The organism is Micromonospora cabrerizensis (assembly GCF_022230955.1).
Classification (GTDB): domain Bacteria; phylum Actinomycetota; class Actinomycetes; order Mycobacteriales; family Micromonosporaceae; genus Micromonospora; species Micromonospora cabrerizensis.
The window spans coordinates 1-163,053 of the sequence record NZ_JAKKFI010000046.1 but is presented as its reverse complement, the minus strand read 5'-3'; the positions used below and the strand labels follow the sequence as shown (position 1 = coordinate 163,053).

147 protein-coding genes and 3 pseudogenes are annotated in these 163,053 nt (G+C 70.6%); 94 read left to right on the top strand and 56 right to left on the bottom strand.

The annotated features are described in order from the left end of the window. Window positions 1–374, top strand: a 374-nt coding sequence (locus LADH09A_RS06670; RefSeq protein ID WP_238643976.1) for a hypothetical protein, incomplete at its 5' end; no start/stop codon positions are given. 160 nt (window positions 375–534) lie between these two features. Next, window positions 535–1,075: pseudogene (locus LADH09A_RS32040) on the top strand (transposase). A gap of 95 nt (window positions 1,076–1,170) precedes the next feature. Here LADH09A_RS32040 and LADH09A_RS06660 read toward each other — a convergent pair. Then, window positions 1,171–1,959: an SGNH/GDSL hydrolase family protein gene (locus tag LADH09A_RS06660; RefSeq protein WP_238643974.1), complete on the bottom strand. Its 789-nt coding sequence runs from the start codon at window positions 1,957–1,959 to the stop codon at window positions 1,171–1,173. Between the two features lie 53 nt (window positions 1,960–2,012). Between LADH09A_RS06660 and LADH09A_RS06655 the strand changes: the two genes are divergently transcribed. The 3 genes and pseudogenes from LADH09A_RS06655 to LADH09A_RS06645 all read left to right on the top strand — a co-directional run. Beyond that, entirely contained in the window at window positions 2,013–2,654 is a 642-nt protein-coding gene (locus tag LADH09A_RS06655) for a TetR/AcrR family transcriptional regulator (protein ID WP_238643972.1), read from the top strand. 36 nt (window positions 2,655–2,690) lie between these two features. Beyond that, a pseudogene (locus tag LADH09A_RS06650) lies at window positions 2,691–2,783 on the top strand (DNA polymerase beta superfamily protein); the annotation flags it as partial. A 35-nt stretch (window positions 2,784–2,818) separates the two neighbouring features. Then, a pseudogene (locus tag LADH09A_RS06645) lies at window positions 2,819–3,009 on the top strand (DNA polymerase beta superfamily protein); the annotation flags it as partial. 273 nt (window positions 3,010–3,282) lie between these two features. Here the strand turns inward: LADH09A_RS06645 and LADH09A_RS06640 are convergent. The 4 genes from LADH09A_RS06640 to LADH09A_RS06625 form a co-directional block, all read right to left on the bottom strand. Then, window positions 3,283–4,626, bottom strand: a complete 1,344-nt coding sequence (locus LADH09A_RS06640) for a M1 family metallopeptidase (RefSeq protein WP_238643968.1) — start codon at window positions 4,624–4,626, stop codon at window positions 3,283–3,285. Next, a complete protein-coding gene (locus LADH09A_RS06635; protein ID WP_238643983.1) occupies window positions 4,623–8,516 on the bottom strand; it encodes a Pls/PosA family non-ribosomal peptide synthetase in 3,894 nt (1,297 codons plus the stop codon). Before LADH09A_RS06635 ends, LADH09A_RS06640 begins: the two co-directional genes overlap by 4 nt. Window positions 8,517–8,745: 229 nt before the next feature. Further along, entirely contained in the window at window positions 8,746–8,997 is a 252-nt protein-coding gene (locus LADH09A_RS06630) for a three-helix bundle dimerization domain-containing protein (protein WP_238643967.1), read from the bottom strand. 319 nt (window positions 8,998–9,316) lie between these two features. Continuing rightward, complete coding sequence (locus LADH09A_RS06625) at window positions 9,317–10,360, bottom strand: NAD(+)/NADH kinase (protein WP_238643965.1); 1,044 nt, start codon at window positions 10,358–10,360, stop codon at window positions 9,317–9,319. A gap of 200 nt (window positions 10,361–10,560) precedes the next feature. Here LADH09A_RS06625 and LADH09A_RS06620 point away from each other — a divergent pair, with 200 nt between their 5' ends. After that, window positions 10,561–11,460: an aldo/keto reductase gene (locus LADH09A_RS06620; protein WP_238643964.1), complete on the top strand. Its 900-nt coding sequence runs from the start codon at window positions 10,561–10,563 to the stop codon at window positions 11,458–11,460. Between the two features lie 407 nt (window positions 11,461–11,867). Here the strand turns inward: LADH09A_RS06620 and LADH09A_RS06615 are convergent, their stop codons facing one another. Further along, a complete protein-coding gene (locus tag LADH09A_RS06615; protein ID WP_238643963.1) occupies window positions 11,868–12,668 on the bottom strand; it encodes a helix-turn-helix transcriptional regulator in 801 nt (266 codons plus the stop codon). Here LADH09A_RS06615 and LADH09A_RS06610 point away from each other — a divergent pair. Together LADH09A_RS06610 and LADH09A_RS06605 are read left to right on the top strand one after the other, a co-directional pair. Next, entirely contained in the window at window positions 12,667–13,230 is a 564-nt protein-coding gene (locus LADH09A_RS06610; RefSeq protein ID WP_238643962.1) for a VOC family protein, read from the top strand. The genes LADH09A_RS06615 and LADH09A_RS06610 overlap by 2 nt on opposite strands. Before the next feature lie 135 nt (window positions 13,231–13,365). Next, window positions 13,366–16,062, top strand: coding sequence for an AAA family ATPase (locus LADH09A_RS06605; RefSeq protein WP_238643960.1), 2,697 nt, complete (start codon window positions 13,366–13,368; stop codon window positions 16,060–16,062). Between the two features lie 62 nt (window positions 16,063–16,124). Here LADH09A_RS06605 and LADH09A_RS06600 read toward each other — a convergent pair whose 3' ends face one another. Next, the gene (locus tag LADH09A_RS06600; protein WP_308194484.1) at window positions 16,125–16,655 is read right to left on the bottom strand and encodes an SRPBCC family protein; all 531 of its coding nucleotides are present in this window, start codon (window positions 16,653–16,655) and stop codon (window positions 16,125–16,127) included. Window positions 16,656–16,768: 113 nt separating this feature from the next. Then, complete coding sequence (locus LADH09A_RS06595; protein WP_238643957.1) at window positions 16,769–17,254, bottom strand: SRPBCC family protein; 486 nt, start codon at window positions 17,252–17,254, stop codon at window positions 16,769–16,771. 800 nt (window positions 17,255–18,054) lie between these two features. Here LADH09A_RS06595 and LADH09A_RS06590 point away from each other — a divergent pair. The 5 genes from LADH09A_RS06590 to LADH09A_RS06570 all read left to right on the top strand — a co-directional run bounded on the left by LADH09A_RS06590 (window position 18,055) and on the right by LADH09A_RS06570 (window position 22,899). Then, window positions 18,055–18,624, top strand: a complete 570-nt coding sequence (locus LADH09A_RS06590; protein WP_238643955.1) for a TetR/AcrR family transcriptional regulator — start codon at window positions 18,055–18,057, stop codon at window positions 18,622–18,624. Between the two features lie 84 nt (window positions 18,625–18,708). Continuing rightward, complete coding sequence (locus LADH09A_RS06585; protein WP_238643953.1) at window positions 18,709–19,884, top strand: GDSL-type esterase/lipase family protein; 1,176 nt, start codon at window positions 18,709–18,711, stop codon at window positions 19,882–19,884. Between the two features lie 435 nt (window positions 19,885–20,319). After that, on the top strand, window positions 20,320–20,880 hold the full coding sequence (locus tag LADH09A_RS06580) for a hypothetical protein (RefSeq protein ID WP_238643951.1): 561 nt from the start codon (window positions 20,320–20,322) through the stop codon (window positions 20,878–20,880). Window position 20,881: 1 nt separating this feature from the next. Beyond that, complete coding sequence (locus LADH09A_RS06575; RefSeq protein ID WP_238643950.1) at window positions 20,882–22,303, top strand: dihydrolipoyl dehydrogenase family protein; 1,422 nt, start codon at window positions 20,882–20,884, stop codon at window positions 22,301–22,303. Between the two features lie 290 nt (window positions 22,304–22,593). After that, window positions 22,594–22,899, top strand: a complete 306-nt coding sequence (locus LADH09A_RS06570) for a hypothetical protein (RefSeq protein WP_238643948.1) — start codon at window positions 22,594–22,596, stop codon at window positions 22,897–22,899. Between the two features lie 119 nt (window positions 22,900–23,018). On the opposite strand, the gene LADH09A_RS06565 is transcribed toward LADH09A_RS06570, so the two are convergent. Further along, complete coding sequence (locus LADH09A_RS06565) at window positions 23,019–23,255, bottom strand: hypothetical protein (RefSeq protein WP_238643946.1); 237 nt, start codon at window positions 23,253–23,255, stop codon at window positions 23,019–23,021. A 114-nt stretch (window positions 23,256–23,369) separates the two neighbouring features. Between LADH09A_RS06565 and LADH09A_RS06560 the strand changes: the two genes are divergently transcribed. The 14 genes from LADH09A_RS06560 to LADH09A_RS06495 all read left to right on the top strand — a co-directional run bounded on the left by LADH09A_RS06560 (window position 23,370) and on the right by LADH09A_RS06495 (window position 36,265). Further along, window positions 23,370–24,245, top strand: coding sequence for an alpha/beta fold hydrolase (locus LADH09A_RS06560; RefSeq protein ID WP_238643944.1), 876 nt, complete (start codon window positions 23,370–23,372; stop codon window positions 24,243–24,245). A 437-nt stretch (window positions 24,246–24,682) separates the two neighbouring features. Next, the gene (locus LADH09A_RS06555) at window positions 24,683–24,907 is read left to right on the top strand and encodes a hypothetical protein (RefSeq protein ID WP_238643942.1); all 225 of its coding nucleotides are present in this window, start codon (window positions 24,683–24,685) and stop codon (window positions 24,905–24,907) included. Further along, complete coding sequence (locus LADH09A_RS06550) at window positions 24,904–25,395, top strand: SRPBCC family protein (RefSeq protein WP_238643940.1); 492 nt, start codon at window positions 24,904–24,906, stop codon at window positions 25,393–25,395. The genes LADH09A_RS06555 and LADH09A_RS06550 overlap by 4 nt, the downstream gene beginning before the upstream one ends. A gap of 492 nt (window positions 25,396–25,887) precedes the next feature. Further along, window positions 25,888–27,153 (top strand): beta-ketoacyl-[acyl-carrier-protein] synthase family protein, encoded by a 1,266-nt coding sequence (locus tag LADH09A_RS06545; protein ID WP_238643938.1) that lies wholly within the window; start codon window positions 25,888–25,890, stop codon window positions 27,151–27,153. Beyond that, a complete protein-coding gene (locus LADH09A_RS06540; RefSeq protein ID WP_238643936.1) occupies window positions 27,150–28,394 on the top strand; it encodes a ketosynthase chain-length factor in 1,245 nt (414 codons plus the stop codon). The genes LADH09A_RS06545 and LADH09A_RS06540 overlap by 4 nt, the downstream gene beginning before the upstream one ends. Window positions 28,395–28,431: 37 nt before the next feature. Next, complete coding sequence (locus LADH09A_RS06535; RefSeq protein ID WP_238643934.1) at window positions 28,432–28,686, top strand: acyl carrier protein; 255 nt, start codon at window positions 28,432–28,434, stop codon at window positions 28,684–28,686. A gap of 66 nt (window positions 28,687–28,752) precedes the next feature. After that, a complete protein-coding gene (locus LADH09A_RS06530) occupies window positions 28,753–29,727 on the top strand; it encodes an aromatase/cyclase (RefSeq protein WP_238643932.1) in 975 nt (324 codons plus the stop codon). Then, on the top strand, window positions 29,724–30,662 hold the full coding sequence (locus LADH09A_RS06525; protein WP_238643930.1) for an MBL fold metallo-hydrolase: 939 nt from the start codon (window positions 29,724–29,726) through the stop codon (window positions 30,660–30,662). The genes LADH09A_RS06530 and LADH09A_RS06525 overlap by 4 nt, the downstream gene beginning before the upstream one ends. Before the next feature lie 539 nt (window positions 30,663–31,201). Beyond that, window positions 31,202–31,966 carry an AfsR/SARP family transcriptional regulator gene (locus LADH09A_RS06520; RefSeq protein ID WP_238643928.1) on the top strand — a complete coding sequence of 255 codons (765 nt, stop codon included), beginning with the start codon at window positions 31,202–31,204 and terminating at the stop codon, window positions 31,964–31,966. Window positions 31,967–32,079: 113 nt separating this feature from the next. Continuing rightward, window positions 32,080–33,213: an acyl-CoA dehydrogenase family protein gene (locus tag LADH09A_RS06515; protein ID WP_308194482.1), complete on the top strand. Its 1,134-nt coding sequence runs from the start codon at window positions 32,080–32,082 to the stop codon at window positions 33,211–33,213. A 29-nt stretch (window positions 33,214–33,242) separates the two neighbouring features. Next, window positions 33,243–33,599, top strand: coding sequence for an antibiotic biosynthesis monooxygenase family protein (locus LADH09A_RS06510; RefSeq protein WP_238643926.1), 357 nt, complete (start codon window positions 33,243–33,245; stop codon window positions 33,597–33,599). A gap of 117 nt (window positions 33,600–33,716) precedes the next feature. Continuing rightward, window positions 33,717–34,391: a hypothetical protein gene (locus LADH09A_RS06505; protein ID WP_238643925.1), complete on the top strand. Its 675-nt coding sequence runs from the start codon at window positions 33,717–33,719 to the stop codon at window positions 34,389–34,391. A gap of 87 nt (window positions 34,392–34,478) precedes the next feature. Next, window positions 34,479–35,207, top strand: coding sequence for an SDR family NAD(P)-dependent oxidoreductase (locus LADH09A_RS06500; protein ID WP_238643924.1), 729 nt, complete (start codon window positions 34,479–34,481; stop codon window positions 35,205–35,207). A gap of 20 nt (window positions 35,208–35,227) precedes the next feature. Further along, window positions 35,228–36,265: an LLM class flavin-dependent oxidoreductase gene (locus LADH09A_RS06495; RefSeq protein ID WP_238643923.1), complete on the top strand. Its 1,038-nt coding sequence runs from the start codon at window positions 35,228–35,230 to the stop codon at window positions 36,263–36,265. A gap of 91 nt (window positions 36,266–36,356) precedes the next feature. On the opposite strand, the gene LADH09A_RS06490 is transcribed toward LADH09A_RS06495, so the two are convergent. Further along, the gene (locus tag LADH09A_RS06490) at window positions 36,357–36,890 is read right to left on the bottom strand and encodes a flavin reductase family protein (RefSeq protein ID WP_238643922.1); all 534 of its coding nucleotides are present in this window, start codon (window positions 36,888–36,890) and stop codon (window positions 36,357–36,359) included. A 181-nt stretch (window positions 36,891–37,071) separates the two neighbouring features. On the opposite strand from LADH09A_RS06490, the gene LADH09A_RS06485 reads away from it, so the two are divergent. Both LADH09A_RS06485 and LADH09A_RS06480 read left to right on the top strand, forming a co-directional pair. After that, entirely contained in the window at window positions 37,072–38,811 is a 1,740-nt protein-coding gene (locus LADH09A_RS06485; protein WP_238643920.1) for an acetyl-CoA carboxylase carboxyltransferase subunit alpha, read from the top strand. Between the two features lie 46 nt (window positions 38,812–38,857). Continuing rightward, window positions 38,858–40,225 (top strand): acetyl-CoA carboxylase biotin carboxylase subunit, encoded by a 1,368-nt coding sequence (locus LADH09A_RS06480; protein ID WP_238643918.1) that lies wholly within the window; start codon window positions 38,858–38,860, stop codon window positions 40,223–40,225. A 96-nt stretch (window positions 40,226–40,321) separates the two neighbouring features. On the opposite strand, the gene LADH09A_RS06475 is transcribed toward LADH09A_RS06480, so the two are convergent. Next, the gene (locus tag LADH09A_RS06475; RefSeq protein WP_238643917.1) at window positions 40,322–40,750 is read right to left on the bottom strand and encodes a nuclear transport factor 2 family protein; all 429 of its coding nucleotides are present in this window, start codon (window positions 40,748–40,750) and stop codon (window positions 40,322–40,324) included. Window positions 40,751–40,991: 241 nt separating this feature from the next. Here LADH09A_RS06475 and LADH09A_RS06470 point away from each other — a divergent pair, with 241 nt between their 5' ends. Together LADH09A_RS06470 and LADH09A_RS06465 are read left to right on the top strand one after the other, a co-directional pair. Next, window positions 40,992–41,774 (top strand): 3-oxoacyl-ACP reductase, encoded by a 783-nt coding sequence (locus LADH09A_RS06470; RefSeq protein ID WP_238643916.1) that lies wholly within the window; start codon window positions 40,992–40,994, stop codon window positions 41,772–41,774. Window positions 41,775–41,817: 43 nt separating this feature from the next. Beyond that, window positions 41,818–42,330: an acetyl-CoA carboxylase biotin carboxyl carrier protein gene (locus tag LADH09A_RS06465; protein WP_238643914.1), complete on the top strand. Its 513-nt coding sequence runs from the start codon at window positions 41,818–41,820 to the stop codon at window positions 42,328–42,330. Window positions 42,331–42,388: 58 nt separating this feature from the next. On the opposite strand, the gene LADH09A_RS06460 is transcribed toward LADH09A_RS06465, so the two are convergent. The 3 genes from LADH09A_RS06460 to LADH09A_RS06450 form a co-directional block, all read right to left on the bottom strand. Further along, window positions 42,389–43,021 carry a DsbA family oxidoreductase gene (locus LADH09A_RS06460; RefSeq protein WP_238643912.1) on the bottom strand — a complete coding sequence of 211 codons (633 nt, stop codon included), beginning with the start codon at window positions 43,019–43,021 and terminating at the stop codon, window positions 42,389–42,391. A gap of 25 nt (window positions 43,022–43,046) precedes the next feature. Next, window positions 43,047–43,472: a DUF6069 family protein gene (locus LADH09A_RS06455; RefSeq protein WP_238643910.1), complete on the bottom strand. Its 426-nt coding sequence runs from the start codon at window positions 43,470–43,472 to the stop codon at window positions 43,047–43,049. 68 nt (window positions 43,473–43,540) lie between these two features. Continuing rightward, complete coding sequence (locus tag LADH09A_RS06450; protein WP_274529100.1) at window positions 43,541–44,056, bottom strand: MarR family winged helix-turn-helix transcriptional regulator; 516 nt, start codon at window positions 44,054–44,056, stop codon at window positions 43,541–43,543. A 120-nt stretch (window positions 44,057–44,176) separates the two neighbouring features. On the opposite strand from LADH09A_RS06450, the gene LADH09A_RS06445 reads away from it, so the two are divergent. Beyond that, a complete protein-coding gene (locus tag LADH09A_RS06445) occupies window positions 44,177–45,931 on the top strand; it encodes an MFS transporter (protein ID WP_238643908.1) in 1,755 nt (584 codons plus the stop codon). A gap of 74 nt (window positions 45,932–46,005) precedes the next feature. Next, window positions 46,006–46,920 carry an NADP-dependent oxidoreductase gene (locus LADH09A_RS06440; protein ID WP_238643906.1) on the top strand — a complete coding sequence of 305 codons (915 nt, stop codon included), beginning with the start codon at window positions 46,006–46,008 and terminating at the stop codon, window positions 46,918–46,920. 61 nt (window positions 46,921–46,981) lie between these two features. Here LADH09A_RS06440 and LADH09A_RS06435 read toward each other — a convergent pair whose 3' ends face one another. The 3 genes from LADH09A_RS06435 to LADH09A_RS06425 all read right to left on the bottom strand — a co-directional run bounded on the left by LADH09A_RS06435 (window position 46,982) and on the right by LADH09A_RS06425 (window position 51,134). Next, entirely contained in the window at window positions 46,982–49,573 is a 2,592-nt protein-coding gene (locus tag LADH09A_RS06435; RefSeq protein WP_238643904.1) for a bifunctional FO biosynthesis protein CofGH, read from the bottom strand. 2 nt (window positions 49,574–49,575) lie between these two features. Then, on the bottom strand, window positions 49,576–50,628 hold the full coding sequence (locus tag LADH09A_RS06430) for a transaldolase family protein (protein ID WP_238643902.1): 1,053 nt from the start codon (window positions 50,626–50,628) through the stop codon (window positions 49,576–49,578). 80 nt (window positions 50,629–50,708) lie between these two features. Then, window positions 50,709–51,134 carry a PPOX class F420-dependent oxidoreductase gene (locus LADH09A_RS06425; RefSeq protein ID WP_238643900.1) on the bottom strand — a complete coding sequence of 142 codons (426 nt, stop codon included), beginning with the start codon at window positions 51,132–51,134 and terminating at the stop codon, window positions 50,709–50,711. 256 nt (window positions 51,135–51,390) lie between these two features. On the opposite strand from LADH09A_RS06425, the gene LADH09A_RS06420 reads away from it, so the two are divergent. Both LADH09A_RS06420 and LADH09A_RS06415 read left to right on the top strand, forming a co-directional pair. Continuing rightward, window positions 51,391–52,302, top strand: a complete 912-nt coding sequence (locus LADH09A_RS06420) for an NmrA/HSCARG family protein (protein WP_238643899.1) — start codon at window positions 51,391–51,393, stop codon at window positions 52,300–52,302. A 29-nt stretch (window positions 52,303–52,331) separates the two neighbouring features. Continuing rightward, on the top strand, window positions 52,332–53,174 hold the full coding sequence (locus tag LADH09A_RS06415; protein ID WP_238643896.1) for a DUF6081 family protein: 843 nt from the start codon (window positions 52,332–52,334) through the stop codon (window positions 53,172–53,174). Window positions 53,175–53,247: 73 nt separating this feature from the next. On the opposite strand, the gene cofC is transcribed toward LADH09A_RS06415, so the two are convergent. Beyond that, window positions 53,248–53,880: a 2-phospho-L-lactate guanylyltransferase gene (gene cofC, locus LADH09A_RS06410; RefSeq protein ID WP_238643895.1), complete on the bottom strand. Its 633-nt coding sequence runs from the start codon at window positions 53,878–53,880 to the stop codon at window positions 53,248–53,250. Continuing rightward, window positions 53,877–54,881, bottom strand: coding sequence for a glucose-6-phosphate dehydrogenase (coenzyme-F420) (gene fgd / locus LADH09A_RS06405; RefSeq protein ID WP_238643893.1), 1,005 nt, complete (start codon window positions 54,879–54,881; stop codon window positions 53,877–53,879). Before fgd ends, cofC begins: the two co-directional genes overlap by 4 nt. Window positions 54,882–55,019: 138 nt before the next feature. On the opposite strand from fgd, the gene LADH09A_RS06400 reads away from it, so the two are divergent. Then, window positions 55,020–55,694, top strand: coding sequence for a nucleotidyltransferase domain-containing protein (locus tag LADH09A_RS06400; RefSeq protein WP_238643892.1), 675 nt, complete (start codon window positions 55,020–55,022; stop codon window positions 55,692–55,694). Further along, the gene (locus LADH09A_RS06395) at window positions 55,691–56,470 is read left to right on the top strand and encodes a nucleotidyltransferase domain-containing protein (RefSeq protein WP_238643890.1); all 780 of its coding nucleotides are present in this window, start codon (window positions 55,691–55,693) and stop codon (window positions 56,468–56,470) included. Before LADH09A_RS06400 ends, LADH09A_RS06395 begins: the two co-directional genes overlap by 4 nt. Before the next feature lie 808 nt (window positions 56,471–57,278). Here LADH09A_RS06395 and LADH09A_RS06390 read toward each other — a convergent pair. The 5 genes from LADH09A_RS06390 to LADH09A_RS06370 all read right to left on the bottom strand — a co-directional run bounded on the left by LADH09A_RS06390 (window position 57,279) and on the right by LADH09A_RS06370 (window position 63,031). Beyond that, window positions 57,279–57,668 (bottom strand): hypothetical protein, encoded by a 390-nt coding sequence (locus LADH09A_RS06390; RefSeq protein WP_238643888.1) that lies wholly within the window; start codon window positions 57,666–57,668, stop codon window positions 57,279–57,281. A 113-nt stretch (window positions 57,669–57,781) separates the two neighbouring features. Next, a complete protein-coding gene (locus LADH09A_RS06385) occupies window positions 57,782–58,723 on the bottom strand; it encodes an AEC family transporter (protein ID WP_238643887.1) in 942 nt (313 codons plus the stop codon). A 423-nt stretch (window positions 58,724–59,146) separates the two neighbouring features. After that, a complete protein-coding gene (locus tag LADH09A_RS06380; RefSeq protein ID WP_238643886.1) occupies window positions 59,147–60,628 on the bottom strand; it encodes an endo-1,4-beta-xylanase in 1,482 nt (493 codons plus the stop codon). Between the two features lie 805 nt (window positions 60,629–61,433). Beyond that, window positions 61,434–61,598, bottom strand: a complete 165-nt coding sequence (locus LADH09A_RS06375; RefSeq protein WP_238643885.1) for a hypothetical protein — start codon at window positions 61,596–61,598, stop codon at window positions 61,434–61,436. A gap of 14 nt (window positions 61,599–61,612) precedes the next feature. After that, entirely contained in the window at window positions 61,613–63,031 is a 1,419-nt protein-coding gene (locus tag LADH09A_RS06370) for a serine hydrolase domain-containing protein (RefSeq protein ID WP_238643884.1), read from the bottom strand. 120 nt (window positions 63,032–63,151) lie between these two features. Here LADH09A_RS06370 and LADH09A_RS06365 point away from each other — a divergent pair, with 120 nt between their 5' ends. Both LADH09A_RS06365 and LADH09A_RS06360 read left to right on the top strand, forming a co-directional pair. Beyond that, the gene (locus tag LADH09A_RS06365; RefSeq protein ID WP_238643883.1) at window positions 63,152–63,475 is read left to right on the top strand and encodes a PadR family transcriptional regulator; all 324 of its coding nucleotides are present in this window, start codon (window positions 63,152–63,154) and stop codon (window positions 63,473–63,475) included. 222 nt (window positions 63,476–63,697) lie between these two features. Next, window positions 63,698–64,006: a PspC domain-containing protein gene (locus tag LADH09A_RS06360; RefSeq protein WP_238643881.1), complete on the top strand. Its 309-nt coding sequence runs from the start codon at window positions 63,698–63,700 to the stop codon at window positions 64,004–64,006. Window positions 64,007–64,120: 114 nt separating this feature from the next. Here the strand turns inward: LADH09A_RS06360 and LADH09A_RS06355 are convergent, their stop codons facing one another. After that, entirely contained in the window at window positions 64,121–64,738 is a 618-nt protein-coding gene (locus tag LADH09A_RS06355; RefSeq protein ID WP_372492235.1) for a TetR/AcrR family transcriptional regulator, read from the bottom strand. Window positions 64,739–64,850: 112 nt separating this feature from the next. Between LADH09A_RS06355 and LADH09A_RS06350 the strand changes: the two genes are divergently transcribed. Next, window positions 64,851–65,870 (top strand): aldo/keto reductase, encoded by a 1,020-nt coding sequence (locus LADH09A_RS06350; protein ID WP_238643879.1) that lies wholly within the window; start codon window positions 64,851–64,853, stop codon window positions 65,868–65,870. A 203-nt stretch (window positions 65,871–66,073) separates the two neighbouring features. Here LADH09A_RS06350 and LADH09A_RS06345 read toward each other — a convergent pair whose 3' ends face one another. From LADH09A_RS06345 to LADH09A_RS06330, 4 genes are read right to left on the bottom strand one after another with little or no spacing between them, the layout of a single operon-like run. Next, entirely contained in the window at window positions 66,074–66,730 is a 657-nt protein-coding gene (locus tag LADH09A_RS06345; RefSeq protein ID WP_238643877.1) for a response regulator, read from the bottom strand. Beyond that, window positions 66,727–67,881 carry a sensor histidine kinase gene (locus LADH09A_RS06340; RefSeq protein ID WP_238643875.1) on the bottom strand — a complete coding sequence of 385 codons (1,155 nt, stop codon included), beginning with the start codon at window positions 67,879–67,881 and terminating at the stop codon, window positions 66,727–66,729. The genes LADH09A_RS06345 and LADH09A_RS06340 overlap by 4 nt, the downstream gene beginning before the upstream one ends. Window positions 67,882–67,895: 14 nt before the next feature. Then, entirely contained in the window at window positions 67,896–68,645 is a 750-nt protein-coding gene (locus LADH09A_RS06335) for an ABC transporter permease (protein WP_238643874.1), read from the bottom strand. Then, window positions 68,642–69,538 (bottom strand): ABC transporter ATP-binding protein, encoded by an 897-nt coding sequence (locus LADH09A_RS06330; protein ID WP_238643872.1) that lies wholly within the window; start codon window positions 69,536–69,538, stop codon window positions 68,642–68,644. The genes LADH09A_RS06335 and LADH09A_RS06330 overlap by 4 nt, the downstream gene beginning before the upstream one ends. 193 nt (window positions 69,539–69,731) lie before the next feature. Between LADH09A_RS06330 and LADH09A_RS06325 the strand changes: the two genes are divergently transcribed. Continuing rightward, window positions 69,732–69,905 carry a hypothetical protein gene (locus LADH09A_RS06325; RefSeq protein WP_238643870.1) on the top strand — a complete coding sequence of 58 codons (174 nt, stop codon included), beginning with the start codon at window positions 69,732–69,734 and terminating at the stop codon, window positions 69,903–69,905. 80 nt (window positions 69,906–69,985) lie between these two features. Here LADH09A_RS06325 and LADH09A_RS31850 read toward each other — a convergent pair whose 3' ends face one another. After that, complete coding sequence (locus LADH09A_RS31850; RefSeq protein WP_238643868.1) at window positions 69,986–73,084, bottom strand: hypothetical protein; 3,099 nt, start codon at window positions 73,082–73,084, stop codon at window positions 69,986–69,988. A gap of 142 nt (window positions 73,085–73,226) precedes the next feature. Here LADH09A_RS31850 and LADH09A_RS06315 point away from each other — a divergent pair, with 142 nt between their 5' ends. Together LADH09A_RS06315 and LADH09A_RS06310 are read left to right on the top strand one after the other, a co-directional pair. After that, on the top strand, window positions 73,227–74,474 hold the full coding sequence (locus tag LADH09A_RS06315; protein ID WP_238643866.1) for a hypothetical protein: 1,248 nt from the start codon (window positions 73,227–73,229) through the stop codon (window positions 74,472–74,474). A gap of 490 nt (window positions 74,475–74,964) precedes the next feature. Further along, window positions 74,965–78,150 (top strand): penicillin acylase family protein, encoded by a 3,186-nt coding sequence (locus LADH09A_RS06310; protein ID WP_238643864.1) that lies wholly within the window; start codon window positions 74,965–74,967, stop codon window positions 78,148–78,150. A 105-nt stretch (window positions 78,151–78,255) separates the two neighbouring features. Here LADH09A_RS06310 and LADH09A_RS06305 read toward each other — a convergent pair whose 3' ends face one another. The 3 genes from LADH09A_RS06305 to LADH09A_RS06295 form a co-directional block, all read right to left on the bottom strand. Then, the gene (locus LADH09A_RS06305) at window positions 78,256–79,422 is read right to left on the bottom strand and encodes an acyltransferase family protein (protein ID WP_238643862.1); all 1,167 of its coding nucleotides are present in this window, start codon (window positions 79,420–79,422) and stop codon (window positions 78,256–78,258) included. Between the two features lie 235 nt (window positions 79,423–79,657). Continuing rightward, complete coding sequence (locus LADH09A_RS06300; protein WP_238643859.1) at window positions 79,658–80,362, bottom strand: WD40 repeat domain-containing protein; 705 nt, start codon at window positions 80,360–80,362, stop codon at window positions 79,658–79,660. 641 nt (window positions 80,363–81,003) lie between these two features. Further along, complete coding sequence (locus LADH09A_RS06295) at window positions 81,004–81,456, bottom strand: hypothetical protein (RefSeq protein WP_238643858.1); 453 nt, start codon at window positions 81,454–81,456, stop codon at window positions 81,004–81,006. Window positions 81,457–81,530: 74 nt separating this feature from the next. On the opposite strand from LADH09A_RS06295, the gene LADH09A_RS06290 reads away from it, so the two are divergent. The 5 genes from LADH09A_RS06290 to LADH09A_RS06270 all read left to right on the top strand — a co-directional run bounded on the left by LADH09A_RS06290 (window position 81,531) and on the right by LADH09A_RS06270 (window position 85,248). Next, window positions 81,531–82,262, top strand: coding sequence for a class I SAM-dependent methyltransferase (locus LADH09A_RS06290; RefSeq protein ID WP_238643857.1), 732 nt, complete (start codon window positions 81,531–81,533; stop codon window positions 82,260–82,262). Window positions 82,263–82,678: 416 nt separating this feature from the next. After that, on the top strand, window positions 82,679–82,906 hold the full coding sequence (locus LADH09A_RS06285; RefSeq protein WP_238643856.1) for a hypothetical protein: 228 nt from the start codon (window positions 82,679–82,681) through the stop codon (window positions 82,904–82,906). Between the two features lie 121 nt (window positions 82,907–83,027). Then, on the top strand, window positions 83,028–83,546 hold the full coding sequence (locus LADH09A_RS06280) for a SigE family RNA polymerase sigma factor (RefSeq protein WP_238643854.1): 519 nt from the start codon (window positions 83,028–83,030) through the stop codon (window positions 83,544–83,546). Continuing rightward, on the top strand, window positions 83,546–84,043 hold the full coding sequence (locus LADH09A_RS06275) for a hypothetical protein (protein WP_238643853.1): 498 nt from the start codon (window positions 83,546–83,548) through the stop codon (window positions 84,041–84,043). Before LADH09A_RS06280 ends, LADH09A_RS06275 begins: the two co-directional genes overlap by 1 nt. 338 nt (window positions 84,044–84,381) lie before the next feature. Next, window positions 84,382–85,248, top strand: coding sequence for an alpha/beta fold hydrolase (locus tag LADH09A_RS06270; protein WP_238643852.1), 867 nt, complete (start codon window positions 84,382–84,384; stop codon window positions 85,246–85,248). A 91-nt stretch (window positions 85,249–85,339) separates the two neighbouring features. Here LADH09A_RS06270 and LADH09A_RS06265 read toward each other — a convergent pair whose 3' ends face one another. Next, window positions 85,340–86,146: an alpha/beta fold hydrolase gene (locus LADH09A_RS06265; RefSeq protein WP_238643851.1), complete on the bottom strand. Its 807-nt coding sequence runs from the start codon at window positions 86,144–86,146 to the stop codon at window positions 85,340–85,342. 54 nt (window positions 86,147–86,200) lie between these two features. Beyond that, window positions 86,201–87,034, bottom strand: a complete 834-nt coding sequence (locus LADH09A_RS06260) for an alpha/beta fold hydrolase (RefSeq protein ID WP_238643849.1) — start codon at window positions 87,032–87,034, stop codon at window positions 86,201–86,203. Between the two features lie 35 nt (window positions 87,035–87,069). Between LADH09A_RS06260 and LADH09A_RS06255 the strand changes: the two genes are divergently transcribed. Continuing rightward, complete coding sequence (locus LADH09A_RS06255; RefSeq protein ID WP_238643848.1) at window positions 87,070–90,117, top strand: AfsR/SARP family transcriptional regulator; 3,048 nt, start codon at window positions 87,070–87,072, stop codon at window positions 90,115–90,117. Between the two features lie 53 nt (window positions 90,118–90,170). After that, window positions 90,171–90,698 carry a response regulator transcription factor gene (locus LADH09A_RS06250; RefSeq protein ID WP_238643846.1) on the top strand — a complete coding sequence of 176 codons (528 nt, stop codon included), beginning with the start codon at window positions 90,171–90,173 and terminating at the stop codon, window positions 90,696–90,698. 28 nt (window positions 90,699–90,726) lie between these two features. On the opposite strand, the gene galE is transcribed toward LADH09A_RS06250, so the two are convergent. Further along, a complete protein-coding gene (gene galE, locus LADH09A_RS06245) occupies window positions 90,727–91,794 on the bottom strand; it encodes a UDP-glucose 4-epimerase GalE (RefSeq protein ID WP_238643844.1) in 1,068 nt (355 codons plus the stop codon). 153 nt (window positions 91,795–91,947) lie between these two features. On the opposite strand from galE, the gene LADH09A_RS06240 reads away from it, so the two are divergent. From LADH09A_RS06240 to LADH09A_RS06185, 12 genes are all read left to right on the top strand, one after another. Continuing rightward, window positions 91,948–93,126, top strand: coding sequence for an inositol-3-phosphate synthase (locus tag LADH09A_RS06240; RefSeq protein WP_238643843.1), 1,179 nt, complete (start codon window positions 91,948–91,950; stop codon window positions 93,124–93,126). Next, complete coding sequence (locus LADH09A_RS06235) at window positions 93,123–94,049, top strand: HD domain-containing protein (RefSeq protein ID WP_238643842.1); 927 nt, start codon at window positions 93,123–93,125, stop codon at window positions 94,047–94,049. The genes LADH09A_RS06240 and LADH09A_RS06235 overlap by 4 nt, the downstream gene beginning before the upstream one ends. Beyond that, the gene (locus LADH09A_RS06230; RefSeq protein WP_238643841.1) at window positions 94,046–95,194 is read left to right on the top strand and encodes a class I SAM-dependent methyltransferase; all 1,149 of its coding nucleotides are present in this window, start codon (window positions 94,046–94,048) and stop codon (window positions 95,192–95,194) included. The genes LADH09A_RS06235 and LADH09A_RS06230 overlap by 4 nt, the downstream gene beginning before the upstream one ends. Window positions 95,195–95,197: 3 nt before the next feature. Next, window positions 95,198–96,184 carry a Gfo/Idh/MocA family protein gene (locus LADH09A_RS06225; protein ID WP_238643840.1) on the top strand — a complete coding sequence of 329 codons (987 nt, stop codon included), beginning with the start codon at window positions 95,198–95,200 and terminating at the stop codon, window positions 96,182–96,184. A 2-nt stretch (window positions 96,185–96,186) separates the two neighbouring features. Next, entirely contained in the window at window positions 96,187–97,014 is an 828-nt protein-coding gene (locus LADH09A_RS06220; protein ID WP_238643838.1) for an MBL fold metallo-hydrolase, read from the top strand. Further along, window positions 97,011–98,495 carry a YcaO-like family protein gene (locus LADH09A_RS06215; RefSeq protein WP_238643836.1) on the top strand — a complete coding sequence of 495 codons (1,485 nt, stop codon included), beginning with the start codon at window positions 97,011–97,013 and terminating at the stop codon, window positions 98,493–98,495. Before LADH09A_RS06220 ends, LADH09A_RS06215 begins: the two co-directional genes overlap by 4 nt. Beyond that, entirely contained in the window at window positions 98,492–99,361 is an 870-nt protein-coding gene (locus tag LADH09A_RS06210) for a sugar phosphate isomerase/epimerase family protein (protein ID WP_238643834.1), read from the top strand. The genes LADH09A_RS06215 and LADH09A_RS06210 overlap by 4 nt, the downstream gene beginning before the upstream one ends. Continuing rightward, entirely contained in the window at window positions 99,358–100,599 is a 1,242-nt protein-coding gene (locus LADH09A_RS06205) for a glycosyltransferase family 4 protein (protein ID WP_238643833.1), read from the top strand. Before LADH09A_RS06210 ends, LADH09A_RS06205 begins: the two co-directional genes overlap by 4 nt. Continuing rightward, complete coding sequence (locus LADH09A_RS06200; protein WP_238643831.1) at window positions 100,596–101,435, top strand: PIG-L deacetylase family protein; 840 nt, start codon at window positions 100,596–100,598, stop codon at window positions 101,433–101,435. Before LADH09A_RS06205 ends, LADH09A_RS06200 begins: the two co-directional genes overlap by 4 nt. A gap of 52 nt (window positions 101,436–101,487) precedes the next feature. After that, complete coding sequence (locus LADH09A_RS06195) at window positions 101,488–102,780, top strand: MFS transporter (protein WP_238643829.1); 1,293 nt, start codon at window positions 101,488–101,490, stop codon at window positions 102,778–102,780. Window positions 102,781–102,927: 147 nt separating this feature from the next. Continuing rightward, complete coding sequence (locus LADH09A_RS06190; protein ID WP_238643827.1) at window positions 102,928–103,590, top strand: DsbA family protein; 663 nt, start codon at window positions 102,928–102,930, stop codon at window positions 103,588–103,590. Beyond that, window positions 103,587–104,225: a vitamin K epoxide reductase family protein gene (locus LADH09A_RS06185; RefSeq protein WP_238643824.1), complete on the top strand. Its 639-nt coding sequence runs from the start codon at window positions 103,587–103,589 to the stop codon at window positions 104,223–104,225. The genes LADH09A_RS06190 and LADH09A_RS06185 overlap by 4 nt, the downstream gene beginning before the upstream one ends. A gap of 74 nt (window positions 104,226–104,299) precedes the next feature. On the opposite strand, the gene LADH09A_RS06180 is transcribed toward LADH09A_RS06185, so the two are convergent. The 3 genes from LADH09A_RS06180 to LADH09A_RS06170 all read right to left on the bottom strand — a co-directional run bounded on the left by LADH09A_RS06180 (window position 104,300) and on the right by LADH09A_RS06170 (window position 106,475). Beyond that, on the bottom strand, window positions 104,300–105,016 hold the full coding sequence (locus LADH09A_RS06180; RefSeq protein WP_238643822.1) for a cation efflux transmembrane domain-containing protein: 717 nt from the start codon (window positions 105,014–105,016) through the stop codon (window positions 104,300–104,302). Further along, a complete protein-coding gene (locus tag LADH09A_RS06175; RefSeq protein ID WP_238643978.1) occupies window positions 105,016–105,360 on the bottom strand; it encodes an ArsR/SmtB family transcription factor in 345 nt (114 codons plus the stop codon). Before LADH09A_RS06175 ends, LADH09A_RS06180 begins: the two co-directional genes overlap by 1 nt. Before the next feature lie 146 nt (window positions 105,361–105,506). Continuing rightward, entirely contained in the window at window positions 105,507–106,475 is a 969-nt protein-coding gene (locus LADH09A_RS06170) for a DUF4394 domain-containing protein (protein WP_238643820.1), read from the bottom strand. A gap of 366 nt (window positions 106,476–106,841) precedes the next feature. Here LADH09A_RS06170 and LADH09A_RS06165 point away from each other — a divergent pair, with 366 nt between their 5' ends. From LADH09A_RS06165 to LADH09A_RS06140, 6 genes are all read left to right on the top strand, one after another. Continuing rightward, window positions 106,842–107,480 (top strand): fasciclin domain-containing protein, encoded by a 639-nt coding sequence (locus LADH09A_RS06165; RefSeq protein ID WP_238643819.1) that lies wholly within the window; start codon window positions 106,842–106,844, stop codon window positions 107,478–107,480. 2 nt (window positions 107,481–107,482) lie between these two features. Beyond that, window positions 107,483–109,063, top strand: coding sequence for a molybdopterin-dependent oxidoreductase (locus tag LADH09A_RS06160; RefSeq protein ID WP_372492234.1), 1,581 nt, complete (start codon window positions 107,483–107,485; stop codon window positions 109,061–109,063). A gap of 205 nt (window positions 109,064–109,268) precedes the next feature. Next, window positions 109,269–110,159 (top strand): hypothetical protein, encoded by an 891-nt coding sequence (locus LADH09A_RS06155; protein WP_238643818.1) that lies wholly within the window; start codon window positions 109,269–109,271, stop codon window positions 110,157–110,159. Then, window positions 110,152–110,652, top strand: coding sequence for a SigE family RNA polymerase sigma factor (locus LADH09A_RS06150; protein ID WP_238643817.1), 501 nt, complete (start codon window positions 110,152–110,154; stop codon window positions 110,650–110,652). The genes LADH09A_RS06155 and LADH09A_RS06150 overlap by 8 nt, the downstream gene beginning before the upstream one ends. 229 nt (window positions 110,653–110,881) lie before the next feature. Next, on the top strand, window positions 110,882–111,493 hold the full coding sequence (locus LADH09A_RS06145; RefSeq protein WP_238643816.1) for a hypothetical protein: 612 nt from the start codon (window positions 110,882–110,884) through the stop codon (window positions 111,491–111,493). Beyond that, window positions 111,486–112,409, top strand: coding sequence for a serine hydrolase (locus LADH09A_RS06140; RefSeq protein WP_238643815.1), 924 nt, complete (start codon window positions 111,486–111,488; stop codon window positions 112,407–112,409). The genes LADH09A_RS06145 and LADH09A_RS06140 overlap by 8 nt, the downstream gene beginning before the upstream one ends. 67 nt (window positions 112,410–112,476) lie before the next feature. Here the strand turns inward: LADH09A_RS06140 and LADH09A_RS06135 are convergent, their stop codons facing one another. Continuing rightward, window positions 112,477–113,682 (bottom strand): esterase-like activity of phytase family protein, encoded by a 1,206-nt coding sequence (locus tag LADH09A_RS06135; protein ID WP_238643814.1) that lies wholly within the window; start codon window positions 113,680–113,682, stop codon window positions 112,477–112,479. Window positions 113,683–113,982: 300 nt separating this feature from the next. Here LADH09A_RS06135 and LADH09A_RS06130 point away from each other — a divergent pair, with 300 nt between their 5' ends. Further along, entirely contained in the window at window positions 113,983–116,265 is a 2,283-nt protein-coding gene (locus tag LADH09A_RS06130; protein WP_238643812.1) for a hypothetical protein, read from the top strand. Here the strand turns inward: LADH09A_RS06130 and LADH09A_RS06125 are convergent. From LADH09A_RS06125 to LADH09A_RS06105, 5 genes are all read right to left on the bottom strand, one after another. After that, window positions 116,229–117,044 (bottom strand): NAD-dependent epimerase/dehydratase family protein, encoded by an 816-nt coding sequence (locus LADH09A_RS06125; protein WP_238643810.1) that lies wholly within the window; start codon window positions 117,042–117,044, stop codon window positions 116,229–116,231. The genes LADH09A_RS06130 and LADH09A_RS06125 overlap by 37 nt on opposite strands. 15 nt (window positions 117,045–117,059) lie before the next feature. Further along, window positions 117,060–117,464 (bottom strand): cupin domain-containing protein, encoded by a 405-nt coding sequence (locus tag LADH09A_RS06120; RefSeq protein WP_238643808.1) that lies wholly within the window; start codon window positions 117,462–117,464, stop codon window positions 117,060–117,062. Next, a complete protein-coding gene (pdxR, locus tag LADH09A_RS06115) occupies window positions 117,452–118,903 on the bottom strand; it encodes a MocR-like pyridoxine biosynthesis transcription factor PdxR (RefSeq protein WP_238643807.1) in 1,452 nt (483 codons plus the stop codon). Before pdxR ends, LADH09A_RS06120 begins: the two co-directional genes overlap by 13 nt. A 134-nt stretch (window positions 118,904–119,037) precedes the next feature. Continuing rightward, window positions 119,038–119,922 (bottom strand): RNA polymerase sigma-70 factor, encoded by an 885-nt coding sequence (locus LADH09A_RS06110; RefSeq protein WP_238643805.1) that lies wholly within the window; start codon window positions 119,920–119,922, stop codon window positions 119,038–119,040. A gap of 115 nt (window positions 119,923–120,037) precedes the next feature. Beyond that, window positions 120,038–120,472, bottom strand: coding sequence for a hypothetical protein (locus LADH09A_RS06105; RefSeq protein ID WP_238643803.1), 435 nt, complete (start codon window positions 120,470–120,472; stop codon window positions 120,038–120,040). A gap of 316 nt (window positions 120,473–120,788) precedes the next feature. Here LADH09A_RS06105 and LADH09A_RS06100 point away from each other — a divergent pair, with 316 nt between their 5' ends. The 3 genes from LADH09A_RS06100 to LADH09A_RS06090 all read left to right on the top strand — a co-directional run bounded on the left by LADH09A_RS06100 (window position 120,789) and on the right by LADH09A_RS06090 (window position 122,731). Then, complete coding sequence (locus tag LADH09A_RS06100; RefSeq protein ID WP_238643801.1) at window positions 120,789–121,316, top strand: copper resistance CopC family protein; 528 nt, start codon at window positions 120,789–120,791, stop codon at window positions 121,314–121,316. Window positions 121,317–121,469: 153 nt separating this feature from the next. Beyond that, a complete protein-coding gene (locus LADH09A_RS06095) occupies window positions 121,470–122,234 on the top strand; it encodes an SDR family oxidoreductase (RefSeq protein ID WP_238643799.1) in 765 nt (254 codons plus the stop codon). Between the two features lie 65 nt (window positions 122,235–122,299). Then, window positions 122,300–122,731 carry a hypothetical protein gene (locus LADH09A_RS06090; RefSeq protein WP_238643797.1) on the top strand — a complete coding sequence of 144 codons (432 nt, stop codon included), beginning with the start codon at window positions 122,300–122,302 and terminating at the stop codon, window positions 122,729–122,731. Between the two features lie 95 nt (window positions 122,732–122,826). Here LADH09A_RS06090 and LADH09A_RS06085 read toward each other — a convergent pair whose 3' ends face one another. After that, a complete protein-coding gene (locus LADH09A_RS06085) occupies window positions 122,827–123,357 on the bottom strand; it encodes a GNAT family N-acetyltransferase (protein WP_238643796.1) in 531 nt (176 codons plus the stop codon). A 410-nt stretch (window positions 123,358–123,767) separates the two neighbouring features. Here LADH09A_RS06085 and LADH09A_RS06080 point away from each other — a divergent pair, with 410 nt between their 5' ends. The 3 genes from LADH09A_RS06080 to LADH09A_RS06070 all read left to right on the top strand — a co-directional run bounded on the left by LADH09A_RS06080 (window position 123,768) and on the right by LADH09A_RS06070 (window position 125,848). Further along, the gene (locus tag LADH09A_RS06080) at window positions 123,768–124,583 is read left to right on the top strand and encodes a SigB/SigF/SigG family RNA polymerase sigma factor (protein ID WP_238643794.1); all 816 of its coding nucleotides are present in this window, start codon (window positions 123,768–123,770) and stop codon (window positions 124,581–124,583) included. A gap of 364 nt (window positions 124,584–124,947) precedes the next feature. Then, the gene (locus LADH09A_RS06075) at window positions 124,948–125,385 is read left to right on the top strand and encodes an ATP-binding protein (RefSeq protein WP_238643792.1); all 438 of its coding nucleotides are present in this window, start codon (window positions 124,948–124,950) and stop codon (window positions 125,383–125,385) included. 31 nt (window positions 125,386–125,416) lie between these two features. Continuing rightward, a complete protein-coding gene (locus LADH09A_RS06070) occupies window positions 125,417–125,848 on the top strand; it encodes a peptidase associated/transthyretin-like domain-containing protein (RefSeq protein ID WP_238643790.1) in 432 nt (143 codons plus the stop codon). A 165-nt stretch (window positions 125,849–126,013) separates the two neighbouring features. On the opposite strand, the gene LADH09A_RS06065 is transcribed toward LADH09A_RS06070, so the two are convergent. From LADH09A_RS06065 to LADH09A_RS06055, 3 genes are all read right to left on the bottom strand, one after another. Continuing rightward, window positions 126,014–127,354, bottom strand: a complete 1,341-nt coding sequence (locus LADH09A_RS06065) for a carbohydrate-binding protein (protein ID WP_238643788.1) — start codon at window positions 127,352–127,354, stop codon at window positions 126,014–126,016. A 183-nt stretch (window positions 127,355–127,537) separates the two neighbouring features. Then, complete coding sequence (locus tag LADH09A_RS06060) at window positions 127,538–128,119, bottom strand: lytic polysaccharide monooxygenase auxiliary activity family 9 protein (RefSeq protein ID WP_238643786.1); 582 nt, start codon at window positions 128,117–128,119, stop codon at window positions 127,538–127,540. 328 nt (window positions 128,120–128,447) lie between these two features. Beyond that, the gene (locus LADH09A_RS06055) at window positions 128,448–129,026 is read right to left on the bottom strand and encodes a hypothetical protein (RefSeq protein ID WP_238643784.1); all 579 of its coding nucleotides are present in this window, start codon (window positions 129,024–129,026) and stop codon (window positions 128,448–128,450) included. 523 nt (window positions 129,027–129,549) lie between these two features. Between LADH09A_RS06055 and LADH09A_RS06050 the strand changes: the two genes are divergently transcribed. The 4 genes from LADH09A_RS06050 (at window position 129,550) to LADH09A_RS06035 (ending at window position 134,050) form a co-directional block, all read left to right on the top strand. Continuing rightward, entirely contained in the window at window positions 129,550–130,923 is a 1,374-nt protein-coding gene (locus LADH09A_RS06050; protein ID WP_238643782.1) for a glycoside hydrolase family 6 protein, read from the top strand. Between the two features lie 81 nt (window positions 130,924–131,004). Next, a complete protein-coding gene (locus LADH09A_RS06045; protein ID WP_238643780.1) occupies window positions 131,005–131,535 on the top strand; it encodes a VOC family protein in 531 nt (176 codons plus the stop codon). Window positions 131,536–131,616: 81 nt separating this feature from the next. Then, the gene (locus tag LADH09A_RS06040; RefSeq protein ID WP_238643779.1) at window positions 131,617–132,378 is read left to right on the top strand and encodes a cyclase family protein; all 762 of its coding nucleotides are present in this window, start codon (window positions 131,617–131,619) and stop codon (window positions 132,376–132,378) included. Between the two features lie 13 nt (window positions 132,379–132,391). Then, window positions 132,392–134,050, top strand: coding sequence for a thiamine pyrophosphate-binding protein (locus LADH09A_RS06035; RefSeq protein WP_238643778.1), 1,659 nt, complete (start codon window positions 132,392–132,394; stop codon window positions 134,048–134,050). Between the two features lie 55 nt (window positions 134,051–134,105). Here the strand turns inward: LADH09A_RS06035 and LADH09A_RS06030 are convergent, their stop codons facing one another. From LADH09A_RS06030 to LADH09A_RS06020, 3 genes are all read right to left on the bottom strand, one after another. Continuing rightward, the gene (locus LADH09A_RS06030; protein ID WP_238643777.1) at window positions 134,106–134,669 is read right to left on the bottom strand and encodes a dihydrofolate reductase family protein; all 564 of its coding nucleotides are present in this window, start codon (window positions 134,667–134,669) and stop codon (window positions 134,106–134,108) included. Beyond that, a complete protein-coding gene (locus tag LADH09A_RS06025; protein WP_238643776.1) occupies window positions 134,657–135,127 on the bottom strand; it encodes an NUDIX domain-containing protein in 471 nt (156 codons plus the stop codon). The genes LADH09A_RS06030 and LADH09A_RS06025 overlap by 13 nt, the downstream gene beginning before the upstream one ends. 87 nt (window positions 135,128–135,214) lie before the next feature. Continuing rightward, window positions 135,215–136,480: a prolyl oligopeptidase family serine peptidase gene (locus tag LADH09A_RS06020; RefSeq protein ID WP_238643775.1), complete on the bottom strand. Its 1,266-nt coding sequence runs from the start codon at window positions 136,478–136,480 to the stop codon at window positions 135,215–135,217. A gap of 773 nt (window positions 136,481–137,253) precedes the next feature. Between LADH09A_RS06020 and LADH09A_RS06015 the strand changes: the two genes are divergently transcribed. The 7 genes from LADH09A_RS06015 to LADH09A_RS05985 all read left to right on the top strand — a co-directional run bounded on the left by LADH09A_RS06015 (window position 137,254) and on the right by LADH09A_RS05985 (window position 151,308). Continuing rightward, window positions 137,254–140,130, top strand: a complete 2,877-nt coding sequence (locus tag LADH09A_RS06015; RefSeq protein ID WP_274529096.1) for an ATP-binding protein — start codon at window positions 137,254–137,256, stop codon at window positions 140,128–140,130. A 151-nt stretch (window positions 140,131–140,281) separates the two neighbouring features. Then, window positions 140,282–141,301 carry a hypothetical protein gene (locus LADH09A_RS06010; RefSeq protein WP_238643773.1) on the top strand — a complete coding sequence of 340 codons (1,020 nt, stop codon included), beginning with the start codon at window positions 140,282–140,284 and terminating at the stop codon, window positions 141,299–141,301. Window positions 141,302–141,443: 142 nt separating this feature from the next. Further along, a complete protein-coding gene (locus tag LADH09A_RS06005; RefSeq protein WP_238643772.1) occupies window positions 141,444–143,720 on the top strand; it encodes a TOMM precursor leader peptide-binding protein in 2,277 nt (758 codons plus the stop codon). A gap of 81 nt (window positions 143,721–143,801) precedes the next feature. Continuing rightward, complete coding sequence (locus tag LADH09A_RS31845; protein ID WP_238643771.1) at window positions 143,802–145,265, top strand: SagB/ThcOx family dehydrogenase; 1,464 nt, start codon at window positions 143,802–143,804, stop codon at window positions 145,263–145,265. After that, window positions 145,262–146,071 (top strand): HlyD family efflux transporter periplasmic adaptor subunit, encoded by an 810-nt coding sequence (locus LADH09A_RS05995; protein WP_238643770.1) that lies wholly within the window; start codon window positions 145,262–145,264, stop codon window positions 146,069–146,071. The genes LADH09A_RS31845 and LADH09A_RS05995 overlap by 4 nt, the downstream gene beginning before the upstream one ends. Continuing rightward, window positions 146,068–148,251, top strand: coding sequence for an NHLP family bacteriocin export ABC transporter peptidase/permease/ATPase subunit (locus tag LADH09A_RS05990; protein WP_238643769.1), 2,184 nt, complete (start codon window positions 146,068–146,070; stop codon window positions 148,249–148,251). Before LADH09A_RS05995 ends, LADH09A_RS05990 begins: the two co-directional genes overlap by 4 nt. 24 nt (window positions 148,252–148,275) lie before the next feature. After that, a complete protein-coding gene (locus LADH09A_RS05985) occupies window positions 148,276–151,308 on the top strand; it encodes an ATP-binding cassette domain-containing protein (protein WP_238643767.1) in 3,033 nt (1,010 codons plus the stop codon). Between the two features lie 8 nt (window positions 151,309–151,316). Here the strand turns inward: LADH09A_RS05985 and LADH09A_RS05980 are convergent, their stop codons facing one another. After that, window positions 151,317–152,093 carry a MerR family transcriptional regulator gene (locus tag LADH09A_RS05980; protein ID WP_238643765.1) on the bottom strand — a complete coding sequence of 259 codons (777 nt, stop codon included), beginning with the start codon at window positions 152,091–152,093 and terminating at the stop codon, window positions 151,317–151,319. A 323-nt stretch (window positions 152,094–152,416) separates the two neighbouring features. Between LADH09A_RS05980 and LADH09A_RS05975 the strand changes: the two genes are divergently transcribed. The 6 genes from LADH09A_RS05975 (at window position 152,417) to LADH09A_RS05950 (ending at window position 159,230) form a co-directional block, all read left to right on the top strand. Continuing rightward, complete coding sequence (locus LADH09A_RS05975; protein WP_238643763.1) at window positions 152,417–152,779, top strand: hypothetical protein; 363 nt, start codon at window positions 152,417–152,419, stop codon at window positions 152,777–152,779. Window positions 152,780–152,925: 146 nt separating this feature from the next. Further along, the gene (locus LADH09A_RS05970; protein WP_238643761.1) at window positions 152,926–153,300 is read left to right on the top strand and encodes a class IIb bacteriocin, lactobin A/cerein 7B family; all 375 of its coding nucleotides are present in this window, start codon (window positions 152,926–152,928) and stop codon (window positions 153,298–153,300) included. Window positions 153,301–153,327: 27 nt separating this feature from the next. Then, entirely contained in the window at window positions 153,328–154,494 is a 1,167-nt protein-coding gene (locus LADH09A_RS05965) for a YcaO-like family protein (RefSeq protein WP_238643759.1), read from the top strand. Then, complete coding sequence (locus LADH09A_RS05960; protein ID WP_238643757.1) at window positions 154,487–155,884, top strand: TfuA-like protein; 1,398 nt, start codon at window positions 154,487–154,489, stop codon at window positions 155,882–155,884. Before LADH09A_RS05965 ends, LADH09A_RS05960 begins: the two co-directional genes overlap by 8 nt. Window positions 155,885–155,895: 11 nt before the next feature. Continuing rightward, complete coding sequence (locus LADH09A_RS05955; RefSeq protein WP_238643755.1) at window positions 155,896–158,028, top strand: B12-binding domain-containing radical SAM protein; 2,133 nt, start codon at window positions 155,896–155,898, stop codon at window positions 158,026–158,028. Window positions 158,029–158,354: 326 nt separating this feature from the next. Continuing rightward, window positions 158,355–159,230, top strand: coding sequence for an endonuclease/exonuclease/phosphatase family protein (locus LADH09A_RS05950; RefSeq protein ID WP_238643753.1), 876 nt, complete (start codon window positions 158,355–158,357; stop codon window positions 159,228–159,230). Window positions 159,231–159,321: 91 nt separating this feature from the next. Here LADH09A_RS05950 and LADH09A_RS05945 read toward each other — a convergent pair whose 3' ends face one another. Continuing rightward, window positions 159,322–159,528, bottom strand: coding sequence for a DUF3224 domain-containing protein (locus LADH09A_RS05945; protein ID WP_238643752.1), 207 nt, complete (start codon window positions 159,526–159,528; stop codon window positions 159,322–159,324). Between the two features lie 267 nt (window positions 159,529–159,795). Between LADH09A_RS05945 and LADH09A_RS05940 the strand changes: the two genes are divergently transcribed. Continuing rightward, complete coding sequence (locus LADH09A_RS05940; protein WP_238643749.1) at window positions 159,796–160,710, top strand: phosphotransferase; 915 nt, start codon at window positions 159,796–159,798, stop codon at window positions 160,708–160,710. A gap of 122 nt (window positions 160,711–160,832) precedes the next feature. Here the strand turns inward: LADH09A_RS05940 and LADH09A_RS32035 are convergent, their stop codons facing one another. Then, complete coding sequence (locus LADH09A_RS32035) at window positions 160,833–161,426, bottom strand: DUF998 domain-containing protein (protein ID WP_372492232.1); 594 nt, start codon at window positions 161,424–161,426, stop codon at window positions 160,833–160,835. Beyond that, window positions 161,377–161,859, bottom strand: a complete 483-nt coding sequence (locus tag LADH09A_RS05935; protein WP_238643747.1) for a hypothetical protein — start codon at window positions 161,857–161,859, stop codon at window positions 161,377–161,379. The genes LADH09A_RS32035 and LADH09A_RS05935 overlap by 50 nt, the downstream gene beginning before the upstream one ends. Before the next feature lie 259 nt (window positions 161,860–162,118). On the opposite strand from LADH09A_RS05935, the gene LADH09A_RS05930 reads away from it, so the two are divergent. Then, window positions 162,119–163,053 (top strand): AbfB domain-containing protein (locus LADH09A_RS05930; RefSeq protein WP_238643745.1); only part of this gene is annotated, 935 nt, incomplete at its 3' end.

The window sequence follows — 163,053 nt, the reverse complement described above, 5'->3', positions numbered from 1 at the left end:
AGGGCGCACTCTTCATCGTCACGCAGGCACCCGATGGCACCATGTGGCCCGTCTACCGCACCGCAACCGCCGGCATCGGCGGGTTCAACCTCACAGAGCCGCAGGACCGGATCGTCGCCTTCGACCACGAGCAGACCGGCAACCTGGACCACCTAGCCCTCTACCGGCCGGGGAAGGGCGTCATGTTTATTGTCCAACACAAACCCGACGACACCTTCGCGGCCGTGTTTCAGGCACGTCAGGGCGTGGCGGGATTTGACCTGAGGAACCCCGACGACCAGGTGATTAGTTACGACATGGATCACGAGGGAGGCCCGGACCAGCTGCTCATGTACCGACCCGGCGCCGGCAACGTCGTTATCGCCGGCCCGTAAACCCTTCGTCACTGTTGGGGAAGCCCGGGAGAGCCGGGCTTCCCAGCCTAATACTTCAACGTCACTTGGCTTTGGCGCTGGCGTGGCGTGGGCATGGAGACGGCCACCGCGTTGATCATTGACGGTTTGTGAAGATAACCGAAGGTCGTGCGGTGGCCGCGTGCCACCGCAGGCGATGCAGCGGTTGCTGCGTACGGCGGTATGGGACGCCGACGCCGCCCGCGACGACGTTCGGGCGTGGCTGATCGAGCAGTTCGGCCATCCCGACGCCGTGCTGGTCACCGACGAGACCGGGTTCTTGGAGGAGGGCGTGTGCTCGGTCCGGGGTGCAGCGGCAGTACACCGGCACTGCCGGTCGGGTGGAGAACAGCCAGGTCGGGGTGTTCCTGGCCTACGTCTCACCTGCGGGGCGGGCGATGAACGACCGCCGTCTCCACCTGCCCGAGACGACCTGGTGCGACCGACCCGAGCGTCTCACCGCAGCCGGCGTCCCAAACGGTGTCGGGTCCGCCACGAAGCCGGCCCTGGGCGAGGACGGCCCGGCGCGACGACGGGTGGTGGCGGTGTTGCGCGTCGGCGCTGACGGTGCTCAAGACGTCGGGGCGCCGGCCACCGGATCCGCATGCGCCGCAGGCGACCGGGAGTCCGGGTTGGGGGAGGGGAGCGGGTTGGGAGCAGCGGGGTGCCGTGAGCGGCCTTGAACCGCGTCCAACGGCATCGAACGGCGAACAACTGCACCCACCCCATCCTGCGGCTCCGCATTGCCGCAGGTCAGAGTCGGCGCGGTGTCCTTGAACTACACCCAACGGCTGGCTTCCTCCGCGGTCGCGTCGTACGTGTGGCCGTCCTGCTGGTGGGCACCATCCGATTCCGCGGCCATCGGCAGGACCGCCTCGAGGATCGTGGCCGTCTGTGCAGCCAGCGTTCGGCCCCACACGCGGTATCCAGCTGGACCGGGATGGAAGCGGTCCGAGGCGTAGAAGTCGTCTCGTTCGACGGGCAGGTGCCCGACCGGCAAGTGGAACACGCTCTTGTCCCGTCGAGCCACGCCGGTGAGTTGCCGGTCCAGCCGGCGCGCGTGCGTCCCAAGCAGCAGCCGCACTGGCGCGGGCAGGGCGGGAAAGCGGTGCACGGGGGGCAGCCCCGCCAAAAGCACAGGGATCGGGGCACCGACCCGACGCCTAATCACCGCCACCAAAAGCTCGACATCGCTCCGAAACCGGCGGGGCCGCCGCAGCCGGACCGCATCGTTGACCCCCACCACCACAAGGACCACCTGCGGGCTCCATCGCGTGTGTGGATCTGTAATGCCGTCCATCAGGTCTGTTCGGATCGTTCTGGCCGTCGCTCCCGATCGTGCCACGACCCGCCAGGACAGGTGCCGCCCAGTCAATGCGGCGAGCGCAGCCGCAGTCTGACCGGCCAAGGCCGTCTGATGGTCGGCAGCACCGACCCCGGCCGCCGCGGAGTCGCCGAGCACAGCCAGCCGAAGGGGCTCTCCGCCGCCGGCCACCGTTCCCCAGTCGTCTCCCTGCGCTTCGGCAAGTCGCGGGATCCGTGCCCGGATCCGAGCCGCACCGAACATGCCGCCCTCCCCTCATAACGCTGTTATGCCAATAACACCGTTATGATGAACTCGTGTCAAGAGCGAGTACTGATCAGCGGCAGGAACTCGTCGAAGTCGCTGCTCGGCTGCTGACCGAGCAGGGACCCCGGTCGCTGTCCGCGCGGGCACTGGCACGCGAGACAGGCACGTCCACGATGGCCATCTACACGTACTTTGACGGCATGCCCGGCCTGGTGAGGGCCGTCATCCGGGAAGGCTTTTCCCGGCTGGCCGACCGGTTGGCGACGGTGAAGGCCAGCGACGATCCCGTCGCTGACAGCTTCCAGTTGGCAATCGCGTACCGGCGATCCGCGCACTTGGCGCCTCACCTGTACGCCGTGATGTTCGGCGGTTCAAGCATCGCAGGGTTCCAGTTGTCAGAAGAAGACCGACAACTCGGTCTCTACACGCTGCGCGTAGCCCGGGATGCCGTCACCCGATGCATCCAGACGGGCCGGTTCCGTCCCGCCGACCCCTGGTCCATCACCCAACACACGTGGTGCCAGCTCCACGGGCTGGTCAGCCTCGAACTTGCCGGCTTCCTCACGTCAGCCCGCCCACTTGACGACGAGTTCTGCGGGTACCTGCGGGACCTTGCGGTTGGTGCCGGCGACACACTCGAGCAAGCCCAGGCATCGATGGCGCTAGCCCTGGACAGGGTGAACAACACCTGACGGCAGCTTGTCGAGCGGCATGCGGTTCTCGCCGTTGTGGTCGGGTCGCGGGCGTACGGACTCCATGACCTGGCCTCCGACTACGACCGGCGTGGTGTGTACGTGGCGCCCACGCGGGCGTTCTCTCATTCTGGCCGCCGTGGGCCGCCGAGGTAGTCTGCGCCCTGCCCGTCCGCTGCTGTTCGCCGCCGTCGGCGGTGCGCATCTGTACGGATTCGCCTCCATCGACTCCGATGTGGATCTGCGGGCCGTGCACCTGGTAGCGGCTGAGGAGGTTGTCGGGTTGCGCACCGGTCCGCAGTCGTTGCAGCACATGGGCGTGCGCGACGGTGTCGAGTTGAACGTGGTCAGCCACGCCCGCGGGCCTGGTACCCGGGTGTAGAGCGGGCGCTTGGGGAGTGACGGTGAACCGGCGTTGGCAGCGGGCAACGCTCTTCCGGCGATTCCGATATCCGGCGTCGCCAGTAGACATCACCCGGGCGATCCGGGCCGCAGTCCCGGTCGGCGCGGTGCTCGACGGTGAGCTCGCCCAGTCGCAGCGGCGGGTCACCGCAGGGCGGTCGATGACTGTCGATTCGAGGTGCCGGGACCGGCACTCGGTTTCGGGAAGCGGTCGCGTCCGGGTTGGTCAGCGAGGTGGTGGAGGCAGCGTCGGGCTGTCGAGCCAGGCGGCGAATAGGCCGTCCAAGGGCTCCCGGGCGAAGCGCTGGGCATGCAGACGGAACTGCTCGGTCGTCACCGTCGCGTGTGGGTGCTCGGCAACCCAGGCCCGCAGGAGCGTGAAGAACGACTCGTCGCCGATCCTCTTCCGCAGGGCGTGCACCGTCAGCGCGCCACGCTTGTAGACCAGCGGGTCGAACATCCGGTCGACGCCGGGATCTGCGACGACGACGTGGCGCGGGCGAGCCGCGACCCACGAGTACCACTGCGCGGCCAGGGCGTCTGTTGGCAGGTCGCCGCAGACGCCGGACCACAGCCACTCGGCGTAGGTGGCGAAGCCCTCGTTGAGCCAGATGTGCCGCCAGTCCGCCACCGTGAGGCTGTTGCCGAACCACTGGTGGGCCAGTTCGTGCACGATCAGTCGCTCGTGCGTGCGCCGCCCGTCGACGTGGTTCCGCCCGAAGACCGCCATGCCCTGCGCTTCGACCGGATCATCGAGGTCGTCGTCGGCGACCACGACGACGTACTCCCGGAAGGGGTACGGCCCGAAGAGTCGCTGTAGCGCCGACATGATCTGGCCATGCCGGCCGAAGTCGTGAGCGGCGTTCCGGCGCAGCGCGGGCGGGACCGCCGCGCGCTGCGCCACCTCACCGACAGCCAGATCAACCATCTCGTAGCGTCCGATCTGCACGCTCATCAGGTACGGCGAGGTGGGCTCGCGGCGCTCGTACACCCAGGTCGTGCTGCCCGCACCCCGCTGACGGAGTACGGGATCGCCGGTCACCAGGACGGTGTACGGGGAGGGGGTTGTGACTGCCACCCGGAAGGTGGCCTTGGCACCGGGTTGGTCATCGCACGGGAACCACGACGGCGACCCGTTCGGCTGGCTGGCCACGAGCACCCCGTCGGTGAGTTCCTCCCACCCGAGCTCGCCCCACCGCCCGGAGATGGGCATCGGCTTTCCCGCGTACCGGATCTCCACCCGGAAGGTGTCCCCGGCGCGGATCGGCCGCTCCGGTTTGATCTGCAGCTTGTCCGGCCGGTGCAGGTACTTCGCCGGGCGCCCGTCCACTCGGACGTCCTGAACGCGCAGCCGACCGAGATCGAGAGTGAACCGAGAGAGTGACTGCGAAGCCACAGAAGTGATGTCCGCCCGGCCAGCGAGCCGGTTCGACACGACCCGGTAGTCGAGGTCGAGGTCGTAGTGCCGCACCCGGTAGCCGCCGTTGCCGTGCTCGGGCAGGTAGGAGTCGCCGGAGCGACTGGCGCCGGGCGTTGCGCCGGCCGACGCCGACGCCGCCTTCCGATTCATGCCGACCGTGCCGCTGGCGCCGACCAGGTGGTGATCGGATTGCCCAACCACCGGCTGTCACACGGCACGGCGTCGCCGCGGGTCACCAGTGAACCGGGCCCGACGGTGGTCCGCGCCCCGATGCTCGCGCCCGGCAGGATGATGCCGTGTGGGCCCAGCGCGGCTCCCGCGCCCAGTGTCACCTGGTCCATGCTCATCACACGATCATGGAACAGGTGGGTCTGCACCACACAACCGCGGTTCACCGTCGCGCCATCGCCGAGGTGCACCAGGTCGTACTCCGGTAGCCAGTAGGTTTCCAGCCAGACGCCCCGGCCGATCTTCGCACCGAGCGTGCGCAGCCACGCGGTCAGCAGCGGCGTACCGGTCGCGAAACGGACCAGCCATGGCGCGGCGAGGACCTCGACGAACGTGTCCGCGAGCTCGTTGCGCCACACGAAGGAGGTCCACAGCGCGCGCTCGGCGACCCGGAAGCGCCCGACCAGCAGCCACTTCGCGGCCGTCGCGATGGCGGCGGCGACGACCGCCGCACCCAGCAGCACCGGTCCGGCGGCGAGAGCGGCCGCCCACCACCCGGCGGCCTGCCAGACGAGCGCGAGTACGGCCAGGACGCCGATCGCCAGGGCGCCGGCGCACATCACCGGGACGATCCGGCACAGCTCGATCGCTGCGCGGGCCAACCTCAGCCGGACCGGTGGGTCGAAGGTGCGGCTGGTGTCGGCGACTTCCGCGGTCCGGCGCAGCGGCATCGGCGGCGCGCCGAGCCAGGAGGAACCCTTCTTCGCCTTGAACGGGGCTGACGACAACACCCCGACCAGGCCCCGCTTCGGCACCGAACGTCCGGGCGCAGCCATTCCCGAGTTGCCGAGGAACGCCTGCTTACCGATGCGGGCCGGAGCGACGCGCAGCCACCCGTGACTGAGCTCGTAGGTCGCGACCATGGTGTCGTCGGCCAGGAAGGCCCCGTCGGCGACCGTGGTCATCGCCGGCAGCGCGAGCACAGTGGATGCCTCCACCCCGCGCCCCACCTTGGCGCCCAGCAGCCGCAACCACACCGGTGTGAAAAGGCTGGCGTAGAGCGGGAACAGCCCCACCCGGGCCATCCCCATCAGCCGCTCGGTCGTCCAGACCTGCCACGCCACCCGCCCCTGCACCGGGTGGTACCCGGCGAGCAGGCCGATGCTGAGTGCCCGGACGGCCCCGAGCACCAGTAGCGCATAGCCCACCACGTAGACGACGGTCGCCACCGCGACGGTGGCCAGCACAGCGCCGACCGTTGGTCGGGTGGCGAGCGTCCAGCCGAGCAGGGCGAGCGCCGGCAGGGCGGCCACGACCGGAACCAGCCCCAGCAACTGGGCGGTCGACCCGTACGCGAGCGGCCAGAGGCGTGCGCCCGCCCGCGATCGAGGGGGACGCTGCCCAGGCCACCCGTCCGAATCCTTGGCAACTGCGGCTGCGGCGGGTGAGCCGGCCCAGTGTTGGTTGGCCGGTACGGCGCCGACCACCGTCGAGCCCGCAGCGACACGGGCGCCCTTGCCGACCCGAGCACCCGGCATCAGGGTGCTGCGGGAGCCGACCCGGGCGTCGGCACCGACGCGGACTCTGCCGATGCGGACGACGTCGCCGTCGATCCAGTAACCGGACAGATCGACCTCCGGCTCGATCGCCGCGCCGCGGCCGAGCTTCAGCAGGCCGGTCACCGGCGGCGCGGCGTGCAGGTCGACGTCGGCCCCGATCTGCGCGCCGAGAGCCCGGGCGTAGGTGATCATCCATGATGCTCCGGCGACACTGGTGGCACCGGTCAACTCGGCGAGGCGTTCGGCGGCCCACAGCCTCAGGTGCACGCCGCCACCGCGCGGGTAGCTGCCGGGGCGCACCCCGCGCAGCAGCAGTCGGGCTCCTCCGGCGGCCAGGGCGATCCGGCCGAGCGGGCTGAACAGCAGAAGCCAGCCCAGTGCCACCCACCACCAGGACACGACCGGTGCCCAGGGTGCCGGGGTGAGCAGGGCGAAGACGTTGCCGAGGGCAGCCAGGACGGTCAGCCAGCGCAGCCCGACCAGCGCCAGCATCGGCACCATCATCGCCGCCTGGAACAGCCCGGCGCGCCTCGGCGTCGGCCGGACCTCCAGGCGTGTCGCCGCCGTGGTGTCGAGCGCGTCGAGCACGGCGGCGAGCCGCGACACTTTCGGGTGGAGGTAGATGTCGGCCACCGAGACGCGCGGGTGCCGGCGCCGAATCCATGCCACCAGTTGCGCCGCGTTCAGGCTGCTGCCGCCGTGGGCGAAGAAGTCCGCGTCCGCCTCGGTGGGGCGTACGCCCAGGATCTCCGCCCAACCGCCGGCGAGCCATTCCTCCGTCGCGGTCAGCTCACCCGCGGTCTCCTGCGGGGTGGCCAGCGGCCAGGGCAGCGCGGCCCGATCCACCTTGCCGGACGTCCGAGTCGGCAGCGCATCCACCACCGCCAGCAGCGGCACGAGCGCGGCCGGTAGCTGCTCACGAATGCGCAGCGCTGCCGTCGCCGCATCGAACGTGACGCCGTCGTGCGGAACCACGTACCCCACCAACAGCTGATTGCCCGCGGCGGTGCGCTGCACCGCCGCCGCGGCACCGGCGATGTCGGGCAGCGACTGCAGCGCGGCGTCGATCTCACCCAACTCGATCCGACGTCCGCCCAGTTTCACCTGCTCGTCACCGCGCCCGACGAACAGGAGCCCTTCGGGCTCCGCCCGGACGATGTCACCGCTGCGGTACGCCCGTTGCCAGCCGAGTGCGGGCAGCGCCGCGAACTTCTCGGCGTCCTTACTCGGATCCAGGTAGCGGGCGAGACCCACCCCGCCGATGACCAGCTCGCCGGTCTCACCCATCGCCACCGGCGCGCCGGAGCCGTCGACCACGGCGAGATCCCAGCCGGCCAGCGGTAGCCCGATGCGCACCGGACCCTCGCCGGTCATCCGCGCGGCGCACGCGACCACCGTCGCCTCGGTCGGCCCGTACGTGTTCCAGACCTCGCGACCCTCGACGGCCAAGCGCTGCGCGAGCTCCGGCGGGCAGGCCTCCCCACCGAAGATCAGCAGCCGGACCTCCTCCAACGCCTCGACGGGCCACAGCGCAGCCAGCGTCGGCACCGTCGACACCACTGAGATGCGCTGCTCGGCCAACCACGGCCCGAGGTCGACACCGCTGCGGACCAGCGACCGCGCGGCCGGCACCAGACATGCGCCGTGCCGCCACGCCAACCACATTTCCTCACAGGACGCGTCGAACGCCACCGACAGCCCGGCCAGGACCCGATCCCGCGGGCCGATCGCCTCGCTCGCCTCGTCGGCGAGGAACAACCCCGCCTCGGCGTCCACGAATGCCGCCGCCGCGCCGTGGCTGACCGCCACCCCCTTCGGGGTGCCCGTCGACCCGGAGGTGAAGATGATCCAGGCGTCGTCGTCCGGGCCGGGCCGACCCGTCCGACCCGCGGGGGTACGACGTAGCGACACCGCCAACCCGTCACCGAGGACCGCAACGACCCCCGCCTCGGCGAAAACGAGCTCGGCGCGTTCCTCGGGGTCGTCCGCGTCGACCGGCACGTAGGCCGCGCCCGCCGCGAGAACGCCGAGGATTGCCAAATACAACTCGGCTGTACCGGAGGAGATCCGGACACCCACACGGTCGCCGACACCGATGCTGTGCTCGGAGAGCGACCTTCGGACGGCCTCGACCTCATCGGCCAGGTCGCGGTACGTCAGTATGGTGGCACCGCTGTCGAGCGCACCTGCGTCGGCGTGCGCGCGCACGGAGTCGTCGAGAATGTCGACCAGCGTGCGGCGGGCAGGGGCCGAGGCGGATCGGAACACCGCCGGGATCGTCGGTGCGGCAGCTGACGGCGGTAGCGCGACCATCTTGGGTTCACTCGTCACGGGCACCCGGCGTTCACCATTTTCGTCTTGCGGATCGGCGTCAACCAGGCGCGCGGCATGCGGATCGCCCTGGGCAGCCCTCAACGCTACGTCGCACCCGGCCGTAAGCGACGGTCAAGCAGCGGCATCGTGTCCACCACCACAGCGACCCCTCGCGGGAACGTCGAACGGCCTGCGAAACGCCACCCGCCGATCGCACTCGTGCCTGTGCTCAGGCCTTGTCGCCACGGATGTGAACGGTTCCACCGGCGCTGTGCAGTTCTTCCGTCACCTGCTTCTCGGTCAGGGCGACCAGATGTGAGTCGATGCTTGCCCTGTCCTTGAGGCGCTGGTGCGTTTCGTGCACGAGGACGGAGATCTCGCTCTCGTCAGCATCCGGGAATCGTTGTTTCAGCGTCTCGACCTGGCGTTGCAGGGCGATCTCCGGGTCGACGAGACCGCTACTGGCTGAGGGTTCGGTCATCACACACCTCGCACGTCGTCTTCAGTGTCTGCGCGGGTAGTGCCCCGGACATCCGCTCGGCATTCCGTCGTTTGCGCAAAGTTCACCTGCGGGAGCAGGCTCCCTCGCTCCGTCGGCGGGACGTTCAAGAGGTGCCAGTTCCCTTGACGCTTGGGCGGCCCATGATCATCATCGTGGTCCTCACGCTAACGCTGTTCGGCGCGACAACGTGGACGGCGCTGCGGCAACCGCTCGCCCGTAGCCCCGGCGTTCCACCACCGCCTCACCGGAGCGCTACTAGTGCGTTAGGAGCCTTCGTATCCTGCGCCCCACGGTCTTTCTATCTCGGTAGGTGCAGGTGTTGCAGATCCTCTGGCACCGGTAGATCCGGCCGGTAGACCAGCAGCGGGGGTTGGCTGTCGGTGTCGGCGCGGGCGGCAGGCGCGTCGGCCAGCGAGAACTGGTCCCGGAGGCGGCCGAAGAAGTCGTCGACGTCGGCGACGATGAGCTTCGCGCGGCGTCGGGCGGGGTAGACGGAGACCCAGTCGCCGGGGTCGAGAATGCCGTGTACGCGCCCGTCGACGACGACGGTGACCTGACCCGATCGCGGGAGCACCTGTACACCCACGGGTTCGTCCGGGGCGGTGACCATGCTGCGGTTGAACGCCATGTGCGGGGCGACCGGCGTGAATACGAGGGCGTTGAGCCGCGGCGAGAGGACCGGTCCGCCTGCGGCGAAAGAGTACGCGGTGGAGCCGGTCGGTGAGGCGACCATGACGCCGTCGGCGGAGTAGGTGGCGAACAGCCGCCCGGACAGGTACACGGCCACGCTGGTCTGCCGGTCTCGGCCGAGTTTTTCGAACACGACGTCGTTGAGGGCGCTCAGGCCCAACGGGACTCCCCAACCCACCTGGTCAGGCGCGCCCGGCCGGGGTAGGGGCGGGACGGGATCAGGGCCGCGGCCGTAGCGCAGCAGGGTCTGAAGCTCCGGTGGGACCTGCAGCGGTCGCGACGCCCGCAGGGTGAGCAGCATGCGCTCCTGGATGGGTGCGCGGCCGGTCAGGGCGGCGCCGAGCACCTTCGGCAGGTCCGCCGCGGCGAACGGAGTGAGGAAACCGACCCGGCCGGCCTTCACACCGAGAACGGGTGCGTCGGCCTCGACGGCGACGGCCAATCCGCGCAGAAGAGTGCCGTCGCCGCCGATCGTGACGACGAGCTGCGGTCGCTGCGCCATGCCGGCCAGCACGTCGACGGGGCTCTGCTCGTCCTGCCAGACATTCAGGGCCTGCGACGCCGCGCCGTGCTCGGCGCAGATCCGCGACACCATGTCCGCCGTCTCGGCGGCCTGCGGCCTGGTCGGGTGTACGACGACAGCAACGAGCATCCGAACCTCCCACGCCCTCTCGGCTATCGACTCATCTGACGATGAACACTGCGGCATTACTCTACGTACAGGTTCCACGAAAGGCGCGAGGCGCCGATCATCACCGGCGCCGCTTTCTGGTTCCTTGGTCGAGCTGGCGGGGACCGGGCACCGCTAATGGACTGGACCTCAATTGCGGTTGAGGTTTTAGGGTGTGGGTCATGCCAGGTGCCGAGATGGGAACGCGTCTATCCATGGGTCGCGATACTTTCGGCCGTCAGGGATTCGGCGCGATGAGGTTGCGCGATGGAACCGCCGACGGCACCGACCGTGACCCGGTGGCGGTGGTCCACGCCGCCCTCGATGCGGGCGTCACGATGGTGGACACCGCAGATGCCTACCAGAATGAAGAGCTGGTCGGCCGGGCAATCCGAGGGCGCCGTGATGAGGTGCTGCTGGCCAGCAAGTTCGGGTTGGTATGGCGAGGTGAGCTGGCCGGCGGCTTCGATGTACGGGCTGACCGGTCGTACGTGCGGCAGGCGAGCGAGGCGAGCCTGCGACGGCTCGGTGTCGACGTGATCGACCTCTACTATCTGCACCATCGCAGTGACAGGGTTCCGATCGAGGAAACCGTCGAAGCCATGGCCGAGCTGGTCGACCAGGGGAAGGTTCGCGCCCTTGGCCTGTCCAACGTGACGGCGGACGACCTACGCCGCGCACACGCCGTTCACCCGATCGCGGCGCTCCAGGAGCAGTGGTCACTGGTGCAGCGCGACATCGAGCATGAGCTGCTGCCCACCGTGGCCGACCTCGGAGTGGTCGTCGTGGCCCACTCCCCAAACGGTCATGGACTCCTCCACCAGCCTCCGAGCACAGCCGACGAGCAAACAGCGAGCGGCCTACGCGCCGCACTGGGCGAGATCGCCAGTGGACACGACACTACGAGCGGGCAGGTCGCACTGGCCTGGGTGCACCACCGGCAGCAGGTACACGGCGTGCCGGTCATCCCGATCCCGGGGACCACCAGCGTCCGCCACCTGCGTTCCAACGTCGCCGCAGCCGACCTGAGCCTGTCCGACGACGACCTGCGCCGGCTCGATACCCTCCGAGCTGCGTCGTGACCCGCACACCGTGTCCGGTTACGGATCGTCTTTCGGGACGGGTCGGACGGGCTTCATGGTCGACATCGCCAGGCTCCCAACTCCCCGGTGACCGAGCCGCGCTGTCGCCCACGCTGCCCCGGACTGAATGAGGATGCAGTCCGAAGGTCGGCATCGAGCATCTGGTCCTACCGCTGGTCGTGGGCGCAGGCAGGCGACGAGCCGTCACGCTCGGTGTTCGGTGCCCCGAGGCGCGACGCCCGGAACTGCCGATGTGCGGTTGCTCGATCAAGCACTGGAAGGCGCGCCGGGCAGCCCGGCCGCCCTCTCGGGATCCACATGCGGCGGGGGTCAACGCGCACGCGGTGACGGGCGAGTTCGGACGCCGCCTATTGCCTGAGCGGCCTCGAGGTCCGGATCCGGTCTCGTCAACCCAGTCGATCCAGCTTCTCGCGAGCGGTGGTGTCGGACCGAGGCGTGAGGACCACGAGGCGCAGGTCGGTGTTCTGGGTGGTCAGGACGTTGGCGTCCAGCGGGATCGCGCCCACGTCCGGGTGTACGGCGGTCTTGTGCGCGCTCTCGTGATGGGCCACCGCGCGGAGGGCCCAGAGGTGGCAGAACCTGTCGTTCCCGGCCATGCGCGAGATCAGTGCCGCCACGTCGGGATCGTTTGGATAGCGGGCGCTGGTCGCGCGCAGGTCGGCCACCAACGACTGCTCGAAGTAGGCGCGCTCGGTGTCGGTCTGGCGGACTCGGGGGTTTCGGGATTCGAACTGGACGATCAAGGCGTTGCGCTCGTCGGCGGTGGCGCCGGCGGGATCGCCGAAGACGGCTGCGAACAGCCGGTTCCAGTGCAGCAGCCGCCACACGGCGTCGTAGACGGCCACCGGGGTGTCGTCGAGGTGGTCGATGACACGGTGCAGGCTGCTGGGGATCAGGTGGGGTATCCGGTCCGGGGCCGCGGCGAAGCCGGCAAGGCGCATCAGGTGCGCCTCCTCGTCGTCGGAGAGTCGTAGCGCGCGGGCCAGGGAGGTGCCCACCTGCGCCGATGGTGTGGCGGCCCGGCCCTGTTCGAGGCGTGCCACGTATTCGGGGGAAATGCCGGCCAGTGCTGCCAGCTCACCGCGCCGTAGCCCGGCGACGCGGCGAGGTGATGCGTTCGTGAGACCGACCGTGGCCGGGTCCGTGCGATCCCGCCAGGCCCGCAGCGCGGCTCCGAGGTCATTCATGAACCCCATGATCCGCCATCGCTGGGTGGTACCAGTGGTACGCGGAAGATCTGTGTCTTCCACAGTGGTGGCTCGTCCCTTCAGGATGGGGATCATGAGCAGAGTGACCAGGATGCATCACATCGGAGTGCCGGTCAGCGATTTGGCGCGGTCGGTGAGGTGGTACGAGGACGTCCTCGGCATCGCGCCGAACGGCGTGACGATCGCGGCGACGAACCCGGCGATCGGTGCGGTTGTCGAGGTCGAGGAAGCGTCGATGCGGGCGTCGTTCGCGCTGGCCGGTGACAACGTCCTTCTGGAACTCATCCAGTACGACAGCCCGCAGCCGAGGCCCTTCACCGGGCGCAACTGTGATGTTGGGGTGATGCACCTGTGTTTTGAGGTCGACGACCTCGACGCGGCGCACCGCGACCTGGTGGAGCGGGGCGTGCACGTCAACGCCGACCCGGTCGTGCTCCAGGACGGCGATGGCGTCGAAGCGGGGACGCTGGCCGGGACGAAGATCCTCTATCTCCGTGACCCCGACGGCATCCAGCTGGAACTGTTCGAGTTGCCCTCGTAGGAGCGCCGATTCCGAACCCGGCGGCCGACCCGATCGGTGCACTGTTGCGGATACCATCGGTCGGGCCGCTACCGACACCGCCGTGGGCACCACACCGACCCCCACCACCACTCGTCCGGCGACATGCAGAAGTCGATGACAGACAACACATCCGGAACTTTCGTCGCTCGTGAGGCGGAGCTGGGCGAGATTGCCTCGGCGACGGCAGCCGCGGCGCGGGGCCGTGGCGGGGCGATGCTCGTTCTCGGTGACGCGGGGATCGGCAAGTCGACGCTCATCGGTGCGGCCGCTTCGTGGCTCGACGGATGGCAGGTGCTGCGGGTCGGTGGTGTCGAGTTCGAGAGCGAACTGCCCTACTCCGCCCTGCACCAGTTGTGCGCGCCCGTGCTCGAGCACCGCGCTGGGCTCCCCGTACCGCAGCGGAGCGCGCTCGACGCGCTGTTCGGGCTGCGGGCCGGTGTCACGCCGACCCCGATGCTGGTCGGGCTGGCCGTCCTGGGCCTGCTGAGTGCCGTAGGCCGGCGCAGGCCGGTGTTCTGCGCGGTCGACGACGTGCAGTGGATCGACGCCGGCTCGCGGCAGGTACTGGCCTTCGTCGCGGCACGCGTGGCCGTGGAGCGGGTCGCCATGGTGTTCGCTGCCCGCGACGCCGCCTCGGTGTCGGAGCTCGGTCGCCTACCCGCCCTCACTCTCACCGGGCTCTCCGATTCGGAAGCCCTCACCCTGCTGCGGTATCGGGCACCCTTCGGCCACGAGGCAGCGATCGTGCAACGGATCCTCGCCGAAGCAGCCGGCAACCCTCTTGCCCTGGTGGAGTTCGCCCGCGACGCCGGACCGTTCGGGCTACCCGGAAACGCCGGGCACCGCGCCGTGGAGCACCGGTTCGTGAGTCGGTTCCTGCGGCTGCCGGCGCCCACGCGCTCGGTTCTGGCGCTGGCCGCGGCGGAGCCGACAGGTGACCTCGTTCTGCTGCGGCGTGCGATGGCGTTCCAGGGGCTGGACGCCGCGGACCTGACCGCGGCCGAGGACAGCGGCCTGCTGGTGACCGGGCCCCGGGTGCACTTCCGGCATCCGTTGGCGCGTTCCGCGGTGTACCGGTCGACCGGCGCCGGGGCGCGCCGGCGGGCACACGCGGCGCTCGCCGCCGGTACGGACGCCGACGTCGATCCCGACCGTCGCGTCTGGCACCGGGCGAACGCGATCACCGGCCCGGATGAGGAGACCGCGGCCGAGCTGGAGCGTTCGGCCGGGCGGGCACAGCGTCGCGGCGGATTCGCGGCCGTGGCCGCGTTTCTCGAGCGCGCGGCCCGACTGACGCCCGGTCGGTCGCGCCAGGCCCGCCGGTTGTTGGCCGCGGCCCGGGCGCGGATGAGTTCGGGGGAACCTTCTGCCGCCCGGGGGTTGGTGGACGAGGCCGAGCGTCTCCAGCCGGATCCCGTCGACCGCCGCGCCGCGCGACTGCTACGCGCGACGATCGACTATCACGTGGCGCGCAGTATCCCGGCGACGATCGCGCTCATCGAGGCGGCCGACGGCATGGGGCCCGATGAGGTCCGCGAGACCTACCTGGAGGCGTTCGCGTCGCTGATGTTCAGCGTCGACGAACCGGGGAGGTTGCGGCGGCTGGCCCTGCACATCGGGGAACGGGTGCCCCAGCGTCAGCCGCCACGCCCGGTCGACCTGCTGCTGCAGGCGTTGGTCGAGCAGCACCTCCGCCCGGTGGACTTGGCGATGCCCCTGATGCGCCGCACGGTCGAAGCGTTCCGGAACCACGCCCGCACGTCCGAGGCGGATCCGTGGTGGATGGAACGCGCCTGCGTGCTGAGCGTCGACCTCGGTGACAGCGACGCCATGGAGGAGATCGCCGACCGTCAGGTGGAACTCGCCCGGGCACAGGGCGCCTACGCGATCCTTCCCCATGCGTTGCGCTTCCAGGCGGCAGCCCGGACGATCGTGGGCCGCTTCGCCGACGCGCAGGTCTGCATCATCGAGGCGCGTGCGGTCGATGAGGCCGCCGGGACGTCCAACCTCGTCGGGTCCGACCTGATGCTTGCCGCATGGAGCGGGGACGTCGACCGGTTCCGCGAGATCCGGGAGAAGCTGCGCGGCTGGGTGGGGGTGAATTTCACCGCGCTGCACTACGCGGAGAGCGTGCTGTGCAACGGCAGCGGCGATCATGAGGCCGCGCTCGACGCGTTGCTGCTCGTACGGGACCAGCACCGGCGCGGCGCGTACGCGGTCACCGGCTTCCACCATGAGCTGGTTGAAGCCGCCGCGTACGTCGGACGTCCCGAAGAAGCCAAGGAATCAGCTGACTGGATCGGGGATGTCGCACGGGTCAACCCGAACGCGTGGACGACGGGCGCGCATCTGCTGGCGTGTGCGCTGCTCGACCCGGGGCTCGGCGCGCAGGACCACTACCGTGCGGCGATCGGCCATTTCGCCGGGAGCAGGATGCGGGTCCACTACGCGCGTGCCCGACTGCTCTACGGACATTGGCTGCGACGGGTCGGCCGCCGCGCCGAGGCGCGGGTGGAACTGCGCGCCGCGTACGAACTGCTCTCCACCATCGGCGCGCGCGGGTTCGCCGGCCGCGCCGCCCGCGAACTGGATGCCATCGGCGAGCCGACCCTGACCGACGACGCCGATCCGCTCGCGGGGCTGACCGCCCGCGAACTACTCGTCGCCCGCAAGGTCGCCTCCGGCGCAGGCACCAAGGAGGTCGCCGCGCTGCTGTTCGTCAGCCCGCGAACGATCGACGCCCACCTGCGCAACCTCTACCGCAAACTGGGCATCACCTCACGCCGGCAGCTACGAGAACTCCTCCACTGACGGAGCCGGCCGACCGAACAATGAAGGGGCCCCGCCGGTACCAGACCGGCGGGGCCGCCGGCTCACGTCAGCGCCGGGCGTCGGGCTCGATCACACTCCCGTTCGGCACGCGTCTTCAGCTCCGTCAGCCACGTCTCCAGGCCCGCCGCGAGAGCCTCGGTGGAGAAACCGACGTCCTGCTCCACCTGGTCACCGCGCCACGTCTCCTCGGTACGCACGAGAACCCGACCGTCGATCTCGGTGAACGTCCAGACGTGAACCCCCTCGTCGATGCGCAGCCCCGCACCGACCGCCGGGCCGGTCCATCGAAGGCACTTCCGGTGCTGAAGCTGCCGGACGGTGGACGTGACGACGAGGGTGGTGGCGGGATTCAGCGCGGTCTCGGGGACCGGTGTCGTCCATCGGAACGATGAACCGGGACGCAGTGGGCCACGATCGAGCCGCTTGCTGGAGGAAACCGGCTTCTGCCACGACGGCCAACGTTCCACGTCGGTCTGCAGGTGCCAGACGGTCCGTAGCGGAGCGTCGATCGTCGTCTCCGTCCGATAGCGAATCCTCGCCGCGGTGTCGACAGTCCGTCCCGCACATCGCACCGTCGCGTGGTCGGAGCCGACATCGGGCCTGACCTCGGCCCGAGCCGGCGCACCTGCGGCGCCCACGAGGCCGGCCACGACCACTGCCGCCGCAGCGGCGAACACGCGACTCCTCACGAGGTGGTCACCGCCTCGGCGGTGCCCTTGAGTCGTTCCAGCCACCTGGCGAGGGTGGTGTCGAGGCCCTCCTGGAACGGCGCGGGGTCGGCATCGACAGGCGGGCCGGCGAAGGACTCCTCGGTCGACACCTCCACACCGTCGCCGGCCGGCGTGAGCGCCCAGACGTGGACGCCGAGGACCCCGTCCGGTCCGTCACCGTATCCCCGCCACACGAGGCGTTCCCGCGGTCGTACCTGAACGATCGTCGACTCGATCTCCATGCCCGCGGCCGACCAGCGGAACACGGAGCCCGGCGCGAGCGGACCGGGTGTTTCCACGCGTGCGTACGGGATTTCCGGCAGCCAGGTCGTCCATGCGTCGATGTCCGTGAGGATCCGCCACACAGTGTCCGGCGACGCGGTCACCGTGACGCTGTGGCGGCTGACCACCGGGGCCGACACGTCAATACCGGCCTCGTCGGTGTCCGTAATGTTCTCCATCGTGAAGCCTCTCTGCGGTCACTGACCATCGGAACGCCGGGCCTGAGCGAGCCGCTAGATCCACACCCGGCAGAAGCGATCGTGCCAAGACGGCAACCGCTACACATCGGCAAGAACTACCTAGTTCGCCCGCAGCAATGTCAGGTGATCGCGCGCCGACACCCTGCTGTGGCTGGGCCACCAACAACCGGCTTGCAGGCACGGCGGGGGCTGGCGGCCGGCATGACGCCGGCCGCCACCCCGTGTGCACATGTCCATCACCGGCGCAGGATCGCTCGGGCTGGCACGACGACCGCGACCAGAACCAGTCCGACGGCGGCGACCGCGAGGGACCCCCACGCCAGCGGGGGAACGTAGGGCCCCGACCAGGCGTAGTGCGCCCAGCTCACCGGCGGCGGTCGAGGACAGTCATCACCAGGGTGTTGAGAGCGGCGATGGCGCCTGACGAAGTGCTACTAGCCAGGCCGCCTGTGACGGTGTCCCTGCGATGCGTCGGCGGTGGCTTGTAGCTCGCCGCCGCTGCGCGGGGTGGCGGCGGCGACCACCCAACCGCGGCGGGTGAGTTCGCTGACCAGCACGAGCCCGAGCGCCGGGAAGCGCCCGCACGAGGTCGTCGACCTCACCTGGTGATCACCTGACCCTGCGGCGCCGCCGGATCGAACGTCCGCCACTGCTCACCGACGGCCAGGCGCACGCCTTCCAGATCTCTCGTTCGGTCCGTTGCTCCCGAGCTGCGGGGCTGGTTTGCCTATACCTATTAGGCAGGAGCATAGTAGGTGTAGGCAGTTAGGAGGAGGGTGATGGAAAGACCAGGGCTGACGCCGGAGCGTCTGACCCGAGCGGGGGCGGAACTGGCCGATGAGGCCGGCTTCGACGCGGTCACCATCTCGGCGCTCGCCCGGCGGTTCGACGTCAAGGTCCCGAGCTTGTACTCGCATCTGAGGAACTCGCAGGACCTCAGGATCCGCATCGCGCTGTTCGCGCTCGAGGAACTCGCCGATCGCGTCGCCGACGCCGTCGCTGGTCGTGCCGGCAGGGACGCCCTGGCCGCTTTCGCTGACGCGTACCGCGAGTACGCCAGGGAGCACCCGGGCCGGTATGCGGCCGCCCGGCTCCGGCTCGATCCGGAAACGGCGGCCGCCAGCGCTGGTGTCCGGCACGCCCAGATGGCCCGGGCGATCCTGCGGGGCTACGACTTGGACGAGCCGGCCGCGACACATGCGGTCCGAATGCTGGGCAGCGTCTTCCACGGCTACGTCAGTTTGGAACTGGCCGGTGGTTTCGAACACAGCGCCCCCGCTGCCCAGGAATCCTGGGACTGGATCGTGGATTCGCTCGACTCGTTGTTACGCAACCGCAGCACTACCTGACCCGGGCAACGGCCGCACCGCCGCAAGCGGTTCGCTACGCGGCGCGCCGATGAATACCGAGATTCGGTCGAAAGGCTTGAGGCAATGACCACCGAACACCAATGGACCACCCCGGTCACAGCGGACCTCCTGCGCGGCTTTGTCGACGTGGAGGCGACGGCGCGCGGTCTGCTGCCGCATCGGCTGACCACCCAGGCGCGCCGGCAGATCCCCGACGACCAACTGGCCATGGCCGAGGCCCAGCCCTCCGGTGTCCGGCTGGCGTTCCGTACTCGGGCGACCACGATCGAACTGGACACGCTACCCACCAAACGGGTCTACCAAGGCTTCCCACCACCGGCGGACGGCGTCTACGACCTGCTGGTCAACGGCCGCCTGGCCGCGCAGGCCTCGGTGCCCGAGGGCAACGTCCGGACCGTTGCCGACATGTTCACCCAAACCTCGGTGCTGACCGAGGGGCCGGCCGGCACCGCCCGCTTCGCGGATCTGCCGGCGGGTGAGAAGGACATCGAGATCTGGCTTCCGCATACGGAGATCACCGAACTGATCGCGCTGCGCACCGACGCGCCCGTTGAGCAGGCCCCGCCCAGCGGGCGCAGGACGTGGCTGCACCACGGCAGTTCCATCAGTCACGGCTCGAACGCCGCTCATCCCAGCGCCATCTGGCCGGCCCTGGCCGCGGCTGAGGGCGGTGTGGAGTTGGTCAACATGGGGTTCGGCGGGAGCGCGCTGCTCGACCCGTTCACCGCCCGCGCGATGCGGGACATCCCGGCGGACCTGATCAGTGTCAAGATCGGCATCAACATCGTCAACAGCGATGTGATGCGTCTGCGCGCCTTCGCTCCCGCGGTCCACGGTTTCCTCGACACTGTCCGCGAGGGGCACCCGACCACACCTCTGCTGGTCGTGTCCGCCATCCTGTGCCCGGTCCAGGAGGACACGCCCGGCCCCCTCGTCCCGGACTTCGAGGGCGGGACCCTGCGGTTCAAGGCCACGGGCGATCCGGCCGAGCGCAGCGCTGGGCGGCTGACGCTCAACGTCATCCGTGATCAACTCGCCCGGATCGTCGAACAGCGCACGGCCGACGACCCGAACCTGCACTACCTCGACGGACGGGACCTGTACGGCGAGGCGGACTACGCCGAACTCCCGCTACCCGACGAGGTCCACCCCGACCCTGCTGCACATCGCCGCATCGCCGAGAACTTCGCGCGGCTCGCGTTCGGCGACGGTGGCCCCTTCGCCACCAGGACCGGCTGACCGTGTGGGGTGCGCCGAGCAGCGACGGCCACATGCCGGTGCTGCTCGGCGCAGTCCGTGCCGCGTTGTTCCGTTCGTTCTCCTGGACCTGCGCCATCAGCGTGTGAGCGGCGTGGTGGTGATGACCGTGTCGACCGCGCCGCGATCCATTTCATGAGCGCCCCCAGGCTCGACAGCACCAGTCGATGGCGAGGGGTGGGAAGCGACGCCGGGGCAGGTTGATCGCACCGACCCTCGCCGCCGGCGCAGGGGGCGAGGGCGCGTTGTGGTGCGGCGATCAAGTCGGTCTGCTGGTCGCCAGCGGGGGCGTTGTGTGCAGCAGTCGAGCTGTCGGAGTCGATAGAACGTTCGGTCTTGACGATGCGGATTGCACCTGTCATGCTTTACAAGACAGAACGATCGGTCTCTCTAGCCCCTCCGCTGAAAGGGTCACCCGTGACCACCATTGCTGCTCTGCCCGGTATTTCCCAGACGGCTTCCGCGCTGCGGCGGCTGTACTTCGTCCGCTTCGCGTTCGCCATCGTCTGGGCTGGTGTGGCGATCGCGACCGCCAAGGAGATCGGCCCGCTCACGGTGGCGCTGTTCGTGCTCTACCCGTTGTTCGACGTGGGCGCCGCCATCTACGACCTCCGTTCGTCGCGGGCCACGGGCTCGCCGACCCTGCTGTACGTGAACATCGCGGTCAGCCTGGTCACGGCGGTCGGCGTGGGTGTCGCCGGGGCGTCCGGTGTTCCCGCTGTCCTGCGGGTGTGGGGCGCTTGGGCGGTCGTGGCTGGTCTGGTCCAGTTGATCGTGGCTGTCACTCGTCGGAAGATGGGTGGCCAGTGGCCGATGATCATCAGTGGCGGCATCTCGGTCCTGGCCGGTGGGTCCTTCATCGCCGGTGCTTCCGCGGCCAACCCGTCGCTGACCAACGCGGCTGGCTACGCCATCCCCGGTGCCATCTTCTTCCTCATCGCCGCAATCCGTCTCGGCCGCGTCGCGAAGGGCAACTGACATGACCCCCATCGAGTACGACGTCATCGTGATCGGTGCCGGTCCGGTCGGGGAGAACGTCGCCGACCGGGTCGTGCAGGGCGGCCTGACCGCCGCGATTGTCGAGCGGGAACTGGTCGGCGGGGAATGCTCGTACTGGGCCTGTATGCCGACCAAGGCGTTGCTGCGCAGCGCGTCGGCGTTGCGGGCTGCCCGCCACCTGCCGGGCGCGCGGGAGGCGGTGACGGGAGACCTGGACGTCGCGGCGGTGCTCGCGCGGCGGGACTCCTTCGCGTCGCACTGGAAGGACGACGGGCAGGTGTCCTGGCTCGAGTCGGCGGGCATCGCGCTGCATCGCGGTCAGGGGCGGATCCGTTCGGTCCGGGTCGTCGAGGTGACCGGCGTCGACGGCGTCACGGTCACGCTGACCGCGCGGCACGCGGTGGTCGTGGCGACCGGAAGCAGCGCTCTGCTGCCGGACATCCCAGGCTTGCGGGAGGCGACGCCGTGGTCCAGCCGCGAGGCCGCTTCGGCCACCTCGGCTCCCCACCGGCTTGCGATCATCGGTGGTGGCGTGGTGGCGGCCGAGATGGCGACCGCGTTCGCCGCTCTGGGATCGTCGGTGACGGTGCTGGCCCGTGACGGTGTGCTGTCGTCGGCGGAGCCGTTCGCGGGGGAGTTGGTCACGGAGTCGTTGCGCGAGGCCGGTGTGTCGGTACGCCTGGGCGCGGAGGCCGTCTCCGTTAGCCGCGACGACAGCGCAACTGTTCACATCGGTACGGCTGACGGCCAGCAGGTGGAAGCCGACGAGGTGCTGGTGGCGGTCGGTCGGACCCCGAACACCCAGGACATCGGGCTGGAGAGCATTGGGCTGGCGCCGGGTGCCTGGCTGGCGGTCGACGACACGTTGCGAGTCGTCGGCGGCGGGGAGTGGTTGTACGCCGCCGGCGATGTGAACCGGCGGGTGCTGCTGACCCATCAGGGCAAGTACCAGGCGCGAGCGGTGGGCGACGTGATCGTGGCCCGGGCGAAGGGTGAGAAGGTCGAGGACGGCCAGTGGGGCCGCCACGCGGTGACGGCCGATGAGCGCGCGGTGCCTCAGGTGATCTTCACCGACCCGGAGATCGCGTCGGTCGGGCTGACAGCGGCCGCGGCCGAGGCGGCTGGGCTACGGATCCGGGTGGTGGACTACGACCTGGGCTCCGTCGCCGGATCGTCCCTGCACGCCGATGGCTACAAGGGACACGCCCGCATGGTCGTCGACGAGGACCGAAAGGTGGTCATCGGCTTCACCCTCGCCGGCCCGGACGTTGCGGAACTCATCCATGCCGCCACGATCGCCATCGTCGGCGAGGTCCCGCTGGACCGGCTGTGGCACGCGGTTCCGGCCTATCCGACCGTCAGTGAGGTGTGGCTGCGGCTGTTGGAGACCTACGGCCGCTGACGTGAACCGAGCGCTCGTCCCAGCGCTGTTCGCGCCGGGACGAGACTCGCCGCCCACTACCGTGCACTGGGGACGAACCCCGTTGCCGATCGGGCGTGGTGCCTATTGGTGGACCCGAGGTCCTCGCAGCGATCTGTTCCCGCTCCGGGAGGCGAGCAGCCACTGAGCTGGCTCCCGCATAGCCGCCGTCACTGGCAAGACAGAACGTTCGCTATGTCCAATTCAGGTCCGCGACGTTAATTTTCTCCGGAAATAGATCAAATATTCTTTCCACTTCAAGGGAGAGTTCCTTGCCCACCAAGATCACTATCGTCATCGATAACCCTGCGAGCCCCGACGACTTCGAGCGGGCCTACGCGGACGTGAAGGCTGCCGCAGCGAAGTTCCCGAAGCTGCGGCGACTCGAGTCAGCGAAAGTGTGGCCGAAGGAGGATGGCACCGCTACCCCCGCGTACCGGACGCTCGACCTCTACTTCGACAGCTACGAGGACGCCTCCGCAGCGGTCGCGACCACCGTTGCCGCTGATATCTTCGGCACCCTCGTGGGGACGCAGGTCACGTTCAAGGGGCTGTTCTCGGACATCGAGCAGGCTTAAGGATTACAAGCTCCCGGGCGTAGGCAGAAACGACGCCCACGCCCGGGGTTCCTTTTGCTTCAGCGGGCGGGTTCAGGCCCAGAATCGCCAGGTTGTTGAACCGTCGGGTTGCCGCAACCTCAGCTGATCAGCGGAATGCGCGCGGCAGTGCCGCTGCCGGCGAGTCCCGCGGGCTGGCGGGTGCCGGCGGTGAGGCCGACGTCGGCGGGTCGGACCTGCTCGAGCGCCGTCGGGAGGAAGGCGAGAAACAACTTTCGTTGAATACGATCAGCTTCCCCCGGGGTGGCGTACCCGGCTCTGCACTCGAAGCCGAACGTCGACACTGCTGGCCAGGACGCCGTGGCAGGCGCGCCCATGCGTGCTCCCGCCAGATGTGAGCGGGCCAAGGCCCGGCCAGGGCACGATGGGCATGGTTGCTGTTCGACAGGCGGCGATCGACCCCTCGCCGTCCGCGGTGAAAGGAGGACGCGATGCAGGCGATCCAGAAGGTCCGCCACCGACAGGCCGACATCAACGGCCTGGAGGTGTTCTTCCGTGAGGCCGGGCGGATCGGGCAGCCCACCGTACTGCTGCTGCACGGCTTCCCGAGTTCGTCGCACACCTTCCGCGAGGTCATGCCCACACTGGCCGACGTCGCACACGTGATCGCACCCGATCTTCCCGGCTTCGGCATGTCCTCGTCACCGAGCATCGACGAGTACGACTACACCTTCGAGAACCTCTCGTGGGCGATCGAGCACCTACTCGACCAGCTCGGGGTCGAGCGCTTCTTCGTCTACCTGCACGACTTCGGAGCACCGGTGGGTTACCACCTAGCCACCCGAGCCCCGAATCGCATCCGCGGCCTTATCGTGCAGAGCGGCAACGCGCACGAGGAGGGCCTCGGTGAGCAGTGGGACGACGCAAAGGCGTACTGGGCCGACCCGACCGAGCGCCAGCGCGCCAAACTGCCGGACTGGTTGACCTTCTCCGGGACCCGCGACCAGTACCTCGCCGGCCTACCCGAGGGCGTGCGCACCCTGCAGCCACCAGAATCGTGGCACCTCGACTGGGAGCGCATGCAACGACCCGGCAACATCGACGCCCAGTTCGCGCTGTTCAACGACTACGCCAACCACGTCGCCCGCTTCGATGAGCTGGCCGACTACCACGGCGCGCACCAGCCACCAGCGCTTGTGCTCTGGGGACGGCACGACGCGTTCTTCGACGTCAAGGAGGTCCTTGCCTACCACCGCGCTCTCGATCGGATGGACGCGCACCTCTACGACGGCGGACACTTCCTGTTGGAGACACACGCGGCCGAATGCGCCGAACTCATGCGAACGTTCGTGCTCGACAACGCCTGAGCTGCCGCCACACCCTAAGCAGACCGACGGCTGTCGCGACAGACTCGCCCTGGCGAAACCGTCAAGGGCGGGGGAGGACCCAGGCGGGCAGCATGGCCTGTGCAGGCGTCAGCGTCGCCCTTACGGATCGTGACTCGCCTGCCCGGATCGCGGCTCGCGCCCGGGCACGTCCGCCTGGTCGGCGGCCTGTCCGCGCCGCTGGCTGACGTCGTCGCCCGGCCGACGTCATCCTCGACACCGCCGACTCGCTCCCGGTGGAAGTGATCACGGTCCACGACAACACCGACGACCGGCTGATCGCGCCCCAGGAGTGACCCCAAGTCGAGCCCCGCCGTCTGCGCGGACGAGCTGGGCAGATGCGGAGGTGTTCGGCAGATCAGCGAGTTCCTGCTGGTCGTGTGCCCGAGTGGTGAGGGGGGCCCTACGGTGCCGGTGGTGTGGGCTGGGACCTGCGTCTCCTCACACCGGCCCGGTTCCTGACCGACGGCGAGGCCCTCGATCACGAGGAGTTCCCGACCTCGCCCGTGGGCCGCGAGTTCGCCAGGCGTAGCGCTGTGGCCTGGGGCGAAGCTAACCTGGCTGCCGGCGGCGATCCGGATCACGTGGCGGCCGCGGTCGAGGCCAGCACCGCGTTCCACGTCCCCGGAGGAAGCCAGCGATGAAGTACACCACCTCGATCGAGATAGACCTGCCCCGCGAGAAGGTGGTCCAGCTGATCTCCGACCCGGCGCAGATGCCAAAGTGGCTGCGGGGCCTGGTGCTGCACGAGCCGATGAACGGAGTGCACGGCCAGGTCGGGACCACCTCGCGAGTCGTGTTCCAGACGGGGAAGCAGAGGATGGAAGCCACCGAGACCATCACCCGCGTGGATCCCGCAGACCTGCACGCCATCCCGAGCTCGGTCGTCGTGCACTACGACCGCGAGATCGTCGGCGAGGGCATGTGGCAGGCCCAACGCGACCGGATCATCGAAGCCGGGCCGAACACGACTCTGTGGGAGAGCGAGAGTGAGTTCCGGTTCGACGGGCTCCTGATGCGGCTGGTGGCGCTGCTCATGCCTGGCTCGTTCCGCAGACAGTCGCGGCAACACATGCAGGACTTCAAAGCGTTCGTTGAACAGGGAACGGACGTGCGCCAAGGGCCGAACTGACCTGTCACCGGCAGCGACAGGAACCCCAACGACGATGGGCCGGTTCTTAAAGCCCCCTTCATGCGTTCAGACGCGTCTGCCTACCTGAATACGCTGACCACGGCTGATGCGACGAAGCGGAAAGGCGACCGGCCCGGCGGTATTCGGTTGCCCGCGCCCCATTCGCCAGATCGTCGGCCGGGGTGGGGAGGATCATCGACGGTCCTGCCCGGTACCGGTGTCTCACATAGAGCTCGTGGTTGCGGAGGTTGCTGGCCGCGCCAGCGCCACACCGGCTGCACGACGGCTGGACCGCGGACCCACCAATCTTCGAGTGCGGTTCGAGCGCCGTTGCGGAGGCTGACCACGTCGCCGGGCGGCAACCCCCGGCGGCCGTCGTCCGTGCACGTCCGGCGAAGGGAACGCACCGGTGATGCATCGCCCAGTCAGTCCGCCGACTCCAGGTCCAGCCGCCCCGCCCCGGGCCGGCCGGATCACCTCGGGAGCCCGCTCGTGAGCCGCCGGGTGGTCATCACCGGTATCGGCGTCCGTGCTCCCGGCGGACGCGGCACCAAGGAGTTCTGGGACCTGCTCTGCTCGGGTCGTTCGGCGACCCGCACGATCTCGTTCTTCGACGCCTCCCCGTTCCGGTCCCGAGTCGCCGGTGAGTGCGACTTCGACGCGGAGCTGGAGGGGCTCAGTCCCCGCCAGATCCGTCGGATGGACCGGGCCACCCAGTTCGCCGTGGTCTGCGCGCGGGAGGCGGTGGAGAACAGCGGCCTCGACCTGGCGGTGACCGACCCGCACCGGATCGGGGTGAGCCTGGGCAGCGCCGTTGCCGCCGCGACCAGCCTGGAACGGGAGTACCTGGTGCTCTCCGACAGCGGGCGCCGGTGGTTGGTCGACCGGGAGTATCTGTCGCCGCACATGTTCGATTACCTCATCCCCAGTGTGATGCCGGCGGAGGTGGCCTGGACGGTCGGCGCCGAGGGCCCGGTCACCATGGTCTCGGACGGCTGCACCTCCGGCCTCGACGCGGTCAGCTACGCCAGTGACCTGATCCGTGAGGGCACCCTCGACGTGGCGCTCACCGGTGCGTCCGACACACCGATCACCCCAATCGTGGTGTCCTGCTTCGACGCGATCAAGGCCACCACGACGCTCAACGACGAGCCCGAGCGGGCGTCCCGGCCGTTCGACGGCACCCGCAACGGGTTCGTCCTCGCCGAGGGGGCGGCGATGTTCGTGCTGGAGGAGTACGAGCACGCCCGGCGTCGTGGCGCGCACGTCTACGCCGAGATCACCGGCTACGCCACCCGCTGCAACGCGTACCACATGACCGGTCTGAAGCGGGACGGACGGGAGATGGCCGAGGCGATCCGGGCCGCGCTGGACGAATCCCGGTTGGACCCGACGGCGGTGGACTACGTCAACGCCCACGGCTCCGGCACCCTGCAGAACGACCGGCACGAGACCGCGGCGTTCAAGCGCAGCCTCGGCGATCACGCGTACCGGGTGCCGGTCAGCTCGATCAAGTCCATGGTGGGCCACTCGCTCGGGGCTATCGGCTCGATCGAGATCGCCGCCTGCGCGCTGGCGATCGAGCACGGCGTGGTGCCACCCACCGCCAACCTGCGGACCCCCGACCCGGAGTGCGACCTCGACTATGTCCCGCTCACCGCGCGGGAGCAGCGACTGGACACCGTGCTCAGCGTCGGCAGCGGGTTCGGCGGCTTCCAGAGCGCGATGGTGCTGAGGTCGGCGGGGGCGACGGTATGAGTGAGCCCGTCTACGTCACCGGCATCGGGGTGGTCGCCCCGAACGGGCTCGGCGTCAAGGAGTTCTGGTCCGGCACGCTGGAGGGCCGCAGCGGCATCGCGCCGCTCACCCGGTTCGACTCCACCGGCTATCCGGCGCGCCTCGCCGGGCAGATCCTCGACTTCGACGCGGCCGAGCACCTGCCGAACCGGCTGCTGCCGCAGACCGACGTGTCCACCCGGCTGGCCATCACCGCGGCCGACTGGGCGCTGCGCGACGCGGCTGTCGACCAGGCTGCGATGTCCGACTACGACATGGGCGTGATCACGTCGAACGCCTCGGGCGGTTTCCAGTTCACCCATGGGGAGTTCCGCAAGCTGTGGTCCCAGGGGCCGCAGTTCGTCAGTGTCTACGAGTCGTTCGCCTGGTTCTACGCGGTCAACACCGGCCAGATCTCCATCCGGCACGGGATGCGCGGGCCGGGCGCGGTGCTGGTCGCCGAGCAGGCGGGTGGCCTGGATGCCCTCGGTCACGCCCGACGTACCGCCCGGCGTGGCACAGCCCTGGTGGTCAGTGGGGGCGTCGACTCCTCCTTCGACCCGTGGGGCTGGCTGTCACACCTGTCCAGCGGGCGGGTCAGCGCGGTGCCCGACCCGGACCGGGCGTACCTGCCGTTCGACACCGCGGCCAGCGGCTACCTGCCGGGGGAAGGCGGCGCCATCCTCGTCGTCGAGCGCGCCGACGCCGTCGCCCGGCGGCAGGCGCCGCAGGTGTACGGCGAGATCGCCGGATACGCCGCCACCTTCGACCCGCCCGAAGGCAGTGATCGGCCGCCCGGGTTGCGGCGGGCTGTGGAACTCGCGCTCGGTGACGCCCGTCTTCGGCCAGAGGACGTGGACGTGGTGTTCGCCGACGCGGCGGGGCTGCCCGAGTTGGACCGGGCCGAGGCCGACGCGATCCGGGAGATCTTCGGTCCGGGTCGGGTCCCGGTCACCGCGCCGAAGACGCTGACCGGTCGGCTCTACTCCGGCGGTGGCCCGTTGGACGTCGTCGCGGCCCTGCTGTCGATTCGGGACGGGGTGATTCCACCGACCTGGAACACGACGGACGTGTCGGACGACCACGGCATCGACCTGGTGCTCGGGGAGCCCCGCAACCGTCCGGTCTCCGTCGCACTGGTCCTGGCGCGGGGCCGCTGGGGTTTCAACGCGGCGATGGTCCTGCGGGGGATCGCCGGCGGAGCGGACTCCGTCCGCGTCTGATCTGCACGTGCACGACGTGACCTTTGAGGAGAGAACCATGTCCGTCATGACCCTCGACGACCTGCGCCGGATTCTGGTCGAGTGCGCTGGCGAGGACGACTCGACCGCCGTAGCGGGCGACATCGCCGATGTCTCCTTCGAAGAACTCGGCTACGACTCGCTCGCCCTGATGGAGACGACCGCGCGGATCGAGCAGCGGTTCGGGGTGCGCCTCCCGGACGACGAGGTCCTGGGGTTGACGACGCCCGGTGCCGTGCTCGACGCGGTGAACAAGGCCGCAGCCGGCGTCTGAGCTGCCGCGTGGGCCGGCCGGCGGCCGGCCCACGCACCCCACCGATCGAACGGGAGTTGCCCAGCCATGAGCGGTCCGAAGCCGTACACCACCGAGCACAGCTCCGTCGTCCCCGGCCCTCCCGACCTCGTCTACGAACTGGTGGCCGCCGTCCGTCGCTGGCCCGCGGTGTTCGGGCCGACCGTGCACGTCGAGCACCTCGGCCACCAGGGGCGCCAGGAGCGGTTCCAGATCTGGGCGCTGGTCAACGGGGAGGTGAAGACATGGACATCGCGCCGGGTGCTGGAGCCCGACGCTGGCCGGATCCGGTTCGAGCAGGAACGCAGTCAGCCACCGGTGGCGTCGATGGGCGGTGAGTGGCTGTTCCGGTCGCTGCCCGGCGAGCGGACCGAGGTGGTGCTGCGGCACCACTTCACCGCGGTCGACGACGATCCCGCGGCGGTCGCCTGGGTCCGGGAGGCCCTGCACCGCAACAGTCCCGCGGAGCTCGGGGCGCTGGCCCGCATCGCCGAACTGGGCGAGCCGCTCGAGGACCTGGTGTTCTCGTTCGAGGACACCGTCGAGATCCCGGGCGCTGTGGCCGACGTCTACGAGTTCATCGATCGGGCGGACCGCTGGGCGGAGCGGTTGCCGCACGTGCGGCGCGTCGCGCTGATCGAGGAGGTGCCGGGCATCCAGACCCTGGAGATGGAGACGGTCACTGCGGAGGGGGCCACGCACACCACCCGCTCGGTCCGGGTGTGTCAGGCGCTGGAGCTGATCGCCTACAAGCAGCTCGTACCTCCGACGTTGCTGCTCGGGCACAGTGGCACCTGGTCGTTCACCGACCGGGCCGGCGACGCCGTCGTGACCGCCCGCCACACCGTGGCGATGAACCCGGGCGCGGTGACCGAGACGCTCGGCGCCGGGAGCAGCCTGGCCGACGCCAGGGCGTACGTCCGGTCGGCGCTGGGCGGCAACAGCCGCGCCACGCTTGCCCGGGCCGGCGAGTTCGCCGCCGCCCGCAGGGCAGGGCGAACGACCGAGGCCTCCGCCCGGTGAGCGCCTCCTCCCGGACGGCCCGCCCACCAGCGTCGACGGTCCGGCTGGTGGAGGTCGCCGACGGCGTCCACGCCTTCACCCAGCCCAACGGCGGGTGGTGTCTCAACAACGCGGGGATCCTGGTGGGTGGCGACGGGGTGCTGGTGGTGGACACGGTGGCCACCGAGGCGCGGGCGGTGCGACTGCGGGAAGCGGTCGACCGGCTCGGCGCTGGCCCTGGCCGCATCCTGGTCAACACCCACCACCACGGGGACCACACGTTCGGCAATTTCGCCTTCGGCCCCACCGCGACGATCGTCGCCCATGAGCAGGCCCGGACGGAGATGGCGGCGACCGGTATGGCCCTGACCGGCCTCTGGCCGGACGTGGCGTGGGGCGACGTCCGGGTCGTCCTGCCTCAGCTCACGTTCCGCGACGCCGTCACCGTGCACCAGGGCGACCGGCGGGTGGAACTCATCCACGTCGGTCCGGCGCACACCACGAACGATGTCGTCGCCTGGCTGCCCGAGGAGCGGGTGCTGTTCGCGGGTGACGTGGTGCTGGCCGGCTGTACGCCGTTCAACCTGATGGGATCGATCGAGGGTGCGCTCCGGGCGGTGGCGCGGTTGCGCCGGCTCGATCCGGTGACGGTGGTATGCGGGCACGGCCCGGTCACCGGGCCGGAGGTGTTCGACCGAACCGAGGCGTACCTGCGGTGGATCGGGGAGGTGGCGGCCGCCGGGTTCGCCGCCGGGCTGACTCCGCTCGAGGTGGCCCGGGACAGCGATCTGGGTGAGTTCGCCGACCTGCTCGACGCCGAGCGGATGGTGGGTAACCTCCACCGGGCGTACGACGAACTTCGCGGTGGAGAAATCGGTCGTCCACTGGATATCTCATCCGTTTTCGCGGAAATGGTGGATTTCAACGGGGGGTCGCTCCCGGACTGCTGGGCCTGATCAGACGCACCGGGTTGGCGGTGGGAACGCGCTGTCGTTTCCACCGCCATCGCCGCATTCCGCGCATGGCGATTTTGCTGCGGTGGGGAATGTTTCGCATCGATGAATTCTCGCGCACAAGGAATAACGCGGCACCTGGCTCTGGGCGAAAGCGTTTGCGACTTCTGTCGGATAGTGCGACGCGTCGACGGACATGGACCTTTGGGTAGGCATTTTCGCAGCTCATCGCGGCTTTGCCGCGAGAGTGGCCCAGGTCACTGTCCCCGCCTGAGGTGGGTGGCCGAGTATGCTCGGCCTGGATTGCAATTCGTGTCCGGCGACCAACGGAATGTCCATAGTCCGATAGTCCGTCGTCATTGTGTGGAGCGGTTGATACAACTGCTCTCGGGGGGCACGACGTCGTGCGCCTGGCGACCGGCCCAGGCGTGACAGTGTCCGGCATGAACCGTCGGTGAATAACAGTCAGTACGGGGGGAACAGTGCGTTTCAAGCTGCTCGGTCCACTGGAAATCGTCGCGGACAGCGGAAGGGCCTGCACATTGAGCACGCCAAAGGTGTGCCAGGTCCTGGCCCTGCTGCTCATCCGACCCAACGAAATCGTCAGCGTGAGTTCGCTCGTCGAGGAGTTGTGGGCGGACGCCCCACCTCGGAGCGCGGTCACCACGCTGCAGACGTACGTCTACCACGCGCGCCGCATCTTCGCCCGGCAGGAGTTGGTGCCTCAGGGCCGCACGCTGCTCGTCACCCGACCGCCGGGTTACCTTATCGACGTCGCCGAGGACGAGGTCGACGCAGCGGTCTTCGTCCGGCTCACGAAGCAGGGACGGAGCCTGCTCGACGAGGGCCGGCTGGAGGAGGCGTCCCGGGTGCTGCGCGAGGCGATCGACCTGTGGGGCGGTGCCGCGCTGGCGAACGTCACCGCCGGCACGGTCCTGCGAGGTCAGATCACCCACCTCGAAGAATTCAAGATCAGGGCCATCGAGCTGCGGATGGAGGCCGAGCAGCGGCTCGGGCGCTACCGCGAGCTGATCCCGGAGCTGCGCGCGTTGGTCAGCGCGTACCCGCTCAACGAGTGGTTCCACGCCCAGCTCATCACGGCACTGAACCGCTCCGGTCGGCGGGCCGAGGCGTTGCAGGCGTACCACGACCTGCGGCGCATCCTCGACGAGGAACTCGGGGTCCTGCCCACGCCGGAGATCCAGCAGATGCAGTTCGAGCTGCTCAACGTCGGGCAGTTGCCCACACCCGGACGGCGCCCCGGTGGGCCGCTCGGTGCCCGGTCCCACGTCCGCGTCGCCTCGTGACCTGGCACGCACCTCGTCGGCCCTCGGGCCGAGCTGACGTCGAGTTCTTCTCGAGCACCTCCTGAGAACGTGACCGGCAATGACAGCCGTGCGTGGCCCGAGGAGGCACAGAGGTGCGCGAACAGATGTCCAACCAGACCGGTCTGCTGGAGGCTGCCGGCCAGGTCGCCGATCTGGCCGGCAAGCGTGCCGGCGAGGCGGAAGCCGATCGGCAACTGCATCCCGAGGTGGTCCGGGCCGTCATCGAGGCGGGCTTCGCCCGTCACTTCGTACCGTCGCGGTGGGGCGGCAACGCGGGGACCTTCACCGAGGTGACCCGCGGTGTCGCGGTGATCGGCGAGAGCTGCGCCTCCACCGCCTGGTACGCGTCGCTGACCGCGAGTCTCGGCCGGATGGCGGCCTACCTGCCCGCCCCCGGCCAGGAGGAGCTGTGGCGGGACGGTCCGGATCCACTGATCGTCGGCGCTCTGATGCCACTCGGCGAGGCCAGGAGGGTGCCCGGGGGTTGGCGGCTGAGCGGGCGGTGGCCGTTCGTCAGCGCGGTGCAGTATTCCGAGTGGGCACTAATCTGTGCCATGGCGGAGACCGACGAATCGCCCGAGGCCCGGTTCTTCGCCGTGCCCCGCTCCGCGTACACCACTGTGGACACGTGGTTCAACCTGGGAATGCGGGCGACGGGGAGCAACACCCTCGTGCTGGACGGCGTCGTCGTGCCGGCCGAGCGGTCCTTCACCCGCGAGGCGGTGGCACGGGGGCGGGCCGTCGACGCGGACGCGCCCTGCCACCGGGTGCCACTCAAGGCCGCCAACGGCCTGGCGTTCGCGGTGCCGGTGCTGGGCGCGGCCGAGGGCGCCCTGAAGCTCTGGACGTCGTGGATCGCCGAGAAACTGCGGACCAGCGTGGCCAACGGCATCAGCGGCGGCCCGACGTATGACGGCACCCTGGCCCGCAGCGCCGGTGAGATCGACGCCGCCCGGCTGCTGCTCGACCGGGTCGCCGCGGTGGCCGATGGCGGCGCGGTCACCGCGCTGGAGACAGCCCGCAACAGCCGCGACTGCGCGCTCGCCGTCGACCTGCTGGTCTCGGCCGTGGATCGACTCTTCCGCGGCGCCGGCACCCGGGCTCAGGCCGACGGTAACGGCCTCCAGCGGGCCTGGCGTGACGTCAACGCCGCCGCCAGCCATGTCGTGCTCCAGTTCGAACCCGCCGCTGCGGCGTACGCCGCACAGACCCTGCGCCGCGACTGATTCCGCAAACCCGTCCGAGGAGGGACGCCATGGTCGACACCGACCGGCCCGAGGCCGGCTTCATCGCCATCGTCACGCTGCGTACCGACGGCCCCGAGACCCAGCGCCAGTTGCTCGACCTGCTGGCCCGCGACGTCGAGGAATGGGTCCGACACTGCCCCGGGTTCATCTCGGCCAACTACCACTTCAGCATCGACGGCACCCGCTTCGTCAACTACGCCCAGTGGACCAGCGAGGAGGCGTACCGCGAGTCCTTCAAGAGCAACCCGCGCGCCGGGGCGCTGCGCCAGACGCTGACCGGCATGACGGGGGTGCAAGGGCCGGAGATGGTCGCCTACACCCTGCGGCGCAGCATCCCCGCCGCCGAGGTCACCAACCGGACCTGACCCCGAGAGTCCAGTGTGGATGCGGTGTCGAGTGAGGCTCGATCCGCGGTTGGCACGGTTCACCTGCCGCCCGACGGACCACGCCGGTCCCGTCGGGGGCACCACTAGGAAAGGACGATGATGACCACTGGTATGACCTGGACCGGTCGCCTGCTCGCCACCGCGACGCTCGCCGTCGTGGGACTTGCGGTGCCCGCCACGGCGGGCGCCGCCACCGGCCGGAGTGCGACGGGCACGGCCACGACCACGCCCCTCGTCACCACCGCGACTCCGGTCAACTACAGCTGCTACGTCACCTACCCCGGCGGCTCGACGAACGTGCCGTTCGCTCTGACCTTCACCTCGACCGCACCGGAGCGGGTCGGCGCGTACCGGCCGTTCAGCGTGACCCTCGACCCGCAGCAGTGGACGCCAGACCCGACGTTCAACCAGGACGTCCGCAACGTCACGGTCAAGTACCGGCTGCCGGCGAACGCCTGGTACCTCTGGCACCAGCTCTCCGGTGGGCTCAACCTCGGATCGACCCCGCCGCAGGTGAAGGTCGACTCCGTGGCCCGGACGCTGACCCTGACCGTGGCCGGGCCGCTGCTTGCCAGCGTGCCGTTCGATCTGCCCACCGTCACGGTCTACCTGCTGTCCGGCCCGAGCGGGGTGGCCCAGACCGCCACCGGTGGCACGAGCCTGACCGACCCGTCCTGGAGCTGGGTGCGCACCGACCTGGAGGGCGTGCAGCGACCCTTCGACTGCAACCCGGCCGCGCCGGTGGTGTTCAGCAGCACCACCGTCGGCTGACCTCACAGCGATGGTCCGCGGCGCGGGTGCCGGTGGTGATCCGGCGCCCGCGCCGCGGCCGGTCAGGGATAGCGAAGGGAGCACGACATGACAGACAAGCGTGTCGCGGTGGTGACCGGGTCGTCCTCCGGCATCGGCGCGGCGGTCGCCCGCCGGCTGGCCGCCGAGGGAATTCGGGTGGTGGTCAACTCGGTCCGGTCGCGGGAGGCGGGCGAGGAGCTCGCCGCCGCGCTGCCGGAGGCCCGGTACGTCGCCGCCGACGTCGCCGACCCGGTCCAGGCCGCCCGCCTGATCGAGACGGCGGTCGAGACGTACGGCCGGCTGGACATTCTGGTCAACAACGCGGGACGGACCCGCTTCATCCCGCACCAGGACCTGGCCGCGGTGACGCCGGAGGTCTGGCGGGAGATCCTCGACCTCAACCTCGTCGGCACCTGGCAGACGACGGTGGCGGCGATGCCGCACCTGAGCGCCTCTGGTGCCGGGTGCGTCGTCAACATCTCGTCGGTGGCCGGCAGCCGGCCCGCCGGCAGTTCAATCCCGTATGCGGTCAGCAAGGCCGCCGTGGAACACCTCACCCGCCTGTTGGCGAACGTCTCCGGACCGCAGGTCCGGGTGAACGCCGTCGCCCCGGGCCTGATCGAGACGCCATGGACGGCGTCCTTCACCGAGATCGCGGAGAAGGTGCGGCAGAGCACCCCGCTGCGTCGCGTCGGTGTCCCGGGGGACGTCGCCGAGGCGGTCGCCGGCGTTATCGCCGCGACCTACATGACCGGGCAGGTCGTGCTGGTGGACGGCGGAGCCCACCTCATCTGAGACGCCGTAAGGAGACGCCGATGAAGCTGGCCGTGAATCTGGTCTACCAGGACGCGGCGGTGCTCGCCCAGGCCGCCGAGGAACTGGGCTACACGATCGCCCTCGCACCCGAGGGGTACCGCTCCGACGCCGCGAGCGTGCTGGGCCTGGTGGCGGGGCGCACCGAGCGGATCGGGCTGGCGTCGGGGGTGATGCAGATCCCCGCCCGTACGCCGGGCCTGGCGGCGCTGACCGCCGCGACCCTCGACGCCATCAGCGGCGGCCGTTTCCGGCTGGGCCTCGGGGTGTCCAACCCGGAAGTCTCCGACGGGTGGTACGGGGTCCCGTTCGACCATCCTCTGCAACGCACCCGCGAGTACGTGGAGATCGTCCGCGCGGCGCTGCGCGGCGGGCCGGTGCGGTACGACGGGCGGCACTTCCGCCTGCCCCGGGACGGGGCCGGGAGCGCCCCGCTGCACGTTTTGACCGAGCCGGTGCGCGCGGACCTGCCGATCTACCTCGCTGCGGTCGGTCCGCGCAATCTGCGGCTGGCCGGTGAGATCGCCGACGGGTGGGTCGGTGTCTTCACCACACCCGAGCTGACCGCCCGGGCGGTCGCGCAGTTACGTGACGGGCGGGCGCGTGTCGGTCGCACCCTGGACGGCTTCGAGACGATGCCCTGCCTGCCGACGGCCATCATGGACGACACCACCGCGGCGGTCGACCTGGTCCGTGGGCAGTACGCGTACCTGCTCGGCATCGGCGACCCGGACCGGAACTTCTACGTCTCGCTGGCCCGGCAGATGGGGTTCGACGGTGCCGTGGAGAAGGTCCACGAGCTGGTCCGTAGCGGTGATCGCGCCGGGGCGGCCGCCGCGGTGCCGTTCGACTTCGTCTGCGCGACGGCGCTGGTCGGTCCGGTGGACCGGGTGGCCGCACGGATGCGGGAGTACGCGGAGGCGGGGGTGACCACGCTCGGGGTGATGGTGTCGGCCGCGGCGACCGACACCGACGGTCGGCTGGCGCTGCTTCGGCTGGCCGCCCAGGCACTGCGGCTCTCCGGCGTGGGCGAGGACTGACAGCCCACGACGAAGGGGGGCCGGGCCTGCGGGCCGGGCCCCCTTTCGGTGGCGAGTGTTCGGGCGACCGGTGCCGGCCGGTGCCGCCCGATCAGCCGGGCGGCACCGGGCCGACCGCACCGAAGGCGCGGTCGACGTAGAGCGCCGGGCTCCGGTTCTCCGCCATCCGCGCCGAGTGCACCAGACCGACCAGGATGACGTGGTCGCCGGCGTCGTGTTGCTGGTGCAGGTCGCACTCGATCACCGCCACCGCGCCGTCGACCACGGTCAGCCCGTTGGTGGTCCGGACGAACCGGCCCTGGGCGAACTTGTCCTCGCGCTTGCTGGCGAAGCGGCGGGCCAGCTCGGTGTGGTGTGCCTGCAGGATGCTGACCGCGAACTGCTTGCAACCCTCGAAGACCGGGAACGAACGGGCCGTCCGGGACAGGCAGACGAGGATCATGGGCGGCTCCAGCGAAACGGAACAGAACGAGTTCGCGGTGAAGCCGTACGGGGTGTCCTCGGGGCCCTGGGTCGTCACGATCGTGACACCGGTGGGGAAGGACGCCATCGCGGCTCGGAAGGCGTCGGGGTCCAGTGGTTCCCGACGGGTGTCATCCAGCTCGGACGGATCCGCTGAGATCATCTCGTTCCTCTGCTTCCGGTCGGTGGCGTCGAACGTCCCGACCTCACGCTGGCTGTCGATGCTCGAGCCCGGGTCGAGTCGGGCTGGGGTGCGCCGGCACCAGCGAACCTCGGTCGCCGCTCGAGCGGTCCCGGGCAGATTGCTCCTCGCCAGCGAATAGCCCGCCGGGGGGAGTGGACCGATGACGCAGATCGTGGACCGGGTCGTGGACGAGCCGGCGTGGGTGCTCTGCCCCGGTTGCACCACCCCGGTGTACGGCAAGCGGTGGCTGCGCAACCTCAGCGTCTGCCCCGAGTGCGGCCGGTACACCGCGCTGACCGCGGTCGAGCGGTTGACGCAGCTCGTCGACGGCGGCCGCTACGAGCGGCTCGACCTGGTGGCGCGCAGCGAGGACCCGTTGCAGTTCGTCGACACCGTGCCGTATCCGGCGCGCCTGGCGGAGGCCCGGGCCCGGACCGGCCTGGACGAGGCGGTGCTCTGCGCGCGCGGGGCCGTCGAGGGCGTCCCGGTGGTCCTGGCGGTGATGGACTTCCACTTCATGGGCGGCAGCCTGGGCAGCGCGGTGGGCGAGCTGATCACACTGGCCGCGGAGGTCGCGCTGGCCGGTCGTACGCCATTGGTCATCGTCTCCGCCTCCGGCGGCGCCCGGATGCAGGAGGGCGTGCTCTCGCTCATGCAGATGGCGAAGACCGCCGCCGCGCTGGCGCAGCTCGACGAGGCGGGACTGCTCACGGTCTCCCTGATCACCGACCCCACCTTCGGCGGTGTCGCGGCGTCCTTCGCCACACTCTGCGACGTCATCCTGGCCGAGCCCGGCGCTCGGCTCGGTTTCGCCGGTCGGCGGGTCATCGAGCAGACCATCCGGCAGCAGTTGCCGGCCGAGTTCCAGACCGCGGAGTTCCTGCTCGACCGTGGTGTCGTCGACCGGATCGTGCCCCGGCCCCGGCTCCGCGCCGAACTCGGCCGGCTGCTGCGCGCCGCCACCACCGGCACCGACCCGGCCACCGGTGAGGGCCCGTCCTCCGGCGACGGCCGGCCCGACCCGGGCACCGACGTGCTGGTGCGCGACCTTGGCCGGCTGCCCGAGGTCGACCCGTGGGAGCAGGTCCGCCGGGCCCGCGACCTGACCCGTCCGACCACGCTCGACTACCTCGCGACGGCCTTCGTCGACTTTCAGGAGCTGCACGGGGACCGGATCTCCGGCGACTGTCCCTCGGTGGTCGGCGGAACGGCGATGCTCGACGGGCGTCCGGTCGTGGTGATCGGCCAGCAGAAGGGCCACACCGCGGCAGAGCTGTCGCAGCGCAACTTCGGCATGCCGATGCCATCCGGCTACCGCAAGGCTGCCCGGCTGATGCGGCTGGCCGAGAAACTTCGGCTGCCGGTGGTGACGCTGGTCGACACGCCCGGCGCCTACCCCGGTGCGGACGCCGAGGAGCAGGGCCAGGCCGTGGCCATCGCCGAGAATCTGCGGCTGATGGCCACGCTGACCGTGCCGGTGGTCACCGTGATCATCGGGGAGGGGGGCAGCGGAGGCGCGCTGGCGTTGGCGGTCGCCAACCGGGTGCTGGCCTTCACCTCCGCCGTCTACTCGGTGATCTCGCCGGAAGGCTGCGCGGCGATCCTCTGGAAGGACCCGGCAGCCGCGCCCCGCGCGGCCGCGGCGCTGCGTGTCGGCGCACGGGACCTGCTTCGGCTGGGCGTCGTGGACGCGGTGATGGTCGAACCGGACGGCGGCACCGGGGCCGACCCGCTGGCCGCCGCGGAAGCCCTGCGCCGGGCCCTGGCCGGCAGTCTGCGTGAGCTGCGGGAGCTGACCGGGCCGCAGCTGCGGGCCGACCGCAGGGCCCGGTTCCGCCAGTACGGCTCGGCGCTGACCGTCGAGTCCGAGCTGCGCACCATGAGCCAGCCACGCCGGTGAACACCTTGCGCGTACGCCGTCCGCGCCCCGCCGTCGAAGGAGAGTCGTGTTCCGTACGATCCTGATCGCCAACCGGGGCGAGATCGCGCTCCGGGTTGCCCGCGCCTGCCGGGAGATGGGCATTCGCACGGTCGCCGTGCACTCGACGCAGGACCGCGACTCGGCGGTCGTGCGGTACGCGGACGAGGCGGTGCAGATCGGTCCGCCGCCACCCCGGCAGAGCTACCTCTGCGCCGCCGCGATCCTGGAGGCGGCCCGCCGCACCGGCGCGGACGCCATCCACCCCGGGTACGGCTTCCTTTCCGAGGATCCCGACTTCGCGGAGGCGTGCGCCATGGAAGGGATCGTCCTGATCGGTCCGCCCTCGGCGGTGATGGCGAAACTGGGGGACAAGGGCTCCGCGCGGGCAATCATGGCCGCCGCCGGCCTGCCACTGCTGCCGGGCAGCCTCGACCCGCTCGGGCCCGAGGCCGCCCACCAGCTCGCCGACGAGATCGGCTACCCGGTGATCATCAAGGCTGTCGCCGGAGGTGGGGGGCGCGGGATGCAGGTGGTGTCCCGTTCCGAGGACTTCCCGGACGCCCACCGTGGGACGCGGGCCACGGCCCAGATGCTCTTCGGTGACGGCCGGGTGTACGTGGAGAAGTACCTGCGTAGCGCCCGGCACGTCGAGATCCAGGTGCTCTGCGATGCGTACGGCGCCGCGATCCACCTCGGCGAGCGCGACTGCAGCGTGCAGCGCCGGCACCAGAAGCTCGTCGAGGAAACCCCGTCGCCGCGGATGCCGGAGGGCCTCGCCGAGCGGATGGGCGCCGCAGCCGTCGCGGGCGCGTCGGAGGTCGGGTACGTCGGCGCGGGCACCTTCGAGTTCCTGGTCGACCCGGATGGCCGGTACTACTTCATGGAGGTCAACTGCCGGATCCAGGTGGAGCATCCGGTCACCGAGATGGTCACCGGTGTGGACCTGGTGCAGGAACAGCTCCGGGTGGCGGCCGGCGAGCGACTGACCCTGACCCAGCGGGACGTCCAGCCCCGCGGCGTGGCGATCGAGTGCCGGCTCAACGCGGAGGACCCGGACGCCGGATTCGCACCGACCCCCGGGCTGATCGAGGAGTTCGTCGTGCCCGCCGGGCCGTTCGTCCGGGTGGACACTCACGTGTACGCCGGCTACGTCGTGCCGCCGAACTACGACTCGCTGTTGGCCAAGCTGATCGTCTGGGCGCCGGACCGGGACCGGGCCATCGCCCGGATGCTGCGTGCGCTTGACGAGTGCCGGGTGACCGGCCCCCGGATGAGCACCACCCGCGACTTCCTCCGGGAGGTCGTCGACCATCCGACCTTTCGGGCGGCGGAGCACAACACCGCCCTCGTCGACGACCTCTTCGCCGCCGGGCGGGTGACGGCCGACCGGTAGACCCGGGTACTCGGCGCGGTGTCTGTCCGACAGCCCCTCGAACGGAACGCGGCGCGGCAGGGGTGGACCCTGCCGCGCCGGAGGCCGATGCACAGGTCACGGCACGAGGTCGTGGTCCACCTTCCGGGACCGGGTGAGCAGCGCGCCGTGCTCCCGGACCAGGACGTCGTGGACCACGCAGCTGGGTGCGATGGTCACGTTGCGGCCGGGTCGGGTGGTGACCACCAGGGCGTAGTAGGTGGCCGCGATGGCGCCGTCGTCGAGCGGGTCCAGTTTCAGCATGTTGAACCAGTGCCGACGGACCACCGGGTCGTCGGCGAAGCGCTGGTGGAACCGGTTCAGTTCGGCGACGATGCCGGCCCGGGTACGGGCCGGTGGCTGCTGCGGGGTGTGGGTGAACTCGCCGTCCTCGGTGAACGTCGCCGCGTACTCCTCGAACGCGCCGCCGTCGAGCAGGTGCATCTGTCGTGCGTAGAAGTGCTGGACCTCGACGTACAGGTCGGTGAGGGACTCGGTACCGATCATCGCGCTCCTCAGGGAAAAGACTGGGCGGCCGGTCCAGGTCGCCCTCCGGGCCACCGGTGCAGACGCCGCCGTGGCCCTGCCGACCACTTCGTCCACCGTGCCCCGCCGGCCTCGAACTGGCCTCGAGAACGCGGCGAGCGCCCCTGGTCGGGGGAGTGTTCCAGACCGGTTCGACGCGGCCTCGAGCCCGCTGCGCCACCGTCACAGTGTCCTGTCGTACGAGATGGTCAGTGGAGGAACCGTGGAGGGTAACCAGCCGGTCGCGATCGTGACCGGGGCGACCAGTGGCATCGGTCTGTCGATCACCAGGCGGTTGGCCGCCGGCGGACACCGTGTCTTCATCTGCTCCCGTCACGACGAGGAGCTGTCGGCGACGATCAAGGCGCTCCGCGACGAGGGCTTCGAGGTGGACGGCCAGAGCTGTGACGTCTCGGTGCCGGACGACATCCGCCGGTTCGTCACGGCGGCCGTGGCCCGCTACGGGCCGGTCGACGTGTTGGTCAACAACGCCGGCCGCAGCGGCGGAGGGGCCACCGCCGAGATCACCGACGAACTCTGGTTCGACGTGATCAACACCAATCTGAACAGTGTCTTCCTGATGACCAAGGAGGCGCTCAAGGTTGGGGGCATGCTCGAGAGGGGGCGTGGTCGAATCATCAACATCGCCTCCACCGGCGGTAAGCAGGGCGTGGTGCACGCGGCGCCGTACTCGGCCTCGAAGCACGGCGTGGTCGGCCTCACCAAGGCGCTCGGCCTGGAGCTGGCCCGCGCCGGCATCACGGTGAACGCGGTCTGCCCGGGCTTTGTGGAGACGCCGATGGCCGAGCGGGTGAGGGCGCACTACGCGGACATCTGGGGAGTCTCCGAAGAGGAGACCCATGATCGGATCACCGCCCGAGTCCCGCTCGGCCGCTACGTCCAGCCCGACGAGGTCGCCGCGATGGTCGACTACCTGGTCGGCGACAGCGCCGCGGCGGTCACGGCCCAGGCGCTCAACGTCTGCGGCGGCCTGGGTAACTACTGACCGCCGTGGTTCCTCGATCCCCCGCCGAGCAGGAAGGCTGGCAATGAGCCCAGACACCGCCGCCGCAGGCAACGGCACCGATCGGACGTCGCCCGAACTCCCGGCTGCCCTGGACGCCGTACGGCGCAACGCCCTGCAATTTCTTGCCGACCTGCCTCGGCAGCCCTCCGCGCTGCGGATCCGGGCCGGTGAGCTGACGCTGGAGGCGGAGTGGTCGACGGCCGAGCCGGCCGTCGCTGCGGCACGGCCGACTCCCGTCGAGTCGGTGGCCGCCACGACGGCGGCCGGGGCCGTCGCGGACTCCGGGCAGCACTTCGTCCGTGCCCCCACGGTCGGTGTGTTCTACCAGGCCCCGGAGCCCGGGGCGAAGCCGTTCGTCACCGAGGGCGACATCGTCTCGCCCGGCGAGCAGGTGGGCATCGTCGAGGCGATGAAATTGATGATCCCGGTCAACGCGGACGTGCACGGCACGGTGGTGGCGCTGCTGTGCGAGGACGGTGCCGGCGTCGAGTACGACGAACGCCTGATTGCCCTGGCACCACTCGACGCCGGGTGAGCAGGTTCCGCGGAGCGGGGCCAGCCGGATTCTCGTTGTCCGGCCGGCCCCGCCGCCGTCAGGACGGGGTCGCAGAAACCTTCGCCCGGCGGAACAGCGCCAGATACTCCTCAACGTCGACCGCTCCGGCGACGTGCTGCCGGCGCTCGACCAACACGGTCGGCACGGCGGCCACCCCTTCGGTGCGGGCCTCCGCGTGCACCTCGGCGGCGTACCGGTCGCTGTCGAGGACCTGCCGGGCCGTCGCTGCGTCGAGCCCGACCTCGTCGGCGAGCCCGACGAGCACCTCACGGTCGGCGACGTTGACGTTCTCGGTGAGGTGGGCGCGGAAGAGGCGCTCGGTCATCTCGTCGCGCCGTCCGTGCGCGCCAGCGAAGTGGGTCAGCCGGTGCGCGTCGAACGAGCTGACCGGGCGGACGGTGTCGAGGTTGAGCTCCAGCCCCTCCTGGGCGCCCAGGCTGCGGATCCAGCCGAAGAGCTTGGTCACCTCGGTCTCGGTCCGGCCCCGCCAGCGCACCATTCCCTCGCCGAGCGTGATGTCCGGCGTCCGGACGTGGCCGGGCCGCAGTTCGTAGCTGCGCCAGGTGATCCCGACCCGGGGGTCGCCCAGCTGGGCCAGTGCCTTCTCCAACCGCCGCTTTCCGATGTAGCACCAGGGGCACATGATGTCGGACCAGACCTCGACGAGCATCCTCGTCCTCCTCTCCCTCGGCCCGTCAGACCGGCCGAGCCGCGGTCCGGCGCAGGCCGAGGATGAGCACGGCAGCCAGTGCGGTGTGCATGAGCACGATGATCACCCGGTCCATCACCCGAAAGCCGGGCAGGTAGGGCAACGTCGCCAGGTAGAGCAGGACGGCTGCCACCGTCCAGATGGTCAAGGCCTTGGGGGTGAAGCGCTCCAGCACCGTCAGGAAGGCCAGGCCGGCGAAGCAGGCGATGGTGGCTGCCCCGACCATCTCGCCGAACTCCATCGGACGCGAGACGCTCGAGCCGGGGGTTTCCGGCACCCGCAGCTCGTAACCGCCGACGGTGACGAAGAGGAGGTAGACGAGGGCGGCGGCGAGGACCGCCGAGACGGTGAGGAGGGCCCGGACGCCGAGGCGACCGAGAGCCGGGCGGACGTCTTCCGTGGTCGTGGCCATGTTCTGCTCCCTTTGCTGTCGTTGAGGACGACGGCTCCGGCGGCGCGCCCCAGTCGGGACGTCGTGGGTCAGCCCTCGCCGGGGCCGTCGGTGGCCGGTGCGTCCGGGACGTTCCAGGACAGCTCCAGCTCGTTGATGTACCTGACGTGCTCGGCCTGGAACTCCCGGCCGGAGGTGATGAAGCCTTCGATGAGCTCGAGTTCGTCGGTGGAGTACTTCTCGAAGTTGCGGAGCGACCACTGCACCACCGGCCCGTACAACTGGGTGCTGATGTGGTCGGCCAGCCCGGTGAGGCGGACGACCACCCGCCGCCGGTCGGTCGGGTCCTTGACCCGCTCGACCAGCCCGCGTTCGGTGAGCCGGTCGACCACTGTGGTCAGCGCGTTGGGGCTGATCCCGCACGCCTGGGCCAACGCGGTCGCGGTCATCGGTCCTTCGCTCAGTGCGTCCAGGCAACGCCCGTCGGTGCGGTTGATGCCGATCTTGTGGAAGGCGGTGTCGTCGAGCAGATCGGTCTGCAGACGGGCAGCTCGCCACGCGCGCATCAGGCCGAAGACCACCTCGTCCCGCGTTCGTCTTGACATGATTACTCCGACTCCAGAATACTTCGCTTTTAGAAGGTATCGAGTTTCGAACTTTTTGGCTACTGTTTCCCGGCCGACGGCGGACCGGCGGCTCGGATCCACCCTCACGGACGGGGCGACATGACCGACAACGTGGTCCTCGCGCCGCAGCCGACGACGGCCGGCGGAGCCTACCGGTGGCGGTGGCTGGCCTTCGCCGTGGTCCTGCTGGCCTCGATCATGAACCTGCTCGACACCCTGGTCACCAACATCGCCGCCCCGTCGATCCGCGCCGACCTGGGCGGTGGCCCGGCGCTGATCCAGTGGCTCGGTGCCGGCTACACGCTGGCCCTGGCGGCCGGCCTGATCACCGGCGGTCGCCTCGGCGACCTCTACGGGCGCAAACCGGTGTTCCTGGTCGGTGCGGTCGGTTTCACGATGGCCTCTCTGCTCTGCGCCGTCGCCGCGTCGCCGGGAATGCTCATCGGTTCCCGGGTGGCCCAGGGCCTCTTCGGTGCGGTGATGCTCCCGCAGGGGCTCGGCGTGATCCGCTCGGTCTTCCCGCCCCGCGAGTTGGCCACCGCGTTCGGTGTCTTCGGCCCGGCCATGGGTCTCGCCTCGGTCGCCGGTCCCGTGCTGGCCGGCGGCCTGATCGGCGCGGACCTGTGGGGCACCGGCTGGCGGATGATCTTCCTGATCAATCTGCCGCTCGGGCTGTTCGCCGTCGTGGCGGGAGCCCGCTTCCTGCCCGGCGGCCGGGAGTCCGCCGCCCGCCGCCTCGACCTGCCCGGCGCGGTGCTGGCCGCAGTCGCCGCCCTGCTGCTGGTCTATCCCGTGGTGCAGGGGCGTGAGCTCGGCTGGCCGGCCTGGATCTTCCTGCTCATCGCGCTGGCACTGGTGCTCTTCGTTGGCTTCGCCCGGTTCGAGGCCGGCGTCCAGCGACGCGGCGGCGACCCGCTCATCGTGCCCACCCTCTTCGGCAACCGTGCCTTCACCGGTGGCCTGGCGACCGGGCTGGCCATCTTCACCTCCATGGTGGGCTTCGCCCTGGTGTTCGCCGTCTTCCTCCAGGCCGGTCTCGGCTTCTCACCGCTCAAGGCCGGGCTCACCGTCCTGCCCCAGGCGCTGGGGAGCCTGGTCGGCTTCGCGGCCGCGGCGGTCGGGCTGACCCAACGGATGGGACGCCGGTCGCTGCAACTGGGCACCGTGCTGATGATCTGCGGAGTGCTCGGGGTTTTCATGGTGCTCCGTGTCGAGGGCGCAGACGTGTCACCGTGGCACTTCGCGCCCGTGCTGCTGATCTACGGCGCCGGCCTGGGTCTGTTCCTCTCCCCGTTCTTCGACATCGTGCTGGCCGGAGTGCGCCCCGCCGAGTACGGCTCGGCATCGGGGACGTTGAATGCCATGCAACAGCTCGGCGGCGCCATCGGCGCGGCGGTGCTGGGCACGGTGTTCTTCAGCCTGCTCGGCGGTCAGGTCACGCAGGCCGTCGACGCCGACGCGGCCGGCCTCAGGTCCCGGCTGGCAGCCGTCGGCGTGGCCGCACCCGAGCAGCAACGCATCGTCGACGGGCTGCGCGCCTGCGCCCGAGAAAGCGCCGACGCAACCCACCCCGAAGCCGCTCCCGCCGCCTGCCGCCGGCTCGGTGAGGACGTCGCCCGGGCCGCCGACGCGTCCACCGACGGTGCCAGGGTGACCGCGGTCGTCGGCGAGGCCGGGCGGGACGCCACGCACGGCGGCTTCGCTGCCGCACTGCGCGCCACCATCTGGGCCGCCGTCGGGCTGCTGGCCACTGCGTTCGCGCTGACCTTCCTGCTTCCGCCGTACGCGCGGCGGCAGCAGCCAGCCTGGGCGGGTGACGGCCCGGCCGGGCAGGAGACGAAATCCGCGAGTTGACTGGCGGCCCTGCGCGACCCTCGATAGATGTCCACCGTCGACACCGGCGCCCGACGCCGGCGGAAGGAAACCAGATGGCCAAGATCGTGGTGTTCAACGAGTACGGCGGCCCGGAGGTGCTCCACCTCATCGACGTGCCGGATCCGGTGGCCGGGCCCGGGCAGGTGCGGATCCGGGTGAAGGCCGCCGGGGTGCAGCCGTTCGACTGCGCGACCCGACGCGGCGACTTCGCCGCGTACAACCCGCTGACCTTCCCGGTCCGGCTCGGCAACGAGGTCGCCGGCGTCGTGGACCAGGTCGGTGAGGGCGTCAGCGGCTTCGCCGACGGCGACGAGGTGATCGCCTACCTGACCATGGAGGGGTACGCCGACACCGTCGTGGTCCCCGCCGACCAGGTGGGTCACAAGCCCGCGAAGATGTCGTGGGCCGAGGCGGGGGTGCTGACCGCCTCCGGCCAGACCGCGTACACCGCTCTGGACGAGTTGCGTGTCGGGCCTGATGACACGCTGCTGATCCACGCCGCCGCCGGTGGCGTGGGCTCGTTCGCGGTGCAGCTCGCGCAGGCCCGTGGCGCCCAGGTGATCGGCACCGCCAGCGAGCGCAACCACGACTACCTGCGCTCGCTCGGAGCGACCCCGGTCACCTACGGGCCGGGGCTCGCCGACCGGGTCCGGGCGGCGGCGCCGGAGGGGGTGGACGCGGTGCTCGACGCGGTCGGCGGCGAAGCGCTCGACGTCTCCGTCGAGCTGCTCGGCAGCACGGAGCGGATCGTCACGATCGCGGACTGGGCGCGATCGGCCCAGTTGGGCATCCGTCGCGTGGGCACCGAGCGGTCGGTGCAGAAGCTCGATGACCTGACCCGCCTGTACTCCGAGGGCAAGCTGGTCATCGAGGTCGCCAGCACCGTGCCGCTCGGGCAGGCCGCCGAGGCGCACCGCCAGGTCGAGACCGGCCACGTGCGGGGCAAGGTGGCACTGATCGCCGACTGACCAGTCGCCGTCACGACGCAGCTCCGGGCGGTCGCCGCCCGGAGCTGCGTCGTACCCGTGCTCAGTGGTGCCCGATCACCGGCAGGAAGGCCCGCTCGGGTGTCGCCGGTCCTGCCGCCGCCCGCCGCTCGGCGGGCACCTCGCCGTAGAGCGTGGTCCGCTGCCGGACCGGACGGCCCAGCGGCGCGCAGATCTCCCGCAACTGCGCGACGCTCTTCGCGGAGCCGTGCGGGCTGCCCGCCATGCGGCTGATCGTCTCCTCCATCAGCGTGCCGCCCACGTCGTTCACACCCCCGGACAGCATCAGGCGGCTGCCGTCCACACCGAGCTTGACCCAGCTCGCCTGGATGTTGCGGATCCGGCCGTGCAGCAGGACGCGGGCCATCGCGTGCACCGCCCGGTTGTCCCGCTCCGTCGGGCCCGGGTGGGCGATGCCGGCCAGGTACACCGGCGCGTTGGTGTGCACGAACGGCAGCGGGACGAACTCCGTGAAGCCGTTCGTCTGGTCCTGGAGGCGGGCGATGAGCCGCAGGTGGGCGACCCAGTGCGCAGGATTGTCGACGTGCCCGTACATCATCGTGGCGGTGGTCGGGATGCCGAGCCCGTGCGCGGTGGTGACCACCTGCACCCAGGTCGCCGCCGGCAGCTTGCCCCGGGTCAGGATCCACCGCACGTCGTCGTCCAGGATCTCGGCAGCCGTGCCGGGCAGCGAGTCCACCCCGGCCGAGCGGGCCGCCGTGAGCCAGTCCTCGATGGACATGCCGGTGCGGGCGGCGCCGTTGACCACCTCCATCGGCGAGTACGCGTGCAGGTGCAGCCCGGGCGCCCGCCGCTTCACCTCGGCGGCCAGGTCGAAGTACGCGGTGCCCGGCAGGTCGGGATGGATACCGCCCTGCATACAGATCTCGGTGGCGCCCGCCTGCCAGGCCTCGACCGCCCGGTCACCGACCTGGGCCACCGACAACGTGTACGCGTCCGCGTCGCTGCGCCGCTGGGCGAAGGCGCAGAACCGGCATCCGGTGTAGCAGACGTTGGTGAAGTTGATGTTGCGGTTCACCACGTAGGTCACCTCGCCGCCGACTGCCTCGGCGCGCAGTGCGTCCGCCAGCGCGCAGAGCTGCTCCAAACCCGGCCCCTCGGCGGTCATCAGCGTCAACGCATCCCGCTCACCGAGCCCCGCCGGGTCCCGCTCGGCGCGCCGCAGCGCGGCCGCCACGTCGCTGTCGAGCCGGCCTCCGGCCGGCGCAGTGGTCGCCCTCGCCTGCTCCCGCAACGCGTCCCAGTCGCCGTACACCTCCGAGAAGTCGGAGCGACGTCGGTCCTCGGCCGGTCGGCGGTCGACGTCGAGGTGCAGCTCCGTCCGCCCACTCGCGCGCCAGCCGTCCGCTGGTTCCTGCCAGGCGATCCCGGTCGGCCGGCGGCCCGGCACCGCCAGCCCGGTCTCCGGGTCGGCGAGCGCCCGGACGTGCGGCAGGACGCGTGGGTCGAGCCAGGAACCGCCGCGGCGGATGTACTCCGGCTGGACCGCCAGCCGCTCGTGCAGCGTGAAACCCGCCTGCTCGGTCCACCGTGCCAGCTCGTCCAACGCAGGCCAGGCGCGTTCCGGGTTCACGTGGTCGGCCGTCACCGGGGAGACGCCGCCCCAGTCGTCGACACCGGCCCGCAGCATCAACCCGTGCTGCTCACCGACCAGGTTCGGCGGTGCCTGGATCCGGGCCGACGGCCCGAGCACGAGCCGGGCCACGGCGATCGTCGCGGCCAGCTCCGTCAGCTCGGCGTCCGGCACGTCCCGCATCGCGGTGTCCGGCTTGGCGCGGAAGTTCTGCACGATCGTCTCCTGGATGCCCCGGTAGGCCCGGGCCACCCGACGGATCGCGAAGAGTGACTCGGCCCGCTCGGCCCGGGTCTCCCCGATGCCGATCAGCACGCCGGTGGTGAACGGCACCGCCGACCGGCCGGCATCTTCCAGCACCCGCAGCCGGACGGCCGGCTCCTTGTCCGGTGAGCCGTGGTGCGGCCCGCCCGGGTCGCTCCACAGCCGGGTCGCCGTGGTCTCCAGCATCATCCCCATCGAGACCGACACCGGTTTGAGTCGCTGGAAATCGGACCAGGACAGCACTCCCGGGTTGAGGTGCGGCAGCAGGCCGGTCTCCTCCAACACCCGGATCGACATCGCCCGTAGGTAGGCCAGCGTGTCCGGGTAACCGTGCGCGTCCAGCCACTCGCGTGCGGCTGGCCAGCGCGACTCCGGCCTGTCGCCGAGGGTGAACAGGGCCTCCTTGCACCCGGCGCGGGCGCCCGCCGCCGCGATGTCGAGCACCTCAGCCGGGCTCAGGTACGCGTCCGGCAGTAGGTGCGGGACCGTCGCGAACGTGCAGTAGTGGCAGCGGTCCCGACACAGCCGGGTGAGCGGTATGAAGACCTTCGGTGAGTACGTGACCGTGCCAGGTCGGCCCGCCGCGGCGAGGCCCTGGTCGCGTACCCGGCCGGCCACGCCGATCAGCTCCTCCAGATCCTCGCCACGGGCGGCCAGCAGCACCGCCGCCTCGCCGACGTCGAGGCTGACCCCGTCCCGGGCCCGACGCAGGGCCCGGCGCAGTGCCGAACGGGCCGGGACAACCTCTTCCGGCGCGGCCGTACGTCGACCGGCCATCCTCAGCCGACCGGCTGACGCTGGGCCGCGGCGACCGTGTCGCGCAACCGTAGCCAGGCGGTGGTGGCCCGGGCGTTCGCCTTCTCGCGCAGCACCCGGTGCACGTCGTCGTGGTCGATGCCGATCGAGGTCAGCCGCTCCACCGCGCCGTGGGCGTCCTCGTAGGAGCCGTGCACGGTGTCGCCGCGCACCTCGCTCTGCTCCACCACCGCGGCGAAGGTGGCTGCCGTCAGGACGGTCAGCACGCCGGGGGCCACCAACTCGTCGACATACCGGGTCTCCAGGTAGTAGGGGTCGCGGACCTGCGTCGACGTCCAGGCCAGCCGTGGCCGAGGGCTGCCCAGGGCGGTCAGGTCGGTCCAGCCGCGGACGCGCAGGGCGTTTTCGAACGCGGCGAACGCCATCCGTGCGCCGGCCAGGGCCGCGGTGCCACGCAGTCGGGCCGAGCCGTCCGTGCCGATTGCCCAGAGCCGCTTGTCAACCTCGGTGTCCACGTCGGCCACCGGCACCGAGACGATCGCGGGCGGAAAGCCCTCCGCGGCCGTCAGCCCCTCCCGTACGGCGTCGAGCACGCTTCGCACCTGCGCCGGGGCGTACACCTGGGTCACGTTCACCCCGATCCCCTCGGCCAGCAGGGCGGTCACCGCCGTGGGCGCGGCGGCCGTGGCCGGGACGGCGAGCAACAGGTTCGGCCGGTCCACCAGCTCGGTGATCCGCCGTGCCTCGGCCACGGTGCCGTCGGGATCGTCGGCCAGCCGGGGGTCGATCTCCAGGCTCACCAGGCCGTCGCGGCCGCCCGAGGCGTCGTACCTCGGTCGCAGTGCGTCCGCGGCCCGCTGAGCCACCCCTGCGGCGGCCCCCCGCACGGCGTCGTCGACGTCGCCGTCCGCCCCGGCGAGCCCGGCGCCACCCTGCGGGCCGGTGAGCTCGGCGAGCAGCGCGGCGACGCCGATGGCGAGGCCGGACACCAGTGGATGACCGGGGCCGGCGGTCGCCGGATCGTCGCGCCAGATGGTCACGCCCGCTTCCGCGAGCTGACGAAGGTTCTCGGTCACAGCTGTCGTCTCCTTGTACGTCCGCACGCCCGGTCCACCGGGCGCGACGTGGGTGGCCGGGTACGGTCTCGTCGCCGCGGTCAGTGCGTCGCGCCAGCGGGGGTGACGTTCCGTCGCACCATCGCGAGTTGCTCCGGGTCCAGACCCCAGGTGAAGAGGCGCTGCGGGCGGATGCGGATCAGCTCGGGAGAGAGGAACTCCAGCTCCGGCGGGACCGGCTGGTCGATGAGCGCCTCCGCGTGGCCGCGGATCTCGATGCCCCGCACCCGCCACGGCCGCCGCGACACCACGTCGTCGATGACGAAGGACGCCTTGCCGTTCGCGGCCACGTTCTTGAACTTCTGGGTGGTGGCCATCGCGCGTCCACCGATGTCGATGCAGTCCGCCTCGGCGTTGTACCAGTAGACGACCGGGTTGTTCTGGATGCTGCCGTTCGGCTGGATCGTGGCCAGCCGGCCGAGTCGCTGCGACTTCAGGTACTCGAGCTCGTCCGCGGTGAAGATCACGTCATCCTGCCCCTCGTCGGCATCTCGCCCCGCGCTGTCACACCGGGGCCCCGACGTGTGGTCACGCCGGGGGCCCTGATCGTCCGAGCGAGGGCTCGCTCCGGACTGGAAGCGGGCTCGAGACTGACTCGAATCCGGCCTCGACTGGCTCTCGAACCCGGCTCTATCCCGGTCGGTGAGCCTTCGGCGGCAGGGTGCGGCGCCGGCGGTGGCCGGGAGGTCCGCGCGGATCGCGACGAGGTACGAGGAGGCGGCCGTGTCATCACGCGCAGACCGGTGGGTGCTGGTCTTCGGCGCAACCGGGAAGCAGGGCGGTGGGACCGCCCGGCACCTGCTGCGCCGGGGCTGGCCGGTGCACGCGTTCGTCCGGGACCCAGAGCGACCCGCGGCCCGGGAGCTGCGGGCCCTGGGCGCGACGCTGGTCGTCGGCGACCTGGACGACATCGGGTCGATCCGTGCCGCCATGACCGGGGCGTACGGGGTGTTCAGCGTGCAGACGCCGCTGAGTCAGGGCGGTGTGCCTGCGGAGGAGCGGCACGGCGTCAACATCGCCGACGTGGCCGGAGAGATCGGGGTGGGGCACTTCGTGCACAGCTCGGTCGGCGGGGCCGAACGCCCGGAGGGGGTGTTCTGGCGCGAGGCGAAACTGCGCATCGAGGAGCGGATCCGCAAGCACGATCTGCCCGCGACCTTCCTGCGCCCCACCTACTTCATGGACAACTTCGGTCAGTACCCGCCGCTGCTGGAGGACGGCGGGCTGGTGTACCGGCGTGGCCTTGCCCCCGGCAAACCGTTGCAGATGATCGCCTCCGGCGACATCGGGTTCTTCGCCGCGGCGGCGTTCGACGACCCGTCCACCATCGGGGCGAAGGTCGAGCTGGCCGGGGACGAGCTGACCGGTGACCAGATCGCCGAAGCGTTCCAGCGCCACACCGGGCTGCCCACCCGGTTCGAGCCGGTGCCGATGGCGGAGCTGCGACGGCAGAGCGAGTGGCAGGCGACCGCGTACGGCTGGCTGAACCGGATCGGCTACCGGGCGGACATCCCCGCGCTGCGCCGGCAGTTCCCCGAACTGCTCACCCTCACCGGTTGGCTGGCGCGGACCGGCTGGGCGGTGAGCTCCGCACACAGTGCGCCCCCGTCCGCCGGCGTGCCGCGCAACAACTGAACTGACGGTTCCCCTTTCTGGAGGTGGCAGTGAGCATCGAATCCGAGGCATCGACCCGAGTGGCCCCGACCGGAGAGGTGCTGCGGGACGACTTCTCGGGCCCGCTCTCGGTCGGCGATGAGACGGCGCGTTGGCGGCTGCGCCCGGTGCCCGGCTTCCCGGCGGGGGACGGCGTGCCGCGGACCGGCCCCGACGGCCTGACGGTCGCCCCCACCGGCACCGACCCGGCGACCGGGCATCCCGCGTTCGCGGAACCGCCGCAGCCGCTGTCGGAGACCGACCACCTGCGCTGGGCGCTGATGGCGAACCGGGACACCTCCGACGGTCTCCCCGGGTTCGCCGTGCCCGCCGGCCGCTTCACCGTCCGCGCCGAGCTGTCCGTCGAGGCGTACGGCCTGGACCGGCACACGTACGGCGACGCGGTCACCGACCCGCACCGGGACCTGCGGCTGGGGGCGGCGGCGCTGATCTGCATGGACCGCGAGACGGGCATGGTCTTCGATTTCATCGTCACCGACCGCTGTGTCTTCGCCGTCTACGAGCGGCTCGCCTTCCCGCCGCACGGCTACGCCGGGTTCTCCTACGCGGTGCCGGTGCTCGACCGGCAGCCCGCCGACGTGCACGCGCTGACCCTCACCTACGACGCGGACCGGCGTACCGCGTGCTGGCACGTGGGGGACGCCGAGGTGCTGCGGGTCAACCGCATCGGCCACCGGGCGCTCGACGCCCGGTACGCGATGCGGGACAACGGCCGACCGGAGGAGTCCGCCGCTCCCCGCCAGCTCACCGTGGGCCTGGCGCTCTTCGCCGACCGTCTCTGGGGTCAGGGGGTCCGCCTGGACGTCCGCCGCGTGACGGCCCACCGGGACTGACCGGGCACCAACAGCACGACCGCGGCAGCCGGCGGTGTCCGGTTGCCGCGGTCGCCGTGGTTCAACTGCCCGGTCAGACCCGAAGCCACGGGCTCCCGGCGCAGGCGTGACCGGTCGCCGCCAGCAACCCGGTCGAGGCCCGGCCGACGCCCAGCCGCACGGCTTCCCGGAGATCCGCCACGGTGTCCACGTCCCGGCGCAGACCGGGCAGCGCAAGTCGGCGGGTGAGATCGGCCATCCCCGCGGTGACGTGCCGCAGGTGCGAGTCCGGCCCGTACGCCGGCCGCAGCCAACACCCGCGACGCGCGGTCAGCAGAGTGGTGCCCGACCCGGGGGTGTCTGCCAGCACGGCCGTGTCCAGCTTCGCCGCAGCGGCCAGCGCCGCCGCCAGCTCGGCGGGGCGGGCCGCCGGGAGGTCGCCGGAGAGCACCGCGACCGGGCCGTCGAACTGGGCGGCGGCGTGCGCCACGGCAGCCGACAGGCCGCCGCCCGGGTCCGGCAGCACCGGTACGCCGTAACGGTCTGCGGCCGACTGCTCGCTCACCAGGTACACCCGCGACAGCGGGGCGGCGGCGGTCAGCACGTCGACGACCATCGCCTCCGCGACCGCCCGACGCAGCGCCGGGGGGAGGGCGAGCCGGCTCTTGGCCCGGTCCAGTCGCTTCAGCGGCACCAGGACGGTCCAGGGACGTTCGGTCGCGGTCACACCCGCGCGTCGGCCTGGAGCAGGGGCAGCACCTTCGTGCTGTAGAGGCTGAGGAACTGCGCCTGGTCCGGCCCGGGAGCGTGGAAAACCAGGTGCCGGAAACCCAGGTCGAGATACTCCTGGACGCGGGCCGCGTGCTCGAGTGGGTCCGACGAGACGATCCACCGGCTCGCGGCCCGGCTCAGCGGCAGCGCCGCCGCCCGGCGCTGCATCTCGACCGGGTCGTCCACGCCGGTCTTCTCCTCGGCGGTGAGCGCCAGCGCGGCCCAGTGGGCGGTGTCACGCAGTGCCCGATCCGGGTCCGGGTCGAACGACACCTTCAGCTCGATCGTCAGGTCGATGTCGTCTGCCGCTCGGCCGACCTGGCCGGCGCCCTCCCGCACGGCGGGGAGCAGCGTTTCCGCGTACAGCTCGTGGCCCTTGCCGCTGGTGCAGATGAAGCCGTCCCCCTCGCGGCCGGCGAGCCGCGCGGCCACCGGCCCGGCGCCGGCGATGTAGAGCGGCACCGGACGGGCCGGGCGGTCGTAGACGGTGGCCCGGTCGGTGCGGTACCACCGCCCGCCGAAGGTCACCCGGTCCTCCGTCCACAGTCGGCGGATCAGCTGGACAGCCTCGGTCAGCCTGGCCAGCCGTTCCGCCGGCGTCGGCCAAGTGGTGCCCAGAGGCGCCTCGTTGAGCGACTCACCGGAGCCGACACCCAGCACCACCCGGCCGGGAGCGAGGCAACCCAGCGTGGCGAAGGCCTGCGCGACAACAGCCGGGTGATAGCGGAACGTCGGGGTCAGCACGCTCGTGCCCACCACCACCGTGCGGGTACGCGCGAGCAGGGCACCCAGCCACGGCAGCGCGGCCGGCGCGTGCCCGTCGTCGTGCCGCCACGGTTGGAGATGGTCGCTGACGAAGACCGAGTCGAAGCCGCACTCCTCGGCGAGCACCGCGTACTCGAGCAGCTCTTGTGGGCCGAACTGCTCGGCGGAGGCCTTGTAGCCGAACCTGACCATCTGCCACCCCTGTTCTTCGTCGGTGCCTCGACGATCGGGGCAGCGGTTAGCGGACGCCTCGAATCCGGGTCGAGCCGGCCTACCTGACACGCGAAAAGGGTGGCGCGTGCGGGACGGTGATTGGGTAGCGTCCCGGGCGTGATCGAGCTTGTCGAGCGGCATACGGCTCTCGCCGTGGTGGTCGGGTCGCGGGCGTACGGGTTGCATGACCTGGCCTCGGACTACGACCGGCGTGGTGTGTTCGTGGCGCCCACGCGGGCGTTCTGGCACCTCGACAAGCCGCCCACTCACCTCGACGGTCCGGCGGTGGAGCAGTTCTCCTGGGAGTTCGAACGCTTCTGTTTCCTGGCCCTGCAGGGCAACCCGACAGTCCTGGAGGTGCTCTGGTCCCCGCTGGTTGAGACGATCACCATCGACGGGGAGTGGTTGCTGGCGGCACGGCAGGCGTTCCTGTCGAGGCGGGTGGCGGAGACCTACGGCAACTACGCCCGGGATCAGCTCAACCGAGTGGCGGCCCGCCGCGAGCGCACCGGCGAAACGAATCACAAGCAGGCCATGCACATGATCCGGCTGCTGATCGCCGGAGCGCATGTGCTGCGGACCGGGGAGGTGCTGGTCGACGTTCGTCACCTGCGTGACCGGCTGCTCGCGGTGCGGCGCGGCGAGTTGCCCTGGGACGAGGTCGCCGCCTGGGCGGCGGACCTGCTGGTTGAACTCGCCGACGCGACCGCCACCACCACGTTGCCTGACCAACCCGATCGGGTTGAGGTGGATGGGCTGCTCACGGCTGTACGGGAAAGGAACCTGTCGTGACCACCGAGGTGCCGCCGTGGGCCGCCGAGGCAGCGTGCGCCCTGCCCCGTCCGCTGCTGTTCGCCACCGTCAGCGGTGCGCATCTGTACGGATTCGCGTCCGTCGACTCCGATCTGGATCTGCGGGCCGTGCACCTGCTCTCGCCCGAGGAGGTCGTCGGGTTGCGCACCGGTCCGCAGACGTTGCAGCACATGGGCGTGCGCGACGACGTCGAGTTGGACGTGGTCAGCCATGATCTGCTGAAGTTCGTCAAGCTGCTGAACAGCCGCAACGGGTATGTTCTGGAGCAGCTGTTGTCACCGCTGGTGGTGGTGACCACCGCGGTGCACGCCGACCTCATCTCCTTGGCCCCGAGGCTGGTCACCCGTCACCATGCGCACCACTACCTCGGATTCGCGGCCACCCAGGAGAAGTTGTACGCCAAGACCGGGCAGCTCAAGCCTGCTCTGTACACGCTGCGGGTCCTGCTCACCGGGATCCACCTGATGCGGACCGGCCGCGTAGAGACGAACCTTGCCGTGCTCGGAACGAGGTTGTCGTACGTACCGGGTCTCATTGCCGCCAAACGGGAGGCCGAGCATGGCCCGCTCCCCGCGGGCGTTACAGGGCGGCTCGCCACCGACGTGTCGCGGCTGCGCGCGGAGCTGGAGACGGCCCGGGACATCTCGGTGCTGCCCGAGCGCGTAGACCCGGCAGCCGTGGACGCCCTACACGACCTGGTGGTGCGCACCCGAATGCGCGGGCTCCCCAACCAGCGTCGTGAGTCAGCGGGCTGAGGTCCGCCGCAGGTCCGTCAACACGGCAGGCAGGCGCCGCGAGGGCGAACGACGCGTGGTCGATGCCGCGCTGCCCGGGACCGCTTCGACGTGCGCAGGCCCGACCCTCAGTGCTCGACACCGAGACAAAATGCGTGGCCTGGCCAGCCTGTCCCGCCCTACCTTGACAACTGGACCTTTCTTTTCCGACCCTCTCACGAGAGGACTTCACCCCGCGTGACGCCGCCTGCTCTGTAGACCTGACACCTTCCCCGCATCGGTCGCCGACGTCGCCGTCGGCTCTTCTCCCATGCCTTCCGTCAGGTCTTCAGAGGGATCATGTCTACGCGTCCTCAAATCGTTGTGTCCCCGACCCTTCGGCGCACGTGCCTTTCCCTGCTCGGGTTCCGGTGCGTCCACTGCCATCCCCGCCTCGCCAGCACCGGTGACGGCAGGTTCCGCGTCAGTGCCAACGGCAAAATCCTCGACATCCTGCCCCCGGTCACCCACGTCTCCCGCAACCCCACCCGCAGAATCGCAGCTCAAGATCGCGTCCCGGTCCGGTACCTGGATCCGCTCCTGGAACGCTGCTCCGGCAACTCCTCCCGTAGCGGGCCCGAGCTGGGGAGAAAGGCACGGTGGCCGTGCCCCGGACTGCATCACGCGGCGGTCCGCGCGCGGTCGCTGATGACCGGGCGCGAACGAGGATCAGGGCCGGCCCGATACCGGCGACGAAAGTAAAGCAGCTTCGCGATTCTGGGCACTCTCATCGTCCGGTCACGCTGCCCGTGGTCGGGGGCCGGCCCTCTCACGATGGCCGGCCCCCGCGTCACGCCGCCGCTCGGCTCATCGCGGCACCAGCTATCCCGTTCAGTGTGGTCAGGTCGGCCGCCCCCAGGTATGAGTCCGACATCATGACCACCACCACGTAGTGGCCGACCGCGGCGGCGACGTAGCCGACGTAGCGGTCGCCTTCGTCGTAGGTGCCGAGGAACAGCACCGTGTCCGGCCCGAGGTGGTCCTCGGCGACCGGGTCGAAGCCCTCCTCGTCGCCGCCCGCCCCGCACCGGGCGAGCTGCGCCTTCAGCTCGGTGATGTATGCCTGTGCCCCATCGCCGCGGTACCGGGCGACAGTTCGAGAACGCCCCCGACGAGACGACGTCCACCAGTACGCGGGCGCCGTTCGAGCCCCGTGGGCCGCGGTCCCTCCCGTGGTCACGGGCGTCCGAGGGTTGGAACGGCTCACCCAAGGAAGCCGGCTGCTGAGGCCTGGCCGCCAGTGCCATGGTCGGCGTGACTCACCATGATTGCTGGACGGGTCAGCTGACGGACCTACCCGAGCAGCGCCACCGCCGCGGCCAGGGTGGCCAGCGACAGTGTCGTGGTCACCACCACCGCCCGGTTGGCCACCGCCTCGCCGACGCCGTACTCCTGGGCGAAGATGAACGCGTTCTGCGCTGTCGGCAGGCCTGCGCACACCACCACGGCCAGCAACTGCGGCGCGGATAGGTGCAAGGCCAGCCCGGCCGCGTACGCGATGACCGGCTGTGCGACGAGCTTCAGCGCGGTGATCCCGGCCAACTCGGCCAACCCGGCCAACCCGGCCAGCGCGGCCGGCTCGGCCCGCGACGGCGCCGTGTGGTGCATTGACGCGCCGAGCGCGACCAGGGCGGCCGGCACCGCGGCGCCCGACAGCAGGGTGAGCGACGCGCCGACCGTCGACGGCAGATGCATTCCGGCAGCCGAGCACGCGACACCCAGCAGCGACGCCAGGATCACCGGGTTGCGTACCGGCAGGGAGGCGATACGGCGGACCCGTACCCGCCCGGCCGGGTCGCTGTGCCGGTCCAGGGCGACCAGGATCACGGGCGTCACCACCAGCACCTGCAGCAGCACCACCTCCGCCAGGAACGACACGTTGCCGAGAACCTGCGTTGCGATCGGGATGCCGAGGTTCGCCGAGTTCACGTACCCGGCGGCCATGCCCCAGATCGGCCGCTCGTCGGGCTCGCGACCGAACAGCCGGCTCGCGCCGACCCACCCGAACCCGACGACCGCGGCCGTGCTCACCCCGAAGGCGAGCAGCGAGCGGTCGGCGAACCCGGAGAGCGGCATCCGGGACAGGGCTAGGAACAGGGCGGACGGCATCGCAAGATGGAACACGAACCGGCCGAGCACCGCCGCCGCCGCCTCGCCCAGCAGGCCCCAACGGCAGGCCGCGTAGCCGGCCGCGGTAAGGATCCAGATCGGTGCGAACGCCGACACCAAGCTCATACCGGCGTCACCGGCGGGCGGGCCTCTCGCCGGCTCAGGGACTGGCGGGCGTCCCGGGCGGACGAGTCGAGAAACGCGGCGACAATCTCCACCTGGGAGAGGATGTCATCGACCCGCAAAGGGTGAGCCCAGGCGTAGGGGTTGCGGGTGCGCTGCCGGATGTGTTGACCGCCGGTGCCCCGTCCGCGCCCTTGCAGGATCGCTTGGGCATGATTCGAGTGTCGCAATGACCGGCCGCGTGGTTACGGTCGACGACACCGACGGAGTCCAGGATGCGGTCCTGCTTGCCGGCCACGGGGGCGGGCCCGGCGTGACGCCGAGCCCGCCCGTTGCAGTCCGGCCTGTCTCAGGTGTTCTGGATCTCGCCCTGCGGCTGGTCCATCGGCACACCCTCGAACAGGTTCTGCGTGGAGTCGGCCGTGATCAACGTGCGAGGGCAGCGAGCCGGAACTGTTGGTTGGTCTGTCCGTGGCAGTCGTAGAGCTGGATCTGAGCTCCGTTGGTGGTGCTCCAAGCGTCCAGGCATCGTCCGGACTGAACGTTGCTGATGGTGCCGTTGGAGTTGACGTTCCACTGTTGGTTGGTCTGGCTGTGGCAGCTGTAGATCTGCACTGCCGCGCCGTTGCCGGCGCCTGCCGCGTCGAGGCACATGTTGCCGTACACCTGGAGTTGTTTGGTTGAGGTGTAGGTCCATGCCTGGTTGGTCTGCTTGTTGCAGCCGTAGAGCTGGACCCGGGTGCCGTTGGTGGTCGAGGCGTTGGGTACGTCGACGCAGCGGCCGGACTGGGTGCCGACGATCTCGCTGGCGGAGCCGGGTGGGACGGTGGGGGTGGGCCCCGGAGTGGTGGGCGTGGGGGTGGGCCCGGGGCCGGCGCTGTTCAGTGCCTCGAGGGTGGCGGTGTAGGCGGCCTTCTTGTTGCCGTTGCACTCGAAGAGCAGCGGGGTGCCGCTGGAGCGCCACGAGTCGCAGTCGCGTACTCCCCACACGGTGATTCCGTTACAGCGAGCCACGGCCAGGCAGTCGTTGACCACGTTGCGGTAGGTGTTGGCCTGCGTCGTGCCGGAGCCTTCGATGTCCAGCTCGGTGATCTGCACGTCCACGCCGAGGGCGGCGAAGCTGGACAGCGTGGTGCGGTAGTTGCTGTTGTACGCCGAGTTCGCGTTGAAGTGGGACTGGAACCCGACGCAGTCGATCGGCACCCCGCGCTGCTTGAAGTCGCGCACCATGTTGTACACGGCCTGCGTCTTGGCCCAGGTCCAGTTGTCGGTGTTGTAGTCGTTGTAGCAGAGCTTCGCGTTCGGGTCCGCTGCGTCGGCGGCGCGGAACGCCGCCTCGATCCAGTCGTTGCCGGTGCGCTGCAGGTTCGAGTTACGGCGTGCGCCGCTGTTGCCGTCCTCGAATGCCTCGTTGACCACATCCCACGAGTGGATTTTGCCTCGGTAGTTGGTGGCCACCCGGGTGACGTGGTTGAGCATGGCGTTGCGCAGGGCGGTGCCCTCCATGCTCTGCATCCAGCCCGGCTGCTGGGAGTGCCAGGCCAGGGTGTGGCCGCGGACCTTCCATCCACGGGAGGTGGCGTGGTTGACGATCCGGTCCGCGTTGCTGAAGGTGAAGTTGTTCTGCTGCGGCTCGGTCGCGTCGATCTTCATTTCGTTCTCGGGGGTGATGCTGTTGAACTCGCGGTTCAGGATCGTCGTGTAGGCGTTGTCGCTGAGCTTGTTCGCGGCTACGGCGGCACCGAAGTATCGGCCGGACTGGGTTGCGGCGGCGCCGAGGGTTGTCTCGGCGGCCTGGGCCAGATTGGGCAGCAGCGACACGGCCAGGGCCAGAATTATCGCGGCTGTTCCGGAAATAGTTAGTGCTCGCAGTCGGGTGCGCCCGGTGGGACGGGTCCGGAAATCCATGCCGGTCCTCCAGTGGTGGGGTAGGTGGAGCTCTGTCGCTGCTCAAGGGGGAAGCCCCGCTCGGATGGCGGCGGCCACGATGCTGAGTCGGCCCGAACGGGCCGGACTCACCTCAGGCGCCCGTGTGCAGACGAGTCGTCTCGGGCTACCTGATCAGCGGATGCGGGGTTGCGGTGAGTGGGTCCGGTCGCCCGCCGGTAAGCGGTGGCGAGCGCTGGGGTCTGCAGGTGGTGGACGTGGTCACCTGTTGGGTGGGTGGGCTGGCGTCACCTGTGGCGCCTCCGGTGGGGAAGTGATCATGTTAACGTTCACAGCCATCGATGGCTCTCAGGCTGGCAGAAAATTCCAGGATTTTCAACCGGTAGTTTCGGACGTGTTACGGATCAGGGCGGCAGGTGTGCGCGTCCCTTCGGCCGGACAGAATCACACCCTTGGTCTCCCGGAGCGACCGGCGCTGTCGGGCTGTGACCCCGATCAGGGCGAACCATCCAAGGTTGGTGGCAGACCGCACCTCGGCCTTTCATCCAGTGAAAGCTCAGTCCTCGCCGCAGACACCTCACGGATGAGTTGGCCCCCGGGGGTGCGTCCAGGAGGGTGTCGCGTAACCACGTGGTACGTGGCGGCCTGCGGCAGCGAGGTCGGGCGGGCACTGCTCGCCCGTACGGTGCTCGGTGAGCCGGTGGTGCTGTAGGGCACCGGTGCCGGGAAGCCGCTGGCACTCGCCGCTGGCAGGCGACGCCAGAGCGGCCCGCGACCTGCTCATCGACGTGACCGACAAGCTGCCGCCGCGTGCGATGGTTTCCGCTCAGGCGAGCGGATGAGGCTCGTTGGTCAGGGCCGCCAGAGCGGCGGCAACCTCCCGAAGGCTCACGCGAACATCCGTAGTGGTGGTGCCGACCCGGCAGGAGGCCTGGCGCGATCTCGCTTCTTGCTGCGAGACCTCTTCGGCGGGCTCGAAGATGTCGACCATGGTGCTTCCGGTCGTCAGTCGGGGCGTCCGCTCATGCCGAGATCGCTGCGTCCGTGAGGTCCGCCGGCCTGCCAGCCGGCGGGGTTGATGCCGCCGGGCAGTGGTGCGGCAGGGTCGTAGGGCTGCCGGGTGAAGACGAAGGTGCCAAGATCGAGGTGGCTGACGGCGTCAGCCCCGTCGCGTTGCACGCGCAACCGTTCGCCGGCGAAGTAGCCGTTGATCCCCTCCCAGTCGCCGTCGTCGGTGGGGCGTAGCCGGGTGCCGCGCCCGCCGGACAGCGGGGCCAACTCCAGGAAGCCATCAGCCTGCGGGCGCAGCACATAAGGCGCCGGCCCCCAGTACCACGGGCCGGCGAGATCCAGTAGCTGTGCGTCAACTGAGGGCAGCGGTCGCCATGGCGCAGGGATCCGCGGCTCCCGCTCGGCGACCGTCTGCAACAGATCAGCGGCGAGAGCACCGGCGGACAGGCCGGCGGTCACGTTACCCATGACGACCGCGCCCAGAGCGTCGTCGGGGCTGACCCACACGGTCGCGACAAAGCCCGGCATCGAGCCGGTGTGCCCGGCCAACAGTCGGCCGTCGCGGCGTAGCAGCTGCATGCCGAGCCCGTAGCCGCTGTCCCATTCCGTCGTCTCCGGCGGGCTCGCCGGGCTGCGCATCTGCGCGACGGTGTCCGGATGCAACACCCGGTCGTCGCCGTCGATGAGGAACGCGGCGAACCTGGCCAAGTCCGTCGCGGTCGACCACAGTTGCCCGGCAGGCGCCATCAGACCGGTGTCCACGGCGGGCTCCGCGAGGAGCACATCGGCCCAGGGATGCACCGCCCAGCCCGTGGCATGCGGTGCGATCGGCAGCAGGGTGGTGCGGGTCATCGCGAGCGGCTCCAGCACCTCGCGCCGTAGCACCTCGCCCCACGCCTGGCCCCGAACCCGTTGCACCAGCGCGCCGAGCAGCGCATAGCCGGGGCTGGAGTAGTGGTGGCGCTGTCCGGCCGGATGCACCTGCGGATCGCTGCCCAGCACGTCGGCCAGGTCGGGTCGCAGCGTGCCGGGGGTTCGTTCCCACCACGGGCCGGGCGCATCAGCGATCAGCCCGGCGGTGTGCGCCAGCAGCGCACCGACCGTGGCCTGGCCCGCCGCCGTGCCGGGCAGGTGCTCGGCCAGCGGGTCGCTGAGCGCGAGCCGCCCCTCGTCGCGTAGGCGCAGCACCAGCACCGCCAGGAAGGTCTTGGTGATCGAGCCGATCCGGTATTGGAGGTTGCCATCCGGCACCCTGCCGTCCACCGTTCCCCACCCGTCCATCCACACAGGATGGCCATCACGCACCACGGCAGCGACGACCGAAGGCGCCCGACCCGCCACCTGACCGGTGGCCAACCGGTGGACCAGCGCGCGTCGGGTTTCGGGTAGCAGCGGCGTCGGGATCGGCGACATGCGGGCAAACCTACCGGGCGGCCAGCGCTGTCCCTCAACGATTTCACGCGCTGAGAAGGCGCGGTGTCCGTGAGGGCGGCCACTTGTGAAAGGTACCTTGCCGTGGCAAGGTAGCGCCCCATGCAGACCGATCCAAAGCTCGTTGCCTTGCGGCGCGGCCTGCTCGAACCACTCGTCCTGGCTGCCGTCGAATCCCAGCAGCGGTACGCGGCGGAGATCCTCGCCGCGCTGCGGGAGGCAGGCTTCCCTGCCCAGGAGGGCGCGCTGTATCCGCTGCTGAGCAAACTCCGCCGAGACGGGCTTGTGCACCACGAGTGGCGTGAGTCGCCGTCAGGACCGCCCCGGAAGTACTTCTCCCTCACGGATGCCGGCAGAGGCCAGCTCGCCGCGTTCCGCGGGTACTGGGACGAACTGACCCACGTGATCGAGACGATCGGACGATGACCCGTGACTGAGCCCGAATCCATCCGCCTCACCGGGCATGCCGCGGCCTTCTCGGCCACCCGCGAAGCTCGCGAGGCCCTGCGGCAATATCTCGATGATGCGCGACGCGCGTTGCGCTCCGACCCGGACGCTGACGAAATCGTCCGAGATCTCGAGTCCGCGGTCGGCGACCGGTTGAGTGCCCTCACGGGCTCGGGCGACGAATCGCTGTCCGGTGCCCAGATGGCAGGGATCCTGGCTGAGTTCGGCCCGGTGAGTTCGGCACGCCCCTCGCCGTCTCCCGCCGAGAAGCCGTCGCGTGGCCGGTTCTGGTGCAGGATCAACGAGGGCAAATGGTTCGCCGGCGTCTGCCTCGGCATCGCGGCGTACGGCGGGTTCCGCGTCGACTGGGTACGAACCGTCGTGCTGCTGCTGACCATGCTCACCGGTGGACTGCTCGCCGTGGCGTACCTTGTCCTGCTGCTCGTCCTGCCCGTCGTCCCGACGGTCAGCGACTATGAGCGCCAACGGGACGCGCCGCGATACGCCTGAACCGAAAGCGCACCGGAACGAGGGACTCTCAAGATCGGTCGGTGCTCGGCGCCCCGGTGTGAGCCCGGTTTGGAGGACGCAGGTTGGGAGCGGTGGGACCTCTCGGCTGAACACCTAGCGGACGCGAAGCCCGGCCACGAGGAGGTCAACCAGGCGTCGTGCGTCGTAACGGGGGTCGTTGCCCGCGCCGATGCAGAGATTGCCGACGCCGCGCAGCAGCCCGTAGGCGTCCAGGTCGGGGCGGATCTCGTCGGCGGCGACGGCGGCGTCGAGGAGTTGGTCGCAGACCGGGACGAGTCGGTCGAGGAAGTAGGCGTGCAGGGTCTGGAAGGCGGCGTCGTCGGACTGTAGGGCAGCGGCGAGACCGTGCTTGGTGACCAGGAAGTCGACGAACAGGTCGATCCACTGCGCCAGGGCGGCGTGCGGTGTGTCGCTGTCGGCCAGGAGGGCCGGTCCCGCCTCGGCGCAGGCCTCGATCTGGTGCCGGTAGACGGCGACGATGAGGTCGGCCCGGCTGGGGAAGTGGCGATAGATCGTGCCCACCCCGACGCCCGCCCGTACGGCGATGTCCCGCACGGGGACGTCGACGCCGGAGGTGACGAACGCCGCGGCGGCAGCGTCGAGCAGGGCCTTCTCGTTGCGCCGTGCGTCGGCCCGCTTGCGCGGGACCGGTTGCTCCGAGCCGCTGTCGATGTCGGCCACGTCGGTTACCTCCGTCACCCCGCTTGGCATCCGGAACGACGTTCCGTATGTTGGTAATCGGAACGGCGTTCCGCTTCATCAGCATACGGAACGGACGGGCTGCCACCAAACCCTGGACCGTTCGACGCGAAGGAGAACAGTCATGCAGTACCGCACCTTGGGCCGCACTGGTGTGCAGGTCAGCACCCTCGTACTCGGCGCGATGAACTTCGGCAAGATCGGCAACACCACCCAGGAGGGCGCCACCGCGATCGTCGACGCAGCGCTCGCGGCGGGGATCAATCTCATCGACACCGCCGACGCCTACAGCGGCGGCCAGTCCGAGGAGATGGTCGGCAAGGCCATCGCCGGACGCCGCGACGACGTCGTTCTGGCCACCAAGGCGACCCTGCCGATGGGCGACGAACGCAACCAGCGGGGCGGCTCGCGCCGCTGGCTGGTCACCGCGCTGGAGAACAGCCTGCGCCGCCTCGGCGTCGACCACGTCGACCTCTACCAGATGCACCGGTGGGATCCGACGACCAGCGACGACGAGACGCTGTCGGCGCTGACGGACCTGCAGCGCGCGGGCAAGATCCGCTACTTCGGCTCCTCGACCTTCCCCGCCTACCGCATCGCGCAGGCGCAGTGGGCCGCCCGCGAGGGACGTCTGAGCCGCTACGTGACCGAGCAGCCGAACTACTCGATCCTGCAGCGTGGCATCGAGGCCCACGTGTTGCCCGCGACCCAGGAGTACGGCATGGGCGTGCTCGCCTGGAGCCCGCTGGCATCGGGCTGGCTGTCCGGCGCGATCCGTGCCGGCCAGGAGATCAGCACGAACCGCTCGGGCTTCATGCGGCAACGCTTCGACGTCAGCATCCCCGCCAACCGCGCCAAGCTCGACGCCGTCGAGCAGCTCGTCACCGTCGCCGACGAGGCTGGCCTCAGCATCATCCAGCTCGCGCTCGGCTTCGCCACCGCGCACCCGGGCGTGACCAGCGCGATCATCGGCCCCCGCACGATGGACCACCTCCGCTCGCAGCTCGCCGCCGCGGACACGGTGCTCTCGGCCGACGTGCTGGACGCGATCGACGCGATCGTGGCTCCCGGCGTCGACCTCGCCGCCCACGAGAAGAACGACACCCCGCCCGCTCTGCTTGAGCCGGCGCTGCGCCGCCGCTGATCAGTCGGCACGTCAGTGACCAGGCGGCAGACGGACGCACGCCTGCGCGTCCGGCTGCCGCCTGACCCGCCGGGTTGTCCTTCGCGCTGACGGGCAGAGCCGGCTTCACCCGTACCGCGCCCACACGGGCCTGAGCACCAAGACCATCGCCACCGTTCTGCCGTGCGCACGGGAGGAGGATGAGCGAGGCGCTGGCGCACCTCTCACGCACGGGGTTCGACCAGGCCGTTGTCGTACGCGAAGATGACCGCCTGGATGCGGTCTCGCGCTCCGATCTTGGCCAGGACGCGTCCGACATGCTTCTTCACGGTTGATTCGGTGAGGGTGAAGCGTTCGGCGATCTCGGTGTTGGTGGCGCCCTGGCCGATCGCTTCGAGGACCTCTCGCTCTCGCTCGCTGAGCGTGGTCAGGCGAGGGTCCGCACGCGTGGTCGGCGCCGACTCCTGCAGGTAGGCGTCCATCAGCTTGCGGGTCAGGCTGGGGGCCACCACCGAGTCTCCGCTCGCGACGGCGCGGATGCCGGCGATCAGCTCCTCGGGGCGGGCGTCCTTGAGGAGGAAGCCGCTCGCTCCGGCTCGCAGGCCGGCATACACGTATTCGTCCAGATCGAAGGTGGTCAGGATCAGCACCCGGGTGCGTGAACCGGCGGCGGTGATGCGGCGGGTGGCCTCGATGCCGTCCATGCCAGGCATGCGTACGTCCATCAGCACCACGTCGGGGCGGGTCTGCTCGACCATCCGGACCGCCTCGGCACCGGCGGAGGCCTCGCCCACCACGCTCATGCCGGGGGTGCCGTCGAGCAGCATCCGGAAGCCCATGCGTTGCAACTGCTGGTCGTCGACGATCAGCACGGTGGTCATGAGGGCTCCCTGAGGACTACGTCGACGAGCCAGCCTCTGTCGCTCGGGCCGGCGGTCACCACTCCGCCGTACATGGCGGCGCGTTCCCGCATGCCGAGCAGGCCGTGGCTCGGGGCAGCCGGTCTGCCACGGCCGTTGTCGACCACCCGTACCCGTACCTCTCCGTCGGAGGCAGCGAGATTGACGTCCGCGGCCGCGCCGCGCCCGGCGTGCTTGAGGGTGTTGGTGAGCGCTTCCTGCACGATGCGGTAGACCGCGAGCTGCACGCCTCGGCCGAGGGTGTGCAGCTCGCCCGAGGTGGAGTAGGTGACCGGCAGCCCGGCCGCCCGCACGCTCGGCAACAGCCGGTCGAGGTCGTCGATGCCGGGCTGCGGACTCAGCTGCGGATCGGCGTCCTCCTCGCGCAGCACGCCCAGCACCCGGCGAAGTTCGGTCAGCGCCTGCCGGGCGGTGTCACCGATCAACCGGAGCGGTTCGGCGGTCTGCTCGGCCCGCGAGGTCGCGAGCGCGGCACCGCCGTCGGCCAGGCCCACGATCACCGAGACGTGATGGCCGACGATGTCGTGCATCTCGCGGGCCACTCGGGCCCGCTCCTCGGCGACGGCGAGGCGGGCCCGCTGGTCCCGCTCGACCTCCAGGCGGGCGGCGCGGTCCTCGAGGGCGATGAGGTACGCCCGGCGGGTGCGCACGGCGACGCCGGACGCGACCGCAGCCCCCGACGTGCCGAGAACCAGGAACAGCGTGATGATGCGGTTCTCCGTCACCGGGTTGATCAGGTAGATCTCGGCGACCAGCAGCGCGAGGGTGATCCCGGTGGCCCAGGCCAGCGCCCGCCACGAACCGCGGGAGGCCACCCCGAACAGCATCACGAGCAGGATCACCCCGGCGCCGACGCCGACGTCCAGCAGTCCCTCGATCAACTCGATGAGGGCGGTGACCAGGAACGCCGGAAACGGGTACCGCCGCCGCCAGTACAGCGGCGGCAGCAGGACCAGGGTCGCGATGGTCGCCGACAGGGGTTTCTCGATGATGTTCGGAATGCTGAAGAGCACGATCGGGACGGCTAGCAGGGTGTCCATGACCCACGGGTGGCCCCGTTCGAACGCCCGCAACCGTGCCTGCCGGTCCACGAGCCAACCCTGCGTGCTCATCGCCCGAGTCTCCCTTACGCGTCGGTCTTCTTGAGCCGATAGGCGGCGGCGGCGAGCGTCACGACCACATACCCGGCGAAGACCGCGAGACCAGCCCATGGCGCCAGGGTCCCGTCCGCCTGGGTCAGCGCCATCACGGCGCTGCCGGCGTTGCTGGGCAGGTACGGGGTGATGGCCTCGGAGATCGAGTCCGGCAGCAGCGCGGCCAGACCGGGCACGATCAGCAGCAGGCCGGCCAGGATCGCGATGGCTCCGGCGCTGGAGCGCACGAGGACGCCGAGCGCGACGCCGAGCACCGCGACCAGGCCGAGATAGAGGCCGGCGCCCAGCAGGGCCCGCAGCACGCCGTCGTCGCCGAGGCCCAGCCCGGTGACCTTGTCGTTGAGCACGGCTGACCCCGCTGCGAAGGCGGCGAAGGCACCGGCGGTCATCGTGACGAAGGCGGCCGACCCGGCCACGAGGCTCTTCGACCACAGCACCGGCAACCGGCGCGGCACCGCGGCGAGGGTCGCCCGGATCATGCCGGTGGTGTATTCGCTGGCGCCCAGCAGCGCGCCCAGCACGCCGACGGACAGGGCGGCCAGGGACGTGCCGGACAGGGCCAGGTCGATCGAGGTCATGCCGTCGCCCGAGAAGGAAGCCGAGGCGATCATGCCGAAGGCGACCAGGAGGAAGACGGAGATTGCGGTCGTGATCCAGGTGGAGCGCAGTGAGGAGAACTTGGTCCATTCGGCGGCGGCGACGCCACCGGGAGTGATGTTCATCGGGAGGCCTCGTATTCGACAGCGTGGCGGGTCAGGTCCATGAACGCCTCTTCGAGCGAGGCGTTCTGCGGGGTGAGTTCGAACAGTGGGATGCCGCGAGCAGCCGCGGCCAGCCCGATCTTGCGGGCGGAGGTGCCGGCGACGAGCAGTTCCTCGGCGCCGGTCGAGGTGACCGTGACGCCCGGGCCGGCAATCGTCGTGCGCAGGGCGTCAGGCGCGGGAGTGACGACCCGGACGCCTTCGGCGGTCACGAAGTCGGCCACGGTGGTGTCGGCCAGCAGTTTGCCCCGGCCGATGATGACCAGGTGGTCCGCGATCAGCGAGACTTCGCTCATCAGGTGCGAGGACAGCATCACGGTGCGGCCCTCGGCGGCCAGGCCGGTGAGCAGGTTGCGCACCCAGAGGACACCCTCCGGGTCGAGGCCGTTGACCGGCTCGTCGAGCATCACCACGGCCGGGTCGCCGAGCAACGTGGCGGCGATGCCGAGCCGCTGACCCATGCCGAGGGAGAATGCGCCGACCCGCTTGTGGGCGACGTCCGAGAGGCCGACCAGGCCGAGCACCTCGTCGACGCGCGAGCGTGAGATGCCGTGCGTGCGAGCCAAGGCGAGAAGGTGGCTGACCGCCGTGCGGCCGGGGTGCGCGGCCTTCGCCTCGAGCAACGCGCCGATCTCGCGCAACGGTGCCTTCGACGACGCGTACGGCTTGCCGTTGACCAGCACGTCGCCGGAGGTCGGTGCGTCGAGACCGACGATCATCCGCATGGTCGTCGACTTGCCGGCACCGTTCGGGCCGAGGAAGCCGGTGACCTGCCCGGGCTTCGCGGTGAACGACAGGTGGTCGACGACCGTCTTCGCGCCGTACCGCTTGGTTACTTCGCGTACCTGAATCATGCTCACCACGCTAGGTTCGCGCCAGGCCGGGATCGTGGTACCGCAGTCGGCACTTTCCGGGCGCCGCTGGTACCCAGGTACCACCGGCAACCCCTCAGCCGGGCGGCCCGTGGGGCGGTCCTCTCGCTCACCGGACGGGAAGCCGCGCACCAGCCGACGAGCGGTAGTCCGGAAGACGACGGATACTCGCCTGATGACTGGACCCGATCTCGACCCGGAACAGTATCCGCCCATCGACCCGCGCGAACCGGTGCCGGACGACGCGGGCGTCCTGCTGCCCGACACGCCGGACGAACTGCCAGAAGCCCCGGCCGAACCGATGCCGGACGACGGTGGCAACGCCGGTGGCGTGCGCGAGCCGGCATAGACCACTGCCTGAACGAGCGTGACACCAGCCTGACCGCCGATGTCGGCGTCGTTGGCGCCGCGTCGGTGGGGGTTGGGCGGTCAGGCGGATTGCCGGCGGCGGCCGAGTGACAGGAGCAGGCCGGCGGCGGCCACGGCGATTCCTGCGGCGGCGGTGTATGCGGGGAGTTGGGCGGGCACGCCGAGGTGGACGGTGATGCCGAGGATGCGGGACAACCCCCAGGGCAGCAGCGCGAGCTGGTCGTTCCACACCGTCAGCGCGCGTTCCAGACCCACTGCCGCGACCAGGGCGGACAGCACGCCGAGGGGCACACCCGCGGCGGTGAGGGTCAGCCCGACGGCGCTTCGGCGGCGCAGGCCATACCGGTCCCGCAGAACCACGGCGACGGCCACGAACAGCCAGCAGAACGCCGCGAACCCGACGGTGACGTACGCCGCGCGCAGATTCGGCGCAGTCCAGAAGGCGAACCAGTAACCGCCCGGGCCCCGCCCGGCGAGCGCCACCAGCAGCAGCACGCTGCGCAGCAGCGCGACGCCGCCGACCACGGCCCACAGGTGGAACGGATCCCGGCGACCGACGACGAGGCGTACGACGAGGGCGAACAACGCCCACCCACCGAGGGTGACCAGCAGGTGCGCCGGCGCGGCGAACCAGGTCAACACGAGCCGGCTCGCCACCAGCACCAGGGCCGGGACCAGCCACACCAACACCCGGTCCGCCCGCGACACGGGTGTCGGCAGCGCGGCGACCCGCCACGGCCGGATCGCGCCGAGGAGCAACCCGCGCGCGGCGGCTGCGCCGGACCCGCGCCCAAACAAGCCGAGCAGCACCAACAGCAGGATCGACCCGAGCATCGCACGGGCCGCCCAGGCCATCGCCGGGTCCCGGTCGGCGCGCTGTGCCCCGAGGTCGGCGGCGGTGAAGTTGTACGCGGGCAGGTCCAGGTCGGCGCCGTAGCGCTGCCGGTGCGCGTCGCGCGCGTCGTGGTACGCCGCTGCGGCCAGCCGCCAGTCGTGGCGGGCGGCCGGGGCACCCGTGTCCAGCCACTGCGCGTGCCGCAGCACCATTGCCCGGTACGCGCTCAGCGTCTCGAACAGGTCGACCTGGTAGTCGAGAGTCGCGATGAAGCGCCCGCGTAGTTCGGCGTCCCGCCAGGTCGCCGGTTCGGTCGCGGCGACCAGGTCGCGCATGTGCCGGGCCAGCACGACGGCCTGCGTGCCCTCCTCGATCGCCTCGTCAACCTGGTCGCCGGCCACCGCGTAGATGCTGTCCAGCGCCGCGGAGTCGCCGGTCAGGATGTCCCACTCGAAGATCCACATCATGGGCGGTGGTTCCAGCCCGAGCGCCCGCACCGACCGGTCGGCGTACGGGCCGATGTAGAGGCCTCTGGTGACCGCCTGGCGGGACAGCGCCATGGCCTGCCCGATCGCGGCGACGGTGGCCGGGTCGCCGGAGAACGTGCGGTACGCCCAGTCCGCCGTGACCTGCGCCGGGTCAGCGTTCGGGTCCCAGGCCAGGCGGCCGACGGCGTACGTGTTGAGGTCGTAGAGCTGCCAGAACCCCGCGCGCAGGTACAGCGACATGGGCCCGGCGCGCAACGGCCCGCCGTCCTGGGTCCAGTTCCAGACACCCTCGACGTTCGGGTTGGCGGCAAGGAACGCGTGCAGCGCCTGGCGGTGCAGCGGGCCGAGGTCGTTGGGCAGCGAGCCGAACGCCTCGAACTCGCGCCGGGCCTGGAACTCCACGATGCGGCGGTGTCCGCCGCCCAGCAGGGTGGTGTTCAGCGGTAGGTGGCTGTAGAAGTCGCCCAGGGTGTACTTGGTGGACACGATCAGATGCGGATCGTCGAGCCCGCCGAGGACCTGCGCGTACGACACCGGGTTGGTGTGCAGGTCGCCGACGGCGCCCACGCCCACCGTCCACGTGCGGAAGATGATGTCCTTCCCGGCCGAGCCCGCGGTCTCCAGCAGCGCCCGCAGCATCGCGCGCACGGACGCTTCCGTGGTGACCGCGAGCCGTGACGAGTAGTCCCAACCGGTCCCGGCGTACACCTCGCCGCCCTCGCCGACGCGGACCATCAGGCCGTCGACGAACGGCATCGTCTCGAACAGCTCGGCCAGACCAGCCTGGTAGACGGCCCACAGCTGAGGATCGGCCGCGTCGAGGCCGCCGACCGTCCGTGTCAGGTATGCCTCCAGCGGAGGCGACACCGCGAGCATGTCGGTCAGCAGGAAGACCCGCACGCCCATGGCCTCGGCGTACCGGAAGACGGGGTCGAACGCCGCGGCCATCGCCCGTGCGCGCTCGACGTGCGGGTCGCCGGGCGGGTAGACCGCGCGCCCCTCGCCGACCTTCGCGAACGTGACGTACTCCAGGAAGCCGGGCACGACGATTCCGTTGAACCCCTGCGCCACCGAGTGGTCGACGAACTGCCGAAACTGCGCGTCGATGCGGGCCACCGCGCCAGCGTCCACCCACGGGGCGTGAGGCAGCACCGCCGACCCGACCACGTCGGTGTTCAGTCCATAGTCGTCACCGGCGGCGAAGACGGCCGGGTCGGGCTCGCGCCCCACCGAACCCGCGTCGGTCAGCCGCAGGCCGAGCCGGGGGATGACCACCCGACCCGCGTCCGCCGCCGGGAGCGCCTCGGCGCCGGAGCGGATCCGGTCGGCCAGCCGGTACATCCCGGCTGCCACGCCCGCGACGTCACCGCCCTGGACGGCCAGCTCGGCGCCGCGTACGTCGAGCCGGTACGACTCGGGCGTCCCGCTGAGGGTGGCCAGCACGCCTGCCCGCAGCGTGCTCACCGCCGACAGGTCCGTGGCCGCGACGCGCGCCGTGCCGGTGCCCGGCGCGGTCGTCGCGGACCTGGCCGGTGTCGACGCGGCCGGAACGAGCACCGGCCGGGGCAGGCCGCGGAAGACGACCGCGTCGGCGACGGCGGCCGCGGCCTTCCGGACGCGCGGCTCGTCGGGCACGATGAGGGACGCCAGCGGCGGGACCGGTGCGGGCGTCCGCGCCGGCGCGGCGGCAGCGTCCTCGCGCGGCACGGCGGCGGGGGTGTGGCTCAGCCCCAACGTGTCGCCGACCCCCCAGGCCGTGGCCGCGCCGAGCGCCAACAGGACCGCCGCGGCGACGAGCAGCGGGTACGGCCTGCGGATCTGGGCAACGTGAGCCACGCTCGCATGGTAGTGGCCTCACCGGCCCCCGTCCTCGACCTGCGGAGAGTGTGCGACCGCGCACCCATGTGCTTCAATGCCGTTACCGAATAGTTGATCGAGGCCTCGGCACCTGGGGCTCGCAGGACAACGAGGAGCGTGCATGAGACGACGGATAGCCGCACTGCTGGCGGCAAGCGCCCTCGGCCTGGGGCTGACCCCAGGGCCCGTCCACGCGGCACCCCCCGCGAGCGTCAGCGCAGGCGGGAGCATCGTCGCTCCGCCGCGGTTCGACTTCGCGGCCGCCCGCGCCGCCGCGGACCCGGAAACCCAGGCACGCATCGCCGCCATCGCCGCGCTGCTGCCGGAGAACTGGCAGGCCATGCTCGCCGACAAGCGGGAGAGGATGGGCCTGAAACCGTCCCTCACGCAGGAGCTGGTCGCGGACGCGATCGACCCGTCGCTCTACCAGTGCCAGGACACCCAGTTCACCACGTACACGCAGGGCCTGATCGAAGGCGTCGACCTCGACACCCTGCTGGTCCTGCTCATCTTTGGCGTCCTGGACTACCCGGCCTACGACGCGCTCATCTACGGCCAGCCCAACAACGAGGCGGACTACGGCCTGCCCGCCGGCCACAAGGGCATGTTGAAGCGGACCTTCAAGGACGCGCAGCAGTTCTGGGACGTCAACCTGTTCGACGTCAAGTTGATGGCCATGCAGAACGACATGCTGCAGGACCCTGCGCGCGTCGCTCGCATGGTCTCCTTCATCTGGGGCCTGGGCGAGGATGAGGCGGCAGCCACCGCCGCGGAGATCATGGCGATCATCAACTCCGTTCCCGCGCTCGACGCAGGGCGCAACCCGATCTTCACCCTGAACGCCTTTGCCTTCACCGCCGAGGGTGAGACCGACCCGCCGCTGAGTGACGTCCCGGACAAGGTCGTCTTCGGCGAGGGCATGCTCACCGCGATCGACGCACTCGGTCTGGGAACAGCCGGCGCGCGTGCGATCCTCGCCCACGAGATGGCCCACCACGTCCAGTTCGAACAGGGCCTGTTCGACAGCCCGCTGACCGGCGCCGAGGCGACCCGCCGCACCGAACTGATGGCCGACGGCTTCGGCACCTACTTCGTCACCCACCCGCGCGGGCTCAACTTCACCGGCGTCCAGATCCACCAGGCGCAACAGACCTTCTACGAGGTCGGCGACTGCTATTTCGACGACCCCAGCCACCACGGCACCCCGAACCAGCGCCTGCGGGCCTCGGTCTGGGGCGCCCAGATCGCCCAGCAGGCCACGGGCACCCGGCCCATCCTGCCGTCGATGAATCTCTTCAACCGATTCGAGCGTAAGCTCCCGGCGCTGATCAAGCCTGACGCGCGCCCGCAACCGGCCGGCCGCCTCTGACCCGTCGTACCCCGGCGGGCCGTCGGAATCCGGACGGCCCACCGGGGTACGGGCCGGGCACCCACCAGGTGTCGCCTCGTATGGGCTTGGGCGATGATCCGGTGATCACAGCTGCCGTATCTCCACTCCGTGCAGCGGGCCCTCGCAGGCACGGCATCGTGAGCAGTCGCCCCCGAAGCCGTGCCGCCCCTGTCCCTCCGTGACCACCAACCGATCGCGCCCACGTGCCAGCCGCGGAGGTCCACGCGCAGATCTACCGCTGATGGTGCCCAGTGCGTCCCGCACCGTTCCGGAAGGCGGTGAAACGTCGGCATTGGCGCGTGGTGAACGACGGGTATCCCGGAGAGGGATCCTGCGTCGATCATTGCCCGGAGATAGATATGAGTCACTCTCATCTCCTGGTGGAACGCCCGGGCACCGAGGGGGAGACGTCGGCACCGGAAGCCGGGCGTGACCGAACGGCCCGACTCCGCGTCCCCGGAGGATCGCCATGCCCCGTCCTGCTCTCCGGCACCGGCTCGCGGCATTCACTGCCGCCGTCCTGACCGCGAGCGTCCTGACGGTGACCCCGCCGTCACCGGCGCTGGCCGCCAGCACGTACGCCGCCAACGACTACTGCCTCGGCCAGTGTGCCGACATCCTGCCCCCGGGGCAGAACGGCAACGCCACGCTGGTCGACATCCTGGCGCACCAGGCGCTCGGCACCCGCCCGGCGCACTCCAGTGACCAGCTCGACGAGTACGCGAACCTGGTCTACAACTACGCCGGGCTGACCGACGAGCAGATCGCCCACTTCTACAATGACGCCTCGTTCGGCGTCCCGGCCGCCCAGGTCGAGAGCACCGTCTCGCCGCGCGCAGACGTCACCATCGTGCGGGACAAGGCCACCGGCGTCCCGCACGTCACCGGGACCACCCGCGCCGGCACCATGTTCGGCGCCGGCTACGCCGGGGCCCAGGACCGGCTCTGGGTGATGGACCTGCTCCGCCATGCCGGTCGCGGCACGCTCACCTCGTTCGCCGGCGGCGCGCCCGGCAACCGGGAGCTGGAGCAGAGCATCTGGGCCAACTCGCCCTACTCGGAGGTGGACCTGCAGGCCCAGGTGGACGCTCTGCGACTCAAGGGCGCCCGGGGCCAGCAGCTCTACACCGACGTGGTCGACTACATCTCCGGCATCAACGCCTACATCGACAAGTCGATCGCCGACGACAACTACCCGGGCGAGTACGTGCTCGCGGGCGCCGGCAAGCCGACGCACTTCACCATGACCGACCTCATCGCCACCGCCGGTGTCGTCGGCGGGCTCTTCGGCGGGGGCGGCGGCAGCGAGATCCAGTCCGCGCTGGTCCGGGTGGCCGCCCGGGCGAAGTACGGCGTCACCGAGGGCGACCGCGTGTGGACGGCGTTCCGCTCGCAGAACGACCCGGAGACCGTGCTCACCCTGCACGACGGGCAGAGCTTCCCGTACGGGGCGACCCCGCCCGGCGCGACCAGCGCGGTGCTCCCCGACGCCGGCTCGGTTGTCGCCGAACCCCTCGCCTACGACGCCACCGGCGGGGCCGCCGCCCGCACCGGCGCCAGCACCGCCACCCCGGGGCTGCTCGGCGGCCTGGCCAACCTGCGCGCGCACGGCATGTCCAACGCGGTCGTGGTCTCCGGGCGGCACACCACCACCGGCAACCCGGTCGCCGTGTTCGGGCCGCAGACCGGCTACTTCGCGCCGCAGCTGCTGATGCTCCAGGAGCTGCAGGGGCCGGGCATCAGCGGTCGTGGCGCCGCGTTCGCCGGGCTCAACCTCTACGTGCTGCTCGGCCGGGGCCAGGACTACGCCTGGAGCGCGACCTCCGCCGCACAGGACCTCACCGACACGTACGCGGTGCCGCTGTGCACCACCGACGGCAGCGCCCCGACCCTGCGCACCAACCGCTACCTCTACCACGGGCAGTGCCTCGCCATGGAGGCGCTGGAGCAACGCAACTCCTGGTCCCCGACGCTGGCCGACTCCACCCCGGCCGGCTCGTACACACTGCGCGCGCTGCGCACCAGGTACGGGTTGGTGGCCCACCGGGGCCTGGTGAACGGGCAGCCGACCGCGTTCACCAAACTGCGCTCGACCTACCGGCACGAGGCTGACTCGGCGATCGGCTTCCAGGCTTTCAACGACCCGTCGGCGATGGGCAGCGCGGCGGCCTTCCAGGCGTCCGCGGCCGACGTCGGGTACGCGTTCAACTGGTTCTACGTCAACTCGACCGAGGCGGCGTACTTCAACTCCGGCGCGAACCCGGTCCGTCCGGCCACCGCCGACCCGAACCTGCCCACGAAGGCCGAACCGGCGTACGAGTGGGCCGGCTGGAACCCGGACACCAACGACGCCACCTACATCCCGCCGTCGGCGCATCCCCAGTCGGTGAACCAGGACTACTACGTCAGCTGGAACAACAAGCAGGCACTGGACTTCGGCGCGGCGGACGGCAACTTCAGCTTCGGCTCCGTACACCGGGCTCAGCTGCTCGACGGCCCGGTGCGCGCCGCGATCGCCCAGCGCAAGCTGGGCCGCGCCGACGTCGTCAAGATCATGGCGGATGCGGCGGTGACCGACCTGCGCGGCCAGCAGGTTCTCGGCGACCTGCTGCGGGTGCTGGACAGCACGCCGGTCACGGATCCGGCGCTGGCCGACGCGGTGGGCAAGCTGCGCGCCTGGCAGCAGGCCGGGGTCCGCCGGGTGGAGACGTCCCCCGGCTCCAAGGTCTACCAGCACGCCGACGCCATCCGGATCTTCGACGCCTGGTGGCCGCTGCTGGCCTCGGCGCAGTTCCGCCCCGGCCTCGGACCGGACCTCTACGCCGCGCTGGTCGACGCGATCGAGGTGAACGAGGCGCCGTCGGGCGGCCAGAACGGGGGACGCGACGGCGCCGCGAGCTGGGCGTTGCAGGGGCAGGCGCACAAGGGCTCGTCGTTCCAGTACGGCTGGTGGGGCTACGTCGACAAGGACCTGCGCACCGTGCTCGGCGACCCGGTGGCCGGTGGGTTGGGCCGTGCGTACTGCGGCAACGGCAACCTCGGCGCGTGCCGACAGGCGCTGCTCGACGCGCTCGGCCAGGCCGCCGCGGTGCCGGCCAGCACTGTCTACCCCGGAGACAAGTCCTGCGGGGCCGGCGACCAGTGGTGCGCCGACTCGATCGCCCACTCCGGGCTCGGCGGCATCACCCACCCGGTGATCGCCTGGCAGAACCGCCCCACCTACCAGCAGGTGGTCTCGTTCCCGGCGCGCCGGGGTGACGACGTCACCAACCTGGCGCAGGGCCGCCCGGCCACCGCGTCGAGCACCCAGTTCCTGACCGGCCACACCCCGGACAAGGCGGTCGACGGCAACGTCGGCAGCCGGTGGGCCAGCAGCTACAAGGACAACCAGTGGCTCCGGGTCGACCTCGGCGCGACCCGCACGGTCAGTCGGGCGGTGCTGCGCTGGGAGGCCGCGTACGGCACCTCGTACCGGATCGAGGCCTCCGGCGACGGCACCTCCTGGACGCCGGTGTTCGCCACCACCACCGGCAACGGCGGCGTCGACAACGTCACCTTCGCCCCGGTCGCCGCCCGCTACGTGCGGGTGTACGGGGTCAAGCGGGCCACCTCGTACGGTTTCTCGCTCTACGAGGTCGAGCTGTACGGAAAGTGACCGTGCCCGGAGGGGGCGGCGGGAACGCCCGCCGACCCCTCCGGGGCTCGCGCAGTGTCAGGGGCCGGCAGGTGCGGCCTCGGCGATTCACCACCCACCGAGGCTCTACGGTACGAGCACCGGAGCAGGCTTCGTGGTCGTCTCCTTGATCCGCATTCGGCGGTTGAGGAACCGCTGTGCCGGACGCTCCCAGAGGAAATGGCATCCGGCCGCGACGACGGCGATTACGGCGATCAGCAGCACCATCTTGACGGAGTAGGAGAGCAGGCTTTCCTGCGCCCACGACTCCGCTCCGAACACATGCATCAGCGGACGGTGCACCAGATAGAAGGCGAACGAGACCTCGCCAAGAAGTACGACGAGTCGAGTACTGAGAAAGTGGCTGAGCGCAGACTTCGGATAGTAGCTGAGGCCGAGGAAGAGCAGCACCGCCGGGAGCATCCACAGCGCGTCATAGCTGGCGTAGTAGCGGGTGCGCCCGGGCCAGGCCATCAGCAACAGGGTCGTGGCGAGGGGGAGCCACGTCAACAACGGCGACAGCACTCGGTCCCAACTGCCCGCCGTGGGTCGGTGTCGCATGGCCTGGCGCAGTAGCAGTGCCGCCACCATGCCGAGTGTGAAGTCTCCCAGCCGGGTGACCGGCGTGCGGTAGAGCCACCGGTGCGCACTGAATGGGTTCGTGGCGGGCAGCCCGTTGCGGAAGCCGTGGAAGAGCGCCGCGAGCGTGAAGGCCCCGACGATCACCACCACTGCCACGGCAAGGAGCGCCTTGACGTTGGTGGAAATCGGGCGCAGTGCCAGTACCAGCAACGGAAAACACGCGTACAGGAAGAACTCGACGCCGATCGACCAGCCGGGCGCGTTGATGCCGTAGGCCACGACCAGTGATGGATGCCAGGACTGCAGGGCGAGGACCTGGATGAGGAACCGGCTTGCGTTGGAGGCGCCGTCCACCGCCAGCCAAACGACGACGAGAACCAGCAGGTAGAGCGGGTAGACCCGGGCCAGGCGACTGACCAGATAGTTCCAGGTGCTGTGCAGCGTGGGCCGAGTGGCGCCGTCGAAGTAGCTCAGAGCGATCACAAACCCGGACAGCAGAAAGAAGAAAGTAACACCGTTGCTGCCCGCTCCCATGATCCGTCGAATCGGATCGGGCAGCGACTCGTGCTGTGCCGAGTGATGAAAGAACACAGCGAGTGCAGCGAACCAGCGCAATCCTGTCAGCGCGGGAATGTGCAGTCGGCTCGTGGCGGCCGCAGGTGTCGACGTCATTCATTCCTCCAGTTCAGCGCCAGGGTATAGCACGATGAACTGGCGCGTGCTCCCGGAGGGCCACGCGGAAATAGCACCGGAGGGACATTTAATTGTATTGGAAGTTTCTCCAGGTGTTCATCCATTCGATCCTTCGGTTTTGCGGTATTCATGGCTACGTGAGCGACCGCTCGTCAATTGCGTACGCCCGAATGCCGATCGGCCGGATAGTGCCCACCGACGCCGCCGCGTCGCGTTAAGCGAGCCTGTTCATGGAAGCCCGGATCTTCAGCCACGACGGGTCTCTCGTCGACGTGTCGGTGACCGTCTCCAACTCGCCGGGCTGCCAGGTCTGGGTGCCGTCGGTGAGATCAAGCTGGTCCATGTCGATGACCGACGCCTCGGAGGTGCCGGCAAGGAACTCGGTGACCGCGGCAGTTGATGCCCGGGCCGGGGCGGCCTGTCCCCTCGACAGCACCAGAAGAGTGCCGTCGCCGCCGGCAACGACCAGTTCGCCCGTGGCGGTGGAAGCCAGGGCGGTCACCGCCGATCCGGGCAGCACCTCGTACTCGGTCACCTGTTCTCCGTCGACCTTGATCTCGATGACGGCACCATCTGGCGTACCGATGCAGAGAACACCGGAAGATGGTCCGAAGGCGAGGTTGTGGCGCGACCAGGCGTTCATGCTGTCCAGCCATTCCTGCGGGTATGGATATCCCGGGCTGGGGTCTCCGAGTGTCAGGCCGAGAACGCGGCGCAGCGAAGGGAACTCGAACACCTCGACCGAGTTGTCGTACGCGTTGCCCCGTACCGCGAGATGCCGCCCGTCCGGGCTGAAGACTGGTGTTTCGTAGCAGTCGCAGTCGAGGATCAACGCCCGCCGCATCGGCCGCAGCACCGGTTCGGTGTCTCGGGAGAAGAGCACCAGCGTGGCGCCCTGATCGCTCTGGAGGGTGGCCAAGAGGCCACCGCCCGGATACAGCGCGACTCCGGTGTCCCAGGGCGGGCCGATGGTGGTTGCGCCGGAGATGAGGTCGAGCGTGATGGACGACTCCCAGCCGTCCTCTCCGCCCAGGCGACAACCAGAGCCTCCGGCCGTCCGGACTGAATGCCACCTCCCGTGCGTGCTCGGTCGGTGGAACCTCATCGATCGTGGTGATGCCCGAAGGGGTCCAGCGGGTCGTGGTGTTGCTGTCCGCCACCACCAATTGCGGCTCGCCCGGATGCCAGGCGGCAGAGGGTGTCCGCTGCCACCGGTCATCGCCGCTGGGGCTGTAGACGGCCGATTCCGCACCTACGCAGCCGATCTCACGCAGCTGCCCGACCGCGTACTCCCAGATCCGGATCGCCGGGCGATCGGCGTCCCAACCGGCTATCAACGGCAGCATGGGATGGCAGAGCAACCGCTCGCGCGTGGCTCCGGAGCGCATCGTCGCCAGGGTCTGCACCGGCACACCGTACCGGTGACAGGAGCGCACGGACGGGCACGGCGAAGCGGCGGCGGTGACCGCGGGCCCGATTCGTACGACCTTGCGGCAGAGCTGCGCAGCCAGACCGGCGCACTCGAAGGGCCGCTGATGGGGACAGGTGTTGGCGGGCAGGTCAGTCGAACCAGTTAAACAGCAGGTCACCGAGCCGAGCCGGACGGTAGTAGGTGACATCCCGGCGTTCTTCGTCGGTCAGCAGCCGGAGGAATCGATCCTCGATCGGTTGTTCCAGCTCGGCTGCGGTGGCGACCCGCAACCCCGCTCGGCGATAGATCTCCCCGCCGGGGACGTCGGCGAACAACAGAGTGGGTAGATGAGGATCTCGCTGTCGAGCCGCGGCGACCAGGGCGGCCGCAGAGTTGAGAAGGACGTACAACGGCGTGCCGTCAGTGAGTCGCACGGCGATGCGGTAGTAGTTCCGGCCGACTGTTGGTTCCTCGGCCGACGTGGTGACCGCACCACCGGTTCCTCTGATGCTCCCGTACACCGAGGCCAGCCACGTGGCACACGCCGTCGGGTCAAGCCGCGGCGTGGTCACTCCGGCTCGCAGCAGATCCACGGTGGGCACGCACGGCATCATCCTGCTTCGCAGCCGTATCGGCGAGGGTTCGCCCTGAAAGCTGGTCCTGGGAGAATGGTGGTGTGTTCGACCAACGCGCCAGTTTCGAGTTGCTGGGCAGTGACGCCTTGGAGCAGTCCGCGGTGGTGGCGAACTGCGCCATGAACCGCGAGCAGCAACTGTCCGGGGTCAACAGCTACACCCGGGAGCTGGGGTTCAACCCTCTTGACGTTCTTGCCGCCGACGCTGTTGGCGCCGGCCGGGCCGAGCCCCTGGCCGCCGCTGGCTGGTTGGATCTGTGCTGTGGCACTGGTCGAGCGCTGATCCAAGCTGCGGGGGAGCTGCGCCTGGCCGGGTTGACCGAGCGGACAGTCCTCGTCGGGGTGGACCTGGTTGACGCCTTTGATCCCGTACCGGCACCACCGCCGAACCTGAAGCTGGTTTGCGCCTCCGTGGCCACGTGGACACCAAAGCGGACGTTCGATCTGATCACCTGTCTGCACGGACTGCACTACGTCGGCGACAAGCTCGCCGTCCTGATCCGTGCGGCTGGCTGGCTGACTCCCACCGGCCGGCTTGTGGCCGACCTGGACCTGTCCAGCATTCGCTTTCTTGACGGGCGACCCGCGGGGCAGCGCCTCACCGCCCGACTCCGCGCCGCCGGGTTCACCTACGACTCCCGCCGCCGCCGGATCAGCTGCACCGGCCGCCGTGACGCCCGCCTCCCGTACCGCTACCTCGGCGCCGACGACCGCGCTGGCGCCAACTACACCGGACAACCCGCCGTGCATTCCTACTACGTCGAAGACCACTGACCGCGCCGACCGCGTCCGCACATGCGCAAGACGGGCTGAACCCTCGGGCGGGCAGCATCCGCGCCGACGCGCTGGACCTCGCCCACCGGATCACGTCAGGAAGTCGGCCCGAGCGGGATCACCGAAAGAGTTCGAAAATCTTTTGGTCGACGGCAACCTCCGGGCGGTGGATCGCATGTACCCGGATGTAAGCGACGATCGCCACGATCCCTAGGGGCCCGGAAATGCCTGCACGTCCTCTCCTGCCGCTGTCCCTCGCCACCGTCCTTCTCGGACTGTCCGCCTGTGGGTCCACGGCGGCGTCTGGTCCGAGCCCAACCGCGTCTGCTCCGACGTCGGCTGCTGCGGCCGATGGCGTCGTCATTGCCTCGCCCGCGGCGCCGGCCTCGGCGGCGACCAGCCCCGAGTGCCCCTCGGTGAAGGCTCTTCAGGCGCTGGTCGAGCTGCCGAAGGGCTGGACCTTCGGCAGTGTCCAGTGCGTCAAGGACTGGGCGGCGGCCGATCCGCAGGGCCCGACTGCCGGTGACGGCGTCTACCTGTTCCACTTCACGGCCGGCGCGGGTTGGAAGTACTACGGCGAGGGCAGCGGGTATGACTGCAAGGACCTCGGCCTCATCGAACCGGCGCCGTTCTGCATCTCCTGACCGGGGTGACCGCGGTCGCCTGCGGTGACGCACACGGGCTATGGTGCGCCACAGTCGACGGGTCGCACCGACGCCGCCGCTGCCCAGAAGACTTTGCGGCACGTGGAAGGACGAGCGGGGCATGGCGGACGCCATAGACGATCTTTTCTGTGAGTTCGTCCGGACCCGTTCGCCTGCGTTGCTACGGACGGCGTTCCTGCTGACCGGTGACCGGCACCTCGCCGAGGACCTGGTGCAGGATGCGCTGGCCCGTACCCACCGGGGCCGGCGCCGGCTGGATGATCCCGGGCACTTCGAGGCGTACACCCGCACGGCCATGTACCACCAGCATGTGAGCTGGTGGCGGCGCCGCAAGGTAGCCGAGTCCCTGCCCGGGGAGCTGGCCGACGTGGCTCAACCCGGCAGTGACCATGCTCGCCGTACCGATCTCAAGCTTGCCCTGCACCAGGCTCTCGCCCAACTCACCCAGCGGCAACGGGCCGTGCTGGTGGTGCGGTTCTTCGAGGACCGCAGCGAAGCCGAGGCCGCGGATCTTCTGCAGTGTTCGGTCGGCACGATCAAGAGTCAGACCAGCAAGGCATTGGCCCGTATGCGGGAGATAGCGCCCGAGCTGCTCTCGGCCGTGATGGAGGAGGCCTGATGACCGACAACCTCGGGCCGCTGCGTCAGGCCATGTCCGATCTGAGCGAGCACGGCGGCACCGCGGACATGTACGAGCGCGCCCTGCGTAGGTCGCGGCAGTCACAACGGCGGACGGCGCTCATCACCGGTGCCGCGGCCGTGGCGGTGGTGGTCACCACCGGCGGTACGCTCGCCGTCGCCGCCCGCCACCGGCCCGACCCTCCGACGCCACCTGCGTCCACGCCCACCAGTGTCAAGAACCAGAGTCTCACCTGTCCGTCGACGCAGACCCTCGGGACCCTGGTCGAGCTGCCGGCGGGCTGGTCTTTCGCTTCCCGCGAAGTGGAGTGCGTCGAGACCTGGGCGGCGGCCGACGTGCAGCGTCCGGACGCCGGCGGCGTCATCTACCTGTTCCATTACACGGCCGGCACGGGCTGGCGATTCCAGGAGCAGGGCACCGGATGGGACTGCGGGGACCTCGGCCTGACCGAGCCGGCGTCGTTCTGCACCTCCTGACCGCCTGCCGGGGAGATCCCCGTCCCGACCGCCTGCCGGGGAGATCCCTGGCTGGGGTCGGGCGCACCTGCTGGCACGGCGCAGCCCGTTTGGCGGCTTGTCCTCCAGCAAGATGAAACCTGAGCGATTCTCCGCTTCTGTCCTGGATTGCCGCTGTCCGTCAGTACGGTGAGGTTCGGGCGATCCTGCACGTCGTGGCGGCCTCGAAGCCCGGCCACTGTCGGTGCACGCGCCGCTCCGCGGTGCTTCCGACCGGTTGCGGCTTCGTCGGGGCCGCGTTGGCAGTCAGGCGCATCCGCCCGCGTTCGGAAATTACTGACCAACGAGGGGGAAGAGACATGCTCGGTATCTCGCTACGTCGGCCGAAGACCATCGCCGCAATGCTCGTCGCCGCAACGCTGGTGACGGTGCTCGGCTCAGCCGCCCCAAGCGTGTACGCGGACGGCGGTGCGCGACCAACCCCGGACGAGGGGCATCGCACCAAGCCAACAATCGTCCTGGTACATGGCGCCTGGGCTGACGGATCGAGCTGGAGTGGGGAGGTTCGCAGACTCCAGGCACGCGGTTTCGAGGTCCAGGTTGCGCCGCAGCCCAACCGGGGGCCGTCGATCGACAGCGGCTACCTGAAGGACTTCCTGTCCACCATCGAAGGTCCCATCGTGCTCGCGGCCCACTCGTACGGCGGCTTCGTGGTGAGCGACGCCGCGACCGGCAACAGCAACGTCAAGGCACTCGTGTTCGTCGACGCCTTCGCCCCGGACAAGGGGGAGACCGTGGAAGAGCTCACCGCCGGCTCCGGCTCGGTGCTTGAGCCGGCCCTGACCGACCCCACGAGCGTCTTCAAGCTCGTGCCATTCCCGGGTGCTCCGGAAGGTGCGGTCGACGCGTACGTCCTGCCGAAGATCTTCATCAACGGCTTCGCCAACGGTCTGCCTCGGCGGCAGGCGGAGGTGCTCGCCGTGTCCCAGAGCGCCCTGGCCACGAACGCCCTGGGGGAGCCGGCCACGGAGCCGGCGTGGAAGACGATCCCGGTCTGGGCCGTGATCGGCACCGAGGACCGGGTCATCCCGCCGGCCCGCCAGGAAGAGATGATGAAGCGCGCGGGGGCCGACATCACCCGGATCGACGCCGGTCACCTGGGCCTGATCTCGAATCCCGGTGAGGTCACCGAGGTCATCCTGGAGGCGGCCCGGACGACAGCCTGACGCTCCAGCGACCCCGGCAGCAGCTGTGGCCGTACGGCAAGAAAGGCCGGCCGTGGCATCGCGAGGAGCGATGCCACGGCCTGCTGTCGTGTCAGTCGGTCGCCTTGGCAGCGGCCTCGATCTGGTTGGTGACCGCACCCGCGTCAGTGACCATGGACAGGTGGGGGGCGTTGATCTCGACGATGTGTGCCTTGGCCCGCTTGGACATGGCGACCTGCTGAGCGGCAGGGATGACGGCGTCCTGCTTGCCGACCACCGACCACGAGGGGATGGTGCCCCAGGCCGGCTCGCCGGACTCCTCGACCAGGGCGTTGAAGGACAGCGGACGCTGCCGGGCGGCCAGCACCGCCACGTCCTTGGCGGGAATGCTCTTGTCGGCGAACGCCTTGCCGAAGACCGACGGCTTCACGTAGAGGTTGACGTTGTGCGGGTCGTCACCGGGGATGGCGACCTGGTCGAAGACGGTGGACGTTTCGGCCGCGAAGACCGAGCCCGGCACGGCCGAGGTCAGCGACAGCACGGTGTCGTGCTGGTCCGGGATGTACGCGTCGACGTACACCAGGGCCTTGACCTGCTCGTCGCCCAGAGCGGCGTTGGTGATGACCATGCCGCCGTACGAGTGCCCGACGAGGACGATCGGTCCGGTGATGGTGTCCAGGTACGCGCGAAGACTCGCGGCGTCCTTCTCCACGCCCGTCAGCTGGTTCGGCGGCGTGACCACCCGGTAGCCGTCGTGCTGGAGCTTGGCCGCCACCTTGTCCCAGCTGGACCCGTCCGCCCACGCGCCGTGCACGAGCACGACGGTCGGTTTGACCGGTGCGGGGCGCGAATGCTGGGCCGTCGAGGCCTGCGCGGTGCCGATGCCGGCACCACCCAGGGTGAGGGCACCGATAACCACGCCTACCGAAATGAGGCGCCGCCGGAAAGACAATTTCACCGTGTTTCCTTTCACTTACTTCTGCAGAAAGTCGAGCAGGGCGGCGTTGACCTGATCGCTGTGGGTCCAGGCAATGGCGTGCGGCCCGCCCTCGATGACGAGAAACCGCGAATCCCCGATGAAGGCGGACAGCCGCTGGCCGGTCACCCCGATGGGTAGGACCCGGTCCTGGTCGCCCTGAATCACGAGGACCGGCACGTCAATCTTGGACAGGTCGTCACGAAAGTCGGTGAGCCAGGTCGGGATACAGGCCACTGCGGCGAGGGGAGCCCCGGCCAGGGCCACGTCCAGGCTTGCCTGGAACGCCTCGTCGCTGACCAGCGAGCCGCCGTAGACGTCGAGGTTGTAGAAGTTCTCCAGGAACTGCTTGAGCCACGCGTTCCGGTCCGCCCGCGCAGCCTGGATGAACCCGTCGAACAACGACTGCGGTGCGCCTTCGGGGTTGTCGTCCGTCTTCAGGAGGAACGGCGGGATCGGCGACATCAGGACGGCTTTCGCGACCCGCTCGGTGCCGTGCCGACCCAGGTACCGGGCAACGTCGCCGGTTCCCATCGAGTGACCCACGAGGATGGCGTCGCGTACGTCGAGTGTCGTGAGCAGCACGTTCACGTCGTCGGCGAACGTGTCGTAGTCGTATCCACCGGCGGGCTGGCTGGAACTGCCCCAACCCCGCCGGTCGTACGTGATGACGCGGTACCCGGCTGCGAGCAGTGCGGAGACCTGCTTCTCCCAGGCCTGCCCGCTCAGCGGATAGCCGTGACTGAGTACCACTGGCGTACCGGTGCCGTGATCCTCGTAATAGATCTCGATCGGGTTGGCTCCCTCTGAGCCAACGGTGACATGGGGCATTCGCACTCCTTGGGCTTGCGTTCCGCGCTGGAACCTTGCCGAAGGTACGTATCTGGCACCGTTTCGCGAATCACCCGAACCACGTAGTCCCCGTTTTCGGCAACCGACTCGACGGACAACGAGAAGTGGGCGATGTGGGGGACCGGGGGCACACCGCAGGCTGGGGCGAAAAGCGAAATCGCTGCCCTTTAATCTCTAGGATGTCAATCGTGACGACGCCCGACCGCAGGCCCCCGGACGCGCCTCAGTCCCACTGCGAGTTCAAGGTCTTCGGCGGTCTCGGCTGCCGGCGGGACGGCTCGGACGTCGATCTCGGGCCGGTGCGCCAGCGGATCATCCTGGCCAAACTCCTCGCCGCCGGGGGTGATGCGGTCAGCCTCGACAACATCATCGACAGCCTGTGGGACGACCAACCGCCGGCCAGCGCCGCCAACCAGATCCACCGGCACGTCGGCAACCTCCGGCGGATTCTGGAACCGGACCTGGACGTCCGCGAAACCGGTCGCTACCTCCTGCCGGCCGGTACGGGCTACCGGCTGGTCCTTGCGACCGAGGCCTCCGATCTGGCCATGTACCGCGAGTTGGTGCGGCGGGCCCGCGAGGCGCTCGACGGCGGGGATGTCGTGGCCGGCGTACGGGCGTATCTGACCGCTCTGGAACTTGGCCGCAGCCCTGCGTTCACCGACCTCCCGGCCGGTGCGCGGAGGTCGCCGGAGTTCGTCGCCATCGAACGGGAGCGCGTCGCGGTGGCGCTCGCGGCCAGCGAGGCGGCGCTCGACCACGGCATGGCCGACACCGTGTTGACCCCACTTCTGAGCGTGGCCGCCGCGGTGCCGCTGGACGAGGCGCTACAGGCGTGCCTGATGCGCGCGTACGTGGCCACCGGTCACCGGGCGGAAGGGGTGCGGGTCTTCGAGCGGACGCGTCAACGTCTCGCCGAGGACCTGGGGGTGGACCCGGGCCCGGAACTGCGGGAGGCGTATCGGGAACTGCTCGCCAGCGGCTGGACGCTGCAGGAGGAACTGCGCCCGCCGGAGGCTCCGCGGCCCGCGCAGCTGCCGCCGCAGGTCGCGGGCTTCGTCCGCCGAAACGACGTGGCCGCGGTGCTCGACGATCAACTGTCCGACGCATTCAGCGACGCGACCATCGTGATCACGGTGCTCGGCGGCATGGGTGGCATCGGCAAGACCGCGCTCGCCGTGCACTGGGCCCACCAGATCGTCAGCGAGTTCCCCGATGGCCAGTTGTTCCTGAACCTGAGGGGTCTCGATCCGGACGGACGCGCGATGTCATCGGAGGAGGCGCTCGCCACGTTGCTCGCGTCACTGGGCGAGCCGGCGGTCTCGTCACCGCAGGAGACCGTCGACGCGCAGGCCGCTCGTTACCGCAGTCGCCTCTTTGGTCGACGCCTCCTGATCCTGCTGGACAACGCCCGCGACTCCGATCAGGTCCGCCCGCTACTGCCAGCCTCCCGGGGCTGTCTGGTCATCGTGACGAGCCGCAACCGCATGACGAGCCTGGTCACCCGGGAGGGCGCACGTTACCTGCAGGTCGACCGGCTGACCGCGGCCGAGTCCCGCCAGCTTCTGATCAACCGTCTCGGCGCCCGTCGCGCCACCGCGAACCCGGACGCGTTGGACAACGTCATCACGCTCTGCGCCGGGCTGCCGCTCGCGCTGGCGATTGTCGCGGCCCGCGTGGCCCTCAATCCGGCCCTGCCACTGAGCGCGGCCGTCAGCGACGTCTCGGCACCGTCCGCCAGACTCGACGCGTTGTCCAGCGCGGACTCGTCCGACGATGTCCGGTCGGTGTTCTCGTGGTCCTACCGGGCCCTGGATCCAGCGACGGCGCGGGTGTTTCGTGCCCTCGCTGTCCATCCGGGCCCGGGGATCTCGCTGGAGTCGGCGGCCAGCGTCGTCGGAGTCGGTCGTGCGCAGGCGCGCGCACTGCTCATGGAACTGGTGACCGCGAATCTGCTCGACGAGTCGCAGCCAGAGCGGTATGTGCTGCACGACCTGTTGCGGGCCTACGCCGGTGAGCTGCTCGACGAGGATCCAGAACGACCGGAGTACGAGCGGCGTCTGATCACGCATTACCTGCACTCGGCCCGCGCCGCGTACGCGAGGCACCACCGGCAGCCAGTCGGTGCCGTCAGCGAACCGCCGTCGGGTGTGACGCCGGAATCCTTCGACAGCGTGCCACGGGCTGCCGCCTGGTATGCGCGGGAACGGGCCGCGCTGTGGGCGACGATCGATCTGGCCCTCGCTCATGGCCTGGGGCGCGACGCGGCGGCCATGGTGCTCGCCGCGTCGGCGCCGGGCAGCAACTCCATACCTGCGGGCCGGACACCGACCGTACTCGCGATCCTCGACATGGTCAGCGTGCTCGGCGAGCCGCTGACGGAGGCCGAACTTCTCCGTACCGTCGGTGAGGTCTTCGCCCCGCTGCCACAGGCCGACGACCATCTGCGTCGGGCCCTGTCCATCTTCGAAGGGGCCGGAGACCTCGCCGGGCAAGCCGACGTCCTGCGAAACCTCGCCGTGCTGTCGTTGTCGCGTGGCGACCACGACGCCGCCAACGCGTACGGCGAACGCTCGGTGGGTCTCGCCCGACAGACGGGGCACCAGGAACTGCTCGCCGTCTCGCTGCTGACACTCACAAGAGCGCTCCTGGGGTCCGGTCGGTTCGACACTGGCACGCGGTTCGCGGACGAAGGGCTGGCCATTGCCGTGGCGCAGCACCTCGATCACCTGAAGATCTACTACGCGCAGCTCATCGCGGACTCCTCCTGGAGACATGGCCGGCTCGAACGAGCGGTGCAGTTGTCGGAGTGGGGATTGGCGGAAGGCGTCTCCGAGTCGAACGGCCCCCGGTGCGCCGCCGCGGCGATCCTCGCGCGGGCCGCATTCGATCTGGGCGACCTGGTGCGGGCGGAGCGGGGGTGCCAGCAGTTCGAGCACCTGATCGCGGACAACGGCTTCCGGGAGCTCGTCGAGTTCTCCGGCATCGAGGAGGCCGAGACATACCGGACCATGGTCGCATATGTCCGGGCCCGGCTGAGCCTGATGAGGGGCGCGTCGTAGGCGGGTAGGGCGAGCACTCAGTCTGCACTCGTCGTGCACTGCGGTGCGATCGGATGGTCGGCGAGACCCCGACCCCTCGCCCGAGGAGCACCATGCACTGCGCCGTAGCCGAGCCCGCCCGAGCCCTTCCCCGTGCGGTACTGACCCCACGGCAGGAACAGATCGCCCTGCTGGTGGCGGCAGGCTCCACCAACGTCGAGGTCGCGACGCGCCTGGTCATCAGCACCCATACCGTCAAACACCACCTCCGCGGGGTGTTCCACCGGCTGGGCGTCGCATCCCGCCGCGAACTGCGCAAGACGCTGGCCCACCACGACACGTCCAGCCACGTCGCCCAGAGCTGCTGCCTGACCGGCCAGGAGCGCGACATCGCGCGCCTGGTGTCCAACGGTGCGTCCAACCGTGAGGTGGCGGCACAACTGTTCATCAGCCCGAGCACGGTGGACTACCACCTCCGCAAGATCTTCCGCAAGCTCGACATCACCTCACGCCGGGAGCTGGCGAGACGAGACGCACCTGCCGCGCCTGACCGCGAAGGAGCCCAGACGGATCGGCTGCCTGTCGAGGGCACGGCGGCTTGACCGTTGCACACGACACCGTCGCGTCGGGTCAGCCGGCCAGTTGCCGACGGCGTGCCGCCAGGTCCGCCAGCACCTGACCACGCCGGTCGTGCCAGGCCAGGGAGTCGGTGATCCCGGCGGACAGGTCGCGCTGCGCTCTCCAGCCCAGCACCTCCCAGGCCCGCCGGCTACGGGTGAAACCGCCGGCGGTGTCTCCGGGGCGCCGGGGTGCCTCGCGCACCAGAACCGGACGGTCCACCACCGCGTTGAACGCCGCGACCAGTTCCAACACCGTCGTGCCGGTGCCACTGCCCAGGTTGAGGGCGGTGTGCGGAGCATTGCCGACGGCGAAGATGTCGTCGAACCGGTCCAACGCCCGAAGGTGGGCGTCGGCCAGGTCCCAGACGTGGACGTAGTCACGCAGCCCCGAACCGTCGCGGGTGGGCCAGTCCAGACCGTTCACCGAGAACGGCACACCGGTCTGGTGCGCCTGCATCAACCGGCCCAGAGCGTGCGAGGGCGTGGCGACCTGGAGCCCGGTGCGCAGCGCCGGGTCCGCGCCGATCGGGTTGAAGTAGCGCAGGGACAGCACCCTCAACGGGCTACTGGCCGCGATGTCGGCCAGCATCCGTTCCACCACCAGCTTCGTCTGCGCGTACGGGCTGGTGGCGTGCAGCGGCGACACCTCGTCGACGCCGAGATCCGCGTCCGGCCGGTAGATGGCCGCGGACGAGCTGAAGATCATCCGGTGTACGCCGTGCGCGAGCAGTCGGTCGACGAACTCCAGGGTGGCGGAGACGTTCGCCCGGTAGTAGTCCACCGGCCGGGCCACCGAGTCCGGCACCGCGATGAGGGCCGCGCAGTGGACGACCGCGTCGATGTCCGGATGTCGCGTCAGCAGCCGGTCCACCCCGTCCGCGTCCGCGATGTCGCCGAGGTGGAAGGACCGGCCCCGGCAGAACTCTCGACGACCGGTGACCAGGCTGTCCAGCACCACCGGTGTGTGGCCCGCGTCGATCAGGGCGGACGCGACGGTACTCCCGATGAATCCTGCCCCACCCGCGATCAGCACCTTCACGAGCAGACCCCCCCGCCGGGACCCGGCAACGCGCCGCATCCACTGCATTCTTTGCACAGTGCAGGGCCCCTGACCTGGGAAATTGACCGATCGGCGCGCCGTGGGGGCGTCGACGAAGACCGATGACTGATCGGCGCCTGGCCGGGTAGGCGGCGGCTCGGGTCGGACGTGCGGGTCGAATCAGGAGGCAGCATGACGGGGGAGCGCATCGGGGTCGCGGTGGTCGGACTGGGTGGAGCGGTCGCGACCACGGCGATAGCTGGGGTGGAGTTGTTGCGGTTGGGCATGACGGACATGTCGGGACTACCCCTGGCGCACCGCACCGACCTGGTGCCGTACGAGTCGATGGTCTTCGGGGGTTGGGACCTGGCTCCGGACGACCTGGCCAAGGCGGCACACCTGCACCGGGTGGTGGAGCCAGCCCACCTGGACACTGTCGCGGGGCCGCTGGGGCAGATCCAGCCCTGGCCGGCCGTGGCGGACCCGGCGTACTGCCGCAACGCCACCGGGGCGAACGTGGTGCCGATCGGGCCGCTGCGCGAGCGGGTGTCGCACCTGCGCGACGACCTGGGCCGGTTCAGGTCGGCGCAGGACGTCCAGCGGGTGGTGGTGGTCAACCTGGCCTCCACCGAGGGCCGACCGGATCCGGCGTCGCCGGTGCTGCAGAGCCTCGACGGGTTCGAGGCGGGGCTGGACGCCGACGATCCCGCCATCACCCCCGGTCTGCTCTACGCGTACGCGGCGATCCAGGAGGGCTGCCCCTACGTCAACTTCACGCCCAGTCTGGGCGCCGACGTGCCCGCGCTGTTGGAGTTGGCCGTGCGGGAGGGCGTGCCGGTCGCCGGCAAGGACGGCAAGACCGGTCAGACGCTGATCAAGACGGTGCTCGCTCCGGCGTTCCGGTCCCGGGCGCTGGCCGTGGAGGGCTGGTACTCGACGAACATCCTGGGCAACCGGGACGGGCAGATCCTCGACGACCCGTCGTCGTTGGCCAGCAAGCTGGACACCAAGGGTTCGGTGCTCAACCAGATCCTCGGCTACGACGTGGACGACCACGTGGTCCGGATCGACTACTACCGGCCGCGCGGTGACGCCAAGGAAGCCTGGGACAACATCGACCTGATCGGCTTCCTCGGGCAGCGGATGCAGCTCAAGGTGAACTTCCTCTGCCGGGACTCGATCCTCGCCGCACCACTGGTGCTGGACCTGGCGCGACTCATGGCGGAGGCCGCCCGCCGCGGTGAGAGCGGCGCGCAGGAGCAACTCGGCTATTTCTTCAAGGCGCCGATGACCCGGGACGGCCTGACCCCCGAACACGCGCTGCACACGCAGGAGCGGACACTGCTGGACTGGCTGGACGCGACGGCATGACCACCGCGCTGGCGGCTCCGCCGGTCGACCGACTGGCCGCCGTGACACCCACGCTGCGCCAGATCGGCGACCTCAAACGGGTCCGGGTGGCCCACGCCGAGGGCTCGGTGGCCGAACGGGCGTTCTCCCGAGCGTGGGCGGCCATCGTCGGCGGGGCCGACCCGGCGGTCGTCGCCGACCGTGAGTGCGCCGCCGCGCTGGCGGGAGCCCGCCTCGGTGGGATGGACGCGGCCACCCTCACCGCCTGCGGACTGGCGGACACCGAGGTGGAAAACGTCCTGGCCCGCGCTGTCGACGAACTTGTCGGCTCGCTGCACCCCGACACCGGACGCCGATTGCGAGCGGCCCTGCCCCACCTGGTTGCCCAAGCCCTGCCCGACGCGCCGGTCCCGTCGTTCGTGACGGCCCTGCGCCGACAGCCGCGCGCCGGCGCCACCGCCGCGGGACAGCCACGCCTGGTGGTCGAGCCAGCCGAGAACCACGCCGAGCACTGCTGGGCCGTCGCCGTGTACGGTGCGCTGCTCGCCGACGACACCGGCGCCGACCCGGCGCAGGCGTTCCTGCTCGGCCTGGCCCACCACCTGCACAACGCCCGGCTACCCGACGCGGGCTTCGCCGGTGAACTGCTGCTCGGCGCGTACCTGGAGCCGATGACCGACCGGCTCACCGAGTGGGAGTTGGCCGAGCTGCCGGAGCACCTGGCCGCCCGGGTCAGCGCGGTGCTGGCGTTCCGGGTGGACGCCGACACACCACTGGGACGGACCTTCCACAGCGCCGACGTGCTGGACCGGGTGCTCCAGGTGCACCATCACGCCCGCGCCGCCGCGTTCACCGTCGAACAGGCCCTGGTGGACCTGGCGCTCGTGCACGACGGCCCGGTGGTGGACTACCAGCGGGCCGTACTGCGGGCGGCCGGGCTGTGACCGCCGTCCGGGCGGTGCCCACCACCACGGCGACCGGGTGGTGTGGCCCCGACGGCACACCCCTGCACGCCGACACGTCGTGCACCCTCACCGACGGAGTGCGCCGTTGGCCGGTGGTGGAGACCATTCCCTGGCTGCGTCCGGACCGCGACGACCTGCGGGAGCAGGCGGTGGCCGCGCTCGACGCGGGTGAACCGGACCAGGCCGCGGTCACGCTGCTGGCCGACTCCGACGACTGGTGGGACGGCCCGGTCCCGCCGGCGGACCACCTCCGCGCGGCGCTGGGTGCCAGCAGCCTGCGCGACGCGGTGGAGCTGCTCGGGCTCGGCCGGGTCGGGGTCTACTTCCTGCACCGCTGGTCCGACCCGAGCTGGTTGGCGGCCCTGGCGCTCACCGCCGCACATCCGCCCAACGGTCGGCCCGTGGTCGACCTGGCCTGTGGGGCCGGTCACCTGCTGCGACATTTGGTCCTGCACGGCCACCGCGATCTGACCGGCGTCGACGTGGTCTTCGCCAAGCTCTGGCTGGCCCGCCGGTTCGTGCTGCCGCCCGACGCGCCGGTGGCGCTGGTGTGCGCCGACCTGACCGCGGCCTGGCCGCTGCCACCCCCGGCGGCGCCCCGCCACGTGGCCTGTCACGACGCCCTCTACTTCCTGCCGGACAAGGCGGCCGTGGTTGCTGCCGCGCTCGCCTGCGCCGGGCCCGACGGGGCGGTGCTCCTCGGTCACCTGCACAACGCACAGCACCCCGCCGGCACCACCGGGCTGCCGCTGCCCCCCGACAGCTGGACGGCCCTGCTGCCGGGCGCCGACGCGTACGCCGAGGAAGAGCTGACAGCGGCGACGGCGGCCGGGCGGCTGCCCGCTCCGGCCGACCCCGCCACGCTGATCGGCACCGAGGCTGTCGGCCTGGCCCGGGACGCGGGCGACGCACCGGCCGACGCCGCCCTGCTGCGGCCCGCGCCGGCGAGCCCGCTGCGACCCAACCCGCTCTACACCGACGGGGTCCGTCGCTGGCCCGACCCGCGATGGGCAGCCGAGTACGGCGACCGGGCCGCCGCGTACCTGCCCGAGCGTTGGCCGACGGACCCGGGCCCGGACGCGGTGCGACGTCGCCTCCTGCTCGACCTGCCCGAGCGGTGGTGAGTGATGGAACCGGTCGGGTGGGGTGTGGTCGGCTGCGGCTGGGTCGCCCGTGACCACGTCGCCCCGGCGATCCGCGCGGCCGGACACCGCCTCGTCGCCGCCTGCGACCCGGACCTGGCCGCCGCCCGTGGGCTCGACCCGGATCGGGTGGCCACGACCGACCTGCACGAGCTGCTCGACCACCCGAAGGTCGAGGCGGTGCACGTCGCGACCCCCAACCACACCCACGCCGACGTGGTGGCGGCGGTGGCCAAGGCAGGGCTGCCGGTGCTGTGTGAGAAGCCCCTGGCGGCGACCGTGCCCGACGCCCGTCGACTGGTCGACGCGGCCGGTGGCGCCCTCGCCGGGGCCGCCTTCGACCAGCGGTTCCACCCCGCCCACCAGCGAATCGCCGAGATGGTCGCCGCCGGTGACCTGGGTACGGTGACCGCGATCCGGATCGTCTACGGCTGTTGGCTGCCCGAGCGGTGGAGCCCCGACGGCCGACCGCACGACAACTGGCGGATCGACCCGGCCCGCTCCGGCGGCGGGGCCCTGGTGGATCTGGCCCCGCACGGCGTCGACCTGGTCGGTGTGCTGCTCGGCGACGACCTGGTCGAGCTGACCGTGCGGACCCATCGGCGGGTGCATCCCTACCCGGTGGACGACGGTGCGCTGTTGGCCGGCGTGACCGGCGGCGGCGTGTTGGTCCAGGCGCACGTGTCGTTCAACACCGCCGACCCGCTCCCTCGACGCCGACTGGAGGTGGTCGGCACCGGCGCGCAACTCGTCGCCGTGGACACCCTGGGTCAGAGCGCCGGCGGCATCCTGACCCGTCTCGACGCCGCAACCGGCACCGCCACCGAGGTGCCGTTCGACGTCGACACAACCCCGTTCACCGGTCAGGCGCGCGCCTTCTCCGCCGCCGTACGCGAAGGCGGTTGGCCCTGGCCCCTGGACCGGGACCTGCGCCTGCACGATTTGCTGCAGACCGCCGCGGAGAGGAGCTGACCGTGCCCCTCCGCCTGTACGCCTGCGCGAACTGCGGTCACTGGCAACGCTGGTTCGCGTCCCCGCCGTCCTGCCCGGTCTGCACCGACGTGCGCAACGCGCTGCCCGAGGACGGCTGGCAGTTCACCTCCGCCGACGAGGTGGCGGTCGGACGACAGGCACGCTCGGCCGTGGTCGCGCCCGGCGTGACCGGTTACTGGTGCGAGCCGCAGCTCGGGCTCGGCACCACCGGCTGGGTGATCGAGACCGACGCCGGTCTGGTCGGTTGGGAGGCGGCCGGCTGGTATCCCGCCGACGCCATCGCCGACCTGCGCGCCCGCGGTGGTCTGGTCGCGCTCGGGGCCAGCCACGTGCACGGGTACGGCGCTCTGTGGCAGCTTCAGGACGAACTCGCCCCGCCGGTGCTCGCGATCGGTGTCGACGATCTCGCCTGGACCAAGGCGTTCCAGGTGACCTGGCCCACCGACGATCGACATCTGCTCGCACCCGGCCTGGTGATCCACCGCAGTGGCGGCCACTTCCCCGGCCACAACGTGCTGCACGACGAGCAGCGCGGAATCCTCTTCGTCGGTGACCTGATCAAGGTGGAGCTGGCCGGCGAGACACCGGTCGGCCTCTCCTGCCACAAGGCGTTCCACGCCCAGATCCCGCTCTCCCACGCCGAGGTGAGACAGGCCCGCGACCTGGTCGAGACGCTCGACTTCGACGCGGTGGCCACACCCTTCGAGTACGCGGCACCGGTCTCGCGCCGGCAGGTGCTCGCCCTGTTCGACCGGCAGCTGCGGGGGCAGCCGACGGCCGGACCCATACCGATCGAGGAGCTGACGTGACCCGAGCCGCCGAACCGCGTACCCCCACCATCTCGGCGACGTCGGTCGCCGACCGGCTCGCCGACGCCCTGCCAGCCGGCGAGGTCGGTGACTTCGACATCTCCGGGCTGGACCGGCTCGGTCTGCCGGTGGTCTCCGCCGACCACCTCGGCGACGGCTGGCCCCGGGCCGCCGCCATGGGTTACGGCGCCACCGCCGAGCAGGCGCGCACCGGCGCGTACGGCGAGCTGGCGGAGGCCCTGCTGCTGCACGGACAGCTACGGGCCATGGTTCCTCGGCGGGCCTCGTACGCGCAGCTTCGTACCGAGATGGGCGCCGGTGGCGTGGTGGACCCACGGTCCCTGGTGCTGCCCGCCGGCACCACCGTCGACGACGACCAGCCCCGCTCCTGGCTGCCCACCGTGCGGTGGCGTACCGGCGAGACGGTGCTGGTGCCCGCGGAGTTCTGCGGTTCCGCGAGCGAGGACCTGCCCTGGCAGGACCCGGCCGAGCAGCTCGTCACGGTGATCACCAACGGGTCGGGCGCCGGCGACACCGTCGAACGGGCCGTCGCGCACGGCCTCCTGGAACTGCTGCAACGCGACGGCAACACCACCGCCTTCCGGGCCATGGACGCCGGCGTGGTGATCGACCTCGACGAGGTCCGGGACCCGGTGACCCGAGCCACCCTGGACCGGCTGCGGGCCGCCCACATCGACGTCGTCCCGAAGCTCGCCTCCACCGCCTTCGGGCTGGTCGACGTGCACGTCGTCGGCATCGACCGGGAGCCGGAGACCCCGCCGCTGGCGGTCACCGCCTGTGGGGAGGCCGCACACCCGGACCGGGAGACCGCACTGCGCAAGGCGCTGCTGGAGTACGTCTCCTCCCGCTCCCGCAAGGTCTTCTCCCATGGGCCGTTGGAAGAGCTGCGGCGGTTCACGCCCGAGGCGTACTGGCGGCGGGAGTTCGCCCGCCCGGCCGAAGCACAGGAGACCCGAGCGTTGACCGCGATGCGCGAGTGGACGCACCTCGACGGCGGGCAACTGCGTGCGCTGCTGGAACCCGTGGTGCTGGCCCAGCGCACCACCGTGCCCTTCAGCACGTTGCCCACCGTCGCGCCGGGAAGCCTCGACGACCCGAGCGCACTGCTGGCCGACCTGCTGCACCGGCTCGCCGAGTTCGACGTGCTGGTCGTCGTCGCGCCCGGCGACGGGGCGGTGGCGGTCAAGGTGATCGTGCCCGGCCTGGAGGCGGAAACCATGTCGTACGGGCGGATCGCGGCGCGCGGGGTCGAGCGCCTGATGGAGAGGGACTCGCCGCTGGTCGGGCTCGGGGCACCCCCGCACGGCGGTGCCGCGCCGGTGGTCCTCGACCCGGCCGGGCGGGAGCGACTGGGCAACGACGCCTGGCTCGACCTGAGCCTGGTCGCCCGGACGATCGGCCCGCTCTATCCGCTCTACCGCGAGCCGAGCCGGCACGTCGTCGCCCGGAGTGGGACATGAGCCTGCGATACGCGTACAACACCAACGGGATGACCTCGCACCGGCTCGACGACGCGCTCACCCTGCTGGCCGACTGCGGCTACGACGGCGTCGCGCTCACCCTCGACGTGGCCCACCACGACCCGTACGCGCCCGACCTCTCCGGGCGCACCCGCCGGCTGGCCCGTCGTCTCGACACGCTCGGCCTCGCCAGCGTGGTGGAGACCGGCGCGCGGTTCCTGCTCGACCCGCGGCGCAAGCACCATCCCACCCTGGTCTCACCGGCCGAGGACGACCGGACGCGGCGGCGTGACTTCCTCCGTCTCTGCGTGGACGTCGCGGTCGAACTGGGCAGCGAGGCGGTGTCGTTCTGGGCCGGCGTACCGGAGCCCGGCACCGACCGGGACCGCAGTTGGCACTGGCTCGCCGACGGCGTCCGCGACGTCGTCGAGTACGCCGGCCGGCACAGCATGACGTGCGCCCTCGAGCCGGAGCCGGGAATGCTGGTGGACGACTGCGACGACTGGGCCCGACTCGCGGCCGAGGTCCCCGGCCTCACGCTGGCCCTGGACACCGGTCACTGCCTCGTGTCCGGCCGGTACGACCCCGCCGCCGCGGTCCGTGCCTTCGCGACCAGTCTGGGCGCCTGCGCCATCGAGGACATGCCCCGCGGCCGGCACGAGCACCGCGCCCCCGGCGAGGGCGATCTGGACTTCCCCGCGGTGCTCGGCGCGCTGACCGAGGCAGGCTATCCCGGTCTGGTCAGCCTCGAACTCTCCCGGGACGCCCATCGGGCCGACACCCTGGTGCCTGCCGCACTGGCCGCGCTGCGCCACGCCGAGCAGCAGCCCCGCACATCCGCCGAGCTGAAGGTCGGTGTCCGATGAGGATCTGCTTCGTGTCGCGCCGTTACTGGCCGGCGGTCTCCGGGATGAGCGCGTACGCCGAGAACCTGCTGCGGCACCTGGTCCGCGCCGGTCACGAGCCCACCCTGGTGTCCCAGTACCGGGGCGACCCCGCGGGCCGCGCCGTGTACGGCGGCGGCCCACCACCGTCGGACCGGGTGCCGGCCGGCGTCGAGGTGCACGCTCTGGAGGCGCACGGGGAACAGGCGGTGGGCCGGGGTGAGCCGGCGGATTTCGAGGCGGACGTCGCGGAGATGACCGACACGGTGCTGCGGCTGCACGCTCGCCGGCCCTTCGACGTGCTGCACGCGCAGTACGCGTACCCCAACGGGCTGGCGGTGCTGCGTGCGGCACGGGCGGCCGGGCTACCCGCCGTCGTCTCGGTGCAGGGCGGCGACGGGCACTGGGTCGGCACCTGCTGTGCCACCCACCGTGACCTGGTGCGGGCGGTCTTCGCGCACGCGCCGGCACTGCTGATCGGGTCACCGTCGTTCGCCGCCGAGGTCAGCCAACGGCACGAGCTCGATCCGACCCGCTTCACCGTCGTGCCCGGCGCCACCGACAGCGAACGTTTCGTGCCGGTCACGTCCCCCGGTCGGGTCTCCGACCCGGCAGTGCTGCTCTACCACGGCCGGGTCGACGCGCGGAAGGGCGTGCTCGACCTGCTCGACGCGGTCGCCAAGCTCCGCGCGGAGACGGTGCCGGTGCGTCTGCTGCTCTCGGGCATCGGCCCCGACGTGAGCGCCGTCGAGACCCGGATCACCGAGCTGGGTCTCGCCGACACCGTCGAGATGCTCGGCGCGGTGCCCTACGAGCGGGCTCACGAGGTGTACGCGCGGGGGGAGATCTTCGTCAGCCCCACCTACGCGGAGGGCTTCTCCAACACCATCCTGGAGGCGATGGCCAGCGGTCTGCCGGTCGTCTCCACCGACGTGGTCGGCGTCCGCGACTGTGTGCGCCCGGAGGAGAACGGTCTGCTGGTGCCGGCCGGTGATCCGGCGGCTCTGGCGGGCGCCGTCCGTCGCCTGCTCGACGACCCTGCGCTGCGCCGTCGGCTCGCCGGGCAGGCCCGCAGTGACGTCGAGCAGCAGTGGAGCTGGCCGGTGATCGCTGACCGGATCACCGCCGTCTACGACGGCCTGGCCGCATCCGTACCGGAGATCCCTGACCCGCCGGTCGACCCGACCTGTCGCTTCCGCGCGGCACCGCACCTGCTGTGAGCGCGGGTTCGCGCGTCCCGCAGCGTCCCGGGGTCGCGGTGGCGGTCAGCCCGCACCTGGACGACGCGGTGTTCTCCGTCGGCGGCACCCTCGCGGCGCTGGCCGCGACGGGTTGGACGGTACGAGTGGTCACCTGCTTCACCGCCAGCGTGCCAGCGCTGTCACCGTTCGCCCTGGCCTGCCAGCTCGACAAGGGGATCGCGGCCGACGTCGATTACATGGCGCTGCGCCGGGCGGAGGACGAAGCAGCGTGTGCGGTGCTCGGGGCACAGCCGGTGCACCTGCCACTGCCTGAGGCGCCACACCGCGGTTATCCCGACCCGGCCGCGCTCTTCGCCGGTGTCCGAGGTGACGACCGGGTGGCGGCGGCCCTCGTATCAGCGCTGCGTCCACACCTGGCGGACGCCGACGTGGTCCTCGCGCCACAGGCCCTCGGTGACCACGCCGACCATCGCATCGTCACCGAGACGGTCGCCGCGCTCAGGCCGGACGGCCTGTGGTGGCGGGACGTGCCGTACGTCAGCCGCCAACCAGCTGCGGCACCGTGGCGCGGCGTGCCCGACGGTGTCGAGGCGGGCGCCGACATCGGCGATCATCTGGCCGGGAAGGTGGCGGCCGCCGGCAGCTATCACAGCCAACTCGGGTTCCAGTTCGGTCGGATCGGGGTGGGTCCGCTGCTGCGTAATCTTGCCGCCGAGGAGGCTGCCAGGCTGGGCCTGCCGGGCGCGGTCGAGGCGTTGCACGGAAGGGTGGACCGTCTCCGGTTGGTCGGCGCGGTGTCACCGCGGGTCCGCGGGATGGACGTGGTCACGTCATCGGCTGTGGAGCGCGAGTAGCTGAAGGACCGTCATGCTCAGGGCACCGGCGGGGGTGCGGATAATCTGCGGCATGTCTGCTGGAGTGGATCGTGTCGACGATGCTGCCGACGCGGGGCAGGTGACTCCCGCCGCCGGTCGAACCCCGGTGGCGGCGAGCACTGGTCAGGCATGGCGGCTGGTTGTCGGGTTCGGTGTGGTGAGCCTGGCCGCGGACATGGTGTACGAGGGTGCCCGCTCCATCTACGGGCCGCTGCTGGCCTCGTTGGGCGCGTCGGCTGTCGTCGTCGGCCTGGTCACGGGCGCTGGGGAGGCGGCGGCGTTGCTGCTGCGTCTGGTGTCCGGGCCACTGGCGGACCGGACCCGCCGGTACTGGACCTTGACGATCGTGGGGTACGGGCTGACCGCGGTCTGCGTACCGCTGCTGGCGGTGACTCCGATTCTGGGCGGTGCCGGCCTGGCGGTCGCCGCGGTGCTGATTCTCGCCGAGCGGCTCGGTAAGGCCATCCGCAGTCCGGCCAAGTCGGCTCTGCTCGCGGACGCCGCAGGCCGGGTCGGAATGGGCCGCGGGCTGGGCGTGCACAAGGCCCTCGACCAGATCGGCGCGTTCGCCGGTCCGCTGCTGGTCGCTGCGGTCGTGGCGACGACAGCCGGGGCACTCTGGCCGGGGCTGGCGGTGCTGACCGTGCCGGCCGTGGTGGCGATGCTCCTGCTGACCACGCTTCGGGTACGGGCCCGGACCGCTCCGGCAGAGCAGGACACCAGCACACGGTCAGGGGCCGCGGCGAAGGCCGGCCGGCAACCGCTGCCGGGCAGGTTCCACTGGTTCGCCGCGGCGATGGCGGTGTGCACCGCGGGTCTAGTGACCTTCGGGCTGATCGGGTTCCATCTGGTACGCGAGGACGTGGTCGCGACCGCGGCGGTGCCGCTGATGTACGCGGCGGCGATGGCCGCCGGTGCGCTCGCCGCACTGGTGACCGGGGTGCTCTACGACCGGGTCGGTCCGTGGGTTCTGGTGGCGCTGCCCGCCATGGTTGCCGTCGTACCGCCGCTGGCGTTTGGTGGCGGCCTGTCGGCGGCGGTGTGCGGGGTCGTGATCTGGGGCGCTGCTGTCGGGCTGCAGGACTCCACCGTCAAGGCCATGGTCGCCGATCTCGTGCCACGGGAGCGGCGGGCCACCGCGTACGGCATCTTCGCCGCTGTGCAGGGTGTCGGAGCCCTGGCGGGTGGTGCCGGGGCGGGGCTGCTCTACGACCGGTCGGTGCCGAGCCTGATCGTCGCCGTGGTGCTTGCCCAGGCCGTTGCCCTGCTCATGCTTGTCGGCGTGCTGAGCCGAACACGCCAGCACCGACGCGACCCCGCCTGAGTCCCGGCCAGGGACTGCTCGTGCGCCAGTCTCAGGAAACTGACAGCAAGTCGGTACAGCCGTCTCTGTATCGTCCGGATGGGACTGCGCCGCCGGTGCGGGGGCGGGCTGATCACGATGTTCACGCGGCGGACGAGGGACGGCACAATGACGAGGAACACGCGCCTGACCTTGGCGTTGATCGCAGTGGTGGTGCTCGTGGTCGGCGGCCTGCTGGCCGTCAACCGTCCCGACCACCCGCCCGCCGCTACCACCGACACGGGCGCGATCGAGTCGACGGTGCTGGTGCGCGAGGACAGCCACCGACTGTCCACCGCAGCGGACGGCAAGGTGACTCTGGTCGAGTTCCTCGACTTCGAGTGCGAGTCCTGTGCCGCGGCGTACCCGGCGGTCAAGCAGATCCTGGCCACCTATCAGGACCGCATCACCGTCGTGGTCAGGTATTTCCCGATCCCGAGCCACCCGAACGCGGATCTGGCCGCCCGGGCCGCTCAGGCCGCCGCCAACCAGGGCCGTTTCCCCGACATGTACGTCCAGCTGTTCGAGAACCAGACCCGCTGGGGTCACCAGGAGCAGCCACAGACGGAGCTGTTCCTCGGCTACGCCCGCGCCCTCGGCCTGGACCTGCCGCGCTTCCAGCGCGACCTCGACGACCCCGCCACCGCCACCCGGGTCGCCAAGGACAAGGCCGACGGCGTGGCGGCCGGTGTGCAGGGCACCCCGACGTTCTTCCTCAACGGCCGGCGACTGACCGACCTGCGCGGCCAGGACGACCTTGTCGCCGCCATCGACGCCGCGCTGGCCGGATGAGCGTCACCACCGTCGAACCGGCCGCCGACCCGACCTCACCCGAGCAGGGGTTGCCGGCCCGGATCACCGCCTGGATCTGCGCCGTCGGTGGGGTTGTCGGGTTGGTCGCCGCCGCGGTTCTCCTCGTCGAGAAAATCAACCTGCTCGCCGATCCCGACTACGTGCCGAGCTGCAGCATCAACCCCATCCTGTCCTGCGGCTCGGTCATGACCACACCCCAGGCCGAGGCGTTCGGGATTCCCAATCCCCTGATCGGCGTCGCGGGGTTCGCCGTGGTCACCACGATCGGCGTCGTCCTGCTGGCCGGGGTGCGCCTGCCCGGCTGGTTCTGGCTGGGGCTACAGGCCGGCGCGGCGTTCGGCGTGGTCTTCGTGCACTGGTTGATCTATCAGAGCCTCTACGTCATCGGCGCGCTGTGCCCGTACTGCATGCTGGTCTGGGCCGTCACCATCCCGATCTTCCTCTACGTCACCCTGCGCACCCTGCGCGAGCACGAGGCCGTGCTTCCCGGGCCGGTGCGGCGGGTCACCGCCGCTGCTGTCAGCTACCACAGCCTCATCCTCACCGCCTGGTACGCGGTCATCCTGATCGCGATCCTGAACCGCTTCTGGGATTACTGGATCACGCTGGTCTAGCGTGTCCGCTGCTTCCGGCTTTCCGCAGGGAAGGTGCGGTGAGTCGAAGGATGCTCCCGCGCCCGTAGGACCCCTCAGCGGTTGTCGGTGGTGCAGCACCCGTCGGTGCATTCGCTGGTGTCGCCGCCTGCGTCGGGGGAGCGCAGGGCGGCACCGGGGGCGCAGCAGGTGTCGCCCCGCCAGGCTTCGCGGCCTTCCATCACCGCGACCGCGGCGATGACCAACGCGGCGGCGGGGTCGGCCCACCACCAGCCGAACAGCGAGTTGACCGCGAGCCCGACCAGCAGCACCGCCGAGAGGTACGTGCACAGCAGAGTCTGCTTGGAGTCTGCGACGGCCGACGCCGACCCGAGTTCGCGTCCCGCGCGGCGTTGCGCGGCCGACAGGACCGGCATCACCGCCAGGGACACCGCGGCCAGACCCAGACCGATCGTGGAGTGCTCCGCGCGGTCCGCGCCGACGAGCGCGCGCACCGACTCGACGGACACGTACGCGGCCAGAGCGAAGAACGACAGCGCGATGACCCGCAGCGCGGCGCGCTCGCGGCGTTCGTGGTCGGTGCCGGAGAACTGCCAGGCGACGGCGGCGGCGGAGGCCACCTCGATGACGGAGTCGAGCCCGAACCCGATCAGCGCGGTCGAGGAGGCCATCCTCCCGGCGCTGATGGCAACGACCGCCTCGATCACGTTGTAGGTGATCGTCGCGGCGACGAACAGGCGTACCCGCCGGATCAGGACCGAGCGACGGGCCGCTGACGGGCCAACCGATGTCAGCGGAAGCGGCGCGTTCATCAGCAGCACCCCTCGGCCTCGGCGGCCGGGCAGGCGGCCGGGTCGACGGCCAGGGCCAGGCCGAGCAGGTCCCCGAGGGCGTGCGCGAGGCGGGCATCAGCCAGTTCGTAGCGGCTACGCCGGCCCTCCGGCACCGCGACGACGAGGCCGCAGCCGCGCAGGCACGCCAGGTGGTTGGACAGGTTCTGCCGGCTCGTGCCCAGCAGGTCGGCGAGGTCGGCCGGGTAGCCGGGCCCCTCGCGCAGAGCGAGCAGGAGCCGGGCGCGGACCGGGTCGGACAGGGCGTGACCGAAGCGGGCCAGGACCTGTCCGTGCGTCAGAGTCTCCACGAGCGCACGGTACATCATCGGCTGAATAAACAGCGTACTGAACTATTTGGTCACGAGTGCGGCGAGGCGATGTCAGGCGCACACGGCTGTGGGCGCAGCGGCAGGCAGGCGGGATAGGTCCCCGCCTGCCTGCCGCTGTCTGTGTGCGCTCTGCCCGAGGATCAGTGCTGCTCGAGCGGCAGCGCGAGGTCGACGACGGTGTGGTCGCCGAAGGTGCCCTGCTTGTCGGCGTTCCCGGTCAGCATGTCGATCTGGTAGAGGTTGCTGTGGTGGTTGACCTGCAGGACGGCGTAGCCCTTGTTGTAGACGGCCTTGTCGTCGCGGATGCTGCTGTAGATGTCGAAGCCGGCCCAGTCTCCGGCGTCGACGCCGAGCTTGCCGGTGGCGGCCAGTTGTCCGGAGTTGGCCGGGGACTGCACCGCGACCTGGTCGAGGTTGGTGTCGATGTCGAACAGGGTGGTGGCGGTGTCGGCATCGAGGTCGTTGTTGGTGTACGCCGCGCCGGTCACTCCCTTGGCGACGTCCGTGGACGGCGGGTAGGTGAGGTTGCCGTCCTCGACGGTGACGTCGTCGTTGAGGTTGTGGCGCAGGTTCTGGCCCTGGTCGCTGATGACGCGCAGCCGGTCGGCGGCGGGGTTGAAGTCGACGCCGAAGTAGTCGCCCTTGAGTGCGACGCTGAGCTGGCTGACCTCGGTGGCCTTCGCGTCACGGGTGGAGATCAGATAGATGCCGCCCTCGTCGCCGACGCCGTAGAGCCGGTCGTTCTGCACCCGGTAGTCGATGCCGACGAGCTTCTCGTCGTCCTCCAGCCGCACCCGCCCGATGGTGCAGGCGTCCCACGGCTTGTCGACGTCGAACTTGATCAGCTTCTGGTCGTCGGTCAAACCGACAGCCTTGAGACCCTCGCGCCCTCCTTTCCTGTCGTACTTCGACCGGTCGTCGCCGTTGTCGTCCCTCGAGGAGTGGCGGCTCTTGTCGTAGCCGGCGTAGGAGTGGCACGAGTTGTCGCGGTCGTGCCGTCCGTCGTTGCCCGACCCGCCGTCGGCGAACGCCGGGGTGGCGAACGCGCCGGCCCCGAGGGCCACGGACAGACCAGCGACCAGCAGGTTCCTGTTGAGCGGATACTTCATGGCGAGCACCTCTCTGACGCGGATGGACCGAAAGGCTCCGATCGGTCCCAACAACATGAAAGCAGCTCGCTTAGACCTTCCGAGTGGCAATGAGTGATGTTGGGCCCGTTCGGCTGAAGAGTGCCCTGAGCAGGAGAAACATCCGAGGGTTCGGTGCGGCGGGCCAACTCCGTGGCAGGCGACCACGCGGCCAGAGGTGCGCGTACCAGTCGCCGCCGACCTGAGCCTGCTCCGAGGAGCAACGTCTTCTCACCCGGCGTCGATTGGCTGCCTCACAAGACTCTCCGATCTTGTACCCATCCATGTGCCTGTCGGGCTCGAATGCCTCGTGTCAGCAACACGGAGTACAAGATTTGAGGAGCTCGTATGAAGCGGCACCTGTTTGCCACGGTCGGCGTCATCGCCGTGCTGGCGTCGTCCGCCTGTGGCGGCACCGACACCGAGGGCACCGCCAGCGGTGCGAGCGCCACGCCGAGCACGTCGGCCAGCGCGCCGATGGCATCGACGTCGCCGTCGACGATGATGTCGGGTCAGTTCGGCTCAGGATGTGCGGCGGTGCCGACGGATGCGGCCAACCCGGGAAGTTTCGAGGCGATGGCGAAGGTGCCGGTGGCCACCGCCGCGTCCGGCAACCCGCTGTTGTCGACGCTGGTGACGGCGGTGAAGAAGGCCAACCTGGTGGATTCGCTCAACGGCGCGCAGGGCGTGACGGTGTTCGCGCCGACCAACGACGCGTTCGCCAAGATTCCGAAGGCCGACCTGGACAAGGTCCTGGCCGACGACGCCACGCTGCAGAAGATCCTGACCTACCACGTGGTGTCGACCCAGTTGTCCCCGGACACCCTGGTCGGGACCCACAAGACGATGCAGGGCGAGGACGTCACGGTGGCCGGTAGTGGGACCTCGTTCACCGTCAACGGCACCTCGATGGTGGTCTGCGGGAACGTCTCGACGGCCAACGCCACCGTGTACATCGTTGACACCGTTCTGATGCCCAAGAGCTGATGGTGTCCACCGACATCGAACCCCGGCCGGCGATCCGCCGGCCGGGGCCCTCCCGCAGGACCGCCGCTGCCCGCGGCCTGGTCGTCGGTGTGCTGAGCGCCGGGGTTGCCCTCGGCGTGGCGCACCTCGTCGCGGCTCTTGTCAATCCGGCGGCCGATCCGGTGCTGGCGGTCGGCAGCACCGCGATCGATCTGGCACCGCAACCGGTCAAGGCGTTCGCCATCCGTACCTTCGGCGCCAACGACAAGATCGCCCTCCTCACCGGCGTCTACGCCCTGCTGGCACTGGCCGCGGTCCTGCTCGGCGCGGCGGCGCTACGACGACGCCGCTACGGTCTGGCCGGCCTCGCCGCGTTCGCCTCCCTCGGTGTTGCCGCCGTCCTGTCCCGCCCGACCGCGACGCCGGTGGACGTCCTCCCGGTGCTGGCGGGCGTGGGAATCGGGATGGCCGCGATGCTGGTGTTGGTGCCTGCCGCTCGGACGGTCGTGGTCGCTGGTCGGGGTCGGCCACGGCTGCTCAACCGCCGCCAGTTTCTGGCGACGGCGGCGGGGACAGCGCTCACCGCCGGCGCCACGGCAACCATCGGCCAGGCTCTCGGTCGCCGCAGCGCGGTGGGCGCCCGTTCCCGCACCAGCGTTCGCCTACCGCAGCCAGCGCAACCCGTGCCACCGCTACCCGGTGGCGTCTCCGCTGGCGTAGACGGGGTCTCGGCATTTCTCACCCCCAACCGGGACTTCTACCGGGTCGACACCGCCCTGACCGTCCCGCAGGTCGACGTGGCAACCTGGCGGCTGACCCTGGACGGAGCGGTCGACCGGCCCCGCACCTGGACATTCGACGACCTCCTCGCCCGCGGCCTCGTGGAGCGTCACATCACCCTCAACTGTGTTTCCAACGAGGTCGGCGGTCCCTACATCGGCACCGCCCGCTGGGCCGGGATCCCCCTGGCACCGCTGCTCCGCGAGGCGGGCATCCACGCCGGGCAGAACCAGCTCGTCAGCCGTGCCGTGGAGGGCATGACCATCGGCACCCCGCTCGAGGCGATCCTCGACGGCCGCGACGCGCTCCTGGCCGTGGCCATGAACGGCGAACCCCTGCCCCTGGAACACGGCTTCCCCGTCCGCATGCTCGTCCCCGGCCTCTACGGCTACGTCGGCGCCTGCAAATGGCTCACCTCCATGAAGGTGACCACCTTCGACGCGTTCGATCCCTACTGGGTGCAACGCGGGTGGGCCGCCGAAGCACCCGTCAAGACCGCATCCCGCATCGACACCCCGAAACCCTTCGCCCAACGGCGCGCCGGACCCGTGATGATCGCCGGCGTCGCCTGGGCGCAACGTCGCGGGATCACTGCCGTCGAGGTGCAGATCGACGACGGGCCGTGGCGACAGACCCGCCTCGCCGACGGCCCGTCACCAGACCTGTGGCGGCAGTGGACCTACCGCTGGGACGCCACCCCCGGCAGCCACACCCTGCGCGTACGTGCCACCGACGCCACCGGTGCCACCCAGACCGACCAACGGGCGGCGCCCTTCCCCGACGGCGCGACCGGCTGGCACAGCACCACCGTCACCATCACCTGACCTGGTGCCCATGGTTCGGCAGCGAGCGCCGCAAGCCCCGGGGACCGGCGTCGAGGTGGGCGCGGATGATGGCAAGAGGGCTGCCGGTGCACGGACGGTGGCTGAGAATTCGTGCCCGGAAGGCGGTAACCAAATCGGCTGGCCAACCCGTCAGGTCAGGTGACGGATCGCCACCGCGGGCGGTCGGCCGAGGAGGGCACGGAACATGGGTGATGTTCAGGGACGTTTCCGGGACGACCTGGCCCAACATCCCGCCCCGCCGCTGGGTGATCTGATCCAGGAGTCGATGGCCCAGGGCCGTCGACTGCGGCGCCAGCGCCGCCTGACGCAGTTCGGCGCCAGCGGATCGGCGTTGGTGATCCTGCTCGTGATCGGCCTGACCGCCGGGCCGCTCGGCGGCGGTGCGGAGGACGCCGGTCAGCCCGGCGGGCCGACCGTAGGTTCGCCGGGCGGGCCGGTCGACACCGCCACGTCGTCTCCGGCCGAGTCCCCGGACGGCGGGCCGAGCGGGTTCGAGGAGAGCACCAACGAGGAGCAGCGAGGGTATCCCCGTCGGTCGCTGCCGCCGGTGTCCTCGACCACGGTGATCGACACCTTGAGGATCGGGGCGGGCCCGGGCGGTGAGCTGCTGACCACCACACCGCAGGGCGCTCTGGAGCTGCTGACCCGGCTTCTACCCAAGGGAGAGGCCAGCGGTTATGCGATTCTGCAGAGCAGCGGGGCGAGGCCCGGCATGCCGTACGTCCAGCTCTACCTGGACCGAGGCGACGGACCGGGAATGCTGCGGCTCGCCATCCACCGGGACAATCTCGGCGGCGACCCGCCCCCGGGGACGGTGGAGCTGACCGAAGCACCCGACAACTGCGTGCAGAACAAGATTGTCACCGTGCACCACCGTGGTCGCCTCAAGGTCGATCTGACAATCTCCACCTGTCTGACCTGGGACGGCAAGGGGACCTCGCCGGCGCGGCCCGTCCTCTCCGTGAAAGAGGCGACCGAGATCGTCGGCAACCCGATCTGGGGGACGGAACTGCCGGCCGAGTTGGTCATCAACGGTGCCAAGAGGTTCCCGACGCTGGCTCGGTCGAATGGCTGACGAAGACTTCGTGGAGTTCGCGCAGGCCGCCGCCGGCCGCCTGCGCGACGCCGCGTTCCTGATGTGCCGCGACTGGCATCTCGCCCAGGATCTCACCCAGACGACGCTGGCCAAGGTGTACGCCAACTGGAGGCGGGTCCACCGGGCCGACGACCCCCACGCGTACGCCCGCAAGATACTTCTGCGCTGCATGATCGACCAGCAGCGGCGTCGCTCCAGCCGCGAGTTGGCGATGTCGGCGCCGCCGGATCGGGGCGAGGAACATCCGGCCGAGCTGCGCATGACGTTGCTGGACGCGGTCGCCACCCTGCCAATACGGGATCGGGCGATCATCGTCCTGCGCTACTGGGACGACCTGAGCGTGGAGGCGACCGCCGAGGTTGTGGGCGTCTCCACCGCGGTCGTCAAGAGCCAGAGCATGCGCTCCCTCAACCGCCTGCGCGAGCTGCTCGGTGAGACCCGCTCCGAGCTGTTCGCCGAGGAACGCCATTGACCGGTTCCGGCTGCGGCCGGGGTGCCGCGATCCCGCACTGCCGGGTCGCAGGCCGGCAACCTCCGTGCCCGTCGTGCGGCGGTGAGAGGAACCTGCCACCACGCATCGTCGCCGGAGCGCGACCCGCGGTGGCAACTGTCTGTGTTGGGGGAGGTCCAGGGTGTCCGTATCGAGCAGCAGGGCGTGCCGACGCCGGATTCGCGGCAGAGGCCGAGGTGCGGTTGTCGTCGTGCCGGCGGTCCTGTCGGCACTGGTGGTCATGGTCGCAGGGTGTCATCAGTCAGAGCCCGGCGTCGGCCCCGATGAGCGACGCACCGCAAACCCGCAACGGGACGACTCGAGCATGCTGCTGGGGGCGGGCGATCTGGGTTCGGACTGGCGTGCGGACGCTGCCCGAACCGGTTCGCCGCCGTGGCCGTGGGAGCAGGACACCTGCCCCCACTATCGGAGCGGCGACTATCCGGCCAAGTCGCATCGGCGGGCTGCCGTACAGCGCTACTACCGGCTGGCTGACGGCTCGGCGGCCCACCACGTCGTGGAGACGTACGAACCTGGGTGGGCCGAGCGGAATCTCGATGACGTCCGTCGCGTCCTGCTGCGGTGCGCGAGCTACCGGGTTCTCGGATCGCAGGTCTCGTTCGACGTCGTCGATCCACGTTACTTCGAGGGTCTCGGCATGCTGGTCCGGGGTCGCATCGCGCATGCCGACATTCCGGATACCGTCACGTACTTCGTGATGCTGAGACGGGGCGAGACGGTCTCGACGGTCAGCCTGCCCGACCCGGGCAGCCAGGTCGCGGTGGACTCGATCGCGGCGAGGGCGGTGGCGCGCCTTGGCTGAGCGGAAAGCTCGACAGCTGTCACGCCGCTGGGTCGTCTCCGCGGTCACCACGTCTCTCGCCGGCATCGCGACGGCCGCCTTCGGTGCCACGCACGGTCACCACGGCGACGGAGCCGGCCCATCGCCCGGCCCTTCCCATGCCGATCCGATCCCCACGACGCCGGCCATCGACCGACTTGAGCGGGCCAGAACGCGCATCAGTGCGTACGTGGAGCGGTATGGGGGCCATCTCGCGGTCGCGGCACTGGATCGACGAGGAACGGCTGCGGTGACCGTCGGCGCCAGACGGTTCGAGACGGCCAGCATCGTCAAGGTCAACATTCTCGCGGCCCTTCTGCTGCGCCAGAAACCACCGGGCAAGGCTCTGAGTTCTGACACCCGGCGGTTGGCCGAGGCCATGATCACGTCCAGTGACAACGATGCGGCGGTGGCCCTGTGGCAGAGAATCGAGGGCTCGCGCGGCCTCACCGCCGCGAACCGCGCACTCGGTCTGCGTGAGACCAGGCCCAACTCACGGTGGGGACTCACCACGACCACTGTTGCCGACCAACTCCGTCTGCTGACTGCGTTGACGTCGCCGACCGGACCGCTGACGCCGCAGGACCGTGACCTCATCATGGGCCTCATGAACAGGGTCATCCCCGAGCAACGATGGGGCGTGACCGCCGCACGGGAGACGGGCAGTCGTTCCGCCTCCGTCAAGAACGGCTGGGACACCGTGGATGTCGACGGTGGCCGCTGGTTGGTCAACAGCATCGGACGGATCGTCGAGGCCCGTCATGACTGGCTGATCGCCGTGCTGTCCGACCATCACGTGAGCCAGGAAGAGGGCGTCCGCGTCGTAGAGAAGGCCGCCACGTACGTGCTCAAGGAACTGCGTGCCGTCACGGGGAGCGACGATCTCTCGCAGGGATAGGGCGCCCGCGCCGGCTGCCCGGTACGGGGTGGGCGGCGGATCAGGCCACCCACCCCTGGTGCCCGGGTCAGTAGCGACGCAGGACGCGCTTGTCGGCATCCAGCCCGCGGTCCAGCTTGAGCACGATGAACTCGTTGTTGTCCGCCTGGCCGGTCGTGCGGCCCGAGGAGGACGGGAAGTTGTTGTCGTTGAGGACGGCGATCGTGCGGTCGTCGAGGATCACCACGTCCTCGATGGTCTGGAACGGGAACGTGAAGGTGCTGCCGAACCCGCCGACGTGCCGGGGGTTGGCGATGTTCATCAGGTCGGCGACCAGCGTCTTGTCGAGGCGCCCGTCCCGGTTCCGGTCGCGCTTGTCGGCCAGGTAGATCCTCTTCACCTTCGCCGTCTCGCCCTGACCGTTGTCCCGCTCGATGATCAGGAAGCGGTCGCGGTCGACCATGATCGCGTCGCCGATCGCGTGGTCGGCAGCGTCGAGCGCGTAGGTCCAGCGCCGACCGGTGTAGCTGTTGGTCCTCACGTCGAACTCGTTGAGCCGCAGTGTGCCCGCCGGGTCGCCCGCGACCGTGCCCTCGAGCAGGGGATAGAGCGTGCCCCCGTCCGGCGACTGGGCCATGCCCTCGAAGCCCTTGCTGCTGGAGAGGTTGGCCGGGGTCGTACCGCGGGTCGGGTTCTCCGGAGCGAACACCCCGGGCAGTGGCACCGGTGCCTGCAGGAGCCGGCCCGCCCGGTCGAAGTGCAGCAGGTACGGACCGAACTCGTCACCGATCCAGTACGTGCCGTCGGCCGTCCGAGTGATCGACTCGACGTCGAAATCGGCGCCGGTGAGCACGCGGTCGGCGCGGGTCAGAGCGAACGGAACCTTGCCGTACGGGTCGGTCAGGTTGATACCGCCGACGACGTCGACGGCGCCGCCGGTGAAGCTGGGCGCGACCCGCTGGACACGCAGCAGGAAGTCGGCACTGTTGGCCTTGTTTCCGAACCCGTTGTCGGACAACACGTCGTAGGTGCCGTCGCTGTTGCGGAGGACCCCACTGAACCCCTGGACCGGTTGGTCCGCGAACGGCGGGGTGATGCCGTTGATCGGGGCAGTGCCGAGTGACGCGCCGGACGGTTCGCTGCCGGGAACGAAGGTCGCCGCCGGCAGCATGGCGAACCTGGTCAACTCAGCCCGGTCCCACGTGCTCCGCTCGGCTGCGGACGCGGCGCCCGGCAGCGTCAGGATCAGCGCGGCCACCGCAGCGCCCAGGCCCACCCGCTTGCTTACTGCCATCAATCCTCATTTCGTCGGACCGAAGGACCACGTACCCCGCGGTAGTGATCCGATGGCAAGGTAGAGAGACGCGGTGAATTCGGACTGGCCACAGGGAAACCGCGTGCGAACCGTGCGGTGACCCTTCAAGGGCGCCCGATGACCGACACCCGACAAATCACCTGGATTGCTGCCGGCCCGACGGGGTATCCCGCCGCGAGTGGCGAGGGCGGCGTTCCCGAACGGGTGCACCCGGTTTGGCCACGGAAGCGCTCCGGGGGGCCGATGTCGGGTGCATCAGCGTGGTCGAGCGGTGCGGGTGTGTCCGATGACGTGGTGGAGCTGCGGGTGCACGGGGCCGCCAGTGCGAGCGCCGACCAGGTCTTGGACGTGCCGCAGGTGGAGCAGGTCGCGGGTGACCGCAGTGGGGGCTTCTACCGTCCCCGCCGCGACTGTTCGTGCGACAGGGCCGACCGGGTGACGTTGGAGGCGTACCGCTGGGCCGACCTGCCCTCCGGGACCGTGGTCCGAACGCTGTCGCTGGTGTTCCTCCTGCCGTTCATGCTGGCCAACCTGGCGATCTGGATGCGCCCGGCGAACTCCGGCTCCGACGCCACGGTCAGATCCCTGTGCCGCTTGCTGGCGCTCACTCTCACGGCGCTCTACGTGCTTGCCGTCGCCGGCGTCACGCTGGACCTGATCGCGTGGAAGTGCATGGGCTCGTCACGCTGCCTGGCCGGGCGCATCTGGTTGTCCTGGTTGGGTGGGCAACCGGTGGGCCTGCGGCTGGCGGTACTCGCGGTGGTTCCGGCCGCCGCCATCGGCCTGCTGTGGCGGGCCAGTGCGCGACCGAAGAAGGTCTTCGACGCGTTCCGCGCTCCCGCGGACGAGGTGTCCGAGCATCGACTCAGCGGAATCGGTCAGTGGGACGCCGGGCCACTGGTGGGTCGACTGCGCTCGATTCACGTCGCGGCGGCGTTCGCGACACTCGACGTCGTTCTGCTGGCCGCCCGAGCCGCAAGCGGCGCCTCGGCCGCTACGATCGCGCTGGCCGTGGCCACCGGCGCGGTGCTGGCCACCTGCATCGTCATGCTGTGCCTACCCCCGCTGATCGACCGGGCCGCCTCCGATCAGCGACTGGACCGGATCACCCGCACGGTGCGGACGGTCGCCGTCGCCCTGACCATCGTGGTGACGGTCCACGTCCTGGCCAGCGCGGGGCCATGGCAGCGGGGAGGCGTCCTACCCGGCTACGGCCCCATCCTCACCTCGCTGTTCGTATCCCAGACGGCACTGCTGACCGCCCTCGCGGCGGTGCTGCTGTGGCGCCGGGACCGGCGGCGGGACGCCACCCCGCTGTTCGGGCTGGGTGCGCTGGTGATCGCGGCCAGCGCGGTCAGTCTGGCGGTGGCGGTGTCCGCCGAGCTGGTCTACCGGGTGGCGGATTTCCTGGACCGCGACGCGCCGACCGGGGAGGGCCTGGCCTCCGGCCTGCCGCCGGCGTTCACCTGGGCGATCTTCGGCTTCCTCCGGACAGTGCTGTTCACGCTGGTGATCGCGGTTCCGGTCGTCCTCATCTCCCGACGCCGTCGCCTCCGTGCCGCGGCGGCGATCGTGGCCTGCGACTACCCGCATCGCCCGCCCGGAGCGGCGACCCGACTGCGGCAGGTGCAGAGGGCGATAGCCAGGGCCCGCTTCACGGAAAGACTGATCCCACTGGCCGTGGTGTACGCCTGCCTGGCCGGGATCGGTACGGCCACCACCACCCTCGGTCTGCTGGAGTTGCTCCCGAGCGAATCGGTGCAGCGGTACGCACGGCTGCCGGGCGACCTGATCACCTTCTCCATCGCGTTCGGCAGCTGGGGGATCGCCGCGATCATCCTCGGCCTGACCCTCGGCGGGATCTTCGCCTATCGGACAGCCGAATTTCGGCGCCACGTCGGTGTCCTGTGGGACCTGGGTACGTTCTGGCCCCGGGCCGCCCACCCGTTCGCGCCACCCTGCTACGCCGAACGGGCGGTGCCGGAGCTGACCCGACGAATCACCTACCTGGTCGGACGCGGCAACGCGGTGCTGCTCTCCGCGCACAGCCACGGTGCGGTCCTGGCCGCGGCGACCGTGCTCCAGTTACCGCCCCAGGTCAGCAGCCGGGTCGCCCTACTCACCCACGCGTCACCACTTCGCCGACTCTACGCGCGACTGTTCCCGGCCTACGTGGACGACGAGGTGTTGCAGGAGGTCGGCGCACGAGTCGATTGGCGGTGGGTGAACCTGTGGCGCGACACCGACCCGATCGGCGGCTGGACCTTCTCCGCTCACCGGACAGTCGCGCCGGTCGCCGCCGACGGCCCGGGAGCCACTGTGGACCGCCGGCTTCGGGACCCCGCCGATGTGGTGGCTCCACCCGGCGACAGCGTCCCGCCACCCATCCAGGGCCACCGGCCCCATGGATCGGACCAGCGGTACGCCGAGGCGGCACACGCGTTGGTCGAGCGCCTTCGCAAGCCGGCGGGCTCAGGGCCGCGTCGCGCCGACCCGGATCCTCCCGCCGACGGTGGGCGGACGGCTCACAGGGTGGCGAATCCCTCTCGCCAGGAGGGGTGAGCCGGGGTCCAGCCGAGGTGCGTGCGGGCGTGGTGGTTGCTTGCTCCCCGTGCCCAGCCATGCCGCTCGCCAGCGGTCACCGGGGGAGCTGGGACCCCGGCCGCCGTACAGAACGCGGGCACCCACTCCGAGGCCGCGGCGGGTTCGTCGTCGCAGACGTTGACGGTGCCGGTGGGCCACTCCAGGGCCGCGACCGCGGCGGCGACCGCGTCGTCGACATGCAGCAGGCTGCTCACGTCCGCGTCGGCGGGGACCTTGCCAGCGGCGGCGAGCTGGGCCATCAGGCCGTCGCGGGCGTACCAGGTGCCCGGGCCGTAGAGGGTGCCGTACCGAAGCACGACCCACTCGGGCGCCTCCTGAACGGCGGACTCGAGCGCGGCGGCACCGGCCACACTGGTCTGCCGCGGCTCTGGTGCGCGGAGGTCGAGCGGGGTCTTCTCGGCGGCGGGCTCGGCACCCGGCTCGTACGCCCAGGCGATGCTCTGTGCCACGATCCGGCGTACCCCGGCAGCGAGCGCCGCGTCGACCAGGTTGCGGGTCCCGACCCGACGCAGCTGCGAATTGGCGGCGAAGTCGCCGGTGCTCAGGCTGGTCAGTTGGTGCATCACCACGTCCGGGCGGGCGTCGCGGACGGCGGACGCCACCGCGTCCCGGTCGAGTACGTCCACGGCGACCGGGCCGTTGCGGGCCAGCCCGATGACCTCGTGCCCCTGGGCGGTCAGGAGCGGCTGGAGCCGTCGGCCGATGACGCCGGTCGAACCGGCGAGAACGATACGCATTGCTGTGCTCCTCCGTCAGTTCGGCCGCGGCGCGCGGCGGTCCTTACGCTGTTCGAGCTCCTCCGGGCTGATCAACACCAGCATTTCCTGGTCGGGTGCGCACACCATGACGACCAGGAATTTGGTCACCCGATCGGGCAGGTTGTTGGCGGACCGGTAGTGGATGACGTCACCGCCCGGCTCCCAGAACGCCTCGCCGGCCCTGATGACCCGTTCCGGCTCGCCCTCCAGCTCGAAGACCATCTCGCCTTCGAGCAGATAGCCGAAGACGGGGCCGGAGTGCCGGTGCGGCGGCGTACCCGGATCGCCCGGCGGTAGTTCGATCGTCGCCGTCATCACGTGCGAGCCTTCCGGTAGCTCCGGAGGCATGGCCGTGCCCAGCAGCACGATCTCGTTGTTTCCGATCTTCATGGTCTGCATGGATCGAACGTATCCCCGACCGGATCAACCGGATGGACCAGTTGACGCCCGGTCTGATGGACCAGTTCGCCGAGCCCGGACAGCGCCGCCTGCCAGGCGTGATCCGGCGGTGCCGCGTAGCCGAGGACCAGGGCCGCCACCTGCCGCTCATCCGCCGGGTCCTGCCAGTAGCCGTTGCCGTGCAGGCCGATCAGGTGCAGCCCCTGGCGGCGCCCGGCCCGGATCAGCCAGCGTTCCTCCGCCACCGAGGCCAGCGGCAGCAGCGCGTGCATGCCGGCCGCGATGCCCTCGAGCGGTGTGGGGGTCACCTCGGCCAGGCGGTCCGCCAACTCGATGCGGCGGCGTCGGTAGGTCAACCGCATACGGCGGACGTGCCGGTCGTAGTCACCGTGTGCGAGCAGGTCGGCCATGGCGAGCTGGTCGATCGCGGACACCGCGGCGCCGGCCTCCAGGATGGTCGACGTCAGGTCGCGACGTAGTGACTCGGGAACGACGAACCAGCCCAGGCGTACGCCCGGCGCCAGCGACTTGCTCGTGCTGCCGGCATAGACGACCCGCTCCGGCGCCAGCGCCTGCATCGCGCCCACCGGCCGCTGGTCGTAGCGGAACTCGCCGTCGTAGTCGTCCTCGATCAGGAACGCGTCGTGCTTCCGCGCCCAGGCGATGAACCGGTAGCGGTGCCCCGGGCTGAGGACCACCCCGGTCGGATGCTGGTGTGCCGGTGTGAGCAGTGCGGCGTGACCGGTCACGTCGTCCGGGTCGGCCCCGTCCGCGCCCACGGTGAGCGGGGTGACCGTCAGGCCCGCAGCGTGCAGCACGGTGCGGTGGTGGGCCAGACCAGGGTTCTCGGTGGCGATGGCGCGCGCGCCGCGCCGGTACAGCGTCCGCGCCACCAGGGAGAGGCCCTGGGTGAAGCCCGCCGTGATGACGACCGCGTCCGGGTCACAGCGCACACCACGGGTACGCGCGAGATAGCCGGCCACCGCCGCCCGCAACACGGGCAGCCCCGTCGGCTCGGGGTAGTCCAGCGTGCCACGCGAGGCCGTCGCCAGCGCCCGGCGGACACTGCCCGCCCAGGCCGTGCGGGGAAACGAGCCGAGATCGGGAATCCCCGGCCGTAGCTCGATCATCGTCCCGGCCGCCGTCGACGGTCGCGGCTGCCGGCGCGAGCCGGGCGGATCATGCAGCACCTCCGCGACCCGGGTGCCCGAGCCGGGGGCCGTCACCAGCCACCCTTCGGCAACCAGCTGCGCGTACGCCTGCACCACCGTGCCCCGGGCGAGGCCCAGGTCGCTGGCCAGGCTCCGGCTTCCGGGTAGGCGGGACCCGGCTCGCAGTCGGCCGGCCCGAATGCTCTCGCGCAACGCGCTCTCCAGGGAACGACCCGGGAAACCCGCATCCCGGTCGAGCTCCAGGTGCAGGTCAAGCGACTTCGTCACTCGGTAACGATCTCACCTGTGCCAGCAGCGCTGGCTGGTTCGGCGACGACTCACGCGCCAGACCCGTCGACCTCGGCGCACGTGGCGTCGCCGGACCACGCGTCGCCGGGCGGCGGTGTCACCGGGGCCGACGGTCACCGCTGGAACCGGCTCAGTTTCTGCGGGTTGAGGATGATCAGCACCCGTTCGATTCCGGCGGGTGAGGCGTCGATGGTGACCAACGCGACCGTTGTTCCGGGCCGCGAGACGAGGATCGCGGCCTGGCCGTTGGACTCGACGATCTCCAGTGCGAGGTCCTGGCCGAACTTCCCCACCAGCCCCAGGATGTAGCGTGCGACGTTGTCCCGTCCCACGACGGGCGCCTGGGCGGCGCGGACGACGCCACCGCCGTCGGCGTACGAGGTGGCTGTCTCGGCCAGCAGTTCCTCCAGCCGCGTCAGGTCACCGGTTCGGGCGGCGGCGAGGAAGGCGTGCAGCAGGCGACCGTGGTCGGCGCGGGCGATCGGATCACGCCGCTGCCGGGCCAGGTGCGTGCGGGCGCGTCGGCCGAGCTGCCGTGCGTACGCCTCGCTGACGTCGAGCACCTCGCCGATGCGCCGGAACGGGTAGTCGAACGCCTCCCGCAGCACGTACACGGCCCGCTCGGCCGGCGTGAGCCGTTCCAACAGGAGCAGTACGGCGAGTTCGAGTGACTCGGTGCGCTCGGCCCGCAGTGTCGGGTCGGCGGAGGTGTCGACGGGTTCTGGTAGCCACGGCCCGGGATACAGCTCGCGGCGGGCGCGAGCCGATGTCGCGGTGTTCAGGGCGAGCCGAGACGTCGTCGTGACCAGGAACCCGATCGGGTCCTGTACCTGGCTGCGGTCGGTCTGTTGCCACCGCAGCCAGGCTTCCTGCACGACGTCCTCGGCCTCCGCGACACTTCCGAGCATCCGGTAGGCGATGCCGAAGAGCCGTGGACGGACCGCGCCGAACACCTCCAACGCGTCGCCCAGTGTGCCGTCTTTCGCTCGCTCCACCATGACCGCCAGCCTCGTCGCTTCTGTCCCTGATCTGCAGCGGTTTCGAAGGCGACGATGAGTCGAGCAGACCGACCCGACTCTGCCATCGATTCTCCCGTTGGTGGACACGAAAGGTTCAGGTGGCGGCCCGGGCCGAGGCGGATCCGCGCCGGGCCGCCGAGCGGTCACGCAGCACCGTCAGCAGGATGACCACCAGGCCGACGAGCGCCACGGCTGCGTTTGCCGTGGTGAGAAGGATCGCCTCACCGACGGTCGCCCCCTCCAAGTTCCTGAGGTGGTAGAAGAAGTGGGGCAGCGCGAAGACCGAGTAGGCAGCCGCGGCAGGGACGACGAAGTGGGCCCTGGGCTTGACCGCCGCGATGCCCAGCAGCAGGGCGATCGCCAGTGATGCCGTGCCGAAGTCGCGCGCGTAGTGCTCGCTGAACGGCGGCGTGAGGTCCACCGTCGGGAAGTTCGCGTAGAAACTGGCCGGCCAGATCGCGTTCCAGGCCCCGACCACGAAGGTGTCGAGAAACAGGATCGCCAGTGCGATGCGGATGAAGATGGTCATGACTGTCGCTCCTTGCTGTCCGGGCTCGGCCCGGGGCGTCGTCCTCGACGCGCCAGCCGACGTGGCTAGGGGCACACCGGGAGCCCACCGGTGGTGGGCGCGTGCCACCAGGTACGGACCGAGCAGGCCTCCGATTCGTGACAGATGGCCAAGGGGATGGCTGTGCTGTCACGAATCGCAGGGCCGCTCGGTCCACTTCGTGGATGCCGCGGTCGGTCGCGGCGGATGGGAACTCGCCATGAGGAGAAGAGTCACGGCGCGCGTGACCGGTGCAGCGGACGCCGCTCGGACGCCTCGCGCTCGTCGTACCGTCGGATTGATCGTCACGGTCGCGCTCGCTGCCGGTCTGCCGCTGGCGGTCACGGCCGCTCCCGCGTCCGCGCACGGTGCGACGCACTCGATCACGCCGGCCGCCGGCGCCGCGCTCGCGACGGCCCCGGCGCAGGTCGAGGTGGTGTTCGCCGCCCAGATCACGTCCGACAGCACCGTGGCGGTCATCGACCGCACCGGCACGGATTGGGCAGACGGTCCGCCGGTTGTCCATGGAGCGACGCTGCGGCACCGGGTGAGAGCGGGAATGCCCGACGGCGGGTACGAGATCAGGTGGCACGTAACCTTCACCGACGGACACCCGGTAACCGGCACGGCGGAGTTCCGTGTGGGAGCGCGAGCTGCGGCGGCACCGAATCCGTTTCAGGCCCGCGTCTCGCATGGCGGGGTCGTCGCGTTCCAATTCGCCGCAGGTACGGCGGTCTTCGCGCTCCTTCTGGCGGTCATGACCCTCTCCCGCGGTGTCTACGCCGCCAGCAAGCACGAGAGCCCACGCGAGGGCTCCACCCTTTAGGGCTATTTGCGTGGCCCGTTCCCGGCCCAGAAGTCTCGGAGAGGTACAACCAACAGTGGCATCACAGCCGTTCATCCCCCTGTCACCCCGGCGCCCGGTCCGGGCGGCGCACCACTGCGGCGTCACGACGACCGCAGATCGAGAGGTCGTCCAGTGCGTATCGCGGTAGCTGGCGGAACCGGCTGGGTCGGACGACTCGTCGTCGACGCCGTCCGGGCCACCGGCCATGAGCCGGTCATCCTCGCCCGCTCCACGGGCGTGGACCTGGTCCGCGGGTCCGGGCTGGACGAGGCGTTGACCGGCGTGCCGGTCGTCATCGACGTCAGCAACACGTCGACGGTCAACCGGAAGACATCAGAGAACTTCTTTGGCGCGGCGACCGGCAACCTGCTCGCCGCAGGCCAGCGCGTCGGGGTGCGACACCACGTCGCGCTGTCGGTTGTCGGTGCCGACCGGGTGAACTGGGGTTACTACGCCGGCAAACGGCTTCAGGAGAAGCTCGTCCTGGACGGTGCGGTACCCGCGACGGTGCTCCGCTCGACCCAGTTCCATGAATTGGCCGCGCAGATGCTCGCCACCATTCCCGGACCGGTCGCCGTGGTGCCCCAGATGCTCAGCCAGCCGATCGCGGCCCACGAGGTCGCTCACTGTCTCGTCGACCTCGCCCTGGCGGACCCGTCCGGCCGGGCACCGGAGATCGCCGGCCCACAACAACTGCACATGCCGGACATGGCCCGCCGCCTGCTACGCGCCCGCGGACGTCACCGCGTTGTCCTGCCCGTCCGCCTTCCGGGAGCGACCGGTCGAGCCATGGCCGGAGGCGGCCTGCTGCCCACCGGCCCCGGCCCTCGCGGCAAACAGACCTTCGACCAGTGGCTGGCCAGCAGCGCAGCGCAGCACAGCACCGGGCAGCGCTGATGAACGAGGGCCAGTCACCCACAGCCGCCACGCGCCAGGCTCGGTCAACAGACGGACGGGATTCCGTGCTGACCGCACTGATCCGGGTCGCCCTGGCCGTCCTCTTCCTCGACGAGCTGGTTGTCGGGTTCTGGAACCAGGTCTTTCCCGAGAGCTTCTACAACAACTTTCCGACCGTCAGCCTCACCCCGCCGTTCAGCGACCACTACGCGCGAGACTTCGGCGGCGCCACCCTCGGCCTCGCCGTCGTCCTCGGCACAGCGCTCGTCGTACCTCGAGCCGCCTTCACCATCCCCGCGGCGGCGGCATTCTCCACCTTCGCCGTACCCCACTTCTTCTTTCACCTGACCCACCTGCACCACGCCAGCGGTGGTGAGAAGGTGTTCCTCACCACCGCCAATGCCGTCGTCGCCCTGCTCGGCCTGCTCGTCATCGCCCTGACGCTCATCCGGGACGCCCGGCGTCGCCGGGCGCGGGGCGATGCCGCCAACGGCTGATCGACTGGCAGTGGAGCTGATCGTGCGGCGTTGGTCTCACCGCGCCGCCCGGTGTCGAGCACGGCGCGCTGCCGCTCGACGGAGCCCTCGATGGCTCAGTCGACGCGTTGGGCCAGCACCTGGCCCGGCCAGGATCCCGCCAGGAAGGTGTGGGTGGGGGTGAACCCGTGGCGCTCGTAGAACGCCACCAACGCACCACCGCCGCCGGCCCAGCAGTCGACCCGTAGGAGCCGTACGCCCGCCCGCCGGGTCTCGTTCACGGCGTGTGCCAACAGGGCCGAGCCCAGCTGCCGGCCGGCGAATCGTCGGTCGGAGACCAGGAGGCGGACGAAGCGCTCGGGTTCTTCCGCCGGCGCGATCGGTGCCTGCGGGTCGGGCCCGGAGTGCAACACCATTGCCGCGGCCGGCGTGCCGTCCACTTCCGCGATGTACGGGGTTTGCTCGGTCAGGTACCGATTGACCCGCTCGATCCCTCCGGGCTTCTGGGAGAACGGTGTCGTGCCCCACTGCTCGGTGTTGCCGCGATCATTCATCCAGATCACCGCGGCGTCGAGCATGTCCAGTACGGCGGGTGCGTCGGCCGGGCCACCGCGTCTGACACGTACGCCGCGGGTGGTGTCGTTCATGGCGGCAGTGTAAGCAGTAGCGCACCTGCCCGTTGGTGCACTGCTGGGTGCGCGGACCACCATTCGCCGCCGATGCCGTGCTGACGCCTGGCGGTGGCGCCGAACGAGAGGGTATCGCCCGCGGCCCCGCCGGGCCGCCCCTGCACACCGGAGAGGCAACCGCACCAGTGGCAGAATCCCGCCGCCCGTTCTAGGCTTTCCACTGGGTCAAGCCACGTGCCCGACACGATCCCGAGTCTCGGGAGTCCGCACGTGACCGACGATCCGGCAACCGCAGCGGCCGTGAAGGCCCACCTGATGTCCTTTGATACAGGTTCACGCGGCGGCTGGTGACCCGCCCGGTCTGGGCACGATGCGGTTCCCCCTGCGGAGGTCGCGACGACGCCCACATCGGACAGCGGAGGAAACCAATGATCACCGTCTCGACGGGTCGGCCCGCGCCAACGAACAGCCCGACTGACCGCTGCACCGCGCCCGAGTCGCCAGCCAGCCACCTCCTCGCCGTGCTGGTCGCGCTGCCGGTTGATCATCCGTCCAGGCCCGCCGCCCGGACCCGGGCCATCGAGGCCTGGCTTCCGCTGGCCCATCACCTCGCCCGGCGCTACAGCGGCCGCGGCGAGCCGAACGAGGACCTGACCCAGACGGCGGCGCTGGGGCTGATCAACGCGGTCGACCGGTTCGACCCGTCACGTGGGATCGAATTCGTCAGCTACGCGGTCCCCACCATCGTCGGGGAGATCAAGCGGCACTTCCGTGACCGCACCTGGGACGTCCGTGTTCCCCGACGGTTGCAGGAGCGGCGACTCGCCATCGCCGAGGCCAACAACACGCTCACCCAGCTGCTGGGTCGCTCGCCGACCGTCGCCGACGTCGCCGGACATCTGGACCTCACGGAGGAGGAGGTCCTGGAAGGGCTGGAAGGCGCCCGTGCCTACAACGCGGTCTCACTGTCCACCCCGGTCGGCGATGGCACCACGTCCAGGGAACTGGGCGACACCCTCGGCGGCGACGACAACGAACTCGCCCTCGCCGAGCTGAGGGTGGCTCTCGCATCGGCCCTCGTGCGCCTTGACGACCGGGAGCGGAAGGTCATCGCACTGTGCTTTCACGGCAACTTGACCCAGCAGGGCATCGCCGAGCAGGTCGGGGTGTCACAGATGCACGTCTCCCGGCTGCTTACCCGCGCGCTGGCCAAGCTGAGGGTGCAGCTCGCTGTCACTCCTTGAGGGCCCCGCGCCCTGCGACGGTCGGTGAATCCGGCCGCCGCAGGGCCGACAGCGCGAGGGGTGGACGACTGGCCCGGGCCGGTCTGCCAACGGGTAGTCAACTGATCGGGTGATTTCGACGCAGCCATACCCATGCCCGCCCTAGGTGCAGACGATCCGCCGTCGCACTGGTGGTCCCGCACCGGAAGGTGCCGCCGCCCGACCGCATACCAGCAGCGAGATCAACAGTGTCGCGTCGCTGACGTGGGGTACCTTCCCATGTCACATCGATGCGTCGAAGGTCCGGTGAACCGTTCCGGAGAGCTATCCTCCCTCGTGCCGCCGGCACGTTCACCGGCCCCACGTCCGACAGGGAGGGGAAGCAGTGGCGCACCCACCGCTCGACCGCCATGCCCCCACCGCCAGGAAGCCCCTGCTCTCGACGTCGTTCACCCTCGCCGACCTCAACCGCGTCCGACGCGAGGTCCAGGCGGTCAGTGGGCGGTGCGGCCTCGACCACGACGAGATGGACAACTGGGTCACCGCGGTCAACGAACTTATGATCAACGTGATTCGGCACGGGGGCGGCAGAGGTGGCCTACGCCTGCTCCTGGACGGCCAGCTCACCTGTGAAGTCACCGACCACGGGCCGGGCTTCGACACAGCGCACTACGTTCCGCGCACCGAGCGACCGGCCCTGTCCGAAAACGGGGGAATGGGCCTGTGGGTGGTCGGGCAGATGGCCGACTACCTCCTCGTCGTCAGCGGACCCGCGGGCACCACCATCCGCATCGCGGCACGCACCCGCGGCACCTTCGCCTAGGGCCAGTTCTTGTGAAACAGGCCGGCACGGCGTGTTTCACCAGCATCTTCCCCGCCTGCTACGCCGGACGCTGCCCCACATCCACTTCGAGGTCTACCCGGACCAGGCGAGCAGCACCGACGCGAGCAGGGCCGTCGCGACCTCACAGGTCGCGCTGCCCAAGAGCACCTGCGACACGGTGTACGCGCAGCCGGGCTACGAGAGCTCCGTCGCCAACCTCGCTCAGGTCACCGTCCAGGACGACACCGTCTTCGGCGACGACGACGGCGTTCGCCAACTCGGCAGCGTGACCGGTGATATCACCAGCGGTTATACGGTCTCGCTCGACGTCGGTGTCGACACGACCACCACACCGACCGGAGGGCAGCGTCCCGGCGATGACGGGGCCGGCGGCCCGGGCCGGACCCCGCCGAGCGGACCGCCACCCGGCCCGCGCCCGAGCGGTGCTCCATCGTCCAGGTAGCGCCTCGGTCCGCTCAGAACGCCCCGTGGGGCGGCGCCGGTTACTCCTCATTCCTGCTCGGCGTTCCGCCGGAGCGCACGACTGGGTCGCGGTGCTGGTGCGACCCGACGAGTTGCCGGGCATCCGCCTGCCGTGTGGCGGACGGTATGCCCGGCGCATCACCCGTCAGCGGCCCTGCAGGCGCTTCACGTTGTCGCCGAAGGTCCATCCCTTCGACCCGTCCCAGTTCGCCGACCAGGTCATCAGGCCCTTGAGGCCGGGCACGGAGTTCCAGGCCTGCGTGACCAGCGACGTCGACATGTAGCCGCCGCCCGCCCCGGTCTGCGCGGGCAGGCCCGGCACCTGCTTGTCGTACGGGACGCGGATGGTGGTGCCCTGGATGGTGAGGCCGTTGTTCAGGCACTGCGTCTGCACGGTGAAGCCCTGCACGGTGCCCGCCGGGTACGAGTCGCCGGCGCAGCCGTACATGCTGCCGTTGTAGTACTGCATGTTCAGCCACCAGAGCCGGCCGTTGTCCACGTACTTCTTGATGATCGGCAGGTACGAGCCCCAGATCGAGCCGTAGACCACGCTGCCGCCGGTGACGTAGGCCGTCTCCGGTGCCATGGTCAGGCCGAAGTTCGACGGCATCCGGGCCAGCACCCCGTCGATGATCCGGATCAGGTTCGCCTGCGACGTCGACAGGGTGTTGATGTTGCCGCTGCCGGTCAGGCCGGTCTCGATGTCGATGTCGATGCCGTCGAAGTGGTAGGCCGTCAGGATCGGCACGATCGTCGCGACGAACCGGTCGGCGACCGCGGCGGAGCTCAGGTCGATGCCCGCGGCGGCACCGCCGATCGACATCAGGATGGTGGCGCCGGCGGCTTTGGCCTGGCACATCTCGGCCGGGGTGGCCACCTTCACGCCGGCGTCCATGCCGTTCTCCCAGAGGACCGTGCCGTCCGAGCGGATCACCGGGAACGCCGCGTTGATCACGTTGTAGCCGTGCTGGCCGAGTCGGCTGTCGGTGATGGGGATCCAGCCCAGGCCGGGGTGTACGCCGTTGGAGGCGCCGTCCCAGTTCTCCCAGTAGCCCTGCAACACCTTGCCGGTGGGCCGCGACTTCACCGCGCAGGTTCCGCCGGTCGGCGGCGGCGTGGTCGGTGGCGGCATGGTGGGCGGTGGCGTGGTGGGTGGCGGGGTCGTCGGCGGTGGCGTGGTCGGCGGCGGAGTGGTTCCCGAGCAGGCGCCCAGGTCACGCCACAGTGAGGGGGTCGCGGCGGGGTTCCAGCCGGCCCCGGGGTGCGCGGTGTGGGTGACCAGCGCCTGGTAGAGCCGGCTGCCGTAGGTGACCTGCCCGCCCGCCTGGTACGTGGTGCCCTCGGCCCAGCCCGGGGCGCTGCAGGCGACCATCGGGACGGCGTTGGCCGAGGACACGGCCGCCATGCTGCTGGGGACGAACGCGACGGCGGCGGTGACCGTCATCGCCGCCCCGGCTACCACTGCGAATATCCGACGTCGTCTCATGGCTCACTCCCCAGGCTTCGGCGACCCGTGACCTCCACATATTGACGTTCGTGAAGTTTAATATCAAGGGTTGTTTACAGATCTGGTCCAGCCCTTCGCGACGCCTCGGTCGCCAGGACTGCCGGAGGAGCGATCCGGCCCAGGACGTTGACGTCCTGGGCCGGACCAGTGCCGTGTTGCTGATCAGGCGACGTTGATGTCGCTGCACCACATGTAGGTCTGGTCCATGTGTGACGCCTTCCAGACCACGAACAGGATGTGGTTGCCGGTGCGTCCGGAGACCGAGACGTTGAACGAGATGTTCTGCGCTGGCGCGTAGCGCCCGGTCGTCGTGACCAGGTCGAGGTTGCCCCACCCGAGCTGCTGGGTGGCCGGGTTGAATCCCTGCTTGGTGACGTAGACCCGGAAGTAGTCAGCACCGTGGCTGGCCTGGTCGTACATCTGGACCGTGAAGTTGCGGCTGACGTTTGTCGCCTTCCACGCCCCGGGCTTGTTCACCGTGTTGTTCCTGGAGAGGGCGTTGCTGCACAGCTGTCCGTCCGGGGTGCGGGCCTGGAACTGGCCGGCCAGGCCGTCCCGCAACTGGCTCATCCAGTTCCACATGGTGTCGGGATTGGCCTGGAACGCCTGCCAGCACATCGGGTCCTGTTGCTGCATGGCCGGGTTCGTGTGCTGGTTGCCCCAGGCCTTCCAGCACTGGTAGGCGCGGCTCGCCGGGTTGATGACGGTGCCGTGCGCCTGAGCTGCGCCGGCCCAGGGCAGCATGCCGACCACCATGGCGAACAGCAAGACGAGCGCTCGGAGGGACTGGCGGGCGGTCGACCGGGATCGCCCGCCGGATTGGTCGAACTTGTGTGGATGCACTGTTCATCCTCCGCTCTTCGGTACTAAAGATCTAGATGGGAACGCTCCCACCCAACTGTTACATCTATCCCTGTAAATATCAATGCTTATCTATTTGTGGTGGAATGTGGGCAGCGCGCAGCTACCGGGAGGGTCCGGCGCAGAAGATGGCGGGCCTCTGGTTCCGCAAAGTCCGATCAGGCGGCCGGGTCGGTGCGGGTGTGACCGCGCCACCGGCAGCCCGGCATGATCACAGCCCGGCTGCGGCGTCGTACCGGCGGCGCTGGTCGGCCATCTCCGAGGCGGTCAGCGCCTCCTTGAGTGCCAGTTGCTCGTACTTGTCCGGGAACATCTCCCGCAGTCGGTCGGTGAACATGACGTCGGCGGTCGCCTCGACCACCTGGATGCCCGGAGGGTCGCTGGACATGTCCATGATCACGGGGCCGGCCAGCTTGACCGCCACGTCCCAGGGGCGCTTCTGCTCGGCTACTCCACAGAGGTGAAAGCCGTAGACGGTCTGCACGTCGGCGAGCGCGGTGACCTCGGCCGGCTCGTAGCCGTAGACGCGGACCCCGCAGATCACCGCCGGCTTCTCCTCGGTGGTCACCTGCTGGACGGCGTGTCCGGCGTGGTTGTGCTGCCCCGGGTCCGCCCGCTCGAGCGTGGTACGCATCCGGGCCACGATCTGGCCGTGCAGATCCGCCGGCTCCGCCTCCGGCCCGGCCCGGTTGAGCAGGACGACCGTGCCGGCCGACACCACCAGCAGGATCACCGCCACCCACACGAAGCGGTTTCGGTACCAACCCGCGAAGCTCTCTCGGGTAGTCATGATTGCTTTCACCTCGTCGCCGGTTTTGGTGCGCTGGCGGACCGAATCGGACGCCCGGAGTGTCAGGCGTCGAGCGCGTCGGCCGTCGGGGGCACGCACTGGGGGAGTACGTACGGCGGGCGAGAATGCCTGCCCGGCACGATGCCCGTCGTCCTGGAGGTGGCCCGGCGATGCGGCATGCGAGCGACCGTCGAAGCGGCGCGCTGCCGGCACTGCGATGCTCCCGTGCTGGCCGTTCTCAACGCGGTTGCCCCCGCGCTGCGGCGATATGAGCAATTCCAACACACTGGGACCGCTCTGGCAACATCGATGGACCTCAGTGTTGGCCTTCCCCTGCCGCACTGCGGTCGTCCTTCGGTCGGCTGGGCACCGCCGCCTGCGATGCCGCTGGCTGACGCACCGGCGTCGCCGCTGACCCATCGATGAGCCTGCACGCCTTGGCAGCGACGCGCGCCTCCGCTACCGTCCATGGGAACGCTCCCACAAACTTGGTAACATCAATGTGATCAGGAGGCAACACGTCGTGGCTATCCTCTCCTCGCTGCGCCGCAGATCCGCGGCCATCAGCGTGGCGGCCGTCGCCGGCGCTACTGCCGTCGGCGTCTGCCTCGCCGTCAGCAGCGCCTCCGCCGGCACTCTTTCCGGATCCCTGTACCGCGACCCGAGCTCGGCCGTCGTCCGCTGGGTCGCCGCCAACCCCGGCGACTCGCGTGCCGCCGTCATCCGCGACAAGATCGCCAGCCAGCCGCAGGCCCGCTGGTTCGCCAACTTCAACCCGTCGACCGTGCAGTCCGAGGTCTCCGAGCACATCGGCGCCGCCAACGCGGCGCAGCAGATCCCGGTGTTGGCGGTGTACGAGATCACCAACCGGGACTGCGGCGGGGCCAGCGCCGGTGGGGCGCCCGACCTAAACCAGTACCAGACGTGGGTGTCCAACTTCGCCAGGGGACTGGGCAACCAGACGGTCATCATCATCCTGGAAACCGACTCGCTCGCCCTGCTGACGTGCCTGAGCAGCGCGGAGATCAACGCGCGTAACGAGGCGATCTCGACCGCCACCCGGACCATCAAGTCGGGCAACCCCAATGCCAAGGTGTACCTCGACGGCGGCCACTCCACCTGGAACAGCGCGGGTGAGACGGCAAACCGGCTCCGGGCAGCCGGCGTGCAGTACGCCGACGGCTTCTTCACCAACGTGTCGAACTACAACTCCACCTCCAACGAGGCGAACTTCGGTCGGGCGGTCATCTCCTCCCTCAACGGCATGGGGATCTCGGGTAAGCGCCAGGTCATCGACACCAGCCGTAACGGTGGCGCGAGCGGGGACTGGTGCGGCGACGACAACACCGACCGTCGCATCGGGCAGTACCCGACGACCAACACCGGCGACGCCAACATCGACGCGTACCTCTGGGTGAAGCCGCCGGGGGAGGCGGACGGCTGCCGCTACACGGCCGGTTCGTTCCAGCCTGACCTGGCCTTCAGCCTGGCCAACGGCGCGCCCAACCCGCCCACCACCGCGCCGCCCACGACCACGCCGCCGACCACGACCCCGCCGACGACCACCCCGCCGACGACCCCTCCGCCGAACACCACGCCGCCGGCCGGTGACGGCTGCTACGCGGACGTGGCGGTCAACCAGTGGGCCGGTGGCTTCACCGCGAGCGTGACGGTCACCGCCGGCAAGTCGGACATCAACGGCTGGACCGTGACCGTCGCTCTGCCCGGCGGCGCCGCGATCACCGGCACCTGGAACGCCCAGGCCAGCGGCTCCAGCGGCACCGTCCAGTTCACGAACGTGGGCTACAACGGACGCGTCCTCGGCCGGCAGTCGACCACCTTCGGCTTCCAGGGCACCGGCACCGGCCCAGGCGTGACGGCCACCTGCGTCGGCTGACCCCACCCGGCCGTGGCCCGGCGCGGAGGACCCCTCTCCGCGCCGGGCCCTTTCCCATCCTGCGACTGGGGAGCTGGGACGATGGACCAGGCCGGTGCCACCAACCCCGGCGGACCATCCCGACGGGAGATCACCATGAACGACACCGACCAGCGCGACCCCCAACCTGGGCGTGGGACGATCCAGCGGATGGACAACATCGCCATCGTCGTCGACGACCTGGCGGCCGCCCGGGCATTCTTCGTGGCACTCGGACTGGAGCTGGAGGGCGAGGCGACGGTCGAGGGCAGCGCCGTCGATCGTCTGGTCGGGCTTGGGGGAGTCCGCTCAGACATCGCGGTGATGCGCACCCCCGACGGCCACGGACGGGTCGAGCTGACCCGGTACCACACGCCGTCGAGCCCCGACGGTGATCCGCACGCCCCGGCGAACACGCTGGGCGCGCATCGCATCATGTTCGCCGTCGAGGACATGGACGCCGTCCTCGACCGCCTGCGGCCACACGGAGCCGAACTCGTCGGCGAACTGGTGCGGTACGAGAACAGCTACCGGCTCTGTTATCTGCGCGGCCCCGCCGGCATCATCGTCGCGCTGGCCGAGCAGATCAGCTGACCGGTCGGGGACGGTCTCTGACACCGACACCTCCCGATCGAGGATCCATCGTGGAGCGTGCACGCGGTGTACCGTCGCCGCATGACGGTGCTGCAGGAGTTTGTCGCCGCTCTTTCCAGCGGCCGGATCCAGGTTGTCGACCTCACCGCTCCGCTCTCGGACCAGACCCCGATCCTGGGCCTGCCCGAGCAGTTCGGCCAGACCTGGCCGTTCCGGCTCAGCGAGATCAGCCGGTACGACGACCGGGGTCCCGCCTGGTACTGGAACAACTTCTCCACCGGCGAGCACACCGGCACCCACTTCGACGCCCCGGTGCACTGGGTCTCCGGTCAACAGGGCGCGGACGTCTCGCAGGTTCCGGTCAGCCAGTTGATCGCCCCGGCGGTGGTCATCGACCACGCGGCCGACGCCGCCGACAACCCTGACTTCCTGCTCGAGGTCGAGCACATCAAGGCGTGGGAGGCGGAACACGGCGGGCTGCCCACCGGTGGCTGGCTGCTCTACCGCACCGGCTGGGACGCGTACGGCGACGACCCGGAGCGGTACGCCAACGCCGGTCGTACCCCGGGCATCTCCGTCGAGTGCGCCCGCTGGCTGGCCGAGGAGTCGCCGATCCAGGGCGTCGGGGTGGAGACGGTCGGCACCGACGCGGGCGCCGCGCACTCGTTCGACCCGCCGTTCCCGTGCCACTCGTTCCTGCTCGGCCAGGAGAAGTACGGCCTGACCCAGCTCCGCAACCTGGCGCAGTTGCCGACGACCGGCGCGGTGGTGATCGCCGGGCCGCTGCCGATCGTCTCCGGGTCCGGCAGCCCGTGCCGGGTCCTCGCGCTGGTCGAACGGTAGGACCGGGCCACAGATGCGGGTCGCCGAGGTGGTCGGGCGGGTTCTGTACGAACACGGCGCGCGGTACGTCTTCGGAGTGGTCGGCAGTGGCAACTTCCATGTCACGAACGCGCTCGTGGCGGCTGGTGCCCGGTTCGTGGCGGCGGCTCACGAGGGCGGTGCGGCGAGCATGGCGGACGGGTACGCCCGCACCTCCGGGACGGTGGGTCTGCTCTCGGTGCACCAGGGCCCGGGCGTCACCAACGCGCTGACCGGCCTCACCGAGGCCGCGAAGAGCCGTACCCCGGTGGTGGTCCTGGCCCCCGAGGCGACGGCCCCCCGGTCGAACTTCTTCATCGACCTGCCGGCACTCGCCGCCTCGGTCGGGGCCGACTTCCTTCGGGTACGCGCGACACACGCGGCCGAGGACGCGGGCGCGGCGTACCGGGCCGCGGCCCGGGGCGCGACGGTGGTGCTGGGCCTCCCGTTGGAGGTGCAGCTCACCGTGACCGAACCGTGGTCCGGCCCGATCCCTGCGGTCGCGCCGACCCCGGCCGCCGTCCCGCAGGTCGAACCGCTGCTGGCCGCGCTCCAGGCCGCCCGTCGACCGGTCTTCGTCGCGGGTCGGGGCGCACGGGCGGCCCGGGAACCGCTGACCCGGCTCGCCGACGCGTGCGGCGCGCTGCTGGCGGTCTCGGCCGCGGCGAAGGGACTGTTCGCCGGCAACCCGTGGTACGTCGACGTGGCGGGAGGCTTCGCCACCCCGCTCGCCGCCGAGCTGATCGGCGCGGCGGACCTGGTCGTCGCGTGGGGCAGCACGCTGAACATGTGGACGACCCGGCACGGCGAACTGATCCCGCCCTCCGCCGTCGTCGCCCAGGTGGACCGCGACCCGGCCGCGTTCGGGGTGAACCGGCCGGTTGACGTGACGGTGGCCGGCGACGTGTCGGCGGTCGCCGAGGCGGTGCTCGGCCGGCTGGGTGCCGGCTCCACGGGGTACGTGAACGCCGCGCCCGGCGGCTGGCGTACGCCGGAGCTGGCGAAGCGGATTCAGGATCACGGCCGGTGGCGGACGGTCCCGTACACGGACGAGGGTGGGCCGGCGCAGGCCGGCGCCCCGGAGACGCTCGACCCGAGGACCCTCTCGGCCGCCCTGGACGACCTGCTGCCGCCCGACCGGACGGTGGTGGTCGACTCGGGCAACTTCATGGGCTACCCGTCGATGTGGCTCGACGTGCCGGACGTGGCCGGGTTCTGCTTCACCCAGGCGTTCCAGTCGGTCGGGCTCGGACTGGCCAGTGCGCTCGGCGCGGCGGTCGCCCGGCCGGACCGGCTCACCGTCGCGGCGCTCGGCGACGGTGGCTTCGTCATGTCCGCGACCGAACTGGTCACCGCCGTCCGGCTGGCGCTGCCCCTCGTCGTGGTGATCTACGACGACGCGGCGTACGGCGCCGAGGTGCACCACTTCGGCCCGGACGGGCACCCGTTGGGGACGGTCACCTTCCCCGAGACCGACCTGGCCGCGATCGCCCGTGGCTACGGCTGCGACGGGTTGACCGTCCGGACCGTCGAGGATCTCGGACCGGTACGCCGCTGGCTCGCTGGCCCTCGTGACCGGCCGCTGGTGGTCGACGCCAAGGTCAGCGCGGGGCGCGCCTCGTGGTGGCTGGAGGAGGCGTTCCGCGGCCACTGAACCACCGCCGTGCGTTCGGCGACGCGGGGCGACGCGACCCGGACGGGGCTGTCGTTCACTGCCCGAGAGTGCGATAGCGAAGGTGTACGACACCATTCTCGAACCGGCGCTCATCGAGGAGCTCAAGGTCGGCGCGCATGCCGGTCGGCAGCCCTGGCTTGCCGCCGCCGAGGACGACGGGCAGGACGATCAGCTGGCACTCGTCGACCAGCCCAGCCTGGAAAGCCTGCGCCGCGAGGTTCGCGCCTCCTACGGTGAGATCGCTGCTGGCCGCGGCCTTCATTTCGCGCACCGCGGCGGGGTCGAAACGACGTTCGAGTCGGGTGTCGGCGGTCGACGCCGCGGCGAGGGTCGTGGAGTAGACGACCTTGCTGGCCGCCTGCCAGGCGCTGGCGAAGTCGGCCGTGAGGTCGGACCGCGCGGCCAGAGCGGCGTCGGTCTCCCAGACGGCCATCGCTTCGTACAGTCGCCGCCCGTAGAGAAGCGTGCCCACGGATCGCAAAAGGTGGGTGTGGAACGCGAACACCTCGTCGCCGAGCGGAAACCAGTCGATCGCGCCGCGATCGTCCTCGATGTAGCCGTCAAGCGACACGTTTGTCACGTAGGTCAGCTTTGCCATGCCCCTACCCCCTCAACTCTGCGGTCCTGGAGTGCGGGAAGGGCCTGTCGGAGCCCACGCGGCAGCCGGTCAGGCTTGAGCAGTGCCGCCAGGTCGCCATGTGCGAGGGGGAGGTCGCCCAGCTCGTCGATGCTGGTCCAGGCGATGTCGTCATGCTCGTCAGGTGCACAGTTGGTGGGGGAGCCGGCCCAGGCTCCGATGTGCCAGACGCTCACGTGAACGGCGTCCTCACCACTGCCGGCACGCCAGTCGCCCAGACGGGAAGTGGACTCCGCCGCGATGTGAACACCGACCTCCTCGTGCATCTCGCGCGCGAGGGCTTGTAGCTCGGACTCACCCGCTTCGACATGCCCTCCGGGCAGGTCCCAGAGGTCTGGGTAGGCCCGGCGGGTCGGACTGCGGTGTACCAGCAGGACCCTGCCGTCTGCGACGAGTGCGCCGGTGACCACGACATGCATGACGGGATTAGAGCACAGGGGTGGGACACGCTGGCCCCCGCCGAAGGGGACACGCGGGTGGCCCGCACGCTCCACCTCGGACGCCGATCACCGACGACGGCGGGCCATCCACTCCCAGATGTGGGTGCCGTTGCGGCTCGGGTCGTTGCGGGCCACGTAGATCCAGGACCAGTGACCGGGGAACTGGTAGCCGTTCCAGACGACGTGGTCGTACAGGGTGATCAGTGATCTCGGGATGAGGTCGTGGGCGTGGATCGTGTTGGTCTCGGGTGGCACGGTGTCGTCGTCACGCGAGGTGACCAGCCAGGTCGGGGTGTGGATGCTGGCCAGCTCCGCGTCGGTGATGAGCGGCGGACCGTCCCCGCCGAGCGGCTCGACGACACCGCAGATCGGCACCGACGCGGCGAACAGGTCGGGATAGGCGACGGTCATCTCCAGGGACATGTAGCCGCCGTTGCTGCAACCGGCCACGTAGATCCGGTCCGGGTCGACGCGCCTGCGACGGACGAGGTCCTGGACGATCTCGCGGATCAGCGGGGCGAACCGGGGGCCGTCCTCCATCCAGTAGGAGGTGCTCTGCGGAGCGACGACGTACGCGCCGGCGAAGATCCGTTGAGCCTCCGGGGTGGCGAAGCCCAGCGCGCCGCGGTTGGCACGCAGCGTGGTCTCGTTGTCGTAGTAGTCGTCGGGCAGTGAGGCACCCTCGCCGCCACCGTGCAGCCAGAGGATCAGCGGCGGCCGACTCTGGCGGGGCGAGCGCTCCGGGGAGTACAACCGGTACTTCAGGCCCGAGCCCGAGACGTGGTGGCTGAAGGCGTCCACCTCGGGGTTCGACAGCCGCCCCTGCACGAAGCGCGTGATGGTGACCGGCGAGCCGTGGCGCCGGACGAGCGGGGTGTTCTGCGTAATGGTGTAGACGAGGTCCAGCCGGACGTTGCGGCCCCTGCTCACGATGTAGCCGAGGGTGCCGCCGCCGAGCTGACCTTCGGCGTGGCTCAGCTCCAGCACGATGTTTCCGCGCCGGTCGAGCCGCGCCGCGGTCACGGTGCGGTCCAGGTCGTACTCGCTGAAGATCAGGTCGCCGGGTGCCATCGGGATCGGGCTGGTGGCCCGGGCATGCACGGTGAACGTGCCGGGGGTGAGCCCGGCGGGGTCGATCGGCCCGAGCCGGCTGGTGTCGAGGGTGACCGAGGTGATCTGCTCACCGCCGTCGAGCGTCCTCGCGTCGAGGGTAAATCTCACGCTGGCGGGGTGGTGGCCACCGGCCTGGGCGGCGGAGCCGGGCAGCGCGAGGCCGATGGCGGCGCCGGCACCACCGGCCAGGACGGTGCGGCGAGTGACAGACGTGGACATGCGGCCCCCGGGTACCTTGCCATAGAGATCCTCATCAATGACGTTTCAACCTAGCGCCGCAGAGATCCGCTGGCAACCGGTGCCGCCACGGGTGATCAGGGAACCCGAGATCGTCGGCCCGACGCGGCGCGCTCAGACGGCAGGATGACGCCACTGCCTGAGCCGACGCGGGCGGAAACGCTCACCTGGGGCATCGTGTCCGACCGGTCGGCCGCGCACCGGCCACACCCGCAGGCCAGAGCAGCGGATCGAGCTGGACGCCTGCGGCCTTCTTGGGTGCAAGTTGCTGTTCGCATGTTGACGATTGGCGGCGGGTGGAAGATTGCGGGTGGGATCCCAGTCATTTGTCGCCGGAGGGCCGTCGTCGACCGTTCATCAGGTGGGCGGTGAGCGTCCTGGCCGAAGTCCGAGGTAGAAATATGACCGCTTCGGGCGATTCGAGACGGGCGGCCATGATCGTGGTGATATCGGATTGGGCGTGAGCCTTCAATGATTACTTGGGCGTCCTGGCGATAAGCCTCCCGAGACCTGCGTTGACCTGGGAATCGTTGGTTGTGCAGTGCAGGAGGTGCGGGTGATTTATTGGGTTTCAGGGACATCATTCCGCGCTTCTGGTGACCGGTCCTTTTCTGCGGGTCGTGACGCGGTGTCGAAAGGAACCTGCGTCTCACCACCCGTTGAATAGGGGTCGGTATGTTTCATCGTTTGGCGACGCTCCGGTATAGTGCTATCAATTCCCATTGAGTGTGTGCCGGAAGGCGCTGGTCTATGTGATGACACCTGGGCTGGAAAGCGCATCGAGCCCGCGCTTCGTCGGGCGGCGAGCACAGTTGGCACGTATCGGAAGAGCCCAGGCCGCCGTGCTGAGCCGTGGTCGGCAGATGGTGTGCGAGGTCGTCGGGGAGCCGGGCATCGGCAAGACGCGGTTCGTCCACGAGGCACTGGAGCGGTGCGCCCCCACCGTCCCCTGGGCTGTCGGAACCTGCTCGCCGGATGAGCGAGGGGTCCCCTTCCACGTGTTTCGACACGCCTTCACCGAGGGGCAGTCACTGCGCCGTGGGCTGCGTGCCGGCCGGTCCACCGGGGAGAGCTGGGCGGCGTCCGCCGCCGCGGTGCCAGCGGCGCCGGCGCGGGCGTCCGACGCCCGGCGGTTCCGGACCTACCAGCTGGCCCGCCGGCTGATCGGCCTCGCTGCCCGGGACGGTCTGGTGCTGGTCCTCGACGACCTGCACTGGGCGGATCCATCCTCCATCGGCCTGATCGCCCACCTCCTGCGGTATCCGGTGCCCGCCCCGCTGCTGCTCGTGCTCGTCTATCGCCCGCGGCAGACGGCGACCCCGATGCCGTTCGGCCCACCCCATCCCGACGAGCACGCCGATGCGACACCGACCTCACACGACCGGATCGAACTCCGCCCACTCAGCCTCGCTGAGGTCGCACTCCTGCACCCGCACGTCGACCAGGTCGAGCTGCGCACCCGGTACGACCTGAGCGGCGGCAACCCCGGCTACCTGGCGGTGCTGCCGAGCGGGCCCACCTCGAACAGCCCGGACCCGATCCGGGAGGCACACGGCGCCCGGCTGTCCGACGCCGCGGTGGCCGTGCTGCGCCGCGAGTGGACGAACCTGCCTCCCGTCGAGCTGGCCTGTCTGCGGGCCGGGGCGATCGTCGACGCGCCCTTCACCGCGGACCTGCTGGCCGAGGTCGCGCAGGTCCCGACGTCCCTGGCGGTCGAGGCCGGCTGGCGGTTGGCCAGGCTCGACCTGATCCGCCGCGTCCCCGGCACCGGACGGTTCGCCTTCCGGCACCCGGTGCTGCGGATGGCGGTCGCCCAGGACACCGACGCGCAGTGGCAGGTGGAGGCGTGTGCGCGAGCGCTCACCGCGCTGGTCGATCTGGGCGCGCCACCGGCGGACCGGGCCCGCTACGCGGAGCGCCTGCTCGCCCTGCCGAGCGGCCGCTGGGCCGACCGCTGCGTCAACGTGCTGTGCCGGGCCGCGCAGGAGGTCCGGCGCGAGACGCCGGACCTGGCCATCCGGTGGCTGCGGTTGGCGTTGCGTGCGCTGCGGCCGACGGCCGGTCTGACGCAACGTCGCCAGGACGTGTCGCTCGCGCTGGCCGAGATCACCGGCGAGGCGGGCGACCTGGCCGAGAGCAGGGCCCTGCTCCAGGAGATCGTGCCGCTGTTCCCCGCCGGCCCCGAAGGACGACGGGCGCAGGCAGTAGCCCTGTGGGCGCGAGTGGAACGCCTGCTCGGCAACTACGCGGAGGCGGCGGCCATCAGCCGGCGGGAGTTGGCCGCCCTGCCAGCCGGTGCCGGCCCCAGTGACGGCTACCGCCTCGCCACCGAGATCGGCGTCGCCGGCATCCTGGCCGGTCGTCCCGTGACGGGGCTGCCCGACGTGCTCAGCGGAGATGCCGGCGGCTCCGGCGCGGACCGGGCCAGCCTGCTGGCCGTCCGCAGTCTGGCCGCCGCACACGACGGCGCGCTCGACGACGCCCGGGGTCTGCTCGATGCCGGCGCCCGGATCGTCGACTCGCTGCCGGACACCGACGTGCGGGACCACCCGGACTGCCTCACCGCACTCGGCCTGAGCGAGTTGTACGTCGAACGGCAGGCCGACGCGGTGCGGCACCTCGACCGGGGGCTGGCGCTCGTCCGGGCCTCGCACCGCGACGACGGCCTGTGCCAGCTGCTGCTCGGCCGCAGTCAGGTGGCCTACCACGGCGGGCAGCTGAACACCGCCATCGGACTGGCCACCGAGGCGGGCATCGTCGCCCGGCGCATCGGCAGTCACCACCTGCTGAGCTTCGCCCTGGCGTTCGAGGCGGAGGCGACGGCGTGGCGTGGTGGCCTCCGGGACGACGACCGGGCGGTGGCGCTGGCCCGCAGCGCCACCGGAATCGCCACCGACCTCGCCACCTGGTGCGGTCGTACCGCCGCGACGGCGCTGGCGACCGCGGCGCTGCTGTCGGGTGATCCGGCGACCTGCGCCGAACTGGTGCGCTCCGCCGGCGGCGACAGCCGGCTGAGCCGTCTTCAGACGTCGCTGCGGCCCAGGTGGTACGAGCTGCTCTGCGCCGCCGCGCTCGCCGCGGGCGAGGTGGACGACGCCGAGCGGCAGGCACGGTTGGCAATGGCCGAGGCGGATCAGGTCGGTCTGCCCGGGCAGCGGGGCTTCGCCGAGTCGGCGTACGGCGAGGTGCTGCTCGCCCGCGGCGAGGTCCGGGCGGCGCTGTCGCACCTGGAGACCGCGGCCGACCTGTTCCGTGCCGGCGGGATGGTGCTGCGGCGCAGCCTTGCCCTGGCCTCCCTGGCCCGGGCGGCCGAAGCCGCAGGCCAGACCGGCCTGGCGACGCGGGCCAGCCGCCGGGCGCTGGAGCTGGCCGGGTGGTGCGGGACGGAACGGGTCGGCCTGCGACTGGCCCGTCCGGTCGGCCCGCGCGAGGTCGCCGCCCTGACCGACCGGGAGTGGCACATCGCGCGGCTGGCGGCGACCGGGGCCACCAGTCGGCTGATCGGGCGACAGCTGAACATCAGTCCCCGCACGGTGGAGGCGCACCTGACCCGCCTCTACCGCAAGACCGGCGTCGCTTCCCGGTCAGGTCTGGCCGCCTGGGTCGCTCGGCTCGATGACACCGATCGGTGACCGCGACCCAGGTCCGATGACGTCGATCGGTGCAACGTCGACAGGCCGGGCAGCACGAGGCCGCGCCGCCACCGTCGTGGCCCGACAGCCGCTCACATACTCGACTTCATCGGGCGCGATTCCCGTGCACCGGTGGTGGATGGAGGACGAGATGCTGGGCAGAAGATCCGTCAGGAGCCCGCGTACCCCCGTCGTGCCGGTGACGCCGTTCGCCGCCGCCACCGTGGCGCTGGTCCTGCTGACCGGTTGCGGTGGCGAGCCGGTGGACGCGGCCACCCCGGCGCCGAACGGTTCGGCCGCGTTCGGTCGGGACCGGGCCGCGCTCGTGCTCACCGCCTTCGACCAGGCCGACTCGGCCGCCTCGGTGGCCGGTGACGTCGAGGCGCTGCGGGCCCAGGAGGTTTCACCCTCGCTGGACCTCAGCATCGCCGCAGTCCGCCGGGCCACCTACAACCAGCGTGCGCAACCGTCCTTCCAGCACATCAACCCGGTCTTCGCGGTGCCACCCGGCGAACCGTCCTGTTTCCTCGCGACGGCCACTCTCCGGTTGGCCGGCTCGGAGCTGGCTCCCACGGACGTCAGCCAGTTCGTGCTGGGTGCCGACGGCCAGTGGAAGCTCAGTCACAACGTTCAGGTCACGCAGCCCTCGCTGGTGGTCGCCCGGAGCATCGCCGGCCGGCCGGCCACCGCGGGCGGCGCCGCCCTGGACGAGACCAGCCGCCGGGCCCTCGCCGCCGAGGTGTTCGCCCGCAGCATCGGGTCCACGACGGGCAACCGGTCCCTCGTCGTGTCGAGCCCGCTGCTCGACGGCCAGTTCGCCGGCGGTTGGGAGGTCTACGGGCAGCAGCTCGCCGGTGTCGGCGGGGCCGTGCAGCGGACGATGGACCGGGCGGAGTGGTCCGACTGCGCCGTCGCGGTGCCGACTGGCACGCTGACCTTCCTGACGATCCACGCCACCGACACGCTGCGCCCGGCGCCCGGCGGCCCGGCCACCGTCCGGTTGGAGCCGCAGAGCCCGGACCTGATCGCCACCGGTCAGCTCAAGGCGATCAGCGGAAAGTCGATCCGGGTCACCCGGGTGGAGACCTTCGTGGTGCTCGTACCGGCACAGACGGTCGGCACTTCGGTGCTGGGGCTCAACGACACCGCGCTGACCGTCACCGCCGGCTGACCCGGCCCACCGGCGCCGGTGACGGCAGAAACCGGTGGCATCACTCGGATCGGGGCACACCGGACCGCGACGATGACAGCAGCCGTGACCGCCGACGGGGTCGGTGGTGCCGCGGTCCGGCCACGAGGCTCGGGAGGAACCCATGTGGCGTCCGCGCTTCCGATCGGACTACGTGCCGGTGCGGCTGCCCGACGGTCCGCTCGTGGTGCTGGGGGAGACCCGCAGCCTGCTCATCGACGACCCGGTCGCCGCGGACCTGGCCGACCAGCTCGACGGTGCCGTGCCGCTGGCCGACGTGGTGGCGCGGCTGGCCACCAAACATCCGGTCGCCGCCGTCGCCGCAGCCCTCGCCCGGCTGCGCGACCACGGCCTTCTGGTGTCCGGTCCGGCGAACACCTCGGCAGCCGAGGCCGCCGGCTGGGACGCCCGAGGTGTGCCTCCCGACGCCGGGCGGCGGTGGATGGCCGGGGGCACGGTCACCATCGTGGACCTGGGAGCGCCCCGGGTGGCCGAGACCGCCGACGCGCTGCGCGCCCTCGGGCTCGCCCCGACAGTGATCGGGCCGGACACACTGGATCCGGGCCCCGGCACCGCCCAGGTGCTGGTGCTGCCATCGTCGATGCTCGACCCTCGGCTGGCGCTGATCAACGACCGCCACCTGGCCGCCGGTCGCCCGTGGACGCTGGCCCGGCCACACGGCAACGTCGTCTTCCTCGGCCCGCACCTCGTGCCGGGCCGCACCGGATGCTGGGCCTGCCTGCGGCAACGCTGGCAGGAGAACGAACAGGTGAACGCCTTCCTCGACGGACAGGACCTGGCCGGTCCGCTGCCGCAGCCCGGCCGCGCGGTCCTGCCCGGCCTGGCCACCATGGCCGCCGGTCTGCTCGCCGCGGAACTCGCCGTGCTCGCCGTCCGGGGCGCGTCGCCCCGCCTCACCGGTCGGATGGTCGCCCTGGACACCCGGGACCTGAGCACGGAGAGCCACCAACTGGTACGCCAGCCACAGTGCCCCGCCTGCGGCGACCCGGACCTCGTCGGCAAGGCCGAGCCACGGATCGACCTCCCACCGAGCGGCGCCCAGCCCAGCCGGACCGGGGACTCCCGCACCCGGGATCCCGCCGAGGCGTACGCCTCGCTCGCCCACCACGTCAGCCGGTATCTGGGTGTGGTGAGCCGGCTGACCCCGTTGGAGGTGACCGACAACGGCGTCACCCACACCTACTCGGCCGGGCACAACTTCGCCCAGCCCCGCCAGCTCGCCGCGTTGCGCCGCAACCTGCGCGGCCAGAGCGGCGGCAAGGGCCGAACCGACCTGCAGGCCCGGGTGAGCGCGGTCGGGGAGGCGGTGGAGCGCTACTGCGGGGTGTGGCGCGGCGACCGCCCGGTGCACCGGGCCACCTACCGGCAGCTCGGTCCGGACCGTGCGGTGCACCTGCGGGAGTTGCTGCTCTTCTCGGAACGCCAGTACGCCGACCGGGACCGGCTCAACCGCGACCTGGGCCACCTGCACCGCGTTCCCCGCCCGCTGCCCGACGAGGTGGAGCTGGACTGGACCACGGGTTGGTCGCTGACCCGGCAGACACCGCGCGAGCTGCCCGCCGCGCACTGCTGGTACGGGCATCCGGAGCTGACCGGGCTGGGGGTGTGCTCGGCCGACTCGAACGGCTGCGCGGCCGGCGGCAACCTGTCCGAGGCGATCCTCCAGGGCTTCTGCGAACTCGTGGAGCGCGACAGCGTGGCCCTGTGGTGGTACCACCGGTCCCGGATGCCCGGCGTGGACCTCGCCTCGTTCGGCGACCCGTGGACCGCGGCCTGCGTCGACCATCACGCCACCGCCCTGGGCCGTGAACTGTGGGCCCTCGACCTGACCGCCGACCTCGGCGTACCCACGTTCGCCGCGGTGTCCCAGCGGGTCGACGGAGGGCCGGAGGACGTCCTGGTCGGCTTCGGCGCGCACCTGGACGCGCGGGTCGCGCTGACCCGGGCGCTCACCGAGGTGAACCAGTTCCTGCCCGCCGTCGCCGGACCCGCCTCCGCCCGCAACCGGTACGGCGTCGACGACCCGGACACCGCGCGCTGGTTCGGCACCGTACGGGTCGCCGACCAACCCTGGCTGGCCCCGGATCCGACCCGGCCGCCGCGCACCGCCACGGACCACCCGGCGCTGACCACCGGCGACGTCGGGGATGACGTGCGTCGGTGCGTACGCCGGGCGGAGCGGGCCGGCCTGGAGGTGATCGTCGTCGACCAGTCCCGCCCGGATGTCGACCTGGCAGTTGTGAAGGTCGTCGTGCCGGGCCTGCGGCACTTCTGGCGGCGGCTCGGCCCCGGCCGGCTGTGGAACGTGCCGGCCCAGCTCGGCCGGGGTCCGCTGGCCGCCGACGAGACGTCGGCCAACCCGCTGAACGTCTTCTTCTAGCCGGCGTTCCCGGGCACACCGGGACCGTGGGAAGGATGTGGGGATGACCACCGTGGTGGACCCGGTCGGTCGGTGGCCGTCGTGAGCGGCTCGGTCGGCGGTCCGCCGATCCAGGAGTCGTACCGGCTGCGCCGCGACGCGGAGCTGCGGCTCGGTGAGGACGGCTCACTGACACTGCGGCAGACCCGCTTCCAGCTCACCCTGGAGCAACCGGGCATGGGCCGGCGGGCCCTGCTGCTGCGGCTCGCCGCCGACTGGGTCAACGACGTCGAGGTCGGCCGGCTGATCAGCGGCCTGGAGGGCGAGAACCGGGTGTTGCCCGCGCAGTTGCTGCTGCGCCGGCTGCTCGCCCACTCCTGGCTGGAGCGCCGCGTCCAGGTCGACGATCGGCCGCTGCTCGACCTGGTGCCCACCGGGCTGGGTCGGGGCAGCCTGCCGGAGAGTCGCCTGCACACACCCGGGATCCGTTACCGGCTCTCCCGCTTCGCCGCCCTCCAGCACGACCGGGGAATGCTGGTGGCCGCATCGCCGCTGAGCACCCTCGTTGTCGGCTGCGCCGACGTCGCCGTCGGCGCGGTACTGGCCGCCGCCGTGCCGGGCGTCGGAGCCGACACGGTGGCCCGCACGCTCGGCGTGCCGCCGGAAGCCGCCGGGCGGGTGCTCGACGAGTTGGCCACCGCCCGGATCCTGGTCACCGACGCCGAGTTCGAGGCGGAGTGCGACGACGCGCCGCTGGCCTACTGGTCGCCGGAGGAGTTGCGGTTGCACCACCGGTCCCGGGCTGGCGGACACGCGCTGCCGGTGGGCGGCACCTACCGGATGCGGGGGCGCTTCGCGCCGCAACCGCTGCGCCGCCCGTACGAGGGGGGCCGGGCGATCGAGCTGCCGCTGCCGGACCTGGCGACGATCGCCAAGGCGGACCCCGCGTTCAGTCAGGTCGTCACGGACCGGCGCAGCGTGCGCGAACACGACGACGCCGCGCCGCTGCCCCTGGAACGGCTGGCCGAGTTCCTGCACCGGTCGCAGCACACCAGCGCCGTCGGTGCGGCCGGCGGGCAGGAGATCGGCCACCGTCCCTACCCGGGCGGCGGCGGAGTCTACGAGCTGGAGATCTATCCACTGGTAGCGCGCTGCGCCGGGCTCGACCCCGGGCTCTACCACTACGACGCCGTCGGGCACCGGCTGGAGCCCGTCGCCGCCTGGGGGCCGGCCGCGGACCGGCTGCTGGCGTACGCCCGGGCGTCCGGCGCCCTGCCTCGGCCACCGCAGACGGTCCTGGTGGTCACCGCCCGGGTCCAGCGGCTCATGTGGAAGTACGAAGGGATGAGCTACGCCATGATTCTCAAGGACGCGGGTGTGCTGACCCAGCAGATGTACCTCGTCGCCACCGCCATGGGGCTGGCACCGTGCGCCCTCGGCGCCGGGGACTCCCAGGCCTTCGCCGAGCTGTCCGGGCTCGACCCGCTGGTCGAGCCGAGCGTGGCCGACTTCCTGCTCGGCTCACGCCGCGCCACCGGCCCGGCCACGGGGGAGGGCCGGCCATGAAGTTCCGGCGGCAGGCGCTACGCCAGTTGGAGGCGCCCGAGCAACTCGACCGGGCGGTCCGACTGACCACGGTGCCGAACTGGCTGGCCACCACCGCGCTGGTCATCGTCGTGGTCGCCGCGGGTGTCTGGTCTGTTCGCACGGTGGTGCCCCGGACCGTCGAGGCGGCCGGGGTGCTCATCCACTCGAACGGGATCTCGGCCCTCGACGCGCTCGACAGCGGCCAGGTCACCAAGGTGTGGGCGTCACCGCACCAGCGGGTGCCGAAGGGCACACCCCTCTACAGCCTGCGTACGGCCGACGGCAAGGTGCGGGTGGAGACCGCGCCGGGTGACGCGTACGTCGTCGCCTGGCTGGTCTCGGAGGGCGAGATCGTCACCCCGGGCACGCACCTGGCCGACCTGGAACGGCTCGACGCCGCCGGGGACGCGTTGCAGGCCGTCGTCTACGCCCCCGCCGTCGCCGCCCCGCTGCTGCAACCCGGCGTGTCCGTCGAGGTGGCCGCGGCTGCCGCCCCGCGCAACGTGTTCGGCACGCTGGCCGGTCAGGTGACCACGGTCGGTGCCTTCCCGGAGACCGAGGCCTCGCTGCGCGCCTTCCTGGGCACCGGGCCGGACGTCCGGCGGCTGCTCGCCCGCGGCAGCGTGGTGCGGGTGACGGTCGCCCTGGAGCCCGACCCGGCCGCCCCGGGCGGCCTGCGCTGGACCAGGTCCCCGCCGCCGTTCCAGCTCAACTCGGCCAGCGAGGTCACCGCCTGGTTCACGGTGGACCGGGAACACCCGATCGACTGGTTGCTGCGGCGATGAGCGCGCCGACGACCGCTGTCGGCGGCACCCCGGAGCTGCCCAGGCTTCGGCGTCGACGGGTCCGTACGCCCACGCTGATCCAGATGGAGGCGGTGGAGTGCGGTGCCGCCGCGCTGGGGATCCTGCTCGCTCACCACGGTCGGCACGTGCCGCTGGAGGAGTTGCGTCGGGTGTGCGGCGTGAGCCGGGACGGCTCCACCGCGGCCACCGTGCTCAAGGGCGCCCGCCGGTACGGGATGGTGGCCAAGGGTTTCCAGATGGACCTGACCGGCCTGGCCACCGTGGCGCTGCCGGCGGTGCTGTTCTGGCGGTTCGAGCACTTCGTGGTGCTGGAAGGGCTCGGCCGTAAGGTCTTCATCAACGATCCGGCCACCGGCCCCCGCGCGGTGAGCTGGGAGGAGTTCGACGGCGCCTTCACCGGCATCGTGCTCACCATGGAGCCCGGCCCGGAGTTCCGGCCCGGCGGCACCCGCTACCGACTGCTGCGGGCGCTGGCCGAGCGGTGGCGCGGCCCGGGCTCGGCGATCGCGCAGATGCTGCTGCTCGGCCTGCTGATCGCCGTGGTCGGTCTGACCGTCCCGGTGATGGCCAAGGTCTTCGTCGACCGGGTGCTGTTGCAGGAGGACCGGGCCGCGTTCGCCGGCCTGGTGGCGGCGGTGGCGGTGGCCACCGTGCTGACCTTCCTGGCCAGCCTGCTTCAGCAACGCCTGACCGTACGCGCGGAGACGGCGCTCGCCCTCGCCAGCGCCGCCCGGTTCTTCCGACATCTGCTGCGGCTGCCGCCGGCGTTCTTCGACCAGCGGCAGGCCGCCGATCTCAGCCAGCGGGTCCGCGGCAACGAGGTGGTCGCCGAGGTGCTCACCCGCCGGACGGCCACCACCGTGGTGGACACCGGCCTGGTGCTGGCGTACGGGGCTCTGCTCTGCCACTACGACCTGCTGCTCGGGTTGTGCGCGGTGGTCCTCGCCGGGCTGAACGTCAGCGTGCTCCGCTATGTCGCCTCGACCCGGTCCACCGCCGTCGCCGGCCTCCAGGCGGATCGCAGCAAGCTGGTGACGACGGTCTACACCACCGTTCAGATGATCGAGACGGTGAAGGCCGGCGGCGAGGAGGAACGCGCCGTGGCCCGGTTCGCGGCGCGCCACGCCACCGTCGCCACCCGTCAGCAACGGCTCGGGGTGCCCACCGCGGTGCTCTCGGTCCTGCCGGCGCTGCTCGCCTCGGGGACCACCGCGGTGCTGCTGGGGTTGGGTAGCCGGCAGGTCGTGGCGGAGGCGATGAGCGTCGGCGTGCTGGTCGGCATGCAGAGTCTGGCCGTCGCGATGAACCGGCCGCTGGGCAATCTGACCGCGCTGGGCTCGCGCCTGCAGGACATGAGCGCCGACCTGAACCGGCTGCGGGACGTGGAGCGCTACCCACTGCCGTCGGCCCAGGACCGACCCGCCCGCCCGCTGACGCCGATGGAGGGGCACCTGCGCATCGAGGAGGTCACCTTCGGCTACAACCCGCTGGGTCGTCCACTGCTGGAGAACTTCAGCCTGGACCTGCCGCCGGGTGCCCGGGTGGCGCTCGTCGGGCGGTCCGGCAGTGGCAAGTCGACGGTTGGCCGGCTGGTCGCGGGGCTCTACCGTCCCTGGACCGGCCGGGTCACCGTGGACGGCCTCGAACGGGCGACGGCCGACGACGGGCTCTGGGCGGCCACCGTCGCCATGGTGGACCAGGACCAACGGCTGTTCGAGGGGACGGTCCGGGACAACGTCACCATGTGGGACCTCACGGTCGCCGACGAGGACGTCGTCACCGCGCTGACCGACGCGTGCCTCTACGACGAGGTCGCGGCCCGTCCGGGTGGTCTCGGCAGCCCGGTGCGGGAGAACGCCCGCAACTTCTCCGGTGGCCAGCGGCAGCGGCTGGAGATCGCCCGTGCCCTCGTGCGCAACCCCCGGGTGCTGGTGCTGGACGAGGCCACCAGCGCTCTGGACGCCGAGACCGAGCGCCGGATCGACCTGCACCTGCGCCGGCGGGGAGCGACCTGCCTGATCGTGGCCCACCGCCTGTCCACGGTCCGCGACTGCGACCTGATCGTCGTGCTCGACGGCGGTCGGGAGGTGGAGCGTGGCACCCACGAGCAGCTCGTCGCCCGGGACGGGGCGTACGCGCGCCTGGTCCGGGACCACTGACCACGACGATCCGAGGAGACGCTGATGAGTGGCGCGGTGGAGGATCCCCCGGCCGGCGGCCTGATCGGCTTCTGCTCGGACGGCGTACGACAGGTCTGTCGCCTGGACGGCCCGGCGGCCGGCTGGTTGGTGACCGGGGGTGAGGCCGACCTGTTCGCGGTGCGCCGGGCCGGGATGAGCCCCTCGCGTCGTCACCACGTGGCCCGGCTGCCCGCCGGTGGCCTGGTGCCGACGTCCACCGCGATCGGTGCGTGGCAGTTGATCCTGGTGCCGCTGCCCGGCACGGAGCTGCGCGGGCTGTCCCGGCGTCACCTCTCGCTGCTGGAGCGGCACGTCCGGCTCGGCCGGGTGGCGGACGAGGCAGCGTTGCTGCGCGCGCGGACCGCCGCGACGGAGCTGGTCGCGGCGGTGGATTTGGTGCTGGTCACGATCGCCGACGCGCTGCGCCGCGGGCAGGCCCCTCGGGAGGCGTCCACGCTCTCTGGCCGCGAGATCATCTCGCTGTCGGAGGGGAGTGCCCTCACCTCCACCGGCGGCGCGTGGTGGCTGCGCAGCGCCGGTGGACAACTGCGACGCAACGATGGTGGCCCGGCGGAGATGTCGGGGGAGCGGGAGCTGCTGCTGGTCGCCGAGCGGGACTGGGTGGTGGCCGAGTCGCCGTGCGCGGTGGAGAGCCACGGCAGCTGGGACCTGCTGGTCAACGGTCAGCTGCGATCGGCCGTGGACCAGCACGTGGCCCGGCTCCTGCGGATGGTGGAGACCCGGATCGAGGAGGCCGACGCGGCCCTGCTGAGCGCCGTGCAGCGGCGCCGGGAGACCGACGCGGCGGTGCTCGCCGCGGCGGCCCGCCGGTCGATCGGGGTGATCGGTGCGGGCGGTGCGGTCCCGGTGCCGGACACCGAGGCCGGCTTCGACCGGTACGGGCGGGCGGCCTCGGTGGTCCGGGTGGTCACCGAGGGGATGGGCAGCCCGATCAACGAGCCGGCCGACCGCAGCCGCGCGCCACTGGACGACCGGGCGGCGGTGCACGCGGTGACCCGGGCCTCCAGCCTGTTCCTGCGGGAGGTGCGGCTGCCGGACCGGTGGTGGCGGCGGGACCTGGGGCCACTGGTGGGGTGGCGGGCCGGCGACGACCCGGAGCGCGCCGTCGCGGTGCCGCTGGTGTTTCGCCGGGGCCGCTACCACCACGTCGACCCGGACACCCGGGCGTACGGGCCGATCGACGCGACGACGGCCGCGACGTTCGCCGCCGAGGCGACCGAGGTGCAGGCGCCGCTGCCATCGACCGCCCGGATGCGTCACCTGCTGCGGGCCGGGCTGGTCGGTGCGTCCCGCGACGTGCGGGGTCTGCTGTTCGCCGCCACCTGCGTGGCCCTGCTGGGCCTGGGCGTGCCGCTGGCCACCGGCCAGGTGCTCGGCCAACTGGCCCGGCAGGGCGAGGTGGACGGCCTGGTCGGCTTCCTCGCGCTGATGCTCAGCGCCGCCGTGGTCGCGGGGCTGGTGGGTGTGGTGCAGAACCTGCGCCTGCTGCGGTTGGACGGCCGAATGCAGTCCGGCGCGCAGCTGGCGATCTGGGACCGGCTCATGCGGCTGCCGGCCCGGTTCTTCGCCGGTCGCAGCAGCGGTGAGATCGCCAACTCGATGTTGGGGATCTCGTTCGTCGGTGAGGCGCTGAGCGCGCTGCTGCCGCAGCTCGTCACGGCGGCCGCGACCGTCGCGGTGACCCTCGGCATGCTCCTGGTGGTCGAGCCCGTGCTCGGGCTGTGGGCGGCGGGGATCGTCGCCGTCACGATGCTGACCTTCGGCGCGTTCGCCGTCCTGATCGTCCGCCAGCAACGGTCCGCGCTGCCGGCCGAGCACCGGGCGGCGGCGATGACCAACCAACTGCTCGGCGGCATCGTCAAGATCAAGCTGGCGGCGGCCGAGACCCGTGCCCACGCACGGTGGTCGGAGGTGGCCGCGACGGCCCGGGCGGCGCTGCAACGGGTCCGGCAGAGTCAGGCGGGCCTGGTCGCCTTCGGCACCGTGCTGCCGGTCGCCGGTCAACTGGTGCTGTTCGCCGTGCTGATGGGGCCGCTGGCCGGCCGGGTCACGCCGGCCAACTTCTTCGTTCTCAACGTCGGTTTCGCGATGCTGCTCGGCGCGCTGCTGGTGCTGGTGTCGGCCGGGGTCGAGGTGATCGCGGCGGTGCCCCGGCTGGGCAGCCTGCGGGAGATCCTGCGGGCCGACCCCGAGGCGCGCCCGGACCGGGTGGACCCGGGGGAGTTGCGCGGCGAGATCGCGCTGCACCGGCTCACCTTCGCCTACCAGCCGGACGAGCCACCCGTGCTCGTCGACATCGACCTGCACATCCGCCCGGGTGAGTTCGTCGCCATCGTCGGACCGAGTGGCTGCGGTAAGTCCACGCTTCTCCGGTTGCTGCTCGGCTTCGAACGCCAGCAGCAGGGCGCGGTGCTCTACGACGGCCAGGATCTCTCCGAACTCGACGTGCACGCGGTCCGCCGGCAGTGCGGGGTGGTCCTGCAGGACGGCCAGCTCTTCGCCGGCTCGGTACGGGACAACATCTGCGGGGCCGGCAGCTTCCCCCTCGACCAGGTCTGGGAGGCGGCGCGGATGGCCGGCCTCGCCGACGACCTGGAGGCGCTGCCGATGGGGATGAGCACGATGGTGCCCTTCGGCGGTGGGACGCTCTCCGTCGGGCAGCGGCAGCGGGTGCTGATCGCCCGCGCGCTGGCCCCGCTGCCCCGGATCATCTACCTCGACGAGGCGACGAGCGCCCTGGACAACCGCACCCAGGAGGTGGTCAGCCGGAGCACCGCGGCCCTGGCCGCGACCCGGGTGGTCATCGCCCACCGGTTGTCCACGGTCCGGGCGGCGGACACCATCGTGGTCCTCGAAGCGGGACGGATCGTCCAGCGGGGCACCTTCGACGAGCTGATGGACCACCCGGAGGGGCTTTTCCACCGGTTGGCGCGGCGGCAACTGCTCACCGAGCCGGAGCGGTCCGACGCCGTGCCGGAGAGCCGGCAGGCGGACGGGCAGCCCGCCACGAGCTGACGGGCCGGTCAGCCGTTGTCGATGTCAGTGCTGTCCTCCAGGCACACGTCCGCGTCGAGGTGGTTCTCCAGCAGCTCGGCGACGTGCGCCTCCGACTGGTTCTCCACGGCGAGCCGGAACGCCTCGGTGAGCACGTTGACCACGCCCTGGGTCAGCAGCAGGGTTTCCCGGTCGAGGTCGGCCCAGGACGACCGGGCACCGCCGCGTACCAGCTCCGGGGCGAGGGCCAGCAGTCGGGCGGTGACGGCGGCGACCAGTTCGTCGGCCACCGGCCGGAGGCTGTCCAGCACCTCGCTGAGGGTCTGTAGAGCCGGCACCGTGCCCACTCGTACCCGGTGCAGGTCCAGGGCGGCGCGCAGCGGGCGTGGCCGAACGGTGCGGACGGTGCCGTCGGTGGTCCGGCCGATCACGCCGTGCCGGGTCAGCGCGTGGGCCAGCGCGGGACGGTCGGCGGTCAGGCGTTGCAGCATCGCGGTCAATCCGTCGGGCGCCTCGTCACTGGCCCGGACCCCGAGCATCGCCTCGATGGACACCAGGTTGAAGCCCTGTCGTTGCAGAGCGAGGATCGCGTCCAGCCGACGGACGTGGGAGTCGTCGTAGAGCGCCGCCCGGCCACGCCGCACCGGCGGCGGCAGCAGTCGCCGGGCCTGGTGGGCACGGATGTTGCGGGGCGACATCCCCACCTTGCGGGCGAGTTCCTCCACGCTGTACCCGCCCGGGCCGCCGGGCGTCGTCACCTCGTCGATGGTCACGGTGGCCTCCGGCAGCACTCGGTGACGGAACACGGCAACCCCGTCGAACCGCTGTCGCGCTGTGCGGTCCGCCGATCGCAGCGTAGGTGTGGGCACCGGGCGGGTGACAGGCGAGGAATTACTACTTGTCCACAGTGGTGACAATCATTAGGATCGCCATCCGCCGCAAGTCACGGATTCCCAATTACCCGGCTTTCGCCGCAGCGTGACCTTTTCGCGGCCACATTCGATGAAATTCCCGCTCTCCGGACGGACCGGATTCGCCGGTGACCCACCATGAAGCGAAACCGGCGGCCCGGAACCTCCCGCGCTGCCCGTCGCCGCCACCGGCGGTCGACCACCGAAGGGAGCAGGGTGTGACACCTGTCGATCGAGCGGTCTTCGTGGCCGCGTACAGCCGGCTGGTCGCCGACGTCTGGGCCGACCCGGTCAAGGAGCAGGCGCTCGACCGGGACCCCCGCGGGTTCCTCGCCGGCTACGGGCTGCACCTGTCGGAGGATGTGCAGGTCCGCGTGGTGCGGGACGTCGCCGACTCCGATCCGGACCTCGAGGTGCAGGTCGAGTCCTGGCAGCAGGCGGGGAGCACCGGCACCTTCGTGCTCTTCGTGCCGTCGCTGTTGCCGGTGGCCCAGGCGGAACTGGCCGAGGACGAGCTGGACAGCGTCGTCGCCGGCCTGGACCCCAGCTGCGCCTGCTGCTGCCCGTGCTGCTGCACCTGACACCGAAGTCAGCCGCGCACTGGCCGGCGCGGCAGATTCTGATGGCAGTAACGCGAAATCGTTGATTGTCGAAGCTCGATCTTCGTAGCGTTCTCGCCACAGCGATCACCCCCGTCTCGCAGTCACCCCGAGGAAAGGACCGAACGATGAGCAACGACGAACAGGAATATGGCGCGAGGTTCGTGACCAAGTACTCGGAACTGGTCACCGCGGTATGGCGCAGCGACGACGAACTCCAGCGCCTGCTCGCCGACCCGACCGCCTACGCGACGGCGGCCGGCCTGCCGGTCGCCCCCGGCGCCAGGGTCGAGGTCGACCGCGCCCAGCCCGCCACGCTCTACACCAAGGACCAGGTCGTCGCCGACTGGGCCGGCACGCCCGGCCTGCACGTGCTGCACGTGCCCGAGGTGCCGCTGGTCGACCTCAACGAGCTGACCGAGGCCGAGCTGGAGACGGTCGCCGGCGGCGTGGCCCCGATCGCCGACAACAACGTCAACATCATCGCCGTCCTCATCCTCTGAGTTCCCCACCCCCCGCCGGGAGCCTCGATGACTGACACGACCGAGACCATCGCGTTCCGATCCGGCACCTACCGGACGGCCACCGTGGAGCAGACCTGGGAGCGGGTCGGTGGCATCCTCGACCGGTTCCGGATCACCCGGGTCGCCGACATCACCCGGCTCGACGAGATCGGCCTACCGGTGCACGTCGCCTACCGGCCGGTCGGAGCCACCATGGCGGTGAGCGTCGGCACCGGCGCCACCGCGACGCAGGCCCGGGTCAGCGCGGTCATGGAGAGCATCGAGTCCTGGCATGCCGAGAACCTCCGGCCGGGGACCGTCGTCCGGTCCCCGGCCGAGGCGCTCGACCTCCCGTACGACGTCCGGTGGCTGCACCTGGCGGAACGGTCACCCCTGACCTCTGCCGTCGAGCTCGACTGGGTGGCCGGCCGTGGGCTGGTGACCGGTGCGCGTTGCCTGGTGCCCCGCGCCACCATCGAGCTCGACTTCACCGTCCGGCGCGACTGGGACCGCGCCCTGTTCACCCCCAGCAGCAACGGGCTGGCCACCGGGAACACCTTCGCCGAGGCCAGCCTGCACGCCCTGCTGGAGGTCGTCGAACGCGACTGCATCGCCCCGTACTGCACCTCACCGTTGGCCGAGCGCACCTATGCCGACCCGGGCACCGCCACCAACGCGATGACCCGCACGGTGCACGAGGCGCTGCTGCGGGCCGGTTGCTGGGTGGAGGTCTGCGACATCACCAACGCGGTCGACGTGCCCTGCTACGCCGCCTCGATCTGGTCGGAGGACCTGCCGGTCACCTTCGGCGGCTTCGGCTGCCACGTGGACCCGGAGATCGCCGTCGGTCGGGCCATGGCGGAGGCGGCGCAGTCACGGCTGGTCATGGTCTCCGGCGCCCGGGACGACATCGACGCCACCGCGTACCACGACGTCGGCGCGCCTCCGGTGCCACCTCCTACCGTCGACCGACCCGTCCGGCCGGTCCGGCGGAATGCCCCACCGGTGGGGGACGTGACCCAGGTGCTGCGTGAGCTTGCGTCGCGGGTGCAACGGGTCACCGGCGTCGAGCCGTTCAGCGTCGACCTGACGCACGACGACATCGGCATCCCGGTGAGCAAGGTGTTCGCCCCCGGCCTGCGGATGTTCGACGAGCGGGCCCTGAGTACCCGACCGGGAGTGCCCCGTGACTGACGTCGTCTTCATCGGCCCGAGCCTGCCGGCCGAGGAGGTCGGTCGGCTGCTGCCCGACGCGGTGGTGCTGCCGCCCGTCGCGCACGGCGACCTGCTCCGCCTGGACGTCGTACCCGGTGACCGGGTCCTCGTCATCGACGGGTTCTTCCTGCAACACCCACCGGTCCGCCACCGGGAGATTCTCGACCTGCTCGACCGTGGTGTGACCGTGGCCGGCGCCGCCAGCATGGGCGCCCTGCGCGCCGCCGAGCTGTGGCCGTTCGGGATGCGTGGCGTGGGCGAGGTGTTCCAGCTCTACCGCGACGGGATCGTCACGGGCGACGACGAGGTGGCGGTCGTGCACGGGCCCGCCGAGGAGGGCCACCAGGCCCTGAGTGTCCCGCTGGTGAACATCCGGGTGGCGCTGCGCCGCGCCGTCGCGGCCGGCGTGCTCAGCGACGCCGAGGCGGTGCTGCTGCTGGACATCGGCCGGGAGCTGCCCTTCCGGCGGCGGTCGTACCGGGCGCTGGAGCGCAGCGCGCCACCCGAGGCGGCGGGCGTGGTGAACCGGTTCCTGACGTGGCACCGGCAGGACCCCTGCGACACCAAGGGCACCGACGCGCGGTTGCTGCTGTCGATGGCCGCGGACGACGCTCCCGAGCTGTGTCCGGCGCATGCCGGCGACCAGCCGATCGACAACCTGCACACCCGCTTCCTGGACACCTGGCGGTCGCGGTTCGCCGGAGAGTCGGTCGGCGGGCACTGGGTCAGCGACCGGGAGGCCGCCACGGTGCTGATGCTGCTGCACCCCGAGTCGACGGCCTGGCACCGGCGGGGCGTGCTGGCCGGGTTGGCCGAGGTCGACATCGCCGACCCGATGGTCGAGGAGCACGCCCGGGAGGTGGCCCGCCGGCGAGGGCTGACCGCCGCGCCGCCGAGCGGGTGGGACTGGCTGACCGACTCCGAACGGGCACTCGACGACCGCGAGGCGGTGCTGCGGGTGCTGGTACGGGCGTTCGGCACCTCGCCACACCGCAGCCTCGCGCTGTGGATGGTCGCGGCGCCACTGCGTACCCCCGCGTTGCTCGCCGCGGCACGGCAGGTCGCGGCGACCGCGGCGTCGCTGAACGAGACGCTCGTTCCGCGTACGACGGGGCACCGCCGCCCGGGTGGCCGGCTGCACTTCCGCACCGAGGTCGTCGACGCGTGCTTCGCGCGGCTGTGGGGCTGTGCCGCCGACGGGCTGGAAGCGGCGGCGTGGGACCGGGGGTTCGTCGACCTGGCGGCGTTCCGGTACGCCGCCGAACCGCTGGTCGCGTACGTCAAGGCGTTCGGTGCCCCGCGACTGCCTGCGGTGGCCACGCGCGCGCAGGAGAACACCCTGGCCGGTTCAGCGGCCCGGATCGGCTGAGGAGGAGTCGGATGAGCGGCACCGTGAAGGCGGCACTGATCTACCCCCCGCTGACCGATCCCACGTCGGGATACCACTCCCTGAACTACCTCGACTCCTACGCCCGGGCGCAGGGGCACCGGCCGGCGGAGATCATCGATGCCAACATCGAGGCGTTCCACCACTCGTACACCCCATCGGCCTACGAGTGGCTGCGGAAGGAGCTGTCCCGGCTCTCGATCGACGACCTCAGCGGCCCGGACGCGCTGATGGCCCGGGCGAACCAGCTCGGCCTGCCCGACCCCGATCCGGAGCGACTGCGCCGGTCGATCGGGGTGTTGCAGGATCCGACCCTGTTCTACGACTACCGGCACTACCAGGACGCCGTCGAGGGCGTCATCTCCTGGATGGACGCGCTCGGCACGGTCGGGTTCCCCGGGCAGTTCCACGCCGGCTTCCGGCTCCACCCGCCACCGATGATCTCGATCGGCTCGGTGGCGGCGCTGACCGACGAGGCACTGCTCGCGCGGCTCAACCGTCCCTTCCTGCCGTACTACGAGGACGTGCTGATCCCGCGGCTGGCCGCCGGAGGGCACCAGGTGATCGGCATCAGCGCCACCTACCAGTGGCAGCTGCCGTTCGCGCTCTGGATCGCCCGACTCATCCGGCAGGCCTGCCCGGACGTCTTCCTCATCGCGGGCGGCACGGAGATCTCCGACGTCTGGAAGTGCGCCAGCAAACCCGAGTACGTCTTCCAGGTGCTGGCCGACTTCGACACGATCGTGGTCGGGGAGGGGGAGAGCGCGTACACGGAGATCCTGGACGCGGTGGCGGCGGGCACGCTGCCGGCCGGGCACCCCAACGTCCGGCTGCACCCCAAGTACGGTCGCCAGCGTCAACTGCCCCTGCGCTACGAGCGCCTGGCGCAGGTGCCGGTGCCGGACTTCTCCGGCCTGCCCTGGGACCTCTACCTCAGCCCGGAGCGGTTCGTCTACTACTCGCCGAGCCGAGGCTGCTACTGGAACAAGTGCACGTTCTGCGACTACGGCCTGAACACCGACGGCCCGACCAGCCCGTGGCGGCAGGACACGGTGGACACCATGGTCGCGGACGTCACCGAGCTGTCGAAGTTCGCCAAGTTCATCTACTTCTCGGTCGACGTGCTCGCTCCCGCGACCATCCTGCGTTTCGCCGAGCGGGTCGTCGAGCGAGGGCTGGACTTCCGGTGGGGTGCCGAGATCCGGCTGGAGAAGTACTGGTCGGACGAGCGCTGCGAGTTGTTGAGGCGCAGTGGCTGCGTGGCCATCTCGGTCGGCTTCGAGTCCGGTAACCAGCGCATCCTCGACCTGATCGACAAGGGCACGAAGCCGGAGCAGGCACGACGCACCATGATGGCGATGACCAAGGCCAACATCGGTGTGCAGATGATGGGCTTCACCGGCTTTCCCACCGAGACCCGCGAAGAGGCGCTGGACAGCGTCAACTTCCTGCGTGACAACCCGGACCTGTGGACCCTCGGCGGGCTCGGCGACTTCATGCTGACCCCGGGTGCCATCGTCGCCAAGGAGCCGGACCGGTTCGGCCTCACCAACGTACGGCCGGTGGAGGGGTCGGACATCGTCCGGATGCTCAAGTACGACGAGCCGGTGACCGAGGCGGCGCAGGCCGAGGTCGCCCAGGCCAAGGCCGGCCTGAACCCCGGGCACTACCACCGTCCGTGGCTGGGCAGCACCGACACCCCGCACACGTTCTTCTACCACGACCGGTACGGCACGGCCGTGCGTGGCGTCCTCGCCCACGACCGGGTTCGGCACGACACCGACGACCAGACCGAGTTCCTCGCGAACGGCTCCTTCGTGGACCGCGACGACGAGCAGGTCTGGGAGGCGTACCGGCGGATCCGGTCCGACGAGCAGGAGGGCGTCCCCGGCGACCTGCCGGCGGACCGGCACCTGTTCCGCCGGGTCGACGGTCAGGTGTTCGCGCTCAACCGCAGCAGTCGGCTGTTCCTGGATCTGTTCAATGCGCCGCTCACCCTCGCCGAGGCGCAGCGTCGGCTCTGGATCGTCGAGCCGACAGTCGCGGACCGGGTCTGGCGGACCTTCATCGGGCAGCGGCTGATCCGGCGGCACCGGCTGCCGGCCCCGCCCGAGCCGGCGGGCTGACAGCGCCGTCCGCTGCGGCCCGCCCGGCGCGGCGGCGTCACCAGCGTGCCACACCGATTCGGCGCGGGTGGAGGAGCGCGGCCCCTCGATGACGACCATGTGCCGCCGCCGACCGGCCGCCAATCGGCATTGCGGGCGGCGTCGAGGACGGTGGCGCGCCCACCGGACAGTAGGGGGTCGGCGAACGGCACGTGGACGACCCCGAGTTGCCCTTCGGACGACCCAGGTCTGTCGATCCTTCGTTACCGGACGTTCGGTGTCGCGTCGACTTGAATCGATAGGGTTTGTTGGCCGCCACCGACGGCGGTTTGTGCGGAGGGACGTCGATGCGCAGGACAACGGACTGGCAGGCCCGCGCCCTGGGCGCTCTCGCGGTTGCGGTCGCGCTGGTGGCGGCCCTGCTGCCGCCGGCCCCTGCGGCTGCCGCGAGCGCGGGCTTCAAGGCGGCGACGCTGAACATCTTCTACGGGCTGAGCCAGGCCGACTTCGTGCACGACCTGAACCTGATCGCGTCCAAGGCAGACCTCGTCGGTCTCAACGAGGTCGGTGCCCGCAAGGCGTTCCTGGAGAGCTGGGCGGCCGACAACGGCTGGTGGTTGTACGCGCCGGGCGGGACCAACCAGGCTGGCGAAGCGTTGATCGCCAGGAAGAGCATGTTCGACGTACTCGACAAGGGGTCGATCTTCGTCTGTGACACCAACGGCCCCGGCGAGGTGCCGCCCGCGCGGTACAACAACTGGGTCAAGTACCGGCACAAGGCCAGTGGCCGCAACGTGACCCACATCAACGCCCACGCGGTGGCCGGCATCGAAAACGCCGGCCGGCCCGAGGATCTGCCGCGCACCAGATGCGCCGAGGCGCACTTCCGCGGCCTCAAGGACCTGGCGGTCGACAAGCAGGACGAGGGCCAGGTCATCGTGAGCGGAGACCTCAACGTCGACTTCAGCGCCGACCGGAGCTACGGGTACGCGAAGTTCCCGTGGCAGGTCTTCGAGGCCAGCGAGCTGCCGAATCTGCGCTCCAACTACAACCTCTACGGCGAGAAGGGCACCGGAACCCACGGCAACCGACATATCGACTACGTCTACTTCTGGAAGCGGCTGCCCGAGTACCAGCTGATGTGGATGACCGGCTACGACATAGTCGGGGGCACCAAATCCGACCACAACGGTGTCGTCGCGACATTCTCCATCCAGAACTGACGCGCCCGCCTTCGGCCGGCCACGAGTTTCTGGAGCGGTTTGTGCGCCGGGGGCAGACGCCACACCCAGAAGACGGCGACGCCTGCGTGCGTCAGGCCAGGGTGTACTCCAAGACGTAGGAGTGGCCGCCGTCGTCGGACTGGATGATCTCGAAAGCTCCCGCGAGCCCGGTGAGGTCACCGGAGCCTGTTCCCGGGACGACGCGGATCGCGAGTTGCTCACCGTGGCTGCCGGGTGCGCTGTGTTGCAGGACGTGGTGGCATTTATCGCGCAGCAGCCTTGCAGACGACGCTGACATTTCCGGACGGTGACCCTCGGAAGCCCTGCTCACTGCTCCGGCGGAGGGCCGACAGAGCGTCGATAGTCGCGTCTCACCCCGTGGGTGACCGACCAAGCCCGGCGGGTTGGCCAGCGTCCAGCCGAGAGCGGTACATAGGATGCGCTGATGAACCCGCCTGGTGATCTCGTGGGGCGGCAGTCGGAGGCCGAGCTGCTGACTCATAACTCACTCAACGGGGCGACCGGTGGTATCTGGCGGGTGAACCGCGATAGCCGGAATACGATCTTGAAGATCGCGGCCCCGCCTGGCCGGAACGGGGTGCCCGCGCACTGGGCGGCGAGCACCGACCAGGGCCACTGGAACTACTGGCAGCGAGAAGCCCTGGCCTACCGCGATGGGCTGGCGGAGACTGCCTATTCGGCGGCGGGCATCCGCGCTCCGGCCCTGCTGGAGTGGACGGACCGGCCCGACGGGTCGGTCGCGCTGTGGCTGGAGCACGTCGACGGTGTGCCAGGCACCGCGGCAACGCCCGCGACGCTTGGCGACTTCGCCGAGCGGCTCGGCGCTGGGCACGCGTTTTGGCTGCGCCGGCGCCCCACCGAGCCATGGTTGTCCCGCGACTGGCTGCGCGACTACACCACGACCCGCCCCGTCACCGAACCGATCCCCTGGGACCATCCCACCGCGGCCTCGGCCTGGCCGCACGACCTGCGGGCCAGCCTACGAGAGCTTTGGCTCCGCCGGTACGACGTGCTGCGTGCCACGGATGAGCTGCCCCGCACCCTCTGCCACCACGACGTCTGGCCGACGAACCTGATCGTCGACGACTCGGGGCCGGTGCTGCTGGACTGGAGCTTCGTCGGCCCAGGTCCACTCGGCGAGGACGCCGCCAACCTCATCCTCGACACGTTCTTCGACGGCCTGGTCGACCTGGTCCTGATCGACGAGGTCGTCGAACTGGTCACCACCGGCTACCTTCGCGGCCTCGCCGGCGCGGTGGACGCCGCTACCGTCCGCCGTGCCATCCAACTCACCGGCGCCGCGAAGTACTTCTGGTTAGCCCCCTTTATGCTCAACCACCTCATAACCACGCCCACGGATACCCGCCAGACCTACGACCTCCGTAACACGGTCACGATGTTCACCGGTCGCCGCCGCCCGCTGGAGTTGGTCGCGGCCTGGTTTGAGAAAACCCGCTGACCCCAGCTGGTCACCGCCCTGAACGCTGGCCAGGTGCAGCCGGACCGGACACCGGATCTGACTACCCTCTCGGTCGAACACACGGGATGTCGGCCGGCAAATGACCGCGGCCCGCGAGGAGCTTACGGCGGGCTGGGGCACCGACGGGACGTTGTCCGACTCGCCACCGCCTGACACCAGGAACTCTCGTGCCACCGACGCCGCCCGGGACCGCGGCGATCTGCTGCCGCACCTGGCCAAACGGGCGTCGCGCGACGGAGGTGCAGGGCGAAGGCGGTGATCCAGGTCCAGCCAGCTCCGATGGTGAGGCGCTGGCACAGGCCGCGGTATTCGGCGATGGCCAGGCCCTGGATGAGGACAAGCATGGTCACGCGGGCGACCGTGCTTGTTGGCGCCCAGACACAGGACCGACGGTGGGCCGCGTGGAGTGCCCAGGTGAAGGTCAGCAGCGGCAGGGACAGGAACGCCACGCTGCCGGCGGCGTGGTGCGCGATGCCGTGCCAGCTGCGCTGGGCCTGCCCAGCGACGTCGGTGACGAACAGCCCGAAGGCGATGAGGGCGACACCGAACAGGCCGGTGAGGGCCGCCGCGATCCAGGCGGTACGGATAGTCCGAGCCGAGCAGGCCCCTGGGAGACCCGGCAGGAGAGACTTCGGCTGCGGAGGATCAGGTCTGCCGCCACACCCGGAACGTCTGCTCACGTCGCCACGTGCCATCGGGTTGTCGTGCCTCGTTGCGCCAGCGGAACTCGTCTGCCTCGATGTCCGAGAAGGTCCAGCGGAGGTCGCCGCCGTCGAGCACGATCTGGTCGCCGACACGGGCGGCCAGGAATGTGTGAGTTCGACGCCGTCCCGGTCCCACCCACGTCGAGCGCCAGACCCCGGCGCCGGCGGTGGGATCGGGGAATCGCACGCTGACGCCGTGTTCGACGCCCGGCAGGATCCAGACATCGGTGGTGGCCCGGCCGCCCAGGGCGTACCCGAAGTGCCACTCGCCTCGTCGAACGGTCGAGGACCCGTCGGGGCCGTACTCCGTGCAGTCCAACGCCCAGGAGCCGGTGAACTGTCCGAACAGGCTGAGGTCGACGCCGTCGGCCGGCTCGTCGGCGAGGAAGGCGGCACCGATGGCATCGGATGACGTGAGCACCATGCCAGAACGATAGCGCCCGCCCGTGGCGGCGCGATCAAGGAAAACGAGATTGGTCGATCCTTGACACCCGTTGATGCGATCGCTAACACTGGTCCGCAACGCGCACTTAACGAGCAGAACACATTGTGCCTGTACCGCTCGGCGCACCAGTGTTGTCCCGTTCGGCAGGTTGCCCGTCGCGCAAAACCATCTTGACCCCGAGCCACGCACGGTTTGATCTTGTTAACGCTAACATTGATGGTCGCCCGGAGGAGGAGTCGTGACCCTGGCCAACGGCTACGTCCGCATCCGGATCCTGGCCCTCTCCGCCGTGGCCGCCGCCGCTCTCGTGGTGGTCGCCGACGGACCGGCGCAGGCCGCCACGCTGCCGACCGGTGCCGTCTCCCTGGAGGCGGTCAACCAGCCCGGACGGTACGTGCGGCACGTCGACTACCTCGGGCAACTCGATCCGGTGACCTCCGGCAGCGCCAACCAGGTCAAGCTCGATGCCACCTTCACAGTGGTCAACGGTCTGGCATCACCCGCCTGCTACTCGTTCCAGACCAAGAACGGCATGTTCCTGCGGCACCGCGACTACCGGCTGCGGATCGACCCCAACGCCGGTGACGCGACGTTCCGAGCCGACGCCACATTCTGCGCGGTGGAGGGATCGGTCGCCGGATCGGTGACGCTGACCTCGTACAACTACCCGAACCGGCGCATCCGGCACCGCGACTTCGCGCTCTGGCTCGACGCCTACCAGGACACGGCCACGTTTCGGGCGGACAGCTCCTTCCGCCTCGTCGCGCCCTGGGCGCCCAGGACCACCAGAGGCCCGGTGATCCCGGGCCTCTTCGCCGACCCGCACATCGCCGCCTTCAACGGTCGCTACTACCTGTACCCGACCACTGACGGCTACGCGAGCTGGGCCGGCAGCTACTACAAGGCGTTCTCCTCCACCGACCTGGTCAACTGGACCGACCACGGCGTGATCCTCGATCACGGCCCGGACGTGTCCTGGGCGGACAACTCGGCCTGGGCGCCGGCGGTGGCGAGCGCCAACGGCCGCTACTACCTGTACTTCAGCGGCGGCGCGGCCAGCGGCAACACCACCAAACACCTGGGCGTCGCGGTGGCCGACAGCCCCACCGGGCCATTCCACGACGCGCTGGGCCGGCCACTCATCCGAGGTGACACGTTCTCCGGCGGGCAGGC

Excerpts from the sequence above, each read along its gene's own strand:
- LADH09A_RS06660 (WP_238643974.1), bottom strand. The coding sequence starts at position 1,959 with ATGTTCGGTGCGGCTCGGATCCGGGCACGGATCCCGCGACTTGCCGAA.
- LADH09A_RS06640 (WP_238643968.1), bottom strand. The coding sequence starts at position 4,626 with ATGAATCGGAAGGCGGCGTCGGCGTCGGCCGGCGCAACGCCCGGCGCC.
- LADH09A_RS06635 (WP_238643983.1), bottom strand. The coding sequence starts at position 8,516 with ATGGTCGCGCTACCGCCGTCAGCTGCCGCACCGACGATCCCGGCGGTG.
- LADH09A_RS06630 (WP_238643967.1), bottom strand. The coding sequence starts at position 8,997 with ATGACCGAACCCTCAGCCAGTAGCGGTCTCGTCGACCCGGAGATCGCC.
- LADH09A_RS06625 (WP_238643965.1), bottom strand. The coding sequence starts at position 10,360 with ATGCTCGTTGCTGTCGTCGTACACCCGACCAGGCCGCAGGCCGCCGAG.
- LADH09A_RS06620 (WP_238643964.1), top strand. The coding sequence starts at position 10,561 with ATGCCAGGTGCCGAGATGGGAACGCGTCTATCCATGGGTCGCGATACT.
- LADH09A_RS06610 (WP_238643962.1), top strand. The coding sequence starts at position 12,667 with ATGAACCCCATGATCCGCCATCGCTGGGTGGTACCAGTGGTACGCGGA.
- LADH09A_RS06615 (WP_238643963.1), bottom strand. The coding sequence starts at position 12,668 with ATGAATGACCTCGGAGCCGCGCTGCGGGCCTGGCGGGATCGCACGGAC.
- LADH09A_RS06605 (WP_238643960.1), top strand. The coding sequence starts at position 13,366 with ATGACAGACAACACATCCGGAACTTTCGTCGCTCGTGAGGCGGAGCTG.
- LADH09A_RS06595 (WP_238643957.1), bottom strand. The coding sequence starts at position 17,254 with ATGGAGAACATTACGGACACCGACGAGGCCGGTATTGACGTGTCGGCC.
- LADH09A_RS06590 (WP_238643955.1), top strand. The coding sequence starts at position 18,055 with ATGGAAAGACCAGGGCTGACGCCGGAGCGTCTGACCCGAGCGGGGGCG.
- LADH09A_RS06585 (WP_238643953.1), top strand. The coding sequence starts at position 18,709 with ATGACCACCGAACACCAATGGACCACCCCGGTCACAGCGGACCTCCTG.
- LADH09A_RS06575 (WP_238643950.1), top strand. The coding sequence starts at position 20,882 with ATGACCCCCATCGAGTACGACGTCATCGTGATCGGTGCCGGTCCGGTC.
- LADH09A_RS06565 (WP_238643946.1), bottom strand. The coding sequence starts at position 23,255 with ATGGGCGCGCCTGCCACGGCGTCCTGGCCAGCAGTGTCGACGTTCGGC.
- LADH09A_RS06560 (WP_238643944.1), top strand. The coding sequence starts at position 23,370 with ATGCAGGCGATCCAGAAGGTCCGCCACCGACAGGCCGACATCAACGGC.
- LADH09A_RS06550 (WP_238643940.1), top strand. The coding sequence starts at position 24,904 with ATGAAGTACACCACCTCGATCGAGATAGACCTGCCCCGCGAGAAGGTG.
- LADH09A_RS06540 (WP_238643936.1), top strand. The coding sequence starts at position 27,150 with ATGAGTGAGCCCGTCTACGTCACCGGCATCGGGGTGGTCGCCCCGAAC.
- LADH09A_RS06535 (WP_238643934.1), top strand. The coding sequence starts at position 28,432 with ATGTCCGTCATGACCCTCGACGACCTGCGCCGGATTCTGGTCGAGTGC.
- LADH09A_RS06530 (WP_238643932.1), top strand. The coding sequence starts at position 28,753 with ATGAGCGGTCCGAAGCCGTACACCACCGAGCACAGCTCCGTCGTCCCC.
- LADH09A_RS06510 (WP_238643926.1), top strand. The coding sequence starts at position 33,243 with ATGGTCGACACCGACCGGCCCGAGGCCGGCTTCATCGCCATCGTCACG.
- LADH09A_RS06505 (WP_238643925.1), top strand. The coding sequence starts at position 33,717 with ATGATGACCACTGGTATGACCTGGACCGGTCGCCTGCTCGCCACCGCG.
- LADH09A_RS06500 (WP_238643924.1), top strand. The coding sequence starts at position 34,479 with ATGACAGACAAGCGTGTCGCGGTGGTGACCGGGTCGTCCTCCGGCATC.
- LADH09A_RS06495 (WP_238643923.1), top strand. The coding sequence starts at position 35,228 with ATGAAGCTGGCCGTGAATCTGGTCTACCAGGACGCGGCGGTGCTCGCC.
- LADH09A_RS06490 (WP_238643922.1), bottom strand. The coding sequence starts at position 36,890 with ATGATCTCAGCGGATCCGTCCGAGCTGGATGACACCCGTCGGGAACCA.
- LADH09A_RS06485 (WP_238643920.1), top strand. The coding sequence starts at position 37,072 with ATGACGCAGATCGTGGACCGGGTCGTGGACGAGCCGGCGTGGGTGCTC.
- LADH09A_RS06475 (WP_238643917.1), bottom strand. The coding sequence starts at position 40,750 with ATGATCGGTACCGAGTCCCTCACCGACCTGTACGTCGAGGTCCAGCAC.
- LADH09A_RS06465 (WP_238643914.1), top strand. The coding sequence starts at position 41,818 with ATGAGCCCAGACACCGCCGCCGCAGGCAACGGCACCGATCGGACGTCG.
- LADH09A_RS06460 (WP_238643912.1), bottom strand. The coding sequence starts at position 43,021 with ATGCTCGTCGAGGTCTGGTCCGACATCATGTGCCCCTGGTGCTACATC.
- LADH09A_RS06455 (WP_238643910.1), bottom strand. The coding sequence starts at position 43,472 with ATGGCCACGACCACGGAAGACGTCCGCCCGGCTCTCGGTCGCCTCGGC.
- LADH09A_RS06450 (WP_274529100.1), bottom strand. The coding sequence starts at position 44,056 with ATGTCAAGACGAACGCGGGACGAGGTGGTCTTCGGCCTGATGCGCGCG.
- LADH09A_RS06445 (WP_238643908.1), top strand. The coding sequence starts at position 44,177 with ATGACCGACAACGTGGTCCTCGCGCCGCAGCCGACGACGGCCGGCGGA.
- LADH09A_RS06440 (WP_238643906.1), top strand. The coding sequence starts at position 46,006 with ATGGCCAAGATCGTGGTGTTCAACGAGTACGGCGGCCCGGAGGTGCTC.
- LADH09A_RS06435 (WP_238643904.1), bottom strand. The coding sequence starts at position 49,573 with ATGGCCGGTCGACGTACGGCCGCGCCGGAAGAGGTTGTCCCGGCCCGT.
- fgd (WP_238643893.1), bottom strand. The coding sequence starts at position 54,881 with ATGGTCAGGTTCGGCTACAAGGCCTCCGCCGAGCAGTTCGGCCCACAA.
- LADH09A_RS06385 (WP_238643887.1), bottom strand. The coding sequence starts at position 58,723 with ATGAGCTTGGTGTCGGCGTTCGCACCGATCTGGATCCTTACCGCGGCC.
- LADH09A_RS06380 (WP_238643886.1), bottom strand. The coding sequence starts at position 60,628 with ATGGATTTCCGGACCCGTCCCACCGGGCGCACCCGACTGCGAGCACTA.
- LADH09A_RS06375 (WP_238643885.1), bottom strand. The coding sequence starts at position 61,598 with ATGGTCGACATCTTCGAGCCCGCCGAAGAGGTCTCGCAGCAAGAAGCG.
- LADH09A_RS06370 (WP_238643884.1), bottom strand. The coding sequence starts at position 63,031 with ATGTCGCCGATCCCGACGCCGCTGCTACCCGAAACCCGACGCGCGCTG.
- LADH09A_RS06365 (WP_238643883.1), top strand. The coding sequence starts at position 63,152 with ATGCAGACCGATCCAAAGCTCGTTGCCTTGCGGCGCGGCCTGCTCGAA.
- LADH09A_RS06360 (WP_238643881.1), top strand. The coding sequence starts at position 63,698 with ATGGCAGGGATCCTGGCTGAGTTCGGCCCGGTGAGTTCGGCACGCCCC.
- LADH09A_RS06355 (WP_372492235.1), bottom strand. The coding sequence starts at position 64,738 with ATGCCAAGCGGGGTGACGGAGGTAACCGACGTGGCCGACATCGACAGC.
- LADH09A_RS06350 (WP_238643879.1), top strand. The coding sequence starts at position 64,851 with ATGCAGTACCGCACCTTGGGCCGCACTGGTGTGCAGGTCAGCACCCTC.
- LADH09A_RS06345 (WP_238643877.1), bottom strand. The coding sequence starts at position 66,730 with ATGACCACCGTGCTGATCGTCGACGACCAGCAGTTGCAACGCATGGGC.
- LADH09A_RS06340 (WP_238643875.1), bottom strand. The coding sequence starts at position 67,881 with ATGAGCACGCAGGGTTGGCTCGTGGACCGGCAGGCACGGTTGCGGGCG.
- LADH09A_RS06335 (WP_238643874.1), bottom strand. The coding sequence starts at position 68,645 with ATGAACATCACTCCCGGTGGCGTCGCCGCCGCCGAATGGACCAAGTTC.
- LADH09A_RS06330 (WP_238643872.1), bottom strand. The coding sequence starts at position 69,538 with ATGATTCAGGTACGCGAAGTAACCAAGCGGTACGGCGCGAAGACGGTC.
- LADH09A_RS06325 (WP_238643870.1), top strand. The coding sequence starts at position 69,732 with ATGACTGGACCCGATCTCGACCCGGAACAGTATCCGCCCATCGACCCG.
- LADH09A_RS06315 (WP_238643866.1), top strand. The coding sequence starts at position 73,227 with ATGAGACGACGGATAGCCGCACTGCTGGCGGCAAGCGCCCTCGGCCTG.
- LADH09A_RS06310 (WP_238643864.1), top strand. The coding sequence starts at position 74,965 with ATGCCCCGTCCTGCTCTCCGGCACCGGCTCGCGGCATTCACTGCCGCC.
- LADH09A_RS06305 (WP_238643862.1), bottom strand. The coding sequence starts at position 79,422 with ATGACGTCGACACCTGCGGCCGCCACGAGCCGACTGCACATTCCCGCG.
- LADH09A_RS06280 (WP_238643854.1), top strand. The coding sequence starts at position 83,028 with ATGGCGGACGCCATAGACGATCTTTTCTGTGAGTTCGTCCGGACCCGT.
- LADH09A_RS06275 (WP_238643853.1), top strand. The coding sequence starts at position 83,546 with ATGACCGACAACCTCGGGCCGCTGCGTCAGGCCATGTCCGATCTGAGC.
- LADH09A_RS06270 (WP_238643852.1), top strand. The coding sequence starts at position 84,382 with ATGCTCGGTATCTCGCTACGTCGGCCGAAGACCATCGCCGCAATGCTC.
- LADH09A_RS06260 (WP_238643849.1), bottom strand. The coding sequence starts at position 87,034 with ATGCCCCATGTCACCGTTGGCTCAGAGGGAGCCAACCCGATCGAGATC.
- LADH09A_RS06250 (WP_238643846.1), top strand. The coding sequence starts at position 90,171 with ATGGTCGGCGAGACCCCGACCCCTCGCCCGAGGAGCACCATGCACTGC.
- galE (WP_238643844.1), bottom strand. The coding sequence starts at position 91,794 with ATGCGGCGCGTTGCCGGGTCCCGGCGGGGGGGTCTGCTCGTGAAGGTG.
- LADH09A_RS06240 (WP_238643843.1), top strand. The coding sequence starts at position 91,948 with ATGACGGGGGAGCGCATCGGGGTCGCGGTGGTCGGACTGGGTGGAGCG.
- LADH09A_RS06235 (WP_238643842.1), top strand. The coding sequence starts at position 93,123 with ATGACCACCGCGCTGGCGGCTCCGCCGGTCGACCGACTGGCCGCCGTG.
- LADH09A_RS06225 (WP_238643840.1), top strand. The coding sequence starts at position 95,198 with ATGGAACCGGTCGGGTGGGGTGTGGTCGGCTGCGGCTGGGTCGCCCGT.
- LADH09A_RS06210 (WP_238643834.1), top strand. The coding sequence starts at position 98,492 with ATGAGCCTGCGATACGCGTACAACACCAACGGGATGACCTCGCACCGG.
- LADH09A_RS06205 (WP_238643833.1), top strand. The coding sequence starts at position 99,358 with ATGAGGATCTGCTTCGTGTCGCGCCGTTACTGGCCGGCGGTCTCCGGG.
- LADH09A_RS06195 (WP_238643829.1), top strand. The coding sequence starts at position 101,488 with ATGTCTGCTGGAGTGGATCGTGTCGACGATGCTGCCGACGCGGGGCAG.
- LADH09A_RS06190 (WP_238643827.1), top strand. The coding sequence starts at position 102,928 with ATGACGAGGAACACGCGCCTGACCTTGGCGTTGATCGCAGTGGTGGTG.
- LADH09A_RS06185 (WP_238643824.1), top strand. The coding sequence starts at position 103,587 with ATGAGCGTCACCACCGTCGAACCGGCCGCCGACCCGACCTCACCCGAG.
- LADH09A_RS06180 (WP_238643822.1), bottom strand. The coding sequence starts at position 105,016 with ATGAACGCGCCGCTTCCGCTGACATCGGTTGGCCCGTCAGCGGCCCGT.
- LADH09A_RS06175 (WP_238643978.1), bottom strand. The coding sequence starts at position 105,360 with ATGTACCGTGCGCTCGTGGAGACTCTGACGCACGGACAGGTCCTGGCC.
- LADH09A_RS06170 (WP_238643820.1), bottom strand. The coding sequence starts at position 106,475 with ATGAAGTATCCGCTCAACAGGAACCTGCTGGTCGCTGGTCTGTCCGTG.
- LADH09A_RS06165 (WP_238643819.1), top strand. The coding sequence starts at position 106,842 with ATGAAGCGGCACCTGTTTGCCACGGTCGGCGTCATCGCCGTGCTGGCG.
- LADH09A_RS06155 (WP_238643818.1), top strand. The coding sequence starts at position 109,269 with ATGGGTGATGTTCAGGGACGTTTCCGGGACGACCTGGCCCAACATCCC.
- LADH09A_RS06150 (WP_238643817.1), top strand. The coding sequence starts at position 110,152 with ATGGCTGACGAAGACTTCGTGGAGTTCGCGCAGGCCGCCGCCGGCCGC.
- LADH09A_RS06135 (WP_238643814.1), bottom strand. The coding sequence starts at position 113,682 with ATGGCAGTAAGCAAGCGGGTGGGCCTGGGCGCTGCGGTGGCCGCGCTG.
- LADH09A_RS06125 (WP_238643810.1), bottom strand. The coding sequence starts at position 117,044 with ATGCGTATCGTTCTCGCCGGTTCGACCGGCGTCATCGGCCGACGGCTC.
- LADH09A_RS06120 (WP_238643808.1), bottom strand. The coding sequence starts at position 117,464 with ATGCAGACCATGAAGATCGGAAACAACGAGATCGTGCTGCTGGGCACG.
- LADH09A_RS06110 (WP_238643805.1), bottom strand. The coding sequence starts at position 119,922 with ATGGTGGAGCGAGCGAAAGACGGCACACTGGGCGACGCGTTGGAGGTG.
- LADH09A_RS06105 (WP_238643803.1), bottom strand. The coding sequence starts at position 120,472 with ATGACCATCTTCATCCGCATCGCACTGGCGATCCTGTTTCTCGACACC.
- LADH09A_RS06085 (WP_238643796.1), bottom strand. The coding sequence starts at position 123,357 with ATGAACGACACCACCCGCGGCGTACGTGTCAGACGCGGTGGCCCGGCC.
- LADH09A_RS06080 (WP_238643794.1), top strand. The coding sequence starts at position 123,768 with ATGATCACCGTCTCGACGGGTCGGCCCGCGCCAACGAACAGCCCGACT.
- LADH09A_RS06065 (WP_238643788.1), bottom strand. The coding sequence starts at position 127,354 with ATGAGACGACGTCGGATATTCGCAGTGGTAGCCGGGGCGGCGATGACG.
- LADH09A_RS06060 (WP_238643786.1), bottom strand. The coding sequence starts at position 128,119 with ATGCTGCCCTGGGCCGGCGCAGCTCAGGCGCACGGCACCGTCATCAAC.
- LADH09A_RS06055 (WP_238643784.1), bottom strand. The coding sequence starts at position 129,026 with ATGACTACCCGAGAGAGCTTCGCGGGTTGGTACCGAAACCGCTTCGTG.
- LADH09A_RS06045 (WP_238643780.1), top strand. The coding sequence starts at position 131,005 with ATGGACCAGGCCGGTGCCACCAACCCCGGCGGACCATCCCGACGGGAG.
- LADH09A_RS06040 (WP_238643779.1), top strand. The coding sequence starts at position 131,617 with ATGACGGTGCTGCAGGAGTTTGTCGCCGCTCTTTCCAGCGGCCGGATC.
- LADH09A_RS06035 (WP_238643778.1), top strand. The coding sequence starts at position 132,392 with ATGCGGGTCGCCGAGGTGGTCGGGCGGGTTCTGTACGAACACGGCGCG.
- LADH09A_RS06030 (WP_238643777.1), bottom strand. The coding sequence starts at position 134,669 with ATGGCAAAGCTGACCTACGTGACAAACGTGTCGCTTGACGGCTACATC.
- LADH09A_RS06025 (WP_238643776.1), bottom strand. The coding sequence starts at position 135,127 with ATGCATGTCGTGGTCACCGGCGCACTCGTCGCAGACGGCAGGGTCCTG.
- LADH09A_RS06020 (WP_238643775.1), bottom strand. The coding sequence starts at position 136,480 with ATGTCCACGTCTGTCACTCGCCGCACCGTCCTGGCCGGTGGTGCCGGC.
- LADH09A_RS06015 (WP_274529096.1), top strand. The coding sequence starts at position 137,254 with ATGACACCTGGGCTGGAAAGCGCATCGAGCCCGCGCTTCGTCGGGCGG.
- LADH09A_RS06010 (WP_238643773.1), top strand. The coding sequence starts at position 140,282 with ATGCTGGGCAGAAGATCCGTCAGGAGCCCGCGTACCCCCGTCGTGCCG.
- LADH09A_RS06005 (WP_238643772.1), top strand. The coding sequence starts at position 141,444 with ATGTGGCGTCCGCGCTTCCGATCGGACTACGTGCCGGTGCGGCTGCCC.
- LADH09A_RS05995 (WP_238643770.1), top strand. The coding sequence starts at position 145,262 with ATGAAGTTCCGGCGGCAGGCGCTACGCCAGTTGGAGGCGCCCGAGCAA.
- LADH09A_RS05990 (WP_238643769.1), top strand. The coding sequence starts at position 146,068 with ATGAGCGCGCCGACGACCGCTGTCGGCGGCACCCCGGAGCTGCCCAGG.
- LADH09A_RS05985 (WP_238643767.1), top strand. The coding sequence starts at position 148,276 with ATGAGTGGCGCGGTGGAGGATCCCCCGGCCGGCGGCCTGATCGGCTTC.
- LADH09A_RS05970 (WP_238643761.1), top strand. The coding sequence starts at position 152,926 with ATGAGCAACGACGAACAGGAATATGGCGCGAGGTTCGTGACCAAGTAC.
- LADH09A_RS05965 (WP_238643759.1), top strand. The coding sequence starts at position 153,328 with ATGACTGACACGACCGAGACCATCGCGTTCCGATCCGGCACCTACCGG.
- LADH09A_RS05955 (WP_238643755.1), top strand. The coding sequence starts at position 155,896 with ATGAGCGGCACCGTGAAGGCGGCACTGATCTACCCCCCGCTGACCGAT.
- LADH09A_RS05950 (WP_238643753.1), top strand. The coding sequence starts at position 158,355 with ATGCGCAGGACAACGGACTGGCAGGCCCGCGCCCTGGGCGCTCTCGCG.
- LADH09A_RS05945 (WP_238643752.1), bottom strand. The coding sequence starts at position 159,528 with ATGTCAGCGTCGTCTGCAAGGCTGCTGCGCGATAAATGCCACCACGTC.
- LADH09A_RS32035 (WP_372492232.1), bottom strand. The coding sequence starts at position 161,426 with ATGGCACGTGGCGACGTGAGCAGACGTTCCGGGTGTGGCGGCAGACCT.
- LADH09A_RS05935 (WP_238643747.1), bottom strand. The coding sequence starts at position 161,859 with ATGGTGCTCACGTCATCCGATGCCATCGGTGCCGCCTTCCTCGCCGAC.